Genomic DNA, 227,899 nt, shown 5'->3' on the forward strand with positions numbered 1-227,899 from the left:
CGTGGGTGCGGCCCGCTGCGTGCGTGCGTCCCTCGTGCAGGACGACGAGCCGGTCGCAGTAGCGCGCCGCGAGCGCGAGGTCGTGCAGGACCACGACCACGGTCAGACCGGTGGTGGCGAGCAGGGACAGCAGCTCGTGCTGGTGCTGTACGTCCAGGTGGTTGGTCGGCTCGTCGAGCAGCAGCACGGCCGGCTCCTGGGCCAGTGCCCGAGCCGCCTGGACGCGCTGGCGTTCACCGCCGGACAAGGTGCGCCAGCGTCGCTGTTCTGTCCCCGTCAGGCCGACGAGGTCCAGGGCGCGAGCGCACGCGGCCGCGTCCTGCGGGCCGGCGGGTGCCATGCGACCGCGATGGGGCAGTCGCCCGAGGGCGACGACGTCCGCGACAGCGAGGTCGGTGTCCGAGTCGCTGTTCTGCTCCATGACGGCGACCGTGCGGGCGCGCTCGCGCCGAGGCAGCTTGCCGAAGGGCCGGCCGTCGAGCCACACCACCCCGCGTTGCGGTGAGGTCGACCCCGCGAGCGTGTGCAGCAGCGTCGACTTGCCGGAGCCGTTGGGACCGACCAGCCCGGTGACGCACCCCGCGGGTGCGGTGAACTCGACATCGTCGAGGATCGGCGCCGTGCGGCCGCGCACGCGCACCGTCAGGCCGTGTCCGCTGATCTCGACCGCTCGGACGCCGCGGGCGGGGACCGCCGCGCCGGGGCTCACTGGCGCTCCCTCCGGTGCAGGATCAGGAGGAACGCCGGGACACCCAGCAGGGCGGTCACGACCCCGGCGGGCAGCTGTTTCGGGGCGAGCGCCGTCCGTGCGACCGTGTCCGCGAGCATGAGGAAGACCGCTCCGCCCACCGCGCTGGCCGGCAGCAGCCGGTGGTGCAGCGGCCCGACGAGCGCGCGGACGGCGTGGGGCACGATCAGCCCCACGAACCCGATCGCCCCGACGCTCGACACCACGACGGCGGTCACACCCGCCGTCGTGACGAGGGCCACGGCGCGCACCGCCGCGACCGGAACCCCGAGCGAGGCCGCCGTCCGGGTACCGAAGGCGAAGGCGTCGAGGTCGGACGCGATCAGGCGGAGGGCGAGCAGAGCGACGCCGACCACGGTCGTGCACAGCAGGACGGAGGGCCAGCGCGCGGCCGCGAGCGAGCCCGTGAGCCAGTAGGTCAGGCCCCGCGCCGCGTCCGCGTCACCCCAGCCGAGCAGCACCAGCGACGTGAGGGCCGCGAACAGCTGGCCGACGACCACGCCGGTGAGGACGAGGCGGTCGGCGCCTGCCGCGTTGCGGCCGAGCAGGAGCAGCACGAGACCGAACGCCGCGAGGCCACCGGCGAGAGCGCCGCCGGCGAGTGACACGGCGCCCGAGCCCAGGCCGGTGACCAGCACGAGCACCGCGCCGGTCGATGCACCGGAGGAGATGCCCAGCAGGTAGGGCTCGGCGAGGGCGTTGCGCGTCACGGCCTGGAGCACCACACCGCAGGTGGCCAGGCCGGCACCGGCCACGGCCGCGAGCAGCGCGCGTGGCGCGCGCAGCTCCCAGACCACGGAGTCGACGAGCGCGGGCAAAGGGGCGACGGGCAGGCCGAGGTGTGCACCGAGCGAGCGAGCAGTCTCGCTCCAGGTGATGTCGCCGCCGCCCGTCCCGACGGCGGCGAACACGACGGCCGCCAGGACGAACGCCGTGCCGACCGTCGCGGCTATCGGCCGCGCGAGCTCAGCGCTGCGCGAGGACGACATAGTCATCGAGGTGCTGCCAGATCGGCCCAGCCTCACGGAACTGCGCCGCCAGTAGCGCGGACACGTGGAAGGCGAGGCTCAGGTCCGGGTTGGGCGGGCGGTGCGCGAAACGTCGCGCCTGCTCGGGAGCCAGCGGTGCGAAGTGCGGGTGGGCGACGAGCTCGGCGAACCAGCTGTCCCAGCGCAGCGCACCCGCTGCCTGGTCGCGTGCCTGGGTCGCGGCGTCGTCCTTCTGGCTCAGCTCCTCGAACAGTGGCCGGCCGTCCGGCTGACGCAGGTGGTCGGCGTTCAGCAGCACGCCGCCGGGCTCCAGGATGTTCGCGGCGTCCCGATAGACCCGTGCGAGCACGTCAGCGGGCAGCCAGTGCAGCGCGGTCGAGGACAGGACGGCGTGCGGCCTGCGGCCGTCCAGCACTTCGGTCCATGCCGGGTCCCACAGGTCGGCCTCCTGGAACTGCAGCCGGTCGTCGTGGCCTGACAGCGCCTGTCGACCGAGCTCGACCAGCAGTGGGTCGAAGTCGACAGCGACGCAGGTCATCTCCGGGAACCGGTCCAGCACCCGGGCCGAGATCGAGCCGGGGCCGCAGGCCAGGTCGACCACGAGGGCGTCGGCGGGCACTGCCTCGGCCAGGACGTCCAGCATCACGGCGAACCGGTCTTCGCGGCGGTTGATGTATGCCGCCTGCTGCTGGTCCCAGGCAGTGAGGTGCGCGCGCGCCCAGCGCGTCAGGTTCTCGCTCACTTGTCCACCTCCGCGTACTCGACCAGTGCTCCGGACAGGGCCGCGAGCGCGTTGATGCTGCGGACGGACGGATCCATCTCGGTCGCCGGGATGGCGACGAGCTGGTCGCTGCGCACGGCCGACAGCTGGGCGGTGACGGTATCCGAGCGGAGCGTCGCGATCTTGTCGTCCGCGCTGTCGCCGGTCAGACCGCGGGAGAGGTCGGCGAGCACCAGCACGTCGGGGTCGCGCTGGGCGATCTCGTCCCAGCTGGTCTCCGACCACTGGGCGTCGAGGTCCTCGAACGCGTTGCCTGCGCCGGCGAGCTCGGTGAGCGTCTGCGGCAGGCCGGCGTTCCCAGCCACGATCGGCGCGCCGTTGATCGTCGAGTAGATCCAGGCGACGTCCAGGCCTTCGGCCTGTGCGGCGGCGGCGGCCACCTCGGTCAGCACGGCCTGCTGCTCGCCGACCAGCTCGGTGCCGCGGCTCTCGACGTCGAACACGGCTGCCAGGTCAGTGATCTCGGCGAAGATCTGGTCGAACCCGACCTCGTCGGCGACCAGGTCCGGGTCCTCGCAGTCGTTCGCGGAGAGGTAGGCCGGGACGCCGAGGTCGACGAGCTCGGCCCGGTCGCCGACGGCGTCCGCTGCGAAGGCCGAGGCGCGCATCGAGTACACGAAGTCCGGGCCGGCCTCGCGCAGCTGCTCAGCGGTCGGATACTGGTCGGCGAGCACGGGCACGGCGGCGTACGCGTCGGCGTACTCGGGGGCGACGGCGTCCGTCAGATAGCTCGTGCCGATCAGCCGGTCGCCGAGGCCGAGCGCGAGAAGCAGCTCGGTGGCGCCCTGCTCGAGCGTGACCGCCTGTCGCGGGGGACTGTCGATCGTGAGGTCGATCCCGCAGCTCTGGAGCGTGACGGCGGCTCCGGTGGACGTCGACGCGGGCGGCGCGGCGGTGGCCGCCGCGCAGCCCGACAGCGCGACGACGAGCATCGTGCTGGGAATGATAATCGTTCGCATATGACCATCGTAGGTGCTGGAATCGGCCACGAGTGACAGGGATCAGCTGAGGCGGGTTGCGGGTGAGGCTGCGGGGTGACGGGCCGACGGGGTAGGCCCACGGGGGAGGGGCGGCGCAAGATCAGCCCTAGATGGTTGTTTCCGAGGGGTCAGTCGGTCGTAGGCGGAGTCAGGAGCCTTGGCCAGACACGGACGATGACACCGCCGGTTGTGCGTCCGCCGTGGCGTTCGAGGTCGAGCTGGGACTTCTGGGTCGCCTCGACGGACTCGATGATCTGCCGCATCGTTGCGGCTCGTCCAAGCCGACCACGCCCAGCTTCAAGGGCCCTCGCCGGTGACTGTGGTAATGGGTCGGCACCCGCGGTTCACGGGGTGGGTGCGTAGATCACTACCCAGTGGTCGCGTTCGGGGTCATGCAGCATCTCGCTCTGGAAGGCCAGCCAACCCCGGGTCGGGTGGTGCAGGCGCTTCTCGCCGGACCGCCCCAGCGAGACCTCACCCTGCGACCAGTGGTCCCTGAAGGCCGTGCTGGTCGTCGAGAGCTCGCGGACGAGGGACCGGAGGTGCTCGTCGTCGGGGTAGCGGCCGAGCGCGGAGCGGAGCTCGGCGGTGGCCCACCTGGCGTACCGGTGCGCACCCTCGTCACCGAGGACGTGGCGTGCCGTGGCCGTGAAGCCGTGCTGCACGATGTTGTGCCGGTACCGGCCCGTGCCGGAGATCGGCCCGAGGAGCTCGGTGGCGGCCACATTGCGCGCGACCACCTCCAGCCGCCCGTCGTGGACGGTCACGGGGACCGCGTCGTCCAAGCCGTTCAGCAGCCGCAGGAGCCCTGGCCGGACAGTGCTGCCGGGCGCGGAAGGCTCGGGCGGCAGCTCGCCCGCGAGGCGGAACAGGTGGTCCTGTTCGGTGGTCGTGAGACCGGTGGCTCGGGCCAGCGCGGTGAGGACCTCCCGCGATGGACGCGGCGCGCGTCCCTGTTCGAGGCGGATGTAGTACTCGACCGATATGCCGGCGGCCTCGGCCAGCTCCTGCCGTCGCAGCCCCGGGACCCGTCGTCGTGACGAACGCATCGCAGCCGGCTGCTCGGGGGCTTCCACCATGGCTCGCCGGCTGCGGAGGTACGTCCCGAAGCCCGGCCTGATCCCCGTCGGCATGAGCCCCATTATGCCTGCGAGTCCGTCGGGTGGTCCTGGCAGTACCACGTTCGAGCGGGCCTTCCCCGGTTGCCGGGAGGCCCGCACAGTGGTCGTGGACAACCGCATCGGACAAGCCACATCGGACAGAGGGAGGGCCTCGTGCCCACGAACCGCACAGCACTCGTCACCGGAGCCAACCAGGGCATGGGCAAGCAGGTCGCGAAGGAGCTCGTCTCCGACGGGGTCGCCGTGTTCATGGGAGCCCGGGACCTCGCCCGTGGTGAGAAGGCGGCCGCCGAGATCGGCGAAGGCGCCACCGCTCTCCAGCTCGACGTGACCGACGTGGCCTCGATCGCCAGGGCCGCCGAGCGGATCCAGGAGGAGGTCGGCCGGCTTGACCTGCTTGTCAACAACGCCGCCATCTCCACCACTCGCACCGACGTCCGTGGCATGGAGGAGCTCCGTGCCTCGGGGCAGCCAAGTGTCGTCTCGCTCGACGAGGTACGGGCTGTGTGGGAGGTGAACGTCTTCGGCGTCGTGGCGGTGTACCAGGCGATGCTGCCGCTGCTGCGCCGGTCGTCGGACGCGCGCATCGTGAACGTCACGAGCGCGCAGGGCTCGCTGACGACAATGGCTGATCCGGCCTTTCCGTTCCACAAGACGTTCGAGCCGGTCTACTCGGCGTCGAAGACCGCGCTCAACGCCGTGACGCTGTCCATGATGATTGAGCTGGAGGGGACCGGCATCAAGGTCAACCTCGTCTCGCCGGGGTTCGCGAACACCGCTTTGGTCAACTTCGAGGGGACGGAGCCGGTCGAGGACGCGTGCCGCGAGATCGTGCGCGTCGCACGCCTGGGGCAGGACGGCCCGACCGGCACCTTCACCCTCTGGGACGGTGTAGAGCTCCCGTGGTGACCATGCCGGGCGACACCCTCATGTCGCGCGAGAACCCCGCGCTCGTCACTTCACCGCTCGTCGAAACACTCGGACACAGCCCCGGGATCCGATCTCAGATGATGAAATGTGTGGTTCAAGGCTTCTGCGATTGGATCGCAATACTGAGCAGCCCTCTCGTTCATGTCATGTTCGAGGACCGGTGAGGTCGCATCAGAACCCCAGGGCCATGCCCTCGCCGCGCGGGTCGGCACCACCTTCGAAAAGCCCCTGCCCCCGGTCGACGCGAATCGCCTGGGCATGTCCCATGGTGTCGTCCCAGTCGGTGACCATCTGTACAGGCTGTCCGCGCCGCTTCAGCTCGCGCGCCGTGACATCTGAGATGCGGCCCTCGAGCGAGAGGCCGCGCGACGGCCTGCCCCAGGAGCGGCCCATGAGCCACCGCGGAGCTTCGATCGCCTGCTGCACGTCGTAGCCGAAGTCGAGGATTCGGGTGGCGATGGCCGCCTGCGATTGTGGCTGGCCATCGCCACCCATCGAGCCGAAGGCAAGGTACGGCTCGCCATTTCTCATCATCAGCGCGGGCATCAGCGTGTGGGATGTGCGTTTTCCGGGCTCGAGATGATTGGGATGGTTCTCGTCGAGAGAGAAGAAGGCACCACGGTTCTGCAGGATGATGCCGGTGTCGTCGGCCACGATGGCGCTTCCGAAGTCCTTGTAGACGGACTGGATCAGCGAGACGACCATTCCGTCGGAATCGGCGGCGTTCAGGTAGCAGGTGCCGCCGCTGGCCGCCAGCCGTGCGTGAGGCAGCGGGTACGGAATGCCAGCGGGTACCGCGTCGCCGTCGAGCGCGCGCTCGGGGTCGATGAGGACACGCCGCTCGTCGGCGTACCCCTTGCTGATCAGCCGGTCGAGGGGTATGTCGACGAAGCTCGGGTCGGTAAGCCACTCGTCGCGGTCGGCGAAGGCGATCTTCGTGGCTTCCGCCATGTGGTGGTAGTAGTTGGCCGTTCCGTCGCCCCAGGCGGCCACGTCGTAGCCCTCGAGCAGATTGAAGAGCTGGAGCGCGGTGAAGCCCTGGGTACTGGGCGGTAGCTCGTACACGTCATAACCGCGGTAGGTGGTCGAGATCGGGTCGACCCACCGCGCGTGGTAGGCGGCAAGGTCGTCCGCTGCCAGCGGGGAGCCCTGAGCTCCCAGGGAGGCGAGGCGTTCGGCGATGCTGCCCTCGTAGAAACCGGAGCGTGCACCGCGGCGCGCGAGCTCGCGGAACGACCGGGCGAGGTCGCGTTGCAGGATCTTCTCGCCCTCGCGGGGTGTGCGCCAGCCCGGCAGGTAGATCGACGTGGCCTCGGGAGTCCTGGCGAGGATCTGTTCGTGGCGCGCCAGTGATTCTGCTAGCGAACGGCTGACCGCTATGCCGTCGCGGGCATAGCCCGTCGCGGCCTCGAACAGGGCATCCCATGGCAGCTTGCCGTATCTCTGGTGGGCGAGCCGCCAGCCGTCGACCGCACCCGGAACCGTCAGGGCGCCGAGCGCGCCACGTTCCGGGATCGCGTCGACGACGCCTCTCGACCGGTAGTAGTCGAGTGTCGCGCCCTGCGCCGCCGGCCCACAGGCATCGATCGCCCGGACCTGGCCCGTCGTCGGGTCGGCGATCAGCCAGAATCCGTCCCCACCCAGCCCCGCCATGTGGGGGTGGGTGACACAGAGCACGGCGTTGGCGGTGATCGCCGCGTCGACTGCGCTACCGCCCAGCCGCAGCGCGTGCAGGCCGGCGGAGCTGGCTAGGTAGTGCGGGGTCGAGACCACGCCGTTCGGCGCCCGACAGGGTGGGCGGCCGGTAGACGGCCCGTCGGAATGGCTCATGAGTGCCTCCTTGAGTGGGCTACGACGTGAGGGTGTCCAAGCACCTGCCGGCTCCTGCGGTGCGTCCGCCCGCCAGTTCACCGGCCGACAACTGTGCTGCTCCTATCAACTCTTCATCGCGCTCGAATGAAGATTGGACACGGGTAACCTACGTGAGGCATGACGGAAATGCGACGGGAAGGTCGTGCCGAAAAAGTCGATGAGAATGCACTTTATTCATAATGGTCAATGTCACGTACTCGTCAATGAGCCGGTCGCGGACGTCATCGTTACGATGGTCTGTCCCGGCCGGCGGTGATCCTGTCTGCGCCGTGCGACCTACAGCTGCCTCGGTGGGCGGCCGCCTCGACGGCCAGGTGGCACCTGCTGGAGCCCGTCAGGCCGTCGCCGGAACAGGCATGTGCGTCGACCGAGATCGCGCTGCGGTGAAACGGCACCAAAATGTGTCCGGTTATCGGCACGTATATCCGGCGACCTTTTTCTGCGGATGCGCCAGCGAATGGACCTCGAACCGGGCGCCCTGCACCAGGAACTGACGCTACGTGTTCACGGTGAACAGCGGTACATCCGTGTCGCATGCCTCTGGTACCGACACGAAAGGGGGTCCGGATGATCCTTCGCCTCCGCCCAGCTCTCGGGTGTGTAGTGCGCTACGTCGTTCGGCGGGGGAGAGGTCGCGCCTGAGGCGCAAGCGCCGACGGCGAGGACAATGAGTGCTGCGGCGACCGCCAGCCGGCCGGAGCGGCTCCGTGCCCCAGAGTGCCCCCAGATCAAGACTGCCTTCAGGGGCCGCCTGAAACCCAGGCGGCGGGCAACGTGCGGGACCAGCCACGTCAAGCCCCTCATCTCGCGGGCCGGTATCGCAGGGCGACCGCCCCCGACCGGAACTCATGACGATCCAGGAGCTCGAGCTGGATGCGCTCGCGCAGACCGCCGAGCAACGTCGGCCCATGTCCGGCAAGGACCGGCTGCACAAGGAACACGTACTCGTCGATCAGTCCCAGATCTGCCAACGCAAGAGGGAGCGTCACACCACCCACCCACAGGCCCCCGCCGGGCTCCTCCTTGAGCTGCCGAACCGCTTGCCCCAGGTCGCCTCGCACCAGCTCGGCATTCCAATCGACCCCGCTCAGCGTGCTCGACACGACGTACTTCTTCGCCCGATCGATCGTCTCGGCGAACGGGATCTCCCACTCACCCATCCAGTCAGGCCACGTGCCCGTGGCAGGCAGCCGCCACGCCGACTCCATCATCCCGTAGGTCACCCGGCCGAACAGCAGGGCATCGGCTCGTTCCATCTCAGCGGTCCAGTAGCGCATCGACTCGTCGTCCGGGGGAAGCCCTGCCTCGTGATGGCAGCAGCCGTCGAGTGTGACGTTGATCGAATACCGAAGTGGTCTCATCTCGTTGCTCTCCCTGATGCGTGCAGCGCGCTTTTACCGGACCGTCCTCAGACTGCCGACGGTGCCATTTCTCATCGGCGCCGATCATGGCGAAGGTGCACTGTCCAGCAGCAGTTGTTCAGTGGCAGTGCGGCGGTGCGGGCGAAGGAGCCGGGTGGCTGGGCCCGAGGTCGTCGCCGTGTCCGGCGTCGAGGCGGGTCCACTGGCTGATCGGTCGGCCCGTCCAGTCGGGCGTGGGTGTCCAGGCCGGGGCGCCGGAGTCGGTGCGCACGTTGGTGCAGTCCTGCGGCCAGCCGGCGGGTGAGTCCTCCCAGGATTCCTGGCGTCCCCAAACGGTCAGGTCCATCAGTGCGTAGCTGTAGTCCATGGCTTGCACGCCGCGCCGGCTCGTCCAGTAGGTCTCGAAGACGCGGTCGCCGTCGCGGACGTAGCACACCAGGTGGAACAGGCCGAGCTCACGATCGGGGAGCAGCTCCTCGAGGGACGGCTGGGCGGAGTACCAGGGCATGGTCCAGCCCATGAACTCGCGGTAGTGCCGGCTCGCGTCGTACGACTCGCGGGCGTCCGCCGGACCGAACGTCACGTTGCGGCCCTGGAGGAGAACCGCGAACGTGATGTCGCGCGAGTGCAGCGCCGAGAGATCGGACACCTGGTTCGTGTAATAGGTGCAGCCCTCGCACTGGTCGGCCGCCGGATGCCCCGGCCACCACATGAAGTAGTAGGCCAGCAGCTGGCGGCGTCCCTCGAACGCGTCGAGCAGTGTGGTCGACCCCTCGGGACCGAGCAGCTCCGAGCCGCCGTCCACCTCCACCATCGGCAGCTGACGACGGGCCGCCGCGATCGCGTCCGCCTCACGCGTGTGCGCTTTCTCCCGCTGGCGCAGGCGCTCGATCTCGCCCTCGTAGGCCGTCCGGTCGGCAGGCCGCGGTAGGCCGGCGCCGTTGAGGGCCGAGGCGCGCGGGGCCATCAGAGGTCCTCCGCGATCGCCTTGATGTCCAGGAGGCGTCGCTCCCAGACCGTGCCGATCGCTTCGAGGCGTCGTGCGGTGGCGCTGAGTTCCGAGCCCAGCACGCGATATCGCACTTCACGGCCGACCGGCTCCGGCTCGACCAGTCCAACCCGCTGGAGGATCCTGAGGTGCTTGGCGATCGCCTGGCGGCTGATCGGCAACGCGGCGGCCAGCGTCGACGCGGACGCCGGAGCCTCACCCAGTCTGGTGAGGATGCTCCAGCGGTTCTCGTCACCCAGCGCAGCGCACATCGGAACCAGAGCCCCCTTCATCGCAGCGCCTCCGTCGCCTCGACCAGCCGGTCCAGCTGTTCGTCCCAGCCGAGGCGGTGGCTCTCAAGGTTGCGGGCGGGATCGCTGGTGGTCTCGAACCCTGTCTCGACCACGGTGAGCTGTGTACCGCCGGCCACCGGCTCGAGGGTGAAGGTGAACACCGTCGAGTGTGCGGGGTCGACCTCGCTCGGGACGGACTCGGCACCCTCGTCATTGCACCACCGGTAGGCGATGGTCCGCGGCGGGTCGACCTCCTCGACACGGATCGGGATGGCTGGTTCGTCCGGCCATGCGACCGTGCCGTGGGCTCCGGTGCCGTGCCCGACGAGCACCGTTCGCCCGAACCAGCTGGAGATGTGCTCCGGCTCCGTAACGGCGATCCACACCTTCTCCACCGGAGCGGCGATCCGGATCGTACGGCGCACGGTGAACGTGTCCTGCTCGGCGATGGATAGCGGATTGTCGGTCATTGTTCGTCCCTTCCTCAACCAGACTAGCTACGTGCGGCGAGCGGCTCGGCGGTCCGGCGGGCCGCCTCTGTGGCGGGAGCCTCCGGGCGGAGTCGGCCGGTGGCGATGGCCGCAACCACTGCGGTCGCCGCGACCACGGCTCCCGCGAAGACGGCGGCGGCGAGGCCTGCGTGCCCGATCGCGGAGCCCCCGAGCAGGGCGCCGACTGCGTCCCCGGCGTTGCTGGCAGACGCCGGCAGCGATGCGGCGAGGGCCGCTCCTGGTCCGGCCAGGTTCATCACCCGGCTCTGCATGGCGGGCGCCATTCCCATGGCGAACAGTCCCACGCCGACGATCGCCAGCACAGTGATCACGACCTGCCCGCCGAAGAGGAACATCGCGAGCAGCGAGACCGTCAGCCCGATCGTCCCCCACTGCAACGCCCGCGCGGCGTGAGTGTCGGCGAAGCGGGATCCTGCCGCGGAGCCCACCGTCGTCGCCACCCCGAATGCGAACAGCACACCCACCACCAGCGGGCCGGTGACTCCTGTGACGTCGCCCAGGTACGGCACCAGGTATGTCAGGGCCGACTGGACACCAGCGAAGACCAGGCAGCACAGCGCCAGCACGGCGAGCACTCGCGGCGCGAACGCGTGGCGCAGCTGGGCGCGGGCCGTCCGGCTCGCGCTCGATGCCGGGACCGGAGGCAGGACCAGCATGGCGGCGAGCATGACCCCGACGCCGATGACCGCCAGGCCCACGAACGACGCACGCCACCCGAACTCCCGCCCCAGCAGTGACGAGAGCGGCAGCCCGAGAGCGCTCGCAGCAGCGAAACCGGTGATCACCACGCCCATCGCGCGGCCGGCACGATCCCGCGGCACGACACCCTCCAGCGCGGTAAGCGCCGCGGCGACGAACAGGCCCTCTGTTGCTCCGACTCCAGCCCGCGCGACGAGGAACAACGTGTAGTCAGCCACCAGTACCGGCATCAGGTTGAGCAGCGCGAACGCCGCCACGGCACCGACCAGCACCGCTCGACGGTCGAGGTGCGCCGTCACGAGCGCGAGCAGCGGCCCACCGAACGCCATACCCAACGCGAAGGCGGTCACCAGCACGCCGGCCGCTGGGATCGAGACGGCCAGGTCGGCCGAGATCAGGTCGAGCATCCCCATGACGAGCAGCTCTGCGCTGCCCATCGCGAATGCCCCCACGAACAGCACGGCCAGGACCGCACGGGTCCCGCCGCGAGGCCTGCCGATCGCTTCCATGATGTCCTCCCTCGGTTAGGTGCAACTTGATGGTTGCACAATCGCGGGACATGTGCAACCGCAGGGTTGCGGGTCTAGGGTGCGGGCAACCTTCCGGAGAGGTTTCGCGGTCATGGCGGTGCTGGGCGCGGGGCTCGGGCTGAAGAAGGGCAGGGCGCTGCTCGGCCCAACTCGTCCGAGGAGGACAGCACGCCGCCGACAGAAAGTGGGCATACGGCTTGTCCGGCGGGTAGCTGGGCCTGGCTGGGGGGCGGAGTTCGCCTATGCCGCGCGGTAGGTGCAGGTCTACACCTGAGCGCCCGAGGACGATCGTGATCCGTGAGTCGCTCCTGCAACGACGTCTCGGTCTGCGAACGGCCTCCACGATGACCGCTGCGGGAATCAGCCTGGTATCTCGACGCCGAACCATGCGGTCGGGTTAGCCTTCCGTCATGGCGCAATCAGGTAGTGGGCCGCCCTGGAGCGGTTGTCGTGGCGCGTCCTCGATCGAGCAAGTGAGCACGCTGTGATCGTCGAGTGGCTCTTGCTCCTGGTGGTCCTGGTGATGATCGGTGCCAACGCTCTCTTCGTCGCTGCCGAGTTCGCGCTGGTGACGGTCGACCGGCCCACGGTGGCGCGCCTTGCCGAGGAGGGAGACCGCCGGGCGGGTTCGCTCCATGCGGCGGTCCGCAAGCTTTCTACTCAGCTCTCGGGTGCTCAGCTGGGCATCACGGTGACCAGCCTGGTCGTCGGGTTCATCGCCGAACCCTCGATCGCGGCCCTGCTCCTCGGTCCGATCGAGGCAACGGGGCTCCCGACGGAGAGTGCGAGCCCGCTGGCCTTCACGATCGCCTTCCTCATCGCGACCGTGGTGCAGATGGTCTTCGGTGAGCTGGTCCCGAAGAACTGGGCGATCGCCGAGCCGCTGAAAGTGGGCCGCGCTGTCGCCGGCCTGCAGCGTGGCTTCACGTGGGTCACCTCGCCGCTTGTCTGGTTCCTCAACGGTTCGGCGAACCGCATCGTGCGTGCCTTGGGGATGGAGCCGCAGGAGGAGCTGGCGTCGGCGCGGTCCGCACAGGAGCTCGGTTCCCTGGTGGCTCGTTCGGCGCAGCGAGGCCTCATCGACGAGGTGACGGCGCGTCGGCTGGCGCACTCCGCGGAGCTCGGCGAACGGACTGCGTCCGACGCGATGACGCCGCGCCCACGGGTCAAGTTCATCGATGGTGACCGGCCGGTCGCCGAAGTCCTGACCCTGGCCGCGCGGACCGGTCACGCCCGGTTTCCCGTGCTGGGACGTGACGTGGACGACGTCATCGGGGTGGTCCACTTCAAGGACGCGCTGGCGGTCGAACGCGACGAACGGCACCGGCGCGAGGTGCGCGACGTCGTCCGGCCGATCCGCGCCGTGCCGTCCACGATGCCCCTCGACTCTGCGCTCGAGGTCCTGCGCGGGGGCCTGCAGCTCGCCCTCGTCGTCGACGAGTACGGCGGGACCGACGGCATCCTGACCCTGGAGGACCTCGTCGAGGAGCTCGTCGGGGAGATCGAGGACGAGCAGGACCGTCCGATGCGTGGTGCGCGGGCGCTCGGCGAGGACCGCTGGTCGCTGTCGGGCCTCCTGCGACCCGACGAGGTCGGCGAGCTCACGGGCGTCCAGCTCCCCGAGGCGCGCGAGTCGGACACGGTCAGCGGCCTGGTCACCGAGCAGCTCGAACGCTTTCCGCAGCCGGGTGACGAGATCACGCTCACCGCCAGGCACGCCGAGCGGCACGACAAGGACGACATCCCCCTGCCGGTGAAGGCGCTGCTCCGGGTCGAGCGCGTCGATGGGTGGCGGGTGGACCGCATGACCATGACGGTCGAGGAGCTCGACGAGGAGACGGACCGTGCTTGACGGCTGGGCGATCACCATCACCATCGCGCTCCTGGCGGGCAACGCGTTCTTCGTCGGTGCGGAGTTCGCCCTCATCGCTGCCCGCCGCACCCAGATCGAGCCGCGCGCCGCCGAGGGTTCACGCGCCGCGCGTCTGACGCTGCGGGCCATGGAGAACGTGTCGCTGATGATGGCCGGCGCCCAGCTCGGGATCACCATGTGCTCCCTGGGCCTCGGCGCGATCGGTGAGCCGGCCGTCGCGTACGCACTGGAGATCCCGCTCGGCGCTCTCGGCATCTCCGGCGCGCTCCTGCACACCATCGCGTTCACGATCGCGCTGGGCGTCGTGGTGTTCCTGCACATGGTCCTGGGCGAGATGGTCCCCAAGAACATCGCCATCGCCGGCCCGGAACGGTCCGCCCTCGTCCTCGGGCCAGCCCTGTACGTCGTCGTCACAGCCCTCAAACCACTCATCGTCTTCCTGAACTGGATCGCGAACATCGTCCTGCGGACCATCAACGTAGAGCGGCGTGACGAGGTCGCCTCTGCCTTCACCGCTGACGAGGTCGCGGCGTTCGTCGCCGAGTCCCGCGACCAGGGCGTGCTCGACGAGGACGAGCACGCACTGCTGACCGGTGCGCTGACGATCGGTACGGAGACGGTCGGGTCTGTCGCGGTGGCCCGAGACGACCTGGTCACCCTCCCGTGCGACGTCACTCCCGCCGGCGCCGAGGCCGCGTGCGTACGCAACGGGTACTCCCGCTTCCCACTGACCGCGTCCGACGGCGAGATCGTCGGCTACCTGCACGTCAAGGACATCCTTGGCCTCGCCGCGGACCGAATCCAGTCGCCGATCGGTAGCCACCTCGTCCGACCGCTGAGCTCGATCCCGGACGACACCACGCTCGAGGCCACGCTGGCCGCGATGCAGTCGCGTGGCACCCACGTCGCTCTCGTCACCGTCGACGGCGCCGTCACCGGCGTGGCCATGCTCGAGGACGTCGTCGAGCGCCTGGTCGGAGAAGTCAGCGACGCGGCGCAGATCGCCTCCCGCTGAGGCATGGACCGTCGACCTTGCGGTCACCCTCGATGCGCTGCTCCACCGACGGGCGTCGCTGGAACCGGGCTGCCGACCTGGCTCGTGCGCTCGCCATTGGGCCTGTCCTCCGGACCGAGGATGAGCCTCCCTGCGAACCGACCGCTTCGAGTTCCTGGAGGAGCGAATGGGCTGAGCGGGCGTCAGCTACCGGCGGCGGCGCAGCCGATGCAGGTGCGGGCCGTGGGCCGGGCCAGCAGGCGGTCACGTGCGACTGTTTGTCCGCAGCGTTCGCAGTAGCCGTAGTTGCCGGCGGCGATCCTCGCGAGTGCGGCGTCCACGTCGGCCAGATGGCTTCTGGCCGCAGCGAGCAGCGTGCTCGCCTGTGAGCGCTCGAAGGCGATCGTCGACCCTTCAGGGTCGTGCTCGTCGTCGGCCGCGGTGAGCTGCGACGCCTCCACCATCGAGGCAATGTTGCCGGAGAGAGAGGAGATCAGGTCCGTCGTGCGCTCGCGGTCGGCGATCAACAGCGCATGGATCTCAGTGATCGGAGGCATTCTCCCGCCGCCTTCCTCACGAGTATCGGGCCTGCTGACTCTCGCAGGCTACCGGCGACGGTCGTCCGCCAGTCCAGTCCCTGTGCAGCACGGGTTCCGGGTGACCGGTCGTCGATGGCTTCCACTGCCTTGCAGCCGTCTGCCGTGAGCGAATCTCCTGGTGCGGGGCATTTCGGCTCGGCACGCTGTGTCCATGATGATCGCCGACCCCGCTGAAAGCCTCCGTCAAGCCGAGAGGCGCCTACAGGCCGCCCAGCTCGCGTCCGACGTCGACGCCCTGGATGGCCTGATCGAGGACACGGCTCTGTTCACCGGGCCGGACGGGAACGTCCTGTCCAAGCGGGACGACCTGGATGCGCACGCCTCCGGCTATCAGGTGATGAGTCGCGTCGAGGAAGAGGACCTCAGGGTGCTGGTGACCGCCCGCACCGGGGTCACCTGGTTCCTCGGGACTCTCGAGGGCACCTTCGGCGGTGAGCGTCTGGCTGCCCGGATGCGCTACACCCGGACCTGGACGCGCGACGACCGGGCAGGGTGGAGGATCGTCGCAGCGCACGCCACGTTCGTCGCCGACGGCGACGCCCCTGCCGAGGAGTAGTCCAACGCCCGGCCGGGCCTCGCAGGGACGGCGACCGCTGTTCGGGGAGCAATCCGGCCGTTCGGTCCCACCCGCGTGGTGTGACGTCGCGTCAGTTCAGGGCGTTGGCCAGCTGCTCTGCGACCTCGGCCGGTGTTGGCATGGCCTGGATCTGTTGGGCCACGGCGCGGGCCGCATCGGCGTATGCGGCGTATGCGGCGTCCGTGCGCAGTGTTCCGACGGCCTTGGCGACGGCCTGCGGCACGTCGGGTCCCGGCTGCACGGCGATGCCGGCGCCCGACGCGTCGACCACTGCTGCCTGGAGGAACTGGTCGGCGCCCTGTGGCACGACGACGAGCGGCAGGCCGCGGGCCAGCGCGCCGAGAGTGGTGCCGGCGCCGCCGTGGGTGACCACCAGGTCGACGTCGTGCAGCAGCTCGGCCAGCGGGGCGAAGCCGGTGAAGGTGACGCCGTCGCCTGCGGCGCCGAAGTCCTCGGCCCGCGCGGTGAGGCCGAGGGTGACCACCAGGTCCACGCCCGCATCCCGCAGCTCGGTGAGGATCGGGATCAGGGCCGCGGGGTCCGAGAAGTGGGTGCCGAACGTGACGAGCACTCGGGGTCCCTGGCCGCGCTCGGGAACGGCGGGAGGGACCGCCGCCGGGCCGGGACCCTGGTGCGGTTCCGGCCGCAGCGGCAGCCGGGTCTGCGGGGCGTCCCAGCCGGGCGGCTGGAGCAGGTCCGGGCACGGGTCGAGGTACCACCGGGCAGGAATCGGGGTCAGCCCGCGCTTCGCGTAGCGGTCGGCGGCCATCCGGTTGACCCCGTCCGTGAACTCCGCGGGGATCGCCGGCCCGAACGCCAGTGTCGCCAGCGGGACCTCCAGCGCCGCCGCCACCAGGGGCCCGACGAAGTCCATCGCCTCGGCCACGATCAGGTCGGGCGCGAAGGTCCGAGCGGCGGCCAGGGCATCGTCCGCCGTCAGGTCGATCCGGGTGCCGGCGAAGAACTCGGCGACGGCCTCCGGCGTGGGGTCCGCGGCCGCGTCGACGCCGGTGCGGCGGGCCGACTCCGCGAAGAGGACGTCCGCGCCGGGGCCGGCAGGGAGCAGCTCGATGCCCTCGGGGGCCAGCACCGGGGCGAAGAGGTCGGCGGTCATGACCGCTACCTGGTCACCACGGTTCCGGAAGGCTCGTGCCAGCGGGAGCTGGGGCAGCAGGTGGCCGTGGGCGGGCGTACTTGAGAAGAGTATCCGCATATTGATTAGCGTACTACTCCATCGGATTTGCTCGGGGTGACTCGTCGGCAACGATGCCCAGGTCTCCGCACAGCGCGAAAGGCAGCTCGCGCCGGAGCCAGTCCTGGCACGCGGGCCAGCCCCAGCCGAGCCCACGCAGCCGCAACCAGGACTCGGGGCTCAGGTAGTACATCAGGACGTCGGTCGCCCGGGCGGTGGTCAGGCCAGGGCGCAACGCTCCGACGGTGGCCAGCCGGGCTGCGATGAGACGGAACCGGTCGCGCAGCAGCTGCTCCGTGCCGCCGAAGATCTCGCCTATCTCGGTGTCGGCCGCGGCGTTGTTGACGAGCACGGCCATGAGGCGTCCGTGCCGCCGGACGACCTCGCCGGTGCTCTGCACGGCCAGGCCGGCGATCTCGCGGCCGTCCGACGCCTTGGCGATGGCGGAGAGAGCGGTGCCGATGCTGTCGTCCTCCGCTGCGCGCTCGGTGAGCTCGCGCACCAGGGCGAGCTTGTTCCCGAAGGACGCGTAGACGGTGCCCTGTGCCACCCCGGCCCCCTGTGCGATCCGCGCGATGGTCACTCGCGGGTAGCCGTGCTCGGCGAAGAGCGCCTCCGCGGCGTCCAGAATGGCGGCCCTGGTCGATGCGGCGGCCTGCTCTCGCACGGCTGAACGGTAGGTACGTGGCACGCACCCACTGTAGGTGTGCGGCCACGGGCGGCGGCGTCCGCCTGGAGGTCGAGGGAGCCGTCCGGCGTCGCCCCGGTCGGGGCGACGCAGCCTTTCGGCCTCTAGGCGGGTCTGACGTCCTGTACCGCGCTCGCCCGGACGAGCGCTCGAGCGAGCTCGCTGCTTTCCGCCAGGACGTCGAGCGCGAGTGGCTGCAGGGCGAGCGTGCCCTCGTGCAGTACGAGGAGCCGGGCGGCGAGCGAGGCGGGTTTCGTGCGGCCTGCCGCGGAGGCGAGCTCGGTGAACAGGTCCAGCAGCCAGCGCTTCTGGTCCGATGCGATGCGGTGCGCGGGATGAGAGGCGTCCGGGAGCTCGGCCAGTGCGTTGATGAACGCGCACCCGCGGGCGTTGGTCGTGCTCCAGGTGCGCAGGGCGTCGAACGGGGCGGTGACCGCGTCGACGGGGTCGGTGCAGGCGTCGACGGTCGAACGGACGAGTGAGCGCCAGCGCTGGTCACGCTCGGCGAGATAGCTCGCCACCAGGTGGTCCTTGGATCCGAACTGGTTGTACAGGGTTCGCTTCGTCACGCCGGACCGCTCGGCGATCAGGTCTACGCCGACCGCCGTGATGCCGCGGTGGTAGAACAGCTCCTCGGCGGCTGTCAGGATGCGGCGGCCCGCCGGTGATACCGCTGGCGATGCCTGCATGCGTGCGCTCCTTTACCGATCGGTGTACTCTCGTCACAGCTTTACAGATCAGTATACCTAGGAAGGGTGCACCGATGAGCGTGCCGACGACCATGCGTGCAGTACGGATCACCGGCCACGGAGGCCCGGAGGTTCTTGAAGCGGCGAACGTGGCAGTGCCTGCCCCGCAGACGGGGGAGATCTTGGTGCGGGTCGGTGCCGTGGCCTTGAACAACACCGACCTGTGGACGCGGCAGGGTGCGTACGGCCGCCCGGAGGACGCGGACGCGCTGGCGGGCTGGCGGGGCCCGATCGACTTTCCGCGCATCCAGGGCGCCGACGTCGTGGGCGAGGTCGCGTCCGTCGGTCAGGGTGTTGACGAGGGTCTCGTGGGCCGTCGCGTCGTCGTCGACCCGGCGATCTACGACGGGGACGGGCCGGACGCCAATCCCGTTGGTCTGATGGGCAGCGAACGCGACGGTGGATATGCCGAGTACGTGACGGCGCGCGCCGAGCGTGTGCACGACGTGACGCAGTCGCCGCTCACGGACGAACAGCTGGCGAGCCTGCCCACCGCCTACGGCACGGCGCTGGGCATGATCGAGCGTGGCCGGCTGCGCGAGGGGGAGACCGCGCTGGTCTCGGGCGCGTCCGGCGGCGTCGGCCTGGCGCTGGTGCAGCTCGCCCGTGCGCGCGGTGCGACGGTGATCGCCATCAGCAGCGGATCAAAGATCGAAGCGGTGCGGGAGGCGGGTGCGCACGAGGTCGTCGACCGCGCGCGAGACGTCGTCGAGCAGATCGCTGCCGCCGCTCCGCAGGGGATCGACGTCGCGCTCGACGTCGTCGCGGGTGACCTGGTGAGCGCGGGGCTGCCGCTGCTGCGCGAAGGTGGCCGGTGGGTGATCGCCGGCGCGCTCGGTGGCTACGGCGTGGACCTCGACGTGCGGCGCCTCTACCTGCACAACGCGCAGGTGATCGGCTCCTCGATGCACACTCCCGCCCACTTCGAGATCCTCATGGACCTTGCGCGCCGGGCGGAGATCCAGCCGGTCGTCGCCGCCACGTTCCCGCTGCGGCAGGCCGCGCTCGCCCAGGAGGAGCTTGCCCGACGACAGCACGTGGGCAAGATCGTCTTGCACCCGTGAGGGATCGCACCCCGGAGCGGGCCCCTGCTATCGGCCGGATCGGGAGGACCTCGTCGGCGAGAGCATGCGCCCGACGGCCCGGAGAAGTGACCATGTTCGCCGTTCAGCCCAAGGACCGCACGGCTGTTGCCTCGCCATCGGGGGACTCGACGCACGGGTTCTGAGCTCGTCGTTCCCTGGGTGAACATGGATCGGTCCAGAAGTCGCCCACCTGGGGACACCAGCATGACCATCGCTACCTGCACAGTGTGTGGGCGGTGGCCCGGGCGGCGCAACGTCCACCGTCCGGGCCTGCCCTGTCGCTTACCGCAGTGTGTTCGACGGCACGTTCACGAGCGCGAGCGTCCTGTCCGCGAGCTCGTCAAGAGTCACCCGGTCGAAGTCCCGGACTGCGCTGCGCACCTGAACATGGGTGGTCCCCACCAGGTCCTCCGGGACCGCGGCTGCACCATGAAGCGCGCCGTACACGCTGCCGACGGTCGCCCCGTTGGAGTCGGTGTCGCGCCCACCGGCGATGGTCAGCGCCACCGCGTCGACGAACGTCTCGCCCCAGAGCAGCCCGACGGCGATCAGCGCCGCGTTGTTGATGGTGTGCACCCAGGGGTACTGCGACAGATGGTTGTCCACCCAGTCCAGCGCCTCGGTCGAGGATGCACCGCTCGCGTGGAGCCGCTCGACGCCGGCCAGCGCCTCGGCCAGCCGCGACCCGGTCGGAACCACACCGGACGCTGCCCGCAGCACCTCGCCCATGTCCGTGGCCGCAAGCGCTGCGGCGCACAGGGCCGCAGCCCAGAGCTCACCGTAGATGCCGTTGCCGGTGTGGGTCAGCCGAGCATCCACCAGAGCGGTCCGGGCTGCGGTGCCCGGGTCGCCGGGGTTGACGTAGCCGAACACGTCGCCGCGGATCAGCGCGCCGATCCACTCGCGGTACGGGTTGCCGGTCGTGGCGGTCTCCGGGGCCTTGAGGCCGTGCACCAGGTTGCGGTAGGCGGCCCGCTCCGCGGTGTACGTCTGGGTGAACGGCACGCGGTCCAGCCATTCGGCCGCCACCTGCTCGGTGGTGAAGTCGCGGCCGTAGCACTCGATGATGTGTAGCCCGACTATGGTCCAGTCGATGTCGTCGTCGCGCGGCACGTCGGTGAAGTTCCCGGTGGTCGAGACCGGCGCCGACGGGTGCAGTGCGGGCACGCCCTCGGGCAGCGGGTCCACCAGCGGCACGTAGCCCCGCAGCGGCCAGGCGCCGGCGGCCCGTAGGTAGATCTCCACCTGCTGCCTGGTCAGCCCCTCGATCGGCTTGCCCATCGTGTTGCCGACCGCCCGGCCGAGCCAGGCGCCTCGGATCCGGTGGGGCAGCTGAGCCGCGTCGACCGGGATCCGGCCGGCTGCTGCGGCGATCTGGTGCAGCGAGGCGTCGTCGTCGGGTTCGGTGTAGGTCCAGTCGGAGCGGCGCGACAGCTGGTCGAGGGCGGTTGCGATCTCGGCGAGGCGGCCGAGGTCGCCGGCCTGGGCGGCCTCGTGCGCGTCGGCCTCGAGGGTGTCGACGTCGTAGCCGGTCAGCCTGCGCTGCTCCGCCTCGTCGGGCACGATGTCGCGCGGGTCGGTCACGTCATGCATGGGTGGTCCAGTCTGTGGAAGTCATGATTGGTTCGGTCAGCCCTTCACGGCGCCGGAGAGGAAGCCCTGCGTGACCTGCTTCTGCAGCAGCACGAAGAGCATGACGACGGGCAGGATCGTGATCAGGGTGCCCGCGGCGAGCGGACCGATATCGATCGAGCGGCCACCCAGGAAGAGGTACAGCCCGGTCGTGAGCGGCTGGTAGCTGCCGCCCGGCAGGTACAGCAGGGGTACGAGGAAGTTGTTCCAGTTCTGCAGGAACGTGAACACCGCCAGGGCTCCGGCACCGGAGCTGACCAGCGGCACCATGATCCGCACGAAGATCTGCCACTCCGTCGCCCCGTCGATGCGCGCTGCCTGCTCGAGCTCGGTGGGCAGGTCCGTGAAGAACGCCCGCATGAAGAAGGTGCCGAACGCAAGGCCAGTGCTGGCGAGCACGAGGTTGACGCCGAGGAGCGTGTCGAGCAGTCCGATGGCACGCAGCTGGAAGTAGAGCGGGATCATGTAGGTGAAGAACGGCACGAGCAGGCCGAGCATCACCAGGTAGAACGCGACGGAGCGCCCGGGGAACGGCAGGCGCGCGAAGGCGTACCCCGCCATCGTGGAGAGCACGACGACCAACAGCGTGCTCGGCACGCTGAGCAGGATGCTGTCGACCAGATACCTGCCGAACCCGCCGACGGTCCATGCCGTCACGATGTTCTCGGTGGAGAACGAGGAGAAGAACCCGAACGGGTTGACCTGGACGTCCTGCGGCGTCTTGAACGCCGTCGACACGGTCAGGAAGACCGGAAACAGCGCCAGGAAAGACAGGACGACGAGCAGCGTGTGCTTGCCGGCCAGAGCCGACCGTCGACGCGGGGACATGGTGTGCGGCTGGACCTTCATGCGCCTGTTCCTTGCATCGAGAGCCGGCGCTGCAGCCGGTTGAGGCCAATGGTGAAGGGGACCGCGAGAACGGTGATGAACAGTGCCAGCGTGATGCCATAGCTGATCCGGCTGAGCTCGAAGGCGCTCGTGTAGGCGTAGGTGCCCAGCACGTCGGTGGCGCCTGCCGGGCCACCGCCGGTCATCACGAAGATGATGTCGAAGACGCTGAACCCACCGATCAGCGTGATGGTCGTGACCATGAGGAACACGGGCATGATCTGCGGCAGGATCACGTGCCAGAGCCGCTGGAGGGCGTTGGCACCGTCGAGGCGAGACGCCTCGACCTGCTCGACGTCGACGTTGCGCAGAGCCGACAGGAAGATCACGAAGACGAAGCCGGACGTGGCCCAGACGGCCGTGGCGAGCACCGCGAAGAGCGCCGTGTCCGGGTTGCCCAGCCACCCGGTCTGCAGCCCTCCGAGACCGATCACCTCGAGCACCCGGTTGAGCCAGCCGCGCACGGGGTCGTAGATCCAGCTCCACACGATGCCGATCGCGACCTGCGGCAGTACGTACGGCATGAAGAACGCGACCCGGTACAAGGCGCTCCCGCGCCGCACGGTCCACATCGGCAGCGCGAGCGCGAGACCGATGAGCAGCGGTGCCGCGGTGCCGAGGGCGATCCAGACCGCGTTGTTGCCCAGCGCGGCCCACATGCGCTCGTCGCTGAACATCTCGGTGAAGTTGTCCAGGCCGACGAACGGCGGCGCCGGATCGAGCCCGTCGAAGTCGACGAACGCGAAGTACACGGCGTTGACCATCGGGAAGAGGAAGAAGACAGCCATGACTGCGATCGCCGGGGCGACGAGCAGGATGCCGAGGCGCATCTGTGCGCGACGGGTCACTCGAGGCATGCCGGTGCTGATACGGGTCACTTCTTCGACGCCTCCTCGAGTGCCTGGGCGACCTCTTCCGGCGTCGACTGGTCGGAGTAGATCCCCTGCATGCCGTTGGACATCGCCTCGTTGAACGCGTCGTCCATGAGGACGTCGATGTTGATCCCGAAGTCGCCCGTGCCGGTGCCGACCTTCTCGACGTCGGAGAGGACCTGCCCGAACAGGGGCGAGACGTCGATGTCGTCAGTGTCGGCCGGGAACGGCGGGATCACGTTGAGGTTCTCGATCATCCACCGGCCGTGCTCCGGCGTGGAGAGGAAGTCCAGCAGCGCCAGCGACTCCTCAGGGTGCTGGGTGGTGGCCGAGATCATCGGACCTGAACCGAGACCGGACGAGTAGACGCCGGGACCGTCCTGTGCGGGGAACGGGAAGTAGCCGGCCTCGAACTCCGCGGTGGTCGCGATGGCGTCCGCCAGCCAGCTCCCCATGGGGATCATGGCGGCCTCGCCGGAGAAGAACAGCGCGTTGCCGGAGTCGTAGGAGACCGAGGTCGGGAACTGGGTCAGGTAGTCGGCCTGCTGCCAGTCCTGCCACAGCGAGATCGCCTCGACGACCTCGGGCGAGGTCCACGGCCGCTCGCCCTCGATCAGCTCGGTCACTCGCTCGGAACCGACGGCGCTGGACAGCGCGATGCTCAGATGGTGGCCTCCCTGCCAGCCCTCCTGATCACTGACCGCGAAGGGCTCGTGGCCTGCGTCCTTGACCTGGTCCGCGATCCGCTCCAGGTCGGCCAGGTTCTCCGGCTCCTCGAGGCCGAGCTCGTCGAACACCTCGCGGTTGTAGAAGACACCGAGCGTCTCCATCTCACCGGGGATGCCGTAGACGACACCGTCATCCGTCGTGACGCGCTCCTTGGCAAAGGGGTAGACCTCCCAGCCGCGCTCCTCGTACTCGTCGGTGAGGTCGTAGAGCAGCCCGGCATCGGCCAGGGCGCCGCCGAAGCCAGGTCCGGAGCCCCAGTTGAACACGTCGGGGGCATCGCCCGACCGGAGCTGCGTCTGCAGGATCGTACGCATGGTGTCGTACGGCAGGGTGTTGAGCTCGACGGTGACTCCGGGGTTCTGAGCCTCGAACTCGTCGAGCCGCCCGCGAAGCCGGTCCTCGGCCGAGGCGTCCTCCAGCTGCTCGACGAGGTAGCGGATGGTCACCTCGCCGTCGCTGGACGTGTCGGCGGCTCCCTCAGGAGGCACCCCGGTGCAGGCAGCCAGCCCGAGCACGGTCGCGAGTGCTGCGACGGCGGCTGTGGGCGTCGAACGGTTCATGAGCGCGATCTCCTCGCGTCGAGATATCTCGGTCGGTGGTGTGCCGAGGCGCCGGGTCGATCTTCGAGGGCCAGACGCCGTTGTGGGCCGTTGATATATTTGCAGCGCGAAATGATAAGTGTCAACCCGAGGCTCTCGGCCCGCCGATCAACAGCCCGGGGCAGTGCGCACGACGAATTCCCGACGCCCCGGAGGGTGCGGCGGTTCTGTTCGTCATGTCCCTTCGATGTGGACGCGGCAGACGCGCGTCAGCCCGGGAACTCCGCCTGGATCGCTACGGCGGCCGCGCCGCGGGCCCACTCGATGAAGTCCATCGGACGGACCACCAGCTCTGCCTGCTGCGCCTCACCCACGTCATATTCCGTGTATCCGGCCCGGAGCGCGTCCGGTGCGAGCTCCGCGAGTCCCACGCCCTCACCCGAGAGCACGATTCGCTCTACGCCCGTCATCGCGCTCACCGCTGCAGCAGACCTCCCGAGCGCCCGCGCCGCGTCGCTGACCACCCGGGTCGCCACGGCGTCGCCGTCGGCGGTCAGGCCGAGCGCCTCCTCGAACGACACCAGGCGGCCGTGGCCGATCGAGACGGCCGTCGCGATCGAGCCGGAGGTCAGCAGGGCGGTCATGCAGCCGCGATGGCCAGCGGCACACGGAGGACCGGCAGGGTCGACCAGGTAGTGGCTCATCGGGGCGATGCCCGTGGGCACGCGCTGGTGGTTGACGACGAGCCCGTAGCCGATGCCGGCCCCGACGGTCAGGAGGGCGAAGCTTCGGCAGCCGCGCCCCTCACCGAACCAGTGCTGCACCGTCGTGAGCCCGACGACGTCGTTCTCCAGCCGTACCGGCACGCCCAGTCGCTCTGCGAGCAGCTGGCGGAACGGCACGTCGTGCCAGTGCAGGAACGGCGAGTCAGCGACGACCTCGCCCTCGGCGACGAGGCCGCCGACCGTGACCCCAACGGCCTGGACCGGGACCGGTCCGCCGCGTGCCTGCATCCCGCGCACCACCGTGCACACCGTCTCGACGACGTCGGGGACGTCCAGCGACAGCAGCGGCACGATCTCGCGGTCGACGATCCGAGCCCGCAGGTCCGTCGCGACGGCGTACACCGAGTCGGTCGTGAGCTTCACGCCGATGAACCGATAGTTGTCCGGGACGACGTCGAGTGCGACTGCCGCCCGGCCGCGGCCGGGGGTCCGCAGGATCTCGGCCTCGACCAGCACGCCGGCCGCGAGCAGGGGACGCACCAGCCGGGTGACGGTCGCCGCCGAGATCCCCAGCCGCTCGCCCAGGTTCGCGCGCGGCTGGGCGCCGTTGACGAGAATGTCGATAGCCACCGCGCGCGCCAGTGACGGGAGTGCGGAGTCTTCTGCGATGTCCAGGCTGATCCCCTCCGGGAGGTCGAGCATGTGGCCCCTGTCCGTGCGCCGCGTGGCCGCCATTATCCCGGCGTCCGGGTCTCGCGGGGGAGAGCCGCGCGGACGAGGTCGGGATGGTCGGCGAAGACGCCCGCCAGCCCGGTGTCCAGTAGCGCGGAGAGCTCCTGGCGCCAGTGTCCGTGGGCCGCCTCCGGCCCGTCGCGGTGCCGGGGCGCCAGGAACCGGTTCTCGGGCCGCAGCGTGTAGGCCCAGGTCTCCAGGCCCACCGACCGCGCGTGGTCGACGAGCTGCCGTCCGCCGTCCCTGTCTCGCAGCAGAAGATCCTTCGCGACGCTGATGCCGTGCAGCAGCGGCTCGGAGCCAGCACGCTCCGGAGCCTCCAGCGTCGCGAGCGAGGCCGGGTCAGCGAGCTCGGCGGCATATGTCGTGGCGTCCTCGCCGTCCCGGGCGACGAGATCGAACGCCGCGCCGACGGCCCCCGTCAGGTAGACGCGGCGGCTGTCGAGACCGCGCGCCGCCACCGCCATCAGCACCGACCTCTCGAACGACTCCACGGTGAGCCAGTCCGAGGAGCCCATCACCTCGGCGACGTCGAGCTCCGCGTCCAGGAGCTCCGGCATCGGCAGGCCGGCCGCCGCGAACGTCGTGGGATGCTTCACCTCGACGACGACGTGGGCTGTCGGTGCTCCGTGCTCCGCGACGATCCGCAGCACGTCAGCGAGGCGCAGCACCGGCCAGCGCCCGTCCCAGCGGGCACTGTCCGGGCGCAGGTCCGGGTGCGGTTCCCTTGCCCGCAGGGTCGCCAGCTCCGACCAGGTCAGGTCCTCGGTGAACCAGCCCTCGACGGGCCGGCCGTCCACCTCCTTGGTGGTGCGGCGGTCGGCGAGGTCGGGCCGGTCGGCGACGTCGGTGGTCATCGACAGCTCGTTCTCGTGCCGGACGACCAGGACGCCGTCGCGCGAAGGCACGACGTCGGGTTCCACGGCGTCGGCGCCGAGCTGGAGCGCGAGCCTGAACGCCGCCTCGGTGTGCTCCGGCAGGTACCCCGAGGCCCCACGGTGCGCGATCACGAGGGGCGCAGGCGTGGACACGCGCTCACTCGCCCGGGTAGTGCAGGCCGATGCGCTCGCGCACGCGGTCCAGGGTCCGCATGACGGCGACGGACTCCTCGGCGGGCATGATCTCGCCGGCGACGTGCCCGTCCCGCACGAGCCTCTCCACCTCCGCTGCCTGGTACTGCATGCCCCGACCGGTGACGTCGGCGCGGAACTCCTCCACGACCGAGCCGGTCGCGTCCCGCAGCGTGACAGCGGCCGGCGCGAACCACGTGGCGGCGATCTCGATCCGCCCGTCGTCCCCGGTGACCGTGGCCTCGTTGCGCCCGCAGGCCTCCATCGAGGAGAAGGTCGTGGCGATGGCGCCTCCGGCATGGGTCGACACCGTCGCGACCGACGCGTCGACGCCGGTGGGTGTCAGGATCGCCCGGGCGTCGATCGTGTCCGGCTCCCCGACGACGTCGTGCAGGAACGACAGCGGGTAGACCCCGAGGTCGAGCAGTGCGCCCCCGCCGAGGGCAGGGGCGCGCAGCCGGTGGTCGTCGGCGAAGGGCAGCAGCTGGCCGTGCTCCGCGTGGACGGATCGGACGGTGCCGATGCGGTCCTGGGCCAGGAGCTCGCGCACGTGCACCATATGGGGCAGGAACCGCGTCCACATCGCCTCCATCACGACGAGGCCGCGCCGACGAGCCTCGGACGCGACGTCCTGCGCCTCGGCCGCGTTCAGGGTGAACGCCTTCTCCACCAGCACGTGCTTGCCGTGCGCGAGTGCCGCGTGCGCGTTCTCGGCGTGCATCGAGTGGGGCGTCGCGACGTACACGATGTCTACGTCGGGGTCGGCGACGAGCTGCTCGTACGAGCCGTGGGCCTGTGGTATGCCGAACGCCCCCGCGAAGCGCGCCGCATTCTCCGCGGAGCGGGACCCGACGGCGTGGACGCTGTGCCCGTGCGCGAGCAGGTCGCTCGTGAACAGCCGCGCGATACCGCCGGTCGCCAGGATGCCCCAGCGCAGCGGCCGCACCCCGCTGTCGCTGGCAGTCACAGGTCGCCCGTTCGGTAGTCGAGCACGACCTGCAGGGCCTCGTCCGGCGCCTCGTCGAGCATGCGGAACGCCGTCGGCGCGTCGTCAGCGGGGACCACGTGCGTGACGAGCGGTTCCAGCTGCAGGCTTCCCGCACGCTCCAGGTCCAGCACCGTCCGGGTCATCCGGATCTCGTCCCACCGGTGCTGCAGCGCGGGCGCCACCCCGGAGATCTGGGAGGCGATGACGGCGACCCGGTTGTGGTGGAACTCCTCACCCAGCCGCAGCGGGGTGGCTCCGCCCTGGTAGAAGCCGGAGGCCACCACGCGTGAGCTGTACGCGACCGACCGCACCGCCTCGTTGAGCGCCTGGTGGCTTCCGCTCATCTCGATCGCGACGTCGGCACCCCGGCCCGACGTCAGCTCACGTACGCGCTCCGCGACGTCGTCCACGACAGGGTCGAGGACGACGTCGGCGCCGAGCCGAGCGGCAAGCTCCCGGCGCTTGGACAGGAGGTCCACGACGACGACCCTCGCCCCGTTCAGCCGCGCGAGCTGAGCGGTGATCTGGCCCGGCACGCCGGCACCGAAGACGACGGCTGTCTCACCGACGTGGACGTCGGCGTCGAGCACCGCGTTGAGGGCGATGGCACCGATCTTCGCGAAGACGCCGGACCGGTCGGCGGAGCCGGCGGGCATCAGCCGGGTCCGGACCCGGTCGGCGTCCTGGACGGTGGTGGACCGATGGCCCCACGCGCCCCAGACGACGCTGCCGACCAGCTCCTGCTCGACGGCCGGACCGACCTCGACGACCCGGCCGACCTCCTCGTACCCGAAGCTGTCGATCGGGTACGAGTAGGTGGGCTCACCGGCGACGAACAGGCGCCGTTCGGTGTCCCAGCGGTTGCTCAGGTACGGGTTGGTGCCGCGGTACGCGGTGAGCTCGGTCCCGGCAGAGATGCCGGACCAGAGGGTCTCCAGGCGCACCTCCCCGGCGTTCAACGGCGCGTCGTCGACGTCGACGACCTCGGCCTTTCTCGGTGAGCTGAAGCGAACGAGACGTCCCACGGGATGGGTCCTTCCGGGTCGGTGCGGTGTACGGGTAGGAGCTGTGCCCGGCGGGCTCAGGCGCCGCCCGTGCCGGTGGTGGTGTCCTCGCGGACGAGACGGAACAGCAGTGCCTGTTCGGGGTAGAGCATGGGTGCCTGCAGGCCGACCGTCTCCAGGAGCTCGCCGGGGACGGAGGCGGGGCGCGTCCACCAGGACGGCGGCCCGCCCGCCGTCCTGGTGAGCGCGGACGACGAGAGCTCGACCGGCTCGATGCGGTAGAGCGCCTCCGGGTCAAGCCCGGGCAGCCGGACGCGCCCGGGCTGGGCGGCGAGCGTGGTCTGCGTCGCGACGAAGGCGAACAGCGCCCGGGACCGGTCATCGGCCACGACCCCGTGTGCCCAGTACGACTCGTCGGGGTAGTCCGCCCGCACGGTCGTGCCGGTGTGCAGGAGATCGCGCTCCCGCTTGTAGAGCTCGACCCAGGCCTCGAGCTCGTCGAGCTCCTTCTCGGTGGCGGTCCGGATGTCCCACTCGATCCCGAAGTGGCCGAACAGTGCGGTGGCCGCCCGGAACGCCAGGCTGTGGGTGCGTTGGGTCGTATGGGCGGTCGGCGCCCCGACGTGCGAGCCCACCAGCTCCGGCGGCAGGAGCAGGCCGGTCCAGCGCTGGATCTGCTGCCGCTCGAGGGGGTCGATGCAGTCGCTGGCCCACACCCGGTCTGTCCGTTGCAGCACCTCCAGGTCCACCCGTCCGCCGCCGGACGCGCACGACTCGATCTCCAGCCCCGGGTGGCGGCGGCGCAGCTCGTCCATGAGCGCGTAGACCGCAAGGGTCTGCTCGTGCACGGCGGCGCGTCCCGTGTCCCGGTGGCCGGGCTCGGCAAGGTCCCGGTTGTGGTCCCACTTGATGTAGTCGATCGCATACTCCCGCACGAGGCTGCTCATCGATTCCAGCACGTGCGCGAAGGCGCCCGGAGACGTCAGGTTCAGCACCTGCTGGTTCCTGCCGCGCACCGGCAGCCGCTCGGCGGGGCCGAGGATCCACTCGGGATGTTCGCGCGCCAGCTCAGAGTCCTCGTTGACCATCTCTGGCTCGAACCAGAGCCCGAACTGCATGCCGTGGGCGCGCACGGCGGACACCAGGGGGCCGAGACCGTCCGGCCAGACGGCGGGGTCGACCTGCCAGTCGCCCAGCCCGGCCCGGTCGTCGCGCCGGCCAAGGAACCAGCCGTCGTCGAGCACGAACCGCTCGACGCCGACGCGCGCGGCGACGCGGGCCAGGTCGACCAGCGAATCGGTGTCGTGCTCGAAGTACACGGCCTCCCACGTGTTGAGCACCACGGGGCGCGGCGTCGACGGGTGCTGCGGACGCGCACGCAGGTACTGGTGGAATGCCTGGGACACCTCGTCCAGACCGTTGCCGTAGGCGGCGTACAGCCACGGCGAGGAGTACGACTCGCCCGGCGCCAGCACGACCTCACCCGGAAGGAGAACCTCGCCGCCGCCCAGGACGCGGGACCCGGTCAGGCCAAGCTCCGCGAACGTCGTGTGGTTGCCGCTCCAGGCGGTGTGAACCGCCCATACCTCGCCGGTGCGGAACCCGAAGCCCTCGGACCCGGCCGCGAGCACGGTGGCAGCGTCCGAGCCTGTCCGCCCTCGGCGGCTGTCCCGCAGGTGTGTGCCAACGACGAACGGGTGTCGCTGCGGCGTGCGCTCGCGGAGGTGGCGCCCCGCGAAGTCGAGGATCTCCTGCGCCTCGGTCGGGACCGGGAGGCACACCCGGACGGCGTCGACGGTGTACGCACCGGCCGCCGCGGTGTTGGTCACGGTGGCGCGGACGCGCAGGACGCCGCCCGGGAGCAGCTGGACGGTCGACGTCAGCGTGAGGGCCGCATCATCGTCGGCGCCGTGCGCGACGAGCGTCTGGGTGCCGTCCTCGCCCTGGTCCAGGTCGTGCCCCGTCGCGACGAAGCGGCTCGAGAACCGGGTGCCGTCGCGATGCCCCTCAAGGCCCGGCGAACCCGCCCAGCCGGCCGACTGCTCCGGGAGCAGCGCGGGCGGCGCGGCGTCCTGCAGGGAGTCCGCCCCGCTCTGCGACTCCGCGAGCGAGCGCAGGAACGAGAGGTGGTCGGCGGCGCGGGTCAGCGGGGCACCCCAGTGCAGGATCCGCGGGACACCACCCGTCACGTCCAGGGCTGCGCTCAGGCGATCGGACCGCAGCACCACGATGCCGTCCGTGTCGGCAGGGATGGGGATGGTCGCACTCCGTTGGCTCACGGGCGGTTATCTTTCCACCGTGAAAGGAATAGCGCAAGGCCGCTGCACGCCTCGCCGCCGAGGTCACGTCTCGGTGTGGTCAGCAGCGTCGCCGGACGTCGCCGCGAGCAGCGCGGTCAGCCCAGGCGTGTGCGACCGTACGCAAGGCGTGGTGCCGGCTCGCAGGACGACCCGAGCCGGCCCGCCGGACGCGTGATGTCGGAGCAAAACGTGATGTCGAAGCAAAAGGAGTGTGCGGTGGTGGACGAGCGTGAGCAGGAGGTGCGGCGCCGGATCGGCGACCAGGAGCTGTACCTGGACGTCGGCCCAGGCCTGGAGGCCCTGGAGGAGTCACGGGTGCGGGGCAAGGAGCTGGCCCGGGAGTTCAACGCGCTCGAGCCGCGCGACCTCGCGAACCGGCAACGCGTGCTGACGGAGCTGTTCGGCGCGCTCGGAGACCAGGCATGGTTCGAGCCGCCGCTGTTCGTCGCCTACGGGGCGCACACCACGGTCGGCTCCGGGGTCTACGCCAACACCGGCCTGACTCTCGTCGACGACGGACCGATCACCATCGGCAACAACGTGATGTTCGCCCCGCACGTCACCATCACCGCCACGGGGCACCCGCTGCACCCGGCGGCCCGCCCCCACGGCGAGCAGTTCTCCGCGCCGGTCGTGATCGAGGACTACGTGTGGGTCGGCAGCAACGTGACCATCCTGCCCGGCGTCACGATCGGTCAGGGTTCGGTCATCGCCGCGGGCTCCGTGGTCACCGCCAACGTCCCGCCGATGGTCGTGGTGGGTGGGGTGCCCGCACGCGTCCTGCGCGAGATCACGGAAGCCGACCGCGAGTGGCACTACAAGGCCCCGCGGACCCTGACCACGAAACGGGCCGTCGCGCCCGCGCCGTCCGAGCCGAGCGGTTCCGCTTCGTGACCTGAGATCTCGACGTGCGAGTGGTCGGCCCGGTTACGACAGTGGAGAGGTCGTTCGCCGAGGACGCGGATGAATGCAGCACACCACGAGCGCGACTACTCGGGGGAGCAGGGCCACGACGTCATGCTGGTCCTGTTCACGGGCAGCACGCTGGCCGGTGCAGGGAGCCCGAACGCCGGACCGGACGCTCCGGCACACCTCATGGCCTGGATCTCGGTACGGGGGTCGCAATGAGAGCGATGGTGTATCGCGGACCGTACAAGGTCCGCGTCGAGGAGAAGGACGTACCTCGGATCGAGCATCCGAACGACGCGATAGTGCGGGTCACGACGGCGGCCATCTGCGGGTCGGACCTGCACCTGTATCACGGCCTCATGCCGGACACGCGGGTCGGGTCGACGTTCGGCCACGAGTTCGTGGGGGTCGTGCACGAGGTCGGCCCGTCGGTGCGCAACCTCGCCGTCGGCGACCGGGTGATGGTGCCCTTCAACATCTACTGCGGAACCTGCTTCTTCTGCGCGCGCGGTCTGTACTCCAACTGCCACAACGTGAACCCGAACGCCACGGCAGTGGGTGGCATCTACGGCTACTCGCACACCACCGGCGGCTACGACGGCGCGCAGGCCGAGTACGTCCGGGTGCCGTTCGCCGACGTCGGGCCCACGATCGTGCCCGACTGGATGGACGAGGAGGACGCCGTCCTGTGCACGGACGCGCTGGCCACCGGATACTTCGGCGCGCAGCTCGCCGACATCACGGAGAGCGACGTCGTGGTCGTGTTCGGTGCGGGCCCGGTCGGGCTGTTCGCCGCCCGGTCGGCGTGGCTGATGGGAGCCGGCCGCGTCATCGTCGTCGACCACCTGGACGACCGGCTGGAGATGGCCCGCACGTTCGCCTATGCCGAGACCGTCAACTTCACGCGGCACAAGGACATCGTCGTGGAGCTGAAGCGCGTCACCGGTTGGCTCGGCGCCGACCGGGTGATCGACGCCGTGGGCGCCGAGGCGGACGGAAACCTGCTGCAGCACGTGACGGGCGCGAAGCTCAAGCTGCAGGGCGGATCGCCGATCGCACTGAACTGGGCTATCGACTCCGTGCGCAAGGGCGGCACGGTCTCGGTGATGGGTGCGTACGGGCCCATCTTCAGCGCGGTCAAGTTCGGTGACGCCCTGAACAAGGGGCTCACCCTGCGCATGAACCAGGCGCCCGTGAAACGGCAGTGGCCGCGGCTGTTCGAGCACATGCGCAGCGGCTACCTCAAGCCGAACGACATAGTGACCCACCGGATCCCCCTGGAGCACATCGCCGAGGGGTACCACATGTTCTCCGCCAAGCTCGACGGCTGCATCAAGCCGCTCGTCGTGCCCGGCGCCGACTGAGAGAGGGGACGAGCGTGCCGTACACCGCCGACAAGCCGCCTCTGCCCGAGACGCCGGAGCAGCTCAGAGCCCGCATACCGGGCTGGGGCGCCGATCTCGACCCCGCGGACCGCCCGTCCTACCCCCGCGAGGTGCGTGGGCTGGAGACCGGCGCACACTGGGACCTGCCCGAGCAGCAGGAGGAGCACCGGCCGCGCGAGCGCTCGATAGAGCATGCACGCCTGACGCCGGTCTTCGGCACGTCGGTGCCGCTGAAGGGCCTGTCGGGCGTGGTCCGCAGGTTCGCGTACCAGCGGTTCAGCGAGGGCCGCGCCGCACACTGGCTGCTGCTGATCGCGGCCGACCGGGTGGACGCCGTCGAGAGCCACCTCGCCTCCTTCGCGACCACCCGCCCGGACAACCCGGTGACCGAGACCGGCGTGCTCGCGGAACCTTCCCACCATCCGCTCAGCTCCCGGGCCGGGCGGGTGGACGTGCGGCACCAGGTCCTCGACCCCGTCGTCGTCGTGGGGCCCTGGGTACTGGCCGGCGTGGTGATCTACCGAGGCGTCCGGGCCGTGGTCCGGCGGGCACGGACGTGAGGTCCGGCGTCCGCCCCGCGTGCGTGGCCGGCCTCGCGCGCGGCGCCGCGGTCGGCGCACTGCCGGGGGTTCCATAGGTGCTGGTCCACGACGCCCTGTCAGTGGTCGCGGCCGACCCGGCCGGCCTGCTTCCGGCGCGCCAGCAGATGGCGTTCACCCTGGGGTGGCACATCATCCTGGCGTCGTTCGGTGTGGCCTTCCCTGCGATGATCTTCGTGGCGCACTGGCGGGGTGTGGCGCGCGACGACGGGGTCGCGCTCGTCCTGGCGCAGCGATGGGCCAAGGTCTCTGCGGTCCTGTTCGCGATCGGCGCCGTGTCTGGCACGGTCCTGAGCTTCGAGATGGGCTTGTTGTGGCCCGGACTGATGGGGACCTTCGGCGACGTACTGGGCCTGCCGTTCGCCCTGGAGGGGCTGTCGTTCTTCGTCGAGGCCATCTTCCTGGGTATCTACCTCTACGGATGGGGGCGCATGCCGCCGCGTCGCCATCTGCTCATGGTCGTTCCGATGGCGGTGGCCGGTGTGGTCGGCACGTTCTGCGTGATCTCGGTCAACGCCTGGATGAACACCCCCGCCGGCTTCCGCATCGTCGACGGCGAGGTCACCGATGTCGACCCGTGGGCGGCGATGTTCAACCCGATCGCAGGGTGGCAGTTCGCCCATATGTGGCTCGCGGCCTACATGCTCGTCGGCTTCACCATCGCGGGGGTCTACGCCGTCGGCATGCTGCGCGGACGCCGCGACGCACACCACCGGCTCGGTTTTCTGCTGCCGTTCAGCTTCGCGAGCGTCGCAGCAGTCGTCCAACCCGTCGTCGGGCACCTCCTCGGCGGCGGCCTCGGCGACCGACAGCCGGCCAAGCTCGCCGCGTTCGAGCTCGCCACGACCACGGAGAGCCCCTCGCCGCTCCGTATCGGTGGCGTACTGGTCGACGGCGAGGTGCGCTGGGCCCTCGACATCCCGGTGCTCGGGTCGCTCATCGCGCAGAACTCCCTCACCGCACCGGTCCGCGGCCTGGACACCATCCCGCTGCGGGACCAGCCGCCGGTGAACATCACGCACTGGGCGTTTCAGACGATGATCGGGATAGGCACGCTGCTGGCCCTCGCCGTCGTCGTCTACTGGGCGCTTCGGTGGGTGCGCAAGCGTGACCTGCTCGACCACACGTGGTTCCTGAGGTTCTGCGCCGCAGCAGGGCCCCTCGCCGTCGTCGCCGTGGAGTCGGGCTGGATCGCCACAGAGGTGGGACGCCAGCCCTGGGTGGTCTACGGCATCATGCGCACCTCGGAGGCGGCGGGGGACTACCCCGCCCTGTGGTGGCTGCTGGCCATCACCGTGGTCGTCTACACCGGGTTGACCGTCGGTGCCGTGCTCGTGCTGCGGTCGATGTCGCGCCGCTGGCGGCAGGGACAAAAGGACCTGCCCAGCCCGTACGGCCCGCAGTCCAGACTGTCCGACGAGAGCTCCGGGCGGGCCGCGCCGTGACTGTCGAGCTCGCGGTGGCCATCGCCATGTTCGTGGGGCTGGTCGCCTACGCCGTGTTCGGCGGGGCGGACTTCGGCTCCGGTTTCTACGACATCACCGCGGGCAGCGCTGCCCGAGGCGCGGAGCTGCGCACGGAGATCGACCACAGCATCGGCCCGGTGTGGGAGGCCAACCACGTCTGGCTGATCTACGTGCTCGTCACCTGGTGGACAGGGTTCCCGACCGCCTTCGCCGCCGCGATGTCCACCTTGATCCTTCCGTTGCTGTTCGCGCTGCTCGGCATCGTGCTGCGCGGCGCCGGCTTCGCGTTCCGCAAGTACTCTCCGACGCTGTCGCAGGCTCGGTTCTACGGCGCTCTGTTCGCCGGCTCGTCGCTCATGGCGCCGTTCTTCCTCGGCACAGCCGCCGGCGCGATCGCCTCGGGACGGGTGCCGGCCGACGGCCAGGGTGACCGCTGGTCCTCCTGGCTGAACCCGACCTCGCTCCTGGCGGGCGTGATCACGGTCGCCTGCTGCACGTTCCTGGCCGGAACGTTCCTCACCGCCGACGCGACGCGTGCGGGCCACGAATCGCTCGCCGCCGAGCTGCGTCGACGCACTCTGCTGGTCGGAGCAGTCACCGGCGTCCTGGTGCTCGGCTCGCTCCTCCCCATCACCCGCGACGCGCCCACGCTGGCCCAAGGCCTGACCGGGAGAGCGGCTCCCCTGATCATCACCTCGATCCTCGGCGGGCTCGTGGCCCTCGCGCTCCTCTGGAAGCAGAAGCCCGCCGCCGCGCGGGTCAGCGCCGTCGTCGCTGTCGCCTCGGTCGTCGTCGGATGGGGCGCGGCACAGTACCCGTGGCTGCTCGTCGACGAGGTCACCATCGCCGACGCGGCGGGAGCCCCTGCCACCCTGCGGGCACTCCTGCTCGTCGCGGTGCTCGCAGGGATCATCGTGATACCGCCGCTGGTGTACCTGTTCCGGCTGACCCAGAGCGAACCGTGGACCCAGGGCTGAGGCGCGGGTCGTCGATGTCATGGCGCGGACCTACGCAGCCGGCCGCGGTTCTGTTTGGGACACTGGGCAACAGCAATTCTGCCGAGACGAGGAGTACCAGGTGCCCCAGGGAACTGTCCGATGGTTCGACGCCGACCGAGGGTTCGGCTTCATCGACCTCGGGAACGAGGCCGAGGACCTGTTCGTGCATGCGTCCGAGATCGTCGGCGACGACGGACCGAAGCTTCTCCGCGAGGGGCAGGCCGTCGAGTTCGAGGTGGGCGAGGGTGAGCGTGGCCCGCAGGCGCGCCGCGTCCGGGTCACGGGCGACCGGGCCGCCGACGCGCCCGTGGGCGTGCTCGGCACCGTCAGCTGGTACGAGCCGGCCAAGGGATACGGCTTCGTCACGCCCGACGGCGGTCGCGCCGAGGTCTTCGTGCACAGCTCGGCCATCGTCGGGGGCGGTGTGATCTCGGAGGGGCAGCGGGTGGCGTTCCTTGTCGTGGACGGGGAGAAGGGGCCGCAGGCGGACCACCTGCTCCCGCTCGCGGCGGAGGCCGCACGGCCGGCATCCGACGGCGCGGACGGCACGGTGTCCTGGTACGACGACACCAAGGGCTTCGGGTTCATCGCTCCCGCCTCGGGCGGCGAGGACGTCTTCGTCCACGGCAGTGCGCTCGGCCCGGGGTTGACCGAGCTCTCCGAGGGCGCACGCGTGACGTATGACGTCGTCGACGGCGACAAGGGGCCGAACGCCCGCAACGTGCAGCTCGTGCGCGGGTCCGGGACTGCGCGCCCGGCCACGGCCGGCGGTCGGTCGAGCCGTCCCGCGGCATCCAGCGGGCCTGTGCGCGGGGGTCAGGGCACCGTCGCGCGCTACGACGGGGAGCGCGGTTTCGGCTTCATCACCCCCGACGCCGGGGGCGCGGACCTGTTCGTGCACGTGTCGGTCGTGCGGGGCACCGAGGTCCTGGAGGAGGGAGATCGGGTTCGCTTCAAGGTGCGCCAGAGTGACCGGGGGCCGCAGGCCGACAGCGTCGAACTGGTATGAGCTAGTTCAGTGAGCAGTCGCGGCGGGGATCACGATCCCCGCCGGCCGCTCACGGCAGCAGCGTGAACCCCGACTCCTGGCGCGTCTTCCCGAGCGCCGCCAGCACGATCTGGAGAAAGCCCATCGCCTCGAGCTCCCTCGCGCGCGACAGCGGGCCGACGTCGACCGCTCGCAGCCCCGCCGCCTCGATGAGGCCGGCAACCGCGATCTTCGCCTCGGCGTAGTCCCCGGCGAACAGGACGGTCGTGGTCGTGGTGCCGTTCGTGCCGCTGGTGAGCGTGTCGCCGAGATTGACGTTGAACGCCTTCACGACTGCCGCGCCTGCGGGGAGCAGCTGCGCGAGCTCGGCGGCAGCGGAGGAGTCGGCCGGTACCTGCAGCTCGTCGTACGTGCTGAAATCGATGGCGTTGCTGATGTCGATGACGACCTTGTCGCCGAGCTGATCACGATAGTGCTCGAGGATGCTCGGGTACGCGCCGTACGGAACCGCGAGCACGACGAGGTCGCCGGTGAGCTCGTCGCCGATCGCCCCGTACGCGACATCCGAACGCTCTCCCGACGAGCTCGCGGTGCTGCGCCTGATGATCTGAATGCTCGCTCGGGCTCGTGCTGCGACCTCGGCGATCGCCGAGCCCATCTTGCCGCTCCCGATGATGCTGATCGATGTCATGCGAACGAGTTCCTCCGGAATCGATTGAGCGCCCTCTCGGCGACCTTCAGTGCGTCGTAGTCGAACACCGCGCTTCGGCGGAAGTCCCGACCGACGCGTATGTCGGCGTCGCGCTTCTCGAGGTCCGTGAACTCGTGCTGCGCATCGAACATGGCGCCGGCTCGACGTGATCCGTGCTGCAGGATCGCCGTGCGCTGCATCCGAACCGAGGTGTAGCGCCTGAACGCCTCCGGGATGTCGGAGACGTCGTCGGCCGCTCTCAGGAACGTGGCAAGGGCCATGCTGTCCTCGATTGCCTGGTTCACCCCTTGGCCCTGGTGCGGCAGCATGGTGTGCCCGGCGTCGCCGAGGAGCGTGATCGGTCCGCGCGACCAGTTGGTGAGTGGTTCGTGGTCGAACAGGCCCCACCAGAAGGTCTTCTCGATGGCCCTGATGAAGCGACGGAGCTTCGGGTCCCAATCATCACCCGCAAACTCGGCGGCGAGCTCGCCGACCTCCGCCGGGCCGGACCAGGGCCCGTCGAGGGGCCGGTCGCTGGGGACGCCGGCGACGAAGTTGAACAGCCTGCGCTGCTGCAGCGGATAGCACATGAAGTGCCGGCTGTTACCCATCCAGACCTGGCTGATCATGGGCCAGTCCCCGGGCAGGCGAGACGCGTCGACGACACCCCGATAGACGATGTATCCGGAGTAGACGGGCTCCGGATGTTGATCAATGGCTTTCCGCACCACTGAGTGGATGCCGTCCGCTCCCACCACGGCATCGAAGTCCTCGTGCGCGCCGTTCTCGAACTCGACGCGGACGCCGGGGTCCAGCGTCCGCACCGACGCCGACCGGTGGCCGAGACGGAGGCTCTCAGGATCGACCTCTCGAGCCAGCACCTCGATGAGGTCTGGTCGGTACATTCCGATGTTCTGATACTTCCGCGCCGAATCCTCCCAGGCCGCGTCGGTGACGATGTTGCCCATGGCATCCCGGTAGACACCGTGCCCGTCCGGGACAGCTCCGGCGCGCTTGACCGGTTCGAGCATGCCGAGCTGGTCGAGCACGCGCTGGGCGTTCGGTGCGACGGTGACGCCCGCTCCCACCTCGCCGAGCGTGCTGGCCTGCTCGAACACCGTGACCTGGACCCCGGCGATCCGCGTGAGCGCGATCGCTGCGGTGAGTCCGCCCATCCCTCCGCCGATGATCGCGATTCTGGTGGTGCTGTCTAGCATTGCTCCTCCTTGACTGAACTGCGCAGTACGGGCACTTCTCTACCGTTTCCCCGACAGCTCGTCGGCGGCTTCCCGCGGCGCGAACACCGTGGCCCCGCTCGCCTGCTCGGCCTCGTGGTCTGGACCGAGCGGGATCCCGGTGCGATCGCGCAGACACAGCGTCGCCGCCGCTCCCAGGAGGGTGGTGAGGAGGAGGTAGCACGAGACCGCGGCTGTGGTGCCCGTTGCCTCCAGCAGCATCTGCGAGATCATCGGGGCGAACGCCCCGCCGAGGACCGCTCCGATCGCGTAGGTCACCGACACCCCCGAGAAGCGCATGGAGGCCGGGAAGATCTCCGAGTACCACGCGGCCAGCGGGCCGTAGGTGAGGCCCAGTCCGGTCGAGATGAGGACCAGCGCGGCGTAGAGCCCGGGCAGCCCTCCGGTGTCGACCAGCCAGAAGATGGGGAAGACCACGACGGCCTGCAGACAGAAGCCGATGAGGAACGTGCTTCGCCGTCCGATCGCATCCGCCAGGACGCCCGCGAGGAGCGTCGAGAAGAACCACACCACCGCAGCGACGGCCGCCGCGACGAGTACTGCGGTGGTGTCCAGGTGCTGCTCGGCGATCGCGTAGTTGTTGAGGAAGCCGCCCGTGGTCATGTAGCCGAGGGTGCTGTTGCCCACGAACACGAGGGCGGCGAGGATCACGAGGGGCCAGTGGTGCTTGAACAGTGCCACGATCGGGGCGTGCGTCTGCTTGCCGCGCTCGGCCATCTCGGCGAACACCGGGCTCTCCTCGACCGAACGGCGGATGACGAAGCCGACGACGATGAGGACGACGCTCACGAGGAAGGGCACGCGCCACCCCCACTGGAGGTACTCCTCACCCGGGGAGATGACCCCGGTCATGAGAGCGGTCATGCCCGACGCGAGCAGGAAGCCGAGCGGGACGCCGAGCTGCGGCCAGGAACCGGCGCGCCCGCGCCGGTGCGCTGGGGCGTGCTCGACGGCCATCAGTACCGCCCCGCCCCATTCGCCGCCGGCGGAGAGGCCCTGGAGGATGCGCAGCAGGAGGAGGAGGATCGGCGCCGCGATGCCGATCTGGGCGAAGGCGGGCAGGACGCCGATGAGGGTCGTCGCAGCGCCCATGAGGACGAGCGTGATGACCAGCATCGCCCGCCGCCCGATGATGTCGCCGAAGTGCCCGGCCAGGAACGCGCCGAGCGGGCGGAAGAGGAAGGAAATGCCCACCGTGGCCAGGGAGAGCAGGAGTGCGATGTCCTCACCGGCCGGCTGGAAGAAGAGCTGGGCGAACACGAGCCCGGCGCTCGTCGCATAGATGAAGAAGTCGTACCACTCGATGGTGGTGCCGATGATCGTCGCGAAGGCGATTCGGCGTTGCGAGGTGGGAATGCCTGCGGCAGGCAAGGAGCTCATGGTGCGTCCCTAACGTCATTGTCGTCCCTCCGGCAGAGAGGGTGGGAAGGCGGTTCGCCCAGTGTTACGAGGTGCACCACTACATGTAAATCACGGTTATCTGAAGATATAGTTCGACTGCACTGAAGAAGCTGTCGAGCAGAGAGGTCGCCATGGCGGAGGTGAGCTTGCGGCAGCTCGAGCTGTTCGCGGCCCTGCCGAACTTCACCACCCTCAGTGCGGCTGCGGCCCATCTGCACATCTCGGAGTCCGCGCTGTCCCAGGCCGTCACGAGCCTCGAGCGTGCGGTGGGGGAGCAGCTGTGCGTGCGCCGTAAGGCGCGGGGTCTCACGCTGACCCCGACCGGCCAGCAGTTCGCCAGGCAGGCCCGCCAGATCGTCGCCGACACGCAGGAACTGGTTCTCGGCACAGGTCGGGGGCAGGAGCTGCGGGGACCCGTGAAGCTCGGCTGCTATTCGACCTTCGCCACCAATGTGGTCCCCGAGCTCCTCGAGGGCTTTCCGAAGCGGCATCCGGGGGTGCGCATCGAGATCATGGTGGGCACCAAGGAGGAGCTGCTCTCGGCGCTCGAGGCAGGTCGCCTCGACGTGGCTCTGGTGTACGACGTGTCTCTGCCCATCGGCTACCGCCGCCGCAAGGTCTACGGGACCGAGCTCGAGGTCCACCTGCATCCGGACCATCCCCTTGCGACGGCCAGCACGCTGGACCTCCCGGATCTCGCCGGCGAGCCCTACATCCAGTTCGACGCGACCCCGAGCACCGTCAACGTCACGGATGCGTTCGCCGCGCGCGGTCTCGAACCCACGATCGCAGCCCGGGTCACCGAGATCGGCCTCGTCGAAGCACTCGTGGGTCGGGGCCTCGGGTACGGCCTGCTCATGTCGCGACCCAACGCGCTCCCGATGAGCCTCGAGGGCCGGCCGGTGGTCATCCGGCCGCTCGACCCGCCCGTCACGGTCTCCCACGTGGTGGGAATCTGGCCCGATGACATGAACCTCACGCCCCGCGCCTCGGCCCTGCTCGACTTCGCGCTGGAGAAGCTCGGCGGCTACGGCCGGGCCGAGGTCCTGCCGGACCGGGCCGCGCCCGGCGGCACCGCGGCCACCGCGTCGACCTGACCGAGATCATCCCCTGGTGCGGGATTGGCTTCAGCGGTGGCTACGCCCAGAGCCCGCGGTCCTCGGGCGCGACGGACACGCGATCCCGGATGCGGGTCCCCGCCGGACGGTGGAGCATCGAGAGCACCCACCACCCCTGGACGAGGAGGGCCAGATGACGACACCAGCCAGCACACCGCCGAGGGACCCCGGCTCGTCGGAGGCGACCGAGCGCCAGCTGCAGCTCGCCGTCGCGCAGGGTACGGCCTACCGCAACGCCCTCGACCACATGGCCCAGGACGTCGCCGACGCCGGAGGTACCCAGCAGGCCGGCGACTACCTGATCGGCTACGCCATCGAGAAGGCCGAGGGCATGTACCACCTGGAGGGCGGGGAGCTGGTGTGGCACAACCCTGGTGCCGCCAACGCGCACGTGGAGGTCGTCGTCTGCGACGGCGCCGACGGGCGCTTCGTCCCCGGTCTGGACGTGAGCGCGACCCTCGTGACGCCCGGCGGGCGGGAGCTCGGGCCGTTCCCGCAGGAGCTGGTCTGGCACCCGATGCTGTACCACTACGCGCGCAACTGGGAGCTGCCGGAGGACGGCGAGTACACCCTGCGCGTGCACGTGGAGCCGCCGACCTTCATGCGGCACGACGAGATCAACGGACGGCGGTTCGCGAGACCGGTCGACGTCGAGTTCGCAGGGGTGCCGATCGAACGTGGTGCCGAGCCGGTCGACCCGCCGAGCTGACCGGGGAGGGCCGCAGCGACCAGCGACCGCCTTCAGTGGCGAGCTTCGATCTGCTCCACGGCCGCAGCGAACTCCCAGTGCCAGGGCTCATATGGTCCGGAGCCGCCGGACTGCGCCCACTGCGGGTTGTCCCACCCGTGCTCCGGGGCGTGTGCTTTGAGCCAGTCCCAGCGCTCACCGGCGTAGCTGTCGGCGCAGATGTCCACGGCGAGGCCCCAGCCATGATTGGACCGACCCGGCGTTGCCGTCAGTGTCGGCTTTGCCGCCTTCGCCGCGACCTGCTGCGCATAGCTGCGGTAACCGTCCGTGAGGCACATCGCTTCGCCGAACTGGTCGGTGTACTCCTGGTTGAGACGAGCCAGGGCGACGGCCGCGTCGGCACGGATCGGCGGGTAGCCGTCCCACAAGTCGCACAGCTCGCTCTCCGGCACCTGACCGTTGAGCTCCGAACCTGTCGCTTCACCATCACAGCCAGGCAGGGCCGGCGGGGCCTCGACCTTCACGGGGCCCGCCTCTTCGGCAGGCATCGACGCGTCACCGGGGACGGTGACACCCGCGGCAGAAGTGCCGCGCGGGTCACGGTCCTGGCTACGTGACGCACCGCTCTGCCGATCGGGGATCAGCGATGCGGCACTCGACGACTTCGGACCGGTGAGCGCCGCCGCGGCGTCGGCTCCGCCTGCGTGGCCGCCCTCTTGCCCGTGCCCGCCGACCGCGGCGACGGTGAACGACGTGGTGGTGGCCAGAGCGATTCCCAGGCCGAGCGTCACCGGCCACCAACCCATCGCGGGGGACGGCGCCCGAGATGGCGAGGCCGCGTGCCGGCCTTTGCTATGGCGTCCTCCGCTTCGCCGTGTCCGCGTCGCCGAGCCGGCGCTGAGGTTCCCCCCGTTGATCGCACCCCGAACCGGCGCGCTGGCCGGCGCAGCGATGCGCCCGGTGAAGGTGGTGACGTGCTCGGAGCCGGCTCGGGCGACGTCTGCCGGGACGGGGAGGCGTGCCGCATGGCGACCACGGCCGCTCACATTTCGGCTCTGGGTGAAGCTGGGCTCCATAAGTGCTAGGACCTTTCGGATCGGAGTAGTACCACTGGCGCGACCCTGTCTACGGGCGCGCTGAACCGGTCGACACTCAAACGGGGGTGTGCCGACGTGGTGGCCGGTCTACGTCCGGGAGATTCCCAGGGCATGCAGCGATGGTGCGGCCGCCGCGGCTACGCCGGATGCCGTCTGATGGTTCGTGTGCACGACAGGGAGCGCCAGCCAGATGGCGGTGGGTTCCGGCGCCGTTGCCAGGACCGGGAACGGCAACAGGAGCGAGCCGGACTGCGCAGTGACCGTGTCGCGTTCGGAACATTCCGAGGAACCGCCGACTGCGGGCTCGACGGCGTCGGCCCGAACCGTCGTCACGTGGTCGATGGCCGGTGCCTCCCCGCCACTGCGCGCGTGCGCACCAGCGTGGCCGTGTCCGCCATGAGCGTGCGTGGCGCCGCCCGGGTGCTCATCCAGATGCACGCTGCAGGCCAGGTGCGTGCCCGAGACCGCCAGCACAAGGAGCATGACGGCGGTCGCGGCCGTTGCTCCATGCCGGGAACCGGTCCGGAGCGAGCGGAAGCGACGTGTCAGGTGCATGGTGGGCCCTACTGTAACGGACGAGTAACGACATGGAACTCATCGTCCGACTCGTGCGTAGGGATTCGAGTCGCCACCGAGGACGGCGTGGCGGGTCCCGGCGGCGCGGACTCGGTCCGGCCGATCCGGCCTCGCATGGTCAGTGCCTGGGCGGGCTCAGGCGGCGCACTCCGTGCAGATCAGCTGGCCGGTCCTCTCGTAGGCCAGCTGGCTGCGGTGGTGCACGAGGAAGCAGCTGGAACACGTGAACTCGTCCGCCTGTCGCGGCAGCACGCGAACCGCGAGCTCCTCGCCGGACAGGTCGGCACCCGGGAGCTCGAAGCCCTCGGCCGCCTCGGTCTCGTCCTGGTCCACGACGCCCGAGGACTTGTCAGGTTGGCGCGCCTGCAGCTCCTGGATCGAGTCCTGCTCGACATCCTCGTCGGTCGTCCGTGGTGCGTCGTAGTCAGTTGCCATCTGGGGTCCTCCAGCGGTAGGCGCAACAACGCGTTGCTTTGCGAGATGCATACGATGCCGTGCCGAACCCTCACTCGCATGCGGCGCCGGGTTGCCATACCGTCACGCAGCGGCTGCCGAGTGCAACGAGCCGCCGCGAGTGCCGCCCGTCCCGTCCCAAGAAAGTGTCTGTCCGGGGAGCGCGCGGACGTCGGATCAGAGTGCGTCGTTGGCGCGTGGCGCGTCGGCCTCCGCACCAGCGTCCTCCGCAGGGTCCCGGGGGGCGTCCTGCTCCACAGCCTGCTCGGCGTTCCCCTCGGAGTTCGTCTGGGGCAGGGGAGGCACAGCCTCGGGCGTCGGATCGCTGGTCGGCGAGACGGCGTCCCCGGACAGCCAGCGCAGCCAGACGGTGCCCGGGTCGCCCTCCAGGACCAGCGCCCGGACGAGCAGTGTGAGCGGGATGGCGAGGATCGCGCCGAGCGGTCCGATGATGAACGTCCAGAACACCACGGACATGAAGCTCAGGGTGAGGCTCAGGCTCACGGCGTCGGACACGAACTTCGGCTGCACCAGGACCTGCAGCACGGCGTTCACCACGCAGTAGATCGCCACGACGACAAGGGCCAGCGGCCAGCCCCCGACGACGAACGCCATGATCGCCGGCGGGATCAGACCGAGGACGAAGCCGATGTTCGGCACGAAGTTCGTGACGAACGCGAGGATCGCCCACACGACCGGCGCGGGCACGCCGATCAGGGCGAGAGCGACGCCGTCGACGAGGGCGACGGCGGCACCGAACGACGCGTTCACCACGAAGTAGCGGCGCACTCCCGTACTGAACCGCGTCGCGCGGGCGATCTGCCCGGCGTGAGTGGTGCCGAACAGGCGCGAGGCCGTTGAGTACCGGGCGGCGTCGGCGGCCATGAAGATCGCGTAGGCGAGGACGAAGAAGAAGGCCGTCGCGATGCTCAGCACGATGCCGCTGATGCTGCCCGCGACGGCCAGCAGCCGGGACGGCTCGAGAGCTGAGGCCGTGGCGTCCGCGATCTGGGCGTCGAGCCCGAGGGTTGCGAGCTGTCCGGTGACCTCGTTGACCGACTGCTGCAGCTCCCCGATGTAGTCGCGTACCAGGCCCGCGAACTGGAACCCGGCGAACACGAGCATCGCGAGCAGCCCTGCGAGGATGAGGTAGGCGACCACGATGATCACGGTCGTCGCCGCCCATCGCGGCCAGCCACGGGCCTCGAGCGGGTGCCGGAGCGGGTGGCAGATGATCACGATCACCGCGGCGAGGAGCACCGGCCCCAGGACGTCGGCGGCGAGGTGTATGCCTGTGAGGACGACCACGGCCGCGCCGAGCGTCAGCAGCGTCCGTGTCGCGGGTGTCAGACCGCTCGGGACGGGTGGTGCGGACGCCGGTTCGGTGGTCACCAGCAGACCTTACTGGCCTGCCGTGCACCGGCGCCCGGGGGAACCACCCACCATCCGATCCGGTCCTCGCCGAGCCCCTGACCCGGCCGGTGCTGTGAGCGGTCGGTGCAGGGGATGGCGCACCGGTGTGCGCCGGCGACAATTGTGAGTGCGGGCACGGCCGCGGCTCAGCGCCTCGGGTCGAGGGTGGTGGCCCAGAGCGATCGACCTGCCTGGTCCCGCAGGTCGACGCGGAGCTGCCCGGTCCCGCCGTCGATGTTGACCTCGCCGAAGTGCTGGAAACCTTCCAGCGGTGAGGTGTTGGCGCGTGGCGGCGAGCTGACGAAGACCTGCTGCGGACCGAACGTCGGGTCGAGCGCGTTCGGACCGAACGCGCCGGCGTGCAGAGGGCCGGAGACGAACTCCCAGAAGGGGTCGAACCCTTCGAACGCGGCTCGCTCGGGTGCGTAGTGGATCGCGGCGGAGTAGTGCACGTCCGCGGTGAGCCAGACGGTGTTGCTGATCTGCCGGCGGCTGATCTCCTGGAGCACCCATGCCAGCTCCGCCTCGCGGCCGTTGGGAACGCCGGGCAGGCCGTTGGCCACGCCCTCGATCTTGTCGCCGTCGGGCACGTGGATACCGATCGGCATGTCCGAGGCGATGACCTTCCAGGTCGCTCGGGAGCCGGCGAGCGAGTCCACCAGCCAGCGTGCCTGGCGGGCTCCGAGGATCCGTTCCGGCGTGGTGCCGGTCGAGTTCGGGTCGCGGTAGGTGCGCATGTCGAGCACGAAGACGTCGAGCAGCGGGCCGTTGGACACCTTGCGGTACACGCGGCCGTCGACGGCGTCCTGCTTCCGCACCGGCTGCCACTCGTGGAACGCTCGGTAGGCCCGCGCGGCGAGCACGTCGGCGCGCTGCTCGGTGTAGCGGTCGTCGTTCAGGATCTCGCCCGGGTACCAGTTGTTCGTGACCTCGTGGTCGTCCCACTGCACGATCTGCGGGACCTGCGCGGCGAACCGGCGGACGTTCTCGTCGAGCAGGTTGTAGGCGAACTGGCCGCGGTACTCGGCGAGAGTCTCTGCGACCTTGGACTTCTCCGGGGTGACGATGTTGCGCCATATCCGGCCGTCGGGCAGGGCCACCGACTCCTGGAGGGGTCCGTCGGCGTACACGGTGTCACCGCTGTGCAGGAAGAAGTCCGGCGTGCGGGCAGCCATCGCATCGTAGATCGTCATGCCGCCGATGTCGGGGTTGATGCCCCAGCCCTGGCCGACGACGTCACCCGACCAGGTGAAGCGCACGTCGCGGCGGCCGCGCGGGACGGTCCGGAACTGTCCGACGAGGGCCTGGCTGTCGGCACGGCCGTCCAGGTCCTCGGCCACGACGCGATAGTGCACCTCCTGTCCTGCCGGCAGGCCGGTCAGGCGTACCTCGCCGGTGCCATCCGTCTCCGGTGTCAGCAGCGGGCCGCGGATCCGTGCCGCGCGACGGAAGTCGGGATCGCGGGAGACCTCCACGAACATCCGCGACGGCCGGTCGGCCCTGGTCCACACCACGGCTCCGTCCGTGCGTGGGTCGCCGAGCTGCACGCCATGGGTCAGCACGGGGCGGCCGGACCGTGCGAAGGCGGGCGCTCCGGGGAGCAGCAGTCCGGCGGCGGCGAGTCCGGTGGCGCCGAGCAGGGCGCGGCGGTTCAGTTCGGGACCAGAGTTCATGTGCCCCGTTCTAGTGTGGCCAGGAGACGCCGGGATGGCCACGTCCCGAAGCCTGGGTGAAACAGCGGTGGCGAACCCGACCGACGGGCGGCGTCCGGCCTGTGCGACAGCCGAGTTCGATGAGATCCACCACCAATCCAGGTGTCGCGGTCGGGATGACGATCGGACTGCTGGCAGGACTCTGGACCTGATGAGCGTGTCGCTCGGGCACGCCGGCGCACAGCTGGAACGTCCCCAGAACCTGGGCCGCCGTCGCCGGGGCCATCTCAGGCGGCCCGTGCGAGCAGGTGTGCGTTCTCCTGGTAGGCGGCCGTGAGCTTGACCCTGCTGAATTGCCAGCCCTTCGCGGTGCGGACCACTTCGTTGTCGTAGAAGCCGACGACGAGCCAGCGGTTGGGCCCGCCGTCGGCGACGCTGTCCGGCACCCAGTGCTCGGCGCGCACGTGCGCGTGGGCTCGGGCGCTGTCGCCGTCGAGGTCGATGACATGGCCGGTGATGGCATGGTGCGTCGCGACGAACGGATCGAAGGACCCGCGGAGGAGCTGGGCGTAGGCGTGGAGCGGGATCTCTGTCGGTGGAACGTCCGCGACCGACTGGAAGTCGGCGGTGAACGGGTCGGTGTGGACGAGGCGGGGCAGCTCGTCGAAGTTCTTCGTGTCTGCGATGTCGGCGTAGCGGCCAAAGAGCTCGATGATCTCGGCGCGGTCGGATTCCAGGGTCATGAGCTGTGCATCCTCTTTCGGCGATGGTGAACGAAGCCAGGCCAGAAATGTAGGCACTGACAACAGTGTTGTCAATGACTACTTTGCTCGCGTACCGTGTCGGACATGAGCGACCAGCCCGGGCAGCGGCGGTATCACCACGGGGACCTTCGGGCTGCCCTGCTCGATGCGGCGGAGCACGGTGTGCGCACGCACGGTGCTGCGCAGCTGTCGCTGCGAGACCTGGCCCGGGAGGTCGGAGTCAGCCATGCGGCCCCGCGCAGGCACTTCGCCGATCGGCAGGAGCTGCTCGACGCGTTGGCAGAGGCTGGTTTCACTCGGTTGGGTGAGAGCATCCGGCGCGCCATGGAGGAAGCGGGCGGAGGGTTCGCGGCGCGCACGCGCAGCGCGGTGTCCGCGTTCGCCCATTTCGCGACCGAGAACCCGGCGTTGCTGGAGCTGATGAACTCGACCAAGCACCAGGGCGCACCGAGCACCGCACGCGCTGCCGAGGCCGCGTTCGAGCCGATCGTGGAGCTGATCCGCGAGGGTCAGGCCGAGAACGTTCTTGAAGCCGGCGAGCCGGAAGATCTCGGGCTCATCCTGTACGCCACCGTCAACGGCATCACCATGCTCGTCAACACGAACAGGGTGCCCGCAGGGCGGCTCGACGAGCTCACCGACACCGCGGTGCGCCAGTTCCTCCGCGGGGCAGCCGGCGAGGCGGGTCGTCGAGCGAGGTGATCGTGGATACGGCTCGGTGGCCGTATCGCAGAGAACGGCATGTGGCGCTGCGACCTCGCTACACCAGGGCCTGCAGCTGTTCGACGACGAGGTCGGGACGCGAGATGAACGGGTGGTGCCCGGTCTGCACCTCGACGGAACGTGTCGCTCGGCCCGCGTGGACACGCTGCAGCTCGACCGACGTGCTGCGGTCCTGAGCGCACACGATGTAGGTCGAGTCGATTCCCTGCCAGCCCGCAGCGCTGGACGGCGTCATCAGTGCAGCGGCCGACTGGGCCGCAACCCGCGCCCATGCCTGGCGTTGGGTCGCTTCGTCCGCGTCCTGGAGGAACCGCTCGCCGAACGAGGCCGCGTCGTAGCCGGTCACGCCAAGCGTGCCGTCGCCGTTGTCACCGATCGACACAGGGTCGCTCTCGCCGCTCATGATCGCGGCCTGTGACTGTCCCACCTCGGGGAGGTAGGACGACACGTAGAGCAGGTGCGCGACGGCGGGATGCTGACCCGCCTCTGCGATGACGGTGCCGCCGTAGGAGTGTCCGACGACGATGGCACTCTCCACGTCGTCGAGCTCGGCACGTAGCGCCGCCGCGTCGGCGACCAGGCCACCGGCGACCTGCTCCGGCGTCGTCTCGCCGCATGACGGCAGCGCGACGGCTCGGCTACGCATGCCCGTGCGTTCCCGGAGCAGGTCCGCGGTCCGCTGCCACCACCATCGCCCGTCACGCACCAGTGCGCCGTGGACAAAGATCAGCTCCGTCATGTGTGCTCTTCCATGCGCCCAGACCATACCGACCCTGCGCCCGCCAGAAGGCTGAATCTGCTCACAGCAGCGGGCCGACAGTCAAGGATGGGCAACGGACCTGGTGGAGCGCTGATTTCCACCCTGAGTATCGGGAGAGCCGCTTCGCAGCTACGGTCGAAGTGAGTCAGGCCTCGGCTCATCAGCGTGGGTAGCGATGAGGGGGCTGCACGATGACCGCAGAACCGATGGAGATTGAGCGTGCTCTGATGCTCGGGGTCGATCAGGTGGTGGGGCGTTACCGGTACGGCGTTGCGACGCACCGATGGTGGTGGTCGGACGAGACCTTCCAGATCCACGGCTTCGAACCCGGCGAGGTGGTGCCGACCACGACCCTCGTCCTGGCGCACAAGCACCCGGACGACCGAGCCCGTGTGTCGCAGGTGCTGGCAAATGCGGTCGTGACGGGGGAGCCGTTCAGCAGCGTCCATCGCATCACGGACGCGCAAGGGCGCGAGCGGACGCTCACTGTCGTGGGGGAGGGCCGACGCGACTCCCGCACCAAGCAGGTTCGTGAGCTGACGGGCTACTTCGTCGACGTGACTCCCGCGGTCAAGGCTCGGGCGGGAGCGGTGGCCAACGCGTCCATCCGCGCGTCGGCGGCGACACGTGCCCAGATCGAGCAGGCCAAGGGCATCATCGCCTTCGTCCTGGGCATCGATCCCGAGGCGGCGTTCGAACGTCTACGCAGCACCTCCAACGTCACGAATGTCGCCGTACGCGAGGTCGCCCGACGGGTCGTCGACATGATCGCAACCCAGCAGCGGTCGGCGGCGGACGTGATCGCAGTTCTCGAACCACCCCTTCTGTGATGGTCTGACCCGCCCGGACCGTACGTCGTGTGGCTCGACGCGGCCTCCTGTGGTCGGCCCGAGACGCCGAGCGAGTGGCCAGGCGCATCGGGATCTTGCACGGCGCCGGGAACCTCGTCGTCCTCGTCCTGTTCACCGTGAGCTGGCTGGTGCGTGCTGGGACCGTTGGTAACGTCCCGGACGCCGCGGCCCTGACCCTCGCACTGGTCGCGCTCGTGCTCACGGCCGGCACGGGGTGGCTGGGCGGGGAGCTCGTGGACCGGCTCGGCGTCGGCGTCGACGACGATGCAGGCCTGAACGCTCAGCGGAAGCTCACGACCGGGATCTCGGTACGCCGTGCCCACGGGGCGGCCCTGTGACCGTGGCTCGACCATCCGGGCTGAGGCCACGAGATCGAGTCGTTTGTCAGCCCTGGGGCGAGACAGCCCGGCTCATCGGGTCGCGCCCCCCGTGAATCCGGTCGAGGGACACCACGTCGTCCACGACCTTCGATGAGCGTGGGGCCGGGACAGCCGTGGAGCGTGCTGGCCCCTGCCCCACGCCAACGTTTCTGGTTCTAGGTCTCTCGCCAGTACTGGGTGAACATCCCCGGTGCCGGGTCGTACGCCCAGACCGTTCCCGTGGCCGCCATGGCGCTCCGAACCAGTCGCCGGTCGGCGAGGCTCTGCCGGATCCTGCGCTCGATGTCGTCCGGGTCGAAGCGACCGAGGATGTCGGCCCGTGACGTGGCGACCGCGTCGGCGTACCGGGGGTCGGAGGCGAGGTCGTGCTGCTCGTCCGGGTCGGTCGCGAGATCGAACAGCTGGTGCCCGTGCCCATGTACGTAGACGTACTTGAGATCGCCTTCGCGGCGCATCCAGCACGGGGCGTAGACCCCCTCCGAGTGGTACTCGACGAACACGGGTGCCGGGGGGATCGGCGCGTTGCGCAGCTCGCCGAGGAGGCTACGCCCGTCCTGCCGCACCGGCTCGACCCCCACCAGCTCGCACAGGGTCGACGTCAGGTCCACGAGGGACACGGGAGTCGTGGAGGTGACACCCTGTGCCTCGATCGGGCCTCCGCCAATGATCAGCGGCACCCGGGACGACCACTCGTAGAAGGTTCGCTTCTGGACCATTCCTCGCTCGCCCAGCATGTCACCGTGGTCGCTCGTGAACACGATCACCGTGTCGTCGGCGTGGCCGGTCTCCTCCAGCGTGTCGAGCAGCTCGCCGACCTTGTCGTCGATGTAGGTGACCAGGGCGTAGTAGGCCCGGCGGGTCCGGGCCACCTCCTCCGGGTCGGTGAGGTCCACGCCGTCGACGCCGTGCAGGGCGTCCACCCAGTCGTCCATCGGCGACCGGGGGAGTTCCGGACTCGCGGGTACTCGCACGGGATCCGTGTCGGCATCGGCGTACAGGTCCCAGTACTTCTGCGGGGCGAGGAACGGCTCGTGGGGGTGGTGGTACGAAGCCACCAGCAGCCACGGGTCCTGTTCCGGCTCTGTGGCCGGCATCTGCAAGGAACCGCGCCGGGACGTGCGCCGGGAGCGGAGGTACTCCAGTGCTCGGTAATGGGCCTCCTCGTCGAACTGCAGCTGCTCCGTCCATTGCACGGGACCCGAGGTGACGTAGTCGATCGCGATCGGTGGCCCGTCCGGGTTTCCTGGGTGAGCGAACCTGCCGACGGCGTCGCGGTCGGGTGTCCAGGCCAGTGTGCTCGGGAACATGTCGGTGGTGAGCCGCTTGGCGAACCCGTGCACCTGGTCGGCGCCGACGAAGTGCATCTTGCCGGCCAGGGCGGAGTCGTAGCCTGCCGTGGCGAGGTAGTGCGGCAGCATCGGGATGTCCGAGCTGATCGGCGCGGCGTTGTCCCAGGCGGAGTTCGTGGACGCGTACCGCCCGGAGAGCATCGAGCTGCGCGATGGTGAGCACACCGGGACCGGGCAGTACGCGGCGTCGAACCGCACGCCTCGGCGGGCCAGCCGCTCCAGGTTGGGAGTCTGCACCACCGGGTGGCCGTACACGCCGGTGAGGTCTGCGATCATCTGGTCGGCCATGATGACCAGCACGTTGGGACGGTCAGGCACGTCGGGCATCCTCTCGCTCGGTGAGCTGGGTGATCTCGCGTAGTTGCATGGCGGCTGTCCGCAGACCGTCCGCGAACGGAGTGGCCGCCGCCAGCTCCCCGATCACCTCGACGATCACCGGTGCTGCCGGCCAGCGGCGTGCCGTTTCCCGGCACAGCCCGGTCACGTCGAACGGGCCGTCCAGCGGAAATGTGCGGTCTCGATATCCGAGAAGCTGGTTCGTCGGGCGGTGGTTGGCGTTCGAGACCTGTACTGCGAGGACGTCCACGCCGTCGAGGTGCTCCAGGTCGTCGAGGGACTGGCCGGCACGGAAGAAGTGGAACGAGTCGAGCAGCATCCCGATCACGCCGTCGTTGAGCGCCGTCAGCACGGGCGCGAGCTGGTCCGTACGGCGCAGCACATCGTGATGGCCGATCGGCTCGACGGCGAGCCGCAGGCCGGCGTCCCTTGCGATCGGTATGGCGCGGCGCAGCCCTGCGGTCACGGTGTCCGAGTCGCCGGCGGGCCGCATGAAGGGCATCACGAAGTAGCCGGCACCCGCTTCTGCGGCGCGGTAGATCTCCGCTCGCATGCTGGCTTCGAGCTCGTCGTCCCACTGCGCATGCCATCCGTGCAGTGCGGTCGTGGGGGAGACGCCAAGGAGCTGAACACCGTGCTCGCGCAGCGCGGCGGTGAGGCGACGGGTGTCCGACCCCAGGACCTCCGCGGTGAGCTCGACGCCCCCCAGGCCGTACTGCGCGGCGCCCCTGATGACCTCGAGCGCGGTCGCCTCGGGGACCGTCTGGTTGTTGATACCGAGCATGGTCGGGGGCAAGGGCCCGGCGGCCAGACCCGGCTCAGTCATCGAGCACATCAAGGAACGTCGTGGTGTCGACGTAGTCCTCGGGCTGAAGCTCGGCCCCTTCGAGGGCGCCGATGTCCTCGAACGTCGACTGCATCGTTCCTATCCACCGCAGAACCGTGCCGTCCTGGTAGAACTTCGCCCACTCGTCGTTCGTGTAGGCCTCGGTCCGGGCATAGAGCGACTCGCACTGCTCCTGGTCCATGTTCTCGGCGATCCGCGGGCAGAAGACGTCCAGAGCAGAATCCGGGTCGTTCACGATGTCGGTGTTTGCCTCCTGCCAGGCACGGACCATGCCCTGCACCAGCTCGGGCCGGTCCTCGTAGAACCCGTTGGAGGAGACCCAGCCGCCGGAGATCGGTGCGTCCAGGTCGGCGGCGCTGGCGATCAGGTTCGCGTCCGGCATGATCTCGGTGACCTGCTGGTCGAACGGTGCCCACAGGGATGCAACGTCCACGCCGCCGGTCACGAAGGTGTTCGCCACCGCTGGCATCTCCAGGTTCACCATCTCCACGTCGTCCCTCGAGATCTCAGCTCGATCCAGGGCGACCTGCAGGACCAGGTCGGACGCGGTGCCGGAGGTGGTGGCGACCGTGGACCCCTCGAGGTCGTCGATGCTCGTGATCCCCGAGTCGGGCGCGGCCCAGATCTGGTGGACATCCGTCTGCTGGTTGTTCAGGACGATGACGTGGCCCTGCCCCTTCGCAGGGAAGTTCGCCACGACGGCGCCCATCACGCCGACGTCGAGGCTGCCGCCCGTCAGCGCCTGGGACAGAGAGATGCCGGTCTGGAACGCCGTCGTCTCGATCCGGATCCCCTGGTCGGCGAAGTACCCCGCCTCGTCTGCGACGAAGAGCTGCGCGACATCGTGCGCACCGGGAATGTAGCCGACCTTCACGGTGGTCAGACCGTCCTCGGACACCGGCGCCGTCTCAGGGGAGCCGGCACAACCTGCCAGGGTGAGTGCGGCGGCCGCCGCAGCGGCCGCGAGCGCGGTGGTGCGTGTGGTGATCACGGGGTGTCCTTTCCGGCAGCCGGCCGCTCGACGTCGTGGAGCAGGTGCTCCACCTGGCGGCGCAGGGCGATGAATTCTTCGGTGAGCTTGAGGTCGTGGTCGCGTTCGGCACCCCAGGGGACGTCGATGATCGCTTGGATGCGGGCTGGGCGGGCGCCCATGACGACCACGCGATCGGCCAGGTACAGCGCCTCCTCCACCTGGTGGGTGACGAAGAGGACGGTGCGGCGTTCTCGCCGGCTGATGTCCAGCAGTGCTTCCTGCATGTGCTCGCGGGTCTGGGCGTCCAACGCGGCGAAAGGTTCGTCCATCAGGAGGATCGCTGGATCCACCGCATACGCCCTGGCGATCGCGACGCGCTGGCGCATACCACCCGAGAGAGTCTTGGGGAGCGCGTCGCGAAAGGCGGTCAGCCCCATCAGGTCCAGGTACTTGTCCACGGTCTCGGCCCGTCGTGCAGGGTCGCCGCGCCATGCGCGCAGGCGCGTGCCGAACCCGATGTTGCGCTCGACAGATAGCCAGGGGAACACGGCGTACTCCTGGAACACCACGCAGCGGGACGGTCCTGGTCCCGTGACCGTCTCCCCACCGACCTCGACGGTTCCGTCGTCCGGTGCGACGAAGCCGGCGACCGCGTTGAGCAGCGTGCTCTTCCCCGAACCGCTGGGGCCGACGATCGCCACGAACTCCCCCTCGGCGGCGGAGAGGCTGATCCGTTCCAGCACACTGACCCGTTTGGCACCGCGGCCGAAGCCGACGCTGATCTCCCGGACGTTGAGATCGGTAGCTGTGGTCATCGTTCTCCCCTGTCCTGCCAGCGCAGCACGCGACTGGCCGTTACACGAATAGCGAGGTCCATCGCGAGTGCCGCCGCACCGATGAGGATGATTCCGGCGTACATGGTGGGGACGTCGAGGTAGTTGCTGGCGTTCTGGATGGCGGCGCCCAGGCCGTCCTGGGCGGCTACCAGCTCTGCGGCGACGAGCGAGGACCAGCCGATACCGAGCGAGATGCGTGCCGCGGTGAAGATGTGGGGCGTGGACAACGGCAGCACCACCCGGGTGAACAGCTCCAGCCGCCCTGCTCCCAGCGTGCGACCGGCGCGGACGTACTTCTCCTCGATCCCGCCGATCCCTTCGTAGACCACGATGATCGTGGCGAAGAAGGCTGCGTAGACGAGAATCACCTCGCGCGCGACCTCCCCGATGCCGAAGTAGATGACGACCAGTGGAACGAGAGCGATCGGCGGCAGGGCGCGGAAGAAGTTCACGAGCGGGTTGAACGTCACCCGTGCCCGGGGAAACCAGCCCAGGGCGAAGCCGATGGGGATGGCGGCCGCCATACCGATCGTGACCCCGATGACGACGCGCCGGCTGCTGATGAGGAGGTCGTTGAGCAGGTTGCCGGACCAGAGCCCTTCCACGAGGACCCGCCCGACCTCTCCTGGTGTGGGAAGCAGGCCGGGCTGCATGAGGCCCAGCGACGAGGCGAGCTGCCAGGCGCTGACGATGATGACGAACCCGAGCATGCCAAGGGCCGTGTCGACGACCGTTCGGCGAACCCGACGGGCCCGTTCGGCGGACCGCTCGGACTGTCGGGTCGGCGGCGTGTCACCCCCGGGTGACGCAGACGGTGGGACAGCTAGTTGCTGATGCATGGACTTCGTTGGCCTCCGCATTAGTTGGATCATTGATGGAACCTTGGTCCCATCTATGGTCGTGATCCACCATCGCCTCAGCGCCGGAGTGCTGTCAAGCCCTTGCTAGACAGTCAGGGGCCAGTCCACTATGGTTCTACCTTTAGATCGTTCATTGAGTCGCGGAAGCCTGAGGTTGCCTGTGCCCACACCAATGACCCGTGCCGCGGTGGAGCGTGCCCACGCACAGCTCGTGGAGCTGATCACGCAGCACCGACGAGCCGGCAACCTTCGGCTCCCTCCGGAGACGGAGCTGAGCGCAGAGCTCGGCGTCTCCCGGAACACGCTGCGCGAGGCCCTGGCGCAGCTGGAGGCGCAGGGCGCTGTCACGCGCCGCCGTCGCCTGGGCACCGTCATCAACAAGGAGCCGGAGCGCGTCGGTGCGCCCGCGCTGCCGGCGTACCCGCTCGACATCATCTTGTCGATCCCGGCGTTCTTTGCCGGGATCGATCAGCCTGTGACGGTCACCTCGGTCGCGGTGGTGCAGGAGCAGCCCAGTCCCGACCTGGTCGCGCGGCTCGCCCTTGCCCCGGGCGACGAGGTCTACCGGGTCCGCCGTACCTACGTCCGAGAGGGGATACCGGTTGCCGTCAGCGAGCACGTCATCCCGCGCGTCCTACGCGGTCACGGCATCCATATCGAGGCGCTCACCGACGGCGTCTCGACGTTCCTGTCCGACGTCGAGAACATCAGCACCGACGAGGTCGAGCACATCACGTCTGCCGTGCCGGCCGACGAGGCGCTCGCGCGTGACCTCGGCGTCGCCGCGGGCAGCCCGGTGCTCGTCGTCGACGCGGCCCTGCGCAGTGCTGACGAGGGTTCAGTGCTGCACACGGTCGCGGTCGGGCGTCTCTACTTCGATCCGCGGCAGGTGCACCTACGAGCGACGGCGAATCCTCCTGGTGATCGGTGACCTGCGCGTCCTGAACTCAGCGGGATCCACGTGCTCCTCCTGACGGAATGGCCCCACGCGGCGATGGCGCCGTCGGGGCATCGAACCGTGCCGTGGCCGACAGCAGCTCGCTGACCTCTCCGCTCACCTCCAGGGGTGCGGCCCCACGGGTGAACACGACGGCCGGACCGGGCGCCGTCGCGCCCACGGCGGTCCCGCCGAGGTGCGCCGTGCCGTCCGCGACGGTCAGCCAGGTCCCCTCGCGCAGGCCGAGTACCGGCACGTCGTTGACCTCGAGGAACTCGTTCAGACGCTCTTCGCGCGTCTCACCGCTGTGGGTGCTGGCGGGGTCCGCGTCGACGAAGTGCGCGTTGAGCTGGAACGGCACCAGGCCGAGCGCCTCGAACGACGTCGGCCGGCTGATCGGCATGTCGTTCGTGGTGCGGATGGTGGGGCTCGCGATGGCCGTGCCGGCGCTCGAGCCCAGGTACGGCAGCCCGTCGCGGACGCGTGCCGCGAGCGGGGCGAGCAGATCCAGGCGGTGCAACGTGTCGAGCAGGCGGAACGTGTTCCCGCCACCGACGAACACGGCGTCGGCCTGTTCGACCGCCGCCTTGGGATGGGCGGCAGCGTGCAACCCGCTCACCCGGATGCCGCGGGGTGCGAGCGCGTCGGCGACCTTCGCGGTGTAGGCGTCGTGGTCGGCCAGGGCGTAGGGGACGAACGTCACGGTCGCGCCGCCGAGGAAGCCGGACGCGATCTCCAGGGCGTGCTCGAGGTAGCCGCTGTCGTGGTTGGTGGAGTTGGACAGGAGCAGTAGTCGCATCGTGCCTGCTTTCTGACGGTCGAGACCGTTCACGTCTGGTGCTCGGTGCGGCGAAAGAAGCCCTGTGGCCCACGATTGATAATCGTTCTCATCTCCCAGTCAACCAGTTCTGAGAACCGTTCTCAACCCTATGCGCCGGAGGGCTCGGTCCGGATCGGGCGAGGCGCCAACTCCGCGTCCGGGGTCTTTGCCCAGGTGGAGAGGGTGCAGCCGCCTGCTGCCGCAGAGTTCTTCACCCGTGCTGCGCGGCCGGCCGCACCCGGCCTGGCCTGGCGCGTACTTGTGCCGGTCGCGCGTTGCTGGTAAGCATTGCCTTGCGAATCTACTCCAGTAGACATTCTGTAGATTCGCTCGCGTGCACCGAGCAGCCATCAAAGGAGAACGCCCTCGTGAGTGACCGTCCGGTGATCCTCGTGTTCGGGGCTATCAACCACGACGAAGTGGCCCGCGTGCCGCGGCATCCGATGCCCGGTGAGACCGTGGTCACCGGTTCGATCGAGTTCTTCCAGGGCGGCAAGGGGGCCAACCAGGCCTACGCGGCCGCGAACGCCGGGGGATCACGTGTCTCGGTCCAGATGGTCGGCGCCGTCGGCGACGACGCGGCTGGACAGGCCGCTGTGGACTCCCTGGCGGCCGCAGGCGTCGACACGACGCTCGTGAAGCAGGTCATCGACCGGCCGACCGGGCGCGCCTACATCACGGTGAGCGACGACGGCCAGAACACGATCGTCGTGGGCCTCGGGGCGAACGCCTACGTGTCGCCGAGCAACCTCGTCCTCGCTCAGCGTCCCGACGTGGCCGTCGCTCAGACCGAGCTCGGTTCCGCAGCGGTCGAGGCGCTCTGCGCGTTCGCGGTCGAGGTCGGCGCCCGGCTGATCATCAACGACGGACCGGCGGTGCCGCTCAGTGTGGCCGCGCTCCGGGCCGCGGACCCGCTGGTGGTCAACCAGCACGAGGCGCTCGACCTGATGGGGCTCGACACGTGGGAGGGCGAGCAGGCGGCACTGGCCGCCGAGCTCCGCGCCCGTCACGACGTGAGGTCGGTGATCATCACCCTCGGCAGCGAGGGCTCCGTCGTCGCCGATGCCCACGGGGCGCGGGCGCACCCTCCTGTCGCCGCGCGTCGCGTGGTCGACACCACCGGGGCCGGCGACACGTTCGTCGGCGCCCTTTCCGTTGGCCTCGCCCTGGGCGAGGACATCGATTCCGCAGTCGCGCTCGCCTCGGCGGCCGCGGCCCGGTCGGTCGAGTGGAAGGGGGCCAGAGCACCACTGGCGCCCCCTGCCGGCGGCCGACGAGCTCGGCAGGCCGGCCTGCCCGCGCACTGACCCGAGATCCTGCACACCCTGAAAGAAGTGAGACAAACATGCGAAGGCAATACCGCTACATAGCCGTGGCAGTAGCTGCGGCGTCCGTCGCCGCCGGCCTCACCGCCTGCTCGGGAGCGACCGGTGCCGACGGCGGCCCCGTGTCGATCACCTTCCTGACCGCTGACCCGCAGAAGAACCTGCAGCCGGCCATCGACGGTTTCGAGAAGGCCAACCCGAACATCACGATCGAGTACGAGTACGTGCCGTTCGACCAGTACAACAACCTGATCGAGCAGCGGATCGGGAGCGGCGACGCCGGTGTCGACGTCTATGCCGTGGACTCCGGCGCCGTCGGGGCGCTCGCCAACAAGGGCTACCTCGAAGACCTCACGGACGACTTCGGCGACCAGGTGGCGTCGGAAGCGCTCCCCGCGACGGCGGAGGCCAACACCTTCGACGACAGGCTGTGGAGCGTACCGATGTGGACGTCGGCGCAGTTCCTCTACTACAACAAGGACCTGCTGGACGAGGCAGGCGTCCCGTACCCCTCGTCGGACGTCAGCGACGCCACCACCTACCAGGAGCTGCTGGAGAACGGCAAGAAGGCCCAGGCCTCCGGTGCCAAGTGGGGTCTCCTGTTCGACCAGATCAACCGGTACTACCAGCTGCAGCCGGTGATCGAGTCGGCCGGCGGTGGATCCGGTGTGACCGGTGACGACCTGCTGACCGCCGACCTCGCCAACGAGGGCTGGGTCGAGGCGATGACCTGGTACGCCCAGCTCTTCGAGGACGGCGTGGCACCGCGCGGTGTCGCGACCGAGCAGATGCCCGCGCTGTTCGCCAGCGGACAGGCCGCCTACATCGTGAGCGGCCCGTGGCAGGCGACGGCGAACGCCGCTGAGGGCAAGGTGAACTACGGCGTCGCCGCCAACCCGGTCTTCGAAGGCGGTGAGCCGGCCATGTCGACGGGCTCGTGGAACGTCGGGATCAACCCAGCGACCGACGAGATGGAAGCCTCAAAGGCGCTCGTCGAATACCTGGGTCTGACGAAGGACGGCAACACGGCGTCCGCCGAGGCAGGCGGGATCGCGCCCACCTTCACCGCGTCGTTCGACGGGTTCGTGAAGGGCCTGGACGAGCGCGACGCCCCCAACACCACGGGGATGGGCGCCCTGACCTCTGAGCAGCTGAACACCATCGCCGTCAACCGGCCGAACTCACCCGGGTTCACGCAGATGACCGACGTGACCGGTCGCGCCTTCGAGGACATCCGGAACGGGCAGGACGTCGAGGACACCCTGAGCGGTGCCCAGGACGAGCTGCAGGGCCTGTGGGACCGCCTCAGATGACCACCACCGAGACTCGGGCGGGCCGGGTGGTGGGCACTGAGCCCGCCACCCGGCGCCGCCGGCGCGGCTCCGGCCTCTGGAAGGTCGCCCTGGTCTTCCTGGCGCCCACCCTGGTGCTGCTGCTCGTGCTCCGCATCATCCCAACGGTCGGCGCACTCATCGAGAGCTTCCAGCGCAGCGCCAGCCGCATCGCACCGCCGCGGTTCGTCGGGTTCGACAACTATGTCGACCTGTTCGCCGACGGCGACTTCGTCCAGGTGCTCGCCACTACCGGGCTGTTCCTCGTCATCATCATCCCGTTCCAGATCGCGCTCGCCGTGCTGCTCGCTGTGCTGCTGAACGAGCGGTTCCCCGGCCTGGGGTTCGTCCGTGCCTTCATCTTCGTCCCGGTGGCGGCGCCTGCCGCTGTCGCCACCGTGATCTGGGGCGTCGCGTTCCAGCCGCAGGGGCCCATCAACGCGGTCATCGAGGGGATCGGCCTGCCCGGCCAGCCCTTCCTGACCTCGCCGGACCAGGCGCTGATGTCGATCATCATCCTGATGTCCTGGATCGGCGTCGGCTACTGGACGCTTTTCCTCGTCGCAGGCATGCAGGACATCCCGACAGAGCTGTACGAGGCGGCCTCGCTCGACGGCGCCGGCTGGTGGCGGGCGTTCTTCTCGATCACGCTGCCGAACCTGCGTCGCACCCTGTCGTTCGTCATCGTGGCGAACACGGTCTCGAGCCTCATCGCCTTCGTCCCGGTCGCGATCCTCACCAAGGGCGGCCCGGCCGACAGCACCCGGCTGATCATGTACGACACCTACAACAACACGTTCGTGCTCGGTGACGTGAACCTCGGCCAGGCCGAGGTGACCATCCTGCTGATCGTGCTGGTCGCCGTCACCGCACTGCAGTTCCGGCTCCTCGGACGGGAAAAGTAATGGCCGCACTACCCAACCGGATCGGCACCACCCGGCCGCGCCGCATCATCGTGGCGATCGTGGCCTGGTTCGTGGGCATCCTGTTCGCGCTCCCGCTGCTGTGGATGCTCTCGGGCAGCTTCCGTACGGCCGGCGACATGTTCGCGTCGGTGTACCCGCTCAGCCCAGCGATCCTCGTGCCGCAGACCTTCACGCTGGACAACTACACGACCCTGCTCGCCGGGCCGTTCGGCCTCAGTGTCTTCAACTCGGTCTTCGTCACCGCCGTCACCGTGGTGGTCGGGCTGCTCCTCAGCGCGATGGCCGCCTTCGCGCTGGCACAGATGAAGTTCCGGGGCGCGAACGTCGTGTTCGCGGTCATCGTGCTGAGCTTCCTCGTACCGTTCGACGCGATCGCCGTGCCGCTCGCGAACGTGTTCCGCGACTGGGGGCTGTCCAACACCTATGTCGGGCTCATCCTCCCGGGCATCGCCAACGGGTTCGCGATCTTCGTGCTGCGGCAGTTCTTCCTCGGCGTGCCGGGAGAGCTTGCCGAGGCCGCGCGGATGGACGGGCTGTCGTGGTGGGGGATCTTCTGGAAGATCTACCTCCCGCTGTCCCGGCCCGCCCTGATCGGCGCGGGCTTCACCCTGTTCCTCTTCCAGTGGGGCGCCTACCTGTGGCCGCTGCTGGTGGGAACCTCGCCCTCGGTGATGCTCGGCCCGATCGCCCTGGCCAACCTGGCGACGTCGCAGCAGGTCGACTTCGGCGCCATCTTCGCCGGAGCGGTCCTCCTCACGATCGTCCCGCTCGTACTCCTGCTGGTCTTCCAGCGCCAGTTCACCGCCTCCCTCGCCTCCACCGGTAGCAAGGGCTGACAGAAGGAACCATGAACCTCTTCCTCGACACCGACATCGGCTCCGACGTCGACGACGCCCTCGCTCTCGCCCTCGTCGTCGGCTCGCCCGAGCTCCAGCTCGACGGCGTCTCCACCGTCTACGGCAACACCCGGCTGCGTGCGCAGCTCGCCAGCCGCTACCTCCGGCTCGCCGGCGCGGGATCGCCGCCCGTCGCCGCGGGCGCCGAGGCGACGCTGAGCGGTCGCGAGGTGTGGTGGGCCGGTCACGAGGGCGGTCTCTTCGCCGACCTCGACACCGAGCAGGTGGGGGAGGACGGCGTCGACATGCTGGTGCGCGCCGTCGCGGACGCCCCCGGCACGGTGGACGTGCTGGCGATCGGCCCGCTCACCAACATCGCGAAGGCCCTGGACGCCGACCCGGCGTTCGCGTCGAACGTGCGCCGCCTCGTCGTGATGGGTGGTCACTTCGGGGACGGCCGGACCGCCGAGCACAACATCCGGTGCGACGTCACCGCCGCGCAGCGGGTCTTCTCGTCCGGTCTGGACATCGTCGTCGGTGGTCTCGACCTCACGACGAAGGTCTGGCTGGACTCCGCCGACGTCGCGCAGATCGCCCGGTCCGGTGCGTTCGGTGACGTCATCGCGCAGGAGACCAAGGTCTGGTGGGAGTTCAACCACGAGGACCGCAACACCCCGCACGACGCGATCCTCGCGCTCTGGATCGCGATGCCAGAGCTGTTCACGGCGCAGCGCGTCTCCGTGACGGTCGACGACGAGGGCAGGACGATCGAGCAGCCGGACGAGGCAGGCCTGGTCCAGGTGCTCGACGTGCCTGACCCGCAGACGGTCCGCCGCGAGATCGTGCGTCGGATCGTCGCGGCGTCCGCCCAGGGAGCCGAGGCCCGATGACCACCTCGATCGTGCCGGTCGAGTACGACCGGAGCGTCGTCAGCGTGGGCATGGTGCACCTCGGCGTGGGCAACTTCCACCGTTCGCACCAGGCGATGTACGTCGACCGGCTGCTACGGGACCCGGCGCAGTTCGACGCCGCACGGTCCTGGGGGATCTGCGGTGTGGGCGTGCTCCCGTCGGACGCCCGGATGCGCGACGCGCTCAGGAGCCAGGACCACGAGTTCACTCTCGTCGAACGCCATCCGGACGGTTCGGCACCCGCGACGCGGATCGGCTCGATCGTCGAGTACCTGCACGCACCCGACGAGCTCGACGCCGTGCTCGAACGGCTCGCGGACCCCGGTGTCCGGATCGTCTCGCTGACGATCACCGAGGGCGGGTACAACATCAACGACGTGACGGGGGAGTTCGACACCACGAACCCGGCGATCGTCGCCGACGCCCGGCCGGGAGCGGCCCCGGCGACCGTGTTCGGCATTCTCGTGGCAGGTCTTCGCCTGCGCAGCGAACGCGGCGTCGCGCCCTTCACGGTCATGTCGTGCGACAACGTCGAGGGCAACGGCGACACCGCCCGCCGGAGCGTCACGGCGTTCGCCCGCCTCGTCGACCCGGAGCTCGCCGCATGGATCGACGCGTCGGTCGCTTTCCCGAACAGCATGGTCGACCGGATCACGCCGGTCACCACCGACGCCGACCGCACCTGGGTCGGTGAGCGGTACGGCGTCGACGACGCCTGGCCGGTGCTGTGCGAGGACTACGTGCAGTGGGTGCTCGAGGACGAGTTCACGCTCGGCCGCCCGCCGTTCGAGCAGGTCGGCGTTCAGCTCGTCGAGGACGTCCGGCCGCACGAGCTGATGAAGCTGCGCATGCTCAACGCGAGCCACCAGGCGCTCGCCTACGCGGGCATCCTGTCGGGCTACGACTACGCGCACGACGGTGCGTCGGACGGAGTGATCGCCGACTTCCTGCGCGCCTACATGGCCCGTGAGGCGGTGCCCACGCTGGACCTGGTGCCCGGCGTGGACCTGGCGGAGTACCGGGAGCGGCTCGTCGAGCGGTTCGCGAACTCGTACGTCAGGGACACCCTGGTGCGGCTCGCGACCGACGCGTCCGACCGCATCCCGAAGTTCGTCGTCCCTGTCGCACGCGAGCTGCGTGCGACGGGCGCGGACGCACCGCTGTGCGCCGCCGTCGTGGCGGGCTGGGCGTGCTACGCGGAGCGCACGATCGCGCGGGGCGGCACGCTGCCGGACCGGCAGCAGGCCGCGGTGCGTGCCGCGGTGGCACACCTGGACACCGACCCGGTGGAGTTCCTCCGCAACCGTGAGTGGTTCGGCGACCTTGCCGACGACGTCCGGTTCGCCGCGGACTTCGTCACCTCGCTCACCGCCCTGCGCGGTTCGAACGACCCCCGTCCCGAGCTCGCGCGGCTGACGCGATGACGGGACCACTCGACACCGTGCGAGCCCACGGCCTCCCCGATCCGCTCGACGCCCTCGTCGACAGAGCCAGCGCCCTCGTACCGGCCGAAGGCCGAGCAGTGCTGGGCATCGCGGGCAGCCCCGGTGCCGGCAAGACGTCGCTCGCCGTCCGGCTCACCGAGCTGCTGAACGCCCGGTTCCAGGAAGGGCGCGACGGATCGCCCGGTCCGTTCGCCGCACACCTGCCGATGGACGGGTTCCACCTCGCGGAGTCCACGCTCGGCCGCCTCGGCCGGCTGGACCGGAAGGGCGCGATCGACACGTTCGACGGTTGGGGCTTCGTGGCGCTGCTGGAGCGCCTGCGTGCGGAGACCCAGCACACGGTCTACGCGCCCGGCTTCGACCGGCGCGTCGAGGAGCCGATCGCCGGCGAGATCGCCGTCGAACCCGGGACGCGCCTCGTCGTCGTCGAGGGCAACTACCTGCTCGCCACGGACGACCCGTGGGCTCGGGTCAAAGGCCTTCTCGACGAGTCGTGGTTCTGTTCCACCGCGGACGACGTGCGGGCGGACCGCCTGGTCGCCCGCCATCAGGAGGGTGGACGCTCGGAGGAGGACGCACGTGCGTGGGCCGAGGACGTGGACCGGCGCAACGCCGTGCTCATCGAGGCAACCAGGTCGCGCGCCGACCTGATCGTCTCAGGGGACGGCGCCGGCGTGCCCGGTGGGCGCTCTACAGTAGGGGGATGACCAGGGCCAATCGTGACGACGTCGCGCGTCTCGCCGGCGTCAGCACGGCAGTCGTCAGCTATGTGATCAACAACGGCCCTCGCCCCGTCGCTCAGGCGACCCGTGAACGCGTGCTGGCGGCGATGGACGAGCTGAGCTATCGGCCCAACGCGTCGGCCCGGGCGCTGAAGCTGGCTCGCACGAGTGTCATCGGCCTGCTGATGAGCGACATCACCAACCCGTTCTTCTCCGAGTTCGCGATGTTCCTCCAGGGGCAGGCGCATGCCCGTGGCTACGGCCTGATGATCGCCAACACCCGGCAGGAGAACGCTGAGGAGACCGCAGAGCTGCAGAGCATGCTCGCGCGCGGGGTCGACGGCATCGCTGTCTACGGCGCCCGTCGACCCGAGACCCTGTCGGCCATCGTGCGGTCGGGCGTCAGGGCTGTCTCGATGGACTGGCACCTGACGGCATCCGACGTACCGTCCATCGGCATCGACGACTACGGAGCGACGACACAGGCCGTCGAGCACCTGCTGGGGCACGGCCACTCCGAGGTCGCCTTCATCGCCGGTACCGACGACCTCACCCTCCGTGTCCGGGCGTGGTCCGACACGATGCGGACCCGCTGCACCCCCGAGCGCCTGGCGCAGCTGCGGGTGACGGGCGACTTCACGCGCGAGGGCGGTTACGACGCCGCTACGACGCTGCTGGAGCTGCCGGACCCGCCGCGCGCCATCTTCGTGTCCACGGACGTGCAGGCCTTCGGCGCGCTCGCCGCCGTGAGGGACCTCGGGCTGAGCGTTCCCGCCGACGTCGCGATCGTCTCCTTCGACGGTACCAACGCGTCGGCGTTCACCTCGCCGCCGCTGACGGCCATCCGGATCCCGCAGGACAGGATCGCCCAGCTCTGCATCGAGAAGCTGACCTCCGTGCCCTCCGCCGAGCCGATGCACAGCACGTTCCCGCACGAGCTGGTCATCCGCGAGAGCTGCGGATGCCACCCACGCTCCATGTAGCGAGGCGTTGACACGCGGGCTTCCGTCACAGTTCGTTCGCCTGCGCGACCCCTGGCGAGCTCCGCGCACCCCGACCACCATGGTGGGAAGGCAATCCTGGTGGAGCCGACGCCGGGACGGCAGCCTGCCGTCATGGGCGGGCGAGAGCGGGGAGGGCGAATGGCTTCCACGACTGTGGCCGACGGCATCGTCGACCGGCTGATCGACTGGGACGTGGCGCGAGTGTTCGGGTACGCGGGCGACGGGGTCGACCCGATCCTCGCCGCGCTCCGCCGCAAGGAGGACCGCATCGAGCTGGTCACCGCGCGCCACGAGGAGATGGCGGCCTTCATGGCGACCGGCAACGCGAAGTACGGCGGCGGGCCGGGGGTCTGTCTCGCAACCCAGGGACCCGGTGCCATCCACCTGCTCCAAGGACTGTACGACGCCAAGCTGGACCGTAGGCCCGTGGTCGCTCTCGTGGGGCAGGTGGTGAGCACCGCGCTCGGTTCCGGCTATCAGCAGGAGGTCGACCTGCACACCCTCTTCAAGGACGTGTGCGCGCAGTACCTGCAGGTCGCGGCATCCCCGCAGCAACTACCGCACGTTCTGGACAACGCCTTCCGCACTGCCCTGGCGACGTCGAGCCCGGTCTGCGTGATCGTCCCGCACGACGTCCAGCAGGCGCAGGCCCCGGAGCCGGGTCAGCAGGAACACGGGATCGTGGTGTCGTCGACGGCCTATGCACGGCCACGGACGATTCCCGATGTCGACGACCTGGAGTCCGCGGCGGACCTCCTCTGCGCCGGCCGGCGGGTTGCGATCCTGGTCGGCCAGGGAGCTGCGGGCGCAGAAGGGCCGCTCCGCGAGATCGCCGAGCGCCTCGGCGCGGGGATAACGACGTCGCTGCTCGGCAAGCCGCTGCTCGACGAGTCCCTCCCGTACCACTGCGGCGTCATGGGCCACCTGGGCACCACGGCGTCGGCCGATCTCATGGCGGGTTGCGACACCCTGCTCATCGTCGGCAGCAACGATCCGTGGACCGAGTACTACCCCGCACCAGGGCAGGCCAAGGCCGTGCAGGTGGACGTGGCGGCTCGCAACATCGGCACGAAGTTCCCCGTCGACGTCGCACTCGTCGGCGACGCGGTGAGCACGCTCAACGCCCTTGTTCCGCTGCTGCCCGCGCAGGCTGGCTGGCGGCCCGAGGTCGAGCGTTCGGTCACGGCGTGGCGTGAGGTGGCCGGGCAGCGCGTCGCGCAACGGCCGTCCCGGCTCAACCCGCAGCTCGTCGTCCATGAGCTGTCCGAGCACCTGCCCGCCGACGCGCAGGTGGCCGTGGACGTCGGGTCGGTGACCTACTGGTACGCGCGGTTCCTCCGGCTGCCTCCCGGCGTGCCGGCGCACCTGTCGAGCACGCTCGCCTCCATGGGCTCCGCGATGCCGTACGGCATCGCGGCGAAGCTGCTCCACCCTGACCGTCCCGTCGTCGCCCTCGCCGGAGACGGCGCGATGCAGATGAACGGGCTGTCCGAGCTGATCACGGTCGCCGACCGGTGGCGCGGGTGGGCGGACCCGCGCTTCGTCGTCCTGGTCCTGAACAACGGCGACCTGGCGGAGGTCAGCTGGGAGCAGCGGGAGATGGAGGGCGACCCGCGCTTCCCGACGTCGCAGGCCGTGCCGTCGTTCCCGTACGCCGCCTACGCGGACCTGCTCGGGCTGCGGGGCCTCCGGGTCGAGGATCCCGCACGGGTCGGCCCGGTGTGGGCCGAGGCACTGGCGGCCGACCGGCCGGTCGTCGTCGAGGCGGTGGTGGACCCCGACGTCCCGCTCCTGCCACCGCGTCAGCCGGAGCAGAAGGTACGCCAGACCCTGCGCGCGCTCGAGCGAGAGGCCGAAGGGGGTCAGGCACACGAGCTGCTGCGCGCACAGCGAGCGCACGAGGAGGCCAGATGACGCAGTTTTCGCTCCGGCCTCCTCGTGTGTCCCTCCTCGTGTGTCCCTCCTTGTGTGTCCTCTGCCTGCTGGTGGGCTCTTCAGGTTCGGCTATTCCTTGTGGAGCGCGTCCTTCACGACGCCCATGGCCTTCTCGACCGACTCGGCCCTGCCGGTGGTCCCGTGGAAGCGCACGTCGGGCTTGGTGGGCGGGGGCGCCGGCACGCCGGCCGGCGGCTCGGCCAGGTATTCGAACTCGCCCTTGCCGTCCGGGGTCGGTCCGCTGGCCCAGCTGCCCTCTGCGGCAGCTTGTCCATCGGAGAAGTTGATGTACTGGTAAGAGGCTTCGCGGTCTTCCTTGCTGGCCGGGAAGGTGCTCGGCACAGGCAGGTCCTCGACGCCTTCCTCGCGCAGCTCCCGTGCCGCGGCGATCCACTGGTTCTGGTGCATGGTGTCGCGTGCCAGGAGGAACGACAGCAGATCCCGGACGCCCGGGTCGTCCGTCATGTGATAGAGCCGGGCCACCTGGAGCCGGCCTTGCATCTCGGCGTTCGCATTGGAGGTGAAGTCGGCGAGCAGGTTCCCGCTCGCGGTCACGTAGCCGGCACTCCACGGGTTGCCGTTGGAGTCGACGGGCCGGGCCCCGGCGCCTGACACGATGGCGTGCTGCGGGTCTGTCCCGCCGATGATCGCCGCGATCGTCGGATCGTCCTGCATGGCGCCCTCGGTGACACCGAGCGGTGCGTTCTCGAGCAGCTGGGCGATCATCGTCGCGAGCATCTCGACGTGGCCCATCTCCTCGGCACCGATGCCGTAGAGGAGGTCGCGGTACTTGCCGGGCATGTGCGCGTTCCAGGACTGGAAGCCGTACTGCATGGCGACGGTGATCTCGCCGTACTGGCCGCCGAGCACCTCCTGCAGCTTGCGGGCGTAGACGGCGTCGGGCTTCTCTGGCTTGGCGGCGTGCTGCAGTTCCTGGCGGTGGAAGAACATGCTGGTACTCCCTCAGGTTGCCTGTCATGTGGTCCGCTCGTCACAGGCGTGGACCAGGCGGTCCACCACCGCACCGAATGGCGTCTCCACTGTCGTCACCGGCGAGACTCACTCGCACACGGGCATGAGGCAGGGTGCAGACACCGCGGCTGCCCAGAGGAGCACACGTCGAGAACACATCGAAGTGGAGCCGGCGTTCGCTGTTGACGGCTGCAGCAGATCTTCCGATCCCTGCCACGTCGTCGGCGCTGACCCACTGGACCCCCCGACGACGCGCCAGTTGAGGGCAAACAGACGCCGGTGCAAACTCGACGTCGGGTCCCGCGCACCGCAAGACCTCGTGTCTTGGCGGTCGCGGGACTCGCCACCGGAGTTGGCGAAGAAGTGATCACCGGCGCGGCTCGTCACGCCCGAGGACGACGTCCGCCGGCGAGCGCGCCGGCCCCGGCGGCTACCTGGTCGTCGTCTCGAGCTCCGTGACGATCCGGTCGGCCGCCGCCCAGAGCTCCCGTTCCCGCTCGGGGTCGTACGACTCGTCCGACGACGGCTCCACCCGGTCCCTGTTGACGTACGAGCCGGTCGGCGCGGCCACAACGCCGAGGGCCACGTCGGCAAGCTGTTGGCCGGCCACCGACGCGCTGTTCGTCAACGGTGTCAGGTTCAGCACGGGGAAGATCCGGCGCATGAGAAACCGGCTGACCGGACCGGCGTCGCGCGCCAGTCCGGTCGCCGGGACGAGGCTCGGGTTGAACGTCACGATCCCGACGCCGGCAGGCAGCCTGCGCGCGTACTCGTGGGCGAGGTAGATGGTGCCGAGCTTGCTCGTCGAGTAGGCGCACCTGCCTCCGGTCGCGCGGTCCGACGCCGGGTAGGCGCCCGTGCGCGCGAGCACCTCCGGGGCCTGCCACCGAGGTGCGGGGACCATGCCGAGCGTGTGGGCGAAGTCGCCGAAGTGGGTGTCGCTCGTGGTGATGACGATGCGGGCCGGGGCGACGAAACGGTCCATCAGGGTCCGGAGCAGCACATGGTTGGCGAGCAGGTTCACCGTGAACGTCGCCTCGTACCCGTCGGCGCCCTCCGTGCGTGCGTTCGTGTACTGGATGCCCGCGTTGCCGACGAAGCCACGCAGAGGCGGCAGGTCCCCGCGGTCGAGCCGTGCCGTGATCGTCCGGGCGGCCGCCCGGACCTCCGCGAGGGATCCGAGGTCGGCCGAGACGTGCGAGACCCGGGCGGCACCCGTCCCGGGCAGGGCGGACGCCAGCTCAGCGGCCCGGCGTTCCCCCGACGTGCCGCGGCCGATCAGGACGAGGTGGACGTCGGGGGCGTCGCGAAGGATGCGTTCCGCGGCGACCCGGCCGATTCCTCGGGTCGCACCGGTCATGACGATCGTGTGCATCGTGGCTCCATGGTGTGGTGGTTCGTGCTGACGGGTCCTACGGTCGTCGCCCGTCAGGAGGTCGACCAGCACCCTGGGGAGCCTGTGGATCCGCAGTACCCACGCTGTCCCGGCGTCGGGCTGTCACGATGGTGGGCATGACGACGACCGGGCTGACCTTCGGGGCGCTGGTGCACCGGTGGCGTGACCGGCTCTCACCGGTCGACGCCGGCCTGCCCCGCTCGGTCCGGCGTCGGGCACCGGGACTTCGCCGGGAGGAACTGGCCCAGCTCGCCGGCCTCTCGGTCGACTACGTGCTGCGGCTGGAACAGGGCCGGGCCACCCGGCCGTCGGTGCAGGTGGTCGCGTCGATCGCGCGGACGCTGCAGCTCTCCCGGGCCGAGCGTGACCAGCTGTACGCGGCAGCGGGCCACCTGCCGCCGCGCGACGGCACGGTGAGCCGGCACGTCCCGGCGAGCGTCCAGCGGCTGACGTCCCGGCTCGGGGACTACCCCATAGCTGTGTTCGCCGCCGACTGGACGCTGCTGTGGTGGAACACCGTGTGGACGGCCCTGCACGGCGACCCGACAGCACTCCCTGAGGGCGAACGAAACCTGGCCCGTACGGTGTTCGGCTCCGGGCGCGGGCGGGCGGCGTTGCGGCCGTCGGTCTCGCAGGCCGGCCAGGACGTGTTCGCCGCCGCCGTGGTGGCCGACCTGCGCGAGGCGGCTTCCCGCTACCCGCTTGACGAACAGCTCGGCGCGCTCGTCGCCGAGCTGCGGCGCGAGTCGGCCCTCTTCGACCGGCACTGGACGACGGGCGAGGCCGCCAGGCATCTCGCGGACCGGAAGACGATCCGGCATCCGGAGGTCGGCGACGTCACGCTCGACTGCGACGTCCTGCTGGTACCCGACGCCGACCTACGCGTCGTGACGTACACGGCCGCCGAAGGCAGCGCGGACGCCGGACGGCTCGACCTGCTCCGGGTGATCGGCGTCCAGAGCGTCGCGCCTGCGACCTGATCGGCGCGCGCAGGCCACGGGCGACGACCGGTGCCGGACCGTGCCTCGCTGTCCGCCCGGCGAGGTCACGCGAGCACCGAATCCATTGAATTCCTCGACAGCACTCCTTTGTGATGGGGAGCTGATGTCCGACACCGTAACCACGTGCGGAATTCGTTCAAGACCTTCTGTCGAATTGTGTCGAGGCTTGTGCAGAACTTCCGTCATTCTATTGACGTAATGAGAATCGGCTTCTCATCCTGGCGTCGTGGCAAAGACGACACTCCGTTCGCAGCGATCTCCGCGCGCACAGCACGAGGCTCAGGTGCTGGACCTGCTCCGTGTGCAGGGCAGCGCGAGCCGTGCGCAGATCGCCGCAGGCACAGGCCTCTCGCGGGCGACGATCTCGGCGATCACCGCCAACCTCCGACGATCCGGGCTCATCGTTCGTTCGGATGCGGTCGTGGAGACCTCTGGCGTCGGCAGGACCCCGGAGCGGCTGACGTTGAACCCCGGTTCCCGCGTCATCGTGGGTGTGGAGTTCAGCCACACCCGCGTGACGGTGGTGGTCTGCGACGTGACCCATCGGGTCCTCGGGTCGAGGGTGCGCGAGCACAACCATGACGAGCCGTGGGAGCGGCGGCTGGCAACGGCGATCGGCTTCATCGACGCGCTCGTCGTGACCCCGCTGACGCTGATCGCCATCGGGTCGGGCGTGCCCGGTGCGATCTCGGAACGTCCCAGGGTCGTGGAACGTGTCGAACGGTGCCTCGGGGACAGGTACCGGGTGCCGGTCCGTGTGGAGAACAACGCACGCCTTGCCGGGCTCGCCGAGTTCTCCTGGGGAGCGGGACGAGACATGCCGGACCTGGTCTACCTCCGGCTCTCCGAGGGCGTCGGGGGCCTGCTGATCGTGGACGACGAACCGCGGCTGGGGAACACCGGTTCCGCCGGCGAGTTCGGGCACGTCTGCGTCGATCCGAACGGGCCGGTCTGCCGGTGCGCGAACCGGGGCTGCCTCGAAGCGTATGTCGGGCTGGGTGCGGTGCTCGCCCGCGCCGGCGCAGCGTCCGTCGGCGACCTGACGGAAGCTCTGGACCGCGCAGAACCACGGGCGCTGGCCGTCACCACTGATGCGGGTGCCCGGATCGGACTGGTCCTGGCGAACACGTGCAGCATCCTCGACATCTCCTCCGTGGTCCTGGGCGGTGCACTGGCGCAGGTCGGTGACCGCCTCGTGCGCGCGGTGCGACAGATGGTCGTGCGCCACGCGCACGGCGGTGGCACCGAACGGCTGCAGATTCGCACGGCCGAGCTCGGCAACCTCGATGGTGCGCTCGGCGGCGTCGCGCTGGTCCTGCGGGACCGCTCGATCCCGGTCGGCCGTCGCTCGACGTCCAGGTCGGCACACGACGAGAACGTACTGACGGCGTGACCGCGTCCGCGCGGCCGCGGGCGACAACTTCTACCACCGGTTTTACCACTGGATCGCGTCGATGTACCCGGTCGGAGAGATGGACGACGACGTCTCTCTGAGCTCCTTCGACCAGGTGCACGACTGATCCCCGAACGAACAGGAAACGACCATGACCAGCAGCATGCACGGCGCCAGCGGAGTCGCCGCACCCTGGGGTGGGGCCTTCGAGATGAGACGACGCGGGTTCCTGGGAGCCGTCGGCGTCGGTAGCCTCACGGCGATGCTCGCCGCCTGCACCGGTGGCGGGCAGTCGGCCGAGGAAGCCGCGCAGGATGACGGCACCCTGCAGTGGTGGGACCAGTTCCGCCCGTTGACGGGGATGCTCGAGGCCAGTCTGTTCGAGCCGTACATGAAGGCGAACAGCGGTGTCACGATCGAGCGGCGCCAGATGGAGGGGGACGACCTGGCGCAGGCCATCCAGGTCGCTCGCCGCAGCAACCAGATGCCGGACGTGCACTCCCTCGCAGGTCTCCAGGCGACACCGGCGGCGCTGGTCAGCGAAGGCTGGTTCCAGTCGGTCGGCGCACACGCCGACTTCGAGGGCAGCGCACTGGGCGACCAGCTGTTCGACGGCATCCACCGCTTCGACGGCGAGGTGTACTCGGTGCCGTTGTTCTCGGGGCGCTTCCACGAGGCCACGCCGTGGGTCAACACGGAGCTGGTGGGCAGGGCCGACATCGACCCCGCCGAGAGCCCGGCCACGTGGGACGACCTGCGCGCCACGGCGAAGCGGATCACCGACAAGACCGGTGTCCATGGTCTCGTGATCCCGCTGAAGGAGGTCCCGTACCTGACGACCCTTGTGACCGCGCTCGCGCAGAGCGCCGGGGCGCCCGGGACGATCGACTGGCGGACGGGGGAGTACGTCTTCAGCTCGCAGCCGTTCGTCGACGCCCTCGAGTTCCTCGTGTCGTTGCAGGAGGACGGCGTCGTCCACCCGTCGTCGGCGTCCATGGGGGCCAGGGACGCCCGCGCACGCTGGGCGGCCGGCGAGGCGGGCATCTACCCGTGGGGCCCGTGGATCATCGGCGGCCTCATGGTCGACGAGCCGGAAGCGGTCGAGCGCGGGATCGACGCGTGGCGCCTGCCGGGCGCCGAGACCACGCGCAACCCGATCGGCCGCGGCCCAGGGGTCGGGGTGTTCTGGGTCAACAAGGAGTCGCAGCAGGCGGCAGACGCAGCGGAGCTGCTGCTGCAGATGAGCTCCAGGGAGTTCCAGGTCCAGCTGGCCTCGGCGATGGACCAGCCGCCGGCCCTCATCGACGTCGTCGCGGAGGCCGACGTGCACCCCGCCTACGCCCGCAACATCGAGCATCTGGCCAAGGACGTGCGCATCGCCCCGGTGCCAGAGGCGGGCAACCCGTCGACGTGGCGAGTGGCCGCCGAGATGAAGGACATCCACCCGAACCTGGGGGAGGTGGCGCAGGCAGTCCTGACCGGCAGCGGCGGCGGCATCAAGGCCGAGCTGACGAAGCTCAACGACGCCATGAGCGCCGAACGCGACCGGGCCATCAAGGTGGTGCAGGACGACGGCGCCGTCGTCGGCCTCGAGGACTGGGTCTTCGCCAACTGGGACCCGGCGACGGACTACGACCAGGCCGCCTACGCGGCGCGCTGACCCATGACGATCACGACCTCCGCGCCGCCGTCCGCACCCGGCACGAACGGGCTCGCGCGTTCCGCACACCCCAAGCGGAAGCGAGGCTTCCGCGAGATCTGGTGGATCTACGTCTTCCTGCTCCCGACCCTGCTCGGCTACGGCGCCTACACCATCTACCCGCTGCTGGCGTCGTGGTGGTACGCGCTGCTCGACTGGCCGGGCTTCGCGGTGTCGGGCCAGTTCGTCGGTCTCGAGAACTTCGAACGGCTCCTGACCGACGTCCAGTTCTGGAACGCGTTCGGCAAGTCGTTGCTGTTCCTGGTGATCGCCGTCCCGGTCCGCGTGGGCCTGGCGCTGCTGCTCGCGCTGTGGCTGAACAGCAAGCGCACGCCGTTCTCGGGCTTCTTCCGGACGCTGTTCTTCCTCCCCGTGGTGACGACCGGCGCGATCATCGGCGTCGTCTTCACGCTGCTGCTCGACGCGAACGGCCCGATCAGCCTCGGGCTGGTGTGGGCGGGGTTCACGGAGAGCCCGACGAACCTCGTCGCGAACGCGGGCACCTCCCTGTACGCGGGCATCGCGGTGTGGGTCTGGAAATGGCTCGGCATCACGATGATCTACTGGCTCGCCGCGCTGCAGACCATCCCGCAGGACGTGCACGAGGCCGCGATGCTCGACGGTGCGAACGGGCGCAAGGAGTTCTGGCACGTCACGCTGCCGCTGCTCGTGCCGTTCCTGGTCATCATCACCCTCATCGACACCGTCAGCGCGCTCAACGTCTTCGACCTGATGCAGACGCTGACCGCGGGTGGTCCCGCCTTCTCCTCCGAGGTGATCGAGATCTTCATCTACCGCACTGCCTTCGCCGCGACGGTTCCGGAGCTCGGCTACGCGTCTGCCGCCGCCGTGCTGTTCGGCCTGCTGACGGTGGTCCTCGCGGTCGCACAGGGCGTCGGCGTGCGGTGGGCACGCGCCCGGATGGGAGGCGGATCGTGACCGCGACGGACACACGAACGGTGACACAACGACGGAGCGGCACGCGTACGCCCGCCCGGCTCGGACGCCGCAGGCCGCTGCGACCGGGACGGATACTGACCTTCGTCGGTCTGCTCGTCCTGTCGCTGGTGTGGATCTACCCGTTCATCTGGCTGCTCTCCGCCTCCGTGAAGGACTCGTCCGAGATCTTCGGGAGCGGGCTCGACCTCATCCCCGACGAGTTCGTGTGGGAGAACTATCTGCGGGCCTGGACCGAGGCCGGGTTCGCGTCCTACTTCGTCAACACCGTGCTGATCACCGCGGGGACGGTCCTGGTGGTGGTCGTCCGCAGCGCTCTCGCGGGATACGTGCTCGGCAGGTACGACTTCCCAGGGAAGAAGCTGCTCATCGGGGTCTTCCTCGTGACGTTCTTCCTGCCGGAGGGATACACGATCATCCCGGTCACGCAGCTGACCGACCAGCTCGGTCTGCTCAACACCCACGCCGGTGTGATCCTCGGGCTCGGTGCCGGCGGGCAGATCGCGTCCACCCTGCTGTACGCGGGGTACTTCCGCGGGTTGCCGAAGGAGCTCGAAGAGAGCGCGAAGCTGGACGGTGCGGGCCCGTTCCGCACGTTCTTCCAGATCATGATGCCGATGGCCTGGCCGATCACGGCCACCGTCGTGATCCTGACCTTCCTGTTCGCGTGGAACACCTACCTGCTGCCGCTGGTGTTCACCCTGAGCGAGCCGGACCTGCGCACCCTGGCGATCGGGATGACCGTGTTCGTCGGTGAGTACGGCCAGGACTGGTCCGGAATGGCGGCAGCCGCCGTGATCTCCCTGATCCCGGTGGTCGTCGTGTTCGTCGTGCTCCAGCGCAAGTTCGTCGACAGCATCGCGGGAGCCGTGAAGCAGTGAGCGCGGTACTGAGCGCAGAGCTGAGTGCAGTACAAGCCGCAACCCACAGGAGGAAACCACCTACATGCCGACCAACGACAGCACCGCACGACGTGAGGCCCGCGTCACCATCGACACGATGCGGCCACTGGGGACGATCGACGACGGTGTCTACGGCCACTTCCTCGAGTCCGCGTTCTTCGGGAACATCGACGGCGGTGTCTTCGACGAGGGGTCGCCGCTGTCGGTCGGTGAGCCGGGCCTGCTGAACGGCGTCCGCAGCGACGTCCTCGAGCTGGTCCGCGACCTCGCGGCCGGCCCGATCCGGTGGCCGGGCGGGAACTTCACCTCCGGGTACCGATGGGAGGAAGGCATCGGTCCGCGCGACGAACGCCCGACCCGGCTCGACCTCGCCTGGGGCGACACCGAGACCAACCGGTTCGGCACGGACGAGTTCCTCGCGTGGACCGAGGCGGTCGGTGCCGAGCCGTACCTGGTGCACTCCTGCCGCGACGTCGACGAGGCGGTGCGGTGGGTGGAGTACACCAACGCCACCCAGGACACCACCCTCACCCGGGCCCGCCGGACGAACGGCCGGGAGCAGCCGTGGAAGGTCCGCTACTGGGGTGTCGGCAACGAGGTCTACGGCCCCTGGCAGATGGGGCACCGGACCGCCGAGGAGTACGGGGTCGCCGCCCGCGAGCACGCCCGGTTCATGCGGCTGGTCGACCCTGAGCTAAAACTCATCGGCGTCGGGATCCCGTGGGACCAGGAGCACTGGACACGCGCGGCGCTCGAGCACGCGGGGACGTACTTCGACTACCTCTCGCTGCACCTCTACGGCGCGACGACGCAGCTGTGGACCGGCGACGACTACGAGAACATCGTCGCGCAGTCGCTGTACTTCGAGCAGGGCATGAGCACGTACTCCCGCCTCGTCACCGGGCTCGCCGACCAGCTCGGTCTGGCGAAGCCCCCGCAGATCGCCCTCGACGAGTGGACGATGCGCCACCTCGAGCCGACGTCCTGGTCGGCGCCTCTCGCCGGCGCCGACGGCGGGGTCGCGGCGCGCGAGACGCCCGGGGTCGGCGGGTGGCCCGACGGGCTCCGGGTGAACCGTTACGCGCCGCGCACGGTGGGCGACGCGCTGTTCAGCGCAGGGGTCTTCCACGCGATCCACCGCACCACCGGGCACGACACGGCGGTGACGATGGCGAACCCCGTGAACCTCGTCAACGCGAACGGCATCGTCGTCGCCCGCCCCGGAGGCGCGTTCGGGTCCGCCCTGTATCCCGTGTGGCACCTGTACGGCCGGCACCTGGGACGCATCGCGCTGCGCGCGGAGGTGGACGGACCCTCCCGGACCGCGTCGGTCCCGCAGGGCGACAACCGCCTGCCGTCCGGAGGGCTGCAGACCGCGACCATGACGGTGCCGTACATCGATGTCTCGGCCACCCGCGCCCAGGACGGGACCGTCCGGGTCGCCGTCATCAACCGGCATCGCGACGAGGCGATCCGGTTCCGTCCCGTGCTCGACGGGCAGGCGGACCGCACGCCTCGGTCCGCGCTCGTCCGCAGCATCGGCGCGGATGCCGAGGTCACGTCGTCGAACAGCCTCGGGGCGCCGGACGTGGTGGGCGTCCGGGACCTCGGCCGCGTCGAGGCGACGGACGGTGGCTGGCTGATCCCGCCGCACTCGGTCAACGTGCTGACCCTTGACCCTGATGGGCACTGAGATGGGCACTGAGATGGGCACTGAGATGAGCGCTGACCTGGGCGCTGACGTGCCGCGTCCGAACATCCTGCTGATCAGCACCGATCAGCAGCGGTTCGACATGGTCGGGGCGTACGGGAACCCTGCCGTGTCGACACCGAACCTCGACCGGCTCGCCGAGCAGGGTGTGGTCTTCGAGAACTGCTACGTCCAGAACCCTGTCTGCGCGCCGTCGCGAGCCAGCCTGATGACGGGTCAGTACGTGTCCGCGCACGGCCTGCACGCCAACGGCGTCGACCTGGCACCGGACAAGGAGCTGTTCTCCCGGCATCTCGCGGACGCGGGATACGACTGCGGGCTGGTGGGGAAGCTCCACCTCGGTTCGGCCTTCGCCGGGCGCACCGAGCCGCGCCTGGACGACGGGTTCCGGGTGTTCCGCTGGGCGCACGACCCGTATCCGGGCTCGTCCGAGAACGCCTACCACCGGTGGCTGAGGGCCCGGCACCCCGACCTGTACGCGGCGGCGCTGGACGAGCGCGCGAAGTTCGATGCCATGCCGACCCAGGCGCACTACAGCCACTGGATCGGCGAGGAGACGATCGACTTCCTCCGCTCCGACCGGGAGAAGGACAAGCCGTTCTTCTTCGTGGCGAACTTCTTCGACCCGCACCACGGCTTCGGTGCCCCCGACGAGTACCTGCGCCGCTACGACGACGTGGACCTCCCGCCGGTCGTCACGCGCCCCGGCGAGCTCGACAGCAAACCTCCGGTGCAGACCGAGGCGTCGCACGCGTCGTACGGCGGGCACGCCCGCGGCTACACCTCGTACAGCGCCGAGGAGCTGCACGAGGTCCGCAGGGCGTACTACGCGATGGTCTCCCTGGTCGACGACGAGGTGGGCCGCATCCTCGACGCGCTCGAGGACGAAGGGCTCGCCGGGAACACCGTCGTCGTGTTCACCAGCGACCACGGCGAGATGCTCGGCGACCACCAGCTCATGCTCAAGGGCCCGTTCATGTACGACTGCGCGGTCCGCGTACCCCTCGTCGTCCGGTGGCCCGGCGTCGCGCGCCCGGGAGACCGACGCGGCGAGCTCGTGCAGTGGATCGACCTCGCACCGACGCTCCTGCAGGCGGCAGGCGTTGACGTACCGGCGTCGGTCCAGGGGGACAGCCTTGAGCGGCTGATCCGCGGTGGAGACGGCGACTGGCGCGACTGGGCGCTGTGCCAGTACCGCGACAGCGGGCACCCCGACGACCCCGCCGTGCACGTGACGATGCTGCGGCACGACCGGTGGAAGCTCGTGGTGCACCACGGAGCGCCGGCGTCGGGCCGCGCCCGGACGGGTGAGCTGTACGACCTGGAGGCAGACCCGGACGAGCTGACGAACCTGTGGGAGGACGGCGCCGCCTGGCCCACACGTGCGAACCTGCAGGAGAAGCTCATCGACGTCCTGGTGGCTGTCGAGGACCGGAGCAACCGCCGGCTCGCCCACTGGTGACCGCAACACCCGAGGACGACACGAGGACGACACGACGACGAGGGGAACCGACGTGACCGATCTGGACTACCCCCGCCCGATGCTGGTCCGCCCGCGGTGGCAGGACCTGACCGGGCCGTGGGGGTTCGCGACCGACGCAGAGGACCAGGGGGTGCGCTACCGATGGCATCAGGACGCCGCACCGTTCGACCGGACCATCACCGTGCCCTTTCCTCCGGAGAGCGAGCTGAGCGGCATCCACGACCCGGACTGCCCCTCCGTCGTGTGGTACCGCCGCGAGGTGTCGCTGGACCGCGTCCCCGGTCCGGGGGAACGGCTCCTCCTGCACTTCGGGGCGGTCGACTACGTGGCGCGGGTGTGGGTCAACGGCGTCCGGGTCGGTGACCACGAGGGAGGTCACACGCCGTTCACGCTCGACGTCACGGAAGCGCTCGTACCCGCCGGTGGGCAGGTGATCGTCGTGCGGGCCGAGGACGAGCGGGACGACCCGTCCCAGCCTCGGGGCAAGCAGGACTGGCGCACGGAGCCCCACGGGATCTGGTACCACCGCACGACCGGGATCTGGCAGCCGGTCTGGGCAGAGGTCGTACCCGACCTGCACGTGCGGGCTGTGCACTGGACGCCGGACGTCCCCGGCGCGGCGGTGGTGTGCGAGGTCGAGCTCTCCCGCGTGCCGACGTCGCCGGTGACGGTCCACGTGACGGTGACGCTCGACGACGAGGTGCTCGCGGTCCAGGCCTTCCGCACCGGACGCCGCCGCGACCGGTGGGCGATCTCGCTCCCGGCGGCCCGGCACCAGATGGAGCTGGCGCGGCTGCTGTGGAGCCCGGAACGTCCCACCCTGCTGGACGCCGTCGTGGAGGTGCGCGACGGCGACCAGGTCGTCGACGCGGCCCGGTCGTACGTGGGGTTGCGGAGCGTCGGCATCAAGGACGGCCGGTTCCTGCTCAACGGGCAGCCCCGCTACCTGCGCCTCGTGCTCGCCCAGAACTACTGGCCGGGATCCCATCTCGCTGCTCCGTCGGCAGAGGCGCTGCGCCGCGAGGTCGAGCTCGCCAAGGAGCTCGGGTTCGACGGGGTCCGGATCCACCAGAAGATCGAGGACCCCCGGTTCCTGGCCTGGTGCGACCGGCTCGGCCTGGTCGTGTGGGACGAGCTGCCCAGCGCGTACGAGTACTCGAACCGGATGGTGGAGCGACTGACCCGCGAGTGGCTGGAGCTGGTCGAACGAGACCGCAGCCACCCGAGCGTGATCACGTGGGTGGTGTTCAACGAGAGCTGGGGCGTCTGGCACGGGCTCGACGTCGAGGCCCAGCGGTCCCTGACACGAGCGCTCTACCATCTGACCAAGTCGCTCGACCCGGACCGGCCGGTGATCTCGAACGACGGGTGGGAGCACACCGAGAGCGACATCTGGGGCCTGCACGACTACGCCCCGACCGGGGAGCCGTTCCGGGAGCGCTACGCCGACCGGGACGGGATGGACCGGATCCTCGGCGACCGGCCACCGGCACGCCGCACGGCGCTGCTCGGTGACCCCGTGTACCGCGGACAGCCCGTCATGCTGACCGAGATCGGCGGCACCAGCCTCCGCCCGCGCGACGACGAGGCATGGCACGGGTACGCGACCGTCGCATCGGCCGGGGAGCTGAAGGAGCGCGTTCGAGACATCGTCGACGCGGTGCTCGACAGCCCGGAGGTGGCGGGGTTCTGCTGGACGCAGCTCACGGACACCGAGCAGGAGACCAACGGGCTGCTGACCGCCGGGCGCGAGCCGAAGATCCCGTTCGAGGAGGTCCGCGCGATCCTGCACCGGCCGGCCCGCTCGGTACCGGCCGAGGCGATCGACGCCGCTCGACGCGAGGCGAGGGAGTAGCACCGGCCGAGAGCTGCCGAGCTCGTCGTCCTGTTCCACGTACGTCTCGAAAGGCCGCTCTCGTGTCTCGTCCCATCTCGCGTCCGAACGTCGTCCTCGTCCTGGCGGACGACATGGGGTTCTCCGACATCGGCTGCTACGGCGGTGAGATCTCCACCCCGAACCTGGACCGGCTGGCGGCGCACGGTGTCCGCATGGCGCAGTTCTACAACACCGCCCGGTGCTCACCCTCCCGCGCCTCCCTGCTGACGGGGCTGCACCCGCACCAGACCGGGGTCGGGGTGCTCACCTACGCCGACCTGCCCGACGCGTACCCGGGGGTCCTGAACGACCGGTGCGTGACCCTGGCCGAAGTGCTCGGAGCCGCGGGGTACTCGACGTGGATGGCCGGCAAGTGGCACCTCACCGGTTCGCGTGCGGAGCCCGACGCCGCCTGGCCGACACGGCGTGGCTTTCACCGTTTCTTCGGCACGATCGACGGTGCGGCGAACTACTTCAACCCCACGTCGTTGCACCGCGACGAGACCCCGGTGCCGGAGAGCGAGCTTCCCGACGACTTCTACTACACCGAGGCGATCGCCGGCGCCGCCGTCGGCTTCATCACCGACCATGCGACCGGCCGGGCCGACGACCGGCCCTTCTTCCTGTACACGGCGTTCACCGCCCCGCACTGGCCGCTGCACGCACCCGACGACGACGTCGCCGCGGTCGCCGGCCGGTACGACGCCGGTTGGGACGTGCTCCGGGCACGGCGTCACCGGCGTCTCGTGGACGAGGGGATCCTCGACCCGGCCTGGACCCCGAACGACCGCGACCCGGAGGTCCCCGCGTGGGCGGACACGGAGCACCGCGCGTGGGAGGCGCGCCGGATGGAGGTCTACGCCGCCCAGGTCGAGGCCATGGACCGCGGGATCGGGCGCATCGTCGCGGCCCTGGACGACGCCGGCGAGCTGGACGACACCATCTTCCTGTTCCTCTCCGACAACGGTGGGTGCGCCGAGGGCCAGGGCGCCGGGTACATGGACGAGGTGGGGGACCGGATCGACTCCATGCGCGTGCGCACACGCCGCGGCGAGCGGATCTACCGTGGCAACGTGCCCGGGGTCCTGCCCGGCCCGGAAACCACCTACGGCAGCTACGGCAGGGCATGGGCGAACCTGTCCAACACCCCGTTCCGCGAGTACAAGCACTGGGTCCACGAGGGCGGCATCGCCACCCCACTGGTCGTGCACTGGCCGGCGGGGATCGCCGAGAGCGGGGTGATCCGTCAGCAGCCGTTCCAGCTCCCCGACATCCTCGCCACCGTGCTCGACGCCACCGGCGTCGACTACCCGGGCTCCGGCCCGGACCGTGGCCCGGACACCGGCCAGGACTCCGACCCGGACCGTGCCCCGCTGCCGCCGGAGGGACGCAGCATGCTCGACGCGTGGCGCACGGACCGCACCGACCCGGGGCACACGCTGTACTGGGAGCACGAAGGCAACGCGGCGCTGCGACGCGGACGGTGGAAGCTGGTCCGCAAGTACCCCGGTGACTGGGAGCTCTACGACATCGAAGCGGACCGCACCGAGACCAGGGACCGGGCAGCGGACCATCCGGAGACCGTGGCGGAGCTCGCTCGCGCCTACCAGACCTGGGCGGACCGGTGCGGCGTGCTGCCCCGTGACCAGGTCATCGCGGTGCGCGACGCCCATCCGTCGTGGATCGCCCGGCAGCGCTGACGCCCGACCTTCGCGGGAGCTGATCCGAGGCGGTGAAGCTGCGCCGACAGGTGCGGCATGTCGCTATTGTCGCTTCTGCGTCAGTAGTCCCGAAGACAACCCAGGAGAACGTGTGAGCCGCACTCCCCGTACGACCCGTGTGCTGAACACCGTGCTCGCCCCGGTCATCAAGGGATACCGGGACCCTGCCCGTTCCTGGGCACAGGCGGTGGTGCAGGTCGAGAAGGAGGCCGGCACCGCCGACCGGCAGTTCGCCGAGGGCCTCGGCATGGTCGTCGAGGCGGCGGCCGAGATTCCCCGGCTCTCGCCGCTGGGCTGGTTCCTCGTCATGAGCGACGTCAAGGGCAGGTATGCCAACCGGTTGCGGGTCAACCGCGTGCTGGCGGAGCACCCGCAGGTCGCGGACGAGCCGATCACCGCGCCCGTGATCGTGTGCGGGCTGCCGCGCACCGCGACGACCCTTGCCCACCGGGTCCTGTCCGTCTCGCCCGACCACAGGGCTCCGCTGCTGTGGGAGATGCAGAACACGGGCCTGGACGACCCGCAGGCGGCTCGAAAGCTGATCAAGCAGCTCGAGCAGGGGGCCGCCATGATGGAACGGTTCGCGCCCGACATCCCGCACATCCACCCGATCAGCATCGACAGGCCGGAGGAGTCGATGTTCCTCCTGCCGCACGGGAGCCACTGGCCGATCCTGCACGGTCTGATGCCGTCCTACAGCGCCTGGGCCGCCCAGCGCGACGTGACCGGCGACTACGAGTACCTCAAGCTGGGGCTGCAGGTGCTGCAGCACGGGCGGGTGCGCAAGCGGTGGTTCTTGAAGTACCCGGCGCACCTGCAGGACATGGACGCCATCAAGAAGGTGTTCCCGGACGCGACGTTCGTGTGGACCCACCGTGACCCGGTCGCGGTCATCGGGTCGTTCTGCAGCCTCGTGGAGACGTTCTGGGGGATGTACCAGCACGACACGGACCGAGAGGTGATCGGACGGTTCGCCCTGGACCACCTGGTCGCTCAGGTCGAGCGCGGCCTGGAGCTGCGCGAGCAGCTGCCGCCGTCCTCGATCGTGGACGTGCCGTACAACAGGCTCAGCTCGGACCCCTTCACGGAGGTCCCTCGGCTGTACGGCGCGATCGGAGCCACCTGGAGCGCCCGCGACGAGGAGCACCTCGCAGAGGTGATCGCGAGGCCGAAGGGCACACCCTCGCACCGGTACGACCTGTCCCACTACCTGGACCCCGCCGAGGTCGAGAAGACGTTCGCGCCGTACAACCGCCTGCTGGACCGCCTCGATCTGCGCGACGCGGAGCCGGCCGTCGAGCTGTAGGGCCCCAAGGTCTGGCCGTGGTGCGGCGTCAGGCCCGGTGGTCCACCGTCGTCCAGTGTGACGGTTCTGAGGCCGCGCCGGCCCCGAACCGGTTGACCGCCGTCACGACATAGCCGGTGAGCGCGGCATCGCCGGTGCCGACCGGAGGCCGCCAGGAGACGGCGAGCGACTCCCGCCCGCCAGTGGCGTCGGGCCGGTCGACGGCGTCGGGCGCCTCGCGCAGCGAGATGCTGTCCAGGGGCACCCTCGTGATCTCCACGTCCTCCTTGTTCGTGCCGTACGCGACGTACAGGTCGTCGCCCCAGAGCACGCTCTTGGGGTAGCTGTAGCCGGGGTTCTTGTACAGCCCCTCGTACCGCCGCGGCTGGAGGTCGTTCGCGTCGCGCAGGGTGTACCCGGTGTCGAAGGTCTCGCCGTCGGCGCTCAGCAGGATCGACAGCGGGTACCGGTCGCGGGTACCCGTCGGGTTGCCGACGAGGTAGGCGGTCCCGTCGGGCAGGTTGCCGGCGCTCTGCTTGGTGCGGGAGTCGGGCACGTTCGTGAGCACGGACGTGGTCCAGGTCTCGCCGTCGTCCTCGCTCACCGAGCCGAGCTTGCGGAGGGTGCTGCCGCCCTGGTCGCGGAACACCATGACGACGGCGCCGTCCTCCCGCACGTACCAGCTCGGTTCCAGCTCGCGCGACATCGCGTCGGTGTTCGGCTGGTTCTCGAGCTCACCCTGCGTCCAGCCGGTCACGCCGAGCGGGTCGTCGGTGTAATAGGGCTTGACGAAGAGGCCCGGCTGCACGTGGAAGGCGGTCAGCACCCGGCCGCTCGGCAGCGCCTTGACGTCCTGCTCGATGATGCCTTCGACGGGCCGGCCGTCGGCACCGGTGACCCGCCTCGGCTCCGACCAGGTCTCGCCGTCGCGGCTCGCGACGTACTCGGTGTAGCCGCCACGGGGGTCGAGGTCCGCCGGCCACACGTTCAGATAGGCGATGAGCGTCTTGCCGTCGGTCCACCAGCCGCCGCTCGACGTGTAGCCGTCGGAACGCGGCTCGGTGAGGGCGGCCGGCTCCGACCACGCGTCGCCGTCGTCGCTGACGCTGTACGTGACCACGGTGTCCGGTGCGTCCTCGTCGAGCGCCGAGCTCTGCCACTGCGCGTAGAGCCTGCCCTTGAACGGCATGAGCACGACGCCGTGGTTGAACTTCGGGTCGTCGGCGCCGGGCGCGAAGACCGTGGTGGTCTCCGCGCCCTCGTGCTGCGGAAGGCCCAGCGCGACCGTGTCGGTCGTGTCGATCAGGTCGTCGACCACGCGGAACGGCGGATCGTCGCTCTGTGCGGCGGCCGGTCCCGTCGTGAGGGTCGCGACCAGCGCCACGACAGCGGTGAGCGAACCCAGGACGGCGGTCCGGCGGGAGCGTGAGGTGTGTGAGAGCAACGCTGCTTCTCCTCTTCAGTGGTGGGTAGGTATCGCGCGCTTCAGGCGCGCGCGCACCTCTTCGTCCGGGTCGGGGATCGGCATCCGCTTGCCCCCGACCGGGCGGCCGGCGAGGTGGTGGACCGCCCGCATCCGCGCGGAGGAGCCGTCCACGGCCTCGACGACCTCGTCGATGTCCGCCTGCAAGGCGGCGATCCGCTGCTCGTCCCCTGCGAGCAGGGCCTCCCGCATCGCGACGAACGGCCGGGCGAACACCGAGGCGACGCCGGAGATGACCCCGTCGGCACCGGCGTGGCCGGCGCGCGCGAAGTCGCCGTCCGCCCCGGTGTAGATGACGAAGTCCTCCGGGAGCCGTGCCCGGAACGCCGAGATGAGGTCGAGCGACTCGCCGCTCACCTTGACGCCCACCACCCCGTCCAGCCCGGCGAGGCGCACGATCAGGTCCTCGTCGACGGGGATGCCGGTGCGCGCCTCGAACATGTACACGTAGACGTCGAGCCCCTCGGCCTCCGCGACCACGTCGCGGAAGAACTCGTACACCTCGTCCGGGGGTGCGGGAAGGTAGTACGGCGTCAGCACGGCGATCTCGCGGGCCCCGGCGCGCCGGGCTCCCTCGATCAGCTGCGACACCTCGAACCGGCTCGCCGCGCCGACGTGCACGATGACGCGCAGGTCGCCGAGAACCTCCGTCGCGAGCTCGGCCACCGTGTTCCGTTCCTCGATCGACAGGGCAGGGAACTCGCCCGTCGTGCCGAGCACGAGGGCGCCCTGCACCCCGGACGCCGCGACGTACGCGAGGATCGCTCGCGAGCCGTCGAGGTCGAGGCCGCCGTCGGCGCGGAACGAGAGGGGGACGGCGGTGATGATGTCGTGCGAACGCATGTGTACCTGTTCTTCTGGTTCGTCAGCGGCTGAGCGGTCGCGTCAGCCGGTGTATGCCTCGTCCATCGAGGCGAGGACGTCGTCGACCCCCGCCTGGCCGGAGAACAGCTGCTGGGTGCCGATGAACAGGGCGGACTGAGGCTTGGCGTCGGGCCAGCCCTGGTCGGGCATGGGCGCGGTCTCGCCTGCCGCGATGAGGTCGGACGCGGACTGCATGACCGGGTCGAGGTCGACGTCCGCGTCGCCAAGGGCCGGGATGCCCGGAGCCGCCCCGAACCAGACGCTCGTGGCCTCGGGGGTGGCGAGCCAGTCCACGAAGTCGAGCGCGTTGGCCTTGTTGGTCGCCGACTCGTTGACGGCGAAGCTCACGCCGATGCCGCGGGGGATCGGGTTGGCTCCCGAGTCGTCGCCGGGCAGCGGGAAGAACCCGAAGTCGGTGCCCTCGGGTGCCGTCGAGGCGATCTGCGGGTAGGAGGCCAGCACCTGGACGACGCCGACGGCCTCACCCGAGTTGACCAGGTTGTACGAGGCGGTCACGTCGGTGCCGAGCGGGTCGTCGTTGAAGCAGCCGGCCTCGCTCATCTCCTGGTACTTCTCGAACGCGTCGGACCAGCCGGAACCTGCGAACGTCGCCGAGCCGTCGGCGAGCTGCTGGTCGAAGTCCGGCGCCTCGCCGTACACGGTCGAGGCGACAAGGGCGTACGGGATGAGCTGGGTGACCCAGTCGGTCTGGATGCCGAGAGCGAAGGCGACCTTGCCGGCGTCCCGCACGTCCTGGCAGTAGGCGAGCAGATCGGTGTAGGTGGTGGGCACCTCGAGGCCCAGCTCGTCCAGCGTGGCGACGTCGTAGATGGCGCCGATCGCATCGAGCTTGGACGGGAGCCCGTAGGTCTTCCCGTCGATCTGGAGCGTCTCGGCCGTACCCGGGTCGACGGAGTCGACCCACTCGCGGTCGGAGAGGTCGGCGAGATAGCCGCCGCCCTGGAGCACGTCGATGGCGCCCGGGTTGCCGCCGCCGGCCCAGACGGTGAACACGTCGGGGGCCGTGCCGCTGGAGAGCTGGGTGCGGATGGTGGTCTGGAACTGCGAGGTGTCCGAGACGGTCAGGCTCACGTCGTGACCGGTCTTCTCCTTGTAGGCCTCGATGACCGCCTCCATCGGGGCCTGGTTGTTCGAGGTCGTCGCGATGGTGAGGGCATCAGTGGGTTCGGTTGACCCGGCGGTCGGTTCCGCGGACGCACAGCCCGTCAGGGCGAGCGATACGGCGACACCGGCGACTGTGGCGATGTTCCTTGAGTTCATGGTGCTGGGACTCCAAGAGGTGGGTGGGCTTCCCCGTCGGTGGGGGAGTCGTGGTGGGCAGATGGGGGAGGGGAGGGCGGGTCAGGTCGCCGGGAACCCGAGGTCATAGGTGCCGGGTTCCAGCCGGAGCCGGGTGCGGCCCAGGTCGTGGTCCGCCACGGTGACGCCCTCCGAGCTCGTCGCGTTCTTGCCCCCCTCCGTGAGGTCGGCCCCGCTCCCGCAGGGCAGGACGGCGGTCGTCGCCGCCCCGGGGGGAACGGTCACGGACCAGGTGATGCGGCCGCCGTCGCGCTGCCATCGGCTCTCGATGCGCCCGCGAGGCGTCTCGAGCGACCCGGCGGCGCTGTCGAGGAAGGGATCGAACCGGGGCGTGAGCTCGATGACCCGGTACCCGGCCGATCCCTCCGCCTGGCCGATACCGAGGATGCCCCCGGCGAACCACTGGCCGACCGAGCCGAGGGAGTAGTGGTTGAAGCTGTTCATCCGCGCCGACTGGAAGCCCTTCTCGGGTGTCCAGCCGTCCCAGCGCTCCCAGATCGTGGTCGCGCCGTTGCGGATCGAGAACAGCCAGGACGGGTACCGGTCGTTGTGCAGCAGGCGGAACGCGAGGTCCTCCCGTCCGAGGTCGGCGAGGACCGGGCACAGCAGCCCCACGGTGATGAAGCCCGTGGTGAGCGACACGTCTCGCCGCTCGACGGCGGTCACCAGCCGGTCCGCGACGATACGGCGCTGCGCGTCGTCCGAGCACAGCCCGAAGGCGAGCGTGACCAGGTAGGCGCCCTGGGTGTCCCCGGCGACCGTGCCGTCGGGGGCGACGAACTCCCTCCGGTACACGTCGCGGATCCGCTCGGCCAGGGCCTCGAGCTCCGCGGCCTCCGCGTCCCGGCCCAGGACCCGCAGCGAGCGGGCGGTGAGGTCGGTGCTGTGGGCGAAGTAGGCGGTGGCGAGCACGTCCCTGCGGGTCTCCTCGCCGATCTGCAGCCAGTCTCCGTAGTTGTTGCCGACCAGCTCGCGCCAGACCAGGCCGGGGTTGTGGCGCTCGATGTGCCGTACCCACGCGACCATCGAGTCGGCAGCCTCCTCGAGCACCGTGCGGTCGCCCGTCGCGCGGTAGACGTGCCACGGGATCGTGACTCCGCCGTCGCCCCACGCGGGCGCGCCCTCGCGCAGGTGGATCAGGTGCGGCGCGATGTCGGGGAACGCGCCGTCGTCGGACTGCGCGCTGCGGATGTCCCGGAGCCAGCGCTTCAGCAGCGGGCCGACGTCGGCGATGGCCAGCGCGGTGGGCGCGAAGACCTGCGCGTCGGCGAGCCAGCCGAGGCGCTCGTCGCGCTGCGGACAGTCGGTCGGGATGGACACGAAGTTGCCCCGCAGCGACCACGAGATGCTGTGGTAGAGACGGTTCAGGTCGGTGCTCGACGACGAGAACCCGCCGACGAGCTCGACATCGTTGTGCAGCACCACTGCCTCGATGTCTGCGGCGTCCAGCGTGCCCGAGACACCGCGGACCTCGGCGAAGCGGAACCCGTGCAGCGTGAAGCGCGGCTCGAACACCTGCTCCTGCTCGCCGTTGGTCCAGAACACGTCGACCGGTTCGGCGGTGCGCAGGTTGGCCGTGTAGAGCTCGCCGTCGTCGAGCACCTCCGCGTGGTCGAGCTGCACCCGGGTGCCCGTGGCCTGGCCGCGCAGCGTGAGCCGCACCCGGCCAACGAGGTTCTGGCCGAAGTCGACGATGTGCCGGCCCTCGCCCTTCGGCGTCACCGAGACGGCGGCCAGCCGTCGCGTCGCGCGGACGCCCGGATCGACCTCGGGGGTGAGGAGCGAGGTGTCGTCGTCGACCACGACGGCGTCCGACCAGCCGGACAGGTCGCAGCCGGGAAGGTGCCAGTCGGCCTGCGCCCGCCGTGAGTCCTCGTACTGGCCCATCAGCAGGTCCGCGTACAGGATGTCGCTCTCGGTGTCCCGCCAGGCGGTGTCGGTGCCGACGACCACGCGGCCGCCGTCCGCCGCGTCCGCGACGAGCTGCACCAGGAGCGCCGGCTCCTTGCCGTAGTGCTGGGCCTGGTGCCGTCGGTCCGTGCCGATGAAGCCGACGTACCAGCCGTCGCCGACCAGCGCCGCGATGCTGTTGCGTCCAGGGTGCAGCAGGTCGGTCACGTCCCACGACTGGTAGGTGATGCGGTCGCGGTACTCGGTCCAGCCCGGCGCGAGCTCGTCGTTCCCGACCCGGTGGCCGTTGACGTACAGCCGGTAGACGCCCTTCGCGGAGGCGTGCACCTTGGCGCGGGCGGGCACGTCGTCCAGGTCGACATGGCGCACGAACCGTCGCACCGGCGTCAGCTTGTTGACCGTGTAGCTGATGTCGATGTCCTGCGGAGGCAGCGCGGTCCGGCGGGCCAGCGGGCTGCGGCCGATCCAGGCGGCCCGCCACTCGTCGCGGTGCACGATCCCGGTCGCGAAGCGGGCGCTCGCCGTGGTCGTCACGCCGTGCTCGTCCTCCACCTCCAGCGTCCACCCGTAGTCGGCGGAGCTGATCAGCGGCGCTCCCGCATAACGGGCGCCGACCGTCCCCGCCGCCTCGACGCGGCCCGAGTCCCAGACCCGAGGGGTCTCGCCGGACGGCGTCAGGTGCGTGACGACGATGCGGTACGCCACCTGGCGTGCGCCGCGCCGCCCGGCACGCAGGCGCCACGAGAAGGCCGGACCCGCGACGATGCCCTGCGGCTCGTGCTGCCCGTCGGCCCGCAGCGCGTAGGCCTCGACTCCTGTTCCGTGGTCGCTCATCCCTTCAGCCCTCCCGCGAAGCCCTTGATGATCTGGTTCTGCATGAGGAAGTAGACGAGGAGCACCGGCGCGACGCTGATCACGAGGCCGGCGAACACCACCGGCCAGTTCGAGACGAACTGCCCGACGAACGCGTAGAGCGCGACCGTGACCGTCTGCTGGGGCGTGCCGCTGAGGTAGAGCAGCGGCACGAGGAAGTCGTTCCACACGGTGATGGCGTTGAGGATGATGACGGTGCCGGTGATCGGGCGGAGCAGCGGAAAGACGACGCTGAGGAACGTGCGGAAGGTGCCGGCGCCGTCGAGCGCGGCCGCCTCCTCGTAGTCGCGCTCGAGGGTGCGGACGAACCCGGTGTAGAGGAACACCGAGAACGGCACCTGGCTGCCGGTGTAGAAGAGGATGAGCGAGACCAGCGAGCCGAGGAGACCGAGGTCGCGCATCGTCTGGTAGAGCGGGATCAGCGCCACCTGGAACGGGATCATCATCCCCGCCAGCACCAGCCAGAACAGGGCGGTGGAGAGCCGGGAGAGCACTCGAGCGAGCGGGTACGCCGCCATCGAGGAGATGGCCACGATGAGCACCACGCTCGTCACGGTGACTATCGCGCTGTTGAGCAGCGCCGAGGCGAGGCCCGCCTGCTGCCACGCGGCGACGAAGTTGTCGAACGTCGGCTGCGTGACCGGGGTGAGGGGCGACGAGGCGTCGTTCGCGGGCCGCAGGGACATGTTGACGAGGATGTAGACGGGAAAGACGAACACGAGGGCCACGAGGAACATCACGATCTCGCGGGCGAACACGCGCTTCGAGTAGCGGAGCATCAGTAGGCCCCCCTTCGCGCCATGCGCTGCTGCGTCACCGAGAACACGCCGACGACGAGGGCCAGCACGAGCGCGAGCGCTATGCCGTAGCCGAACTCGCTGAACTGGAAGGCCGACTTGTAGAGCAGGGTGGAGAGCGTCTCGGTGGCCCCGCCAGGACCACCAGCGGTGAGCACGAACACCTCGGTGAACATCTTGAGCCCGCCGATGATCGTGAGCATGACGTTGATCGCGGTAGCCGGGGCGAGCAGCGGCCAGGTCACCGACGAGAACAGTCGCCACGGACCAGCGCCGTCGACGAGCGCCGCCTCGTTCACCTCCTGCGGGATCGACTGGAGGCCGGCGATGTAGATCACCATCGAGTAGCCGGCGTGCTGCCAGACGATCATCATCACCACCGACACGGCCGCCCAGCCGGGGTCACCGAGCCAGCTCGGCGCCGCCCCGCCGAGGCCGACGGCGGCGAGGACCCCGTCCGCCGCGCCACCGGGGGTCAGCATGAACTTCCACAGGTACGCGACGACCACCGGCGTGACGACCACCGGTGCGAAGAACAGCACGCGGAGGAAGTTGCGCGACTTCAGGCCGCTGTTGACCCCCAGCGCGAGGAGCAGGCCGATGCCGTTCTGCAGCACGGTCACCGAGACGGCGAAGACGAGCGTCATCTTCAGCGCGTCGAGCGAGCTCTGCGTGGTGAAGATCCGGACGAAGTTGTCCAGGCCGACGAAGTCGTAGGTCTGTGACAGGCCGTCCCAGTTGGTGAAGGCGAGCACCGCGCCGCGGACCGACGGTACGACCACCGCGAACCCGTAGAAGAGCAGGGCGGGGATCGCGAGCACGAGCAGCGCCCTTGACTGCCCGACCCCGGCGAGCCGACGGCGCGCGGGTGCGGGCGGCGCGTCGTCGCCGCGTACCTCGGACAGGGACGGCCGGTGAGAGGTTCCGGCTGCGACGCTCACGGCTCACCCTCCTTTGCGCCGTCGTCGATCAGCGCCTGCACGGCGGTGGCCATGCGCGCCCGTGCGCCGTCGAGGTGCTCACGCAGCTCCGCGCGGACCTGCTCGACGTCGCCCTCGTCGATGAGGTCGAGCAGCCGGCCGTGGTCGTTCGCCGACGGGTGCAGGTCGACGTCCTCCTCGACCGTGAGCTGCATGAGGCTGGCGAGGAGCGGCTCGTAGGCCTTCCACACGTCGACCAGACGACGGTTGCCGCTCATCCGGTAGAGCAGCGCGTGGAACCGCATGTCGGCGTCCGCGAAGTCGGCGGCCGCCGACCGGTCGGCGCACGCGGTCATCTCCCTGACGATCTCTCGACCCTGCGCGAGCAGGTCGGGCGTGACGTTCTCGATCGCCCGCAGGGTGGCGGTGAGCTCTATCGACTCCCGAAGCTCGTACAGGTCGTCGATGTCGCGCTGGCTCAGCCCGACGACGAAGTAGCCCCGTCGCCGGGACTCGACCAGACCCTGCGACTCCAGCTGTCGCAGGGCGTCGCGGACGGGGCCGCGGCTGACGTCGTACTGCTCAGCGAGCAGGTCTTCCACGAGATGCGTTCCGTGCCCGAGGGTGCGCCGCACGATCTGGTCGCGCAACGCTCCGGCGAGCTGATCGCCGAGCGCGGGTGCCCGTGAGGGCCTCACTGTGACCACTGTGTCACCCTTTCGTTTACCGTTAACGGTAGACAGTAGAGGGTGACCGCCGTATCGACAAGGGGCGGCTCGTGCTCGGGACGTCGAATGGCTCGCCGTTCCAGCGGACGTGGTCGTGCGGACGTCGTCGTGCGGACATGAGCTCAGGAGGCTGGTTCAGCGAACGAGGTGGGGCTCCAGGAAGCCGAGGACGACGGGGTTCACCTCTGCCGAGAACTCGTCGAAGAACCCGTGGCGTCCGCGTGGGAAGATCTCCAGCCGGGCACCAGGGATCCGTTCCGCCAGAAGGACGCCGTTGGCCGCGGGAGTCATCCGGTCGTCCCCGCCGTGCAGGACCAGCGTCGGTACGGCGATCGAGGGCAGGGCATCCCAGGCGTCATGCTGATCGCTCGCGCGCAGATGGGCACCGGCCTCCCGCCGGCCCATGCTCGGATCGCCCAGCAGGTCGCTCTCCCGCGGAGGGCGCGGCCGGTGCGGCGTGTAGAAGAGGTCGTGCAGGAGCCGCAGCCGCTCGCCCGACGACGCCCTGGCGAGTGCGCGGCGGACGTCCTGGCCTCGTTCGACCGCGTGGGTGCCGCCGGGGGAGGTGCATGCCAGTGCCATCGCCGTCACACGATCAGGGTGGTCCACGGCGAGCATCTGGGCGACGCGTCCGCCCATCGAGGTGCCGTAGACCAGCGCAGCGTCGACGCCCACGTGGTCGAGCACGGCGGCAGCATCCGCCGCGAAGCCGGCAGTCGTCCACGGGCCCACCTCGCCGCGGCTCCGTCCCGTGCCGCGATAGTCCATCGTGATCGTCCGGAAGCTACCCTCGAACGCCCCGCGGAGCCCGCGCCACCAGGAGTGGGAGTTCGCCTGGCCCTGGAGCAGCAGCAGCGCCGGGGCGTCCTGCGGGCCTCCTGTCTGCACCGCCAACGGGAACCCGTCGGCGGCGGCGAACAGTGTTTCCATGGGCCCCATCCTCCCTGGCAGCGGCCGGACGGGCGTCCCGGTGCTCTCCAGTAGTGTTCGATCGCTACGGGGCAGCCCGTTCGCTGGAGGATGTCGATGACCGTTGATCTGCTGACCGAGGCGCTGGGCGCCTTCGGGGCCGTGCGCACGGACGCGGCCCCGCCCACGGAGGCGAGGTCCGGTGCCGGGGTGTACTCGGTACGAACTCCGCACGGGGAGCGCGGGTACCTCAAGGCCACTCCCGTCGGGCTGGGCACGGGGGCGATGGCAAAGGCGGAGCGCGAGCTGCGGTTCTACCAGCAGGTCGCGCCCACGACGCCGGTCGCGACGCCCGTGCTGCTCGACATCCTGTGCACCTCCGGGGGCATCGCTCTCCTGCTGTCCGACGTCGGGACGGAGCGCCCGGCGTCCGCCTGGACCGACCAGGACTGGTCGCGGCTCGCCCGCGATCTCGCCGAGGTCCACAGCATGCCGCTGCCCGACGGGGACTGGTCGCGACCGGACCCGCTGGGGACGGCGCTGGCCACCCCGGACCACGACCAGATCCGTGCGTTCTGGGCGCCGGTCCTGCCCGCCCTCGAGGGGCTGCTGGCGAACCGGGACGAGATCTTCGCCCGGCTCGATGCTCAGCCGACGGCCTTCGTCCACGGGGACTGCCACACCGGCAACATCGTGCACGGCGAACGGGGGCCGGCGTTCTGCGACTGGCAGCCCGCCGGCCTCGGCAGAGCCTCCGCGGACCTCGCGTTCCTGAGTGTCCGGGCCACGCCCGCCGGGGTGCAGGTCCCGTCGGCGCTCGTCCGTGACTATCTCGCCCACCGGCCTACCGTCGCCGACCCCGCAGAGCTCGAGCGGGCGGCCCTGCTCGAGGAGCTCGCCGTCTACGTCTTCGAATGGCCGCCCTATGCCGCGTACAACGATGCGGCGGGCGTCGCGAGGGTGCAGCAGCGCGCCCGGGCCCTGGCCGACCACCTGGGCGGTGCGGCGACCGGAGCTGTAGCCAACGGCTGAGGATCTCGGTTGTCCTCGGCGACGTGCCCCGGGAAGATGGCCGACATGACAGCACCCCAGCCCTCGTCGTCCCGTCCGGCGGGCACCGTACGCGTGGTCCTCGCGGCCCTCGTCGTCCTCGGTCTCGTGCTGCTGGGCGCCGCCGTGTGGGCAGAGAGCCGCACGCCGTCGTACGGCTGGTTCGCGTACGCACCACTGTCGGACACGACCTACGCCCCGGGCGGACTCTGGCCGGCCGGCCCTTCGTCGGTCGGCCCCTCGTCGGCCGGCACGGTGGCGCTGCTCTCGGGCGCCGGCGCGCTCCTGCTCGGCGGTGCGGCCGGCTACGTCGTCGGACGGCGCGGCCGTCCCGTCCCGGACACGCCCGACGACGACGGCGGCAGGTAGCTGGCGCGTTATACGTTGGCGCCATGCCAGTCGTCCTCCACCGTGCGTCGCGCACGGACCTGCTCGTGCAGGGGCTGGGGGACCTGCTGGCCGTGCCACCGGAGGACCCGTTCGCGACGGAGGTCGTCGTGGTGCCGGCCCGCGGCGTCGAGCGCTGGCTCGCGCAGCGGCTCAGCCACCGGCTGGGCGCAGCTCCCGGGCGCGACGACGGGGTGTGTGCCGGCGTGGACCTGCGCTCGCCGGGGTCCTTGTTCGCCGAGGTCACCGGTACCCGTGACGACGACCCGTGGGCGCCGGAGGCGCTGACCTGGCCGCTGCTGACGGCGGTCGACGAGTGCCTTGACGAGCCGTGGGCCGCGCTGCTCGCCCAGCACCTCGGCCACGGCATGCCGGGGGAGGAGGGCGACCTGCGGCGTGGCCGGCGGCTCGCCGTCGCCCGACGGCTGGCCCGGCTCTTCGCCGGCTACGCGACCCAGCGGCCGGCGCTCGTCGCCGACTGGGCAGAGGGCCGCGACACCGACGGGTGCGGGCGCCCCGTGCCCGCAGACCTCGCGTGGCAGCCGCCGCTGTGGCGGGCGCTGGCGGAGCGGGTCGACGCCGAACCACCGCAGGTGCGGCGGACCGCCGTCGTCGAACGGCTGCGCGCCGAACCCGGCGCCTTCGACCTGCCCGCGCGCCTGTCCCTGTTCGGCCACACGCGCCTGGCCTCGACCGAGGTGGAGCTGGTGGGTGCGCTCGGCGCGCACCGCGACGTGCACCTGTGGTTGCCACACCCCTCGGCCACGCTCTGGTCGGCGCTCGCGGACCTCGGCGGCCCCGTCGACCGCGCCACGGACCGCTCCCACGAACGCGTCGGGCACCGGCTCCTGGCCACGCTCGGCCGCGACACGCGCGAGCTCCAGCGCACGCTGTCGGTGATCGACCTGCATGACGACTCGGCCAATGACGACCCGGCCGACGATGTCGGCACGGAGCCCTCCACCCTCCTGGGCATGCTCCAGCACGACCTGCGGGCCGACGCCGTCGGCGACGCGGGCGCGCGCCCGCTGGATCCCGCCGACCGCTCGGTCCAGGTGCACGCCTGCCACGGCCCGGTGCGGCAGGTCGAGGTGCTCCGCGACGTGCTGGTCGGCCTGCTGGCAGACGACCCGACCCTCGAGCCGCGCGACGTCCTCGTCATGTGCCCCGACATCGAGACGTACGCGCCCCTGGTCACGGCGACCTTCGGGCTCGCCGACGTCGTCGGGCCGCACGGTCATCCCGCGCACCGTCTGCGCGTGCGCCTCGCCGACCGGGCGCTGGACCGCACCAACCCGCTGCTCGCCGTCGTGGCCCGGCTCCTGGACCTCGCGGGCGGGCGGGCGGGGGTCGGCGACGTGGTGGACCTGGCGCACGCCGGGCCGGTGCGCCGCCGGTTCGGGCTGCGCGACGACGACCTGGAACAGCTCGCGCGGTGGGCGCGCGAGACCGGCGTGCGGTGGGGGTTCGACGCCGAGCACCGCGCGGACTACGGCCTCGCCGACTACGGTTCCGGCACCTGGCAGGCGGGCGTGGACCGGCTTCTTGCGGGGGTAGCGATGTCGGACGACACCGGTACCTGGCTGGAGCGCACCCTGCCGCTCGACGACGTCGGCAGCGGGCAGGTCGAGCTGGTCGGCCGGCTGACCGAGCTCGTGGAACGGCTGCGTGACGTCACCGACGCGCTCGTCGGCGCGCATCCGCTCGAGCACTGGCTGACCGTGCTCGAGGACGGCGTCGCGGCGCTCACCTCCGTGTCGGCCACCGACGCGTGGCAGCTCGCGCAGGTGCGGCGGGAGCTCGCCCGGGTGCGGGCCGGCGCGGCAGACCCGGCCGTGTCCCTGCGGCTGCCGGACGTGCGGGCCCTGCTCGCCGACCGGGTGGCCGGCCGCCCGACCCGCGCCAACTTCCGCACCGGCACGCTGACGGTCGCCACGCTCGTGCCGATGCGGTCCGTGCCCCACCGTGTCGTCGCGCTGCTGGGCCTCGACGACGGCGTGTTCCCACGCGTCGGGGTCACCGACGGCGACGACCTGCTGGCGCGCGACCCACGGACGGGCGAGCGCGACCCACGCAGCGAGGACCGGCAGCTGTTCCTCGACGCGATCCTCGCCGCGACCGAGACCCTCGTGGTGACCTACAGCGGCGCCGACGAGTACTCGGGCCAGGAGCGGCCCCCCGCTGTCCCGCTCGGCGAGCTGCTCGACGCGCTCGACGAGACGGCACACACGCCGGACGGGCACCCGGTGTCCCGGGCCGTGACGGTCCGTCACCCGCTGCAGCCCTTCGACCGGCGCACCGTCGAGCCCGGCGCCCTCGTGCCCGGTTCTGCCTTCACGTTCGACCACGCAGCCCTGGCCGGAGCCCGCGCAGCGGCCGGCCCGCGCACGCCGGCAGCGCCGTTCCTCGCCGAGCCGCTCCCGGAGCGCCCAGCCGCGGAGAGCGACGGCGTCGTAGCACTCGACGACCTGCTCGCCTTCTACCGTTCGCCGGTGCGCGGGTTCCTCACCCAGCGCCTCGACGTCGGCCGCGCCTGGGACGAGGAGCCGCTCGACGACGGGCTGCCCGTCGAGCTCGACGGCCTGGGCCGCTGGGCCGCGGGCGAGCGGGTGCTGCGAGACGTGCTGGACGGCACCGCCCTCCCCGACGCCGTGCAGAAGGAGTGGCGGCGCGGGCAGCTCCCGCCCGGTCGCCTGGGCTGGCGCCTTCTGCGGGGGATCGCCGACGAGGTAGGCCCGCTCGCCGAGGCCGCAGCGGGACTGCGCGCCAGCCCGGCGCGCGGCGTGGACGTCGCCGTCGAACTGGGCGACGGGCGCAGCCTGCGCGGCACCGTGCCAGGGGTGCACGGGGACCGCCCGATCGCGGTGTCGTACAGCCGGCTCGGCGGCAGGCACCGCCTGCAGTCCTGGCTCCGGCTGCTCGCGCTCGCGGCGTCGGACGACGACCGCCCCTGGGTCGCCTACACGCTCGGCCGGCCCGCGAACCCCCGGTCGCCGAAGACCTGGCAGGGCTCGCGGCTGGGGCCGCTCGACCACACGGCCCTCGACCTGCTGCGCGACCTGGTCGCGCTGCGCGACCGCGGGCTGACCGAGCCCCTGCCGCTGCCGGTCAAGGCGTCGGCCGCCTACGCCGACGCCCGCCGGACCGGCGCAGACCCCGCCGACGCGCGGTACCGGGCCGGGCAGAGATGGTCCGACGGCCGGTTCGACGGCGAGGGTGCCGACCCCGAGCACGTGCGCGTCCACGGACCGGCCGCCCCGCTGCCCGGGACCGGCGGGGAACCACGGCCGGGCGAGGAGCACCCGGGGGAGACGACCCGCTTCGGCGCGCTCGCGATGCGCGTGTGGGGCCCGCTGCTGGAGAACGAGAGGTTCAGCGACTGATGGACGTCTTCGACGGTGTCTTCGATCCTGCCGGCCCGCTGCCGCGGGGAACGGCGCTGCTGGAGGCGAGCGCAGGTACAGGGAAGACCTACGCGATCGGCGCGCTCGTCACCCGGTACGTCGCAGAGGGCGTCGTACCGCTCGACCAGATGCTCGTGGTGACCTTCGGCCGCGCCGCGACCCAGGAGCTGCGCGACCGGGGGCGCGGCGCCCTGCTGCGGGCGGAGCGCACGTTCGCCGCCGCCCTGGCCGGCCGCGACACCGGTCCGGTGGACGCGGTCCTCGCGGCGCTGCTCGACGTCGACGACGCCGAGCGGGCCGCCCGGCACCGGCGCCTGGCCGACGCGCTGGCCGCGTTCGACCACGCCACCATCGCGACGATCCACCAGTTCTGCCAGCTCGTGCTGCGCTCGCTGGGCGTGGCGGGGGACACCGAGCCGGGTGCCGAGCTGGTCGAGTCCCTCGCGGAGCTCACCGTCGAGGTGGTCGACGACCTGTACCTGCGCCGGTACGGCAACGACACCGAACCGCCGCCGTTCGACCGGGCGAGCGCGCTCAAGGTCGCCGTCCGTGCCGTCGAGGACCCGCGCGCCGCGCTCGCCGACGCCGACCCGGCCGACGCCGTCGGCTCGGCCCGCGTCTCGTTCGCGCACGATGTGCGCACGGAGATGGAGCGACGCAAGCGGCGCCTCGGGATCCTGTCCTACGACGACCTGCTCGGGCGGCTCGCCGACGCCCTCGACCCGGCGTCGGGCGACGGTGGCACCGCCGTCGGCGCGCGGATGCGCGAGCGCTGGAAGGTCGTCCTGGTCGACGAGTTCCAGGACACCGACCCCGTCCAGTGGCAGGTGCTGGAGCGGGCCTTCGGCGCGGGTCCGGTGGCGGGGCAGATGACGGGGCAGCCGGAGGCGGCCGGTCAGCCGGAGGCGCGGGCCCAGGCCATGGTGCTGGTCGGCGACCCGAAGCAGGCGATCTACGCGTTCCGCGGCGGAGACGTCGTGGCCTACCTCGACGCCGCGCGGGGCGCCAGCACGCGCGCGACGCTCGGCACCAACTGGCGCTCGGATGCGCCGCTGGTCGACACGCTCGGCGTGCTGCTGGGCAACGCGGCGCTCGGCCACGACGAGATCGTGGTGCACCCGGTGACGGCCGAGAGCGCCGGGAGCCGGCTGGCCGGCGCGCCGCACCCCGCACCGGTCCGGCTGCGGCAGGTGCTCCGCGACGGGCTGCCCAAGGTCAAGGGCAGCCTGATCCAGGTCGGCGCGGCGCGCCAGCACGTCGCGGCCGACCTCGCCGCCGACGTCGCGGAGCTGCTCGCCTCGGGTGCCACGTGGGACGGGCGCCCCCTGGTCGCCGGCGACGTCGCCGTGCTCGTCTCGACCCGGGCGCACGGCCGGCTCGTGCAGGACACGCTCGCCGAGCGCGGCGTCGCGGCCGTGATGTCCGGCGGTGACGTGTTCGAGACACCCGCCGCCGACGAGTGGCTGACCCTCCTGGAGGCGCTGGAGTCGCCCCACCGCTCCGGCCTGGTGCGCGCAGCCGCCCTGACGTGCTTCCTCGGCCGTACCGCCGCCGACCTCGACGCCGGCGGCGAGGACCTGACCGCACGGGACGCCGACACCCTGCACGGCTGGGCACTCCTGGTGCGCCACCGGGGCGTCGCCGCGCTCCTCGAGGCCGCGGAGGAGCGCGGCCTGAGCGGTCGGCTGCTCGCCCAGGCGGACGGCGAGCGTCTGCTGACCGACGTCCGCCACCTGGGGCAGCTGCTCCACGAGCTGAGCGCCACCGAGTCGCTGGGGCTGACCGCCCTGGTGGCCTGGTTCCGCGACGAGCGACGGCGGACCGGGACCGCCGAGCGGCCGCGCCGCCTCGACTCCGACGCCGCTGCCGTGCAGATCGTCACCGTGCACGGCAGCAAGGGGCTGCAGTACCCCGTGGTGTACCTGCCGTTCGGCTACGACAACTACCCGCGTCCGGTCGAGATCGCGCTCTATCACGACGAGGGGGGCGCACGGACGATCGACGTCTCCGGCTCCGGCACGCACTGGGACGCGCACTGCGCCAGGCACCGCGCCGAGGAGGACGGCGAGGAGCTGCGCAAGCTCTACGTGGCCCTGACCCGCGCGCAGTCGCAGGTCGTGGCGTGGTGGGCGCCGACGTCGAGCACCCCGACCAGCGGCCTGCACCGCCTCCTGTTCGGCCGCACCCCCGGCACGCGGGAGGTACCGGACACGCAGCCGGTCAAGAATGACGACTACGCCACCCGGGTGCTGGGGCTGCTCGAGGAGCTGGGCGGCCCGGCGGCCGAGCTCGCCGTGCCCACGGCGGCGTCCGCCCCCGCCCCGGCCGGCCGGCACGCGCCGTTCGAGGCGCGCACGTTCGGCCGCGGCGTCGACACCGCGTGGCGTCGGACGTCGTACAGCGGCCTCATCCAGGCCGCCGACGGCGCGGGGGTGAACGGCGCAGGGGTGAACGGCGCAGACGTGAGCAGCGAGCCAGAGGCCGCAGGCAAGGACGACGAGCCCGGCGCACCCGAGGCCGAGGTCGTGGCCGAGGTCGAGGAGCTCGTGGCGCCCGACGCCGCGGCGTCGCCGATGGCCGACCTGCCCATGGGCGCCGCCTTCGGGTCGCTAGTGCACGCGGTGCTGGAGGACACCGACCCGCACGCCCCCGACCTCCGCGCGGAGCTGCTGGAGCACGTCACCGAACAGCTGCGCTGGTGGCCGGTGCAGGCGGACCCCGTTGCACTCGCCGAAGGGCTCGTGCCGCTGCACCGCACGCCCCTCGGGCCGCTGGCCGACTGCCTGACGCTCGGCGAGATCGGGCTGCCGGACCGGCTGCGGGAGCTGACGTTCGAGCTGCCGCTGGCCGGCGGGGACCTCAGCGGACCCGGCAGGTCCGAGGCGAGGCTGGGCGACCTCGGCCCGCTGCTGCGCGCGCACCTGCCGGCCGACGACCCGCTCGCCGCCTACGCCGACCGCCTCGGGCAGCCCGCCCTGGGCGACCAGCCCCTGCGGGGCTACCTCACCGGCTCCGTCGACGCCGTCCTGCGGCTGCCGAGCGGGCGGTTCCTCGTCGTCGACTACAAGACGAACTTCCTCGGCCGCGCCGTCTCCGACTACTCGCGGCCCCGCATGGCCGAGGCCATGCTGCACTCGCACTACCCGCTGCAGGCTCTCCTGTACGGCGTGGTGCTGCACCGCTACCTGCGCTGGCGGCTCCCCGGCTACGACCCCGACACCCACCTGGGCGGGGCGCTCTACCTGTTCGTGCGCGGCATGGCGGGGCCGGACAGCCCAGACGCCGACGGCAGCCCCACCGGCGTGTTCTCGTGGCGGACGCCCGCTGCACTCCTGGTCGCGCTGTCCGACCTGCTCGACGGCGCCGCGGGTCAGGACGCAGCATGACCCCGGCGATCGAGCGGTGGACCAGCGACGACCCGCACGACGCCCGCCTGGCCAGGGGCGCAACCGGGCTCCTGCGCACCTTCAACGAGGCCGGGGTGCTCACGGCCGCCGACGTCCACGTCGCGCGCCGCACGGCCGACGTCGTCGGCGAGGACGACGAGACCGTGCGCCTCGCCGTCGCGCTCGCCGTGCGCGCGGTGCGGCAGGGGTCGGTCTGCGTGGACCTGGGCTCGTTCGGCGACGGCGGGGGTGGCGGGGCCGTCGATGCTGTGGGGACCGGCGGGGCCGGGACCGACGACGTCCCGCTGCCCTGGCCGGCGGCCGGGGGCTGGCTCGACCGCGTCGCGGCCAGCCCGCTCGCCGAGCGGTCGGTCGTGCGGGCCGACCTCGGCCTGCTCTACCTCGACCGGTACTGGCGCGAGGAGCAGCAGGTGCACGACGACCTCGTCGCGCGGCTCGGCGCGCCGGCGCCCGCGGTCGACGAGCCGCTGCTCGAGCGCAGCGCCGCCCGGCTGTTCCCCGGCGACGCCTACGCCGAGCAGCGCGCCGCGGCACTGTCCACCGCGCGCCGCTCGACCACGGTGCTCACCGGTGGCCCCGGACGCGGCAAGACGACCACGGTGGCCGGCCTGCTGGCCCTGCTGGCCGAGCAGGCCGAGCACAGCGGCGGGCGACGGCTGCGCATCGCGCTCGCGGCGCCGACCGGGAAGGCGGCCGCGCGCCTGCAGGAAGCGGTGGCCGATGCGCTCGGCGCCCGCCCGGAGCCCGGGCGGCCGGAGTTCACCGCCGACGACCGGCGCCGGCTCTCCGGGCTCCAGGCGGGCACGCTGCACCGGCTGCTGGGCTGGCGGCCCGGGTCGAGCACCCGGTTCCGGCACGACCGCGTGGGCCGCCTGCCGCACGACGTCGTCGTCGTCGACGAGACGTCCATGGTCTCGCTCACCCTCATGGCCCGGCTGCTGGAGGCCGTACGCCCCGACGCGAGGCTCGTGCTCGTCGGCGACCCGGACCAGCTCGCCTCCGTCGAGGCAGGCGCGGTCCTCGCCGACCTCGTCACCGGGCTCGGTGAGCGCGACGGCGACGTCGTCGCGGCCCTGGTCACCGACCACCGCTCGGAGAGCGCCGCGATCACCCGGCTGGCCGCCGCGATCCAGGGCGGCGACCCCGAAGCGGTGCTCGCGGTCCTGGCGGCCGGCGACGGCGTCGTGGAGCTCGTGCACCCCGACGACGAGGCCGGACTCACCGGTCTCCAGGACGAGCTGACGCGGCACGCCCTCGACGTGCGCGGCTTGGCGCTGGCGGGCGACGCGGCGGGGGCGCTCGCCATGGCCGAACGGCACCGGCTGCTCTGCGCCCACCGTGCGGGCCCGTGGGGTGTCGCGCACTGGAACAGGCAGGTCGAGCGCTGGCTCGGCGAGGCCTCCGGCGCCTACCTCGGCGCCGCGGCCGGCGCGGAGTGGTACCCCGGGCGGCCGGTGCTGATCACGGCCAACGACTACGGCCTCGGACTGTTCAACGGCGATACCGGCGTGGTGGTCGCCGAGGGCGAGAGGCTGCGCGCCCACGTGGGTGGCGCGTCGTTCGCGGTCTCGCGGCTCGGTGACGTCGAGACGCTGCACGCCATGACCGTGCACAAGAGCCAGGGCAGCCAGGCCGAGACGGTGACGGTCCTGCTGCCGGACGAGGCCGCACCGCTGCTGACCCGCGAGCTGTTCTACACGGCGGTCACGCGGGCGCGGCGCCGGGTGCGGGTCGTCGGCACCCCGGACGCGGTGCGGGCGGCGGTCGAGCGGCGGGCGCGGCGGGCGACGGGCCTGGCGGCGCGGTTGCGGGGTTAGCCGGGGCTGAGCCGGGCTGTTCTCGGGCTGGGTCGCGCCGGTTGGGTCGAGGCGGGGCTGGTGGGTGGGCTCAGGGCGTGGAGTGTTCCTGCATCACCCGGTCCGCCAAGGGGGACCGGTCCGGTAGTCGGGTCTCGAGCGCCTGCTGTGCTGGTCAGGCTGCGGGCCTGCCTGCCTCGCCGGAGGCGGCGGCCTGCTGGTCAGGCGGCTTCGGTGTCCGGCGGTGGCTCCGCGGTCGGGTCGATGTCCTGGGGGTCGTTGGTGGTTGGGGGTGGGGTGTCGATGGCTTGGGGTAGGTGGATGCGGTGGCCGCGGGCGTCGGTGAACGCCCACCCGGTCTCGATCAGCATCCCGGGCGTGTCGGTCGTGGGCTTCCCGGTCCAGTGCATGGTGATGCCACGCGTGTCGACGAGCTGGTGATGGAACCAGCACAGCAACGCACTGTTCGCGACCGACGTCTCCCCACCATCGGCCCAGTGGGTCACCGCGTGGTGGACCTCGCACCGCGACGGCGGTTGGTCACACCCCGGATACACGCAATGCTCGTCACGGGCGATCACCGCGCGACGCATCTGCCCCGTCACCGTCCGTCGCGCACGTCCGACATCCAGTGCGGCACCGTCGGGTCCGAACACGATCCTCGTGACGGCGCTGTCGCACGCCAACCGGCGCACCAACGCCCGCGGCGCCCGCCCGCGGGTCTCGGTGAACACCGGACCGCCAGTCGACAACAACCCGGACATCGTCGCCGCGCCCGTCGCGCCCCCGCCCGTGCTGGTTGCATCCCAGATGGTTGCGCCTCCACCGGCCGTACCGGGGTTGCTCGCGCCTGCCACGCCACCGCCTGGAGTGCCGGCCTGGGCGCCGCGGCCCGGTGCTGTCTGTCCGCAGGTGAGGCACAACCCGTCACGGGTGCGGATGACCTGGGTGACCAGCTCCGTCCACGACACCGTGACATTCAGATGAGGCGCGATCGCCGCCCCCGGAGAGGCCTGGTTCGTGTCCAGCACCATGCGGGCCACGTCAGCCAGGCCTTGCGCCCGACGCTGCGCAGGCGTCCTCGAGTCCTCCGCGGCAGGACCGCCCATAACCGCGTTCACCGCCGCCGAGACCAGCAGACCATGCTCATCGGTCAAGAACCCCGCGACGTGATACCCACCAAACGTCTTCGACAGGTCCAAGAACTCCCCCGCCGCGGCCTTGTCGTCCTCCACGTCATCGGTGTCCGGATCGGTCACCGACGCGAACCGGCGCGCCACCACCCGAAACTGGTCCGCGTTCAACCAGCCCGCCTCCCGCAGCACCAGACCCTCACCCGTGACGAGGGTGCCCTGCGTGACCGCGCCCTCCAGCACCTGCGTGACCAGCTCACGGGTCCGGGCCCCGTCCGGGTCGTCGGCCGGGTCGGGAAAGTCGACCGGCACGGTCTGGATGAACCGCTCCGGCGTGGTCGTCTCTCCGGTGCGGGTGTCGATCAGCCACGCCAACGCGTCCGTGCGGGTCTGGCTGGTCGGGGCGACCTCGGTCATCACTTTTGCGTGGTCCACACCCAGAGTCCCCGCGACCAGGCGCTCCCGCGTCACCGGTAGCGCGGTCGCCAGGCGGCGCGCCATCGTCACATCCCTCCCCGCCGTGTATGCGGACACGCCCTCCTGCAGCCGCAACCAGGACCTGAACGTGCGCGCCATCCCACCCGACCGCCAGGAACCCTCGGCCTCGATCCGCGGCAACAACGTGTACCGCACACCATCCAAACGACCCGCCACCCGACGGACCCGGGCATGCGCCTCCACCAACCGGGCAACAGACGGCGCGTCCCACCCATCCAGCACCCCGGGACCGGCCAGGTTCGCCAGGTCACCCACCGCGTCCTCGATCCGAGCCAACACCTCCTCGATCGACCCCGCACGAGGCAGACCACCGGGCGTGCCGTTCGCCGACTGACCCATCCGTACCCACCCCCTGCCCCGTTCGCCGTTGTCCGCTGACCCATTATCTCGAACAACCGTACGATTGGCACGCGCTCATTGAAACCTGTGGATAACCCTTCGCGGCATTCTCAAGACGCCTGTGAGGTCTGAGATATTGCGGACCGGCGACGATCCGGCCGCCGTATGCCAGGCGGAGACCCGCGTTCCTGGCGGATCCGACCGCTGGACCGCACCTCGCCCGGTGGGCGCGGCGTGCACGTCAAAGGGTTGCCCGGACGACCCGTTGGTGCACGGTGGTGACGACGAGGAAGAGGATCAGCCCGACCATGGTGAGTCCGGCACCGACGAGCGGAAGAACGTCGTAACCGCCTCTTTGGCGGAGGATCTCGCCCCCGATGGCGGAGCCCAGGCTTACACCTGCCATGAACGACGCCGCCGCGAGGGCGGAGATGAACGGTGAGGTCACCCGGGCGATCTCGACGGCGAACGACTGCAACGGCGGAACCATCCCGTACCCGGCGGCGCCGAGCAGGGGAAGCAGCACGATGACGGCCACGAGGTTGGTGTCGAGGACGGAGAACGCCACGAGGACGCCGACGAGCGCGATCATCGCGGTCACCGTGGTGGCGCGGATGGAGCGGTCGGCGAAGCTGCCCGCGAAGTGGGTGCCGATGACAAGTCCGACGCCGAACACCAGGAGGAGCCAGACCACGTTGTCGGACGAGACGCCCGTGCGTTCTTGGAGGATTGGCTCGATGTAGGTGAACATGGTGAACAGGCCCGAATAAGCCAGAGCCATCGCGGCGTACGTCATCCAGAGCCGCCCGGTCCGCAGCGCCGTACCGACGCTCCCGGACTGCGCGGCGCCGGCCTCGGTCCGCCTGGGCAGCACCGCGACGAGGCCGATCAGCGAGACGATCGCGAGACCGGTGACGAACCAGAAGACGCTCCGCCATCCCCAGGCGTTGCCGGCGAGGTTGCCGATCACCACGCCGAGCACATTCGCGATCGTCAGGCCCGAAAAGACCAGTGCGATCGCGCGACCGCGTCGGGCCGCGGAGACGAGGTCGCTGGCGATGGTGACCGCGACCCCCATGAACGTGCCCAGGACGACGCCCGCGACGGCGCGGCTGATGACAGCGGCGAGGAGCGTGGGGGAGAGCGCGGTGATGACGTTCGCGACCAGGAAGACCGACACGAGTAGCACGGCGAGTCGCTTGTGCGGCACCCGGAGCGTCGCCGCTGCGACGAGCGGACCGCCGATGGTCGCGCCAACTGCGAACCCTGTCGTGATCAGCCCCGCATCGGCGACCGGAACGGCGAAGCCGTCAGAGACCGACAGCAGTTGGCCGTTCGGGGCGAACTCGGCGGTGCCGAGCGCGAACGAGGTCAATGCCAGGGCATAGATAGGGAGCGGCGTTCTCGATGTCATGCCGGCCATCGTCAGCCGGGGTGCGACCGGCTTCCAGATACCCCTTTTTCCTACTCATCACAGGGAATGGTTAGCCAAGAACGACGTACGTAGCCTTCTTGTATGACGAGTCCCGGCCCCCTCGGTGAGTTCCTTCGCGCCAAGCGTGCCGAGCTCTTGCCCGAGTACACCCCGCTCGCCGGCTACGGTGCCCGTCGACGGGTGCGCGGACTGCGGCGCGAGGAAGTTGCGCAGCTCGCCGGCGTGAGCATCGGCTACTACACCCGCCTCGAACAAGGTCACAGCCGGCACGCCTCGGACGAGGTGCTCCTCGCGGTGGCGCGGGCTCTTCAGCTCACCGTCACCGAGACTGAGCACCTGCTGGACCTGTCGAGAGCGAGGTCCTCGACGGGAGGCCGTGGGGTGCCACCCGCCGAGGTCGCCGCCCCGGCAGCTCTCGCGATGCTCGACTTCATCACCGATCGCCCTGCCCTGCTCCTCGGGCGTCGCAACGACGTGCTCGCCTGGAACCGGCTCGGGCACGCTCTCGTTGCGCCGCACCTGCCGTTGTCCGCGCCTAGCATCGCGAGCGAGCGACCGTCGATGGCGCGTCTGCTCTTCCTAGACCCCCGCTCCCGTGCGCTGTATCCCGACTGGACAAAGGAAGCCGGCGAGCTCGTCGCCTATCACCGGATGATCAGCGGCAAGCACCCGGACGACACCGCCCTCGCGGCACTCGTCGGAGAGCTCGTGATGAAGGACCCGGCGTTCGCGGCACTTTGGTCGGAGGGCCGCGTCGGTGAGTGCATCTCCGGGACCAAGCAGTTTCGGCATCCGGTTGCGGGAGAGTTCAGCGCCACCTTCGATCTCTGGGCGCAGGCCAGCTATCCCGAGCACCGGATCGAGATCTACGACCCCCAGGACCCGGACCGTGTGCTCTCGGCGCTCCGCAGCGTGCCTGACTCCGGGCTTCCCACGCACGGTCAAGGGATCGAACGCGTAGGTCGTAGCCTCAAGGACTGATGAGTCGGAAACCACGGGCATCGACAAGCCGATGGTTGAGGACCCGGCGACCGGGGCGAAGCCGTTCAATGCGTACCGGTACAACTCCAAGCGTTTCGAAAGCGCGTCGGGCACCTATGACGTGAGGTTCCGGAACTACGACCCGGGCCTCAACCGGTTCGCGTCGCGGGGTGTACCCGCTGTTCGCCGGGCCGTCCGGGTGCAACCTGGAGCCGTGGCACTGGCAGAGTCGGTCAAGGCGCCGAACAGCTACTGACGCGCTCGGGTCAGCTGAGGCGTCCTTCGATCGTTACGGCGGTGAGGGCTCTGCCGCCCCGGCTCCGGATCAGGCGGTCGTAGACGTCGTCGACCTGGTCCCGGTCGAGGCTGTACCCGGAGATCCCCGCCGCGAGCAGGGTGTCCGGGATGGCGTCCGCCGCGAGGAGGGCCTGCCACTCGGTCAGACCGATCTCGAGGTATTCGAGCCGGTCGAGTCCTCCGATCACCAACGGGTCGGCGATCTTGCCGGGCTGTGCCGTCAGCGTGCGCAGCCGGGGCAGGCCCAGCAGCGGGGTCAGGTCGGCCTGCTCGTTGTCCCAGTAGCCGATCTGCAGCACCTCGAGGTCGCTGGTGGCCGCCGCCTCGATCGTCATGTTCTCGGCGCTGTTGATCATCACGACGGCTGGCGGCTCGTGGCCCGGGTTCTTCCGGGGTGGCGAGATGGGGCCGTCGAGCACCAGGCCGGTGAACGACTCGGCCAGGAGCCACGCACCGATGTCGGACTCGTGGTCGAGCACCACGAGCTGTCCGACGTGTCCGGCCGGGCCGGGCGCCAGGTCGATCGCGACCCAGTCGCCGCTGCCGCCACCGTGGTCGCCGATGATCAGCCACCGCGGCGAGTCCACCAGGCCCTGTACTGCCGCGTCGGGCCGGGTGACCACGGCGCTGCGGGCCATGACGTCGAAGGGCATGCCCTTGCGCAGGTCCGCGTGCGAGGCCCACTCGATGCCGTCGAGCTCGAACAGCTCGATCCCACCGAGCGCTCGGACACCCCGCTCCCAGCGGTGCTCGTCATCCTCGTCGGGCGGGCCGCTGTCACTCATCGCAGTAGGAGTCGCACGCAGTACCGCACGCAGCTCTGGGGGCAACGGTTCGCCGAGGCGCTCCTCCAGTGCGGCGAGGTCACGCTCGCTCGCGCCCACGGTGTCCGGCATCCGTTCCCGCAGGACGCGTTCGAGCTGCGCCGGGTCGGTCGACGCCGCCGGCCGGAGCTCGGGGTAGTCCTGCGGTGTACGCCGGACCGGCTCGGGGCGGGCGTCGTCGGTCAGCACCACGTGCCCGGCGGTGTTGACTCCGAAGTTGCGGTGGATGGCAGCGCTCGACGACTCAGCAGCGAGCGTCACGAGGACGTGCTCGCCGGGCCCGATTCGGACGGAGAACGAGACGTCGGATCGGCCGGCCTCGGTCACGGCATCGTTCAGGGGTCGCGCTGCCTCCATGACCTTCAGGTAGTACTCCGACGGGTCGCCGACCGGGCCGGGAAGACCGCCCATCGCTCCCGGGCCAACGGTCGCGGACCACTCGGACAGCTCGGGGTGCGCCTCGCGCACGACGCGTAGGAGAGGCTCCCAGGGCCCGAACTCGGACAGGGTGTCAGGTTCGGCCGTCTCGGCCGGGCGTGCGGGCATCGGATCGTCTCCAGTGGTCGTAAGGGCAGCTCGTGCGGGCCGGAGCGAGCTACCGGGCCGGACCTGCGCGGACACGGTCAAAACGTACCGCCGCCGGGGACCTGATTTGCCCGACGAGATAGGGAGTGGCCGCCACGAACCCAGGCAGGGGCAGGCCGGAGTGGTAGTCGGCCCGCAGCGTGACCGGAGCCCTCCCCACGCGTCTCGAGCGTCGCCTCGACGACGACCGCGCGGACGACGACCGCGCGGTGCGGAGGGGCGTCCTCGCCGGGTCGTGCGATGTGCATGGTCGTCACGGCGGGGCCTTCCTCCCCGTTCGCCCAGCCGTAGTCCTGGGCATGCCGCACCTTGATGTCCAGTCCTGTCGGTGACGTGGTCACCGGCACGTCAGGGTCGGTGTCGACGATGTCGCCGTGGACAGGGTCGTACAGGAACGCAACGCCGCAGCCCCAGGCGCGGGTGTGCGAGATGGCCTCGGTCATGGCCGCGATTCTGCCCGACGCCGCAACGGGTGCGAGGCCGTTCGACCCAGCGCGTCGCGGTCCCTGAGCCGGACACCGTAGGTTGGCCGCGTGCCTCTCGTCTCTCCGCCTCGGATCCGTCGTCTGCTCGCCGCGCTCGGGGTCTCCCTGCTGGTCACGACGTGGTCCGTGCCCGCCCACGCGAGTACGGACGTCGTCGACGGACCGGCGGCCGCGTACGTCGGTGACTACGTCCAGCGTCACGGACTGCCCGGGGCCGCCTACGCGGTGGTCAAGGACGGAGAGGTGGTGACGGCCGGCGGCGCGGGCGGTGCCTCGGCCGACACCCCGATGCCGGTGGCCTCGGTGTCCAAGTCCATCACCGCGTTCGCCGTCCTCCAGCTCGTGGACAGTGGCCTGGTGGAGCTGGACGGGCCCGTCACGGACTACCTGCCGTCGTTCTCCGTGGGCGGAACCGATCCGGATGACATCACCGTGCGGATGCTGCTCGACCACACCTCCGGCCTGCCGAACCCGATGATCGTGCCCGCCACCGGTGACTTCGCCGCCGATGTCGGGCACATCGCGGAGCTGACCGTCGCATCGGCCCCGGGCCAGGCGTACGGCTACAGCAACCTGAACTACTGGACCCTTGCGTACCTGGTCGAGGTCGTGTCGGGGGAGTCGTTCGACGTCTATCTGCAGGACGAGGTCTTCGCCCCGCTCGGCATGCACGACACACGCTCGTTCGTCACCGCCGCCGGCTCGGAGGTCTTCGACGAGGGCCATGTGACGGCCTACGGGACGAGCCTGCGGATCCCTGAGCTGGCCGGCAGCGTCGTCGGCTCCGGGGGAGTGGTGAGCACCGCGCGCGACATGACCAGCTGGCTGGGGATGCAGCAGCGGGGCGGGACCACCGCGCAGGGGGAGCGGCTGCTCTCGTCCGCGCTCGTGAAGGAGTCCCACACCGTGCAGCCGAACGCCGGGACGTACGGGCTCGGCTGGCAGCACACGTCCACCGCCGAGCCGCCGCGGGTGGGGCACGACGGTTCCCTGACCCGGTGGAGCGCGCGCGTCGACCTCGTGCCGTCGAGCGGGTACGGCGTGGTGGTCCTGCTCGACAGCTACACGCCGACGTTCCAGCACCCGTTCGAGATCAGTACCGGCCTCATCGAGCTCGCCGAGGGACGGACACCCGATCCGGGCGCCCCGACCGCGACGATCATCGACCTGACCCTGGCGGGGCTCACCATCATCGTGATCGTGCTCGGGGCGCGCGGCGTCCTGCGGGCCAGGCAGTGGTCCGCCTCCCGGACGGGTCTCCCGGTGTGGCGGTTCGTGCTGCGCCAGCTCCCGCAGGCCGTCATGCCGGTCCTGGCAGCGATTCTCTTCCTCGGGCTGACGGCGGGTCCGGACAACCCGGCCACCCCCGTGGACGCCTTCGGGCTGTGGCCTGCCGCGACGACGCTCGTCCTCGTCGCCGGGGTGGTGGGCGTCCTGCTCATCACGGTGCGCACCGTGCGATGGCGGCGTACGGGGCCCTCGGTTCGCTCCGTGGCCCCGCACCGTCGCGGGTGAAATCCGGGGGTAGGGTGCTGGGCACCCTCGGCTCACCGGGGGACCACGTCACGCCCAGGAGTCACCGTTGACCGCACCCACCCCTCACTCCGACGTCGAGAACACACCCCCCGAGCGCTTCGTCAGGGGTGATCCGTACGCCCTGGACGCCGCGGCGGTGAAGGAGCCGCCCGTCGGCTGGCGTGCCTCCTCCAAGTTCTTCGGCCCAGGCCTGATCGTCTCCGCGTCCGTCGTCGGTGCGGGCGAGCTCATCACCGCGACCTCGCTCGGCGCGCAGGCGGGTTTCGTCCTGCTCTGGCTGGTGTTCGTCTCGACCATCGTCAAGGTGGCCGTCCAGATGGAGATGGCGCGCTACTCCATCGTCACCGGCGAGGGCGGCATGGAGGGCTACAACCGCGTCCCGCCACGGATCGGGCGGGTCAGCTGGGTCTTCCTGATGTGGGCGCTGATGGCGATCAGCAAGCTGATCCAGACCGGAGGTCTGATCGGCGGCATGGCCGCCGGCCTCTCGATCCTCCTGCCGCTGGGTCTCGGACCGCTCTCGCCGGCCGCCGTGGCGATCTGGGCCGTCGTCGTGACCCTGGTCGCGATCGCGAGCCTGATCGCGAACCGGTACGGGCTGATCGAGAACGTCGCCACCTTCCTGACCATGGCGTTCGTGGTCGTCACGGTCCTCGTGGTCATCGCGTTGCCGTTCAGCGACTTCGCCTACTCCGGCGCCGACCTCGGGTCCGGGCTCAGTCTCCAGCTCCCGATCGGTGCGATCGGGATCGCCCTGACGATGTTCGGCCTGACCGGCGTCGCATCGGAGGAGATCACCGCCTACACCTACTGGTGCCTCGAGAAGGGGTACGCGCGGTGGTCCGGGCCGAACGACGGCTCGGAGGCCTACCGGCGTCGTGCTCGCGGCTGGATCGCCGTCATGCAGAAGGACGCGCTGGTCTCCTGGGTGATCTACACCGTCTCGACCGCGGCGTTCTACGTCCTCGGGGCGGCGGTCCTGCACCCGCAGGGCCTCTTCCCCGAGGGCAACGAGATGATCCTGACGCTGTCCGAGACCTTCGCGGGCGTCTTCGGCGAGACCGGCCGGATCGTGTTCCTGATCGGCGCACTGGCGGCCCTCGGGTCGACGATCTGGGCGGCGATCCCGTCGTGGTCGCGGTCCTGGGCCAACGCGCTGTCGATCGTCGGGGTCTTCGACTGGTCCGACAGCCGTGCGCGCAACCGGTGGATGCGGGTCTTCATCGCCGCCCTGCCGACCGTGTGGCTGCTGACCTTCCTCTGGATCAACTCCCCGCTGGTGATGATCATGATCGGCGGCATCGCGGGCGGGATCTTCCTGGCGGCGGTCGCGGTCTCGGCGCTCTACCTGCGCAGCCGCATCGAGCCGGAGCTGCGCGGAGGGCGTTTCATCTACCTCGCGCTCATCGTCAGCGCCGTCGCCATCATGGCGCTCGGGATCTACTCGGTCGTCACCACGGTGGCCGGCTGACACCTCCGGCAGGCGGGCCGCCCGGAGTGACCCTCGCCACGTTTCGGGTCACCGTCGTGGCTTGACGCGGGTTCGCGAGCGATTAAGTTAGGTCAGGCAAACCTAAGTTGCGCTCCGTCGTCCCGTCCGGGCGGCGTTCCTTTTCGTCTCCACGAGGAGCCTTCCGCATGCCCTCACGCCTGCCCGCAGTGCCGCAGCCTGTGACCAGCGAGCCGTCGCCCGGCGCGCGCCACGACACGACGGCGCTGTTGCGCGGAGCCACCGCCAGCACCTATGCGGACACGGTTCGTGCCGTCGCCGACGACGTCGCCGCGCGGCTCGTCTCCGTGACCCAGCCCTTCTCCGGCGCGAGCCGGACGGAGCTGCAGGGCCTGGTGGACGCCGTGGACCTCGACGGCCCGCCGTCGGGCACGCGGGAGGCGCTGCGCGAGGCGGCGGACCTGTACGCGCAGCACGCGATCTGGTTCCACGAACCCACCTACACGGCGCACCTGAACTGCCCGGTCGCGCTGCCGGCCGTCGGGGCGGAGACCATGCTGGCCGCCATCAACACGTCGGTGGACACGTACGACCAGTCCACCGTCGCCACGCTGATGGAGCGCCGCCTCGTGGAGTGGACGGCGGGCCGCATCGGGTTCGCGGTCACGGGGGACGCCGGGACCGACGTCGGCGCGGACACCCGGTCCGGCGCCGACGGCGTGTTCACGTCGGGCGGCACCCAGTCCAACTTCCAGGCGCTGTTCCTGGCGCGCGAGAAGGCCCGGCGCGCCGGCGTCGCCCTGGAGTCGATGCGCATCCTCGCCACGGCGGCCGGCCACTTCAGCATCGCCAAGTCGGCGCTGCTGCTCGGCCTGCCCGACGACGCGGTGGTCGCCGTCGGCGCCGACGCGGACGGCCGCATGTGTCCCGACGCGCTGGGGAACGCGCTGGTGGACACCGAGCGCACCGGCGACACGGTGATCGCCGTCGTCGCGACCGCAGGCACCACCGACCGCGGCTGCATCGACCCGCTCGGCCCGATCGCCGACCTGTGCGACGCCGTCGGCACCTGGCTGCACGTCGACGCCGCCTACGGCTGCGGGCTGCTGGTGAGCACCACGCGCAGGCACCTGCTGGACGGTATCGAGCGGGCCCGCAGCGTGACGGTGGACTTCCACAAGTCGTTCTTCCAGCCCGTGTCGTCCAGCGCGCTGATCGTGCGCGAGCGGCGCGACCTCGCACCGGTGGCCTGGCACGCCGACTACCTGAACCCGCGCGAAGAAGCCGGCGAGCCGACCCCCGACATCAACCAGGTCGACAAGTCCCTGCAGACCACGCGCCGGTTCGACGCGCTCAAGCTGTGGGTCACGCTGCGCGCGCTCGGCGCCGACGGCGTCGGCGCCATGGTGGACGCGGTGTGCGACCTGGCCGCCGCCGTGCACCACGACCTCGCCTCCGACCCCGACCTCCGGGTGGTGGGCACCACCGACCTGTCCACCGTCCTGTTCCGCTACCAGCCCGCAGGGCTCGACGCCGAGCGGGCGGACGCCCTGGTGCCGCAGGTGCGGCGCGTGCTGTTCGACTCCGGCCGCGCCCTGGTGGCCAAGACCGTCATCGACGGCCGGCCCTGCCTCAAGCTGACGCTGCTCAACCCCGACGCCACGCTCGCCGACGTCCGCGGCGTGCTCGAGCTGGTCCGCTCCGCCGCGCACGGACTGCTCGCGGGGGAGGCCCTCGCCGACACCGACGGGCCGCCGTGCCGCGACGTGCACCCCCGGCTCGCCCGTACGGAAGGAGACGCCCGATGAAGACCTACGACCTGCTCGGCATCGGGATCGGCCCGTTCGGCCTCGGCCTCGCGGCGCTCGCCGAACCCCTCGACGACGTCGACGCGGTGTTCCTCGACCAGCGGCCCGGGTTCTCCTGGCACGCCGGGATGCTGATCGAGGGCACCACCCTCCAGGTCCCGTTCCTGGCGGACCTCGTGACCATGGCCGACCCGACGTCGCGCTACTCGTTCCTGGCCTGGCTCAAGGCGACCGGGCGGCTCTACCAGTTCTACATCCGCGAGTCCTTCTACCCGCTGCGCGCCGAGTACGACCAGTACTGCCGCTGGGTGGCCGACCAGCTCCCGGAGCTCCGCTGGGGGCGGCGGGTCACGAGCGTCGTGCGGGTCGCCGATCCCGGGGCACCCGGCGGCCACCTGTTCGAGGTGACGGCCGAGACGCCCGGCGGCGTCGAGAAATACTGTGCCAAGCACCTCGTGCTCGGCACCGGTACCCAGCCGCGGCTACCGGAGCGGCTCCAGGGCCTCGACGGCGCCGGCCCCGTGGTGCACACCAGCGACTACCTGCCGCGCCGAGCGGAGCTCGCGGCGTCCGGCTCGGTGACCGTGGTCGGCAGCGGGCAGTCCGCCGCGGAGGTCTACCGCGACCTGCTGGACGGCTGCGGCGCCGGGGCGGGGGAGCACCGGCTGGACTGGGTGACCCGCTCGCCGCGGTTCTTCCCGATGGAGTACACGAAGCTGACGCTCGAGATGACGTCGCCCGAGTACACGGACCACTACGTGTCCCTGCCCATCGAGCAGCGCGACGTCCTGGGGCGCGAGCAGCGCAACCTCTACAAGGGCATCAGCGGCGACCTCGTCGACGACATCTACGACACCCTCTACCGCAAGTCAGCCCTGGGCACCGAGGTGCCGACCACGCTCCTGTCCGACACCGAGGTGGTCGCCGCCCGGTTCGACGCCGACGGCGCGGGCGGGGCGGGCGAGTACGTCCTGACCCTGCGGCACGCCCAGCTCGGCACGACGGCCGAGCACCGCACCCGCGCGATCGTCGCCGCGACGGGCTACGCCGCCTCCGTGCCAGAGTTCCTGGCGCCCGGCCTGGTCAACCTCGACCACCGCGGCCGGTACGCCGTCACCCGCGGCTACACCGTCGACGACGACCGTCGGATCCACGTGGTGGGCGGCGAGGAGCACACCCACGGCGTCACCGCACCGGACCTCGGGTTCGGCCCCTGGCGCAGCTCGGTGATCCTCGCCGACGTCACCGGGCGCGAGCCGTACCCGACCGAGCGCCGGATCGCGTTCCAGGAGTTCGGCCTGCCCGCCGCGCGGCCCGCCGAGGCCGAGACGACGGAGGCCGAGACGACGGAGGCCGAGACGACGGAGGCCGAGACGATGGAGGTCGCCCGGTGACCGCTCCCACCACGGTGCACACGTTCACCACCACCACCCGCCTCGGCGAGATCACGTTCGAACCGGTGGTCCCGGTGCGCGACGCCGAGCTGGTCCAGGGCTGGCTGGCCCACCCCGCCGCGTCCTACTGGCAGATGACAGGGCTGCGCGTCGACGAGGTACGCGAGTACCTGGCCGGCATCCAGGCCGGCCCGCACGAGGCTGCCTGGCTCGGCCGCCTCGACGGCGAGCCGGTGTTCCTGACCGAGACCTACGACCCGGCCAGGGTCCTGCTCACCGACGTCCACGACGCACTGCCCGGTGACCTCGGGATGCACCTGCTCGTGGCGCCGCCCGCCACACCACGGCACGGCCTGACCGACGCCGTCATGACCGCCGTCATGCGGTTCTGCCTGTCCGGCGGCGGGCCCGCCGGGGCCGACGCTGGCCTGGGGGCCACCCGGGTCGTCGTCGAGCCCGACGTCGGCAACCGGAAGATCGCGGCCAAGAACGCCGCCGCCGGGTTCCGCGTGCTGCGCGAGATCGACCTCGGCCGTGGCGCGCACGCCAAGCGCGCCGCCCTGAGCGTCGCCACCCGCGCCGACTTCGCGGCCTCCGCACTCGGCGACGGCTCACTGGCCGGCACCGAGCTACCGGGCTCTGCGATGCTCGCCACGCACCTGACCGCTGAGCACATGGAGCACGCCCACCGGCACCTCGTGGCCAAGGCGCTCGCCGAGCTCGCGCACGAGCGACTGTTCCAGCCCGAGCCGGACGCCGCGCCCGACGCACCGCCGGACGGCCACCGCCTCGCCGTGGACGGCGTCACCTACCGGTTCACCGCACGCCGGTACGCGCTGGAGCACTGGGTGGTCGACCCGGCGTCCGTCCGGCGCACGGCCAGCGCAGGGATGCGCGGCGACGTCGAGCTCCCCGTGGACGCGCTCGAGCTCATCGCGGAGCTGCAGTCCCTGCTCCAGGTCCCGGACACCCTGCTCGCCACCTACCTGGAAGAGCTGTCCGCCACCCTGGCGGGCGCGGCAGCGAAGCGCGAGCGCGAGCTCGACGGGCACACCCCGTCGGTGCGCGGGCTCCTCCAGGCGCTGCGGACGGCGTCAGGCAGCCGTGCGGTGGCCGAGACGTTCCAGCAGGTCGAGGCCGCCATGTCCGAGGGGCACCCCGGCTTCGTCGCGAACAACGGCCGCATCGGCTTCTCCCTGAGCGACTACCGCGCCTACGCGCCCGAGCGCGGCGCGCGCATGCGCCTGCTGTGGCTCGCCGCCCGCCGCGAGCACACCCACCTCGCGCTCGCCGCCGACCAGACCGAGACCGGCCACTACGGCGGCCCCGGCACGCCCGGCGAGCTGTCCGACGCCGAGCGTGCGGCCTTCGCCGACCGCCTCGCCGCCCGCGGCCACGACAGCGCCGACTACCTCTACCTGCCCGTGCACCCCTGGCAGTGGGAGCACCGCGTCGCCATCACCTTCGCCGCGGACGTCGCCCGCGGCGACCTCGTGCCGCTGGGCCCCGGGTCGGACGAGTACCAGCCCCAGCAGTCGATCCGTACCCTGTTCAACCGCACCCGTCCCGAGCGGCACTACGTCAAGGTGGCGCTCGCGATCCAGAACATGGGGTTCCTGCGCGGCCTGTCGCCCGCCTACATGCGGGCCACCCCAGCGATCAACGACTGGGTGGCCGACCTGGTCGCCGGCGACGAGACCCTGCGCGGCGCCGGGTTCGGCGTGCTGCGCGAGGTGGCCTCCGTCGGCTACACGGGCGACGTCTACCACCGGGCTCCGTTGAACAAGGCACAGCCGAACCCGCACCGCAAGATGCTCGCCGCCCTGTGGCGGGAGTCGCCCGTGCCGCGCCTGGCCGCGGGGGAGCGGCTGGTCACCATGGCGAGCCTGCTGCACCGCGACGCCGCGGGGGCCTCGTTCGCCACCGCCCTGGTCCGGGAGTCCGGCGTCCCTGCGGAGCAGTGGCTGCGCGCCTACCTCGACGCCTACCTGTACCCGCTCGTGCACTGCCTCCTGCGCTACGAGCTGGCGTTCATGCCGCACGGCGAGAACCTCATGCTCGTGCTCCGCGACGGCGTGGTCCGGCGCGCGATCATGAAGGACATCGGCGAGGAGGTCGTCCTGCTCGGCGACCGGCCGCTGCCCGACCGGGTCGAGCGGATCCGGGAGGCCGTCGACGACGACGAGAAGGCGCTCGCGATCTTTACCGACGTGTTCGACGGCGTGCTGCGGCACCTGTCCGGGATCCTCGCCGAGGACGGCGTGCTGGGCGAGGACCGGTTCTGGGCGCTCGTCGCAGAGACCATCGACCGGCACGCCGCAGAGCACCCCGACCTGTCCTCCGGCGTCGACCTGCGGGCCGCACGCTTCGCGCACTCGTGCCTCAACCGCCTGCAGCTGCGCAACACCCTGCAGATGGTGGACCTGACCAACCAGTCGGAGTCCCTGATCTACGCGGGCACCCTCGCCAACCCGGCGGCCGGACGGGCAGACCGGCGCACAGAGAGATGATGGAGAACGTGGCAGCAGAGACTCACGACTTCGACCTGTTCCGTGACGACCTCGGCATCCCGCACGTGCGGGCCGCCTCCGAGACCGCGCTGGCCTACGGCCAGGGCTGGGTCACCGCACAGGACCGGGGGCTCCAGATCGAGGCGGACCGGATGCGGGCGGAGGAGCGGTTCGCCGACCTCGCCGGCGAGGCGGGCGCGGCCTGGGACCGGTTCGCCGCCCGCGAGCGGCTCGCCGTGACCGCCCGGGAGATCCACGACGTGCTGGCGCCGCCGGAGCGGACCTGGCTCGCCGCGTACGCCGACGGCGTCTCCGACGGGCTGCGCGCCGGCGGGCGGGACGTGCCAGAGCTGGCGGGCGTGCCGCACCGGCCGTGGGAGCCGTGGACGCCCATCGGGGTGTTCCTCGCGGCGCACGTGCTGTTCAACGGGTTCCCCGGCGTCCTGTGGCGGGCGCACGTGGCCCGGCACCTGCGCGTGCCGGGCGTCCCGCTGGACCGTGTCCTCGCCCTGTTCGCGGCCGACGCCGGGGCGAGCTCCGGCTCGAACGCGTGGGCCGTGCACGGGTCGTTCACCGAGTCCGGGAGCCCGCTCGTCGCAGGGGACCCGCACCGCACCCTCGAGCTCCCCGGGCCGTACCAGCAGATCCGGCTGGTCTGCACCGACCCGGCAGACCCCTACGACGTGCTGGGGTTCGCCTTCCCCGGCGTGCCCGGCATCCCGCACTTCGGGCACGCGGTGTCCCCGGACCGGGGCACCGGCAGGGCGTCGTCCGTCGCGTGGGGCATCACCAACGCGCTGGCGCACCACGTCGAGGTCGTCTCCGACGGCGCGGAGAGCGCCGGGCCGGACGGCTGGCGGCTGCACTGGCCGGCGCGCGAGTTGGCCGACGTCGGGGTCGCCTCCTGGCGCAGCCTGCTGCACGCCCGCACCGCGCGGGACGTCACCGGCGCGTTCCGCGGCTGGGTCGACCCGGTCAACCGGGTGCTCGCGGCGGACAGCGGCGGAGACGTGCTGAGCATGACCGCAGGCAAGGTCCCTGCGGCCGCCGACCGCGCGCTGCCCGCCCTCAAGCCGGCGGACGGCTACGTGGACCTGCCGGCGCCGGCGCAGGTGACCCAGGTCGCCGTCGACGCCAACGAGCGGCCGAGGACCCAGGCGCCCGCCGAGCTGGACGGCCGGCCCGGCTTCGGGCCCCGCGACGTGCGCCCCGGCCGTGAGGAGCACGACCTGGGCTGGTCCTACCCGCCGTACCGCGCGGAACGGATCCGGCAGCTGCTCGCCGCCGCGACCGTCCCGGAGTCGCCGGAGACCCAGGCCCGGATCCACGGCGACACCCGCGACCTGGGCGCGGCCGGCCTGGTCGGACACCTCACGGACGACACCTCCCCGGCCGCCGGCCGCCTGCGCGCCTGGGTCGCCGCGGGCGCCCACGTCGATGCCGGCTCCACCGACGCCGCCCTGTACATGCGGTGGCGTCACGCCATGGCGCACCGCCTCGCCCGCCACCCGGTGTTCGCCGCCCTGCACGAGCCGCACGGGCAGGATCAGGTGCTCGACGCGGCGCTCGACGTCCCGACGGCGGTCGGGGCGGGGCTCGCCCGCATCCTTGCGGCCGGCTGGCTGGGCATCGACGGCCGCGCCGAGGCGAGCGGTGCGCTGGACGAGGTCACCCGGGCCGCCGTCGGGCAGCCGCCCGGCCGGAACGAGCCCACCTGGGGGGATCTGCACGTCCCCGCCCCGCTGCACCCGGTGCCGGCCGCGCGGCTCGACCCGGCTCTCGGGGTGGTGCCCGCCCTCGTGTCGGGGAACAACGAGTCGGTCCGCTGCACCGGCGGATCACCCGGCGTCGCCCCTACCGCCTACCGCGGCTCCGTCGCCCGCTACGTCTGGGACCTCGCGGACCGCACCAACAGCCGCTGGGGCGTGCCTTTCGGCGCAGACGGCCGCCCGGGCAGCCCGCACTTCGGTGACCAGCACGCCGCCTGGGCCGACGCCGCCACCACCCGCGTCGTGACCGACTGGGACCGCCTGCACCCCGCCGACACGACGCTCCGGCTGCTGAACGGGGCGCGCGGCCAGGAGGTGTGGCGTCGCGACTTCGGCCCCGACGGGCTCATCACCGTGCACATGCTCGACCCGGACACCGACGCCGACGTGCTGCACGGCTGGTTCACCCGGCCCCGCGCCGCGTTCTGGGGCATGGGCCGGTCCACGCGCGACGAGGTGCGGGACACGTACGCGTTCGTCGAGTCCCTGCCCACCCACCACGCCTACCTCGTGCGGTGGGACGGCGAGCCCGTCGTGCTCGTCCAGGCATACCTCCCCGAGCACGACCCGGTCGCCGCCGCCTACGACGTGCAGCCCGGCGACCTCGGGATGCACTTCTTCCTCGGCAGCCGCGGGCCGACGGCGCGGCACGGCTCGCCCGACGACCCGTGGACCGTGCTCGGGCCCGCCATGCGCGAGTTCCTCTTCGCCGGGCCAGGCACCCGACGCGTGGTCGGGGAGCCCGACGCGAACAACCAGAAGGCCCTCGACCGCATGATCGCCATGGGCTTCGCCCCCGGCGAGCGGGTGTCGTTCACGTCGCCGCAGGGACCCAAGGACGCCCGGATGGCCTATCTGACGCGCGAGCGCGCGCTCGCGGGAGCGGTGGTCGGATAGCGTCGCGACATGTCCACCGAACCGACGGCTGAATCGACCGCCGCATCGACCGCCGCATCGACCGCCGAACCGACGACCGAACCGACGACCGAACCGACTGCCGCGCCGCCGGCCGAAGCGAGCACTGCGCCGAGCGCCGGGCCGAGCACGGGGCCGAGCACCGAGCCCGCAGGCGAGCGGGCTCGTCGCACGCTGCTCGTCCGCCCGCCGTCGGCCCGCCTGGCCGACGGCGAGCTGACCCACCTGGACCGCGTCCCCGTCGACGTGGACCTGGCGGCCGAGCAGTGGCAGAGATACGTGGAGGTGTTCCGCGGCTTCGGCTGGGACGTGCGCGCGGTGCCAGCGGCCGAGGGGCACCCCGACGGGGTGTTCGTCGAGGACGCGGTGGTCGTCTTCGACGACCTCGCCGTCCTGACCCGGCCGGGCGCGCCCACCCGGCGCGGCGAGGTCGGTTCGGTGCGGCCGGTCGTCGAGGCGGCCGTGCGCGAGATCGCCGAGATCACGGAGCCGGGCACGCTCGAGGGCGGCGACATCCTCAAGGTCGGTCGCACGGTGTACGTGGGGCGCACGGTGCGGACGAACGCCGACGGCGCGGACCAGCTCCGCGCGCTGCTCGAGCCGCGCGGGTGGCGCGTGGTCGAGGTGCCGGTGACCCGGGCGCTGCACCTGAAGTCCGCGGTCACCGCCCTGCCCGACGGCACGGTCATCGGGTACGAGCCGGTCGTCGACGACGTCAGCCGGTTCGACGGCTTCCTGGCGGTTCCCGAGGCGGAGGGCAGCGCCGTCGTCGTGCTGGACGAGACCACGGTGCTGCTGTCCGCGGCCGCTCCGGGCACCGCCGAGCTGCTGCGCGGGCGCGGTCTCACGGTGCTGACGACGCCCGTGACCGAGTTCGAGAAGCTCGAGGGCTGCGTGACCTGTCTGTCGGTGCGGGTGCGCTGAGGGGCAGCGCGCCGGGTGCGGGAGGATGTGATGCGGGTCACACCAGAAGAAGGTGCTTACCCAAACTAACAACTTGCGGCCGGCGCGATAATGGACCCGATGCCTCCAACAGCCGACAGTTCGAATCGATCTGATCCTTCGTCCGAGCGCAGCACCTTCGCCTCGATCCGTCGTCTCTACCCCTACGTCCGCACGGCCCTGCCCCGCCTGATCGGCGGGCTGGTCGCGTCGCTCGGGGCCAGCCTCATGGCGCTGGCCATCCCACGGGTCCTGCAGTGGGTCACCGACGGCCCGCTCACAGCGGGCGCCCGTGAGCACGACTGGTCCGGCCTGATCTGGTCCGTCGTCCTGGTCGCCCTGCTCGGCGTGGGGGAGGCAGGCCTCATCCTCCTGCGCCGCACGCTCGTGATGTTCCCGGGCACGCGGGTCGAGGCCGCGATGCGCATGGCGCTGTTCCAGCACCTGCAGGACCTGCCGGTCGCGTTCCACGACCGCTGGCCCGGCGGGCAGCTGCTGAGCCGCATCATGGGCGACCTCGGCCTGCTGCGGCGCTGGCTCGTGTTCGGCATCCTGCAGCTCGTCGTCAGCTTCGTCACCATCGTCGTGGGCGTCGGCCTGCTCGTGGCGACGGGCGGCTGGCTCGGCATCATCTTCCTGTGCGGGTCGATCCCCGTCACCATCCTGGCCTTCCGGTTCTCCCGCAAGTACCGCAAGATCTCGCGGCTGTCGCAGGACCAGTCGGGCGACCTCGCCACCACCGTCGAGGAGTCCGTGCACGGCATCCGCGTGCTCAAGGCGTTCGGGCGCGGCCCCGACGCGCTGGACCAGTTCACCGACCAGGCCGAGGGGCTGCGCGACACCGAGATCCGCAAGGCCACCACCGACGCGGGGCTGACCACCGCCCTGCGCGTCATCCCGGAGGCCACCCAGGCGGTGGCGCTCGTCGTCGGCACCTACCTCGTCGCGTCCGGCGACATGACGATCGGCGCCCTCGTCGCGTTCTTCGCCACGACGGCCGTCATCAACGGTCCCGTCGTCGACCTGGGCATGACGCTGTCGATGACGCTCAACGCACGCACCGCCGTCGACCGGTTCTTCGAGGTCATGGACACCACCAACCCGCTCACCGACCCGGCAGCGCCCGCCGACGTCCCGGCCGTCACGCCGGGAACCACCGGGACGGAGGGCGGGCACGTCGCGTTCCGCGACGTCACCTTCCGGTACGACGACGCAGCACGCCCCGTGCTCGACCACGTCGACCTGGAGCTGCCACCCGGCACCACGACCGCCCTGGTCGGCCTGACGGGCTCCGGCAAGTCGACGCTCGCCATGCTCCCGCCCCGCCTCTTCGACGTGACCGACGGCGTGGTCGAGGTCGACGGCGTCGACGTCCGCGACATGACGCGCGCCCAGGTGCGCGAGCGTGTGGCCGTCGCGTTCGAGGACCCCACGCTGTTCTCCGCGTCCGTGCGGGACAACGTGCTGCTCGGCGTCTCCGACACCCTGCCGCCGGCCGAGCGCGAGGCGCTCATGACCCAGGCCCTCGACGTGGCCCAGGCGCAGTTCGTCCTCGACCTGCCCGACGGCGTGAGCACGCGCATCGGCGAGGAGGGCATGTCCCTGTCCGGCGGGCAGCGCCAGCGCCTCGCCCTGGCCAGGGCCATCGCTGCCCGGCCCCGCGTGCTCGTGCTCGACGACCCGCTGTCCGCGCTCGACGTCACCACGGAGGAAGCCGTCACGGCCCGCCTGCGGGACGTGCTCACCGCCACGACCACCCTCGTCATCGCGCACCGGCCCTCCACCGTCGCCCTCGCCGACCGGGTCGCGGTGCTCCAGGGCGGCCGGATCACCGCCGTCGGGACGCACCACGACCTCCTCGCGAGCGACCCGCACTACCGGTACATCATCTCCAGCCTCGAAGGGGACTACGCGGCACACGAGCGGGACCACGAGCGGGACCACGAGCGCGGCCCCGACGAGCCGTGCCAGGACAAGCAGAGCCAGGAGGCGCTGTCATGACCGCGACCACGCAGCCCACCACCGGTCCGGCCGACCGCCGTCGGCCCACCGACGCCGCAGCGGACGACGAGACGAGCCTCGGCAAGGAGGCCTCCCGCAGCGTCCGACGCCGGTCCATGCACCTGCTCGGCGACCTGCTCCGCCCCCACAAGAAGGCCCTGGCCTGGGCCGCCGTGCTCGTCGTCGCCTCCACCCTCGGTCAGGTGGCCGGCCCGTGGCTCGTCGCCGTCGCCATCGACCAGGCAGTACCCGCCCTGCAGGACGGGTCGGTCACGCCGCTGGTCCTCAGCGGCGCCGGCTACCTCGCCGCCGCCGTGCTCGGCGGCGTCGCGGCGGGCGCCTACGTGCGGGCCGCCGCGCGCATCGCCCAGGCCGTGCTCCTCGACCTGCGCCGCCGCGTGTTCCGCCAGACCCAGCGCCTGTCGCTCGAGTTCCACGAGTCGTACACCTCCGGCCGCATCATCTCCCGCCAGACGTCCGACCTTGAGGCGCTGCGCGAGCTGCTCGACGGCGGCCTGACCGGCGTCGTCTCGTCGCTCCTGCTCATGGTGTTCACCTTCGTCAGCCTCCTGCTCATCGACTGGCGCTCCGGCCTCCTGCTCGCCCTCGCGTTCATCCCCGCCTGGCTGCTCACCCGCTGGTTCCAGCGCATGTCGCAGCGGTTCTACCGGGAACAGCGGACGGCGTCGGCGCGGCTCATCGTCAAGTTCGTCGAGACCATGACCGGGATGCGCGCCGTGCAGGCGTTCCGCCGCGAGCCCACCACCGAGGCCGACTACCGCAAGCTCGGCGAGGACTACCGTGACGCCAACCTGCAGATCTTCGGCGTCAACGGACGGTTCCAGCCCGGCCTCATCCTGATCGGCAACCTCACCGTCGTCGCGGCGCTCGCGGTCGGCGGCTGGCGGGTGCTGGAGGGCACGCTGGCCGTCGGAGCCCTCGCTGCCGTGCTGCTCTACTGCAAGCGGTTCTTCCAGCCGGTGCAGCAGCTCGGCATGTTCTACAACTCGTTCCAGTCGGCGACCGCAGCGCTGGAGAAGGTGTCCGGCCTGCTCGCAGAGGAGCCCACCGTCACGGAGCCCGCCGACCCGACCCCGCTGCCGCCGGCGGACGGGCAGGCCAGGGGGGAGCTGCGGCTGGACCACGTGCGGTTCCAGTACGGCGACGGCCCGGTGGTGCTGCCCGATCTGGACCTCACCATCCCCGGCGGGCAGACCGTCGCGGTGGTGGGGACAACGGGGGCAGGCAAGTCGACGGTCGCCAAGCTGGTCACCCGGTTCTACGACGCGTCGGCCGGAGCAGTGCGGCTGGACGGCGTCGACGTGCGCGACCTGGCGTCGGCCGACCTGCGCAAGGCCGTCGTCATGGTCACGCAGGAAGCGTATCTGTTCAGCGGGTCCGTGCGGGAGAACATCGCGCTGGGCCGGCCCGGCGCCACCCAGGAGGAGATCGAGGCGGCGGCCCGTGCGGTGGGCGCGCACGAGTTCGTGCTCGACATGCCCGACGGGTACGACACGGACGTGAACAAGCGCGGCGGGCGGGTGTCGGCGGGGCAGCGGCAGCTGCTGTCGTTCGCCCGGGCGTTCCTCGCCGACCCGGTGGTCCTCGTGCTCGACGAGGCGACGTCGTCGCTCGACATGCCCGGTGAGCGGCTCGTGCAACGCGGCCTGCAGACGCTGCTCGCCGACCGGACCGCGATCATCATCGCGCACCGCCTGTCCACGGTGGCGATCGCCGACCGGGTGCTGGTGATGGAGCACGGGCGGATCGTCGAGGACGGCACGCCCGCCGAGCTGATCGAAGGCGACGGGCAGTACGCCCGCCTGCACGAGGCCTGGCAGGACTCACTGGTCTGACGGGCCGGCCGGTACCCCGGCGGGCGACCTGGCCGGCGTGCCGGCCAGGCCGCCGGTGATCGCGGAGAGCGCGCGGTCGAGCTCGGCGTCGGTCACGCCGCCGAAGCCGAGCACGACCCCGGTCCGGCGCGCGGTGCGGCAGTAGTCCGCCAGGAGCGGGAGGTCGAAGCCGGCGGCGCGGGCGGCCGCCCGCGCCGCCGTGGCCGACGCCGGGTCGGTGAGCCAGGTCGAGTACATCCCGGCCAGCGGCCCGGCCAGCTCGGCGTGCGGCGCCATGGCGGCGGCGACGCGCGGCGCGCGGTCCGCGTACACGCGCCGGGCGGTGCGCACCACCTTGTCGGCCCAGCCGTCCCGCAGCAGGGTCAGCAGGGCGCGCTGGGCGGGCCAGGGCGGGGTGTCGTGCGTGATCGTGCGGCGTCGGACGAGGAGCTCGTGGAACTCCGGCGGTGCGACGAGCCAGCCCAGCCGCAGGCTCGGGCTGACCGACTTCGACGCGGTCCCGAGGTAGGCGACGCGCGACTGGTCGAGGGCCGCGAGGGCGGGCACGGGGGCGACGTCGTACCGGAACTCCGAGTCGTAGTCGTCCTCGACCACCACTGCACCGGCGGAGCGGGCCGCCGCCAGCAGCGCGAGCCGGTCCGCCGCGGGCATGACGCGGCCCAACGGGTGCTGGTGGGCCGGCGTGACGTAGGCGGCGGCGCAGCCGGCCAGGCCGGTGACCGGAGCGAGCGCCGGATGGTCGACGACGGCGCGGCCGGCCGCCCGGACCGTCTCGACGGCGGCGCGGTAGCCGGGGTCCTCGACGAGGACGCCCCCGGGCCCGAGCGCGCCGAGGAGCTGGCGCAGGCCGTCCGTCGAGCCGGCGGTCACGAGGACCTCGTCGGGCTCCACGGTCAGGCCACGGGTGCGGGCGAGCCGCTCGGCGAGGGCGTCGCGCAGCTCGGCGAGACCGCGCGGGTCGGGGTAGCCCCGCGGCGGCCGCGTCGCGGAGACCTCGCGCCAGGCCCGCCGCCAGCCTGCGACATGACGCGGATCGATCCAGGGCGTGCCCGCGTCGAGGCGGATGTGCTGGGGCCCGCGGGCCGCCGGGCGGGGCGGGGGAGCCGGCGCGGGAAGTGCCTCGCCGGACGCGACGAACGTGCCCGAACCGCGCCTGGTCTCCACCCAGGCCTCGGCGAGGAGCTGGTCGTAGGCCTGCTCGACGACGGCGCGCGCCACCCCGAGGTCCGCCGCCAGGGCCCGGCTGGAGGGCAGTCGGTCGCCGGTCGTGAGCGTTCCGTCGGTCACGAGCCTGCGGACGGTGGCCGCGAGCTGCGCGGGGAGCGGCTCGGCGCGCGTGCGGTCGAGGTGGACGGGAAGCATGGTGTTCTCCGGTCGCCGGTGGGCAAGTGGCTTGTTTGATTCGCCACGAACTGGCCCGTGCCTACGGGCCACTCGACCGTCAGGCTATCCGCATGACGACGCAGCACCTCTCACCCACCGCACGCACGACCCCGACTCGTGGCCGCAACCGGCAGGTCGACGACCGGTCCCGGCTCATGGCGCTGCTCTCCGACGCGCTGGTGGCGCACCTTGGCGTCGTCGCGGGAACGCACCCGGTGGTGCTGCCCGTCGCCTTTGCCGTGGACGCCGACGGACCCGATGCCGGCGGCAGCCTCTACCTGCACGGCTCGGTCGCCGCCGGCTGGCTCGGGCCGACCCTCGAGCAGGACGTGTGCGTGACCGTGACGGAGCTGGACGGCCTGGTCCTGGCGCGGACGGGCTTCCACCACTCGATGAACTACCGCTCGGCGGTCGTGATCGGGCGGCCGCGCCAGGTCACGGACCAGGAGGAACGGGTTCGGGCGCTCGACAGACTCGTCGACCACATGATGCCGGGCCGGGCCGGGACGCTCCCTGCGGCGACCCGCAAGGAGCTCGCGGCGACGGCCGTGCTGGCGCTGCCGCTGGCCGAGGCCTCGATGAAGCAGCGTTCCGGCGGCGCGTCGCTCGAGCCGGGAGACCTCGAGCTCACCGGATGGGCAGGGCAGGTTCCGCTGCGGCGGGTAGCGGACGCGCCCGTCACCGAGGACTACGTGTCCGAACCGGTGCCGGAGTCGGTGCTGCGGCGGGTGGCGGAGCTCGGGCCCGCGTGACGCCGGTCTACGGACCGGTGGCGACGACGCCGGTGCGGAAGGCGAACAGGGCAAGCTGTACGCGGTTGGTCGAGGCGGTCTTGGCGATCAGGTTCCCGATGTGGGTCTTGATCGTGGGCATCGACAGCCACAGGTGGTCGCAGATCTCCTGGTTGGTCAGGCCCTTGGCGATCAGGGTCAGGACGTCCCTCTCGCGGTTGCTGAGGGAATCCACGGTTCGCTGGTCGGTGGACAGCGAGACCTGGTGCCACTTCAGCGACGACCGATCTCCGCGATACGCGTCGAACAGCTTCCGCGTGGGCCCGGGGGAGATCACGGCGTCCCCGCGGTGAACGGTCTCGATCGCGCTGACGAGCCCTGCCGGCGGTGTGTTCTTGAGCAGGAATCCGGCGGCACCGACCTCGATCGCACCGAGGACGTGCCGGTCGGTGTCGAAGGTGGTCAGGACGATGACTCGTGCGGGAGTCGCCTCGGCGACGAGCTGCCGGGTGGCGGTGATCCCGTCGATCCCCGGCATCTGGATGTCCATCAGGACGATGTCCACCGGCTCTTCCTCCTGTCGCCGGAACGCCTCGCCACCCTCGCCGGCGTGCCAGAGCACGCGCATGCCCGGCTGGGCGTTCAAGATCATCGACAGCCCGGCAGCGAACAGGGGCTCGTCGTCGGTGATCCCGACGGTGATCATGAGCGCCTCCACGGGAGGACGGCCGCGACTCGCCAGGCGTCCGGGGCGTGGGAAGGTCCAGCGCTGAACGTGCCGCCGAGGGCGTGCACGCGTTCCTCCATCCCGACCAGGCCGTGCCCTCCGAGAGAGCGCGCGTTGTGCGTCGGCTTGCGGGGGAACTCGTTGGAGATGGACAGCTCGACGTGGCGGCGCCGGACCACGACGGTGACGGCGATCGGCGCTCCTGGCGCATGCCTGGTCGCGTTGGTGATGCTCTCCTGGGCGATTCGGTAGGCGGTCTGACCGATCAGGGCAGGGGGCTCGCGCGGATCGCCGTCGATGGTGAAGCGCAGGCCGACACCCGAGAGCCGGTACGCCTCGGTGAGCTGGGGCAGGTCGTCCAACGTGAGCGTGGGGCGGCGGTCCGAGGCGTCGGCGTCGGCGCGCAGCACGTCGAGCAGGCCCCTGATCTCGTCCACCGCATCGCGGCTCAGGCGCCCGATCGTGGCCATGGCCTGGTCGGCGACGTCCGGGTCGCTGCGGATGACGCTGCGAGCGCCCTCGGCCTGGACCGTGATGGTGTTGAGCGAATGGCCGAGGATGTCGTGCAGGTCGCGTGCGATTCCGGCCCGCTCCTCCGCGGCCGCCAGGCGGCGCTCGGCGTGCCGCTGCGTCTCGAGGAACGCGGCGCGCTCGCGGATCAGGTCGATACCGGCTTGCCGGCGGCGACGGAGCGCCCCGCCGAGTGCGGCCACGGTGAGCAGCGCCCAGCTGAGGGCCAGGAGCTGCGGACGCGAAGCCGGATCCACGGGGACGACCTGGTCCGACGGGTAGAGGAGGACCCCCGCCGTCCCGGCGTACAGCAGGCCCACGAAGGACCATCGCCAGAGGCCGGCGAGCTGGGTCTGTGTCGTATGGGCGGCGACCATGCAGATCGCCGCGGCGAAGACGCCCACCTCTGCGACGACGACGATGTGCAGCACGAGCATCGCTGCCAGCGCCGTCATGGCTGCGAGCGGCGCGGATCGCCGCGCGACGAGCGCGGCGCAGCTGCCCACCACCACGATCCAGTAGCCGGCCTGCGTCCCTGCGGCCGCGCTGGGCTGACCGACGAGACCTATGCCGGCGGCGACCAGTGCCAGCGCGATGTCGAGCACGATGGGGCGCTGGACGATGCCGGTGAGGAAACCGTCGATCAGCCGGTCCCAGGCGTGAGTTCCCATGTCCGAACGAGACTATCGACGGCCGCCCGCGCGGTCGTCATACCTGGGTACGAGTTTCGGTTCGTGCTCCGGCACGATCCGGAAGGGTCGAGGTTCCGGGAACGATCGGCGACATGATCGCACCATGGGAGGGCCGTTGATGAGCGCCGTCATCACCACTGCTGACCTCACGAAGTCCTACCGGGGACACGCGGCCGTCGACTCTCTGCACCTGCACGTGCCGGAGGGTGTCGTCTACGGGTTTCTCGGGCCGAACGGCTCGGGCAAGTCCACCACGATGAAGATGCTGCTGGGCCTGACGCGGCCCAGCCGGGGCGAGGTCGTGCTGTTCGGCAGCCGCCTGACGGCGGCGACCCGAGGGTCGCTCGCCTCCCGGATCGGGTCCATGGTCGAGGCACCCCCCGGTTACGGGCACCTGACGGGGAAGGAGAACCTGCGCATCGTCCAGGAGATGCTCGGCCTCCCGCGGTCCAGCGTCGAGGAGGCCCTGGCCACCGTGCGCCTGACCGAACACCAGGACAAGCTGGTGCGCAGGTACTCCCTGGGTATGAAGCAGCGCCTCGGCATCGCCATCGCCCTGGTGCGCGAGCCGGAGCTCCTCGTTCTCGACGAGCCGACGAACGGTCTCGATCCTGCCGGTATCGAGGAGATCCGGATCCTGCTGGTCGAGCTCGCGCGGAAGGGCATCACCGTCATGGTGTCCAGCCACCTGCTCGACGAGGTCGACAAGATGGCCGATGTCCTCGGCATCCTGTCGAGCGGCCGGATGATCTTCCAGGGCACGCGTGCAGAGCTGTTCAAGCACAGCATCCCGGACCTGGTCATCGAGACCCCGGACGCTGAGGCTGCGCTCGAGCTGGAGCCCGCTGCGGTCGCTGTGCCCGAGGGGATCCGGCTGAGCGGGATCGACAAGGACCAGACGGCGGGGCTGGTGCACCGGATGGCGATGGCAGGGCTCCCGATCCACGAGGTGCGCAGGGTCCAGCAGAGCCTCGAGGACGTGTTCATCGACCTCACCGGCCGCGGGGGCCAGCTGTGAGGCGGTCCGTCGCACTGGAGCTTCGGAAGATGCGTCGCCTGCACACGCTGCCCGTCGTCCTCGTCCTTGTCCTGGCAGTGGCTGCGCTGAGCAGCATCTCTCTGTTCTCGGAAGCGGCGAGAAGTACCTTCGACGATCCTGCAGCGAACCCGTGGGCTGCGCTCCTGCTGACCTACACGCTGATGTCCGCGATGGGTTCGTCCATCCTGGTCGCCGTGCTGGCCAGCAGACAGACCGACATCGAGCACTCCAGCAGCGGCTGGATCCTTGCGGCGACCGCCGGATACCTGCCCGGCATGGTGTGTCGCGCGAAGCTCGTCGTACTCGGCCTGGTGATCACGCTCGCGGCGACAGCACAGAGCGCGCTGGTCGTCGCCGCCGGATACCTGGCAGGGATCCGGGTACCGCTCGATCTCGGGCCATGGATCGGGTACACCGCCCTTCTCATCCTTGTCGATATCGCGCTCTGCGCCCTGCACATCTGGCTCGCTACGGTCGTGGAGAACCAGCTGATCAGTGTCGGCGTCGGCATGCTCGGTGCGTTCGTCGCAGTCTTCACCCTGTTCCTGCCCCCGGTGGTCGCCACGTTCATCCCGTGGGGCTATTACGCCGTGATCTCGTTCGCCACGCAGTCTGGAGACCAGGCGTCCTACACGCAGCCGCAGTATGTGTGGGTCGGGGGCTTTCTTGTTCTGGTCGGTGTTGCTTTTGCCGTCGTGACCCGGCGCCTCGATCGCCTGGAAGGACAACCATGATCTGGGCTGAGCTCACCAAGTTGAAGCGGTCCTCCACCTGGCTGATCGCGGTGGTCCTGCCACTCGTCGCCGTCACCACGGGGACACTCAACCTGGCCAACAACCGTGACACCTTCGACGCCGGATGGGCGTCTTTCACCTCCCAGGTCGTCCTGTTCTACGGCCTGTTGTTCTACTCTCTCGGAATCGGGCTCCTCGCCGCGACCGTCTGGCGTGCCGAGCACCGCGGTGGCAACTGGAACAGCCTCGTCACGACCACCACGAGACCGCTGGCTCTCGTGCTCGCGAAGATCCTCGCGATCGCTGCACCGGTGGCACTGATGCAGGTCGTGCTCGTGGTCGGGACGTTCATCTCGGGGACCACGGTGCTGCGCCTTCCGGGCGAGGTTCCGTGGAGCCTCGCACTCGTCGGCCTGATCGCCGTCGTCGCTGCCCTGCCCCTCATCGCGATCCAGTCGCTGTTGTCCATGCTCTTCAAGTCGTTCGCCGCCCCGGTCGCAGTCTGCTTTCTCGGCTGTGTACTCGGTATTGCAAGCGTGACGTCGACGGCCCTCCGGCCGGCGTCGTACGTCGTGCCCCAGGCGCTGAACACGCGGGCCCTCAACCTCGGATCCACGGCAATCGCGGAGTCGGGCGGGCTGACGATCGCGGACACGCTGCCGATACTCGCGAGCGCCGTCATCGGGGCTGCGGGCGTCGTCGTGCTCGCGCTCGCGGCGATCAGGTACGTCAAGCTTCGGTGACGCAACAACGATGACGCCGTCGCCGTCGGGATTGGGCGCTGTCGGGGTCGGCCGGATGCCCACATCCTGCAGACGCGGGTGCTCTCTCGCGCCACGAACCAGGGAACGCCCGCGTCTGCGCCGGGTGGGCAGCGACCACCACGCGGTCGCAGTCGTGCGGGAGACGGCTAGCTAAGACGGCTAGCTCGTGTCTGTGTCCAGGGGCAGGCGATCGCGCTGGTCAACGAGTCCTGGCCCGGACCAGGACCGACCTCGCCGCCGTCAGACGTACAGGTCACTCCCGTGACCTGTACGTCTGACACGTGCCGGGTCTGGTGCTACGCCGCGGGGTAGTACTCGTCGAACGCCTGTGACTCGAGCTGCCAGCCGAAGGACCGGCTGATCTTGCCGTCGGCGATCTCGTAGACATAGAGCCTCGGCACGACCAGCTCGGGCTTGTCGGTCCGTGCATGCTTCTCGTGGACGAGCAGGGCGACGACCGCGTCGCCGGCGACCAGGACCGTCGGGGGCGCCGCGAACGTGATGTTGCCACCGCTCAGCTCCTGAAGGCGCCGCATGACCTGCAGCGACTCCTCGGGGCTGCTGGTCTCGCCGGAGAGCTCCGAGCGACCCGCGGTGTAGGACGGCTTGTTCTCGGCGTAGAAGCTCGCCATGCGGGCCAAGCCTTCGGGGCCGCCGTCCCCGTAGGCGGCGTAGTAATCGGTCAGGAGCTGATGGTTCTCGGATGCCGTTGCCATGTTCACTCTTCCTCGTGCTGGGCAACTCATGCTAGCCGGTTGGCTATTAGGGTTAGCCGCGTACCGATCGTACGAGCCGAGGTGGTGAGCGTCAACGTGGTGGGCAACGGCGTGGTGAGCGTCAACGGGTGGCTCGCGTCGCCGCAGTCAGACGACGGTGCAGCCCCCGTCCACGGGGCGACGGCACCGCTGTGCCAGCTGCTGTGCCATCTGCTGTGCCAGCAGAGAGGCCCCGAAGGGGGGCGGCCCGGACGTTGGTCCGTCCCGCCAGTCCGCCAGTACCGTCAGTCCGCCAGTACCGTCAGTCCGCCTCCCCCTGTCCCGTGCGTCCCGTCAGTCCGTCCTTCTGGTCGTGTGGTTGTCAGAACGGTGGTTCGTCGGGGAAGAGAGGCGCCCGTGCTGTGGCCGGCGAGCCCTGGGTAGCCGCTCTGTCGGTCTCGGCCTCAGTCGCGGCACTGGCACTGACCCCGGGCCCGGTGGCAGGCGCGTTGTGACTGACGGTGGGCGCGTGTTGCCCGAGGCGCGCGCGGGTGTCGTCGGTCAGGCTGGTGATGTCGTTGCTGACGCGTCCGGTCGGGCCGGGTCGGGGCGCCGTGGTTCCGACGGCCGGCGCGGGAGGTCGGGCGGGCTGCGTGGTCTCGGGCCCGTCCGTCGGATCGGTGGTCGTGGGCGGGCGGGTGTAGAGGTGTCCGGTGGGTGCTGTCCACGTCGTGATGCCGGTCGCGGGGTCACGAACGGGGGTCCAGCCGTGGTGAGTCTTGGCCAGGTGATGTGCCCGGCAGAGGGGCTGGAGGTTCTGAGCGCGTGTCTGTCCGGGTGTGCCGGGTGGTTGGGCGGCCGGGTCGAGACCGTGGTCGAACGGGACGATGTGATCCAGGTCGGCCCAGCGGCCATGCCGGTCGCACTGCGGGAAGGCGCATGCCTCGTCCCGGGCTATCACAGCCTGACGGAGGACCTTGCCGGGTTGGTACGTGGTGGTCGAGTAGTCGGTCAGGATCCCGCTGACCGGGTCGGTGACAAGCCGCTGCCAGGTGGCGTCGGTGGCGATCTGCGCGGCGAGGTCGGCCGGGATCGGCCCATAGGCGTCCAGCTGTCCGGGGGTGTCGTCGAGGCCCAGGAGCATGCTGGCGGGGACCGTGACGCGGATCTGAGGCTTGACCGGGATCACCCGCACGCTGGCCCCGTCGCAGGTGCACCCACCACAGGTGCATCCCGACGCGGGCACGGTCGTGCGAGGCAGCGCGGAGCCCTCCGGCGCGGAACCCTCCGGCGGGCCGCAGGGGGCCTGGGGCGGGACGACGAGGCGACCGGTCGTGATCGCAACCAGAGCATCGGCCCGGGCCTGTGCCAGGGTTCGGGTTGACCCGGGGGCACGGCGTAGGGCGTGGGCCGCCTGCTCGATCGCGTCCCAGACCGCGGCGGCGTCTGTCGCCGGCAGGTTCGCGCTGAGCCACGCCATCGCGTTGTCGGCCGGGTCCAGGAACACCGCACGGCGTTTCATCGCCTGCTTGATCACCTCCGTCTTGCCGTGCAGGCGGTTGGCGAACTGGTTCATCTTGTCCCGCAGCCACCGACGGGTGTGGTCGGGCGCCTGCGGGAGGTACCGCGTGATCGCTTCATGGCGCTCCTCGGTGCTCAACGGGTTCCCGCTGCGCAGCAGGATGTCGGCCTTCGCGGTATCGATCACCGCGTCGTGCAGGGCGGTCAGGACCTGGGGATGCTCGGCCAGGCCGGTACCCCGGGCCAGGTGCTTGTTCGCCTCGGTCTGCGGTATGCGTAGCCGGGCGCTGATCTCTGCAGCGGCAGCGTTGTGCTCCTCGGTCCAGGACCTGCGCCGGGCGATCTCGCCCAGGGCTCGAGACTGCATCGCGGTCGCCCACGAGACCACCTCCTGCCAGCGCGCCGCCACGTCCAGCAGCACGTCGTCCCCGAGGTGAGCAACCTCGACCTTCGCCAACGTCTCGACCAGGCCTGCACCGACGGCAAGACCATCTAGCCCCTCCGTCGGAAGTCCCGCCGTCCGCGTGCTCGCGATCGGCATGCCAGCCGTGGCGGTGCCGCCAGTCGTGCTGGTTCCGTCCGTGGTCACAGCCGCGCCAACTGGTTCGTGACCGCGCCACGACACCGTCGCCGTCGGGAGCGCGCCCTCCCCGTCGATGGAGACCGAACCCCAGCTGCAGGTGGGCGGGGGTGGCATCTCCGGCGCACTGCGGGTCGCCGAAGCAGAGGTCAGGGTGGCTGACGAGCCCAGGGCACGGCCCAGCGATCGTTCCAGCACGGTCGTCAGGGCCTGGCCCGCGTCGGTGCTCTCGAGCATGGCTACACCCCTCTCGCCGACAACGATATGGCTCTCGACGATGGAATCCATCGTCTACCCATCGAATATATGTTCGGTCGAGCACCGTCGCACCCCCAGTTCCTCGGCTGTGGAAAACCCACGAGCCGCCAGGACCATGAACTCACCGACTCTGTCCGCGCCCACCGACGTCCCCGCAGAGCGCTGCTAACATCCGGATCGTGACTCCTCTGCGTTCCGTCCTGCCGCCCCCGGTCATCTGACCGGAGCGGCACCACGACCGGCCCGTGCGGGCCGGTCCAGGGGCGTGCTCCACGACGATTCCCCGTCCCTCGGACAGGCCGGCGCGATGCGGTCCGGCCAGGAGCACACATGTCATCCACTCGAACAGGGCTACTTTCCGTATGCCTCGCCGGGATTCTCTGGGGCACCGGCGGCCTCGCGCTCGAGATCCTTCGTGACCACTCGTCGATGACCGTCCTCACGGTCAGCGCCTACCGCATGCTCATTGCTGCGATCGCGCTGGTCGCGGCATCTCTCGTCCTGCGAAGAGGCCCCCAGCTCGTCGCGCTGGCGCGGGCGCACCCGGGGCGGGCGGCCGTCGTCGGCCTCGGGACAGGCGCCTATCAGGCCCTCTACTTCGGGTCCGTGGCCACCGCCGGCGTCACCGTAGCGACGGTCGTCAGCCTTGGCCTCGCACCGGTCCTCCTCGCGGTCGTCGACCTGCGCCGTGCCCGACGCCGGACGGCGGCTCGTGGCACCGTCCGTCTGGGCCTGGTCGTCGGCGCAGCGTTGTCCGGCCTGGTGCTGGTCAGCGCGGCATCAGGGGCCAGCGCCGTCGGCACGCGGCCCGTGCTCGGCCTGCTGCTCGCCGTCGCGTCCGGGTCCGTCTACGCGGCGACGACGGCGCTCGGCGGCACGCTGCTGGCGACGGACGGCGTCGACCCGTTCGCCCTGACCACCGTGGCGACGACGGCGGGCGCCGCAGGGCTCGTCCCCGTGGCCCTGGTCGGTGGGGGACCGTTCCTCCCCAGCGACCCGGTCACGCTCGGCACCCTCGCCTATCTCGGGATCTTCACGATGGCGCTGGCCTACGGGCTTTTCTACGCGGGCCTTCGCACCACGCGCAGCGGCGCGGCAGTGGTCGCGACGCTGCTGGAGCCGGTGACGGCGGCGGTAGCGGCAGCCGTCGTGCTGGGGGAGCGGCTCGGGCCGCCGGGGATCGTCGGCTCCGTGCTGATCCTGGCCGCCGTCGCGGGACTGGACGAGTAGCGCACCTCAGGCGTAGGACCAGCGTCCGTCCTGGTGCGGCTTCTGCTGTGCCGGGGCGGACGCGCCGCGCTCGACGGCCGCCACCTGGCCGGTGTTGTACTGGTCGGCGATGTACTGGCTGAACTGGCCGGAGTCGGCGGTGTGCGAGCTGTCCACGTAGTCGTAACCGGTGTGCCCGGAGTATCCGCCGGGTGCGGCGGCGTGGGCGCCCGCTGGTGCCGCGTAGGCGGTGGCCGGCGCAGCGGTGTACGCCCCCGCTCCGTAGGCGTGCGGCTGGCCGTAGTCCAGCTCCGACCCCGCCGCGTACTGAGCCTCGTAGCCGGGCTGGTGCGCCGCATGCTCGTACCCGGCCTGCCCGTGCCCGGCCTGCGCGTGCCCTGCCTGCCCGGCACCCTCGTGCCTCGCGTCCACGTAGCCAGGGGCCGGTGTGGGCCGGTAGGCCGGATAGGCACCTGTGTTGACCTGCTGTGCGGACGGTTCCCACCGGTCGGTCTGGGGGTTCGGCGCGTCGAACGCCGGGGCGGTGGTCTGGGCGGCGGTCTGCTCCGCGTACTTCAGCGCCGCGGCCTGCTGTGCCGCCGCCTGCTGTGCCGCGAACAGCGCGGAAGCGCCGGCGTCGGGCTGCACGCCGTTCAGCTCGCCGTGGATGCGCCCGGCGAGGTTCGCGGCGATGGCGAAGCGCAGCGGCGCGAGGGAGTCCACGGACATGGTGCCCGTGACCGCAGGGGGCGGAAGGAACGCGAAGACCTCGTCGTCACCGAGCCGCAGGCCCTGGCCGAGGGCGGCGTTCAGGGTCTCCTCGAGCAGGAACTCGGCGCGGCCCTCCTCGCCCTCGAGCTCCGCGAACATGGCGTCCATGGAGCTCCAGCGGCGCTCCATGGTGCCCTCGACGGTGTCGAGGAACCACCACCCCTCAGGGGACTCGAGGAACATGTCGCCGAAGCAGGACGCGAAGCGCGGGGTCTTCTCACCGGCCCCGATCCACGACCAGGACGACAGCGCGAACTCGTAGGCGTCAGGTGCGAATTCTCGGATCAGGTGCACCCTGCGCATGTTGCCATGCTCACACTCCGAGCAAAAGAGGCGTACTGGACACGTAACGATTCGGCTCGGGTGAAAAGCCGAAGTGTTTTCCTGCCGGAAACACGTGGCGGCCCGTCGAAGAGCGCCGCTACGGTCTCGCCATGGAGCACAGCGGACAGTACGACGACGGCGGGAGCGGGCAGACCGCGAGGGAACCGGCAGCGGTCCGGAGCGCGACGGACCAGCGCACGGTCGACCTGCGGGTCCAGGAGTACTACGCCGGACAGACCGGCTGGGACGAGCACGCCCGGCTCACCACCCGCACGGCGCAGGGCCCGGTCGAGCACATCAGGACCCAGGAGCTGGTCCGGCGGCGGCTCGCCCCGGGCGCCCGGGTGCTCGACGTCGGTGGCGCCACCGGGGTGCACGCCGCGCCGCTGGCGGCCGACGGCTACGACGTCCTGCTGGTCGACCCGGTCGCCGGCCAGGTCGCCCGTGCCGCGGAGCACGGCACCTTCGAGGCGCGCGTCGGCGACGCCCGCGACCTGGGCGGGGCCGGCCTGGACCTGGGCGACGACGAGTTCGACGCCGTGCTCCTCCTCGGGCCGCTCTACCACCTCGCCACCCGCGAGGACCGGGTGCGCGCGCTCCGCGAGGCCGTCCGGGTGACCCGTCCGGGCGGCACCGTGGCAGCCGCAGGCATCACCCGGCTCGCGGCGCTGGTCGGCGGCGGCTACGAGCTGTTCCCGCCTGCGGCCTGGCAGGCGGTGCTGGAGCACGGCGTGGCCCCGGACGACATCGCGTTCCCCGCAGCCCACTTCCACGACGCCGCGGAGCTCGCCGCCGAGGCTGCCGACGCAGGGCTGACCGACGTCGTCGTGCACGGCGTCGAAGGACCCGCAGGCGGGGCGCTGGAGCGGGTGGCCCTCGACGCCCCGGAGGCGCCCGCCCTGATCGATGCGGCGCTCACACTCGCCCGCACCCTGTCGACCACCCCTGGCGTGCCGGACATGAGCCAGCACATCCTGGCGATCGGTACTGTCGCGCCATGAGCTCACAGCCGGACGCGGCACCCGTGCCGAGGACCGATCCACCGCTGGCCGCCGACGAGGTGGCGATGCTGCGGTCGTTCATCACCTTCTACCGCGCCACGATCCGGCGGCAGTGCGACGGCCTGACGGTGGAACAGCTGCGCACGCCGCACCCGCCGTCGACCATGACGCTGGCCGGGATGCTCAAGCACCTCGCCTACGTCGAGGACGTGTGGTTCAACGTGCGGCTGGCGGGCAACGAGCCGGCCCCGCCCTGGGACACCGTGGACTGGGCGGCGGACGCCGACTGGGACTGGCACAGCGCCCTCGACGAGAGCCCCGAGCAGCTCACCGGCCTGTTCGACGACGCGGTCGCGACCTCCGAGCGGATCCTCGACAAGGTGCTCACCGAGACGCCGCCGCCCGGGGCGGGCGTCCTGGACCGGAACGCCGTGCGGGAAGGGCGCAGAGGGCAGATCTCCCTGCGCTGGATCCTCGTGCACATGGTGGAGGAGTACAGCAGGCACGCAGGTCACGCCGACCTGCTGCGCGAGGCCCTGGACGGCGCTACCGACCTCTGACCACGACCGAGCTCGTCAGAGCAGGAACCACGCGTAGTCGGCGGCCTCGAGCACGATCCAGAACCGGAAGAACCGGCCCACCAGGCCGGTGCCGAGGAACAGCCACATCCGCACCCGCAGCACGCCCGCGACCACCGACATCAGCATGAACGGCGGGAGCCCCGCGAACGCGGAGGCGAGCAGCACGAGCCCCGTGTACACAGGGCGGCCGTCCGTGCGGTCGCGCCAGCGTGTCATCGCGGCGGCGACCTTGGGGGACTCCAGCTTGCTGCGCAGCCACGGCAGCCGGGTGGTCCCCGCACCTGCCCAGTACCAGAGCAGCTTCCCGGTGACCTGACCGGCCGCTGCCACGGCGGCAAGGACCACGCTGGGGTAGGTGTCGTCGACCGCGGCGACCGCGAGGTAGGCCTCGAGCGCGAGGAAGGCCGCGACGGCGGCGCCCGCGGAGTAGAAGAAGGTGGAGAGCAGGAGCATCGGGCCGGGTCTGTTCTCAGCCGGCCAGGCTCGGGTGGGTGGTCCAGGTCACAGTGGGACGTTAGCCCCCGCGGCGACGAGCTGCCGAATCAGCGCCTCGGCGGGCGGCGCCGGCGGGCCGACCGTCAGCGCCATGACCCGGCGCACCGCACCAGGCAGAGGGGCTGTCGCGATCCCGGGGTGGCGGTGGGCGCGGAGCGTGAGCCCCGGCAGCAGGCTCACGCCGGCGCCGGCGGCGACCAGGGCCTGGACCGCCACGTAGTCGTCGGTCTCGAAGGCGATGCGCGGGGCGAACCCCACTGCGGCGCAGCGGGCGACCATGTCGGCCCGGCACCGCTCGCAGCCCGCGATCCACTCCGCGTCGTCGAGCGCCTTCAGGTCGGGCACGTACCCGGGGACCGGAGCCGCTTCGAGGTCGACCGCCGTGACGAGGTGGACGGGGTCGTCGAGGATCGTCGTCGCCTCGTAGCGCGACAGGTCCTCCATCGAGCGGGCGTGGCGCACGTCGATGTGCTCGAAGACGAGCGCGACGTCGACCGCACCCGACTGCAGGGCGGCGAGGGCGTCCGGCGGCTCGTGCTCGACCAGGCCGACGGAGAGGCCCGGATGCTCCTGCTGGAGCCGGGCGACGGCGTCGGGCACGACCGTGGCAAGGGCAGAGGGGAACGCGGCGAGGCGAGCGCGGCCGGCGCGCAGGCCGGCGAGCGCGTCGAGCTCGCGGCGGGCGCCCTCGACGCGGCCGAGGATCTCCTCCGCGCGGTTCGCCAGCAGGCGGCCGGCCTCCGTGAGGCGGACGCCGCGGCCGTGGCGCTGGAGCAGGGGGAGGCCTGCGTCGGCCTCCAGGCGGGACAGGTGGTGGCTCACCGAGGGCTGGGCGTAGTGCAGCTCTTTCGCCGCGGCCGTGACGGAGCCGGTACGGGCCACCGCCGCCAGGACGCGCAACCGGGTGAGGTCGAGCTCTGCGGTCATGTCTCCAGGCTAACCCAGAAAGATAGGCGCTATCGATCGAAAGTCTTCGTAACAGGTATTGGACCTATGGGTCATGTGCGGGTCACGCTGGTCTCATGACGCTCGCGACCCTCCCGGCCTTCCTCTCGTCAGCGGCCCACCCGACCATCGCCGACGTGCTCGCCGCCCAGGCTCGCCTCGACGGCACGGTGGTCCGCACCCCGGTGGGCGAGTACGCGGAGCTCGACCGCGCCACCGACGCCGCGATCGTCGTCAAGCACGAGAACCAGCAGCGCACCGGCGCCTTCAAGGCCCGCGGCGCGAGCAACCTCCTGCTGTCCATGTCCGACGCCGAGCGCGCACGCGGCGTCGTCGCCTACTCCACGGGCAACCACGCCCAGGGCGTCGCCTACGCGGCCCGCCTGACCGGCACCGCGTGCACCATCGTCATGCCCGACGACCCCAACCCCGTGAAGCTGCGAGCCGTGCTGGACCAGGGCGCCGACGTGCTCCTGCACGGCGCCACCTTCGACGACGCCCGGGGCCAGGCCGCCGCCCTCGCCCAGGACTCAGGGGCCCGCCTCGTCGGCGCGGCGAACGAGCCCGCCATCATCGCGGGCGTCGGCACCCTCTACCTCGAGCTGTTCCAGCAGGCCCCAGGGCTCGACGTGCTCGTCGTGCCCGTCGGTGGCGGGTCCGGCGCGGCCGCCGCGAGCCTCGTCGCCGCCGCCGTCGCCCCGCACACCGAGGTGATCGGCGTCCAGTCCACCGCCTCACCCGCCGCGCACGACTCCTGGCACGCCGGCACACTCGTCGAGCGCGCGAACACCACCCGCGCGGAGGGCCTCGCCGTCGGCTGCGGGTTCGAGGTCACCCAGGCGCTGATGCGCGAGCACCTCGCCGACTTCGTGCTCGTCAGCGACGACCAGATCACCGCGGCACAGCACCTGTACCTCACCGGGGCGCACACCGTCGCAGAGGGAGCCGGCGCCGCGGCGCTCGCGGCCGTCGTGGCCGACCCCGAGCGGTTCGCCGGACGCCGCGTCGGCATCGTCTGCACGGGCGGGAACGCCAGCGCTGACGAGCTGCGGCGGGCTCTCGCCTGAGCCGGAGGTGCAGCGCAGGGTGCGGGTCGAGGAACGAGGCACGCGCCTGGAGCGGAACCGCAGGCTCGGGCGATAACCGTAGAGCCTGCGCACTCGTGCGGGCGCCGGACTAGGCTCGGCGGCATGGCCCGTTACTTCGACGTCCACCCCGTCGACCCCCAGCCGCGCAGCATCGCGCAGGTCGTCGCCATGCTCCGCGACGACGCCCTGGTCGCCTACCCGACCGACTCGTCCTACGCGCTGGGCTGCCGCATGGAGTACCACGACGGCGCGGACCGCATCCGCAGCATCCGCAAGCTCGACGACAAGCACCACTTCACCCTGGTGTGCTCGGACTTCGCACAGCTCGGGCAGCTCGTGAAGCTGGACAACTCGGCGTTCCGCGCGATCAAGGCGGCCACCCCGGGCGCCTACACGTTCATCCTGCCGGCCACCGCGGAGGTGCCCCGCAGGCTCGCGCACCCCAAGAAGAAGACGGTGGGCGTGCGCATCCCGGACTCCGCGGTCACGCAGGCGCTCCTGCGCGAGCTCGGGGAGCCGCTGCTGTCCTCCACGCTGATCCTCCCGGACCAGACCGAGCCGCTGACCGACGGCTGGACCATCAAGGAAGAGCTGGACCACCTGCTCGACGCCGTCCTCGACGGCGGGGACGCCGGTACCGAGCCGACCACCGTCGTCGACTGGTCCGACGGCTACCCCCAGGTGGTCCGCGAGGGCGCTGGGGACCCCGCGCGCTTCGAGTAGCCGCACGTCGCGCGACCACGCGCTTCGAGTGACACCGGCTTCGCATAGCCTGTGCCCATGACGGACCCCACCGGGCTCGAGCAGGCCCGTACCAAGATGACCGAAGCCGGCGTGGCGCCCGCCGCCATCGAGACGTTCACGCGGTTCTACCACCTGCTCCAGGCGGGTGAGACCGGCCTGATCCGCGAGGACGACATCGAGCCGCTGGTCGACATCCCGAACCGCGCCGAGCTCGCGATCAGCGACGACGACGCCACCGCGGCCCTCGCCAGGACCGCGATGCTCAAGCTCAACGGCGGGCTCGGCACGTCCATGGGCATGGACAAGGCGAAGTCGCTGCTGCCGGTCCGGGTCGCGCCGACCTCGGGCCAGGACGCAGGCTCGGGCGAGGCAGAGATGCTCACGTTCCTCGACATCATCGTCGGGCAGGTCCGTGCCGCCCGGCAGGCCACCGGAGCGCGTCTCCCGCTGCTGTTCATGAACTCGTTCCGCACCCGTGAGGACTCGCTGGCCGCGCTGGAGCGCTACCCGGACATCGCCGTCGACGGGCTGCCCGTCGACTTCCTGCAGAACCGGGAGCCCAAGCTCCTGAGCCACGACCTCACGCCGGTCACCTGGGAGCAGGACCCCGACCTCGAGTGGTGCCCGCCCGGCCACGGTGACCTGTACCCGGCGCTGCACGCGTCCGGCGTCGTCGTCGCCCTGCTCGAGGCAGGGTTCCGGTACATGTGCGTGTCCAACTCCGACAACCTCGGCGCCACGCCGGACGCCACGATCGCCGGCTGGTTCGCGGCCTCCGGCGCCCCGTACGCCGCCGAGCTCTGCCGCAAGACGCCTGCCGACGTCAAGGGTGGCCAGCTCGTGGTCCGCAAGGCCGACGGCCGCATCGTCCAGCGAGAGACCGCGCAGACCCACCCGGACGACGTCACCGCGTCCCTCGACGCCACCCGCCATCCCTTCTTCCACACGAACAACCTCTGGTTCGACCTCGAGGCGCTGGCCGCAGAGCTGGAGCGGACGTCGGGCGTGCTGGAGCTGCCGCTGATCCGCAACGACAAGACGGTCGACCCGGCCGACTCGTCGTCGCCCGCGGTGGTCCAGATCGAGTCCGCGATGGGTGCGGCGGTCGCCGTCTTCGAGGGCGCGACGGCGATCGAGGTGGAGCGGTCGCGGTTCCTGCCGGTCAAGACGACCAACGACCTGCTGGTGCTGCGCTCTGACGTCTACGACCTGACGTCCGACTACCGGCTCGAGGCGCAGGCTCACGCGCCCCTCGTGGACCTGGACAAGGCGCACTACAAGCTCATCGACGGCTTCACCGAGCGGTTCGCCGCGGGTGCGCCGTCGCTGCGCGACGCCGACTCCCTGACCGTCCGGGGCGACTGGACGTTCGGGTCGGGCGTGCGGGTCGAGGGCAAGGCGTCCCTCGCGGGCGACGGCGGCACGGTGCCGGACGGAGCGACGGTGGGCGCGGACGGCTTCTGAGCCCGGTGCGGCGCCGGCGTGCGCCGCGGCGGCGTGATCGGTAGAACGTCAGAAGGTCGGCTCCTCGAGGTGCCGATCTTCTGACGTTCTACCGATCACTCGTCCCGGCCCCAGTCCCGGCCCCGGGACCCGGCGCTGTGCCGTTCCGCCAGGCCTCCTCGATCGCGACGATCCGCTCGCGCAGCACGCCCGGGTCGGCGTCGGGCGGCACAGGACCCGACGCCGCGGCGTCGGCCAGCCAGTCCGCCCACGCCTGCCAGCGCGGCAGGTAGAGGTCGCGGACGAGGCCCTGCCAGTGCCGGCCGGAGTAGTCGTGCAGGCCGTTGTGCTGCTCGCCCCAGACGCTGACCAGGCTTCGCGCCTCGCGCTCCATGGCGGCCCGCTCGGCGTCGGTGGCACCCCAGGCGCGGGCGGCGTCCGTCCAGGTGGCGACCCGGGTCTCCGGACGGGCTCCGGCCAGGTCGTCGAGCGCCAGCAGGTCGGCGCGCAGCCGGTCCATGTGGGCGCGGACGTTGTCGGGGTCGCCGTCCCGTGCCGCCGCCAGGATCCCCCGCACGTGCACCCGGGTGCCCTGCGCGAGGACATGGCCGGTGAGCTCGGCGACGTCGGCGGCCAGGACGTCACGTGCGGGTCCAGGCACGGAGTCCGGCAGGGTGTCGAGCACGGCGCCGAGGTCTCGGGCCGCCTCGGCGAGGCGGGGGAGGCTTGCGGCGATGGCGGGGTCGTTCTCGGCGTCCACGTCGGACGACGGCGTGGGCCGCGCCCCGACGATCGCCTCGCCCGCGCTGCGCTGGGCGGGGAACGGGAGGCCGGCCGCCCAGGGGCGGGCGATGACAGGCGTCGGGACGGAGCGGGTGCGGCCGTCGGCGTAGAGGGTCGCAGTAATAGTGTGCCAAGCGCGCAGCGCCACCCGAGCTGGGTCCGAACCGTTCTCACCGGCGGGCCCAGAGGCCACCGGCTCCGGCCCCCCGACCTCCGGGAGGGTGAGCCCGTACCGGTCCAGCACGAAGCGGTCCAGCCAGGCGTCGAGGTCCGCGGGGGAGCGGGGCGCGTCGTCCCAGGCGAGGTCGGTCGCGAGCTCGTAGAAGACCTCGTTGTTCTCGATGGCCTCCGGGGCCAGCCCGACGCCGCGGAGGTGGGGGACGCCGTCGGGCAGAGTGTGCGCGTCCCGGACGAGGCCGCGCAGGTCGCCGAAGAGCGCCGGCCGACCGCCGAAGTTGTGCAGCGCGCACCAGACCCATGGCCGTCCGGCGAGCGGGGCGCCGTCGGCGAGGAGCGCGGTGTGCAGCGGCACGTGCTCGCCCCAGAGGTCCAGGACGAGCGTCGCGTCGGCGGGCACGTCGCGCAGGTACGCGGCGACGCGGTCCGGCGTCCAGAACGCGCCCTTGTAGTGGAACGGCCAGCCCTGGAGCACCCACACCGCGTCGGGATCGGCGGCGGCGAGCGCCCGGTAGGTTCCGCGCCCGGCGGCCCGCAGGTACTCGACGTCGCCCGACGGCGGCACCGACTCGATGTACGGGTCGACGGCGAAGTACCCGCTGCCCGGCCCGAGCAGCTCTCGCTGCACCTGCGCGAACGTCGCGAACAGCTCCTGGAAACGCCGTGACTCCGGGTGCAGGAGCGGGATGCGCCAGCCCTGCCACTCGATCTCGCCTGCGGGGTGCTCACTGCCCGGACGCCTGGCGCCGCTGTCCGGATCAGCGTCCGGGTCGGCCTTCGGGTCGGCGTCCGGGTCGCCCTCGGGGCGGGCGGCCGGGTCGTCCACCAGGGCGGGCGGGACGTGCCCGCCGAACGCGGGAAGCACCGGTGTCATGCCCAGCTCGCGCATCCGGCCGAGGATGCGCCGGGCGAGGTCCACCCGGCGCTCGGCCCAGCGCACCGGCAGCGGGCCACCGAACGAGTGCATACCGCCCATGAACGTCCACGGGAAGTGCGCGGCGCCGCCCAGCCACTCGGCGGCCTCGGCGTCGGGCAGCCCGGACCGGCGGAACGTCTCGCCCAGCACCGCCTCGTGCCCCACCAGCATGAGCGGGTGCGTGATGCCGTGCAGCGCCATCCAGTCGATCTCGCGCTCCCAGCGGTCCCAGTCCCAGAACGGCGTGGAGTAGCCGAAGGTCACGACGTTCAGGTAGTACCGCACCTCGTGCGGCGACGAGACGGCGGTCCGCGGCGCGTCCGGCAGCGGGCACAAGCCCACCTGGGGACGCTGCCAGGTCAGGCGCGTGCCCAGGTGCGTCCTGACATACCGGGACAGGGCGACCGACGCGGCCACCGCGTCCGTCCCGCGGACCGTGAGCCGCCCGGCCTCGGCCCGGTAGTCGGCGGTGCCGTGCGGGGCGGTGCCGTGCGGGGCGGTGCGGTGCGAAGCGGCGGCCCGAGCGGCGCCCGACGAGGCGGCACCTGGCCGCTCCGGTTGCAGCCGCTCGACGGTGACCAGCCGCGGGTCCAGGCCGGCCCGTTCGGCGACACCACGGACGGCCTCGGCCCAGGGGACGGGCACCGGATCGGAGGCCGCGCCGGTCGCGGGGCCGGGTGCCCGACCCTCGCTCGGCGGGCTCACGGCGACCCCCGGCCCGCTGGACCGAGCGCCGTGGCGGTCCAGGGCCCGAAGTCGACGACGCCGGCGCCCGCCCGGGACTCCTCGGCGGCGAACGCCATGAGGTGGCTGTCCAGCGCGGTGGCGAACGACAGCTCACCCGAACCGACGGTGCCGTCCACCACCGCGCGGCAGAACGCGTCCATGAGCCCGTCGTCGCCGCCCGCGTGACGGGAGCTGCCGGCCGGCCCGGCGCCGGGCCGGCCGCCGGCGTCGGGTCCGGCATCCCCGACGGGTCGCGCCACGAGCGTGTGGGTCGCGTGCCCGAGGGGCCCGTCCGTGCCGGACGCGACCAGCTCGACGTCGGGCAGGGCGTCCGGCAGCCGGCCCGACGGCGAGAACAGGTCGACCCGGATCTCGCCCGACTCCATGTGGCCGTGCAGCTGCCCTCGGGTGCCCGTGATCGCCAGGTGCCGCGTGTTCTCGGCCGTGAACGCGCTGGCCGTGAGGGTCGCGGTCAGGCCGGAACCGAAGCGCAGGAGCGTCTGCTGGTGGTCGGCCACGTCGTTGTCGCTGCGGTAGACACAGCGGCCGTACGGCCCGCGGCGCAGGGCGGCGAGGCGGCCGGCGGGGGACAGGTCGTCGCCGAGCATCGTGACGGGGTGCCCGGTGACGTCCCGCAGGGCGTCGACGTAGTAGCGGGGCGCGTAGAACGGGCAGTCCGCTGCGGCAGGGCAGCCGTCGGTACAGCGGTCGGGGGCGCCGTCGGGCGCGTTCTCGTGGCGGAAGTGCAGCAGCGAACCCTCGCTGGAGACCGTCCGGGGCGCGGCGCCCGCCAGCCAGCGGATCAGGTCGAGGTCGTGGCACGTCTTGGCGAGCACCATCGGGCTGGACGCCGCGGCGCTGCGCCAGTTCCCCCGCACGAACGAGTGCGCGAAGTGCCAGAACCCGATGTTCTCGCGCACCTCGATCGTGGCTAGGTCGCCGAGGGTCCCTGAGGCGGCGACGGCGCGCACGGCGCGCCAGAACGGCGTGAACCGCAGCACGTGCCCGACGGCGATCCGGGCGTCCGTCCGGCGCACCACGCCCGCGAGCTCGGTGAGGCCGTCCAGCGTGGGGGCGGCCGGCTTCTCCAGCAGCATCGGCAGCCCCGCGTCGGCGACGGCCGCCGCAGCGGCGACGTGGTGCGCGTCGGGGAGCGCGACGACCACGGCGTCGGGCCGCAGCCGTCCCAGGTCGGCGACGAGGGCGCGCCAGTCGGGGTAGCGCGCCGCCGTCGTGCCGGCCAGGGCGTCCAGCCGCGCGCGGTCGGGCTCGGCGACAGCCACGATCCTGGCGCGGCCCGGATGCGCCCGGACCCAGCCGCCGTACGCCTCGGCTCCGCGGCCGCCCGCGCCGAGCACCGCCAGGCGGACCGGCGTCGCCGTCATGCCGCCGTCCCCATCGCTCCGCTGACGTCGCCGTCCACCGCAGCGCTCATCGTTCCGCTCCCTGCACCAGGCCCGACACGATGTACCGCTGTGCGAGGAAGAAGACGATCACCACGGGCACGGTCACCGCTATGGAACCGGCCAGGAGCACCGTGACCGGCACCTGGAAGTCGCCGAGCTGCGCGATGCCGAGCGGCGCCGTCCAGAGGTCGCGGTGCTGCACGAGGAACAGCAGGGCGTAGAAGTACTCGTTCCAGGCGATCATGAACACGTAGATCGCGGTGGCGACCACACCGGGGATCGCGATCGGCAGCACCACGCGGACCAGGAGCTGGCCGAGCGTGCAGCCGTCCATGATCGCCGCCTCCTCCACGCTCTGCGGCAGCGCGAGGAAGAAGTTCCGCATCATGTACAGGGCGACGGGCACCGTGGCAGCCACGTAGACGATGAGCAGGCCGACGAGGGTGCTCGTCAGCCCGAGGCGGGACAGGATGACGAACTTCGGCACGGCGAGCACGATCCCGGGGAACAGGTAGACCGCGAGGATGATGCCGTTCGTGAGGCCCCGGCCGCGGTACCGCAGGCGGGCGGCGGCGTACGCGCCGAGCACGCACACCAGGATGCTCAGCACCACGGTCCCCAGGGCGACCCCGAGCGAGTTGAGCACGAACCGGCCGAGCCCGAACCCGCCGTCGGACTCGTCCCGCATGGCCGTGGCGAACGCTGACAGGTCAAGCCGCGACGGCAGCCCCAGGGGATCTCGGGTCACCTCCGCGTAGGGCCGCACGGACAGCACGACGCCGTACGCCACCGGACCCAGCGACCACACGAGCGCGATCGTGACCAGCGCCGCGCGACCGACGCGCGCGGCACGCGTGGGGCGGACACCGCTCATGACTCCTCCGTCCGTCGGGACAGCAGCACGTACCCCGCGAGGAGCACGACCAGGATGAGGCTCATGAGCAGGCCGAACGCGGCGGCGCTGCCGATGTCGGCCTTGGTCACGAGCTCCGTGTACACCTGGATGGCCATGACCTGCGTGCTCCCGGCGCCCTCCGTGAGCAGGTAGACGTCGTCGAAGGTCTGGAACGACCAGATGAAGCGCAGCAGGAGCAGCAGGAGGGCCACGGCCCGCAGCTGCGGCAGCAGGATGAACCGCAGCGCCTGGCGCCGGTTCGCGCCGTCGAGCGCAGCGGCCTCCTCGATCTCGCCCGGCACCGACTGGAGCCGGGCGGTCAGGAACAGGAACGCGAGCGGCGCCGACCTCCAGATGTCGAACAGCACCACGACGAGCAGCGCTACCGGCACGGGGACGCCCCAGACGTCGGCCGACGTCGTGCTGAGGAAGCCGACCGGCGTGTCCCAGCCCAGGTAGGCGCGGCCGAACGCGTTGACGACGCCGTACTGCGGGTTGAGCGCCGTCTTCCAGATGGTGGCCGCGGCCACCACGGGGAGCACGTACGGCACCAGCAGCAGGGCGCGCACGAGGCCGCGCCCCCGGAACGGCCGTCGCAACGCGAGTGCCAGCACGAGGCCCACTGCCAGCGACCCGACCGCCGTCAGGCCCGCGTACAGCACCGTGGTCCAGAGGGCGCCCCAGAACGCCTGCGAGGCCGCGGCCCGCCGGAAGTTGTCCAGGGTCCACTCGATCGGCTCCGTCCCGAGGAACGGGATGTCGATCAGGCGGATCTCGGAGAACCCGAACACCACCACCAGCGCGAACGGCAGCAGCACCACCAGGCCCACCACCGCGAGCGACGGCGAGACGAGCAGCCACCCCGAGCGGTTCGCGCGCTGCGCCGCCGTCGTCCGGGACCGCGCGGGCGCCGCCGGCCGGGCCGCTGCCGGGCGGTCCACCACCGGCCTGGCGGTCACTGGTCCTGCTGGAGTGCCGTCACCTCAGCGGCCATCTGCCGGGTCACCTCTGCCGGGTCGGTGCCCCGGTACAGCGGGTCCAGCTGCTGAGCGAGCGTGCCCTGGGTGGCCACCAGTCCGGCGAGCGTGGCGTCGGGGGTGCCCTGGCCCCAGCGGGAGACGGCGGCCATACCGTCGCCCATGGCGGTGACCAGGTCGTCGCCGTACACCTCGGCCACCGAGGACTCGACCTTGGGCCCGAAGCCGAGGCCGCCCCACGCGTCGAGGTACTCCGTGGGGCTCTCCGGGGTCCCGGTGCGCAGGGGAAGGCGGCCCTCCGTGGCGACGGCGAGCGTGTCGGCGTAGCCCTCGCTCATGACGTACTCGATGTACTGGCGTGCCTCGTCGCTGTCCGCGTGCGCGGGGACCGCGTAGGCGAGCGTGGCGCCGAACTGGGCAGGTCCCTGGTCCGGCGCCGAGCCGTCCCCCTCCAGCACCGTGATGAAGCCCGAGTTCTCCGCGAGGAACGCCGGCTCGTCGGCGCACTGCTTGCACGACGGCGGCACCGCCTCGTCGAGGTTCGCCAGCTCGTCGAGGATGTGCGTGGAGAAGAGCAGCATCGCCGCGTCCCCTGCCATGTAGGCGGCGCGCGCCGACTCGACGTCGTAGTCACCGGCCACCGACGAGTCCCGCAGCTCCTTGAAGTGCCCGGCCGCCTCCGTGCACCCGGGCGCGTCGATGGTGACCTCGCCGTCGGACACCAGCTCACAGCCCGCCGACTGGAAGATGGACTCGATGCCCTCCGTGCCGGACGCGGTGCCGGACTGGGTACCGAGCGCGATGCCCGTGACGTCCAGCTCCTCCTTGACGGTGGTCGCCGCCTCGGCGAGCTCGGCGACCGTGCTGGGTACCTCGACGCCCGCCTCCTCGAGCAGGTCGGTGCGGTAGGCGATGAGGTGCACCCAGCCGTCGCTGGGGACCGCCGCGACAGTGCCCGCCCCGTCGCCCTGCACGGTGACAGCACCCAGTGCGTTCTCGTTGAACGTGGCCGGGTCGAGGGTTCCCATGGCGTCCTGGACGACGTCGGTGTCGAGCAGCCCCTGGGCCTGCCAGGACGTGATCTGCGAGGCGCCGGCCAGGATGACGTCCGGCACCTCCCCGGACGCTGCGCCCGTGACCAGCGCCTGGTCCTGGTCGGCCGCCGCGAGCGGGACGACGTCGACCTTGATCCCGGACTGCTCGGTGAAGCTCGCCGCGACGGCCTCCTGCGCGGCCACCCGCTCCGGCGTGGACTGCGGCGTCCAGAAGGTGATCGACTCGGCCTGCTCCTCCTGGTCGGCGGAGCCGCCGCACGCGGCGAGGAGGGTGGCTACGGCGGTCAGTGCGACGACGACGGCGGACGAGCGGATGCGACGATGCATGGTCCCTCCTCGGTGCTGGTGGCCGTGGGGTGCCCTGGGGATGCCCCTTGGGATGCTCCTTAGGTGTCCCAGAGACTTCACCCGCGCGGGGAGCCAGTCAAGGCCGACGCGCCGACGGGCCTCCCGTCGACCCCACCCCCGGCCCGGGTGCGCGACCCCAACGCACAGCACGCGACACGCCGATGATGGGATGCAGGACGTTGGGCTCGCGGAAACGGCCTCCGGCCCGAGTGCGACCACAGACCGGGGATTCCTCGCTCTGTCCCCAGGAACGTCGGGACGGTCCACCGACGGGCCGGCCGGCGATGTCAACTGTCCTCATGCCCCGTCCCCTTCCTGCCCTGCCGAGAAGGCTGCTGCACGTCGCGGCCGGACAGCAGGGCCTCCTGACCATCGCCCAGTGCGACGCGTCCGGCGTCGACCGTGGGCGCAGGGCACGGCTCGTCGCGGCGGGGACGTTGCGCCGCGTCGCCCGGGGGATCGTGGACACCCGTGCGGCCTGCATCGCCGACCGGATCGCCGCGCGGGAGTACGACCACGTCCGGCTCCGGAAGGTGTGGCTCGCCCAGCTCCTGGCCGGCCCCGGTTCGGTGGCGGTGGGACAGGCCGCCCTCGTGGCGGCCGGAGTGCATGGCATCCCGTGGCGGTTCGTCCCCGAGGTGGCGTACCTGGACGGCCGGTACGGGCGGAGCAGCGAGCACGTCGTGATCCGGCAGGTGGATCTGGGCGACCGCCACTTCGAACGGAACGGGCTCCGGTACACGGAACCGGAGCGGGCCCTTGGACAGGCCGTCCCGAGGATGAACCGTCGGACGGCGATCGCCGTGATCGACAGCGCCCGCTTCCGGGGTGTCGTCGACGCCGCCGGGCTGGCCCGGGCCAGGGAGTTCGCCAGGGGGCGACGCGGTTCGGTGCGGGCAGCGCCCTGGTGGGACGAATCGGTGGAGAACGCCGAGTCGGTGCTCGAGTCGCTGGCACGCACGGACTGCGTCGATGCGGGTGTCCCTCCCGACGAGCTCCAGGTGAAGGTCTTCGGTCCGGACGGGGCGTTGCTCGGTCGGGGTGACATGGGCTTCCGTCTGGCGGACGGGCGGCTCCTCGTCGTCGAGATCGACGGTGCAGGGGTGCACTCCGAGCTCGCCGCGCTCTTCCGTGACCGGTCGCGCCAGAACGACCTCGTCGCGCTGGGCGGCGTGATGATCCTCCGGTTCACCTGGAACGAGGTCCGGGAACCCGGCCGGGTCGGCGAGGCGGTCCGGTCGGTCGTTCTCCGCCCCGCCGAGCCGCCCGTCGACCCCAACGCACGGCACGCGACACGCCGATGATGGGATGCATCGCGTAGGGGTCGCTATGGACGGTCCGGCACGTCCACCACCCGGGCGTCGCCGACGGCGGGGGAGCGGGCCCCCGCCGACGCAGCGGCGACGTCGGCGGACAGGGCGTCCAGCTGGTCCGGTGGCACGAGCAGGCGCAGGTGCGCGACGGCGTCGTAGGCGGGTGGTTCCATCACGGAGCCGTGGGACGACGCCCAGTCGCGCAGCATGTTGTCGATGCGGCCGGCGTCCCCGTGCGGGACCGCCACCTCGACCTCGTACAGCAGCTCCCTGCGCAGCATCGCACCGGTGTCGGCCGCGACGTCGAGCGCGGCGGCCACCGCGCCGGAGTACGCCCGGACGAGTCCACCGGCTCCGAGCTTCACGCCGCCGAAGTAGCGGGTGACCACGGCGACCAGGTCCGTGACGCCCCGCTGCCTGAGCACCTCCAGCATCGGCACGCCCGCGGTGCCGCTGGGCTCGCCGTCGTCGGAGGAGCGGGCCTGGTCCGCACGGGTGCCGAGCACCATCGCCACGCAGTGGTGGCGCGCGTCCCACAGCTCCTTGCGGAGGCGGGCGATCACGGCGTCGGCCTCCGCGACGTCGGCCGCGGGGGCGAGGTGGGCCAGGAAGCGGGACTTCTTGATGACCACCTCGTGGTCGACGGGCCGGGCGATCGTACGGGGGAGGTCCACCGCACGAGAGTACGCGGCGTTTCCCCTTCCATTAATAGTGTGCCAAGCGTAGATTCACGTCATGAGCAGCAACCACATACCCTCACCACAGGCCAGGAGCCGGGAGCTCGACCGCTACCCACGGCCACCCGTGAGCCTCGAGGAGGCCGAGTGGGTCTGGCGCGAGCTGTCCACCGAGGCGATGCGGCCGGGTGCCAAGCCGGAGACGGTCCGGCTGGCGGTGGTCACGGGACTCGTGCGGGCGACCGGCACGCGGTACGGGGACCTGCTGCGGGTACGGGTCGAGGACATCGATCTCGGGCCGGCTCGCGCCCGGGCGGCGGAGGGCAGCGTGCTCGTACGGCACGGGAAGCACCGCACGCCGCGGCGCCACCTGCTGTCGGCGGACCTGGTGGTCCTCCTGAAGCACTGGATGGTGGTGCGCGAGGAGCTCGCCGCCGACCTGGAGGGCACGGTGCCGCGGGCGCTGCTGCTGACGGTGCACCACACGCACGACAACGGCACCACCGTCGCCTCCGGTCTGCCGATCACCCGGCAGGGGCTGGTGCTGTCGTGGCGCCGGTTCGTGCACCGGACGAACGCGCGCTACGGCGCGCTGCGACCGCCGCTGCCGACCCGGTTCGAGCAGGTCCGGCGGGCGTGGACGGACGCGTCCCGGCAGGACTGACCGCCCCGTCGCCAGGGGTACTTGTGTGCTCAAGGCCCCTGGCAGCGCAGATAACCCGCACCCAGCGAACGGGTCAGGTGGTGGCGATGCCCAGCAGCGGCGCCTGCGGCGTCGACGACGGCAGCTCCGTGAACCCGTACCGGTCGTAGAAGAGCCGGGCGGCCGTGTTCTCGGCCGCGTAGCCAAGGTGCACGCCCGGTACACCGCGCTCAGCGAGCGCGCCGCGCAGCGTGTCGATGAGGCGCGAGCCCAGGCCGCGGCGTTGCAGCACCGGCAGCAGGTCGATGTGCAGGTGGGCGGGGTGCGTCGTCAGCTCGCCGTGGCGCAGGCCGCGAACCATGCGCTCCGGGTCCGCGCCGTCGTGCACGAGCTGTGCCTCGGTGTAGGCGGGGTTCCGGCCGGTCGCCGGACCGGGGCCGGAGTGACGGGCGACGAAGCCCGGCGTCCACTCACGGGCCCACCAGTCGACGAAGGCCGGGGTGTCGGCCACGCCGATGATGTACCCGGTGGCGCGGCCCTCGTGCTCGACGACCCAGGCGAGGTCGGGGGAGTGGTCCAGGTACGGCAGCGCGTAGACGTCGGGCATGAGCAGGTCGGAGGAGTAGATGCCACGTGCATCGCCTCCGGCCGCGGCGGTGCGGACGCAGATCTCGGCGACGTCGGCGCGGTCGGCGACGCGGTACGGGCGGATGAATGGCTCGGTCACCCCGGCACACTAGCCTGCCCTCCCGGCCGGACGTCTCAGAATGTGACCGTGCTGTGACATGGCCGTCGTTGGGTCATGCGCTGACCCCGCGGGAGCCGCGTGCTGGTGCTGGTCAGCGGCAGATCAGGCGCTCTAGCGTTACCGCGCATTTGCCGCGCGAACACGCCAGTAACGGGATCGTCACAGGATCGCAATGTGCAATCTCCGCGCAAGTTCGTTACGGTCGATTTGTCATGCAGAACCTCGAAGAGGAACTCAAGCACATCCATCCGACCGAAACCACGGTGGCTTTGAGGGAGCCCGCCGTCGCAGACGGAGCAGCGATGTGGCGCCTTGCGCGCGACTCCAAGACGCTGGACCTGAATTCGTCCTACGCGTATCTCCTCTGGGCTCGAGACTTCGCCCGGACCTCGGTGATCGTGAGCGTCGACGGCGAACCCGGAGGGTTCGTCACCGGCTACATCCGGCCCGACGAGCCGACCACCCTGATGGTCTGGCAGGTGGCCGTCGACCACGCGTACCGTGGACAGCGGCTCGCCTCCCGGATGCTCACGCATCTCGCCGAGCGGCACCCTGAGTGCACCCACGTCGAGACGACCATCACCTCGGACAACACGGCATCCATCGCCCTGTTCATGTCCTTCGCGTCGGCCCAGGGTGCGCCCGTCGACGTGCGGACGGTCTTCCCCACGGAAGCGTTCCCGGACGGCCACGACGCGGAGCTGGTGTTCCGCATCGGCCCGCTCTCCTGACCGCGCTCAGGTCAAAACCCACATAACTGCAGAAAACCGATCTACCACAGCCGAGTCCGGTCAACGAGACCGGACCGTGGAAGGAGCCATGCGCCCGAATACCGCTATGCCCACTGGCATGTCCTCGACCAGCATCTTCGACGAGATCGAGTCCCAGGTCCGCAGCTACTGCCGGAACTGGCCCGCGACGTTCACGACCGCTGCGGGCAGCTCGCTGCACGCTGAGGACGGCCGAAGTTATCTCGACTTCTTCGCCGGGGCAGGTGCGCTCAACTACGGGCACAACCACCCGGTGCTGCTCGAGGCGCTGATCGAGTACCTGCGGAGCGGCGGGATCGTGCACTCGCTCGACATGCACACCGCTACCAAGCGCGAGTTCCTGACGACGTTCCGGGACCGGATCCTCGCGCCGCGCGGCCTCGACTACAAGGTCATGTTCCCCGGGCCGACCGGGACGAACACCGTCGAGAGCGCGCTCAAGCTCGCCCGCAAGGTGACCGGCCGACAGCACATCCTGTCGTTCACCAACGCGTTCCACGGGATGACGCTGGGCGCCCTGTCCGTCACCGGCAACTCGATGAAGCGCAACGGCGCCGGCCTGCCGCTCACGAACAGCTCGAAGATCCCGTACGACGACTACTTCTCCGGCGCCACCGAGGACTTCCTGTGGCTCGAGCGCGTGCTCAGCGACAGCGGTTCCGGCGTCGACAAGCCCGCCGCGATCATCGTGGAGTCGGTCCAGGGCGAGGGCGGCCTCAGCGCCGCGCGACCCGAGTGGCTGCGCGCCCTGTCCGAGCTCTGCCGCGCGCACGAGATCCTGCTGATCCTCGACGACGTGCAGGCCGGTTGCGGCCGCACGGGCGACTTCTTCAGCTTCGAGGAGGCCGGGATCACCCCGGACATCGTGTGCCTCTCGAAGTCGATCTCCGGCTTCGGGCTCCCGATGGCGCTCACCCTGATCCGCCCAGAGCTGGACCAGTGGGAGCCGGGCGAGCACAACGGCACGTTCCGCGGGCACAACCCGGCGTTCGTCACCGCGACCGCAGCCCTGAACCACTTCTGGTCCGACGACACGTTCGTCGGGGAGGTCAGGGAGCGCGGCGCGGAGCTGCACGACGGTCTGAGCCGGATCGCGAACGGATACGAAGGAGCCGTCGTCAAGGGGCGCGGCTTCCTCACCGGGATCAAGTTCCCCGACACGTCCGCCGCGTCCAAGATCGCCGCGGCGTCGTACCAGCGCGGCCTGCTGGTCGAGACGTCCGGGCCCGAGGACGAGGTCCTCAAGACCATGCCCGCCCTGACGATCTCGTCGGACGAGCTGCGTTCCGGCGTGGACATCATCGCGGCGGCGGCCACAGAGGTGCTCGGCGCGCCCGTCGCGGATCTCGCCGCAGCGAAGTAGGACTGCCGCAGGGCTCTGCGCCGCAGCTCGACTGCGGCGCAGGGCCCTGCGCTGCGGGGTCCCGCAACGAGGGCCCCGGACCGCAGGGGCGACAACAGCCCCCGAGGAAAGGAACACCAAATGATCGTCACCCGACTGGCCGATCTCGAAGGCACCGACCGCGACGTCAGGTCGGAGAACTGGCGCAGCCGCCGGCTCGTGCTCGCCAAGGAGGGCGTCGGCTTCTCCTTCCACGAGACCACCATGTACGCGGGCACCGAGACGGAGATGTGGTACGCGAACCACTTCGAGGCCGTCTACTGCGTCGGCGGAACCGGACAGCTCGAGAACCGGGAGACGGGCGAGATCCACGAGATCTCCGACGGCACGATGTACCTCCTGGACGGCAACGAGAAGCACACGATGCGCCCCACCACTGACCTGCGCCTGATCTGCACCTTCAACCCGCCGGTGACCGGGCGGGAGGTGCATGACGCCGATGGCGTGTACCCGCTGATCAAGGAAGAGGAGGCCGCCGTATGACGACGGATGCACTCAGCACGACCCAGACCCAGACCCAGCAGAACACGGCCCAGCCCGCCGACCTGTACCCGACGCGGGTGGAGGGCCCTGCCTCCGAGATACCCCGCCAGGACAAGGTCGTCTGGGGCAGTGCGGCCGACGGCCCGCTGGAGCAGGAGCTCCTGGACGGCTTCGACCGGAACGGGTACCTCGTGTTCGAGGACCTGGTCACGCCGGCGGAGGTCGAGGAGTTCCGGGCGGAGCTCCAGCGGATGTCGACCGACCCGGAGATCCGCGCTGACGAGCGCACGATCATCGAGGGGACGTCGCAGCAGGTGCGGACGATCTTCGAGGTGCACAGGTCGAGCGACGTCTTCGCCCGCATCGCGAACGACCCCCGTGTGGTGGGCAGGGCCCGCCAGATCCTCGGCTCGGACGTGTACATCCACCAGAGCCGCGTGAACCTGAAGCCAGGCTTCGGTGGCGGGGACTTCGCGTGGCACTCGGACTTCGAGACCTGGCACGCCGAGGACGGTCTCCCGCGGATGCGGACGGTCAGCATCTCGATCTCGCTGACCGACAACTACTCGTTCAACGGTCCGCTGATGATCATGCCGGGGACGCACAAGACGTACGTGTCCTGCACCGGCAAGACGCCGAACGACAACTACAAGTCGTCACTCGTGATGCAGAACGCCGGTACCCCGGACGAGGACATCCTGACGCGGATGGCCGACGAGAACGGCATCGACGTGCTCGCCGGCAAGGCCGGCAGCGCGATCATGTTCGACTGCAACTGCATGCACGGCTCGAACGGCAACATCTCGCCGTACCCGCGGTCGAACATCTTCCTCGTGTTCAACAGCGTGGAGAACACGGCGGTCGAGCCGTTCGCGGCGGACTCGGCACGCCCGACGTTCCTCGGGACCCGGGACTTCACCCCGGTCGGCTGACGCCGGGCGTCACACCCTTCGCGTCACATGCCAGGAGGCGCACCCGGCAACGGGTCAGGCGCCCCGGTCACCCGAGTGACCGGGGCGCCTGACCCGTTCCTCGTCAGGTCTCGGGGATCGCCCCCGACGACGACTCCAGGTGCGCGCGGACGAACCAGTGGAACTGCTCCAGCTTGTGCAGGTGGCCGATGAGCAGGTCGTTCGTCACGTCGTCGACGCCCGCGGTGTCGTCGGCGGCCTTGCGGTGGACCGTGATGACGGAGTCGTAGACCTCGTCGAGGGCCCCGAGGTGCTCGATCGCCGGGGCGCGGCCCAGCTTGTAGTCCTCCCAGCTGCGCGCGGCGACGAGCGCACCAGGGGTACCGATCGGCACGGAGCCGAGCGTCGCGATGCGCTCGGCGATCTCGTCGACCATCGCGCGGACGTCGTCGACCTGCGGGTCGAGCATCTCGTGGACGCCGATGAAGTGCGGCCCCACCACGTTCCAGTGCACGTGCTTGAGCGTGAGGTGCAGGTCGTTCAGCGCGTGCAGCCGTTGCTGGAGGATCTCCGCGACCTTGGCTCCCTCCTCGGGGGTGAGGGACGGGACCGTGTAGCGAGGCAGCTTCCGGGGCATGAGGGGTCCTCTCGTGCGGCGACTGGTCGGGACGGCTGGTCAGCTCCGTCCATCGTCACGCGTGGCGCCGCCGGTCGCCAGCGCGAGGAACGCGATTCCCACGATCGCCAGCGCGGCGATCAGGACGGCGCCGGGCACCGTGGCGCCGGACACGAGCATCGCGAGCGCCCCGAGGAGGCCGGTGCAGGCCAGGACGGCGAGGTCACGTCGCCAGCCGACGAGCAGTGCGGAGATCTCGACGCGTCCGTGGAGCGGGACGTGTGCTGCCCACCAGGTGATGCGGGTGAGGAGGTAGGCGAGGAGGGCGACGGCGAGGGCCCAGGGGTCGAGTGGTTCGGTGGTGAAGCCCCAGAAGAGTACGGCGGCGACGACGACGGTGCCGCCTGCTGTGGTGGGGGTGGGGCGGGCGAGGAGGAGGCCGGTGCTGAGGGCGGCGATGGTCCAGGTGACGCCGTCGGGGATGTCGGGGGTGCGACCGGCGGCGGTGAAGAGCAGGAGGGGGGTGAGGACGAGGAGGGCGAGGCGGAGTACCCAGCCGCGCAGGGTGGGGCCGGTCTCGGTGGTGATCTCGGGTAGTGGCCGGTTGGCGGGGTGGGTGAGGCGGAGCCGGAGGTGGTGGAGCTGTTCGGTGAGGGGGTTCATGGGACGCGTCCGGGTACGTGGCGTTGTGCTGCGCGGGCGAGGGCTTCGAATCGGATGGTGGCGTGGTCGCGTTCGGATCCGGCCCAGCTGATGACGGGTATGGCTTCGCGGTCGAGGGTGGCGATGCGGTCCTCGCGTTCGAGGCGGGCGATGTGCCAGGCGATCGCGAGGTGGTTCTCGATGACGGGGTGGACGTCGGGGAGGGTGTCGATGACGACGATGGGGTGCCCGGCGGCGCGCCAGGTGCGTACGAGGTGGAGCGGTTCGTCGTCGAGCAGGGTGGTGAAGAGGTAGACGATGGCGTCGGCGGGGAGCTGGGGTGGGCGTACGCGGTGTACCGAGGCGCGGTCCTTGGGGTGTGCCAGGGCGAGGCCGTGGACGAGGCGGCGTAGGTGGCGGCGGCCGGCGGCGGGTGGGAGGGGGCGGCGTCGGCGGGCGAGGTCTTCGAGGCCGACGCGGTCGCCTGCTTCGACGAGGGCGTGGGCGACGGAGGCTGCGGCGTGTCGGGCGAGGTCGAGCGAGGTTGGTTCGTCGACGCGGAGGGTGCCGTAGCCGCGCCAGGTGCGTACGTCGGGTCCTACCTCGTCGCGGGAGTCGACGACGAGTACGGCTGTGGCCTCTGCGGTGGCGTAGGTGCGGCGTACGTAGAGGGTGTCGAGGTCGGGTGAGCGGCGGGCGGTCGTGCGCCAGTCGATCCTGCGTAGCCGGTCGCCGGGGGTGAAGGGGTGGATGTCGCGTAGCTCGGCGCCGTCGCCGAGGCGGCGTGCGGAGTGTGGTCCGGTCAGTCCGCGCAGGCGGTGGGGCAGGGGGAGGCGGCCCAGTGGTGCGGAGGCGGGTAGGACGAGCCGGGGGGTGCCGCCGACCTGGGTGGGCTCTTCTTCCCAGGTGTGGTGCTTGGAGCCGCGGAGGTCGACGGTGAACGTCTCCTGTGGTCCGGTGCGTACGGACGAGAGGCGCAGGGGGACGCGTCGTTCGTGCGGGTGGGCTGCGAGGGCGAGGTGGGTGTCGCGGTGGCCGGTGGCGGTGATGCGGAGGTGGACGACGTCGGCGGTGGTGGGGGTGCCGGGGAGGTGGAGGGTGGCGGTGAGCTCGCCGGGTGTGGCGGTGCCGGGTGGTTCGTGGAGCGTTGCGGGTGGGGGTGTGGTGGGTCGGGCGGCGTGGGCCCAGGTGGCGGCGAGGAGGCCGGGTATGCCGATGAGGGCGATGTCGGCGCGGCCGGCGATGACGCTGATGGTCAGGAGGAGGACGCCGGTGACGGCGGCGGCGGTGTGGGCTGAGGTGGGTCGCCAGCCGTGGTGCCCGTCGGTGGGGGTGCCCTGGGAGGTGCGTCCGCGGGCGACGATGATGCCGCCGACGGTCATCGGGTGGGGACCGTGGCGGGGGTGGGGACGGTGTGCAGGAGGTCGGCGACGATCGTCTCCGGACGGGTGGCGGAGGCCCAGGCGGTGGGGTTGAGGGTGATGCGGTGGGCCAGGACGGCGACGGCGACGCGCTTGACGTCCTCAGGCAGCACGTAGTCGCGTCCGTCGAGGACGGCGATCGCGCGGGCGAGGAGGACGAGGTTCTGTGAGCCGCGGGGTGAGGCGCCGACCTCGAGGGCCTGGTGGCCGCGGGTGGCTGCGGCGAGGTCGACGCAGTAGCGCACGACGTCGGGGTCGACGAGGACTGCCTCGGTCCCCGCCTGCATGGCGCGGACCGTCGCGGGGTCGACGACCCTGTTGACGGGGGCGGCTTCTTGTCCGCGGGCGAGGCGGCGGGTGAGGACCTCGGTCTCCTGGGTGCGGTCGGGGTAGCCGACGGCGAGGCGGACCATGAAGCGGTCGAGCTGTGCCTCGGGCAGCGGATACGTGCCCTCGTACTCCACGGGGTTGGAGGTGGCCAGCACGTGGAAGGGGTTGGGCAGGGGCCTGCTGGTGCCTTCGATGGAGACCTGTCGTTCGGCCATCGCCTCGAGGAGCGCGGACTGCGTCTTGGGGGCGGTGCGGTTGATCTCGTCGGCGAGGAAGAGGCCGGTGAAGACGGGGCCGGGGCGGAACTCGAAGGTGCGGGTGGCCGGGTCGAAGACGGAGGACCCGGTGATGTCGGCCGGCAGCAGGTCGGGGGTGCACTGGAGGCGCGCGAAGTCGAGCCCCAGGGCGGTGGCGAGGGAGCGCGCGGCGAGGGTCTTGCCGAGGCCGGGTACGTCCTCGAACAGGACGTGCCCGCCGGCGAGGATGGTGGCGAGGGCCACCTGGAGGGCGTCGCGCATGCCGACGACGGCGGTGCCGACCTCGGCGAGGACTCGTTCGCCCAGCGCTGCGACGTCGGCGACGGGCAGGGGTGCTGGTGTGTTCCGGTCAGGCACGGTGCTCCTCGGTGGTGGGTGCGGCCCCGAGGCGTTCGATCGCATCGAGCCAGGTCTTGACGGTGCGGGCCGTAGGGGGTTGACGGGACTTGAGCTGTCGCAGGACGCGAGCGCCGAGCAGTCGTTCTGCGTCGGGTTCTGCTGCGGGGTCTGCGGGGTCGATGCCGTGTGCGCGGAGCCGGTCGGCGGCGAGGGCTCGGATGCGGCGGACGACCCGGTCGGTGACGTGGCCGTCGCGGCCGAACACGGACCAGCCGAGGTCGGAGACGTCGTGTCGTCCGCCTGCGCGTGCTTCGACGGGGTTGCGGGGCCATTCGGGGTCGCTGGTGGTCGATCCGGTGGTCGATCCGGTGGCGGACCACAGGATGCTTGTCGCGGTGGCCAGGGTGGCGGCGGCTGCGGCGTGCCAGGGGTCGACGACCTGCCAGATGACGAGTCCGGTGGCGGCCAGTGCGGCGAGGACGGTGACGGTGCTGATGCGGCGCCAGTTCCAGGTCCTCAACTGTGTCCCTGCCGTGGCGTGTCGCGTGGGGTGTCGTGCTCGGTGTCCGGGCCGGCGGCGGGGTCGTCGGGCTGCCTGTCGTCGATGTCGAGGCTGCGGGCGATGTCCGCGAGCGCCGCTCGGGCCTGGTCGACGCTGGTGCGGTCGATGGGTCGGTCGGTGAAGCGGGCTCGTTGGTAGAGGGTGCGGAGGTGGGCGACGGCGGTGGGTGGTGCGGGGGTGGTGGCGAGGACGGCGCCGGCGAACTCGGTGGGGGTCTGGGCGGGGTTGCGGTGGGCTCCGGCGCGGGCTGCGGCGTCTTCGAGGGCTACCCAGGCGGCGACGACGGCGTCGCGGGGCGGGCGTGTCCGTCGAGGTGGGCGAGGGCGCGGGAGACGGCGTCCTGGAGCTCGGGGAGGTCGACGTCGTCGGCGAGGGTGCCGGTGGTGGCGGTGCCGCTGGTGAGCTTGTCGGGTGTGGTGGTGGTGCGTTGGCGGAGGATGGCGAGGAGCTTGCGGACGGCGAGGGTGAGGATGGTGGCGATGAGGAGTCCGAGGAGGATCGCTGCGACGAGGCCGAGCCAGCGGATGTCGGCGGGTGGGGTGTCGAGGGGTGTGGCGGGGGTGCTGGGGCTGTTGGTGGGTGCGGGCTGGAGCTGTTCGGGCATGGGGGGTTCCAGGGTGGCGGGCTGGGGTGGGTTGAAGCTCCAGGGTGTTGCGGTGGCTGCGCCGAGCACGACGACGGTGACCAGCAGGAGGGTGCTGGTCACGCGGGTGGCGGCCCTCATGCGGGCTGGGTCGTGGTGTCGGGTGTGGTGTCGTGGGGGGTGGTGAGGTGGTGGGCGTGGATGCCTGCGACGGCGGCGGTGACGAAGGAGGCGGGGTCGTCGTCGAGGGTGCGGCCCATGGTGCGCAGCCCGGCGGGGGAGGTGCGCAGGGTGTCGAGGAGGGTGGTGTCGGCGGGGATGTCGACGAGGGTGTGCCTGGGGGTGCCTGTGGGTGCGGTGAGGGTCTGTGCCTGTGCGCGGAGGCGCTGGGTGAGGGGGTTGCCCCAGGTGGGGAGGTTCTCGACGTCGGTGGTGGGGGTGGGGACGGGGATGTCGGCGGGGGCGAGGGCGACCCTGGTGTAGGCGGTCAGGGAGTGGTGGGAGATGCCGAGGTGGCGGTCGCGGGGGTCGGCTCCGGAGACGCGCAGGGATGCGACGGGGCGTCCGTCGAGGGTGGCGGCGGCGTTGACGGCCTCTCCGGCGGCTACGCCGGAGTAGCCCCAGCGGGTTCCGGTGCCGAGGTTGCCGGGTCCTTGGGCGATGACGGCGATGTCGCAGCGGGCGACGTGTCGGGCTGCGAGGAGGCCGGTGTGCACGGTGACGGCTTCGAGGTCGCCGCCGAATGCTTGTCCGACGGTGATGCAGGTGGTGAGCCAGTCGGCGTCGCGCAGGGCGGCGATGGTGCGGGAGAACGCGGCGGGCAGGGCGCCGCCGTCGGTCATGATGTAGGCGATCTTCAGGGTGGTGGCCGAGGTGCCTGCGGCGTGGCGTATCCCGGCGATGATGGCGGGGAGCGCGGAGTGCAGGTCTGCGACGACGACGGGCATGCCGTCGAGGGTGTCGGCGTCGGCGAGGGTCGCGTGGTGGGGCGACTCCTGCTCGTCGACGCCGAGGACCATGGTCTGCAGTGGCGTGTAGCGGGCCTTGACGAGGTGGCCGGGACCGGGGGCCGGGTCGGGTGGCAGGTGGGTGGCGGTTGCGGCGGGTCCGACGACGAGCGCGTACCCGCCGGTGCCGAGCCCGCGGGCGAGGGCGGACACGTTCAGGAGCAGTGCGTCGCCGGGCCGGGGGTCGCCCACCAGGTCGGTGTAGGCGAGGGCGCGCACGGTCACGGGGCCTGCGGTGCCGTCGCCGCCCACGTCGTCCCCTGGTGCGGCGCCGTGCCCTGGTAGGGGGCGGTCGAGGGTCACCTCGAGCTCGCGTGCCCCTTGCCACGACCTGCCTGTGGAAATCACGGTCCCGATCCGCCACGTCATCACAGGGTGGAGGCTACCGAACGCTACCGTTGTCCTGATGCCCATCGATCCGTCTCCGACTCCGTCGCCCTCAGCGCAGTCCTCGTCGTCGCCCGGCCTGAATCCGGCCGAGCGGCTGCTGAACCTTGTCATCGCGCTCGTGAACACGAACGCGGCGATGACCAAGCAGCAGGTCCGCACCGCTGTGGCGGGGTATGCGGACGCGCCAAGTGACGAGGCGTTCGAGCGGATGTTCGAGCGGGACAAGGACATGTTGCGTGCCCTGGGTATCCCGGTGGTGACGGTCGGGACGGGTGGGCACACCGACGAGCTCGGGTACCGGATCGACCAGGACGCCTACGCGCTGCCGTCGATCGACCTGACCCCGGCCGAGCTCGGCGTGCTGTCGCTGGCCGCGCAGTTCTGGCAGGACAAGACCTTGCAGACCGACATCAACCGAGCCATGGTCAAGCTCCGTGCTGCCGGTGCGGGCGATCCGTCGGCGGATGCGCTGGCGGGGCTCGCGCCGTCCGTGCGGGCCGTCGGGGACGCCTACGGGCCCCTGATGGAGGCGATCGAGGCGCGCCGGGCGGTCACCTTCAGCTACCGGGCGGCGTACAACGGGGCCGTGCTGATCCGGCACGTCGAGCCGTGGCGCATCGCGGCCCGTGACGGCGGCTGGTACCTGATGTGCTTCGACCGGGACCGGCAGGCCCCTCGCGTGTTCCGCATGTCGCGCATCGAGTCACGCGTGCGGGTGACGGGCCCGGCCGGCGCCTACGAGATCCCCGACTTCGAGACCGACGTCATGCTGGGCAAGGCGCACGGCGAGATCAGGCAGGCAGTGGTCGCCGTGCGGCCCGAACGTGCCGGTGCCCTGCGTGCCCGGGCCAAGCCGGTGGCCGACGGCGACCGCGAGACCTACAGCGAGCGCCTGCCCGACCCTGCGGGAGCCTCGGCGGGTGACCGGGAGGGCTGGGACATCCTTGAGGTGCCGTACCGGTCGATGAGTGGCATGGCGTCCGAGGCGGCAGGGTACGGGGCGGCGCTGGTCGTGCTGGAGCCGGAGGCCCTCCGGGAGGAGACGCTGCGTCGGCTGGTCGCCGCGGCGGCGCTGGGTGGTGCGCCGGTGGCGAAGAACGTGGAGGGGGAGGTGCCCCGTGGCTGAGCGCGCTGACGACCGGCTCTTGCGGCTGCTGGGCATCGTCGCCTACCTGGACGGTGCCGGGCCCGTGTCGGTGGCTGACCTCGCCAGGAGGTTCGGGACGACGCCCGCCCAGATCCAGAAGGACGTCGATGCGCTCTGGGTGTCCGGCACCCCCGGGTACTGGCCGGACGACCTGATCGACTTCGATGCCGCGTCCATCGACCGCGGGGTCGTGCACCTGACCGAAGCGCGTGGCATGACCCGGCCGCTGCGGCTCGGTACCCGGGAGGCGGTCGCGCTCGTCGCGGCCCTGCGCGCCATGAAGGCCACCGGTGCCGTCCAGGCGGACCCGGCCAGGTCGGCCGTCGTCCAGTCCGCGCTGCGCAAGCTCACCGACGCGACCGGAGAGGCCGCGAACGCGGTGGACGTGCGGCTCGCTCCGGGTGGCGACCGGCAGGTCGTCGCGGCGATCACGTCGGCGCTGACGGCCGGCCACCGGCTCCGGATCCGGTACGTGACGTCGTCGGACGTCGTCAGCGAACGGGAGGTCGACCCGGTGCGGCTGCACACGCAGGACGAGTTCGCCTACCTCGCCGCGTGGTGCTACCGGGCGGCCGCGCCGCGCACGTTCCGTGTGGACCGCATCCTGGAGGCCACCGAGACGGACGTGCCCGTCCAGAGCCACCCGGGGTCGGGGGAGCCGGCGGCCGAGATAGATTTCGCCGCCCTGTTCGCCGGGGGGTCGGCCCCGCTGGCGACCATCCGGTTCGCGCCGCGGGCGCGGTGGTTCGCCGAGGAGGTCCCGGTCGAGTCGGTGCGCAACCTGCCCGACGGCGACTTCGAGGTCACGTTGCGCGTCACCAACCCCGGCTGGCTGCGCAGCACCCTGATCCAGCTCGCGCCGTACGTGCGGTCGGTGTCCCCGAAGAGCCTGGCCGACGACGTAGCCGGCGCCGCCAGTGACGCGCTGGCCCTCTACGACGCGGGCCCGAAGCCGGTCCGATGACCCCGGACGCAGCCACATCGGCAAATCGGCACTAGGCTTGGCGACCATGTGGTTCTGGGTGTGGACCCTGCTGATCGTGGGCAGCCTCGTCGGAGCGTTCTTTCTGGCCCGCTATCTCTGGCGGTCGGCAATGGGCCTGATGGATGAGCTGGGCCGGGCGTCGCGCCGCATCGGCGAGGCGAGCGACCGGCTCCAGGAGCTGTCCGACCGTGCACGCGAGGCGGCGACCTCGCAGCACGCCGGACCGAGCCTGTTCGACGACGTGACCATCCACTACCAGCGCGTCAACGCGCAACGGTCCGCCCGCGGCATGCGCAAGGACGCGCGCCGGGCGAGGCACGTGGTGACGTGGCAGAAGTGGAAGCACTTCAACGACTGACGGCCACGGACCTGATCGTACGGAAACCGGCCTCGCAGGCCCGGTTCCGCGCGGTTGTCGCGTGCGTTCTGGACCGCCGCCACCTTCCGTCCACCGGGGGGCTACCTTTGTGCCCGGTCGTTCCGCGTAGGATCGGTCATATCCGCATCACCACCGCGTACTAGCACCGCACCGTAAGGAGTCACCATGGGCGCAATGCAGCCGTGGCACTGGATCGTCCTGCTCGTCGTCGTCCTGCTGCTCTTCGGGTCCACCCGCCTGCCGGGGCTGGCCAAGAGCATCGGGCAGTCGATGAAGATCTTCAAGAAGGAGATCAAGGACCTGCGCGAAGACGGTTCCGACAACGCCGACGGCACCGCCGGCCGGGACGGACGCGACAACCGGCCCGCCGACAACGCGCCGGGCGGTTCGACCACGTCCACCACCGGCTCGACGACGGGCGCTGGTACGAGCACGGGGACGGACTCGGTACCTGGCCTGATCAACAACAGGGACCGCGACATCCCCAAGGCCTGAACCGGTGGCACGAACGAGGCGGCCGACCGACGGCCGCATGCCTCTGCTCGAGCACCTTCTCGAGCTACGTAAGCGGTTCGTCCTCATCGCGGCAGGGCTCCTGCTGGGGGCCATCCTCGGCTGGATCCTGTACGAGCCCCTGCTCGTCGCGCTCCAGCAACCCCTGGAGTCCGCGGCGGAGGCCACGGGCAACGACGTGACCCTGAACTTCACCGGACCGGCATCGGCGCTGGACCTGAAGGTCAAGGCGTCGCTGTTCCTGGCCGTGTTCGTGTCCTGCCCGTGGTGGCTTTACCAGGTGTGGGCGTTCATTACACCAGGGCTCAACAAGCGGGAGAAGCACTACGCGTACGGGTTCGTCGGCGCCTCGGTGCCGTTGTTCGTCGGCGGCGCCTACATGGCATGGGTCGTCATCCCGCACGCCGTCGGCATCCTGACGGGGTTCCTGCCCGACGACGCCACCAACTTCACCGACGCCCAGATGTACCTGAGCCTGGTGATGCGGCTCCTGCTCGCCTTCGGTCTCGCGTTCGTGTCCCCGGTGCTGCTGGTGGGCCTCAACTTCGCGGGCCTGATGTCCGCCAAGGCGCTGCTCGCCGGCTGGCGGTGGGCCATCCTGGTCGCGTTCACGTTCGCCGCGATCATGACACCGACACCGGACGCGCTCACGATGATCCTCGTCGCGCTGCCGATCTGCGTCCTGTACTTCGGGGCCGTCGGCGTCTCGATACTGCACGACAAGCGCGTCGAGAAGCGGCTCGCCGAGGTCGAGGTCTGACCGACAGCCCGGGCGCGGCCCTGTCGCGCCCGGGCTGTCGGACCCGGACTGTCGGACTCGGACCGTAGGCTGTGCCCATGAGCGACCTGAGCCCCGCCGAGCGGTACACGGCCTTCCGGTCACAGAGCCGTTCAGCGGCCGAGCACCCCGAACTGACCCGCTTCCGTGAGGTCGTCGGGTTCCAGCTCGACGACTTCCAGGTGCAGGCCTGCGAGGCCCTGGAGCAGGGACGCGCCGTGCTCGTCGCGGCACCCACAGGAGCCGGCAAGACCGTCGTGGGTGAGTTCGCCGTCCACCTGGCCCTCGCCTCCGGCCGCAAGGCGTTCTACACCACGCCCATCAAGGCCCTGTCCAACCAGAAGTACGCCGACCTCGTGCGCAGGCACGGACCCGACAACGTCGGCCTCCTCACCGGCGACACCACGATCAACGGCGAAGCACCGGTGGTGGTCATGACCACCGAGGTGCTGCGCAACATGCTCTACGCAGGCTCCACGACCCTCGACGGCCTCGCCTACGTCGTCATGGACGAGGTGCACTACCTCGCCGACCGGTTCCGCGGCCCCGTCTGGGAAGAGGTCATCATCCACCTCTCCGACGACGTGCAGCTCGTCTCGCTGAGCGCGACCGTGTCCAACGCGGAGGAGTTCGGCGACTGGCTCGAGATGGTGCGCGGCGACACCGCCGTCGTCGTCTCCGAGCGCCGGCCCGTACCCCTGTGGCAGCACGTCCTCATGTCCTCCCCCGAGCCGCGCGGCACACCGCGCCTCCTGGACCTGTACGCCGGGCACGTCGACCCGACCGACCCCGGCACCAGCCCGCCCATCAACCCCGACCTGTCCGCCGCCTTCCGGTCCGGGCGTGGCGGCAACCGCCCCGGCGACTACCGCGGCGGGTCCGGCGGACGGCGCGGCCGAGGGCGCGGCGACCGCGGGTACCGCGGCGCCGGCGGGCGGCGCACCGGCGACAACGAGGGCGGCATCGGCCCCAGCCGGCGCACCCCACCACGGTTCATCGTCGTCGACGCCCTCAACGCGGACGCCCTGCTGCCCGCCATCTACTTCGTCTTCTCCCGCGCCGGCTGCGAGGCCTCCGTCGACCAGTGCCTCAAGGCAGGGCTGCGGCTGACCACCCCGCAGGAGGAAGCGACCATCCGGTCCGTCGTGGAGGAGCGCACCGCCGCGATCCCGCCGGAAGACCTCGACGTGCTCGGCTACTGGTCCTGGTCGCAGGCCCTGGCCCGCGGCGTCGCCGCCCACCACGCCGGCATGCTCCCCGTGTTCAAGGAGACCGTCGAGGACCTCTTCTCCCGCGGTCTGGTCAAGGTCGTGTTCGCCACCGAGACCCTCGCGCTCGGCATCAACATGCCCGCCCGGTCCGTCGTCCTGGACAAGCTCGTCAAGTGGGACGGCACCAGCCACGTGCCCGTCACCCCTGGCGAGTTCACCCAGCTCACCGGCCGGGCCGGCCGCCGCGGCATCGACATCGAGGGCCACGCCGTCGTCGTCGACCACCCCGCCCTCGACCCGGTCGCCCTCGCCGGCCTCGCGTCCAAGCGCCTGTACCCGCTCAAGTCCAGCTTCCGCCCCACGTACAACATGGCCGTCAACCTCGTCGCCCAGGTCGGCCGCGACCGCGCCCGCGAGGTCCTGGAGACCTCGTTCGCGCAGTTCCAGGCCGACCGCGGCGTCGTAGGCCTCGCCAAGCAGGCCCAGGCGCACGCCGAGGCCCTCGACGGGTACGCCAAGGCCATGTCGTGCACCGAAGGCGACTTCGGCGCTTACATGGACCTGCGCCACGCCATCAAGGACCGCGAGAAGGAGCTGTCCCGTGCGGCGTCCGGCGCCCAGCGGGCCGAGATCGTCGCCTCCCTGGAACAGCTACGCCGCGGCGACGTCGTCGAGGTACCCACCGGACGACGGCGCGGGTACGTCCTCGTGCTCGACCCCGGCGAGCCCGGCGGGTTCGACGGGCCCCGCCCCACCGTCCTGACCCAGGAACGCCAGGTCAAGAAGCTGACCCTCGCCGACGCCCCCGCAGGCCTGGAGACCGTCACCACCGTCAAGATCCCCAAGGCGTTCAACCCCCGCAAGCCCGACGCCCGCCGCGACCTCGTCTCCTCCATGCGCAACGCGCTCGGCGCGCTGGCCGACGACGTCCCCGCAGCCCACTCGACCACCAGCCCGGCAGGCCGCCGCGCCGGGGCCGCCGCACGCGGCGGCAAGGCCCTGCCCGGGCGCCGGTCGGACGCCTCGACCGACGCAGAGCTCGCCCGCCTGCGCAAGGCCCTCAAGGCCCACCCGTGCCACGCCTGCCCCGAGCGCGACGACCACGCCCGCTGGGCCGAACGCTGGAACAAGCTCAAGCGGGAGCACGACCAGCTCGTGCGCCGCGTCGAGGGCCGCACCGGCTCCATCGCCCGCACCTTCGACCGCACGCTCGACGTGCTGCTCACCCTCGGCTACCTGCAGCGCACCGGTCCGGACGGCGCCGACGGGACCGTACCGGGGCGGGCGGGCGCAGGGCGGGGGAGCGTCGCCAAGGGACCGGGCAGGATCCGGGTGACCGACGACGGCCGGTGGCTGCGCCGCCTGTACGCCGAGAACGACCTCCTGCTCGCCGAATGCCTGCGCCGCGGCGTCTGGGACGGGCTCGACCCGGCCGGCCTGGCCGCCGTCGTCTCCACCGTCGTCTACCAGTCCCGCCGCGACGACGCCCCCGACCCCTACATCCCCGGCGGGCCCACCGGGCGCCTCGCCGGCGTGCTGGACGACACCCAGCGCGTGTGGTCAGAGGTCGACGACCTCGAGGAGGCGCACGGCATCGAAGCCACCGGACCGCTCGACCTCGGCCTGGTCGGCGCGATGTACCGCTGGGCGTCCGGCAAGGGCCTGGACAGCGTGCTGCGCGGCTCCGACCTCGCCGCCGGAGACTTCGTGCGCTGGTGCAAGCAGGTCATCGACGTCCTGGACCAGCTCGGTGGCGCGGCGCCGTCGGACAAGCTGCGCACGACCGCCCGCAAGGCCCAGGACGCGGTGCTGCGAGGAGTGGTGGCGTACTCCAGCCTGTGACCGATACCCGCTGATATCGGCACCCGGCCGGGGGATCGCATACAGTTCCCATCGTGAGCCAGCCCGCCCGATCCAGCACCGCTCGATCGATCCTGTACCGCAACGGGGTCATCCACTCCTCGGCCGACCCCTTCGCCGAGGCGATCCTCGTCGACGACGGCGTCGTCGCGTGGCTGGGCGCCAACGACACCGCGGCAGGGCTCGCCGCGCGCGCCGACCGGGTCATCGACCTGGACGGCGCGCTGGTGACCCCCGGATTCGTCGACGCGCACGCCCACGTCCTGGAGACCGGCCTCGCGAGCGACGCCGTGGACCTCACGTCCACCGGGGGAGTGCACTCCCTCGCCGACGCGCTGGGCGCCCTGCACCAGGGCGCCCAGCGGCTCGCCGCCGCCGACCCGTCCGGCGACCAGGTGCTGCTCGCATTCGGCTGGGACGAGCAGGCCTGGCCCGAGCAGCGCACCTTCACCCGGCAGGAGCTCGACGACGCGTGCGGCGGCAGGCCCGTGTACGCGGCCCGCGTCGACGTGCACTCGGCCGTCGTCTCCACGTCGATGGCCGCCCGCGCAGGGATCGAACGCGACCCCGCCTGGACCGGCATGGGCATGTCCGGCTCTGGCTGGTCCGACGCCCCCGCCGACACCGGGCTGGTCACCGCCGCCCTGCACCACACCGTGCGCGACGTCGCCCACGCGCTCTCGCCCGAACGCCGCACCCGCCTCTACCGCGAGACCCTCGCAGCCTGGGCCGCCCGCGGCGTCGTGTCCGTGCACGAGATGAGCGGCGAGCACCTCGACAGCCGCGCGGGCCTGGCCGAGCTCCACGCCATGACCGTCGACTCCATGACCGCTCAGGCCCTGTCCGACGACGGCGTGCCCGCCCTGCCGCACCTGGCCGCCTACCGCGGCGAGCTCTGCCGGACCACCGACGACGCCCGCGCGCTGCTCGCCGAGCTGCCGTTCCTGACGGGCATCGGCGGGGACCTCAACGTCGACGGCTCGATCGGCTCACGCACCGCCGCCCTGCGCAGCCCGTACGCCGACCTGCCCGTCGACCCGTCGGCCGGCACCTTCACCGGAGCGCTGACCAACCCCGACGGCACGCCCTGGACCGGCAACCTGTACCTGTCGGCCGAGCAGATCGCCCACCACCTGGCCGCGGTCCAGGGCGCACGCGGACAGGCCGGCGGTACGCAGGCCGCATTCCACGTCATCGGGGACCGTGCCATGGACACCATGGTGCTCGGGCTCCAGATGGCCGCCCAGCTGACCAGCGAGAGCGCCGTGCGCGCCGGGCACCACCGCATCGAGCACGGCCTGTTCGTCGACGCGGCCACCCTCGCCGCGCTGCTGGTCCAGGGCGTCGGCCTGTCGGTCCAGCCGGCGTTCGACTCGGCCTTCGGCGGCAGCAAGGGCGTGTACGCCTCCCGCCTCGGGGCCATGCGCGCCGGTTCCCTCATGCCGTTCGCCGACCTCGCCCAGGCCGGCGTACCCCTCGCGTTCGGCTCCGACACCCCCGTCACGCCGGTGGACCCCTGGCAAGGGGTCCGCGCGGCCACCAGCCACGAGGACCCCGACCAGCGGATCTCCGCCGGCGCAGCGTTCCGCGCCCACACCCGCGGCGGCTGGCGCCTCGCCGGGCTGGACCACACCGGGGCCGGGCAGCTCCGGGTCGGTGCGCCGGCCCACCTCGCCGTCTGGCGGGCCGAGCAGCTCGGTGTGCAGGCCGCCCCCGGCCGCCTCAGCTCCTGGAGCGAGGAAGCCCGCGCGGGTACCCCGCTGCTCCCGGACCTCTCTCCAGACGCCGTCGAGCCCGAGTGCCTGCACACCCTCCGCGACGGCGTCGTCCTCCACGACACCTTCTGACCCCTTGTCGTGAGCGTGACGGTTGCGCCCGAGACGGGCTGATCGTCGCACCGATCGTGCTCACGACCGGGAGATCGCCGCGGGTAGGCTGCGAGCGTGCGTCTGCCTGAGCCGTCTCGGCTGCTGTCCTTGTTCCTCGCGGTGACCGGTGGCCTCGTCCTCTGGACCGCGTTCCCGGACGCCGGGGTGTGGCCCGCAGCATTCGTCGCCGTGGCCGTCCTGTACTGGTCGCTCGGCAGGGACAGCGCCTGGTGGAACTTCCTGATGGGCCTCCTGTTCGGGCTCGCGTTCTTCCTGCCCCACCTGTGGTGGGCGCACGAGTCCACCGAGACCGCGCCCTGGATCGCCGTGTCGACCGTCGAGGCCCTGTTCCTCGCCGCGTTCGGCGCGCTGTGGACCTGGGTGCGTCGGGCGAGGTTCCTGCGCCGGCGCGGCTGGCGGCTCGCCGCCGCGTTCTCCGTCCTCTTCGTCGCCGTGGAGCAGTGGCGCTCCGAGATCCCCTTCGGCGGGTTTCCATGGGGCCGCCTCGCGTGGTCGATGGCAGGCACCCCGACCGGGCGCGCCGCCTGGTTGGGCGGCACCGTCGCGGTGAGCCTGCTCGTCGCGTTCGCCGGCGTGCTGCTCGCCCTGGCGGTCGCGAGCCTGGTCCGTGCGGCCCGGCGCGGCACCGCGGCACGCGACGTGGGCCGCGCAGTGGGCCGCGCCGTCGGGGCCCTCGCGCTGGGTGCCGCGGTCGCCGTCGGGCCGCTCGTGCTGCCGCTGCCGACGTCCGCGAGCGCCGGTCCTGTCGAGACGCCTGAGGGTGACGAGGTGTATGACGCCGGGAGTGATCTGGCGCAGGACGGTGAGCTGTGGGTGGGTGCGGTGCAGGGCAATGTGGGGGAGCCGGGTCTTGGGGCGTTCGCGAACCGGGCGGAGGTGCTGAACAACCACCTGGAGGGTACGTACACGCTGGCCGAGGACTACGCGGGCGAGCTGGACGTGGTGCTGTGGCCGGAGAACGGTAGTGACCTGGATCCGCAGACGACGCCGGATGTGGCGCGGGGTCTTGATGCGGCGGCCGCGGCGGTCCAGGCGCCGATCCTGGTGGGGGCGCAGGAGTTCCCGGAGTCGGGTGGCCGGTACAACGTGTCGCTGTTGTGGCAGGCGGGCAGCGGGGTGGTCGGGCGGTATGCGAAGCAGCATCCGGCGCCGTTCGGTGAGTACATCCCGATGCGGTCGGTCCTTCGGCTGTTCTCCGACCAGGTGGACCGGGTGAGGACGGACATGATCGCGGGGGTCAATCCGCCGGTGGTGGATGTGCCGAGCAGGCTGGGGCAGGGCGACTACCGGATGGGCACGGTCATCTGTTTCGAGGTGGCGTACGACGAGATCATCCGGGATGCGGTTCTCGAGGGGGCGCAGGTGCTGGTGGTCCCGACGAACAACGCGTCGTTCGGGTTCACGGCGGAGTCGACGCAGCAGCTGGCGATGTCGCGGATGCAGGCGATCACGACGGGGCGGGCGACGGTGCAGATCTCGACGGTGGGTGTGTCGGGGGTGATCACGCCGGACGGCACCGTGGTGCGGCGGACCGGGTTGTTCACGGACGACGTGTTCGTGGCGAACCTGCCGTTGCGGTCGTCGATCACGCCGGCGGTGGCTGCGGGGTACTGGCCGGGCTGGGTGGTCGGTGGTCTCGCGGTGGCGCTGGTGCTGGCGGGCGTCGTGGGCGGTCTGGGTGCGCGTCGGCGGGCTCGCGGCAGTGCGGGCTAGCGCGGGTTGAGCGGGTCGGACGGGGTCGGGTCCGTGCCCGTCGGCAGAGCAGAAGACCGTCGGGTCCTGGCCATGAGGCCAGGACCCGACGGTCTTCTTGCTGTCAGTCGCGGTCGGCGGTCGCGTGGACGGCCGGCTGGGGGACTGTCAGGCGGAGCGGCGGAGCTTGCCGGCGCGGAGGAGTTCGAGGCGCTCGTCGAGCAGGTCCTCGAGCTCCTTGACCGTGCGGCGCTCCAGCAGCATGTCCCAGTGGGTGCGCTGTGGCTTCGTCGCCTTGGGTTCCGGCTTCTCGGCGTCGCGCAGGAGTGCCTCCTCGCCGCAGCGGCATTCCCAGATCGGGGGGACGTCCGCGTCGGTGGCGAAGGGCAGGATGATGGTGTGGCCGTTGGGGCAGTCGTAGTAGGCCTGGAACCGAGGGGCGAAGTCCACGCCCTCGTCGGACTCCATGCTCTTACTACCGATGCTCATACCGCGCAGGGACCGGTCGGGCACGATGTCCTCCAGAGGGTTGTCGGGATAGGTGGCGGAAAAAGGTCCGTAGTGCCAACGCGGGGACCCTCTGTGATGTTCCAGCCGTTCCGGCCGTCATCTTTCCAGCCGTCTAATCAGGCTACGCGTCGGATGTGCGCGCGCAAGCGCACTCCGGGCAAAATGGGCGCGTATGTGCGCGATCTCACGTGCGTCGCGGCTGGTGGGAACGGACCAGGTAGGAACAATGCCAGGTGGGAACAATCGAGACTAGCAGCAGGTTGTGGCGGACGTGCATGCATCTGCATGGACTGCTCGGTACAGAGCATCATCAGCACCACTATCAGGGGAGCGCGGCATCATGCAGTTCGGGATCTTCAGTGTCAGCGACGTGACGACGGACCCGACGACGGGGCACACCCCGGACGACACGGAACGTGTCCGGGCGATGCTCACCATCGCGAAGCATGCGGACGAGGCGGGCCTCGACGTCTTCGCCACCGGCGAGCACCACAACCCGCCGTTCGTGGCCTCCAGCCCGACGACGATGCTCGGCTACCTGGCCGGCGTCACCAAGAACATCACCCTGTCGACGGCGACGACGCTGATCACGACCAACGACCCGGTCCGCATCGCCGAGGAGTACGCGATGCTCCAGGTCATCTCGGACGGCCGCATGGACCTCATGATGGGCCGCGGCAACACCGGCCCGGTCTACCCCTGGTTCGGGCAGGACATCCGCCAGGGCATCCCGCTCGCCATCGAGAACTACGCCCTCGTGCGCCGGCTCTGGACCGAGGACGTCGTGGACTGGGAGGGCAAGTTCCGCACCCCGCTCCAGGGCTTCACCTCGACCCCCCGCCCGCTGGACGGTGTGCCGCCGTTCGTGTGGCACGGCTCGATCCGTAGCCCAGAGATCGCCGAGCAGGCCGCCTACTACGGTGACGGGTTCCTGCACAACAACATCTTCTGGCCCATGACCCACACCAAGCAGATGGTGCAGTTCTACCGCCAGCGGTTCGAGCACTACGGCCACGGCCGCGCCGACCAGGCGATCGTGGGCCTCGGCGGTCAGGCGTTCATGCGCAAGAACAGCCAGGACGCCTGGGACGAGTTCCGTCCCTACTTCGACAACGCGCCCGTCTACGGCCACGGCCCCAGCATGGAGGACTTCACGCGCGACACGCCGCTCACGGTCGGCTCGCCGCAGCAGGTCATCGACCGCTACGGGTCCTTCATCGACGACGTCGGCTACTACCAGCGTCAGCTGTTCCTCATGGACCACGCGGGTCTTCCGCTCAAGACGGTCCTCGAGCAGATCGACCTGCTCGCCTCCGACGTCGTGCCGGAGCTGCGCAAGATCGCCGACGCCAAGCGCCCCGAGGGCGTGCCGGCGGCTCCGCCCACCCATGCCGAACGCGTCGCCGCCGCGCAGGCAGAGGGCAAGGCAGGCGCCACGCACGTCGGCGACGGCGGGGACGAGTACACCGGAAAGCGGGCAGAGGAGCTGCTGTCATGACCGAGACGACCACGACCGGGACCGCGACAGCCCAGAGCGCGACAGCCGAGACCGCAGAGGAGCGCGACCAGCGCACCATCGCTGTCGTGCACGCCGGGCTGGGCCAGCCGTCGTCCACACGGCTGCTCGCCGACCGCCTGTCCGGCGCCACGGCGCGCGAGCTCGAGGCCCTGGGGCACGACGTGACCGTCGAGGTCATCGAGCTGCGCGACCACGGCCACGCCATCGTCGACGCCATGCTCACCGGGTTCCCGACGGGGGACCTGGCCCGGGCCATCGAGACGGTCACGCAGGCCGACGCCGTCATCGCCGTCACCCCGCTGTTCACGACCACCTACTCGGGGCTGTTCAAGTCGTTCGTCGACATCCTCGACAAGGAAGCACTCACGGGCATGCCCGTCCTGCTCGGCGCGACCGGCGGCACGCCGCGGCACTCCCTCGCGCTCGAGTACTCGATGCGGCCTCTGTTCACCTACCTGCGGGCCGACGTCGTCACGACCTCGGTCTTCGCCGCCACGGACGACTGGGCACAGGCGGCGGACACCAGCGGTCGCGGCAGCGACGGCAGTTCCCTGCCGCAGCGCATCGAGCGCGCGGGCCGCTCCCTCGCCGGCCTCGTGTTCGCACGGGGCGAGCACAACAAGCCGGCCGACCCGTTCTCGAGCACCCCGAGCTTCCTGGACATGCTCGGCGGCGAATGAGCCTCGACGAGACGCGCGGTCGGGCAGGGCCCGAGCCGAGAGAACGACGCTCGACGAACAGATGACGCCACCCGGCCGCTCATCGCGGCCGGGGCTTGCACGCCCAGGTCAGGCCAGGGAACATATGGGACAGCGGTCACCGCTGGTCGTGGCCGGGTCGATGGTGAGGGAGCGGTCATGGCGGACGGTACGGAGAGCCAGGTCTCGGACGGTTCGAGCGCAGACAGCCCCCAGGAAACACACACGCAGGGAACGCACGCGCACCGCTTGAACACCGATCCCGGCCGCGTCGCCCGCATCGTGGCGGCGCTGCGGAAGGCGCATGCCGAACAGGCAGCGAGCGCCGCGGCGGTTGCTGTTCCCGCCGTGTCCGCGGCGGAGTCCATGGCGGAGTCCATGGCGGAGTCCATGGCGGAGTCCATGGCGGAGTCCATGGCGGAGTCCACCGTGGCGTCTTCGGTGGTGTCTTCTGTGATCTCTCCGACGGCGTCCCCGGTGGCGTCCAACACGGACACCGCGGAGATCCTTGACCCGCCCGCGCCGCGCCGCGAGACCAGTGGGGTCCGGCCTGCGAAGCCGCCGGTGCCCACCCTGCGCTGGAACCCCGGGTCCCGCTACCGTGCGTCGCGCCTCGCGGACCGGCCCGCGCCGCAGGGTCCGTCTGCCGATCGCGCGCCTGTTCCCGCGCCGTCGGCGCCAGCTCCGCCCGTTCTCCCGCCCGTTCCGGGCCCGCCCGGACAAGCCGTGGCCGGACACGCGGTGCCCGTTCAGACACCACCTGTTCAGACACCACCCGTTCAGACACCACCTGTTCCGGCACCCCCGGCTTCGACGCAGGCCCCGGCATCATCGCTCCCGACGCCGGTACCCGCACCTCCCGCAGCGTCTCCAGCAGCGGTCGCGGTCCCGCCGCCACCCGCACTCGCCGGACGCCTCTACCGGGGCCCCGCTCGGCGGACCGGCGTGTTCGAGCGCGAGATCTGGTATCCGGTAGCCGGGTCCTCGCGCGTGCCGCGCGATGTCGGAGAGGCGCTCGTCGCTGCTGTGGAGCGCTATCGCAAGGGTTCGATCTCCACGTCGGGTCTCGTCCGTGCGATCGGCAGGGCGCACGCCGCCTGACGGGACCCGCTTCGCCCGGCACTCCCAAGCGGTACTCCCACGCACGCTCCCACCGAGCCCGGTGACGGCCGGCCCCTCGGGCCAGGTCACCGGACTTTTCCCGCGTGTTCGGCCGGGTTTTCACATCGTGGCAAATCGTCTGCGGGACGGGGCTCAGTTCGTCCTCGTAACCCCTTGTCCTGACTCTGTGCAACGGAGGAACATTCGTTGCACGAACGAGCGCGTTGCATGGGGTTCGTTAAACGATGCACTACGCGCTGCGGCCCGTCGCTCTCTCCAGGAGAGGCGCCGATCGAGGCGCCGGGCGACCGGGACGAGGGGAGGCAGGTCGGTCAATGCGACGGCGGGTGAGGTTGTTGCTCGGTGTGCTCGGCCTGGTCGGGCTCCTCAGCGGCTGCACGTCTGACGCGGACGCCGCCAACTTCCCCGCGCCAGAGGAGTACGGCACGGTCGAGCAGCTGGTCGCCGACGCCGACGTCGTCGCAGTGGTGCAGGCGGGCGACGCGGACGTCGACGTCGTCGACCGGGTGCCGTTCACCCGCACCGAGCTCCAGCTGCGCAAGGTGCTGCTCGGCGCGGTGGCGAAGAACGCGAGCCTTGCCGTCACCCAGGTCGGGTCGGCGGAGTCACCGCCGGGGGCGGGACTGTCGGCCGTGCTGCAGGAGGGGCAGGAGTACGTGGTCGTCCTGCATCGCACCGCTGCGGGGGAGTTCGAGGTGGTCGGACCCGGCGTGTGGCGGGCGGACACCCTCGGGGCCAGCCTGACCCTGCACGCGGCGACCCTGACCTGCGTCCCCGCTGCGATCCCGCGCGTGACCACGCCCTGGGAGCTCGAGGTCCAGCTCGGCAAGGCCGCGGAGGCCCTCGGCACGAGCGAGATCGGCCGACCCGACCCACAGCAGGAGGCAAAGGCGGCACCTGCGCCAGACTGGACGCATGACGCGCAGCCTCGTGGTCACCGCTGACGATGCCGGCACCGACCCCGATGCCGACCGAGAGATCGCCGCACTGCTCGCCGGCTCACCGCTGACGGCGGTCGGCGTGATCACGGCGCATCCGGTGCACTGGCGCGAACAGGAGCCGCAGCCCTGGTTCGCAGAGCGCTCAGCCGCGCAGGACGGGCGCATGCAGGACGGGCCGACGCAGGACCAGCCGTCCCCGGACGAGCCGGCACCCGACGAGCCGGCGAACCCTGGCGCCACACGCGCCGTCGAGCTCTTCGCCCGCTCGGCCCCGGACGTCGCGCCCGGCGTCCACGTGGTGCTGCCGCCGCACGCGCCGGAGGGCGGCTTCGACGACGTCGTCGACCGGGTCGCCGCTCAGGTCGACGCCCTGGACAGGGCCACCGCCGTCGTCGGCTCTCCCGCGCCGGACCGCCTGGACTCCCACGCGGGCACGCTCTACGGGCTGGAAGGCCGCTCCTACCTCGCGGAGGCGATCGCGGTGTGCGCGCGGCGGGGCCTGGCGTTCCGGCTGCCGCGCGGCCTGGAGCTGTACGGCGATGACGACCCGGTGCTGGCCACCGCCGCCGTCCGGTCCCGGCACGCGAGCGCCGTGGCTGCGGCGGACGCCGCGGGGGTACGCCTGCCGCGGGTCATCGCGACGCACCGGGGCGGCGACGCAGAGATCAGGGACTACGGGACGTTGCGTGACCACTACCTGCGTCTGCTGGAGCGGCTGCCAGAGGGTACGAGCGAGGTCTTTCTGCATCCGGCCCCGGACACGGCGCGGCTGCGGGCGTTGTCGGCGGGCTGGTGGCGGAAGCGGACGTGGGAGCTGCGCCTGCTGGGTGACCCGGTTTTCATCCGTGAGATCGAGCGGCAGGGCATCGACCTCGTCGCCCGGTGGTGAGTAGGCTCACCGGCGTGGACGCCGACCGAGCGGCACCGGGCACGTCGTCGGACGCGCCGCGGGAAGGAACGTCGCCGCTGCGCTACGGCGTCGGCATGTTCGGCACGTCGTTGCCGATCAACCTGGTCAAGGGCTCGATGCTCTACGTGTACGTGGAGCTGCTCGGCCTGGACGCCGTCGTCTACGCGACGGTGTACGCGGTGTACGGGGTGCTCGACGCCCTGGACAACCCGGTGTTCGGGTACCTGTCGGACCGGACGAGGTCGCGCTGGGGGCGGCGTCGGCCGTACCTGGTGACCGGTGCGCTGGTGCTGGCCGCCACCACGATCGCGCTGTTCTCCGTGCCAGGGCCGGTGGCCGACTCCGCGGTGGGGCTGGCCGTGTGGTTCGCGGTCTTCGCGATCACCACCGAGATGGCCGACTCGCTGATCAACGCCAGCTACGGCGCCCTGCTGCCCGAGCTCTTCTCCCACGAGCGGCGTCGTGCGACGGCGAACGCGGTGCGGCAGGGTGCGCAGCTGATCGCGCTGGTCATCGCGCTGGCGCTGACGCCGGTCCTCGCGCGGAACGTGCTCGGTACGGAGGGTTCGACCGTCGGCTACGGGCGGCTCGCGGTGATCTTCGGGGTCGTGTCGGCGGTGGTGATCCTCTGGATGGCGTTCGGCGTGCGGGAGGATCCGGCGCTCGACGCGGAGCCGAGACCGGTGTTCTTCCGGTCGGTGGGACAGATCCTCTCGACCTCGCACTTCTGGACGGTCGGGCTCGTCAACGCCTGCTACGGGGCCGCGATGGCGCTGGTCCTCGGCGGCCTGCAGCTGTACGTCCACCACACTCTCGGCGGCTCCGCGCTGGACGCGAGCATCCTCCAGCTGGTCGTGATCGTGGTGTCGATCGGGATGCTGAGCGTGTGGGCCGCCGTGGTGCGGCGCAAGGGTGCCGCCTGGACGTGGCGGCTCGCGCTGCCGGTCGCGGCCGTCGGGTTCGTGCCGATGTACTTCGCGACGGACCTGACCACGGCGATACTCGGCGGCCTGTCGGTAGCTGTCGGGTATTCCGGGCTGCTCGCGACGAACGACCTGGTCATCGCCCGGGTGCTCGACGCCGACGCCGCGCGCCACGGCACACACCGCAGCGGCCTCTTCCTGGCGGCGTTCGGCGTGCTGGGCCGGCTCAACGGCCTGGTCACCGCGGGGGCGCTGGCATCGTTGGCGCTGTGGTTCGGCTACCGCTCGGGTACCGACCCCGGTCCCGACCCCGGGCAGGCGTTCCGGGTCTACCTCTCCCTGTACCCGTTCGCGCTCCTCGTGCTCGGCACGGCCGTCTCCCGGTTCATCCGCCTGCCACCCGCGCCACAGGAGGCAGTGGCGCCGTACGGCCCGGCGGTACGACCAGGTGAACCCGGCTTGGAACCAGGCTCGGAACCAGGCTCGGAACCAGGCTCGGAACGAGGCGTGGAACGAGGCGTGGAACCAGGCGCCGGGCCGGACTCCGGGGCCGGCACCGCACCGGTCACGCGCTGATCGCGAGCAAAGTCCGGTCGACGGCCTCCAGCCGGTAAGGACCGTGCTCGGGCGGGGCCGAGAACGTCACGCGGTCGCCCCGCACCCGACGTCGTCGGCCGGTGCCGCCCGCCTGATCGGTGCTGTCCACCAGGACCGTGCCGTCCGCGTCCACGGCAACCAGGTCGTCGCCAAGGCGCACCAGGACGGGCTCGCCGGGCCCGGGGAAGCGGCTGATCGCGGTCCGTCCGTTGCGGACGCCGTCGAGGATCGCCTCGGGCGTGCGTTCCTCGGCGGCGACCCAGGTGGTGGGCGTGCCGGGCGGGTAGCCCTGGTCGGGGGTGTGAAAGTCGCTGCCGCCCAGCAGGACGGGCCGAGGCGGTCGCCCGCGAGCGCCGGCGGCGACTGCGGATGCTCGCAGGTAGGCCCAGGGGCCGGTGGCGGTCAGGTCGAGGAACCACGAGATGTGCCACAGCTCGAGAAAGCCGGTCTGCACGGGGTACAGCCACCCGCAGTCGTCCTGGACGGGATGGTTGACGGAGAGCAGGCCGCCCCGCTCCTCGACGTCGGACAGCCATTGTGCGGCCGGGCGCCGGAAGTCGATCCAGCCGATGTCACCGAACGCGTTCGCGTGCCCCGCATGGGTGGTGACCTCCTGGCCGGGCAGGAGACACACGTCGTACGCCGCACCCACGGCGGGCAGATGCGGGTGGTGCGAGACGGTGTTGTGGTCCGTGACCGCGAGGAAGTCCAGACCCCGGCCCGCTGCGGCGGCCGTGAGCTGCGCGATGCTCAAGGTCCCGTCGGAGTGCGTGGTGTGCGCATGGAGATCGCCGGCGTACCAGGTCAGCCCGTCGGGCGCGGGCAGGTTCCGCCCGAGCCGGGTCCGACCGCGCCCGCTCGCCCCCGAGGAGCTCGTCGCGCCCGCTCCGGGCCCCGCGCCCGACGGCGGGGGTGGTGCCGCCGGCTCGTCCTCGACCCCGCCGGCGTCGCTCCCCGTGGCGATCGTGACCGTGACGTCGACCGGCTCGGACGGCATGCCGTGCAGCCCGAGCACGACCGCCCATCGGCCGGCGATCAGCTCACCCGGCTCATAACCGGGTGTGGCTGAGCTGCGTGTGAACGAGCTCTGTGTGATCGAGCTCTGTGTGGTCGAGCCCCGCGCGGTCGAGTCCCGTATGTCCGAGCCCTGCGTGATCGCGAAGCGGGACCGCGCACCGCCCGACCACCCCCGCCAGCGTTCGGGGTCCCGGCAACCCAGGTCGATCACCGCGGAGTCGCGGTCGTAGGCGAGAGTCACTTCCAGGGCCGTTGCGCCGCCCACCGGGAGCTCGAACGGCACCTCGAGATACCGGTTCTCGATCTGGTCGTCGATCGACAGGTGCAGGCGGCGTTCCTCGCGGGTCACGCCCAGAGGCTATCGCCGGGATCCGGTCGTGCCCATGGTCTCGGCTGGAATCGGCCGCCTCCGCGACCGGGACCCGCGGCGCGAAGTCAGCGCGAAGTCAGCGCGAAGTCAACGGCGTGCCAGAGATGACTCGTCCGGGCGCCGTCGGGCATCGGATCACGCGGCCCGAGGCCACACGTTACGCAGCTCGATCCGGTGGCCGTGCCGGTTCGTGAACGTCCACCTGCCGGGCTGGTCAGGAGTCGTGCCGCGCTCCCAGGCCATCGTGATCCCGGTGGTGTCCACCAGGGTGTGGTGATGCCAGCACAGCAACGCCGAGTTCGCGACGGACGTCTCACCGCCGTCGGCCCAGTGCCGCAGCGCGTGGTGCACCTCGCACCTGCTGGGCGGCTGATCACACCCGGGGTAGACGCAGTGCTGATCTCGGGCGATCACGGCCTTGCGCAGCTGACCGGTCACGGTGCGCTGCGCACGCCCGACGTCGATGGCCGTGCCGTCGGGGCCGAACACGACCCGGGTGATCTCGGCATCGCACGTCAGGCGACGCAGCAGGTCGCGCGGGACAACGCTGCCTGTCGTAGCGGCGCCCGTCAACGTAGCGGGCTGCGCCGTCAACGAGGTCAGGTCGCCGGGGCGCAGGCCAGGGGCCTTCCCTCCCACCGTGGCGCTGCTCGTGGCGGCAGCACCCGCTCCACTCCGACGCGGACGCCCGGCCAGCTCGGTCAGCTCGGTCAGCGAGACCGTGACGTGCACGTGCGGCCGCACGGCCGCACCGGAACCGACCCGGCCGTTGTCCAGCACGTCGTGGGCGAGGTCGGCCAGCGCCTGAGCACGGCGCTGCGTCAGCGTGCGGTCGTCGCCTGGCGTCGGCGCACCCATCATGGCGCCCAGCGCCGTGGACAGGAGGTGACCGTGCTCCTCGGTCAAGAACCCGTTCACGTGCCAGCCGCCGAAGGTCGGGGACACCTCCAGGTGCTCGCGCTCGGTCGCCTCCTTGTACCCACGGTCGTCCGCGTCCGGGTCCACGACCTGGCCGAACCGCTTCAGCACCCTGCGGAAGCGCGACGGGTCGCACGCGCCGGCGAGCCCGGTCAGGTACTCCTCGCCCGTGATGGCCGGGGGAGTGGGGCTGTCCAACGGGACACTCCCCGGTGACCCATCATTGGGAGGCTCGTCAGCGACATCGCCCTCGTCCTTCTCCGCGGGCTCTTCCGTCACGACCGCGAGGGGCGCCTCCGGCCGCTCTTCAGGTTCGATCGGGGCTACGAGGGCGGCCCTGCGTGCGTCGCTGGTGGGCGCCACGTCTACCAGGGCACGTAGATGATCGGCGCCGATCCCGCCGGAGAGGGCCGCCGCACGGGTAGAGGGCAGGTGGTCCCGCAGTACGCGACCCGTGCGGACCTCCCGCTTGGCCGTCGTCGTGCTGACGTTCTCGGAGCGGGCAAGCCACGCCGAGAAGGTTCGCGCACCGGACGTCTGCCACGGATGCTCCGCCTCGATCACCGGCAGCCAGGTCAGCCGGACCGTGTCCAGCCGCGTGCCCAGGGCCCGCAGGCGAGGGGTGACCTCCGCCAGGCGGGAGGCCACCACGCCTCCGGCGCCCGCGAACTCGCCGACGCCGGCCACCGCATCCGGACCACCGACAGCAATCAGCTCATCGGCCAGGGACTCCAGCTCCGCCAACACCTCTTCGAGTGCCCGCGGCCGGGGCGCTCGCCTGGACCCGGACGCAGAGGGGACCGCACGTGTCATCTTGATCCGCCTCCCGTCACCGTGGCCTCTCCACCGCCCCGATTCTATCGAACGTGCGTACGATTCTCTTGCCCGATCTGGAATCTGTGGACAACCGTTGAGCGGTCCGGGAGCGCGGTCCGGGAGTAGATCTGCCCCATGGCAGGCTCGCACGACCGATCAGCCTTCTGCGCGCTCGACCTACCGCTGCTGCCCGAGCTGCTCGAGGTAGTGCGGGTTGTACATGACGCCGAGCACGTTGCCGAAGGGATCCACGACAGCGGCCGTGACGAACCCTTCCTCGCGTGGGGTGATGGGCTGGTACTCGGTGGCGCCCAGCTCCAGGAGGCGCGCGACCGTGCCCTCCAGGTCGTCGACATGCCAGTACATGACCGCGCCGCCCGGCTCCGTTGACGCACCGGGCGGCGCGTACGCCCTGCTGATGATGCCGAGCTCGGCCTGGGTGTCACCGATCCGGAACTCGGCGTAGGCGAGCGCGCCGTCCGGTCCGTTGCGCTTGAAGTACGGTTCGACGCCGAGCAGACCGGTGTACCAGGCGGCGGCCGCGCCGACGTCGTCGGCCCAGTAGCTGATGGTGGCAAATCCTCGAAGGCTCATGCGCCCATCGAAACACCGGACACCGACACCCGCTCCTGCCTACTGGCGCGCGCTCCTCAGCCCTTGTTCGGCTCCGCCTCCGGTTCCGCCGTCGCCGCTGCCCGGGCCTCCAGTGCCTCCCACAGCCCAGCCGCCGTGCCCTCGGCCCTCGCCTGGGCGGCCATGGCACCCACTCGCTCCTTCTCCGCCTCCGCCACCTGTCTGCGGGCTGCTTCCAGCGCATCGTGCGAGGCCGAGAGCTCGCCCTCGAGTCGTGCGACAGAGGACTCGGCGGTGGAGCGGGCGGCTTCGGCGGCAGCCCGGTCGCGCTGCGCCGTGGCGCCGTCGTTCCGCGCGCTCTCCAGTGCCCCCCGCAGGTCGGCCAGGGACTCCCGCAGCCCGACGGCGGCGCCCTCAGCCTGCGCGCGAGCCGCTTCGGCGTCGGACCGTGCGCGCTCGGCGGCTGCGGTGACGGCCCGCTCCTTGGCGAGCTCGTCCCGCACGGCGTCGAGGGCCTGTCGCAGCGCGGCCACGTCACCCTCCAGCCTTGCTGACGTCGCGACGGCGTCCGCACGTTCCTTCTCCGCCACACTGCGCTCGTCCTCCGCGGAACGAACATGCTCACGCGCCGACTCCAGCACCGCACGGAACTGCGCGAGCTCCGCGTCCGCCTCGTCCACCCGGGCGGCCAGCGCGTCCGCCTCGCCGACGACGGCGCTCAGCGCCTCGTCCTGTGCCGCCGCGGCCGACTCGTGCTCGGACCGGGCGACCTCGACGGCCGCGCCCCACAGGGCATCGAGCCCGCGGTCCATCAGGGCCGTGACCGCCGGGGGCAGGTCGGGGAGCGCCTGCCGGGCCTCGTTCTCCGCCGCCTTCGTGTCACGCCACTCGCGAAGGTACTTCGTCGCTGCGGCGTTCGAGCAGCCGGCCCGCTCGCGCACGTTCGTCACTGTGACCGCCATGCCGTCGGCCGCCAGGTCCTCGGCTGCCTGGAAGACCCGTTCCTTGTCCCGCACGTTGTTCCCCGCTCAGCTCGTCCGCATCATTCTGTCTGCCACTCGTAGGAGTACGCGTAGTAGCACGATACTACTCCTACTCCACGCCCTACACACTATGCACCCGCTTTCCTGAAGCGGGTGTGCAGTAATGGAGTGATCGGCTAGATAGTGCCGCTCCTGGGCGATTGAGGTAGCCCGCATCGGGCTGCCAAGAGCACATGGTGAGCATAAGAAGCGCGGGTGCGACGGCAGCGAACAACCTGATGCTGCTGGACTTCACACCCGCCGTGGTCGGAGTCGGTTCGCAGCCGTTCAGCATGATGCTGGAGACGGCGGACGGTCCGCGGCAGCACGTCCCGGACTGCTTCGTCCGCGAGGGTGGCGGTTTCAGGCATGGTGATCGACGTGCGCCCCGATCGGTGCACGGGCAAGGCCCAGGGCCTGCCAAGGACAACCGGTCCCTGTCCTCTCGCTCGAACCCTGGACGCCCAGGGTGCGCTCCGGTCGGGGACCTGGCTCGCCCCGGCACGCGCCTCCCCCGAGCAGGGGAGGCGATTCACCTGATCAGGGGAGGTATTGCCCGCTGGTGCGACGGCACGCTGGATCCATGCGAACCTCGAAGAGAACCCCTGGAACGCCCGGCTCCGCGCTCACCCGCGCCGGAGGGGCCCTGATGATCCTGATCGCGGTGGTGCACGTCGTCTTCACCAGCAGCCCCAACTGGGCCGGCTGGCTCGCGGGAGAACTGCGGGACGGCACCGCGAGCGCCGAGTCCGTGGCTTTCTTCTGGGCGCAGCCGGGCGGGTTCTCGGTCGTCGTGCTGCTGCTGGGCCTCCTCGCCGTACGGACCGCTAACCGAGGTGAGCGGCTGCCGACCTATGTCGGCTGGACGGTGCTTGCCTGGGTCGGTCTGTGCGTCTTTCTGGTGGGCCCCGCGAGCGGGTTCAGCTTCGCGCTGGTCCCGGCCGTGCTGCTGGTTGCCGCCGACGTGCGGGCTCGTACGGCAGCCTCCCGTGCCCCTGCTGCCGTTCAGCCACGGCAGTAGGAGGCCTGCTAGAACCGTCTTAGCCGGTTCGCAGGCCGCAGCCGGTTCCACGATGGCCAGGAGGTCTCATGTCCCGTCCGACCAGCGACGTGCACGCGTTCGAAGCCCACGCGCCCGACGCCGACCTCGACGAGCTGCGCGCCCGGCTGGCCGCGGCGCGGCTGCCGGAGGCTGAGACCGTCCAGCACACGGCACCCGACCCTCACCGGTGGGACCAGGGCGTTCCGCTCGGCGACCTCGCGGACGTCGTGAACTACTGGCGCACCGGGTACGACTGGCGGTCGTTCGAGGACCGTCTCAACCGGATCGGCCAGTTCCGCACGACCATCGATGATCTGGGAATCCACTTCCTGCACCGCCGATCCGCGCGCGCGGATGCCACCCCGCTGCTCCTGACGCACGGCTGGCCCGGCAGCATCGCCGAGTTCACCCACGTCGTCGAGGAGCTGGCCGATCCGGCCGATACCGCGGCACCGGCGTTCCATGTCGTGGTCCCGTCGCTCCCCGGCTTCGGTTACAGCGACAGGCCGACCACCACAGGGTGGGGGACGGAAAGGATCGCGGCCGCCTGGGTGGAGCTCATGAGCAGGCTCGGCTACGGCAGGTTCCTGGCCCACGGCGGTGACTGGGGAGGCAATATCACCACGGTGCTCGCCGGCAGGTTCCCCGAGCACGTCCTCGGCATCCACACGACGTTCGCGGACGCGCCGCCCGGGCTGACGACGGACGGACTGACGGAGGTCGAGCGCAGGTGGACCGAGGAGACCCGCGACTTCTACGCGGGCCCGCGCGGGGCCTACGCGAAGCAGCAGGCGACCCGACCGCAGACCATCGGTTACTCGCTCGTCGACTCTCCGGTCGGGCTCCTTGCCTGGATCCTCGACAAGTTCGCCGAGTGGTCGGACACCGAGGACATCCCGTTCGAGACGATCTCCAGGGACAGCGTCCTTGACGACGTCACGCTGTACTGGCTGACGCGCACGGGCGCCTCGGCGGCTCGCATCTACTACGAGAGCCACGCCGCGATGGACCCCCGGCTTCGGGTCGACGTCCCCGCAGCGATCACCATGTATCCCCGCGATATCGAGAAGTGTCCTCGGCCCTGGGCGCAGGAGCGGTACCGGCAGATCGTCCGATGGGGGTCGCCCGAGACCGGGGGCCACTTTCCGGCGCTGGAAGTTCCCGAGTACTTCGTCAAGGACCTGCAGGAGGGCCTCGCGGCAGTGCTGGCCGCACACCGGTGAACGCGGCGGCGAGCCGCCGAACCGGCTCACCTCAGGTGCCTGCCGAAGAACCGGTCCCCGTCCTCCCTCTCGAACCACGGGGTACCGAGGTGTCCGCCCAGGTTGGCGTGCAGCGTCTTCTCCTCGGTACCGAAGGCGTCGAACAGGTCCAGCGCACGCTGCCGGGGGTTTCCGTCGTCGTCCCACTGGAGCAGGAGCAGCAGCGGGATGCTGACCTGCCGGGCCTCCTCGCGTTGGGCGCCGGTACGAAACCCCCGGCGAAGAGGACGGCCGCAGCGATGCGCGGCTCGAGCACCGCCAGCCGGATACCGAGGGCGGTCCACCCCGAGTACCCGACGGGCCCACCGATCTCGGGCAGCGCGAGGAGGGCGTCCAGGGTCGTCTGCCAGTCCGGGACCGCCTGCGCGACGAGCGGCCCGGTGAAGGACTCGAAGAGCTCGTCGACCGGCTCGCCGGCCTGCATCCCACGGCGGATCCGGGCGTCCAGAGCGTGCCGGGGATCTCGCCGAGGATGAACTCGCGTTCGAGGACGCCGTCGTCGAGGTGCTGTTCAGAAGTGAAGCGCATGGTCGTGCCTTTCGGGAGTGCGTGGACGGCGCTCCCGGACGCCTATCGCCCGACCATGACCCCGCAGGGAAGCACCCATGTCGATACGTTCACGGGTACCACCTCCTCGTTCTCCTGCACGGCCTCCCGAAGACCAGCAGCGGGCTCCTTCCAGGATCGCCGCAGCGTGCAAAATCCCTGTACACGCCCGCCAGGACCAGTGACAGTTGCCGGCATGCAGCAGGAGGAAGTCTGGGACGCCGATGTCGCCCAGCACTACGACACGCCAGGATCGGACATGTTCGCGCCGGAGGTCCTGGGCCCAGCGGTGGAGCGTCTCGCGCACCTGGCGGGGGAGGGGCCGGCGCTCGAGCTCGCCATCGGGACCGGGCGGGTGGCCGTCCCGCTCGCCGCGCGAGGAGTTCCGGTCGTCGGCATCGAGCTGTCGCCGCCGATGGTGGAACAGCTACGGACCAAGGCCGACGACGCGACGATCCCCGTGGTCATCGGTGACATGGCGACCGCCGTGGCCCCTGGGCGGTACACCATCGTCTACATCGTCTACAACGCGATCTCGCTGCTGCTCACCCAGGCCGAGCAGGTCGCGTGCTTCCGCAACGCCGCGCGTCACCTCGAGCCCGGCGGCCGGTTCGTCGTCGAACTCTGGGTGCCGGACCTGCGCAGACTGCCCCCGGGCAGGTCGGCCACCGTCTTCCAGTCCGAGCCCGGCTACATCGGGTTGGACACCTTCGACGTCCTGCGCCAGCACGTCGTGTCGCACCACTTCCGGTTCGGCGACGGCAAGCAGGCACAGCTGTTCCGCAGCCCGCACCGCTACGTCTGGCCCACCGAGCTCGACCTGATGGCCCAGCTCGCCGGGTTCGAGCTGGAGTCCAGGCACGCTGACTGGGCCGGAGCCGAGTTCACCGCCGAGTCGACCTCGCACGTCTCCGTCTACCGGGTCCCGCCAGCCCTGTAGGCGGGCGTGCCGCCCCCTGCGCGCGCGCCACGAAGTCGTGGACCGGTCCGGGCACGGTCGGCGGCACGACGTAGGCGGTCGTGATGCCGCGCAGGACCGGGTCCCAGCCGTCCGGCTCCAGCCGGTCGAACCGGGTGCGGCTCGACCGGGACGCGGTGCGGACCTGCGTTCCGTGCAGCCGCAGCCGGGCGGCGACCCGTCGACCGGTCTTGCCGGTGGCGCCGAGGACGAGGGTGGTGTCGTTGCTCATGGCTACGATCCAACGGCAACCGATCGGACGAATTCATGGGTCAGGAGCCGGAATACCTGTTCGATCGTCTAACCTCGGTGGGATGGACGCCTTCAGTGACCTGATCCGTGGGGTGCGAGCCCAGGGCTCGCTGTTCGGCAGCTCGACGCTGTCCGCGCCCTGGGCGCTGCACTTCGTGGACGGTGCGCCCTTGACGCTGTGCACGGTCATCGGCGGGGAGGGCTGGATCGTGCCGGAGCACGGCCCTGCCGAGGCGCTGCGCTCCGGCGAGACGATCGTCGTGCGTGGCCCCGGAACGTTCACCTTCGTCGACGCGATCGGCACGCGGGCCGAGGCCATCGCGTGCGGGGTGGACTGCGCGACGCCCGAGCAGGGCGGGACCAGGCACCGGCTCGGCTGGCACGACCCCGGCGAGCACCCTTGCGAGCACTCTGGGGTCGCCACGACCCTGATCGTCGGTGCCTACCCGGTACGTGGTGAGATCAGCCGCCGGCTGCTGGACGCGCTGCCCGTGGTGCTGCGTGTCGGCGCAGGGGGAAGCGCGGACGCCGCGCTCGAGCACCTCGCCGCAGAGGTCGCCGTCGACGCGCCGGGCCAGCAGGTCGTCCTGGACCGGCTGCTGGACTGGATGCTCGTGTGCACCCTGCGCGACTGGTTCGACCGGCCCGGCGGCGAGCCACCGGCCTGGTGGGCCGCCCAGCGGGACCCGGTGGTCGGCGACGCGCTGCGCCTCCTGCACGCCGAGCCGCAAGCGCCGTGGACGGTCGGTGCGCTCGCCGTCCGGACCGGCGTCTCCCGTTCCACGCTGGCCAAGCGGTTCGCCGACCTGGTCGGCGAACCGCCGCTGACGTACCTGACCCGCTGGCGCATGACGCTCGCGGCCGACCTGCTGACGGAGCGCGAGGCGGCGACGGTCGCCGAGATCGCCCGCGACGTCGGCTATTCGGACGCGTTCGCCTTCAGCGCGGCCTTCAAGCGGACACGGGGTGTCAGCCCGAGCACCTTCCGGCGCGCCGGCACCGCTGGTGGGGACGCGCCTGCCGCGCGCCGGCTCACCGCGGTACCGGCTGCTGCCGCACGTCCTTGACGAACACGAGACCGTCGATCTGCGCCAGGTGGGCCGGGTCGAGGCCGGAGTAGCCGTGCCAGGGGGACACCCGCGCGGCGGGCGGTGTCTCGCCCAGGACACCGGCGAGGCGGTGCGGATCGACGAGCACCTGGTCCTCCGGCAGCCGGTACAGCAGCCCCTCGACCGTGTCCGACGGCGGGGTGTCCACCCCCTGGTGCCGGATGGTGCCGACGGCCGTGGCCACGAAGGCGTAGTCCGCGCCGAGCTCTGCGCTCACGAGCGCGCCGGCGCCCCACCACTCGAGCCTCGGGTGGTCCCACATGCTCATGGTGCTCTTGCCGCGCTGCAGGTGGGTGTTGTGGGCGTACGCGAGCATGGAGCCGCGCTCGGCGAGGGAGACCAGGTTCGCGGCGATCATCGCGTCACGGACCCCGAGCAGCCAGGTCATGCGGCCCGGCGACGCGTCTGCCAGCCAGAAGTGGTAGCGCAGCAGGCCGGTCGCGGTGCGCCCGAACAGGCGGGCCCGGTCCCAGTCGTCCTGCGTGGACTCGGCGATGAGCTGGGGCGCCTGGGTGCCGAGCAGCGCCACCAGGTCGTCCGCGAGCAGCCGTAGCTCCCTGGCCTCGGCCGACCGGCCGACGGACCGGGCCGGGTCCATCATCGCGGCAGGGTCGGTCCAGCGGTCGTCGGGGCCGGTCAGGCTCTCGAGCACCTCGGCGGTGCAGGGCAGCAGTCCCGGGTCCACCCGGTCCGACAGGTAGCCGTGGAGCGCGGTGAGCGCCTGCCTAGGGCTCTCGGCGCCCGAGATCTCCAGCGGGCCGTCCGCACCCGCGAAGCGGACCTGGTCAGCCGCTGTCCGGTCCTCGTTGTAGGCGCGCATCCAGCGCACCAGGTCGCGGTTGGCCTCGAGCTCGCCCCACTCGTGGCTGAAGCCGAGGTCCAGGACGGAGTCGAGGTCGCCCTTGCCGGTGGTGACGTAGTCGTCGACGAGCAGGCCCCTCAGGCAGTCGCTCTCGAGGGCGATCGTGCGGTAGCCCTCCTGCTCGACGAGCTGGCGGAAGAGCTCGTTGCGCAGGTCGAGCAGTGCGCCCTCGCGGTGGGTGGGCTCGCCCAGCGCGAGGAGCCGCGGTCTGGAGGGGAGCAGCCCCATGACCGCGGTGGAGTCGACGGGGCGAGTGGTCTCCTTGATGTCTGTCGTCATTCCTTCAAAGGTATCGTTGAAGGAACGGTTGAGACTTCTTCGCGGAATAGGTGGGTGGATGCGCCGGAACCTTCAAAGCGGGGGGCGGTTCAGGCCGATCGATCTGGCACGCGAGCACGGTCTGTCCACCCAGGCGATCCGCAACTACGAGGACGCCGGCATCCTCCCGGCCAGCGAACGAACACCGCAGGGCTATCGCGTCTACACCGCGCTGCACGCGCGGGCCCTGCGCGCCTTCCTCGCGCTCGCGCCCGGCCACGGCCACCGGACGGCGACGGCGATCCTGCGGGCGGTGAACGACGGCGTCGACAGCGAGGCCTTTCGTCTCATCGACGAGAGCCACGCCCAGCTTCTCGACGACCGGCGCACGTTGCAGGCCGTCGAGAACGCTCTGCGCGACCTGGACGCCGCACCGCCGGCACCCGGCGCCGGCCCCGGACCTGTCGCGACGCGTGGGCGGGGCGCCGTCGACACGTTCATCGGCCCGCTCGCGGCGCAGCTGCGGGTCCGGCCCGCGACCTTGCGCACGTGGGAACGTGCGGGTCTCGTGCGTCCGCGCCGCGATCCGCAGACCGGCTACCGCGTGTACGGCGCGGCCGACGTGCGTGAGGCCAAGCTGACCCACCAGCTCAGGCGCGGCGGCTATCTCCTGGACCAGATCGAGCCACTGATCGCCCAGGTGCGGGACGCCGGCGGCCTGGAGCCGGTGGAGGCAGCCGTGCACGACTGGCGCGGCAGGCTGTCCGACCGGGCGCGCGCGCTGCTGGGGGGCGCCGCTGCGCTGGAGGCCTACCTGCAGCAGCTCCCCCGCCCGGGGGAGCCGGATCACCCGTGAACGGGAGCATCGCCGACCCGTGATCGAGCAGGCTCGACCACATGAGCCTGCGCCCGTTCCCGACCGCACCTGACCCGTCGCCTGCCGCGTCGTCTGCCGCGCCGCACGCCCCGAGCCGGGCCACGGCGCTGCGGTGGGTGGTCACCTTCGTCTGCCTGCTGGCGGGCGGGGCGCTCGTCGCCATCGAGCTCGCCGGGCTCGCTGATCCCGTCGAGATGCCCACCACACCCCGCTGGTTCGCCGCCGGGATGGCGGGCGCCACCGCCCTGCTCACGCTGCCCACCGGGCGGCCCGCCCCGCACTGGCGCACGATCCTGGCCGCCGGGACCGGGGCGGGGATGCTGAGCGGCAGCCTGCTGGCCGTGCCGCACTCGATCCTGATGCTCGTGGTCGGCATCCTGAACCGGCTCACCGGCGCCGAGGGACCGTTCCAGGTCGGGATCCCGTGGGCGACGGCCGGAACCCACCTGGTCGTCACCGGGGCGGGGTTCCTCCTGGTCGCCTGGTCGGTGGTGCAGCACCGCCTGCGTCACGGCAGGTGCCCGTGGTGCGGGCGGGTGGCGGCCGAGGCGCCCGCCGTCGCCGAGGGGACCCGGCGGACGCTGCGTCGGCTGGCGTTCGTCGCCGTGCTGGCCGCGCTGCCCTACCTCGTGCTCAAGCTCGCCTGGGGACTGGGCTCGACGATCGGCGCCAACGGCGACTCGTTCGACGGCGTGACGCTTGCGTCGCCCGGCTACGGCGACACCGTGGTGATGGGCGCGGCGTCCGTGTTCGCGTCCGTGGTGATGGGGGCTGGTGTCATCCCGGCCACCACCCGTCAGAGGGTGCTGCACGCCGTCAGCGGGACTCTCGGTGTGATCGGCTCGCTCATGCTGCTGCCGGTCAGCGTGGCGGGCGTCGTGCTGATGGTCGTCGCGCCGCCGGCCGCGGACGGCGAGCTCATGGCGTGGATCTTCTACCTGGTCTACGGCTGCTTCATCGTCTGGGGGCTGACCCTGGCCCCGCTGACCGCCCTGTACCTGCGGGCGACCCGACGGGACTGCCGGCGCCACCGGCCCGCAGCGCCGTCGCCCGGACCGGCTCAGGCCTGAGGGCCCGCCCGCAGTCGTGCCGTCTGCTTGATGAGGTGGGTGCGCTCCGCCAGGCTGGTCGCCCGCTCCGCTGCCGTCGCGTAGTGCTGGACGGCCTGGTCGACGTCGTCGGCCCGCTCGTACAGGTGGGCTGCCACGGCGTCCCATCGTGCCAGGCCCGGGTCGACGTCGGCCAGGGCCGCGAGCCCGGCGCGCGGGCCGTCGACCTGCCCCACCGCGACCGCACGGTTGAGCGCGACGACGGGGTTGTCCGTGAGCCGGGCCAGCTCGTCGTACCACTCCAGGATCTGCGGCCAGTCCGTCTCGGCGGCCGTCGGAGCGTCGTCGTGCAACGCCGCGATCGCCGCCTGCGCCTGGTACTGCCCCAGCCGGTCGTGCGCCAGGGCGGCCTGCAGCACGGCGACGCCCTCTGTGATCATCGAGGTGTCCCACACCGACCGGTCCTGCTGGTCCAGCGGTACGAGCTCGCCCGAAGCGGTGTACCGGGCGTCGCGCCGGGCGTGGTGCAGCAGCATCAGGGCGAGGAGGCCTGCGATCTCGGGGTCCGCCGAGCCGGCGGGCTCTGTGCCCCCGGCCTCTGTGCTCCCGGCCTCTGCGCCCGTCGGCGAGGTGCCGGCGTGCGGCGTGGCCGACGCGGCGAGCTGTCGGGTCAGCCGGATCGCCTCGTCGGCGAGCGAGATCTCGCCGGTGAAGCCCTCGTTGAAGATCAGGTACAGCACGTGCAGCACCGCCCGGACGTCGCCCGGGGTGTCGAACCGTTCGCCGGTGATCGTGCGCTTGGCCCGGGAGATGCGTTGCGCCATGGTGGCCTCCGGCACCATGAAGGCGCGCCCGATCTGCGCGGTCGTGAGCCCGCCGACGGCACGGAGCGTCAGTGCGATGGCCGAAGCGGGGCTCAGTGCTGGGTGGCAGCAGCGGCTCAGCAGGAGCAGCGTGTCGTCCGTCTGCTCGGCCGGTCCTGGCAGCGGCTCCTCGTGGACCCGCTCCTCGCGCCGCCGTCGGGCCGCCTCGGCACGCTGCGCGTCGATCAGCTTGCGGCCGGCGACCCGCAGGAGCCACGCCTTCGGCTCGTCCGGTGGACTGTCGGGCCAGTGGCGCACCGCCTCGATCAGGGCCTCCTGGACGGCGTCCTCGGCCATCGCGAAGTCCGCGCCGCGATGGACGAGGACGCCAAGGACCCGCGGCGCCAGCGTCCGTATCAGCTCGTTCACCTGGTCCTCGTGCACGCTGCCGCCTCTGCTCGGCCGTTCTTCCTACTCGGCCGTGGCCGGCAGCTCGGCGAAGAAGGGCCGCACCTCGAGCCACTCGTAGATCGGGCGCCCGCCCTGGCCGGGCGCAGCGGAGAGCTCTGCGGCGGCCTCGTAGGCCCGCTCCTGGGACTCGACGTCGATGATCATGTAGCCGGCGATCAGGTCCTTGGTCTCCGCGAACGGCCCGTCCGTCACCGGCGGCCGGCCCTCGCCGTCATACCGGACGAAGGTGCCCTCCGGTGAGAGTGCGCCCTCGCTGACGAACTCACCGCTCTTCGTCAGCTTGTCGGCGAACCGGCTCATGTAGTCGATGTGCGCCGTGATCTCCTCGGGCGTCCACTGGTCCATCATCGTCTCGGTACCGGGAACGGGCTTGGGGCCGTTGTGCCGGTAGTGCTTCAGCAGCAGGTACTTCACCATGGTTGTCTCCCTGGTCATGGGCCCGTCACCGGGCCATCGGTCGGGGACGCGGTGCGCGCCCTCGACCCTAGGACGGAGCCGTCCGGAGGTTCTCGACATCAGCATGACCGGATTCCCGGAAACGTGTGCGGCGAGTCCCTGGGCGGTCGGGTCAGCCCGTGGCCGAGGCGCGTGCCGCCCCGATCGAGGTGACGTTCGCACCCGGTCCCGGTCCGGGCACGACGGCGGTCGCCTGGAACGCCGCGCTCATCGTGTCGCCCAGCGCATCGAGGTCGTCCTCGAACAGGCCCGCGTACGTCGACAGCGTCAGCACCGGCGACTCGTGCCCGAGCATCCGCTGTACCGCCTTGACCGTGGCGCCCCCGGAGATGGCGAGCGACGCGGCGGTGTGGCGCAGGTCGTGCAGGGTGAGCGTGTCGAAGTCCTCCGCGCCCGGCCCGAGAGTCGTCCCCGACAGCGCCGACAGCAGCCGGGTACGGCTCACCTTCTCGCCGCGCGTCAGCACGGGCGCCGCGGCGCGCCCGTCCCGCCGGGCGCGGTCGGCGTCGGCCACCAGGTCCCAGGTCGCCGGGTCGCAGACGCCCGTCGGCGCGAGCCCGCCGTCGGCCTGCAGACGCCGGACCGTCGCGACCACGTCGTCGTCGTACAGGCCGGTGGCCCGCAGGCCCATGGCCTCGCGCAGCGTGCGGACCGCACGGCCGGCCGCCAGGACGGCGGGCCGGAACGCCGACCGGTCGAAGCTCTCCCTGCGCAGGGGACCGCCGCTGGTCCCGGTGAACAGGAGGTCGGCGGGTGTGCGGCCGGCGGCCTGCACCGCGACCGCCTCGACGAGGGCACCGGGCAGCGGCACCTCACGCCGGGCGTGGGTCTTGGTGTCGCCGAGCAGGAGGGTGCCGTCGTCGAGCCGGGTGTACGCCTTGGTGACGCGCACCCGGCGGCGCAACGGGTCGACGTCGGCGACTGTCAGCGCGCTGACCTCGCCCCAGCGCAGTCCGGTCAGCGCGGTCAGCAGGACGAGCGTGCGGGCCTGCCTCGACCTGGTGGCGTCGGCGACGCGGCGCAGCTGCTCGTGGGAGAGGTAGCGGTGCGGCTTGGTCTTCGGCGCGCGGGGCAGGGCAGGCACCTTGCCCGACGGCGTCCGCGCCGGGTTGGTGCGCAGGCGCCGGGCGTCGACGGCGGCGTCGAGCAGGGCGACCAGGAGGCGTACCGCGTCCCTGCGCCGGGCCGGCGAGGCCGTCTCTCCGGTCGTGGGTGAGGTCATGGTGGCCGCCCAGCGCGCGACGTCCTCGTGGGTGACCTGCCGCAGCGGGCGCCCGCCGAACACCGGGGCGACCAGCGAACGGAACCGCTCGTGCTCCGCCTCGATGGTGCGCGGCGCACGGTCCACGCGGGACTCCTGCCAGATCGCGAACCACTCGGCGACCGTGACCCGGCTCGTTGCGGGGTCGACCCACTCGGCGTGCTTGCCGGCCTCCTCCTGGCGCCGGGCCTCCGCGAGCGCCTCCCGCTTTGCGGTGAAGCGGCGGGTGCTGCGCAGGCGCCCGTCGACGCGGAACCGGCCGACGTAGCCGGTGCGGCCCTCGGAGTCGGTACGTTGCTCGGTGTACGCCACGAGGTGAGGGTATCGGGACTGACGGCGCAGGTCAGGGAGCGTGGCGCCGGTGTCGCCGCGGCTGGTGGAGGCCAGGGGGCGGCAGAGCAGGGCTCAGACCAGGCGGGCGTTCCCGGCCAGTGCGTTCCAGCCGATGCGGCCGCCGAACGCGAGCAGCACGACCCCGGTCACCCGGTCGGTCACGCGGGCGATCGCGCGCCCGGACAGCCAGCGCTTGGCGAGCCCTGCCGCGTTGATCAGGAGGGCCAGCCACGCGAAGCCGATGAGGTCGTGCTCCACGGCGAGCAGCACGCCCATGAGCAGGTGGGGGACGTCGTCGGGCAGGAACTGGGGGATCGTGGCGAGGTAGAAGACGCCGACCTTCGGGTTCAGGAGGTTGGTGGTGGCGCCGACCGTGAACGAGCGCCAGGGGGACCGTGCCACGACGTGCGCGGAGCTGAGCCGCACCTCGTCGGGCAGGGCGTCGTAGCGGCCCGGGCGGAAGCTGGACCACAGCATCTGCCCGCCGAGCCACAGGAGGTAGGCGGCCCCGGCGAGGGTCAGCACGCGGTAGGCGGTCTCCGAGGCGGCGAGGACCGCCGTCGCGCCGACCGCGGCGGCCACGCCCCAGGCCAGGACGCCCGCGTTGACGCCGAGCGCTGTCGCGTAGGCGTGCCGGTTGCCGTGGACGACGGCGGTGCGCAGCACGAGCGCACTGTCCAGGCCGGGCATGACCGTCAGGGGGATCGCGACGAGCGCGAACAGGAGCATGGCCTCTGGCACCGTCATGCGCGCGAGGCTACCGAACGGCCCCTGCCGGGGGAGCGGGTCGCGCTGTGTCACCCGGTAGTTTGGGACCATGCGCGTACTCGTCTCCGGTGGTGCCGGCTACATCGGCTCACACACCGTCCTTGCCCTGGTTGCCGCTGGTCACGACGTCGTGGTGGTCGACGACTTCTCCAACTCGAAGCCCTCCGTGCAGGGCCGCCTCGAGGCGCTCGCGGGCCGGGCGATCCCGGTCCATGCGTTCAACCTGACCGACGCCGACAAGACGGAGGCGCTCTTCGCGCACGAGCGGATCGACGCGGTGATCCACTTCGCCGGGTTCAAGGCGGTGGGGGAGTCGGTGACCAAGCCGCTGGAGTACTACCGCAACAACCTCGACTCCACGTTCGCCCTGGCCACGTCGATGCAGAAGTACGGGGTGACGAAGCTGGTGTTCTCGTCGTCGGCGACGGTGTACGGCGAGAAGGCTCCCGTTCCGTACCGGGAGGACTACGAGCACCTGTCCTCGTCCTCGCCGTACGGGCAGACCAAGGTGATGATCGAGCGGGTGCTGTCGGACATCGCGCAGATCTCCGAGGGGTGGAAGGTGGCGCTGCTGCGGTACTTCAACCCGGTGGGCGCGCACGAGAGCGGCGAGATCGGTGAGGACCCGCAGGGCATCCCGAACAACCTGATGCCCTTCATCGCGCAGGTCGCCGTGGGGCGCCGGGACAGGCTGACCGTGTTCGGCGACGACTACCCGACGGCTGACGGCACGGCGGAGCGGGACTACCTGCACGTCACCGATCTCGCGGCCGGTCACGTGGCGGCGCTCGAGCACCTGGACGACATGGCCGAGCCGGCGCGGGCGTTCAACCTTGGCACCGGGACCGGCACCTCGGTGCTGGAGCTGCTGAAGGCGTTCGAGCGTGCGGTCGGCCGTGAGCTGCCGTACGAGATCGGGCCGCGCCGGGCCGGGGACCTGCCGGCGTTCTGGGCGGACCCGACGCGCGCCAACACCGAGCTGGGCTGGCGCGCGACCAAGACGATCGACGACATGTGCGCCGACACGTGGCGCTGGCAGTCGAAGAACCCGGAGGGCTTCCCGGACTCCTGAGGCGGAGCTGGCCCGTCGGCAACCGGCGTCAGACCACGGGGTTGCCGATGGGCGGGGTCTCCAGCCGGTCGAACTCGAGCTGGGGCACGCCGTCGTCCGGGTCGGGCTCGCGGTCGCGGCGGTGAGCGGGGCGCAGGACGGGCTGCGTGCCGGCTCCGCGCGGCCGGGGGTCCGGCCGGAGGGCGGGGTCAGTGGCCGCAGGAGGTGCCGTCGGCACGCTCTGGTCGTGCAACCGGCGCGCGGGAGGCGCCTGCTGGTCACGTCCGGCCGGGCGTACGGTGCGGTCGACGGGCTCGGCGTGCGCCTCCTCGAAGGCGCGCACGATCGACCAGGGCAGCCGGATGTAGCCCTCGACGTCGAACCCGTTGGCGATGGCCCAGGCGCGCATCTGTGCCGGCGTGGCGACGCTGCGGCCGTCGGTCGGCTTCTTGGTCCCCGTCTCGTCGTCCAGCTTGGGGAACTCGACGGGTGTCGCCTCGACGATCGGTTCGATCACGGCGTCCCGTGGGCAGCCGAGGGTGTCCGCGACGCGCCACAGCTCCTGGCGGGCCTCCAGGTGGTACCGGTCCGCCTCGATCGCCTGGTGCACCAGGGCGTCGAAGAACCGCCTGCGGATGTCGGACGCCGCCTGGGGCGTGAGCCGGTAGAGCGGCTCGGCGTCGGCAAGGCCGGCCGCCGTCTGGGGTGTCAGCCGCCCGTCGTGCAGCGTCTCCGCGATGAGCGCCAGGTACCCGTGGGTGTGCACGTCGGCGACGACGGCGATCGCGTCGGCGAGCGGCTGTCCGGCGAGCGTCGTGAGGATGCCGGGACCGCGGCGGCCCGGCCAGGGGCGGGGGGCGTCGGCCACCCGGCTGGGCGTCTGGGGCCACGGGTAGACCCACGCCCGGAGGGTGACCTGCAGCAGCTCGGCCAGGTCGGGTACCCCGCCGACGCTCTGGACGAACCTCGACAGCAGACCGGCCACGGCACGGGCTTCGTTCACGGGGCTGGAGTTCGGCGGGATGCCGCCGCCCTCGAACGGGACCCCTGCGGCGGTGCAGCAGTCCGACAGCCGCCGGTGCACCAGGTTGGGCAGGTAGTGATAGCTCGCGTCGATGGTCGTCAGCTGCGCGAACGCGGGCAGCTGCCACCCGAGGTGGGCCAGCTCCGCGCGCAGCACCTCGATGCCGAGCCGTCCGTTGTGGGTCACGATCGCCATCTGGGACAGCCGCTGGCGGAGGGTCGCCGCGACGTCGGCGAGCGCGATCCAGGCGCCGTCCGGGTGGAGTACCGCTGACCACTCGTCGACGATGCCGCCCCGCTCGTCGACCCGCACGACGGCGATCTCCCGCAGGCGCGCACGCGCCACCTGGATGCCGGTGATGCGCGTCGACACCGCTGCGTACGCGGGCTTGCCTACGCGTTCGTCCCTCGCCATGCGCGTCCTTTCTCGACAGCCGTGCCGCCGGTGGCGCTACGACGCGCCACAGGGTGCCATCAGCGCGGGGGTCCTGAAAGTGGAGATAGTACGAATATGTCGGATTCTGTGAAAATCACTACCGGAACTAGCGGACCGCCCCCCGATTATTAACACTTGTCGTGGGTGTTTGGCCACCGTCTGGGGTGGGTCAAAAGGGGAGGTCATGGTGCTGTCGAAGCTTTCGGTCATGGACTGGCGCGCCATCGCGGCGCTCGGATTCGCTCTGCCGTACGTGGCGCTGGTGGTCCTGGGGGACCGGTTCGGATGGCTCGAGCTATCCACTTCCAATGCTCTGACCAGCCCGATCACCATTGTGACACTGGGTTGCCTGCTGGCAGGAGCAGCCCTTGCACTAGCGCCGGTGCTACAGGATGGAACCTACCCGGTCCTGAACCTACTTGTCGGCGGAGCGATGCTGCTGGGCTTCGGCTGGGCCGTTCTGGTGCTGGTGCAGGCGCAGTATGGTTGCGACCCGCTGAACGTGCTGCCCGGCTGCGGGTGATCTTTTGAAAATGGGATGTCATGCCCGCCGTACCAGGTTTTCTCGCGCCGGTTCGGCGCCCTTCGGGACACAATGCGAGCGTGTTCCAGCGCCCCGCCAACCACCGCGTCTCGAGCCGTGAGCTCGTAACCCTCGGCACCGCCAGCCAGGTACCCACGCGAACCCGCAACCACAACGGCTACGCGCTGTTCTGGGACGACGAGGTCATCCTGTTCGACCCCGGCGAGGGGACCCAGCGCCAGATGCTGCACGCAGGGATCTCCGCGACGGCCCTGACCCGCATCGCGATCACGCACCTGCACGGCGACCACAGCCTCGGCCTGGCCGGCGTGGTCCAGCGGATCAGCCTCGACGGGGTGCCCCAGACCGTACCGGTGACGTTCCCGGAGTCGGGCCGCCGGTGGGTCGAGGCCCTGTGCGACTCCACCGCGTACCACCACCAGGAGCGCCTCGCGCTGCAAGGCCTGTCGCACGACGGCGTCGTGCAGCGCGTCCCCGGCGAGGTGCACGGCCCCGCGACGCTGCGGGCCGCCCGGCTGGACCACTCCCTCGAGGCCTACGGGTACCGGCTCGACGAACCGGACGGCCGGCGCATGGACCCCGACCTGCTCGCCACCGCAGGCATCACCGGGCCCGACGTCGGGCGGCTGGTCCGGGAGGGCAGCCTCCAGACCCCGCACGGCACCGTCCGGGTGGAGGACGTCAGCGACCCCCGGCCGGGCCAGTCCTTCGCGTTCGTCATGGACACCCGCCTGTGCGACGCGGTGTGGAACCTCGCGGACGGGGTCGACCTGCTCGTCATCGAGTCGACGTTCCTTGACCGTGACCGGGACCTCGCGCGCGACCACGGGCACCTGACCGCCCTGCAGGCCGCGACCGTCGCCGCACAGAGCGGCGTGCGCAGCCTCGTGCTGACCCACTTCTCACAGCGGTACACCGACCCGGCAGAGTTCGAGAAGGAGGCGCGCACCGTGTTCGACGGCGACCTCACCGTGGCGGCCGACCTGGACCGGGTGCCGGTGCCACGCAGGCGGTGAGGCCTGGTGTGCCGTTGCGGCCGTTGCGGCCGTTGAGCGCACCAGACAACGGCGTCCACGTCGCCCCGGACCCGGAGGACCTCCTGACCCTCCCGTGTCCAGGGGCAGTTCTCCCCGTTGACCGGGCCCCGGCCCCGACGCACGATGCCGCCCATGAGCAACCCAGCGAACCTCCGGACCTGGGACGGCGCCGTCAACCTCCGAGACCTCGGCGGGCTCCCGCTCGACGACGGCGGAAGCACCACACCGGGCCAGGTCTGGCGCTCCGGAGCTCCGGAACCCATCACGCCCACCGGCTGGGCCGAGGCGCTCGCGGCAGGACTGACGACCGTCGTCGACCTGCGTAACGCGGCGGAGATCGGGCAGGCGCACGATCTCGTGCCCGGCGCAGAACGGCCGGCCGGGGTCGTCACGCGGAGCACGCCGACGGAGGACCCCGGGGACCCGCACTTCCTGGAGACCTGTGGGCCGTGGCTGGACCACCCGCGGTCCTATGCGCCCAACACCGCGATGTACCCGCACCTGTTCGGTGCCGTCTTCCGGGCGATCGCCGATGCACCGGGTCCGGTGCTGGTGCACTGTTCAGCGGGCCGCGACCGCACGGGGATGATCAGCGCGATGCTGCTGGCCCTGGTCGGGGTGGAGCACGAGGCGATCGCCGAGGACTACGAGCAGGCGTTCCGCGGCACCACCCACCGGGGCGGCATCGCGTACGACGTCGAGCAGGGCGCCTGGGTGCAGCACCCGGGGGAGACCTGGACCGCCGAGCAGCTGGACGCGCGCGTCCGCGAGCGCCGTGCGGCTCTCCTGGAGTGGCTCGCGGACCTCGACCCGGCCGCCTACCTCCGGTACGCCGGGCTGGACGGGCGTCGCCTCACGAGCCTGCGGGACCGCCTGCGGGCGCCGGTAGCTCCAGTGTCATGAACACGCTGTGCGGGTCGGGCACGTAGTCCCCGAACGGTCCGCACTCGGTGAACCCGTTGCGGGCGTACAGGCGGCGTGCGGGGGCGAAGAAGTCCTGTGACCCGGTCTCCAGGCTCACGCGCGCGTAGCGGCGCCGTGCTGCCTCTGCGAGCAGGGTCTGGAGCAGGGTCGACGCCACGCCCCGTCCCCTGGCTCGCGTGGCGGTGCGCATGGACTTGATCTCGCCCTGCCGGAACTCGTCCTGCCGGGTTCCGGTGCCTGCCATGGTGCCGTCCGGCGGGGGCGGGCCGAGCTCGCTGAGCGCACCGCACCCGAGCAGGGTGTCGGCGTCGCGCGCGGTCCAGAACGTGATGGTCGGGGCGAGCAGCGCCGAGTGGTCCAGGGCGTGCACGCTCTCGGCCGGTGAGGTGGCGTACATGTCGGTGAGGTGCTCGTCCAGGAGCCGGCGGACGTCGTCGTGGGCGGGGGAGTCGATGGCGATGTGCACGGCAGTATTTTCCGGTGCTCGGCGGCCGCTGCGTCCGCATCGCGGGCCCGTGTGGCGCACGTCACGCCGCGGCGGTAGGAATCTCTTCGTGCGCGGGCTTCCGCGCCCGTGACCGAGGAGACCACGATGTCGTTGCCCAGCCCGAGCTACACGATCACCCTGCGCGTGGAGGTGGCCGCGTCGCAGCGCGCCACGAGCACGGTGGTAGCCGCGGTAGCCGACGCCGGGGGTGCGGTGATGGGGGTGGACATCGCGCACTCGACGTCGCACGGCCTGGTCGTCGACGTCACGTGCGACACGATCGACGCTGAGCACGGTGAGCGGGTCGTGGCGGCGGTGAACGCGATCGAGGGTGCTGAGGTGCTCAAGTCGAGCGACTCGACGTTCCTGATGCACCTGGGCGGCAAGATCGAGGTCACGAACAAGGTGCCGCTCAAGACCCGCAGGGACCTGTCTCGCGCGTACACGCCGGGGGTGGCGCGGGTGTGCCTGGCGATCGCGGACAACCCGGAGGACGCCCGGCGGCTGACGATCAAGCGGAACACGGTCGCCGTGGTGACCGACGGCACCGCCGTGCTGGGCCTGGGGGACATCGGTCCGGCGGCGGCGCTGCCCGTCATGGAGGGCAAGGCTGCGCTGTTCAAGGAGTTCGGCGGGGTCGACGCGTGGCCGGTGTGCCTGGACACGACGGACACGGACGAGATCGTGCGGATCGTCAAGGCGATCGCGCCGGTCTACGGGGGTGTGAACCTGGAGGACATCGCGGCGCCGCGATGTTTCGAGATCGAGGCGCGGCTGCGTGCGGAGCTCGACATCCCGGTGTTCCACGACGACCAGCACGGTACGGCGATCGTGGTGCTGGCTGCCCTGGTCAACGCGCTCAAGGTGGTCGAGAAGGAGCTGGCGGACGTGCGGATCGTGGTGTCCGGCGTCGGGGCGGCGGGCAACGCGATCATCCGGCTGCTCAAGGCGCAGGGTGCGCGGCACATCGTGGCGTTCGGGCGCGACGGCGCCCTGCACCCCGGGGTGGTGATCGACGACCCGCACCGGCGCTGGATCGTGGACAACACGAACGTCGACGGGTTCGCGGGCACGTTGCAGGAGGGGCTCAAGGGTGCCGACGTGTTCATCGGGGTCTCGGCGGCCGGGATCCTGTCGGGTGCGGACGTGGCGCAGATGGCCGACCGTGCGGTGGTGTTCGCCCTGGCCAACCCGACGCCAGAGGTGGACCCGCTGGAGGCGGCCGAGACGGCCGCGGTCGTCGCCACGGGGCGCAGCGACTACCCGAACCAGATCAACAACGTCCTTGCCTTTCCTGGCCTGTTCCGTGGCTTGCTGGACACGGGCGCCAAGGACATCACCACGGAGCTGCTGCGGGTGTCGGCGGTCGCGATCGCCGAGGTCGTGGGGCCGGAGGAGCTGAACAGCGCGTACATCATCCCTGGGGTGTTCGACCACCGGGTTGCCGAGGCCGTCGCGGATGCGGTACGCAGGCAGGTGTGAGGTCTCTCGCGATCGATGCCTGCCCGGACGTGATCGACGTCCAGACCGTCCGGCTGCCGCCCGGGGCGCTGCACGGGCCGGTCACCCGCACGATGATGCGCCGTGCGGTCTCCCGGCTCGGCAGGGGCACCGGCTCGGTGCCGGCCCCTGACCGCTAGCGGTTCAGGGGATCAGCCGATCCCGCTGATGGTGGAGTTCACCAGGCTGCTGACCACCGCGGCGGTGCCGAGGACCAGGACGAGCAGGGCGCCGGTGGAGGCCACGAGGGGGATCCACCAGCGGACGGGCTCCTGCTGGGTGTAGCTGTGGGGACGGAAGGCGTTCTTGTTGTTCACACTGTTGCTCACACTGATAGAGACGCTCGGGGGCAGCGAAACGATGCCCGGGTACTGATAACGGTTCGGGAACGTTCCTGGGGTCCCGGACGACGCACGTGTCCTGGGAGGGTTGAGGTCAGCATGAAGAACATCGGGTTCCTGTCGTTCGGCCACTGGACGCCGCATCCGCAGTCGGGTACGCGCTCGGCGTCCGACGCCCTGCTGCAGTCGATCGACCTGGCCGTGGCGGCCGAGGAGCTGGGCGCCGACGGCGCCTACTTCCGCGTGCACCACTTCGCGCGCCAGCTCGCCTCCCCGTTCCCGCTCCTCGCGGCGATCGGTGCCCGCACCAGCCGCATCGAGATCGGCACGGGCGTCATCGACATGCGCTACGAGAACCCCCTCTACATGGCGGAGGACGCCGGGGCGGCGGACCTCATCTCGGGCGGGCGGCTGCAGCTCGGCATCAGCCGTGGGTCACCCGAGCAGGTGATCGAGGGGTACCGCCACTTCGGGCACGAGCCGTCCGGCCCGGGCGGCGGGTCGGACGCCGACATGGCCCGCGAGCACACGGCTCGCTTCCTGGAGGTCCTCGAGGGTGAGGGGTTCGCGGAGCCGAACCCGCGACCGATGTTTCCCAACCCGCCGGGCCTGCTGCGGATCGAGCCGCACTCCGAGGGGTTGCGCCGGCGGATCTGGTGGGGCGCCGGCTCCCGCGCCACCGCGGAGTGGACCGCGGCGCAGGGGATGAACCTGATGTCGTCCACGCTGCTGACCGAGGACACCGGGGTGCCGTTCCACCGGCTGCAGGCGGAGCAGATCCAGCGGTTCCGCGACGCCTGGGCCGAGGCGGGGCACGGGCACGAGCCGCGGGTCTCCGTCAGCCGCAGCATCTTCCCGATCACCGACCAGCGCGACCGGCAGTACTTCGGCATGGAGGTCTACAGCGAGGACCAGGTGGGCCGCCTCGACACCGGCCCGGCCCGGTTCGGCAAGACGTACGCGGGCGAGCCCGACGAGCTCGTCGAGGACCTGCGCGCCGACGAGGCCGTGCAGGCCGCCGACACGCTCCTGCTGACCGTGCCCAACCAGCTCGGCGTCGACTACAACGCGCACGTCATCGAGAACGTCCTGCGGCACGTGGCACCGGCCCTCGGCTGGAGGTGATCCCGGTGTGATCCCGGTGTGAGCGCGAGCGGCGGCCACCGATGGAACACTTGCGGGCAGGGAGGACACCCACAGTCATGGACAGTGCCGAGATCCTGGCGCTGCTGGCGCGAGGGCGTTCGACAGGCCAGGAAGCAAGGCCCCTTGCGGCCCGGCTGTGCGACGCGTGCGCGGAGATCCTTGGTGCCGAGGCGGGCATGCTGACCCTCACCTCGGCCGCCGAGCGCCTCACGGTGCGCACCGCTGAGTTCGCCGGGTCCGCCGTCGCCCAGGTCGAGGACCTCCAGGTCGTGCTCGGGGAAGGCCCTGCGGAGCTCGCGTTCGCCGAGGGCCGCACCGTCGTCGTCCACCTGGACGGCCACGACGCGGACGCCGCCGCGTTTCCCATGTTCGCGACCATGGCGGCCGCCATCGACGGACCGCTGAGCGTGTACGCAGTGCCGATGCGGCCCAGCGGCCGCGTCGTCGGCATCCTGACGCTCTACCTCAGCGGCGGACAGCTGGCGCGACCCATCGAGGAGGCGGAGTTCCTCGCCGACGCCGCGGGCGCCGCCCTCCTCGGCGACCCCGACACCGCCGACATCGGCTCCCAGCCGGCGTGGCCGCAGCAGGCGCTCGTGCACCAGGCCACAGGGGTCGTCGTCGCGCAGCTCGGGATCGCGCCCACCGACGCGCTGGCCGTCCTGCGCGCACACGCCTTCGCGCGCGCCTCGACCCTGGAGTCCGTCGTCGACGACGTCCTCGCGAGCCGGCTGGTCTTCTCCTCCGACGGCGCCGAGAACGACAACGACGGCATCGTCTCCGAACAGCACCCACGAACCGAGGAGCCATGACACCGCGCACCCCCGCCGACACCCTCGCGCTGACCACGTCCGCGCTGCTGCGCGACCACGACGTGACAGACCTGCTCTACCGCATCGTGCGCGACTGCGCCCGGTTCACCGGCTCCGCCGCGGCCGGGCTCCTGGTCAGCGCCCCGGACGGTGCCCTGGAGCTCCTGAGCGCGACCTCGCACGCCGCCGTCGAGCTCGAGCTCTACCAGGCCCAGGAGCACGAGGGTCCGTGCGTCGAGCTGCTCGGCTCCGGAGAGGCCGTGGAGGCAGTCGGCGCCGACACCATCCTGGACCGGTGGCCGACGGTCGGCCCTGCGATCGTCCGAGCGGGCTTCAACGCCGTGCACGCCTACCCCGTGAGCTGGCGCGACGGCGTCCTGGGCGGCATCAACCTGTTCCGCCACGACGAGCGCGCCGACGACACCGACGTGGCGGCCACCGCCCGGTCCTTCGCGGACATGGCAGCGCTCGTGCTGCTCCAGCCCGAACGCCTGGAGCAGCACGACGTCGCCGACCGCCTCGAGCGCGCCCTCGCGGGCCGGGTGGTCGTCGAACAGGCCAAGGGCGTGCTGGCCCACCAGCTCGCCGTCGACATGGAGGCCGCGTACGCAGCCCTCGTGGACCGGGCAGCCCAGGACGGCAAACCCCTGTCCGCCACAGCCCGCACCGTGGTCGAGCAGGCCTACCGGCGCTAGGCCAGCGCGGCCACCCGCCGCCTGGCCAGCTCCCGCACCTGCCGGAACGCGTCGCACCGAGCCATCAGGTACACGCCCGACCACGGGCCACGCGGACCACCGTCCGCCACCGCGAACGCCGGCCGCTGCGCCGTCCACCGCGACCAGTGCCGCACGAACTGCTCCGGCCGCACCACCCGGCCACGATCCAGCTGCCCGTCGAGCGCCTCGGCCAGGGACACGTCCACCGCCACCAGCACCGGGTCCCACCCCCGTGACCGCGCCAGCAGCCCGAGGGCCTCCCGCCGACGCCCACGGGTCGCCGTGTCGTGCACCAGCAGCGGGACGTCCGACCCAGGCCCACGCAAGATGCGCCACAGCGTCACGACGGCGTGCACCGTGTGCACCGCCCACCGGTAGGCGCCGTACGGCACCCAGGACGGCACCCGCCCTGCGATCCGACGCCGGTACCGGTCCGGATCGAGCACCACCCCACCAGGGACGTCGTCAGCGATCCGGGCCAGGAGCGTGCTCTTGCCCGCACCAGGGACCCCGCCCACCACGATCATCAACGGGCCGGGAGCCCCATCGGGCGAGTCGGGCACACGGTCGGGCTCCGCATCAGGCACGCCATCGGGCACAGCAACGTCGCGGACGGTGCGCGGCCTGCGCCGCAGAACGGGTGTTGTCACATGGTCCTCCATTCGTAGGGGGCCGGGTGAGCAGCATCGCGCGAGCCGATCCAGAGTTCCCGGGAACACCCTGAGAGGGTGCTGAACCGGCACACGGACCGAAACGAGCCACGACGACGGGCACAGGGCACCAGCCCCCGGCTCACAACGTCGGACAGATACTCATTCCACCCTTTTGAACGGAAGAAACAGTCACATTTGTTCCCACACCAGCACACCGGTCTCCGCAGGTCGGAGCACCGATCACCCTCCACGCACGCTCCGAACGCCAGCACCACGCAGCCCGCGTCGACCGCGACCACCACCAGATCCCATCCCCGCGCTCGCGCGAACAGGCCCTGGGTCTCCCGACGGCGCTCGCGGGTGGCGGTGTCGTGCACCACCAGCCGCAGGTTCACCCGGGGCCACCCCTCCACGTCAGAGCGTCCGGCGCTAACCTCGACGAAGGACCGAGGGGAAGGCAAGCCCTGATGCGACGGTGGATCACCGGCGTCCTGGCGACAGCGATCGTAGTGGCCGGGGCACCCCTTCAAGCACAGGCTGCGCCTGGCGACCCTGCACCGGCCTGGCCGCTCCAGCGGTCCGACGGCGCCTGGTCGGTCGCGGTGGCACAGTCCGGGCGTGTGTTCACGCTCGCGCATCCCGCTCCGGACGTTCCCGGCAGCATCAGCCTGAACACTTCCTACAACGGCACCTGGCCCACCCCGACACAGCTTCCCGAGGTCGGCGGCGTGGTCCGCGCCGGCTTCGGGCCGTACGGGATCGTGGTCTCCTGGAGCGAATGGAACGACGGCTCACACCTTGTGTCACGTGAGTTCATCAACGGGCAGTGGACCGAGCCCGAGCGCATCGGCGAGTTCCTCAACACGACAAGCCTCGACACCAACACCGACGGCGACGCCGTGATCGTGTGGCGGTCACCGGACGGGTTCATGGCCGGCGTCCACCCCCGGGGCGGCTCGTGGTCGACGCTCCCCGTGACCGTCGCACCCCAGAACGCCCCGCTCTCTGCCGCGATCAACGAATCCGGCAAGGTCGCCCTCGTCTGGAGCGAAGGGACGAACGGTACCTCGCGCACGGTCAGACGTTCCGTGCTCCGGCCCGGCGCGACCACCTGGACCAGCCCGCAGACCCTCGGCACCATCTCGTCCCACGACGGCTCACCACGGATCGTGACCGACGGGCACGGACGCGAGACCATCGTGGCGGGCGGAAAGCTCTGGCGTCAGCGGACCACCAACTCCACCCCGGCGTACGCCTTCACCGTCGGGCAGTACGCCGAGATCGCAGCCGGCACCGACGACACCCGCGTCATCTGGCCGTACGAGAACGGCCGCTATCTCTCCGTCCGCACGAGACAGTTCAGGGAGCGGGACGCCACCGAGTCCTGGGGCCCGACCACGACGGCCTGGGCGAAGAGCTTCCCGGCCACGGTGCCCGCCGAGTGCCGCCAGCAAGTGAACACCGGCCTCGGTATCACACCCGGTGGACGCTCCTACGTGGCGCTCGGTGTTGTCGCGGACGCAGGCAGCACCCTCTGCGCGAACAACAAGGCGCGGCTGGTGACGCTCGACCGGAAGAGCACACCCCTCAACGACGTCGCCGTCGGGGGCTACTTCAACGGCTCCGGCTTTGGCGTCGCCGTCAATGCCCGCGGCCCCGTGGCCGTCGACTATCAGGGCGACGGAGCCGACAACGGCTGGGGCGACACCAACAGCCTGAAGTTCTTCACCCGCTGAACCACCGTCCGACGTGGGAACATCACAGACGTGACCAGCAATGCCGCGGACAGCGCGGCCGGCAGAGCAGCCAAGGCAGCAGAGCAGGAGCGCCTGCGCGACCTGGCGCGGCTGCGGCGCGTCCGCGACCTGATCGACCGGGAGTACACGCAGCCGCTGGACGTCGAGATGCTCGCTCGCGGCGCGAACATGTCGGCGGGGCACCTCAGCCGCCAGTTCCGGCTCGCGTACGGCGAGTCGCCGTACGCCTATCTGATGACGCGGCGTATCGAGCGTGCGATGGCGTTGCTACGCGGGGGCGACCTGAGCGTGACCGAGGTGTGCTTCGCGGTCGGCTGCTCGTCGCTGGGCACGTTCAGCACCCGCTTCACCGAGCTCGTCGGCGTGCCACCGAGCGTCTACCGGAGCGATCCGATGCTGGCAGCCGGGTCGATCGACACCACGGGGATTCCCGCGTGCATCGCGAAGCAGGTGACCAGGCCCGTGCGCATCACGCCCAGCAGGACGGCGGCGAATGCGGCGACGCGGTGACGGCCCGCCGATCGAACGGAGACGCGGTCGGGGGCTCGAGCAGGAAGTTGGTCAGGAATCGAGAAGCGCACAACCCGGGCGGGATCTAGCGTGGCTGCCATGGGCACAGACACCGGCATCACCATCCACCAGACATTCCTTCCGCACACCGACCCGGAGGCCTCGCTGGCCTTCTACCGCGACGCCCTCGGCTTCGAGGTCCTCCTCGACGTGGGCCAGGGCACCATGCGCTGGATCACCGTGGGTCCAGCCGGTCAGCCCGGCACCTCGATCGTCCTGACCCCGCCGGCCGCCGACCCGGGGATCACTGAGGAGGAGCGCCGGACCATCACCGAGATGATCGCCAAGGGCACCTTCGCCGCCGTCATCCTGGGTACCAAGGACCTGGACGGTACGTTCGAGCGGGTGCAGGCCAGCGGCGCGGAGGTCATGCAGGAGCCGGTCGACCAACCGTACGGTTTCCGCGACTGCGCCTTCCGCGACCCTGCGGGAAACACTGTCCGCATCAAGCAGCTCTGAGTCCCAGGCCATGTGCATCCCAGGATTGACGGCGTCCGTGTACGCGACCGGGACGCTTCGCCCCGACCACGTGCCGGCCGGTCCCGGTGAGCCGGCCGTCCCGGCGGCTGCCCCTCAGCCGTTCGCCGTGCCCGCCGCGGCTGCCGCCCCGCCGGCGTCGGCCCGCTGACCGCGCGTGCACGCTGCCGCCCTCCTCGAACGAGAGCAGAAGATGGAACTTCGATCCGCCCCTAGTGTGACGGTCATGGAACAGCACCCGGCCGACAGCCACGACCTGATCCGCGTCCAGGGTGCGCGGGAGAACAACCTCAAGGACATCAGCCTCGAGATTCCCAAGCGCCGGCTCACGGTGTTCACGGGGGTCTCGGGCTCGGGCAAGAGCTCGCTGGTGTTCGCGACGGTCGCCGCGGAGTCGCAGCGGATGATCAACGAGACGTACAGCGCGTTCGTGCAGGGCTTCATGCCGTCGCTGGACCGGCCGGAGGTGGACCGGCTGGACGGGCTGACCACGGCGATCGTCGTCGACCAGGAGCGGCTGGGTGCCAACCCGCGCTCGACGCTCGGCACCGTGACCGACACCAACGCGCTGCTGCGGATCCTGTTCAGCCGTCTCGCGCAGCCGCAGATCGGGCCGCCCATCGCGTTCTCGTTCAACGTGCCGGCGCGCAAGGCGAGCGGGGTGATGACGTCGGCGACGGGCGAGAAGACCATCGTCCGCGAGCAGGTGTACCACGGCGGCATGTGCCCGGCGTGCGAGGGGCGCGGTCAGGTCTCGGACCTCGACCTCGGCCAGTTCTTCGACGACTCGCTGTCGCTCAACGGTGGCGCGATCAAGATCCCTGGGTACACCCCCGGGGGCTGGATGGTGGGCAGCTACAGCGAGTCGGGGTTCCTGGACCCGGACAAGCCGATCCGCGAGTACACCGACACGGAGCGGCAGGACTTCCTGTACAAGGAGCCCACCAAGATCAAGGCCAAGGGCATCAACATCACGTACGAGGGCCTGGTCCCCAAGGTGCGCAAGTCGATGCTCAGCAAGGACGTCGACTCGCTCCAGCCGCACATCCGGGCGTTCGTCGAGCAGGCGGTCACGTTCGTGACCTGCCCGGAGTGCGCCGGCACGCGGCTGGCGGAGGCGGCCCGGTCGGCCAGGATCGACGGGGTCAGCATCGCCGACGCGTGCGCGATGCAGATCAGCGATCTGGCGGCGTGGGTCCGCAAGCTGGCCGCGTCGGACGCCGCGGCGTCGGCCGGCCCGCTGCTGACCAACCTGCTGCACCAGCTGGAGAAGTTCGTGGAGATCGGCCTGGGCTACCTGTCGCTGGACCGGCCGTCGGGCACGTTGTCCGGGGGAGAGGCGCAGCGCACCAAGCTGATCCGGCACCTTGGCTCGGCTCTGACGGACGTCACGTACGTCTTCGACGAGCCGACGATCGGTCTGCACCCGCACGACATCCAGCGGATGAACAACCTGCTGGTCGAGCTGCGGGACAAGGGCAACACGGTGCTGGTGGTGGAGCACAAGCCGGAGGCGATCGCGATCGCCGACCACGTGGTCGACCTGGGTCCGGGGGCCGGGTCCGCTGGCGGCACCGTGCAGTTCGAGGGCACCGTCGACCAGCTGCGCACCAGCGACACCCTGACCGGGCGCCACCTCGGGTATCGCGCACGGCTCAAGGACGCGGTGCGGTCCGCGTCGGGGACGCTGGCGATCCGCGGGGCGAGCACGCACAACCTGCGCGACGTCGACGTCGACGTGCCGCTCGGGGTGCTGACCGTCGTCACGGGCGTGGCCGGCTCGGGCAAGAGCTCGCTCATCCACGGCTCGCTCCCGCACGGCGCCGGCGTCGTCACCGTCGACCAGGGCGCGATCAAGGGGTCGCGGCGGTCCAACCCGGCCACGTACACGGGCCTGCTCGACCCGATCCGCAAGGCGTTCGCCAAGGCCAACGGGGTCAAGCCGGCGCTGTTCAGCGCCAACTCGGAGGGCGCGTGCCCGACGTGCAAGGGCGCCGGCGTCATCTACACGGAGCTCGGGTTCATGGACACCGTCTCGACCACGTGCGAGGACTGCGGCGGCAAGCGGTTCGACGCCTCGGCGCTCGTGTACACGCTGGGGGAGACGGGTGCTGGTGCGGGCGACGGCAAGGACATCAGCGAGGTGCTCGCGATGCCGGTGGCGGAGGCCGCGGCGTTCTTCGCCAAGGACGGGCCGGCACCGGTCCCCGCCGCGTACCGGATCCTGCAGCGCCTGGCCGACGTCGGGCTCGGCTATCTCGGGATCGGGCAGCCGCTGACCACCCTGTCGGGTGGGGAGCGGCAGCGCCTCAAGCTGGCGGTGGAGATGGCGCGCGAGGGGGGCGTGTACGTGCTGGACGAGCCGACGACCGGTCTGCACCTGGCCGACGTGGCGAACCTGCTCGGCCTGCTGGACCGCCTCGTCGAGTCGGGCAAGTCGGTCATCGTGATCGAGCACCACCAGGCGGTCATGGCGCACGCGGACTGGATCATCGACCTCGGTCCTGGGGCGGGCCACGACGGCGGCACGGTCGTCTTCGAGGGCACGCCCGCCGATCTGGTGGCCCGCACCCGGTCGGGGCAACCCACGCTGACGGGGGAGCACCTGGCGCAGTACGTGGGGGAGTAGCCGCGGTACCGGGCCGGGCGGTCAGCGCCCGGCCCGCACCAGGCCCGACTCGTACGCGCAGACCACGAGCTGTGTACGGTCGCGCAGATCCAGCTTGTTCAGGATGCGTGAGACGTGCGTCTTGACGGTCTGCTCGGCGAGGTGCAGCTCGCCGGCGATCTCGGCGTTCGACCGCCCTGCCGCGACCAGCTTCATGACGTCGAGCTCACGGTCGGTCAGCGCGGACAGCGTGGCGTCCGGCGAGACGGGCAAGGTCGGGCGTGCCGCGTAGTCCGCGATGAGGGCCCGGGTGATCTTCGGCGACAGGAGGGCCTCGCCCGCGGCCACCACGCGGACCGCCTGGGTCAGCTCCTCGGGCGGCGAGTCCTTCAGCAGGAACCCGCTCGCGCCGACACGCAGCGCGGTGAACACGTACTCGTCGGCGTCGAACGTGGTCAGCATGATCACCTTCGGCGGGGTGCCGGGCATCCCGATGATCGTGCGGGCCGCGTCCAACCCGTTCACCTTCGGCATGCGGATGTCCATCAGCACGACGTCGGGCCGGGTACGGCGCACGACCTCGGAAATTCCCGCGCCGTCGTCGGCCGTGCCGACTACCGTGATTCCTTCGTGCGCATCCAGGAGCGCTGCGAAGCCAGCACGGATCATCGACTGGTCGTCGACGATGAGCACCCGGATCGCGTTCTCGGCGACATCGAGGGCTGGCTGCATGGGAACAAACTATCGGACCAACCCCAGGTATCACGCCGGTTAGCCCTCAGGGGTGACGCGGCGCACGTGCCCGACCGCCTAACCTGCAGAGAATGGACCACCCACATGTCGCTCCGCCGGTGCCGCGTGACGCTGCCGCACCCGGCCACGGTGAGCGCCGCTGGCGAAGGCTGCCCCGTGTGCTGCGCTCCCTGACCCGGCTCGACGTCCCCACGGTCTCGATCGCCCGGCGCGAGGTCGTCTGGATGTGGAGCGTCGTCTCCATCGCAGCGGTAGCGCTCGTCGCCGTCGGGTGGCCGCTGACCGCTGCCGGGTACGGCACCCACCCGGCAGCGGCGATGGGATGGACCCTCGTGCACTGCGCCGCGCCGATCCTCGCCGTGCGCTGGCCCTGGGCCGGACTGCCCGCATCGATCGTCGGCGCCCTCGCGCTCATGGTGGTCACCGCCGACGCCGCCCCCGACTGGCCCTGGCCGTGGCCGGTCACCGTGCTGCTCTCGCACTGCCTCACCGTGTTCGTCCTCGCCCTGCGGCACGCGTGGTACTGGGCGGCGTCCCTCTGGTCGGCAGGCGCGATGCTGACCGTCCTCGTCCCCGCCGCGCTCCTCGACGGCCCGCGCGAGACCGCCTTCGCCAACGGCGTCGTCCTCGTCTCCCTCAGCGGCGTCGTCGCCCTGGTGGGCGTCATCGTCCGGCTGTGGATCCTCAGCGTGGTCCGCATGGAGCAGGCGGAACGACTCACCGCCGCCGAGGCGGGCCGCCGCCGCGAGCTCGAGGAGCGCAACCGCATCGCCAGAGAGCTGCACGACGTCGTCGCGCACAGCATGTCCGTCATCACCGTCCAGGCCTCCACCGCGCGCTACCGCCAACCCGGCCTCGACGAGGCGATCCAGCAGGAGTTCGAGGAGATCGCCGCCTCGTCCCGCCGCGCACTGAGCGAGATGCGCGGACTGCTCGGCATCCTGCGTGGCCACGACACCGCACCCACCGCACCCCTGCCCGGCCTGTCCGACGTCGCGGGGCTCATCGAGTCCACCCGCGCCTCCGGCGTCGAGATCGCCTACGCGGGCACCGACGCCGAGGTACCGGACGCCGTCGGCCTCACCGCGTTCCGCGTCGTCCAGGAGGCCCTGAGCAACGCCCTGCGGCACGCCCCAGGGTCCGCTATCACCGTCACCATCACCGACGACGGGAACGACCTACGGGTCCGCGTCACCAACTCGCCCCCCGAGCGCAACGACGAGCCCACACCGGGCGCCCAGCTCGGCCTGGCCGGCACCCGCGAACGCGCCGCAGCCCTCGGCGGGAGCGTCACCGCTGGACGGACGAGGGACGGCGGCTTCGAGCTCACCGCGACCCTGCCCGTCGCCGACAGCGACCACCCACTACTCACGTAGGGGGTGAGGTTGGCTCCAGCGGGGGACGCGCGAAGTACCACCTGGTTCCTAGGTTGACGCCTATGACGACCACGATCGCCGCACCGCCGCTCCCGGCCCCGCCGGCACGCCAGCCCCGGTCAGCCCGCAACAAGCAGACGAACGACTACTTCGACCTCGTCGAACGCGCCAACGCCGCAGGCCTGATGGGCCGCCGCGTCGGCTGGTACGTCCGTCGCACCGTCGTGCTCACCGCGAGCCTGGCGCTCGCGTTCGTCCTGCTGCTCACCCTCGGCAACACCTGGTGGCAGCTCGCGGTGGCAGCGTTGTTCGGTGTCGTCCTGACCCAGTTCGCCTTCCTCGCCCACGACGGCGGGCACCAGCAGGTCTTCGCGGCCAGCCGGCACAACGAGTGGTTCGCCCGCATCATCGGCAACCTGGTGGTCGGCCTCAGCATCGGCTGGTGGAACCGCAAGCACAACAGGCACCACGGCAACCCCAACGTGATCGGCAAGGACGGCGACATCGCCACCGGAGCGCTCGTGTTCGTACCGGGCGACGAGGTCGGGCGTACCGGGTTCCTGGGCTGGGTCACCCGGCGCCAGGGCTGGCTGTTCTTCCCGATGCTGGCGCTGTTCGGCCCGGTGCTGCACTACAACTCCGTCCAGACCCTCGCCACGATGCCGCAGGTCAAGCAGCGCGGGGCGGAGAGCGCACTCCTGGCCGTCCGGCTCATCGGGTTCCCTGCCCTCGTCTTCCTCACGCTCGGCCCCGCCCTCGGCGCCGCGTTCATGGTCGTGCAGCTCGCCGTCTTCGGGGTGTACATGGGCGCCACCTTCGCGCCGAACCACAAGGGGATGCCGCTGCTCCCCAAGGACACCTCCATCGACTTCCTGCGCCGACAGGTCCTCACCTCGCGCAACATCCGTGGCGGACGGTTCGTCGAGTGGGCCATGGGTGGCCTGAACTACCAGGTCGAGCACCACGTCTTCCCGCGGATGCCCAGCGTGAACCTGCGCCACGTCCGCCCGCTCGTGCGGGACTTCTGCGCCGAGCGCGACATCCCGTACACCGAGACCGGCCTGTTCGAGTCCTACGGCATCATCGTCGACTACCTCAACCGCGTCGGGCTCGGCCACGCCAACCCGATGGACTGCCCCGTGGCCGCGCAGTACCGGTAGCCGGTTCGTGGCCGGTTCGTGGCCGGTCAGGCGGTGGGCCGCAGGGCGTCCGCGACGGACACAGGAGTCCGTCCGGTCAGCCGGAGCACCTCGTCGGAGACGCTGCTCCACCGGTCCTGGCGGACGGACGCGAACATCGTCGAGTACGCGTACGTCCACCACGGGTCCTCACCGGCCCTGGCCAGCTCCTCGACCTGCACGTGGGCCGGTATGTCGCGGTAGCTGACCGGGATCCCCGCGACCCCGGTCAGCACCTCCGCGACAGCGTCGAACGTCAAGGCGGCCGGCCCCGTCAGGTCGTGGTGCCCACCGCTCGGCGGCAGCAGCGCCAGGGCCGCCAGGCACCGCCCCACGTCAGCCCGGGACACGAGAGCGACCCGCCCGCTGCCACCCGGCACCCGCAGCACGCCGGACACCACGGCCGGACGCAGGAACGCCGCGACGAACTCGGTGAACAACGACGCCCGGGCGAACGAGAAACCGCACCCGCTGCGCCTGAGCAGACCCTCCGTCCACCCGTTGGTGAAGGCGTAGCAGAACGGCGAACCAGGGTCGGCATCCACACCGCTCAGGTACACGACGTGCCCCACCCCGCCCTCGACGGCCGCCCGCACGACGTTGGCATGGTGCACCATCATGCGCGCCGCCTCACCGTCGCTCGAGACGAACACCAGCACGTCGACGCCCCGCAACGCCGACACCAGCGACGCCGCGTCGTCGTAGTCGGCACGCACCGGCACCACGACACCAGAGCCCCACGCCACAGGACCCACCGCCGCCCGCACCGCGTCCGGACGACGGGCGAGCGCCACGACCTCGCGCACGCCCCCCGCCACACGCCCCACTGTGGGAGACGCCATGGCAGACGTCGTCAGGCCGCCGCCCGCGAGAACGCTGACGACCTGACTGCCGAGCGTGCCGGTCGAACCGGTGACCGCGATCCTCACGGCCGTCAGGCTACCGGCCGGGTGCCACGGGGGAGCGGCCTCCAGCCCCGGGACGCCGACGGTCCCGCTGCCCGCGGGTCTGTGACGGCTTCGGTGATCGTCGCGGCACCCGGCCGTGGCGCGCGGCCCTATGCAGGCCCCGCGATCCCGTCGAGCAGTGCGAGCTCCTCGTCGGTCAGGCGAAGCGCGCCGGCGGCGACGTTCTCCTCCAGGTGCGCCGGGCTACCTGTCCCGGGGATCGCGAGGACGTGCGAGCCGCGGTGCAGGGTCCAGGCCAGCCGGACCTGGGCGGGGGTGGCACCGTGCGCTGCGGCGACGGCGGCGACCTCCGCCTGACCGGTCTCGTCGGCGCCGCCCCGCGGTGAGGCACCCGGAACGGCCGCCCCGACCGCGAAGAACGGCACGAACGCGATCCCGTGCTCACCGCACAGGGCGAGCACGGCGTCGTCGTCCCTGCTGGTCAGGCCGTACTGGTTCTGCACGCACACCACCGGTGCGATGGCCATCGCCTCGGTCAGCTGCTCCGACAGGACGTTGGAGACGCCGAGGTTGCGGATCAGGCCCGCCTCGCGCAGCTCCGCGAGCGCCCCGAAGTGCTCGGCCACCGACTCGGGTGCACGCCCCTCGCCGGCCATCCGGGTGCCCCAGCGCAGGTTCACGACGTCGAGGTGGTCCCGGCCCAGTTGACGGATGTTCTCCTCGACCTGGCCACGGAGCTGCTCGGGCCGTGCCATCTCCTCGAAGTCGCCGTTCCGGACCCGGGACGGCCCGACCTTCGTGGTGATCGTCAGGTCGTCCCCGTACGGCTGCAGAGCGGTGCTGATCAGCTCGTTCGCCGAGCGCACGGGCGTGAAGTAGAACGCGGCGGTGTCGATGTGGTCCACGCCGAGCTCGACCGCGCGCCGCAGCACGGCGATCGAGCCGTCGCGACCCCGGGGCGTCGTGTCCCAGGGCATGCCCACGAGCCGCATCGCACCGAGACCGATGCGGTTGACCGTCCGGTCACCGAGCTGCCAGGTGCCGGCCGCCGCCGCGTCCGGAGAGGTTGTTGTCGTGGTGCTGGTCATCGTGGTGCTGGTCGTCGTCAGGTTCGTCGTCATGCAGCCACCATCACGCCGGCCCCGGCCGATCCCACGACGATGGCAGGTTGTTGCCGAGCCTGGCACGACGACGCCACGGCAGGCAGACTCGGAGCCATGCAGACGGGTGAGGTCGTCACGATCGTGCGCGACGAGCAGGAGCTGGTCGCGCGGACGATGCACCTGTTCGCCTCCGCCTCCGACGTCGCGTGCGCCGCCAACGACCTCTTCACGTGGGCGGGCGCACGGATGACGGACGAGCACAGCGCCATGTACCGCCGACGGCGACCGGACGACGTCCGCATCCGCAAGGTCTACCGATCCGGAACCCTGCTCGACCCGGTGGCCGCGCAGGCCCTCGCCAGGGCCCGCGACCAGCACGGCGCACAGATCCGCATCACCAGCGGAGAGATCAACGAGACGATAGTGCTCGACCAGCGGCTCGTCATCCTGGCCGGAGACCTGAGCGCGGGACGGCGCAGCTTCAGCATCATCACCCAGCCCGAAGCAGTACAGGGAGTCATCTCACTGTTCGAGGCCGCCTGGCGCTCAGCCACCGACCTGTCCGTCTACGACACCCAGATCGCCGAGATCCGCCACCTCGCACCCCAGGTCCTCGACCTGCTCGGCCAAGGCATCAAGGACGAGGCCGCCGCCCGCACCCTCGGCCTCGGCGTACGCACGTACCGCCGCCGCGTCGCCGAGCTGATGGACGCCCTCGGCGCCGAGTCACGCTTCCAGGCCGGAGTACGAGCCCGCGAGCTCGGCCTCGTCTGAACGCCGCGGAACCTCCGACGACGGACCGTGTCAGTGACGGGTGCAAGACTCCTGCCGTGAGCGAACGAGCACCCGTCCCGACCGAGACCATCCACCGGATCGCCGCCATCCTCGAACGCCTCCCGGAATGCAACGAGCACGACGCCTGGACCGGCGTCGCCTGGAAGACCCGCGACGCGACAGTGGGCCACGTGTTCGGGGGAGAGGACGGCCTGGTCCGGATCACCTTCCGCGCCGAACCCGACGAGGTCCAGGCCTTCCAGCACCTCGGCCCCCAGTACTTCAAAGCGAGCTGGGGCACCAACGTCGTCGGCATCGTGCTCGACCAGCACACCGACTGGGACGAGCTGACCGAGCTGCTCACCGACTCCTACTGCATCCAGGCACCCCAGCACCTCGCAGCACAGGTACACCGCCCGGCAGCACCACACCACGCTGAGTAGCCTCGACACATGACACACCACGCGACCGCCGAAGCCTGGGTCAACAGCTACGAACGGCTCTGGCGCACCGCCGGGACCGACGGCCTCGCACAGCTCTTCACCCCCGACGCCACCTACCGCACCTCACCCTGGGCACCACCCATCGAAGGGCTGCCGGCGCTCGCGGCGTTCTGGGACGCGGAGCGGGACGGGCCGGACGAGCCCTTCACGATGGACGCAGAGGTCGTCGCCGTGGACGGTTCGACAGCGGTCGTCCGGGTCGGTGTCGAGTACGGCGCCTCCGGTGATCGCTGGCGTGACCTGTGGGTCATCGACCTCGCTGACGACGGTCGCTGCACCGCCTTCGAGGAGTGGCCGTTCGCACCGCGGTCCGACGAGGGGCCCGGCCCGGCGTAACCGGTCGGCGTGACCCGGTGTGAGGGCTCGACTCAGTAGCCTCGCTCGCGCACCGCCGCGGACGTCGGACGGACGCCGGCCCGGATCTGTTCGAGCGCCTCCTCGAGGGCTGCCACGACGTCGGACGGCAGCGTGAGCCCGGAGATGTGGGGCGTGACGGTGACGTCGGCCCGACGCCACAGGGGAGAGGAGGGGCCGAGGGGCTCCTGCTCGGTGACGTCGAGGGTCGCGTGCCGTACCAGGCCGGTGTCGAGCGCGTTCAGCAGCGTGTCCGTGCGGAGGGCCGACCCGCGCCCGATGTTGACCAGGTGCACGCCGTCGAACGTCCGCAGGAGCTGTGGGGTGATCAGGCCGTCGGTCTGCGGGGTGTGGGGGAGGGCGAGCACGACGACGTCGGTGTGCGCCCCGTCGAGTGCCGGTGTGTCGGGTGCCGGCGTGTCGCGGGCAGGAACGAGGGGGAGTACCGCGTCGAAGGCGTCGTCGGGGCGTCCGCTCCTGCTCAGGCCGGTGACCCGGTGGCCGATGCCGGTCAGCGCCCGGGCGATCGCGCGACCCATGGCGCCCGTGCCGATGACGACGGCCCCGTGGCGGTCCGGTGGTGTGGGCGGGTCGCTCGGGTCCCACGTGCCCGACGCGGAGTCGGCGAGGTAGCGGGCTGTCTGCCATCGCTCTGCGAGGACCCAGGCGAGCACGTACTCGGCGATGCGCTGCGGCATCGTCCCGGTCGTACGGGTCAGCAGCGTGTCGCCCGGCAGGACAGGCGCCAGGCGCTCTATACCTGCATAGGGTGAGTGCACCCAGGCGGAGCCGGGCGCCTGGTCGGGACGGGTCGTGATGGCGAGGGTCGCGTCACGGTCGGTGATCTCCAGGCCGTGCGAGCGCGCCCAGCTGACGAGCGCGTCACGCCAGCCCGGTTCGACGTCGTCGCCGAGGCGGACCGTGGGGTGGCTGCGGAGCCTGCGTGCGAGGCGGTGCATCGTGGGTTCGGAAGTCATCAGTGCGATTCTGCCCGGCGCGGTGACCCGTTGGTGCCGGTTCCTGGCGTCCGGCGGCTGGAACGCCCGTTGTGGACAGAACCGATAATGCACATTATGTCATTACGGCGCTGGAGAGGCCCTGAGTTGCGGGTGTGGCGCGCCCGCAACCCTGTGCCCCATCTCCTGCAGCCAGCCCTGCACCTCTGCGTTCCGGGCCGCACCCCCGCGGCTGACCGTGCGTGCCCGGACATTCGCATACCCACCAGCCTGCCAGCCCGCCTGCCAGGTTGGCGGGTTCGGGCCGCCGAGTTCGGTCGCTTGCTGGTCCTGGCCCGTTAGTTCGGTCGGTTGGTATGAGATCGGTCCATTAAGCGACCGATCTCATACCGTCTGACCGAACTCATAGACCAGAACGCCCACCTGACCGAACTCACGGCCGTGCAGCCGCCCAGACGCGCCCGGAGTGCAGTGCCCCCCACTGCAGCACCCACGCCGCGTGCCCGCCTGCCGCGACAACCTCACCCCCACCGCCCCGCTCGTGACGCACCAACAATTCTAAAGCACTGTGTATAGCGCAACACAACGGTTAACCAACATGAAGTAAGGCCAACACGGTAGCAGGTCGGAAATCCTGCGGCCCGTCCCCGGCCCTGCGGCATACGATCCGGAGACATGAACCTCGTAGGAGTCCTCGCTGCTTCCACGAGCACCGCCGTGCTCGTGGAGGGCGAGAGCGACCGGGCAGCGGTGGAGACGCTCGCCGCCCGCCTGGGCCTCCCCCTTGCCGACCTCGGGGTGCAGGTCCTCGCGATGGGCGGGATCACGAACATCGGGCACCACCTCGTCGCGCTCGGCGACGAGAACGTCCGTCTGGGTGGCCTGTACGACGCCGCGGAGGAACGCTTCGTCGTCAAGGGCCTCGACCGGGTGGGGCTGCGTCCGTTCGCCTCCACCACTCCCCTGACCGACCTCGGTTTCTTCTGCTGCGACCGGGACCTCGAGGACGAGCTCATCCGGGCGATCGGCGTCGACGGGTTCCTCGCCCTGATCGATGCCGAGGGAGAGCTGCGCAGCTTCGAACGTCTCCAGGGCCAGCCGGCGCAGCGGGAGCGCACCACCACCCAGCAGCTGCACCGCTTCATCGGCTCGAAGGGCGGCCGCAAGGAGCGCTACGGGCGCCGTCTGGCACAGGTCCTGCCGCTGGACCGGGTGCCGGCTCCGCTCGATGCGCTCCTGCGCTGGGCGGTCTGAGGCGTACGGGCAGTCCCGGGCCGCCTTGAACGCCTGCCGTGGCCGAGCCGCAACCTGCGCGGCTCTACGGGTGCTCGGTAACGCGGCCGGCGGTCAGGCCTGCCGCGGGTCGAGCACGACCATCCCGGCGCGTGCCCCGGTGTCCATGGTCGGCAGGAGCTCCGCCGCCTCCGCGAGCCCGACGACCCGGTCCAGCAGGTCCTGGGGCCGCAGAGTCCCGGAGGCGACCAGGTCGAGCATCTCGGGATAGTCGGCGGCGGCCATGCCGTGGCTGCCCAGCACGTCCAGCTCCCAGGCGATCACCCGGCCCATGGGCACGCGTGGGCCGCCGTCCACCGGCGCGAACAGGCCCACCTGGACGTGACGCCCACGGCGGCGCAGGCTCCCGATCGCGTCGGCGCACGTCTGCTCGCTCCCGACGGCGTCCACCGCGACGTGCGCGCCGCCGTCGGTCACCTGCTGCACGACGACAGGGACGTCGAGGCCGTCAGCGAGCACCGTCCGCTCGGCCCCTGCCCGCCGGGCCACCTCCAGCGCCACCGCGGAGCGGTCGACCGCGACGACGCGTGCCCCGCGAGCCGCGGCGACCATGATCGCGCTGAGCCCGACGCCGCCCGCGCCGATCACCGCCACCCACTCCCCTGCCCGGACCTGTGCGCGTCCGGCCACCGCCCGGTAGGCGGTCGCGAAGCGGCAGCCGAGGCTCGCCGCCGTCTCGAAGGAGACGCCGTCCGGGATGGCGACCAGGTTGGCGTCCGCCGCGTGCAGCACCACGAGCTCTGCGTACGAGCCCCAGTGCGTGAAGCCCGGCTGGGTCTGCTCGGGGCAGACCTGCGCCTGACCGCTGCGGCACCACTGGCAGGTACCGCACCCGCTCACGAACGGCACGGTCACCCGGTCCCCCACCTGCCATCTGGTCACACCGGTGCCGACCTCGGCGATCGTGCCGGCGAGCTCGTGGCCGGGGACGTGCGGCAGGGTCGTGATGTCGGCGTCGTGCCCCGCCCAGGCGTGCCAGTCGCTCAGGCACAGGCCGGTGGCGTGCACCCGCACCACCACTCCCCCGTCGGGGGCGCTCGGATCGGGCACCTCGCGGACGACGGCGGGACCCTGGAACTCGTCGAAGAGGATGGCACGCACCACCGGATTGAATCACGTCCCCGGTGACATCTTCAGTCGCGGCTCAGGCGCAGGGGCACCGGGTCGCCGACCCGCGAGCGCAGTGGGGTCCTGCGCGCGGCCCTGTGTGTGGTGCGGGTGTGGCGACCTGTCGAGAGGTGCGGGTCGCGTCGCAGGTCAGCGGCGCATTCCGGCATATCGGGAGTGTCAGTGGTCCCGCCTAGGGTGACGGACATGGTCGCTCCTCCGCGCCTTGAGCGCATCACCGTCGCCGAAGCCACCCGTCGTTATCTGGCGGCGGTGGAGGTCGAGACGATCCGTGGTGTCCTGTCCCCCGCCACGGCCCGCAGCTACACGCGTGACGTCACCGAGTTCGGCCGGCTGACGGGGCGGGACCGGGTCCTCGACGACGTGACGGGGCCCGACGTCGACAGCGTCCTGGTGCGCTACCAGTCCGCGCCCGACGCCCGGTACACGGACCCGGACCGCAAGCCCGGCCCTGGCCGCAGCACGGCCACCGTCAACCGGTTCCGGCAGTCCGTCACCCGGTTCTTCGCGTACGCCGCCCGCGAGTGCTGGGTACAGGCCGACCCGATGCAGTGGGCCGCCCCGCCGGCCAAGGTGCG

205 protein-coding genes and 1 pseudogene (2 of these 206 cut by a window edge) are annotated in these 227,899 nt (G+C 71.2%); 108 read left to right on the plus strand and 98 right to left on the minus strand.

The genetic code is table 11. The features are described from left to right. From ACFS27_RS16485 to ACFS27_RS16505, 5 genes are all read right to left on the minus strand, one after another. Nucleotides 1-709: the 5' portion of an ABC transporter ATP-binding protein gene (locus ACFS27_RS16485; RefSeq protein ID WP_377184961.1), read on the minus strand. Its footprint begins 107 nt before the window's first position; only the first 709 of its 816 coding nucleotides appear in the window; it begins with the start codon at nt 707-709; its stop codon lies off the left edge, out of view. Continuing rightward, entirely contained in the window at nt 706-1,743 is a 1,038-nt protein-coding gene (locus ACFS27_RS16490; protein ID WP_377184963.1) for a FecCD family ABC transporter permease, read from the minus strand. Before ACFS27_RS16490 ends, ACFS27_RS16485 begins: the two co-directional genes overlap by 4 nt. Beyond that, nucleotides 1,715-2,479, minus strand: coding sequence for a class I SAM-dependent methyltransferase (locus tag ACFS27_RS16495; RefSeq protein ID WP_377184965.1), 765 nt, complete (start codon nt 2,477-2,479; stop codon nt 1,715-1,717). Before ACFS27_RS16495 ends, ACFS27_RS16490 begins: the two co-directional genes overlap by 29 nt. Then, nucleotides 2,476-3,477 (minus strand): ABC transporter substrate-binding protein, encoded by a 1,002-nt coding sequence (locus ACFS27_RS16500; RefSeq protein WP_377184967.1) that lies wholly within the window; start codon nt 3,475-3,477, stop codon nt 2,476-2,478. The genes ACFS27_RS16495 and ACFS27_RS16500 overlap by 4 nt, the downstream gene beginning before the upstream one ends. A 365-nt stretch (nt 3,478-3,842) precedes the next feature. Beyond that, nucleotides 3,843-4,631 carry a helix-turn-helix domain-containing protein gene (locus ACFS27_RS16505; protein WP_377184969.1) on the minus strand — a complete coding sequence of 263 codons (789 nt, stop codon included), beginning with the start codon at nt 4,629-4,631 and terminating at the stop codon, nt 3,843-3,845. Nucleotides 4,632-4,772: 141 nt separating this feature from the next. Between ACFS27_RS16505 and ACFS27_RS16510 the strand changes: the two genes are divergently transcribed. Beyond that, complete coding sequence (locus ACFS27_RS16510) at nt 4,773-5,528, plus strand: SDR family NAD(P)-dependent oxidoreductase (protein WP_377184971.1); 756 nt, start codon at nt 4,773-4,775, stop codon at nt 5,526-5,528. Between the two features lie 192 nt (nt 5,529-5,720). On the opposite strand, the gene ggt is transcribed toward ACFS27_RS16510, so the two are convergent. The 6 genes from ggt to ACFS27_RS16540 form a co-directional block, all read right to left on the minus strand. Further along, entirely contained in the window at nt 5,721-7,379 is a 1,659-nt protein-coding gene (ggt, locus tag ACFS27_RS16515) for a gamma-glutamyltransferase (RefSeq protein ID WP_377184973.1), read from the minus strand. A gap of 842 nt (nt 7,380-8,221) precedes the next feature. Further along, entirely contained in the window at nt 8,222-8,782 is a 561-nt protein-coding gene (locus ACFS27_RS16520; RefSeq protein WP_377184975.1) for a dihydrofolate reductase family protein, read from the minus strand. Between the two features lie 118 nt (nt 8,783-8,900). Then, nucleotides 8,901-9,749, minus strand: a complete 849-nt coding sequence (locus tag ACFS27_RS16525; protein WP_377184977.1) for a DUF899 family protein — start codon at nt 9,747-9,749, stop codon at nt 8,901-8,903. Next, a complete protein-coding gene (locus tag ACFS27_RS16530) occupies nt 9,749-10,063 on the minus strand; it encodes an ArsR/SmtB family transcription factor (RefSeq protein WP_377184979.1) in 315 nt (104 codons plus the stop codon). Before ACFS27_RS16530 ends, ACFS27_RS16525 begins: the two co-directional genes overlap by 1 nt. Then, nucleotides 10,060-10,533, minus strand: a complete 474-nt coding sequence (locus tag ACFS27_RS16535) for an SRPBCC domain-containing protein (protein ID WP_377184981.1) — start codon at nt 10,531-10,533, stop codon at nt 10,060-10,062. The genes ACFS27_RS16530 and ACFS27_RS16535 overlap by 4 nt, the downstream gene beginning before the upstream one ends. A 23-nt stretch (nt 10,534-10,556) precedes the next feature. After that, nucleotides 10,557-11,783, minus strand: a complete 1,227-nt coding sequence (locus ACFS27_RS16540; RefSeq protein WP_377184984.1) for an MFS transporter — start codon at nt 11,781-11,783, stop codon at nt 10,557-10,559. Between the two features lie 505 nt (nt 11,784-12,288). Here ACFS27_RS16540 and ACFS27_RS16545 point away from each other — a divergent pair. Both ACFS27_RS16545 and ACFS27_RS16550 read left to right on the plus strand, forming a co-directional pair. After that, nucleotides 12,289-13,656: a hemolysin family protein gene (locus ACFS27_RS16545; protein ID WP_377184986.1), complete on the plus strand. Its 1,368-nt coding sequence runs from the start codon at nt 12,289-12,291 to the stop codon at nt 13,654-13,656. Next, nucleotides 13,649-14,692 (plus strand): hemolysin family protein, encoded by a 1,044-nt coding sequence (locus tag ACFS27_RS16550; protein ID WP_377184988.1) that lies wholly within the window; start codon nt 13,649-13,651, stop codon nt 14,690-14,692. Before ACFS27_RS16545 ends, ACFS27_RS16550 begins: the two co-directional genes overlap by 8 nt. 182 nt (nt 14,693-14,874) lie before the next feature. Here the strand turns inward: ACFS27_RS16550 and ACFS27_RS16555 are convergent, their stop codons facing one another. Beyond that, the gene (locus tag ACFS27_RS16555) at nt 14,875-15,228 is read right to left on the minus strand and encodes a TraR/DksA family transcriptional regulator (protein ID WP_377184990.1); all 354 of its coding nucleotides are present in this window, start codon (nt 15,226-15,228) and stop codon (nt 14,875-14,877) included. Between the two features lie 193 nt (nt 15,229-15,421). Between ACFS27_RS16555 and ACFS27_RS16560 the strand changes: the two genes are divergently transcribed. Beyond that, a complete protein-coding gene (locus ACFS27_RS16560; protein WP_377184992.1) occupies nt 15,422-15,826 on the plus strand; it encodes a nuclear transport factor 2 family protein in 405 nt (134 codons plus the stop codon). A 91-nt stretch (nt 15,827-15,917) separates the two neighbouring features. Here the strand turns inward: ACFS27_RS16560 and ACFS27_RS16565 are convergent, their stop codons facing one another. The 3 genes from ACFS27_RS16565 to ACFS27_RS16575 form a co-directional block, all read right to left on the minus strand. Continuing rightward, nucleotides 15,918-17,060 (minus strand): glycosyltransferase, encoded by a 1,143-nt coding sequence (locus tag ACFS27_RS16565; protein WP_377184994.1) that lies wholly within the window; start codon nt 17,058-17,060, stop codon nt 15,918-15,920. A gap of 13 nt (nt 17,061-17,073) precedes the next feature. Further along, nucleotides 17,074-17,706: a TetR/AcrR family transcriptional regulator gene (locus ACFS27_RS16570; RefSeq protein WP_377184996.1), complete on the minus strand. Its 633-nt coding sequence runs from the start codon at nt 17,704-17,706 to the stop codon at nt 17,074-17,076. Between the two features lie 125 nt (nt 17,707-17,831). Further along, complete coding sequence (locus tag ACFS27_RS16575; protein ID WP_377184998.1) at nt 17,832-18,416, minus strand: TetR/AcrR family transcriptional regulator; 585 nt, start codon at nt 18,414-18,416, stop codon at nt 17,832-17,834. A 74-nt stretch (nt 18,417-18,490) separates the two neighbouring features. On the opposite strand from ACFS27_RS16575, the gene ACFS27_RS16580 reads away from it, so the two are divergent. Then, nucleotides 18,491-19,540, plus strand: a complete 1,050-nt coding sequence (locus ACFS27_RS16580) for a zinc-binding dehydrogenase (RefSeq protein WP_377185000.1) — start codon at nt 18,491-18,493, stop codon at nt 19,538-19,540. A 303-nt stretch (nt 19,541-19,843) separates the two neighbouring features. On the opposite strand, the gene ACFS27_RS16585 is transcribed toward ACFS27_RS16580, so the two are convergent. From ACFS27_RS16585 to ACFS27_RS16625, 9 genes are all read right to left on the minus strand, one after another. Next, entirely contained in the window at nt 19,844-21,154 is a 1,311-nt protein-coding gene (locus tag ACFS27_RS16585; RefSeq protein WP_377185002.1) for an ADP-ribosylglycohydrolase family protein, read from the minus strand. Between the two features lie 36 nt (nt 21,155-21,190). Further along, a complete protein-coding gene (locus ACFS27_RS16590) occupies nt 21,191-22,042 on the minus strand; it encodes a carbohydrate ABC transporter permease (RefSeq protein WP_377185004.1) in 852 nt (283 codons plus the stop codon). Continuing rightward, entirely contained in the window at nt 22,039-22,938 is a 900-nt protein-coding gene (locus ACFS27_RS16595) for a carbohydrate ABC transporter permease (protein WP_377185006.1), read from the minus strand. Before ACFS27_RS16595 ends, ACFS27_RS16590 begins: the two co-directional genes overlap by 4 nt. Nucleotides 22,939-22,955: 17 nt before the next feature. Further along, the gene (locus ACFS27_RS16600; RefSeq protein ID WP_377185008.1) at nt 22,956-24,242 is read right to left on the minus strand and encodes an ABC transporter substrate-binding protein; all 1,287 of its coding nucleotides are present in this window, start codon (nt 24,240-24,242) and stop codon (nt 22,956-22,958) included. 248 nt (nt 24,243-24,490) lie between these two features. Then, the gene (locus tag ACFS27_RS16605) at nt 24,491-25,648 is read right to left on the minus strand and encodes an ROK family protein (RefSeq protein ID WP_377185010.1); all 1,158 of its coding nucleotides are present in this window, start codon (nt 25,646-25,648) and stop codon (nt 24,491-24,493) included. A gap of 32 nt (nt 25,649-25,680) precedes the next feature. Beyond that, nucleotides 25,681-26,709 carry a glycerophosphodiester phosphodiesterase family protein gene (locus tag ACFS27_RS16610; protein WP_377185012.1) on the minus strand — a complete coding sequence of 343 codons (1,029 nt, stop codon included), beginning with the start codon at nt 26,707-26,709 and terminating at the stop codon, nt 25,681-25,683. Between the two features lie 4 nt (nt 26,710-26,713). Continuing rightward, nucleotides 26,714-27,715, minus strand: a complete 1,002-nt coding sequence (locus tag ACFS27_RS16615; protein WP_377185014.1) for a Gfo/Idh/MocA family protein — start codon at nt 27,713-27,715, stop codon at nt 26,714-26,716. After that, the gene (locus ACFS27_RS16620) at nt 27,712-28,761 is read right to left on the minus strand and encodes a zinc-dependent alcohol dehydrogenase (protein WP_377185016.1); all 1,050 of its coding nucleotides are present in this window, start codon (nt 28,759-28,761) and stop codon (nt 27,712-27,714) included. Before ACFS27_RS16620 ends, ACFS27_RS16615 begins: the two co-directional genes overlap by 4 nt. A gap of 56 nt (nt 28,762-28,817) precedes the next feature. Then, a complete protein-coding gene (locus tag ACFS27_RS16625; RefSeq protein WP_377185018.1) occupies nt 28,818-31,019 on the minus strand; it encodes an alpha-galactosidase in 2,202 nt (733 codons plus the stop codon). Between the two features lie 237 nt (nt 31,020-31,256). Here ACFS27_RS16625 and ACFS27_RS16630 point away from each other — a divergent pair, with 237 nt between their 5' ends. From ACFS27_RS16630 to ACFS27_RS16660, 7 genes are all read left to right on the plus strand, one after another. Continuing rightward, nucleotides 31,257-31,934, plus strand: a complete 678-nt coding sequence (locus ACFS27_RS16630; RefSeq protein ID WP_377185020.1) for a sugar O-acetyltransferase — start codon at nt 31,257-31,259, stop codon at nt 31,932-31,934. A gap of 69 nt (nt 31,935-32,003) precedes the next feature. Continuing rightward, the gene (locus ACFS27_RS16635; RefSeq protein ID WP_377185022.1) at nt 32,004-32,168 is read left to right on the plus strand and encodes a hypothetical protein; all 165 of its coding nucleotides are present in this window, start codon (nt 32,004-32,006) and stop codon (nt 32,166-32,168) included. Continuing rightward, nucleotides 32,165-33,313: a zinc-dependent alcohol dehydrogenase gene (locus ACFS27_RS16640; protein ID WP_377185024.1), complete on the plus strand. Its 1,149-nt coding sequence runs from the start codon at nt 32,165-32,167 to the stop codon at nt 33,311-33,313. The genes ACFS27_RS16635 and ACFS27_RS16640 overlap by 4 nt, the downstream gene beginning before the upstream one ends. A gap of 14 nt (nt 33,314-33,327) precedes the next feature. Then, nucleotides 33,328-33,894 (plus strand): hypothetical protein, encoded by a 567-nt coding sequence (locus tag ACFS27_RS16645; protein WP_377185026.1) that lies wholly within the window; start codon nt 33,328-33,330, stop codon nt 33,892-33,894. A gap of 77 nt (nt 33,895-33,971) precedes the next feature. Continuing rightward, entirely contained in the window at nt 33,972-35,378 is a 1,407-nt protein-coding gene (locus ACFS27_RS16650) for a cytochrome ubiquinol oxidase subunit I (RefSeq protein ID WP_377185028.1), read from the plus strand. Beyond that, complete coding sequence (locus tag ACFS27_RS16655; protein ID WP_377185030.1) at nt 35,375-36,376, plus strand: cytochrome d ubiquinol oxidase subunit II; 1,002 nt, start codon at nt 35,375-35,377, stop codon at nt 36,374-36,376. The genes ACFS27_RS16650 and ACFS27_RS16655 overlap by 4 nt, the downstream gene beginning before the upstream one ends. Nucleotides 36,377-36,476: 100 nt before the next feature. Beyond that, the gene (locus ACFS27_RS16660; RefSeq protein ID WP_377185032.1) at nt 36,477-37,406 is read left to right on the plus strand and encodes a cold-shock protein; all 930 of its coding nucleotides are present in this window, start codon (nt 36,477-36,479) and stop codon (nt 37,404-37,406) included. 49 nt (nt 37,407-37,455) lie between these two features. Here the strand turns inward: ACFS27_RS16660 and ACFS27_RS16665 are convergent, their stop codons facing one another. Genes ACFS27_RS16665 through ACFS27_RS16675 form a run of 3 tightly spaced genes read right to left on the minus strand, consistent with a single transcriptional unit; the run spans nt 37,456 to nt 40,712 of the window. Continuing rightward, nucleotides 37,456-38,076 (minus strand): NADPH-dependent F420 reductase, encoded by a 621-nt coding sequence (locus tag ACFS27_RS16665; protein WP_377185034.1) that lies wholly within the window; start codon nt 38,074-38,076, stop codon nt 37,456-37,458. After that, nucleotides 38,073-39,293 carry an FAD-dependent monooxygenase gene (locus tag ACFS27_RS16670; RefSeq protein ID WP_377185036.1) on the minus strand — a complete coding sequence of 407 codons (1,221 nt, stop codon included), beginning with the start codon at nt 39,291-39,293 and terminating at the stop codon, nt 38,073-38,075. The genes ACFS27_RS16665 and ACFS27_RS16670 overlap by 4 nt, the downstream gene beginning before the upstream one ends. Before the next feature lie 39 nt (nt 39,294-39,332). After that, nucleotides 39,333-40,712, minus strand: coding sequence for an MFS transporter (locus ACFS27_RS16675; RefSeq protein WP_377185038.1), 1,380 nt, complete (start codon nt 40,710-40,712; stop codon nt 39,333-39,335). A gap of 152 nt (nt 40,713-40,864) precedes the next feature. Here ACFS27_RS16675 and ACFS27_RS16680 point away from each other — a divergent pair, with 152 nt between their 5' ends. Then, nucleotides 40,865-41,830: a LysR substrate-binding domain-containing protein gene (locus tag ACFS27_RS16680; protein WP_377185040.1), complete on the plus strand. Its 966-nt coding sequence runs from the start codon at nt 40,865-40,867 to the stop codon at nt 41,828-41,830. 154 nt (nt 41,831-41,984) lie between these two features. Further along, on the plus strand, nt 41,985-42,560 hold the full coding sequence (locus ACFS27_RS16685; RefSeq protein WP_377185042.1) for an iron transporter: 576 nt from the start codon (nt 41,985-41,987) through the stop codon (nt 42,558-42,560). 32 nt (nt 42,561-42,592) lie between these two features. Here ACFS27_RS16685 and ACFS27_RS16690 read toward each other — a convergent pair whose 3' ends face one another. The 6 genes from ACFS27_RS16690 to ACFS27_RS16715 all read right to left on the minus strand — a co-directional run bounded on the left by ACFS27_RS16690 (nt 42,593) and on the right by ACFS27_RS16715 (nt 48,473). Next, nucleotides 42,593-43,330: a M15 family metallopeptidase gene (locus tag ACFS27_RS16690; protein ID WP_377185044.1), complete on the minus strand. Its 738-nt coding sequence runs from the start codon at nt 43,328-43,330 to the stop codon at nt 42,593-42,595. A gap of 393 nt (nt 43,331-43,723) precedes the next feature. Then, nucleotides 43,724-44,191 carry a hypothetical protein gene (locus tag ACFS27_RS16695; protein ID WP_377185046.1) on the minus strand — a complete coding sequence of 156 codons (468 nt, stop codon included), beginning with the start codon at nt 44,189-44,191 and terminating at the stop codon, nt 43,724-43,726. 156 nt (nt 44,192-44,347) lie between these two features. Next, nucleotides 44,348-44,647, minus strand: coding sequence for a DUF4193 domain-containing protein (locus ACFS27_RS16700; protein WP_377185048.1), 300 nt, complete (start codon nt 44,645-44,647; stop codon nt 44,348-44,350). Between the two features lie 195 nt (nt 44,648-44,842). Continuing rightward, nucleotides 44,843-46,057 carry an AI-2E family transporter gene (locus ACFS27_RS16705; protein WP_377185050.1) on the minus strand — a complete coding sequence of 405 codons (1,215 nt, stop codon included), beginning with the start codon at nt 46,055-46,057 and terminating at the stop codon, nt 44,843-44,845. Nucleotides 46,058-46,224: 167 nt separating this feature from the next. Beyond that, complete coding sequence (locus tag ACFS27_RS16710) at nt 46,225-47,751, minus strand: alkaline phosphatase D family protein (protein ID WP_377185052.1); 1,527 nt, start codon at nt 47,749-47,751, stop codon at nt 46,225-46,227. 266 nt (nt 47,752-48,017) lie between these two features. After that, entirely contained in the window at nt 48,018-48,473 is a 456-nt protein-coding gene (locus ACFS27_RS16715) for a nuclear transport factor 2 family protein (protein ID WP_377185054.1), read from the minus strand. 105 nt (nt 48,474-48,578) lie between these two features. On the opposite strand from ACFS27_RS16715, the gene ACFS27_RS16720 reads away from it, so the two are divergent. Beyond that, nucleotides 48,579-49,196, plus strand: a complete 618-nt coding sequence (locus ACFS27_RS16720) for a TetR/AcrR family transcriptional regulator (protein ID WP_377185056.1) — start codon at nt 48,579-48,581, stop codon at nt 49,194-49,196. Between the two features lie 58 nt (nt 49,197-49,254). Here ACFS27_RS16720 and ACFS27_RS16725 read toward each other — a convergent pair whose 3' ends face one another. Then, nucleotides 49,255-49,956 carry an alpha/beta hydrolase gene (locus tag ACFS27_RS16725; RefSeq protein ID WP_377185058.1) on the minus strand — a complete coding sequence of 234 codons (702 nt, stop codon included), beginning with the start codon at nt 49,954-49,956 and terminating at the stop codon, nt 49,255-49,257. A 212-nt stretch (nt 49,957-50,168) separates the two neighbouring features. Between ACFS27_RS16725 and ACFS27_RS16730 the strand changes: the two genes are divergently transcribed. Beyond that, the gene (locus tag ACFS27_RS16730) at nt 50,169-50,807 is read left to right on the plus strand and encodes a PAS and ANTAR domain-containing protein (RefSeq protein WP_377185060.1); all 639 of its coding nucleotides are present in this window, start codon (nt 50,169-50,171) and stop codon (nt 50,805-50,807) included. 29 nt (nt 50,808-50,836) lie between these two features. Then, nucleotides 50,837-51,166: a DUF2231 domain-containing protein gene (locus ACFS27_RS16735; protein ID WP_377185062.1), complete on the plus strand. Its 330-nt coding sequence runs from the start codon at nt 50,837-50,839 to the stop codon at nt 51,164-51,166. A 197-nt stretch (nt 51,167-51,363) separates the two neighbouring features. Here the strand turns inward: ACFS27_RS16735 and betC are convergent, their stop codons facing one another. Genes betC through ACFS27_RS16760 form a run of 5 tightly spaced genes read right to left on the minus strand, consistent with a single transcriptional unit; the run spans nt 51,364 to nt 56,259 of the window. Beyond that, nucleotides 51,364-52,875: a choline-sulfatase gene (gene betC, locus ACFS27_RS16740; RefSeq protein ID WP_377185064.1), complete on the minus strand. Its 1,512-nt coding sequence runs from the start codon at nt 52,873-52,875 to the stop codon at nt 51,364-51,366. After that, nucleotides 52,868-53,719, minus strand: coding sequence for a sugar phosphate isomerase/epimerase family protein (locus ACFS27_RS16745; RefSeq protein ID WP_377185066.1), 852 nt, complete (start codon nt 53,717-53,719; stop codon nt 52,868-52,870). Before ACFS27_RS16745 ends, betC begins: the two co-directional genes overlap by 8 nt. Next, entirely contained in the window at nt 53,712-54,731 is a 1,020-nt protein-coding gene (locus ACFS27_RS16750) for an ABC transporter substrate-binding protein (RefSeq protein WP_377185068.1), read from the minus strand. Before ACFS27_RS16750 ends, ACFS27_RS16745 begins: the two co-directional genes overlap by 8 nt. Further along, nucleotides 54,728-55,528 (minus strand): ABC transporter ATP-binding protein, encoded by an 801-nt coding sequence (locus ACFS27_RS16755; RefSeq protein WP_377185070.1) that lies wholly within the window; start codon nt 55,526-55,528, stop codon nt 54,728-54,730. Before ACFS27_RS16755 ends, ACFS27_RS16750 begins: the two co-directional genes overlap by 4 nt. Beyond that, nucleotides 55,525-56,259: an ABC transporter permease gene (locus ACFS27_RS16760; RefSeq protein WP_377185072.1), complete on the minus strand. Its 735-nt coding sequence runs from the start codon at nt 56,257-56,259 to the stop codon at nt 55,525-55,527. Before ACFS27_RS16760 ends, ACFS27_RS16755 begins: the two co-directional genes overlap by 4 nt. Before the next feature lie 310 nt (nt 56,260-56,569). Between ACFS27_RS16760 and ACFS27_RS16765 the strand changes: the two genes are divergently transcribed. After that, nucleotides 56,570-57,340, plus strand: coding sequence for a GntR family transcriptional regulator (locus ACFS27_RS16765; RefSeq protein ID WP_377185074.1), 771 nt, complete (start codon nt 56,570-56,572; stop codon nt 57,338-57,340). A 16-nt stretch (nt 57,341-57,356) separates the two neighbouring features. On the opposite strand, the gene pepE is transcribed toward ACFS27_RS16765, so the two are convergent. Then, nucleotides 57,357-58,145, minus strand: a complete 789-nt coding sequence (pepE, locus tag ACFS27_RS16770) for a dipeptidase PepE (protein WP_377185076.1) — start codon at nt 58,143-58,145, stop codon at nt 57,357-57,359. A gap of 389 nt (nt 58,146-58,534) precedes the next feature. Here pepE and ACFS27_RS16775 point away from each other — a divergent pair, with 389 nt between their 5' ends. The 9 genes from ACFS27_RS16775 (at nt 58,535) to ACFS27_RS16815 (ending at nt 68,580) form a co-directional block, all read left to right on the plus strand. After that, nucleotides 58,535-59,473: a PfkB family carbohydrate kinase gene (locus tag ACFS27_RS16775; RefSeq protein ID WP_377185079.1), complete on the plus strand. Its 939-nt coding sequence runs from the start codon at nt 58,535-58,537 to the stop codon at nt 59,471-59,473. Between the two features lie 65 nt (nt 59,474-59,538). Continuing rightward, nucleotides 59,539-60,804 carry a sugar ABC transporter substrate-binding protein gene (locus ACFS27_RS16780; protein ID WP_377185081.1) on the plus strand — a complete coding sequence of 422 codons (1,266 nt, stop codon included), beginning with the start codon at nt 59,539-59,541 and terminating at the stop codon, nt 60,802-60,804. Next, complete coding sequence (locus ACFS27_RS16785; RefSeq protein ID WP_377185083.1) at nt 60,801-61,727, plus strand: carbohydrate ABC transporter permease; 927 nt, start codon at nt 60,801-60,803, stop codon at nt 61,725-61,727. The genes ACFS27_RS16780 and ACFS27_RS16785 overlap by 4 nt, the downstream gene beginning before the upstream one ends. Next, nucleotides 61,727-62,584: a carbohydrate ABC transporter permease gene (locus tag ACFS27_RS16790; protein ID WP_377185085.1), complete on the plus strand. Its 858-nt coding sequence runs from the start codon at nt 61,727-61,729 to the stop codon at nt 62,582-62,584. Before ACFS27_RS16785 ends, ACFS27_RS16790 begins: the two co-directional genes overlap by 1 nt. 11 nt (nt 62,585-62,595) lie before the next feature. Further along, on the plus strand, nt 62,596-63,474 hold the full coding sequence (locus tag ACFS27_RS16795; protein ID WP_377185088.1) for a nucleoside hydrolase: 879 nt from the start codon (nt 62,596-62,598) through the stop codon (nt 63,472-63,474). Continuing rightward, nucleotides 63,471-64,919: a mannitol dehydrogenase family protein gene (locus tag ACFS27_RS16800; RefSeq protein ID WP_377185090.1), complete on the plus strand. Its 1,449-nt coding sequence runs from the start codon at nt 63,471-63,473 to the stop codon at nt 64,917-64,919. Before ACFS27_RS16795 ends, ACFS27_RS16800 begins: the two co-directional genes overlap by 4 nt. Further along, nucleotides 64,916-65,647 (plus strand): nucleoside/nucleotide kinase family protein, encoded by a 732-nt coding sequence (locus ACFS27_RS16805; protein WP_377185092.1) that lies wholly within the window; start codon nt 64,916-64,918, stop codon nt 65,645-65,647. The genes ACFS27_RS16800 and ACFS27_RS16805 overlap by 4 nt, the downstream gene beginning before the upstream one ends. Then, nucleotides 65,644-66,645 carry a LacI family DNA-binding transcriptional regulator gene (locus tag ACFS27_RS16810; protein ID WP_377185095.1) on the plus strand — a complete coding sequence of 334 codons (1,002 nt, stop codon included), beginning with the start codon at nt 65,644-65,646 and terminating at the stop codon, nt 66,643-66,645. The genes ACFS27_RS16805 and ACFS27_RS16810 overlap by 4 nt, the downstream gene beginning before the upstream one ends. Nucleotides 66,646-66,804: 159 nt before the next feature. Beyond that, nucleotides 66,805-68,580 (plus strand): thiamine pyrophosphate-requiring protein, encoded by a 1,776-nt coding sequence (locus ACFS27_RS16815; RefSeq protein ID WP_377185097.1) that lies wholly within the window; start codon nt 66,805-66,807, stop codon nt 68,578-68,580. 90 nt (nt 68,581-68,670) lie between these two features. Here the strand turns inward: ACFS27_RS16815 and ACFS27_RS16820 are convergent, their stop codons facing one another. Beyond that, nucleotides 68,671-69,552: a manganese catalase family protein gene (locus ACFS27_RS16820; RefSeq protein ID WP_377185099.1), complete on the minus strand. Its 882-nt coding sequence runs from the start codon at nt 69,550-69,552 to the stop codon at nt 68,671-68,673. A 451-nt stretch (nt 69,553-70,003) separates the two neighbouring features. Continuing rightward, nucleotides 70,004-70,948, minus strand: coding sequence for an SDR family NAD(P)-dependent oxidoreductase (locus ACFS27_RS16825; RefSeq protein ID WP_377185101.1), 945 nt, complete (start codon nt 70,946-70,948; stop codon nt 70,004-70,006). A 137-nt stretch (nt 70,949-71,085) separates the two neighbouring features. Here ACFS27_RS16825 and ACFS27_RS16830 point away from each other — a divergent pair, with 137 nt between their 5' ends. The 10 genes from ACFS27_RS16830 (at nt 71,086) to ACFS27_RS16875 (ending at nt 85,018) form a co-directional block, all read left to right on the plus strand. After that, the gene (locus ACFS27_RS16830; protein WP_377185103.1) at nt 71,086-71,949 is read left to right on the plus strand and encodes a helix-turn-helix transcriptional regulator; all 864 of its coding nucleotides are present in this window, start codon (nt 71,086-71,088) and stop codon (nt 71,947-71,949) included. Between the two features lie 247 nt (nt 71,950-72,196). Continuing rightward, entirely contained in the window at nt 72,197-73,363 is a 1,167-nt protein-coding gene (locus ACFS27_RS16835) for an ROK family transcriptional regulator (protein WP_377185105.1), read from the plus strand. Between the two features lie 151 nt (nt 73,364-73,514). Continuing rightward, a complete protein-coding gene (locus tag ACFS27_RS16840) occupies nt 73,515-75,023 on the plus strand; it encodes an ABC transporter substrate-binding protein (protein ID WP_377185107.1) in 1,509 nt (502 codons plus the stop codon). 3 nt (nt 75,024-75,026) lie between these two features. Next, complete coding sequence (locus ACFS27_RS16845) at nt 75,027-76,001, plus strand: carbohydrate ABC transporter permease (RefSeq protein WP_377185109.1); 975 nt, start codon at nt 75,027-75,029, stop codon at nt 75,999-76,001. A 20-nt stretch (nt 76,002-76,021) separates the two neighbouring features. Next, nucleotides 76,022-76,900 carry a carbohydrate ABC transporter permease gene (locus ACFS27_RS16850; RefSeq protein WP_377185111.1) on the plus strand — a complete coding sequence of 293 codons (879 nt, stop codon included), beginning with the start codon at nt 76,022-76,024 and terminating at the stop codon, nt 76,898-76,900. Nucleotides 76,901-76,964: 64 nt separating this feature from the next. Then, nucleotides 76,965-78,614, plus strand: coding sequence for an alpha-L-arabinofuranosidase C-terminal domain-containing protein (locus tag ACFS27_RS16855; RefSeq protein ID WP_377185113.1), 1,650 nt, complete (start codon nt 76,965-76,967; stop codon nt 78,612-78,614). Between the two features lie 25 nt (nt 78,615-78,639). After that, on the plus strand, nt 78,640-80,094 hold the full coding sequence (locus tag ACFS27_RS16860; protein ID WP_377185115.1) for a sulfatase family protein: 1,455 nt from the start codon (nt 78,640-78,642) through the stop codon (nt 80,092-80,094). Nucleotides 80,095-80,146: 52 nt separating this feature from the next. Continuing rightward, the gene (locus ACFS27_RS16865) at nt 80,147-81,970 is read left to right on the plus strand and encodes a glycoside hydrolase family 2 protein (protein WP_377185117.1); all 1,824 of its coding nucleotides are present in this window, start codon (nt 80,147-80,149) and stop codon (nt 81,968-81,970) included. A gap of 62 nt (nt 81,971-82,032) precedes the next feature. Continuing rightward, nucleotides 82,033-83,691, plus strand: coding sequence for an arylsulfatase (locus tag ACFS27_RS16870; protein WP_377185119.1), 1,659 nt, complete (start codon nt 82,033-82,035; stop codon nt 83,689-83,691). Between the two features lie 112 nt (nt 83,692-83,803). Continuing rightward, nucleotides 83,804-85,018: a sulfotransferase family protein gene (locus ACFS27_RS16875; protein WP_377185121.1), complete on the plus strand. Its 1,215-nt coding sequence runs from the start codon at nt 83,804-83,806 to the stop codon at nt 85,016-85,018. A 28-nt stretch (nt 85,019-85,046) separates the two neighbouring features. Here the strand turns inward: ACFS27_RS16875 and ACFS27_RS16880 are convergent, their stop codons facing one another. The 8 genes from ACFS27_RS16880 to ACFS27_RS16915 all read right to left on the minus strand — a co-directional run bounded on the left by ACFS27_RS16880 (nt 85,047) and on the right by ACFS27_RS16915 (nt 94,823). Continuing rightward, a complete protein-coding gene (locus ACFS27_RS16880; RefSeq protein WP_377185123.1) occupies nt 85,047-86,441 on the minus strand; it encodes a sialidase family protein in 1,395 nt (464 codons plus the stop codon). Nucleotides 86,442-86,456: 15 nt separating this feature from the next. Continuing rightward, the gene (locus tag ACFS27_RS16885) at nt 86,457-87,323 is read right to left on the minus strand and encodes a dihydrodipicolinate synthase family protein (RefSeq protein ID WP_377185125.1); all 867 of its coding nucleotides are present in this window, start codon (nt 87,321-87,323) and stop codon (nt 86,457-86,459) included. A gap of 42 nt (nt 87,324-87,365) precedes the next feature. Beyond that, nucleotides 87,366-88,625, minus strand: coding sequence for an ABC transporter substrate-binding protein (locus ACFS27_RS16890; RefSeq protein WP_377185127.1), 1,260 nt, complete (start codon nt 88,623-88,625; stop codon nt 87,366-87,368). Between the two features lie 81 nt (nt 88,626-88,706). Further along, nucleotides 88,707-91,409, minus strand: coding sequence for a family 78 glycoside hydrolase catalytic domain (locus ACFS27_RS16895; RefSeq protein ID WP_377185129.1), 2,703 nt, complete (start codon nt 91,407-91,409; stop codon nt 88,707-88,709). Then, nucleotides 91,406-92,227 (minus strand): carbohydrate ABC transporter permease, encoded by an 822-nt coding sequence (locus ACFS27_RS16900; protein WP_377185131.1) that lies wholly within the window; start codon nt 92,225-92,227, stop codon nt 91,406-91,408. Before ACFS27_RS16900 ends, ACFS27_RS16895 begins: the two co-directional genes overlap by 4 nt. Next, complete coding sequence (locus tag ACFS27_RS16905; RefSeq protein ID WP_377185133.1) at nt 92,227-93,186, minus strand: carbohydrate ABC transporter permease; 960 nt, start codon at nt 93,184-93,186, stop codon at nt 92,227-92,229. The genes ACFS27_RS16900 and ACFS27_RS16905 overlap by 1 nt, the downstream gene beginning before the upstream one ends. Then, a complete protein-coding gene (locus ACFS27_RS16910) occupies nt 93,183-93,863 on the minus strand; it encodes a GntR family transcriptional regulator (protein WP_377185135.1) in 681 nt (226 codons plus the stop codon). The genes ACFS27_RS16905 and ACFS27_RS16910 overlap by 4 nt, the downstream gene beginning before the upstream one ends. Nucleotides 93,864-94,028: 165 nt before the next feature. Then, nucleotides 94,029-94,823, minus strand: coding sequence for an alpha/beta fold hydrolase (locus ACFS27_RS16915; RefSeq protein ID WP_377185137.1), 795 nt, complete (start codon nt 94,821-94,823; stop codon nt 94,029-94,031). A 96-nt stretch (nt 94,824-94,919) separates the two neighbouring features. On the opposite strand from ACFS27_RS16915, the gene ACFS27_RS16920 reads away from it, so the two are divergent. Genes ACFS27_RS16920 through recD form a run of 5 tightly spaced genes read left to right on the plus strand, consistent with a single transcriptional unit; the run spans nt 94,920 to nt 104,867 of the window. Continuing rightward, nucleotides 94,920-95,834: a phosphotransferase family protein gene (locus ACFS27_RS16920; protein WP_377185139.1), complete on the plus strand. Its 915-nt coding sequence runs from the start codon at nt 94,920-94,922 to the stop codon at nt 95,832-95,834. Between the two features lie 45 nt (nt 95,835-95,879). Further along, the gene (locus ACFS27_RS16925) at nt 95,880-96,221 is read left to right on the plus strand and encodes a hypothetical protein (protein WP_377185141.1); all 342 of its coding nucleotides are present in this window, start codon (nt 95,880-95,882) and stop codon (nt 96,219-96,221) included. Between the two features lie 23 nt (nt 96,222-96,244). Beyond that, nucleotides 96,245-99,622, plus strand: a complete 3,378-nt coding sequence (gene recC / locus ACFS27_RS16930) for an exodeoxyribonuclease V subunit gamma (RefSeq protein ID WP_377185143.1) — start codon at nt 96,245-96,247, stop codon at nt 99,620-99,622. Further along, nucleotides 99,622-103,029, plus strand: a complete 3,408-nt coding sequence (locus ACFS27_RS16935; RefSeq protein ID WP_377185145.1) for a UvrD-helicase domain-containing protein — start codon at nt 99,622-99,624, stop codon at nt 103,027-103,029. Before recC ends, ACFS27_RS16935 begins: the two co-directional genes overlap by 1 nt. Next, on the plus strand, nt 103,026-104,867 hold the full coding sequence (recD, locus tag ACFS27_RS16940) for an exodeoxyribonuclease V subunit alpha (RefSeq protein ID WP_377185147.1): 1,842 nt from the start codon (nt 103,026-103,028) through the stop codon (nt 104,865-104,867). Before ACFS27_RS16935 ends, recD begins: the two co-directional genes overlap by 4 nt. Before the next feature lie 200 nt (nt 104,868-105,067). Here recD and ACFS27_RS16945 read toward each other — a convergent pair whose 3' ends face one another. After that, nucleotides 105,068-106,816 (minus strand): HNH endonuclease signature motif containing protein, encoded by a 1,749-nt coding sequence (locus ACFS27_RS16945; RefSeq protein WP_377185149.1) that lies wholly within the window; start codon nt 106,814-106,816, stop codon nt 105,068-105,070. A 241-nt stretch (nt 106,817-107,057) separates the two neighbouring features. Beyond that, nucleotides 107,058-108,230, minus strand: a complete 1,173-nt coding sequence (locus ACFS27_RS16950; protein ID WP_377185151.1) for an MFS transporter — start codon at nt 108,228-108,230, stop codon at nt 107,058-107,060. Between the two features lie 102 nt (nt 108,231-108,332). Here ACFS27_RS16950 and ACFS27_RS16955 point away from each other — a divergent pair, with 102 nt between their 5' ends. Then, a complete protein-coding gene (locus ACFS27_RS16955; RefSeq protein ID WP_377185153.1) occupies nt 108,333-109,232 on the plus strand; it encodes a helix-turn-helix domain-containing protein in 900 nt (299 codons plus the stop codon). 266 nt (nt 109,233-109,498) lie between these two features. Here the strand turns inward: ACFS27_RS16955 and ACFS27_RS16960 are convergent, their stop codons facing one another. Continuing rightward, complete coding sequence (locus tag ACFS27_RS16960) at nt 109,499-110,899, minus strand: SMI1/KNR4 family protein (protein ID WP_377185155.1); 1,401 nt, start codon at nt 110,897-110,899, stop codon at nt 109,499-109,501. A gap of 77 nt (nt 110,900-110,976) precedes the next feature. After that, nucleotides 110,977-111,381 carry a hypothetical protein gene (locus ACFS27_RS16965; protein WP_377185157.1) on the minus strand — a complete coding sequence of 135 codons (405 nt, stop codon included), beginning with the start codon at nt 111,379-111,381 and terminating at the stop codon, nt 110,977-110,979. 90 nt (nt 111,382-111,471) lie between these two features. Here ACFS27_RS16965 and ACFS27_RS16970 point away from each other — a divergent pair, with 90 nt between their 5' ends. The 9 genes from ACFS27_RS16970 to ACFS27_RS17010 all read left to right on the plus strand — a co-directional run bounded on the left by ACFS27_RS16970 (nt 111,472) and on the right by ACFS27_RS17010 (nt 127,604). Beyond that, on the plus strand, nt 111,472-112,938 hold the full coding sequence (locus ACFS27_RS16970) for a serine hydrolase domain-containing protein (protein ID WP_377185159.1): 1,467 nt from the start codon (nt 111,472-111,474) through the stop codon (nt 112,936-112,938). Between the two features lie 67 nt (nt 112,939-113,005). Then, nucleotides 113,006-114,430: an Nramp family divalent metal transporter gene (locus ACFS27_RS16975; RefSeq protein ID WP_377185161.1), complete on the plus strand. Its 1,425-nt coding sequence runs from the start codon at nt 113,006-113,008 to the stop codon at nt 114,428-114,430. Nucleotides 114,431-114,597: 167 nt separating this feature from the next. After that, entirely contained in the window at nt 114,598-116,217 is a 1,620-nt protein-coding gene (locus tag ACFS27_RS16980) for a pyridoxal phosphate-dependent decarboxylase family protein (RefSeq protein WP_377185163.1), read from the plus strand. Next, complete coding sequence (locus ACFS27_RS16985) at nt 116,214-117,611, plus strand: lysine N(6)-hydroxylase/L-ornithine N(5)-oxygenase family protein (protein ID WP_377185165.1); 1,398 nt, start codon at nt 116,214-116,216, stop codon at nt 117,609-117,611. Before ACFS27_RS16980 ends, ACFS27_RS16985 begins: the two co-directional genes overlap by 4 nt. Beyond that, nucleotides 117,608-120,121 (plus strand): GNAT family N-acetyltransferase, encoded by a 2,514-nt coding sequence (locus ACFS27_RS16990; protein WP_377185167.1) that lies wholly within the window; start codon nt 117,608-117,610, stop codon nt 120,119-120,121. The genes ACFS27_RS16985 and ACFS27_RS16990 overlap by 4 nt, the downstream gene beginning before the upstream one ends. An 8-nt stretch (nt 120,122-120,129) precedes the next feature. Next, a complete protein-coding gene (locus ACFS27_RS16995) occupies nt 120,130-122,787 on the plus strand; it encodes a GNAT family N-acetyltransferase (protein WP_377185169.1) in 2,658 nt (885 codons plus the stop codon). A gap of 9 nt (nt 122,788-122,796) precedes the next feature. Continuing rightward, nucleotides 122,797-123,729: a dimethylargininase gene (gene ddaH / locus ACFS27_RS17000; RefSeq protein WP_377185171.1), complete on the plus strand. Its 933-nt coding sequence runs from the start codon at nt 122,797-122,799 to the stop codon at nt 123,727-123,729. 99 nt (nt 123,730-123,828) lie between these two features. Next, entirely contained in the window at nt 123,829-125,748 is a 1,920-nt protein-coding gene (locus ACFS27_RS17005) for an ABC transporter ATP-binding protein (protein WP_377185173.1), read from the plus strand. Then, nucleotides 125,745-127,604: an ABC transporter ATP-binding protein gene (locus tag ACFS27_RS17010; RefSeq protein WP_377185175.1), complete on the plus strand. Its 1,860-nt coding sequence runs from the start codon at nt 125,745-125,747 to the stop codon at nt 127,602-127,604. The genes ACFS27_RS17005 and ACFS27_RS17010 overlap by 4 nt, the downstream gene beginning before the upstream one ends. Here ACFS27_RS17010 and pdxR read toward each other — a convergent pair. Next, nucleotides 127,593-128,966: a MocR-like pyridoxine biosynthesis transcription factor PdxR gene (gene pdxR / locus ACFS27_RS17015; RefSeq protein ID WP_377185177.1), complete on the minus strand. Its 1,374-nt coding sequence runs from the start codon at nt 128,964-128,966 to the stop codon at nt 127,593-127,595. The genes ACFS27_RS17010 and pdxR overlap by 12 nt on opposite strands. 92 nt (nt 128,967-129,058) lie before the next feature. Between pdxR and ACFS27_RS17020 the strand changes: the two genes are divergently transcribed. After that, nucleotides 129,059-129,739 carry a pyridoxamine 5'-phosphate oxidase family protein gene (locus tag ACFS27_RS17020; protein ID WP_377185179.1) on the plus strand — a complete coding sequence of 227 codons (681 nt, stop codon included), beginning with the start codon at nt 129,059-129,061 and terminating at the stop codon, nt 129,737-129,739. Nucleotides 129,740-129,746: 7 nt separating this feature from the next. On the opposite strand, the gene ACFS27_RS17025 is transcribed toward ACFS27_RS17020, so the two are convergent. Together ACFS27_RS17025 and ACFS27_RS17030 are read right to left on the minus strand one after the other, a co-directional pair. Then, nucleotides 129,747-130,424: a response regulator gene (locus ACFS27_RS17025; protein WP_377185181.1), complete on the minus strand. Its 678-nt coding sequence runs from the start codon at nt 130,422-130,424 to the stop codon at nt 129,747-129,749. After that, entirely contained in the window at nt 130,421-131,626 is a 1,206-nt protein-coding gene (locus tag ACFS27_RS17030; protein ID WP_377185183.1) for a sensor histidine kinase, read from the minus strand. The genes ACFS27_RS17025 and ACFS27_RS17030 overlap by 4 nt, the downstream gene beginning before the upstream one ends. A 124-nt stretch (nt 131,627-131,750) precedes the next feature. Between ACFS27_RS17030 and ACFS27_RS17035 the strand changes: the two genes are divergently transcribed. The 3 genes from ACFS27_RS17035 to ACFS27_RS17045 are packed head-to-tail and all read left to right on the plus strand — an operon-like array spanning nt 131,751 to nt 134,163. Then, nucleotides 131,751-132,665: an ABC transporter ATP-binding protein gene (locus ACFS27_RS17035; RefSeq protein ID WP_377185185.1), complete on the plus strand. Its 915-nt coding sequence runs from the start codon at nt 131,751-131,753 to the stop codon at nt 132,663-132,665. Nucleotides 132,666-132,694: 29 nt separating this feature from the next. After that, nucleotides 132,695-133,420, plus strand: a complete 726-nt coding sequence (locus tag ACFS27_RS17040; RefSeq protein WP_377185187.1) for an ABC transporter permease — start codon at nt 132,695-132,697, stop codon at nt 133,418-133,420. Next, the gene (locus ACFS27_RS17045) at nt 133,417-134,163 is read left to right on the plus strand and encodes an ABC transporter permease (RefSeq protein WP_377185189.1); all 747 of its coding nucleotides are present in this window, start codon (nt 133,417-133,419) and stop codon (nt 134,161-134,163) included. The genes ACFS27_RS17040 and ACFS27_RS17045 overlap by 4 nt, the downstream gene beginning before the upstream one ends. A gap of 317 nt (nt 134,164-134,480) precedes the next feature. Here the strand turns inward: ACFS27_RS17045 and ACFS27_RS17050 are convergent, their stop codons facing one another. Further along, complete coding sequence (locus ACFS27_RS17050) at nt 134,481-134,900, minus strand: nuclear transport factor 2 family protein (RefSeq protein WP_377185191.1); 420 nt, start codon at nt 134,898-134,900, stop codon at nt 134,481-134,483. Nucleotides 134,901-135,261: 361 nt separating this feature from the next. Continuing rightward, nucleotides 135,262-137,217: an HNH endonuclease signature motif containing protein gene (locus ACFS27_RS17055; protein ID WP_377185193.1), complete on the minus strand. Its 1,956-nt coding sequence runs from the start codon at nt 137,215-137,217 to the stop codon at nt 135,262-135,264. A 351-nt stretch (nt 137,218-137,568) separates the two neighbouring features. On the opposite strand from ACFS27_RS17055, the gene ACFS27_RS17060 reads away from it, so the two are divergent. Next, entirely contained in the window at nt 137,569-138,468 is a 900-nt protein-coding gene (locus tag ACFS27_RS17060) for a DMT family transporter (RefSeq protein WP_377185195.1), read from the plus strand. A 6-nt stretch (nt 138,469-138,474) separates the two neighbouring features. Here ACFS27_RS17060 and ACFS27_RS17065 read toward each other — a convergent pair whose 3' ends face one another. Next, entirely contained in the window at nt 138,475-139,521 is a 1,047-nt protein-coding gene (locus ACFS27_RS17065) for a hypothetical protein (RefSeq protein ID WP_377185197.1), read from the minus strand. Nucleotides 139,522-139,652: 131 nt separating this feature from the next. Between ACFS27_RS17065 and ACFS27_RS17070 the strand changes: the two genes are divergently transcribed. Together ACFS27_RS17070 and ACFS27_RS17075 are read left to right on the plus strand one after the other, a co-directional pair. Continuing rightward, the gene (locus ACFS27_RS17070) at nt 139,653-140,543 is read left to right on the plus strand and encodes a class I SAM-dependent methyltransferase (protein WP_377185199.1); all 891 of its coding nucleotides are present in this window, start codon (nt 139,653-139,655) and stop codon (nt 140,541-140,543) included. Next, complete coding sequence (locus ACFS27_RS17075; RefSeq protein ID WP_377185201.1) at nt 140,540-141,103, plus strand: DinB family protein; 564 nt, start codon at nt 140,540-140,542, stop codon at nt 141,101-141,103. The genes ACFS27_RS17070 and ACFS27_RS17075 overlap by 4 nt, the downstream gene beginning before the upstream one ends. A 15-nt stretch (nt 141,104-141,118) precedes the next feature. Here ACFS27_RS17075 and ACFS27_RS17080 read toward each other — a convergent pair whose 3' ends face one another. After that, entirely contained in the window at nt 141,119-141,577 is a 459-nt protein-coding gene (locus tag ACFS27_RS17080; RefSeq protein WP_377185203.1) for a hypothetical protein, read from the minus strand. Between the two features lie 48 nt (nt 141,578-141,625). After that, nucleotides 141,626-142,546 (minus strand): LysR family transcriptional regulator, encoded by a 921-nt coding sequence (locus tag ACFS27_RS17085; protein ID WP_377185205.1) that lies wholly within the window; start codon nt 142,544-142,546, stop codon nt 141,626-141,628. A gap of 95 nt (nt 142,547-142,641) precedes the next feature. Here ACFS27_RS17085 and ACFS27_RS17090 point away from each other — a divergent pair, with 95 nt between their 5' ends. The 3 genes from ACFS27_RS17090 to ACFS27_RS17100 all read left to right on the plus strand — a co-directional run bounded on the left by ACFS27_RS17090 (nt 142,642) and on the right by ACFS27_RS17100 (nt 145,860). Continuing rightward, nucleotides 142,642-143,631, plus strand: coding sequence for a threonine ammonia-lyase (locus tag ACFS27_RS17090; RefSeq protein WP_377185207.1), 990 nt, complete (start codon nt 142,642-142,644; stop codon nt 143,629-143,631). A gap of 123 nt (nt 143,632-143,754) precedes the next feature. After that, the gene (locus ACFS27_RS17095) at nt 143,755-144,375 is read left to right on the plus strand and encodes an L-threonylcarbamoyladenylate synthase (protein WP_377185209.1); all 621 of its coding nucleotides are present in this window, start codon (nt 143,755-143,757) and stop codon (nt 144,373-144,375) included. Nucleotides 144,376-144,432: 57 nt separating this feature from the next. Continuing rightward, complete coding sequence (locus tag ACFS27_RS17100; RefSeq protein ID WP_377185211.1) at nt 144,433-145,860, plus strand: UTP--glucose-1-phosphate uridylyltransferase; 1,428 nt, start codon at nt 144,433-144,435, stop codon at nt 145,858-145,860. 88 nt (nt 145,861-145,948) lie between these two features. Here ACFS27_RS17100 and ACFS27_RS17105 read toward each other — a convergent pair whose 3' ends face one another. From ACFS27_RS17105 to ACFS27_RS17125, 5 genes are read right to left on the minus strand one after another with little or no spacing between them, the layout of a single operon-like run. After that, on the minus strand, nt 145,949-148,420 hold the full coding sequence (locus tag ACFS27_RS17105; protein ID WP_377185213.1) for an alpha-N-acetylglucosaminidase TIM-barrel domain-containing protein: 2,472 nt from the start codon (nt 148,418-148,420) through the stop codon (nt 145,949-145,951). Further along, a complete protein-coding gene (locus ACFS27_RS17110) occupies nt 148,417-149,826 on the minus strand; it encodes a Gfo/Idh/MocA family protein (RefSeq protein WP_377185215.1) in 1,410 nt (469 codons plus the stop codon). The genes ACFS27_RS17105 and ACFS27_RS17110 overlap by 4 nt, the downstream gene beginning before the upstream one ends. Nucleotides 149,827-149,872: 46 nt before the next feature. Continuing rightward, entirely contained in the window at nt 149,873-150,721 is an 849-nt protein-coding gene (locus tag ACFS27_RS17115) for a carbohydrate ABC transporter permease (RefSeq protein ID WP_377185217.1), read from the minus strand. Then, a complete protein-coding gene (locus ACFS27_RS17120; RefSeq protein WP_377185219.1) occupies nt 150,718-151,701 on the minus strand; it encodes a carbohydrate ABC transporter permease in 984 nt (327 codons plus the stop codon). The genes ACFS27_RS17115 and ACFS27_RS17120 overlap by 4 nt, the downstream gene beginning before the upstream one ends. Next, nucleotides 151,698-153,101: an ABC transporter substrate-binding protein gene (locus ACFS27_RS17125; RefSeq protein WP_377185221.1), complete on the minus strand. Its 1,404-nt coding sequence runs from the start codon at nt 153,099-153,101 to the stop codon at nt 151,698-151,700. Before ACFS27_RS17125 ends, ACFS27_RS17120 begins: the two co-directional genes overlap by 4 nt. Before the next feature lie 320 nt (nt 153,102-153,421). Between ACFS27_RS17125 and ACFS27_RS17130 the strand changes: the two genes are divergently transcribed. After that, nucleotides 153,422-154,426 (plus strand): type IV toxin-antitoxin system AbiEi family antitoxin domain-containing protein, encoded by a 1,005-nt coding sequence (locus tag ACFS27_RS17130; RefSeq protein ID WP_377185223.1) that lies wholly within the window; start codon nt 153,422-153,424, stop codon nt 154,424-154,426. Nucleotides 154,427-154,449: 23 nt separating this feature from the next. Here ACFS27_RS17130 and ACFS27_RS17135 read toward each other — a convergent pair whose 3' ends face one another. After that, nucleotides 154,450-155,109 (minus strand): IMPACT family protein, encoded by a 660-nt coding sequence (locus tag ACFS27_RS17135; RefSeq protein ID WP_377185225.1) that lies wholly within the window; start codon nt 155,107-155,109, stop codon nt 154,450-154,452. 61 nt (nt 155,110-155,170) lie between these two features. Between ACFS27_RS17135 and ACFS27_RS17140 the strand changes: the two genes are divergently transcribed. Then, on the plus strand, nt 155,171-155,776 hold the full coding sequence (locus ACFS27_RS17140) for a tyrosine-type recombinase/integrase (RefSeq protein WP_377185227.1): 606 nt from the start codon (nt 155,171-155,173) through the stop codon (nt 155,774-155,776). Nucleotides 155,777-155,849: 73 nt separating this feature from the next. Here ACFS27_RS17140 and ACFS27_RS17145 read toward each other — a convergent pair whose 3' ends face one another. Next, nucleotides 155,850-156,482 carry a GNAT family N-acetyltransferase gene (locus ACFS27_RS17145; protein WP_377185229.1) on the minus strand — a complete coding sequence of 211 codons (633 nt, stop codon included), beginning with the start codon at nt 156,480-156,482 and terminating at the stop codon, nt 155,850-155,852. Between the two features lie 233 nt (nt 156,483-156,715). Here ACFS27_RS17145 and ectA point away from each other — a divergent pair, with 233 nt between their 5' ends. The 4 genes from ectA to thpD all read left to right on the plus strand — a co-directional run bounded on the left by ectA (nt 156,716) and on the right by thpD (nt 160,090). Next, a complete protein-coding gene (ectA, locus tag ACFS27_RS17150; RefSeq protein WP_377185231.1) occupies nt 156,716-157,234 on the plus strand; it encodes a diaminobutyrate acetyltransferase in 519 nt (172 codons plus the stop codon). 118 nt (nt 157,235-157,352) lie between these two features. Continuing rightward, a complete protein-coding gene (gene ectB, locus ACFS27_RS17155; protein ID WP_377185233.1) occupies nt 157,353-158,636 on the plus strand; it encodes a diaminobutyrate--2-oxoglutarate transaminase in 1,284 nt (427 codons plus the stop codon). A gap of 120 nt (nt 158,637-158,756) precedes the next feature. Further along, on the plus strand, nt 158,757-159,158 hold the full coding sequence (locus ACFS27_RS17160) for an ectoine synthase (RefSeq protein WP_377185235.1): 402 nt from the start codon (nt 158,757-158,759) through the stop codon (nt 159,156-159,158). Then, nucleotides 159,155-160,090, plus strand: a complete 936-nt coding sequence (gene thpD / locus ACFS27_RS17165) for an ectoine hydroxylase (RefSeq protein ID WP_377185237.1) — start codon at nt 159,155-159,157, stop codon at nt 160,088-160,090. The genes ACFS27_RS17160 and thpD overlap by 4 nt, the downstream gene beginning before the upstream one ends. A gap of 103 nt (nt 160,091-160,193) precedes the next feature. Here the strand turns inward: thpD and ACFS27_RS17170 are convergent, their stop codons facing one another. From ACFS27_RS17170 to ACFS27_RS17205, 8 genes and pseudogenes are all read right to left on the minus strand, one after another. Continuing rightward, nucleotides 160,194-160,706 (minus strand): Dps family protein, encoded by a 513-nt coding sequence (locus tag ACFS27_RS17170; protein WP_377185239.1) that lies wholly within the window; start codon nt 160,704-160,706, stop codon nt 160,194-160,196. 39 nt (nt 160,707-160,745) lie between these two features. Next, nucleotides 160,746-161,348, minus strand: a complete 603-nt coding sequence (locus ACFS27_RS17175; RefSeq protein ID WP_377185241.1) for a hypothetical protein — start codon at nt 161,346-161,348, stop codon at nt 160,746-160,748. Then, nucleotides 161,345-162,709 (minus strand): DUF58 domain-containing protein, encoded by a 1,365-nt coding sequence (locus ACFS27_RS17180; RefSeq protein ID WP_377185243.1) that lies wholly within the window; start codon nt 162,707-162,709, stop codon nt 161,345-161,347. The genes ACFS27_RS17175 and ACFS27_RS17180 overlap by 4 nt, the downstream gene beginning before the upstream one ends. Next, nucleotides 162,706-163,692 (minus strand): AAA family ATPase, encoded by a 987-nt coding sequence (locus tag ACFS27_RS17185; protein WP_377185245.1) that lies wholly within the window; start codon nt 163,690-163,692, stop codon nt 162,706-162,708. The genes ACFS27_RS17180 and ACFS27_RS17185 overlap by 4 nt, the downstream gene beginning before the upstream one ends. Then, on the minus strand, nt 163,685-164,194 hold the full coding sequence (locus ACFS27_RS17190; RefSeq protein ID WP_377185247.1) for a hypothetical protein: 510 nt from the start codon (nt 164,192-164,194) through the stop codon (nt 163,685-163,687). Before ACFS27_RS17190 ends, ACFS27_RS17185 begins: the two co-directional genes overlap by 8 nt. Then, nucleotides 164,191-164,451 (minus strand): annotated as a pseudogene (locus ACFS27_RS17195) (DUF4129 domain-containing protein); the annotation flags it as partial. The pseudogene ACFS27_RS17195 and the gene ACFS27_RS17190, both read right to left, overlap by 4 nt. Nucleotides 164,452-164,501: 50 nt before the next feature. Next, nucleotides 164,502-164,960, minus strand: coding sequence for a hypothetical protein (locus ACFS27_RS17200; protein WP_377185249.1), 459 nt, complete (start codon nt 164,958-164,960; stop codon nt 164,502-164,504). Continuing rightward, the gene (locus tag ACFS27_RS17205; RefSeq protein WP_377185251.1) at nt 164,957-166,198 is read right to left on the minus strand and encodes a DUF3866 family protein; all 1,242 of its coding nucleotides are present in this window, start codon (nt 166,196-166,198) and stop codon (nt 164,957-164,959) included. The genes ACFS27_RS17200 and ACFS27_RS17205 overlap by 4 nt, the downstream gene beginning before the upstream one ends. A 34-nt stretch (nt 166,199-166,232) precedes the next feature. On the opposite strand from ACFS27_RS17205, the gene ACFS27_RS17210 reads away from it, so the two are divergent. The 8 genes from ACFS27_RS17210 (at nt 166,233) to lnt (ending at nt 176,691) form a co-directional block, all read left to right on the plus strand. After that, a complete protein-coding gene (locus tag ACFS27_RS17210) occupies nt 166,233-167,342 on the plus strand; it encodes a helix-turn-helix transcriptional regulator (RefSeq protein ID WP_377185253.1) in 1,110 nt (369 codons plus the stop codon). Next, entirely contained in the window at nt 167,335-168,327 is a 993-nt protein-coding gene (locus ACFS27_RS17215) for a helix-turn-helix transcriptional regulator (RefSeq protein WP_377185255.1), read from the plus strand. Before ACFS27_RS17210 ends, ACFS27_RS17215 begins: the two co-directional genes overlap by 8 nt. Nucleotides 168,328-168,373: 46 nt before the next feature. Beyond that, a complete protein-coding gene (locus ACFS27_RS17220; RefSeq protein ID WP_377185257.1) occupies nt 168,374-168,706 on the plus strand; it encodes a hypothetical protein in 333 nt (110 codons plus the stop codon). 186 nt (nt 168,707-168,892) lie between these two features. Beyond that, nucleotides 168,893-169,222 (plus strand): Sec-independent protein translocase subunit TatA, encoded by a 330-nt coding sequence (gene tatA, locus ACFS27_RS17225; protein ID WP_377185259.1) that lies wholly within the window; start codon nt 168,893-168,895, stop codon nt 169,220-169,222. A gap of 37 nt (nt 169,223-169,259) precedes the next feature. Next, nucleotides 169,260-170,000, plus strand: coding sequence for a twin-arginine translocase subunit TatC (tatC, locus tag ACFS27_RS17230; protein WP_377185261.1), 741 nt, complete (start codon nt 169,260-169,262; stop codon nt 169,998-170,000). A gap of 77 nt (nt 170,001-170,077) precedes the next feature. Beyond that, nucleotides 170,078-173,071 carry a DEAD/DEAH box helicase gene (locus ACFS27_RS17235; RefSeq protein ID WP_377185263.1) on the plus strand — a complete coding sequence of 998 codons (2,994 nt, stop codon included), beginning with the start codon at nt 170,078-170,080 and terminating at the stop codon, nt 173,069-173,071. Between the two features lie 53 nt (nt 173,072-173,124). Then, on the plus strand, nt 173,125-174,936 hold the full coding sequence (locus ACFS27_RS17240; protein ID WP_377185265.1) for an amidohydrolase: 1,812 nt from the start codon (nt 173,125-173,127) through the stop codon (nt 174,934-174,936). A 96-nt stretch (nt 174,937-175,032) separates the two neighbouring features. Then, nucleotides 175,033-176,691, plus strand: coding sequence for an apolipoprotein N-acyltransferase (lnt, locus tag ACFS27_RS17245; RefSeq protein WP_377185267.1), 1,659 nt, complete (start codon nt 175,033-175,035; stop codon nt 176,689-176,691). A 147-nt stretch (nt 176,692-176,838) separates the two neighbouring features. Here lnt and ACFS27_RS17250 read toward each other — a convergent pair whose 3' ends face one another. Beyond that, the gene (locus tag ACFS27_RS17250) at nt 176,839-177,183 is read right to left on the minus strand and encodes an RNA polymerase-binding protein RbpA (protein WP_026365682.1); all 345 of its coding nucleotides are present in this window, start codon (nt 177,181-177,183) and stop codon (nt 176,839-176,841) included. 337 nt (nt 177,184-177,520) lie between these two features. Here ACFS27_RS17250 and ACFS27_RS17255 point away from each other — a divergent pair, with 337 nt between their 5' ends. From ACFS27_RS17255 to ACFS27_RS17280, 6 genes are all read left to right on the plus strand, one after another. Further along, nucleotides 177,521-178,678, plus strand: a complete 1,158-nt coding sequence (locus ACFS27_RS17255; protein WP_377185269.1) for an LLM class flavin-dependent oxidoreductase — start codon at nt 177,521-177,523, stop codon at nt 178,676-178,678. Beyond that, nucleotides 178,675-179,379, plus strand: a complete 705-nt coding sequence (locus ACFS27_RS17260) for an FMN reductase (RefSeq protein WP_377185271.1) — start codon at nt 178,675-178,677, stop codon at nt 179,377-179,379. Before ACFS27_RS17255 ends, ACFS27_RS17260 begins: the two co-directional genes overlap by 4 nt. Before the next feature lie 177 nt (nt 179,380-179,556). Then, the gene (locus ACFS27_RS17265; protein WP_377185273.1) at nt 179,557-180,498 is read left to right on the plus strand and encodes a hypothetical protein; all 942 of its coding nucleotides are present in this window, start codon (nt 179,557-179,559) and stop codon (nt 180,496-180,498) included. 347 nt (nt 180,499-180,845) lie between these two features. Beyond that, entirely contained in the window at nt 180,846-181,463 is a 618-nt protein-coding gene (locus ACFS27_RS17270; protein WP_377185275.1) for a hypothetical protein, read from the plus strand. After that, complete coding sequence (locus ACFS27_RS17275) at nt 181,435-182,349, plus strand: ChbG/HpnK family deacetylase (RefSeq protein WP_377185277.1); 915 nt, start codon at nt 181,435-181,437, stop codon at nt 182,347-182,349. Before ACFS27_RS17270 ends, ACFS27_RS17275 begins: the two co-directional genes overlap by 29 nt. A 14-nt stretch (nt 182,350-182,363) precedes the next feature. Beyond that, the gene (locus ACFS27_RS17280; protein ID WP_377185279.1) at nt 182,364-183,869 is read left to right on the plus strand and encodes an MFS transporter; all 1,506 of its coding nucleotides are present in this window, start codon (nt 182,364-182,366) and stop codon (nt 183,867-183,869) included. On the opposite strand, the gene ACFS27_RS17285 is transcribed toward ACFS27_RS17280, so the two are convergent. From ACFS27_RS17285 to ACFS27_RS17300, 4 genes are all read right to left on the minus strand, one after another. Continuing rightward, the gene (locus ACFS27_RS17285; protein WP_377185281.1) at nt 183,859-185,256 is read right to left on the minus strand and encodes a CehA/McbA family metallohydrolase; all 1,398 of its coding nucleotides are present in this window, start codon (nt 185,254-185,256) and stop codon (nt 183,859-183,861) included. The two genes, ACFS27_RS17280 and ACFS27_RS17285, sit on opposite strands and share 11 nt — an antisense overlap. Before the next feature lie 156 nt (nt 185,257-185,412). Further along, on the minus strand, nt 185,413-187,008 hold the full coding sequence (locus ACFS27_RS17290; RefSeq protein ID WP_377185283.1) for an HNH endonuclease signature motif containing protein: 1,596 nt from the start codon (nt 187,006-187,008) through the stop codon (nt 185,413-185,415). 180 nt (nt 187,009-187,188) lie between these two features. Beyond that, complete coding sequence (locus ACFS27_RS17295) at nt 187,189-187,605, minus strand: VOC family protein (RefSeq protein ID WP_377185285.1); 417 nt, start codon at nt 187,603-187,605, stop codon at nt 187,189-187,191. Between the two features lie 56 nt (nt 187,606-187,661). Continuing rightward, on the minus strand, nt 187,662-188,600 hold the full coding sequence (locus tag ACFS27_RS17300) for a DNA-binding protein (protein WP_377185287.1): 939 nt from the start codon (nt 188,598-188,600) through the stop codon (nt 187,662-187,664). A gap of 589 nt (nt 188,601-189,189) precedes the next feature. Between ACFS27_RS17300 and ACFS27_RS17305 the strand changes: the two genes are divergently transcribed. Continuing rightward, nucleotides 189,190-189,627, plus strand: a complete 438-nt coding sequence (locus ACFS27_RS17305; RefSeq protein WP_377185289.1) for a DUF6463 family protein — start codon at nt 189,190-189,192, stop codon at nt 189,625-189,627. Nucleotides 189,628-189,695: 68 nt separating this feature from the next. Continuing rightward, on the plus strand, nt 189,696-190,871 hold the full coding sequence (locus tag ACFS27_RS17310) for an epoxide hydrolase family protein (RefSeq protein ID WP_377185291.1): 1,176 nt from the start codon (nt 189,696-189,698) through the stop codon (nt 190,869-190,871). A gap of 26 nt (nt 190,872-190,897) precedes the next feature. On the opposite strand, the gene ACFS27_RS17315 is transcribed toward ACFS27_RS17310, so the two are convergent. Next, on the minus strand, nt 190,898-191,194 hold the full coding sequence (locus ACFS27_RS17315; RefSeq protein ID WP_377185293.1) for a hypothetical protein: 297 nt from the start codon (nt 191,192-191,194) through the stop codon (nt 190,898-190,900). Nucleotides 191,195-191,652: 458 nt separating this feature from the next. Between ACFS27_RS17315 and ACFS27_RS17320 the strand changes: the two genes are divergently transcribed. Next, nucleotides 191,653-192,396 (plus strand): class I SAM-dependent DNA methyltransferase, encoded by a 744-nt coding sequence (locus ACFS27_RS17320; RefSeq protein ID WP_377185295.1) that lies wholly within the window; start codon nt 191,653-191,655, stop codon nt 192,394-192,396. On the opposite strand, the gene ACFS27_RS17325 is transcribed toward ACFS27_RS17320, so the two are convergent. After that, a complete protein-coding gene (locus ACFS27_RS17325) occupies nt 192,341-192,646 on the minus strand; it encodes a hypothetical protein (RefSeq protein ID WP_377185297.1) in 306 nt (101 codons plus the stop codon). The two genes, ACFS27_RS17320 and ACFS27_RS17325, sit on opposite strands and share 56 nt — an antisense overlap. A gap of 82 nt (nt 192,647-192,728) precedes the next feature. Between ACFS27_RS17325 and ACFS27_RS17330 the strand changes: the two genes are divergently transcribed. Beyond that, on the plus strand, nt 192,729-193,733 hold the full coding sequence (locus ACFS27_RS17330; protein ID WP_377185299.1) for an AraC family transcriptional regulator: 1,005 nt from the start codon (nt 192,729-192,731) through the stop codon (nt 193,731-193,733). Here ACFS27_RS17330 and ACFS27_RS17335 read toward each other — a convergent pair. Continuing rightward, nucleotides 193,699-194,916, minus strand: a complete 1,218-nt coding sequence (locus ACFS27_RS17335; protein ID WP_377185301.1) for an erythromycin esterase family protein — start codon at nt 194,914-194,916, stop codon at nt 193,699-193,701. The two genes, ACFS27_RS17330 and ACFS27_RS17335, sit on opposite strands and share 35 nt — an antisense overlap. Before the next feature lie 58 nt (nt 194,917-194,974). On the opposite strand from ACFS27_RS17335, the gene ACFS27_RS17340 reads away from it, so the two are divergent. Then, entirely contained in the window at nt 194,975-195,751 is a 777-nt protein-coding gene (locus ACFS27_RS17340; RefSeq protein ID WP_377185303.1) for a MerR family DNA-binding transcriptional regulator, read from the plus strand. Between the two features lie 41 nt (nt 195,752-195,792). Continuing rightward, the gene (locus ACFS27_RS17345) at nt 195,793-196,842 is read left to right on the plus strand and encodes a hypothetical protein (RefSeq protein ID WP_377185305.1); all 1,050 of its coding nucleotides are present in this window, start codon (nt 195,793-195,795) and stop codon (nt 196,840-196,842) included. Here ACFS27_RS17345 and ACFS27_RS17350 read toward each other — a convergent pair. From ACFS27_RS17350 to ACFS27_RS17365, 4 genes are all read right to left on the minus strand, one after another. Continuing rightward, on the minus strand, nt 196,833-198,053 hold the full coding sequence (locus tag ACFS27_RS17350) for an RNA polymerase sigma factor (protein WP_377185307.1): 1,221 nt from the start codon (nt 198,051-198,053) through the stop codon (nt 196,833-196,835). The two genes, ACFS27_RS17345 and ACFS27_RS17350, sit on opposite strands and share 10 nt — an antisense overlap. Before the next feature lie 42 nt (nt 198,054-198,095). Next, nucleotides 198,096-198,512 (minus strand): YciI family protein, encoded by a 417-nt coding sequence (locus ACFS27_RS17355; protein WP_377191069.1) that lies wholly within the window; start codon nt 198,510-198,512, stop codon nt 198,096-198,098. A gap of 151 nt (nt 198,513-198,663) precedes the next feature. Further along, nucleotides 198,664-200,124, minus strand: coding sequence for a tyrosine-type recombinase/integrase (locus tag ACFS27_RS17360; protein WP_377185309.1), 1,461 nt, complete (start codon nt 200,122-200,124; stop codon nt 198,664-198,666). Nucleotides 200,125-200,217: 93 nt separating this feature from the next. After that, a complete protein-coding gene (locus ACFS27_RS17365) occupies nt 200,218-200,892 on the minus strand; it encodes a LysE family translocator (RefSeq protein WP_377185311.1) in 675 nt (224 codons plus the stop codon). 70 nt (nt 200,893-200,962) lie between these two features. On the opposite strand from ACFS27_RS17365, the gene galE reads away from it, so the two are divergent. Continuing rightward, the gene (galE, locus tag ACFS27_RS17370) at nt 200,963-201,985 is read left to right on the plus strand and encodes a UDP-glucose 4-epimerase GalE (RefSeq protein WP_377185313.1); all 1,023 of its coding nucleotides are present in this window, start codon (nt 200,963-200,965) and stop codon (nt 201,983-201,985) included. A 28-nt stretch (nt 201,986-202,013) separates the two neighbouring features. Here galE and ACFS27_RS17375 read toward each other — a convergent pair whose 3' ends face one another. Further along, nucleotides 202,014-203,402, minus strand: coding sequence for a hypothetical protein (locus ACFS27_RS17375; protein ID WP_377185315.1), 1,389 nt, complete (start codon nt 203,400-203,402; stop codon nt 202,014-202,016). A gap of 205 nt (nt 203,403-203,607) precedes the next feature. On the opposite strand from ACFS27_RS17375, the gene ACFS27_RS17380 reads away from it, so the two are divergent. The 3 genes from ACFS27_RS17380 to ACFS27_RS17390 all read left to right on the plus strand — a co-directional run bounded on the left by ACFS27_RS17380 (nt 203,608) and on the right by ACFS27_RS17390 (nt 205,907). Continuing rightward, on the plus strand, nt 203,608-203,946 hold the full coding sequence (locus ACFS27_RS17380) for a hypothetical protein (protein WP_377185317.1): 339 nt from the start codon (nt 203,608-203,610) through the stop codon (nt 203,944-203,946). Between the two features lie 80 nt (nt 203,947-204,026). Continuing rightward, a complete protein-coding gene (locus ACFS27_RS17385) occupies nt 204,027-204,983 on the plus strand; it encodes a ribonuclease Z (protein WP_377185319.1) in 957 nt (318 codons plus the stop codon). A 153-nt stretch (nt 204,984-205,136) separates the two neighbouring features. Then, the gene (locus ACFS27_RS17390) at nt 205,137-205,907 is read left to right on the plus strand and encodes a tyrosine-protein phosphatase (protein ID WP_377185321.1); all 771 of its coding nucleotides are present in this window, start codon (nt 205,137-205,139) and stop codon (nt 205,905-205,907) included. On the opposite strand, the gene ACFS27_RS17395 is transcribed toward ACFS27_RS17390, so the two are convergent. Further along, complete coding sequence (locus tag ACFS27_RS17395) at nt 205,858-206,394, minus strand: GNAT family N-acetyltransferase (protein ID WP_377185323.1); 537 nt, start codon at nt 206,392-206,394, stop codon at nt 205,858-205,860. The genes ACFS27_RS17390 and ACFS27_RS17395 overlap by 50 nt on opposite strands. Nucleotides 206,395-206,520: 126 nt before the next feature. Here ACFS27_RS17395 and ACFS27_RS17400 point away from each other — a divergent pair, with 126 nt between their 5' ends. Then, complete coding sequence (locus tag ACFS27_RS17400; RefSeq protein ID WP_377185325.1) at nt 206,521-207,897, plus strand: NAD-dependent malic enzyme; 1,377 nt, start codon at nt 206,521-206,523, stop codon at nt 207,895-207,897. Next, nucleotides 207,894-208,055 carry a hypothetical protein gene (locus ACFS27_RS17405; protein ID WP_377185327.1) on the plus strand — a complete coding sequence of 54 codons (162 nt, stop codon included), beginning with the start codon at nt 207,894-207,896 and terminating at the stop codon, nt 208,053-208,055. Before ACFS27_RS17400 ends, ACFS27_RS17405 begins: the two co-directional genes overlap by 4 nt. 12 nt (nt 208,056-208,067) lie before the next feature. On the opposite strand, the gene ACFS27_RS17410 is transcribed toward ACFS27_RS17405, so the two are convergent. Beyond that, entirely contained in the window at nt 208,068-208,244 is a 177-nt protein-coding gene (locus ACFS27_RS17410) for a hypothetical protein (protein ID WP_377185329.1), read from the minus strand. Nucleotides 208,245-208,355: 111 nt separating this feature from the next. On the opposite strand from ACFS27_RS17410, the gene ACFS27_RS17415 reads away from it, so the two are divergent. The 3 genes from ACFS27_RS17415 (at nt 208,356) to ACFS27_RS17425 (ending at nt 210,909) form a co-directional block, all read left to right on the plus strand. Next, nucleotides 208,356-209,381, plus strand: coding sequence for an LLM class flavin-dependent oxidoreductase (locus tag ACFS27_RS17415; RefSeq protein ID WP_377185331.1), 1,026 nt, complete (start codon nt 208,356-208,358; stop codon nt 209,379-209,381). Between the two features lie 77 nt (nt 209,382-209,458). Beyond that, nucleotides 209,459-210,214 carry a GAF and ANTAR domain-containing protein gene (locus tag ACFS27_RS17420; protein WP_377185333.1) on the plus strand — a complete coding sequence of 252 codons (756 nt, stop codon included), beginning with the start codon at nt 209,459-209,461 and terminating at the stop codon, nt 210,212-210,214. Then, a complete protein-coding gene (locus ACFS27_RS17425; RefSeq protein ID WP_377185335.1) occupies nt 210,211-210,909 on the plus strand; it encodes a GAF and ANTAR domain-containing protein in 699 nt (232 codons plus the stop codon). The genes ACFS27_RS17420 and ACFS27_RS17425 overlap by 4 nt, the downstream gene beginning before the upstream one ends. Here the strand turns inward: ACFS27_RS17425 and ACFS27_RS17430 are convergent. Continuing rightward, a complete protein-coding gene (locus ACFS27_RS17430) occupies nt 210,906-211,580 on the minus strand; it encodes an AAA family ATPase (protein WP_377185337.1) in 675 nt (224 codons plus the stop codon). The two genes, ACFS27_RS17425 and ACFS27_RS17430, sit on opposite strands and share 4 nt — an antisense overlap. Before the next feature lie 470 nt (nt 211,581-212,050). Between ACFS27_RS17430 and ACFS27_RS17435 the strand changes: the two genes are divergently transcribed. The 4 genes from ACFS27_RS17435 (at nt 212,051) to ACFS27_RS17450 (ending at nt 217,016) form a co-directional block, all read left to right on the plus strand. Further along, nucleotides 212,051-213,319 (plus strand): hypothetical protein, encoded by a 1,269-nt coding sequence (locus ACFS27_RS17435; RefSeq protein WP_377185339.1) that lies wholly within the window; start codon nt 212,051-212,053, stop codon nt 213,317-213,319. 30 nt (nt 213,320-213,349) lie between these two features. Beyond that, nucleotides 213,350-213,850 carry a helix-turn-helix transcriptional regulator gene (locus ACFS27_RS17440; RefSeq protein WP_377185341.1) on the plus strand — a complete coding sequence of 167 codons (501 nt, stop codon included), beginning with the start codon at nt 213,350-213,352 and terminating at the stop codon, nt 213,848-213,850. A gap of 99 nt (nt 213,851-213,949) precedes the next feature. After that, the gene (locus ACFS27_RS17445; protein WP_377185343.1) at nt 213,950-214,369 is read left to right on the plus strand and encodes a VOC family protein; all 420 of its coding nucleotides are present in this window, start codon (nt 213,950-213,952) and stop codon (nt 214,367-214,369) included. Between the two features lie 244 nt (nt 214,370-214,613). Then, nucleotides 214,614-217,016, plus strand: coding sequence for an ATP-binding cassette domain-containing protein (locus ACFS27_RS17450; protein WP_377185345.1), 2,403 nt, complete (start codon nt 214,614-214,616; stop codon nt 217,014-217,016). Nucleotides 217,017-217,037: 21 nt separating this feature from the next. Here the strand turns inward: ACFS27_RS17450 and ACFS27_RS17455 are convergent, their stop codons facing one another. Further along, the gene (locus ACFS27_RS17455; RefSeq protein ID WP_377185347.1) at nt 217,038-217,727 is read right to left on the minus strand and encodes a response regulator; all 690 of its coding nucleotides are present in this window, start codon (nt 217,725-217,727) and stop codon (nt 217,038-217,040) included. 92 nt (nt 217,728-217,819) lie between these two features. Between ACFS27_RS17455 and ACFS27_RS17460 the strand changes: the two genes are divergently transcribed. Together ACFS27_RS17460 and ACFS27_RS17465 are read left to right on the plus strand one after the other, a co-directional pair. Beyond that, nucleotides 217,820-219,124 (plus strand): sensor histidine kinase, encoded by a 1,305-nt coding sequence (locus ACFS27_RS17460; protein WP_377185349.1) that lies wholly within the window; start codon nt 217,820-217,822, stop codon nt 219,122-219,124. A 62-nt stretch (nt 219,125-219,186) separates the two neighbouring features. Next, the gene (locus ACFS27_RS17465) at nt 219,187-220,284 is read left to right on the plus strand and encodes a fatty acid desaturase family protein (protein WP_377185352.1); all 1,098 of its coding nucleotides are present in this window, start codon (nt 219,187-219,189) and stop codon (nt 220,282-220,284) included. A gap of 26 nt (nt 220,285-220,310) precedes the next feature. Here the strand turns inward: ACFS27_RS17465 and ACFS27_RS17470 are convergent, their stop codons facing one another. Further along, the gene (locus ACFS27_RS17470; protein WP_377185354.1) at nt 220,311-221,231 is read right to left on the minus strand and encodes an NmrA family NAD(P)-binding protein; all 921 of its coding nucleotides are present in this window, start codon (nt 221,229-221,231) and stop codon (nt 220,311-220,313) included. Nucleotides 221,232-221,359: 128 nt separating this feature from the next. Further along, nucleotides 221,360-222,331, minus strand: a complete 972-nt coding sequence (locus ACFS27_RS17475) for an oxidoreductase (protein ID WP_377185356.1) — start codon at nt 222,329-222,331, stop codon at nt 221,360-221,362. Between the two features lie 96 nt (nt 222,332-222,427). On the opposite strand from ACFS27_RS17475, the gene ACFS27_RS17480 reads away from it, so the two are divergent. From ACFS27_RS17480 to ACFS27_RS17490, 3 genes are read left to right on the plus strand one after another with little or no spacing between them, the layout of a single operon-like run. Then, nucleotides 222,428-223,087 carry a DNA-binding response regulator gene (locus tag ACFS27_RS17480; RefSeq protein WP_377185358.1) on the plus strand — a complete coding sequence of 220 codons (660 nt, stop codon included), beginning with the start codon at nt 222,428-222,430 and terminating at the stop codon, nt 223,085-223,087. Nucleotides 223,088-223,143: 56 nt separating this feature from the next. Continuing rightward, entirely contained in the window at nt 223,144-223,530 is a 387-nt protein-coding gene (locus ACFS27_RS17485; RefSeq protein WP_377185360.1) for an MmcQ/YjbR family DNA-binding protein, read from the plus strand. Nucleotides 223,531-223,539: 9 nt separating this feature from the next. Next, nucleotides 223,540-223,926, plus strand: a complete 387-nt coding sequence (locus ACFS27_RS17490) for a nuclear transport factor 2 family protein (RefSeq protein ID WP_377185362.1) — start codon at nt 223,540-223,542, stop codon at nt 223,924-223,926. 32 nt (nt 223,927-223,958) lie between these two features. Here the strand turns inward: ACFS27_RS17490 and ACFS27_RS17495 are convergent, their stop codons facing one another. Beyond that, nucleotides 223,959-224,921 carry an NAD(P)-dependent oxidoreductase gene (locus ACFS27_RS17495; protein ID WP_377185364.1) on the minus strand — a complete coding sequence of 321 codons (963 nt, stop codon included), beginning with the start codon at nt 224,919-224,921 and terminating at the stop codon, nt 223,959-223,961. Nucleotides 224,922-225,575: 654 nt separating this feature from the next. Here ACFS27_RS17495 and ACFS27_RS17500 point away from each other — a divergent pair. Continuing rightward, nucleotides 225,576-226,154 carry a TOPRIM nucleotidyl transferase/hydrolase domain-containing protein gene (locus tag ACFS27_RS17500; protein ID WP_377185366.1) on the plus strand — a complete coding sequence of 193 codons (579 nt, stop codon included), beginning with the start codon at nt 225,576-225,578 and terminating at the stop codon, nt 226,152-226,154. Between the two features lie 93 nt (nt 226,155-226,247). On the opposite strand, the gene ACFS27_RS17505 is transcribed toward ACFS27_RS17500, so the two are convergent. Further along, complete coding sequence (locus tag ACFS27_RS17505; protein WP_377185368.1) at nt 226,248-227,294, minus strand: alcohol dehydrogenase catalytic domain-containing protein; 1,047 nt, start codon at nt 227,292-227,294, stop codon at nt 226,248-226,250. A 213-nt stretch (nt 227,295-227,507) separates the two neighbouring features. On the opposite strand from ACFS27_RS17505, the gene ACFS27_RS17510 reads away from it, so the two are divergent. After that, nucleotides 227,508-227,899, plus strand: partial view of a tyrosine-type recombinase/integrase gene (locus ACFS27_RS17510; RefSeq protein WP_377185370.1) — the beginning only. It continues 640 nt past the right edge of the window; only the first 392 of its 1,032 coding nucleotides appear in the window; it begins with the start codon at nt 227,508-227,510; the stop codon falls past the right edge of the window.

Source organism: Promicromonospora vindobonensis (assembly GCF_042685865.1).
Lineage (GTDB): Bacteria > Actinomycetota > Actinomycetes > Actinomycetales > Cellulomonadaceae > Promicromonospora > Promicromonospora vindobonensis.

What these genes read in the sequence shown, in the direction of transcription:
- ACFS27_RS16490 (WP_377184963.1), bottom strand. Translation starts at nt 1,743, where the DNA reads ATGACTATGTCGTCCTCGCGCAGCGCTGAGCTCGCGCGGCCGATAGCC.
- ACFS27_RS16500 (WP_377184967.1), bottom strand. Translation starts at nt 3,477, where the DNA reads ATGCGAACGATTATCATTCCCAGCACGATGCTCGTCGTCGCGCTGTCG.
- ACFS27_RS16505 (WP_377184969.1), bottom strand. Translation starts at nt 4,631, where the DNA reads ATGCCGACGGGGATCAGGCCGGGCTTCGGGACGTACCTCCGCAGCCGG.
- ggt (WP_377184973.1), bottom strand. Translation starts at nt 7,379, where the DNA reads ATGAGCCATTCCGACGGGCCGTCTACCGGCCGCCCACCCTGTCGGGCG.
- ACFS27_RS16520 (WP_377184975.1), bottom strand. Translation starts at nt 8,782, where the DNA reads ATGAGACCACTTCGGTATTCGATCAACGTCACACTCGACGGCTGCTGC.
- ACFS27_RS16525 (WP_377184977.1), bottom strand. Translation starts at nt 9,749, where the DNA reads ATGGCCCCGCGCGCCTCGGCCCTCAACGGCGCCGGCCTACCGCGGCCT.
- ACFS27_RS16530 (WP_377184979.1), bottom strand. Translation starts at nt 10,063, where the DNA reads ATGAAGGGGGCTCTGGTTCCGATGTGCGCTGCGCTGGGTGACGAGAAC.
- ACFS27_RS16535 (WP_377184981.1), bottom strand. Translation starts at nt 10,533, where the DNA reads ATGACCGACAATCCGCTATCCATCGCCGAGCAGGACACGTTCACCGTG.
- ACFS27_RS16540 (WP_377184984.1), bottom strand. Translation starts at nt 11,783, where the DNA reads ATGGAAGCGATCGGCAGGCCTCGCGGCGGGACCCGTGCGGTCCTGGCC.
- ACFS27_RS16555 (WP_377184990.1), bottom strand. Translation starts at nt 15,228, where the DNA reads ATGCCTCCGATCACTGAGATCCATGCGCTGTTGATCGCCGACCGCGAG.
- ACFS27_RS16560 (WP_377184992.1), top strand. Translation starts at nt 15,422, where the DNA reads ATGATGATCGCCGACCCCGCTGAAAGCCTCCGTCAAGCCGAGAGGCGC.
- ACFS27_RS16565 (WP_377184994.1), bottom strand. Translation starts at nt 17,060, where the DNA reads ATGCGGATACTCTTCTCAAGTACGCCCGCCCACGGCCACCTGCTGCCC.
- ACFS27_RS16575 (WP_377184998.1), bottom strand. Translation starts at nt 18,416, where the DNA reads ATGCAGGCATCGCCAGCGGTATCACCGGCGGGCCGCCGCATCCTGACA.
- ACFS27_RS16580 (WP_377185000.1), top strand. Translation starts at nt 18,491, where the DNA reads ATGAGCGTGCCGACGACCATGCGTGCAGTACGGATCACCGGCCACGGA.
- ACFS27_RS16585 (WP_377185002.1), bottom strand. Translation starts at nt 21,154, where the DNA reads ATGCATGACGTGACCGACCCGCGCGACATCGTGCCCGACGAGGCGGAG.
- ACFS27_RS16590 (WP_377185004.1), bottom strand. Translation starts at nt 22,042, where the DNA reads ATGAAGGTCCAGCCGCACACCATGTCCCCGCGTCGACGGTCGGCTCTG.
- ACFS27_RS16595 (WP_377185006.1), bottom strand. Translation starts at nt 22,938, where the DNA reads ATGCCTCGAGTGACCCGTCGCGCACAGATGCGCCTCGGCATCCTGCTC.
- ACFS27_RS16600 (WP_377185008.1), bottom strand. Translation starts at nt 24,242, where the DNA reads ATGAACCGTTCGACGCCCACAGCCGCCGTCGCAGCACTCGCGACCGTG.
- ACFS27_RS16605 (WP_377185010.1), bottom strand. Translation starts at nt 25,648, where the DNA reads ATGCTCGACCTCCCGGAGGGGATCAGCCTGGACATCGCAGAAGACTCC.
- ACFS27_RS16635 (WP_377185022.1), top strand. Translation starts at nt 32,004, where the DNA reads ATGAATGCAGCACACCACGAGCGCGACTACTCGGGGGAGCAGGGCCAC.
- ACFS27_RS16640 (WP_377185024.1), top strand. Translation starts at nt 32,165, where the DNA reads ATGAGAGCGATGGTGTATCGCGGACCGTACAAGGTCCGCGTCGAGGAG.
- ACFS27_RS16665 (WP_377185034.1), bottom strand. Translation starts at nt 38,076, where the DNA reads ATGACATCGATCAGCATCATCGGGAGCGGCAAGATGGGCTCGGCGATC.
- ACFS27_RS16670 (WP_377185036.1), bottom strand. Translation starts at nt 39,293, where the DNA reads ATGCTAGACAGCACCACCAGAATCGCGATCATCGGCGGAGGGATGGGC.
- ACFS27_RS16675 (WP_377185038.1), bottom strand. Translation starts at nt 40,712, where the DNA reads ATGAGCTCCTTGCCTGCCGCAGGCATTCCCACCTCGCAACGCCGAATC.
- ACFS27_RS16680 (WP_377185040.1), top strand. Translation starts at nt 40,865, where the DNA reads ATGGCGGAGGTGAGCTTGCGGCAGCTCGAGCTGTTCGCGGCCCTGCCG.
- ACFS27_RS16685 (WP_377185042.1), top strand. Translation starts at nt 41,985, where the DNA reads ATGACGACACCAGCCAGCACACCGCCGAGGGACCCCGGCTCGTCGGAG.
- ACFS27_RS16695 (WP_377185046.1), bottom strand. Translation starts at nt 44,191, where the DNA reads ATGCACCTGACACGTCGCTTCCGCTCGCTCCGGACCGGTTCCCGGCAT.
- ACFS27_RS16700 (WP_377185048.1), bottom strand. Translation starts at nt 44,647, where the DNA reads ATGGCAACTGACTACGACGCACCACGGACGACCGACGAGGATGTCGAG.
- ACFS27_RS16710 (WP_377185052.1), bottom strand. Translation starts at nt 47,751, where the DNA reads ATGAACTCTGGTCCCGAACTGAACCGCCGCGCCCTGCTCGGCGCCACC.
- ACFS27_RS16715 (WP_377185054.1), bottom strand. Translation starts at nt 48,473, where the DNA reads ATGACCCTGGAATCCGACCGCGCCGAGATCATCGAGCTCTTTGGCCGC.
- ACFS27_RS16720 (WP_377185056.1), top strand. Translation starts at nt 48,579, where the DNA reads ATGAGCGACCAGCCCGGGCAGCGGCGGTATCACCACGGGGACCTTCGG.
- ACFS27_RS16725 (WP_377185058.1), bottom strand. Translation starts at nt 49,956, where the DNA reads ATGACGGAGCTGATCTTTGTCCACGGCGCACTGGTGCGTGACGGGCGA.
- ACFS27_RS16730 (WP_377185060.1), top strand. Translation starts at nt 50,169, where the DNA reads ATGACCGCAGAACCGATGGAGATTGAGCGTGCTCTGATGCTCGGGGTC.
- ACFS27_RS16745 (WP_377185066.1), bottom strand. Translation starts at nt 53,719, where the DNA reads ATGACTGAGCCGGGTCTGGCCGCCGGGCCCTTGCCCCCGACCATGCTC.
- ACFS27_RS16755 (WP_377185070.1), bottom strand. Translation starts at nt 55,528, where the DNA reads ATGACCACAGCTACCGATCTCAACGTCCGGGAGATCAGCGTCGGCTTC.
- ACFS27_RS16760 (WP_377185072.1), bottom strand. Translation starts at nt 56,259, where the DNA reads ATGCTCGGGTTCGTCATCATCGTCAGCGCCTGGCAGCTCGCCTCGTCG.
- pepE (WP_377185076.1), bottom strand. Translation starts at nt 58,145, where the DNA reads ATGCGACTACTGCTCCTGTCCAACTCCACCAACCACGACAGCGGCTAC.
- ACFS27_RS16785 (WP_377185083.1), top strand. Translation starts at nt 60,801, where the DNA reads ATGACCACCACCGAGACTCGGGCGGGCCGGGTGGTGGGCACTGAGCCC.
- ACFS27_RS16790 (WP_377185085.1), top strand. Translation starts at nt 61,727, where the DNA reads ATGGCCGCACTACCCAACCGGATCGGCACCACCCGGCCGCGCCGCATC.
- ACFS27_RS16795 (WP_377185088.1), top strand. Translation starts at nt 62,596, where the DNA reads ATGAACCTCTTCCTCGACACCGACATCGGCTCCGACGTCGACGACGCC.
- ACFS27_RS16800 (WP_377185090.1), top strand. Translation starts at nt 63,471, where the DNA reads ATGACCACCTCGATCGTGCCGGTCGAGTACGACCGGAGCGTCGTCAGC.
- ACFS27_RS16805 (WP_377185092.1), top strand. Translation starts at nt 64,916, where the DNA reads ATGACGGGACCACTCGACACCGTGCGAGCCCACGGCCTCCCCGATCCG.
- ACFS27_RS16810 (WP_377185095.1), top strand. Translation starts at nt 65,644, where the DNA reads ATGACCAGGGCCAATCGTGACGACGTCGCGCGTCTCGCCGGCGTCAGC.
- ACFS27_RS16815 (WP_377185097.1), top strand. Translation starts at nt 66,805, where the DNA reads ATGGCTTCCACGACTGTGGCCGACGGCATCGTCGACCGGCTGATCGAC.
- ACFS27_RS16820 (WP_377185099.1), bottom strand. Translation starts at nt 69,552, where the DNA reads ATGTTCTTCCACCGCCAGGAACTGCAGCACGCCGCCAAGCCAGAGAAG.
- ACFS27_RS16825 (WP_377185101.1), bottom strand. Translation starts at nt 70,948, where the DNA reads ATGCACACGATCGTCATGACCGGTGCGACCCGAGGAATCGGCCGGGTC.
- ACFS27_RS16830 (WP_377185103.1), top strand. Translation starts at nt 71,086, where the DNA reads ATGACGACGACCGGGCTGACCTTCGGGGCGCTGGTGCACCGGTGGCGT.
- ACFS27_RS16840 (WP_377185107.1), top strand. Translation starts at nt 73,515, where the DNA reads ATGACCAGCAGCATGCACGGCGCCAGCGGAGTCGCCGCACCCTGGGGT.
- ACFS27_RS16845 (WP_377185109.1), top strand. Translation starts at nt 75,027, where the DNA reads ATGACGATCACGACCTCCGCGCCGCCGTCCGCACCCGGCACGAACGGG.
- ACFS27_RS16855 (WP_377185113.1), top strand. Translation starts at nt 76,965, where the DNA reads ATGCCGACCAACGACAGCACCGCACGACGTGAGGCCCGCGTCACCATC.
- ACFS27_RS16860 (WP_377185115.1), top strand. Translation starts at nt 78,640, where the DNA reads ATGAGCGCTGACCTGGGCGCTGACGTGCCGCGTCCGAACATCCTGCTG.
- ACFS27_RS16885 (WP_377185125.1), bottom strand. Translation starts at nt 87,323, where the DNA reads ATGCGTTCGCACGACATCATCACCGCCGTCCCCCTCTCGTTCCGCGCC.
- ACFS27_RS16890 (WP_377185127.1), bottom strand. Translation starts at nt 88,625, where the DNA reads ATGAACTCAAGGAACATCGCCACAGTCGCCGGTGTCGCCGTATCGCTC.
- ACFS27_RS16895 (WP_377185129.1), bottom strand. Translation starts at nt 91,409, where the DNA reads ATGAGCGACCACGGAACAGGAGTCGAGGCCTACGCGCTGCGGGCCGAC.
- ACFS27_RS16900 (WP_377185131.1), bottom strand. Translation starts at nt 92,227, where the DNA reads ATGCTCCGCTACTCGAAGCGCGTGTTCGCCCGCGAGATCGTGATGTTC.
- ACFS27_RS16915 (WP_377185137.1), bottom strand. Translation starts at nt 94,823, where the DNA reads ATGGAAACACTGTTCGCCGCCGCCGACGGGTTCCCGTTGGCGGTGCAG.
- ACFS27_RS16920 (WP_377185139.1), top strand. Translation starts at nt 94,920, where the DNA reads ATGACCGTTGATCTGCTGACCGAGGCGCTGGGCGCCTTCGGGGCCGTG.
- ACFS27_RS16925 (WP_377185141.1), top strand. Translation starts at nt 95,880, where the DNA reads ATGACAGCACCCCAGCCCTCGTCGTCCCGTCCGGCGGGCACCGTACGC.
- recC (WP_377185143.1), top strand. Translation starts at nt 96,245, where the DNA reads ATGCCAGTCGTCCTCCACCGTGCGTCGCGCACGGACCTGCTCGTGCAG.
- ACFS27_RS16935 (WP_377185145.1), top strand. Translation starts at nt 99,622, where the DNA reads ATGGACGTCTTCGACGGTGTCTTCGATCCTGCCGGCCCGCTGCCGCGG.
- recD (WP_377185147.1), top strand. Translation starts at nt 103,026, where the DNA reads ATGACCCCGGCGATCGAGCGGTGGACCAGCGACGACCCGCACGACGCC.
- ACFS27_RS16945 (WP_377185149.1), bottom strand. Translation starts at nt 106,816, where the DNA reads ATGGGTCAGTCGGCGAACGGCACGCCCGGTGGTCTGCCTCGTGCGGGG.
- ACFS27_RS16950 (WP_377185151.1), bottom strand. Translation starts at nt 108,230, where the DNA reads ATGACATCGAGAACGCCGCTCCCTATCTATGCCCTGGCATTGACCTCG.
- ACFS27_RS16955 (WP_377185153.1), top strand. Translation starts at nt 108,333, where the DNA reads ATGACGAGTCCCGGCCCCCTCGGTGAGTTCCTTCGCGCCAAGCGTGCC.
- ACFS27_RS16960 (WP_377185155.1), bottom strand. Translation starts at nt 110,899, where the DNA reads ATGCCCGCACGCCCGGCCGAGACGGCCGAACCTGACACCCTGTCCGAG.
- ACFS27_RS16965 (WP_377185157.1), bottom strand. Translation starts at nt 111,381, where the DNA reads ATGACCGAGGCCATCTCGCACACCCGCGCCTGGGGCTGCGGCGTTGCG.
- ACFS27_RS16980 (WP_377185163.1), top strand. Translation starts at nt 114,598, where the DNA reads ATGCCCTCACGCCTGCCCGCAGTGCCGCAGCCTGTGACCAGCGAGCCG.
- ACFS27_RS16985 (WP_377185165.1), top strand. Translation starts at nt 116,214, where the DNA reads ATGAAGACCTACGACCTGCTCGGCATCGGGATCGGCCCGTTCGGCCTC.
- ddaH (WP_377185171.1), top strand. Translation starts at nt 122,797, where the DNA reads ATGTCCACCGAACCGACGGCTGAATCGACCGCCGCATCGACCGCCGCA.
- ACFS27_RS17005 (WP_377185173.1), top strand. Translation starts at nt 123,829, where the DNA reads ATGCCTCCAACAGCCGACAGTTCGAATCGATCTGATCCTTCGTCCGAG.
- ACFS27_RS17010 (WP_377185175.1), top strand. Translation starts at nt 125,745, where the DNA reads ATGACCGCGACCACGCAGCCCACCACCGGTCCGGCCGACCGCCGTCGG.
- pdxR (WP_377185177.1), bottom strand. Translation starts at nt 128,966, where the DNA reads ATGCTTCCCGTCCACCTCGACCGCACGCGCGCCGAGCCGCTCCCCGCG.
- ACFS27_RS17020 (WP_377185179.1), top strand. Translation starts at nt 129,059, where the DNA reads ATGACGACGCAGCACCTCTCACCCACCGCACGCACGACCCCGACTCGT.
- ACFS27_RS17025 (WP_377185181.1), bottom strand. Translation starts at nt 130,424, where the DNA reads ATGATCACCGTCGGGATCACCGACGACGAGCCCCTGTTCGCTGCCGGG.
- ACFS27_RS17030 (WP_377185183.1), bottom strand. Translation starts at nt 131,626, where the DNA reads ATGGGAACTCACGCCTGGGACCGGCTGATCGACGGTTTCCTCACCGGC.
- ACFS27_RS17035 (WP_377185185.1), top strand. Translation starts at nt 131,751, where the DNA reads ATGGGAGGGCCGTTGATGAGCGCCGTCATCACCACTGCTGACCTCACG.
- ACFS27_RS17040 (WP_377185187.1), top strand. Translation starts at nt 132,695, where the DNA reads ATGCGTCGCCTGCACACGCTGCCCGTCGTCCTCGTCCTTGTCCTGGCA.
- ACFS27_RS17045 (WP_377185189.1), top strand. Translation starts at nt 133,417, where the DNA reads ATGATCTGGGCTGAGCTCACCAAGTTGAAGCGGTCCTCCACCTGGCTG.
- ACFS27_RS17050 (WP_377185191.1), bottom strand. Translation starts at nt 134,900, where the DNA reads ATGGCAACGGCATCCGAGAACCATCAGCTCCTGACCGATTACTACGCC.
- ACFS27_RS17055 (WP_377185193.1), bottom strand. Translation starts at nt 137,217, where the DNA reads ATGCTCGAGAGCACCGACGCGGGCCAGGCCCTGACGACCGTGCTGGAA.
- ACFS27_RS17060 (WP_377185195.1), top strand. Translation starts at nt 137,569, where the DNA reads ATGTCATCCACTCGAACAGGGCTACTTTCCGTATGCCTCGCCGGGATT.
- ACFS27_RS17065 (WP_377185197.1), bottom strand. Translation starts at nt 139,521, where the DNA reads ATGCGCAGGGTGCACCTGATCCGAGAATTCGCACCTGACGCCTACGAG.
- ACFS27_RS17070 (WP_377185199.1), top strand. Translation starts at nt 139,653, where the DNA reads ATGGAGCACAGCGGACAGTACGACGACGGCGGGAGCGGGCAGACCGCG.
- ACFS27_RS17075 (WP_377185201.1), top strand. Translation starts at nt 140,540, where the DNA reads ATGAGCTCACAGCCGGACGCGGCACCCGTGCCGAGGACCGATCCACCG.
- ACFS27_RS17080 (WP_377185203.1), bottom strand. Translation starts at nt 141,577, where the DNA reads ATGCTCCTGCTCTCCACCTTCTTCTACTCCGCGGGCGCCGCCGTCGCG.
- ACFS27_RS17085 (WP_377185205.1), bottom strand. Translation starts at nt 142,546, where the DNA reads ATGACCGCAGAGCTCGACCTCACCCGGTTGCGCGTCCTGGCGGCGGTG.
- ACFS27_RS17090 (WP_377185207.1), top strand. Translation starts at nt 142,642, where the DNA reads ATGACGCTCGCGACCCTCCCGGCCTTCCTCTCGTCAGCGGCCCACCCG.
- ACFS27_RS17095 (WP_377185209.1), top strand. Translation starts at nt 143,755, where the DNA reads ATGGCCCGTTACTTCGACGTCCACCCCGTCGACCCCCAGCCGCGCAGC.
- ACFS27_RS17100 (WP_377185211.1), top strand. Translation starts at nt 144,433, where the DNA reads ATGACGGACCCCACCGGGCTCGAGCAGGCCCGTACCAAGATGACCGAA.
- ACFS27_RS17110 (WP_377185215.1), bottom strand. Translation starts at nt 149,826, where the DNA reads ATGACGGCGACGCCGGTCCGCCTGGCGGTGCTCGGCGCGGGCGGCCGC.
- ACFS27_RS17115 (WP_377185217.1), bottom strand. Translation starts at nt 150,721, where the DNA reads ATGAGCGGTGTCCGCCCCACGCGTGCCGCGCGCGTCGGTCGCGCGGCG.
- ACFS27_RS17125 (WP_377185221.1), bottom strand. Translation starts at nt 153,101, where the DNA reads ATGCATCGTCGCATCCGCTCGTCCGCCGTCGTCGTCGCACTGACCGCC.
- ACFS27_RS17130 (WP_377185223.1), top strand. Translation starts at nt 153,422, where the DNA reads ATGCCCCGTCCCCTTCCTGCCCTGCCGAGAAGGCTGCTGCACGTCGCG.
- ACFS27_RS17140 (WP_377185227.1), top strand. Translation starts at nt 155,171, where the DNA reads ATGAGCAGCAACCACATACCCTCACCACAGGCCAGGAGCCGGGAGCTC.
- ectA (WP_377185231.1), top strand. Translation starts at nt 156,716, where the DNA reads ATGCAGAACCTCGAAGAGGAACTCAAGCACATCCATCCGACCGAAACC.
- ectB (WP_377185233.1), top strand. Translation starts at nt 157,353, where the DNA reads ATGTCCTCGACCAGCATCTTCGACGAGATCGAGTCCCAGGTCCGCAGC.
- ACFS27_RS17160 (WP_377185235.1), top strand. Translation starts at nt 158,757, where the DNA reads ATGATCGTCACCCGACTGGCCGATCTCGAAGGCACCGACCGCGACGTC.
- thpD (WP_377185237.1), top strand. Translation starts at nt 159,155, where the DNA reads ATGACGACGGATGCACTCAGCACGACCCAGACCCAGACCCAGCAGAAC.
- ACFS27_RS17170 (WP_377185239.1), bottom strand. Translation starts at nt 160,706, where the DNA reads ATGCCCCGGAAGCTGCCTCGCTACACGGTCCCGTCCCTCACCCCCGAG.
- ACFS27_RS17175 (WP_377185241.1), bottom strand. Translation starts at nt 161,348, where the DNA reads ATGAACCCCCTCACCGAACAGCTCCACCACCTCCGGCTCCGCCTCACC.
- ACFS27_RS17180 (WP_377185243.1), bottom strand. Translation starts at nt 162,709, where the DNA reads ATGACCGTCGGCGGCATCATCGTCGCCCGCGGACGCACCTCCCAGGGC.
- ACFS27_RS17200 (WP_377185249.1), bottom strand. Translation starts at nt 164,960, where the DNA reads ATGAGGGCCGCCACCCGCGTGACCAGCACCCTCCTGCTGGTCACCGTC.
- ACFS27_RS17210 (WP_377185253.1), top strand. Translation starts at nt 166,233, where the DNA reads ATGCCCATCGATCCGTCTCCGACTCCGTCGCCCTCAGCGCAGTCCTCG.
- ACFS27_RS17220 (WP_377185257.1), top strand. Translation starts at nt 168,374, where the DNA reads ATGTGGTTCTGGGTGTGGACCCTGCTGATCGTGGGCAGCCTCGTCGGA.
- tatA (WP_377185259.1), top strand. Translation starts at nt 168,893, where the DNA reads ATGGGCGCAATGCAGCCGTGGCACTGGATCGTCCTGCTCGTCGTCGTC.
- tatC (WP_377185261.1), top strand. Translation starts at nt 169,260, where the DNA reads ATGCCTCTGCTCGAGCACCTTCTCGAGCTACGTAAGCGGTTCGTCCTC.
- ACFS27_RS17235 (WP_377185263.1), top strand. Translation starts at nt 170,078, where the DNA reads ATGAGCGACCTGAGCCCCGCCGAGCGGTACACGGCCTTCCGGTCACAG.
- ACFS27_RS17255 (WP_377185269.1), top strand. Translation starts at nt 177,521, where the DNA reads ATGCAGTTCGGGATCTTCAGTGTCAGCGACGTGACGACGGACCCGACG.
- ACFS27_RS17260 (WP_377185271.1), top strand. Translation starts at nt 178,675, where the DNA reads ATGACCGAGACGACCACGACCGGGACCGCGACAGCCCAGAGCGCGACA.
- ACFS27_RS17265 (WP_377185273.1), top strand. Translation starts at nt 179,557, where the DNA reads ATGGCGGACGGTACGGAGAGCCAGGTCTCGGACGGTTCGAGCGCAGAC.
- ACFS27_RS17275 (WP_377185277.1), top strand. Translation starts at nt 181,435, where the DNA reads ATGACGCGCAGCCTCGTGGTCACCGCTGACGATGCCGGCACCGACCCC.
- ACFS27_RS17290 (WP_377185283.1), bottom strand. Translation starts at nt 187,008, where the DNA reads ATGACACGTGCGGTCCCCTCTGCGTCCGGGTCCAGGCGAGCGCCCCGG.
- ACFS27_RS17295 (WP_377185285.1), bottom strand. Translation starts at nt 187,605, where the DNA reads ATGAGCCTTCGAGGATTTGCCACCATCAGCTACTGGGCCGACGACGTC.
- ACFS27_RS17305 (WP_377185289.1), top strand. Translation starts at nt 189,190, where the DNA reads ATGCGAACCTCGAAGAGAACCCCTGGAACGCCCGGCTCCGCGCTCACC.
- ACFS27_RS17310 (WP_377185291.1), top strand. Translation starts at nt 189,696, where the DNA reads ATGTCCCGTCCGACCAGCGACGTGCACGCGTTCGAAGCCCACGCGCCC.
- ACFS27_RS17320 (WP_377185295.1), top strand. Translation starts at nt 191,653, where the DNA reads ATGCAGCAGGAGGAAGTCTGGGACGCCGATGTCGCCCAGCACTACGAC.
- ACFS27_RS17325 (WP_377185297.1), bottom strand. Translation starts at nt 192,646, where the DNA reads ATGAGCAACGACACCACCCTCGTCCTCGGCGCCACCGGCAAGACCGGT.
- ACFS27_RS17330 (WP_377185299.1), top strand. Translation starts at nt 192,729, where the DNA reads ATGGACGCCTTCAGTGACCTGATCCGTGGGGTGCGAGCCCAGGGCTCG.
- ACFS27_RS17335 (WP_377185301.1), bottom strand. Translation starts at nt 194,916, where the DNA reads ATGACGACAGACATCAAGGAGACCACTCGCCCCGTCGACTCCACCGCG.
- ACFS27_RS17340 (WP_377185303.1), top strand. Translation starts at nt 194,975, where the DNA reads ATGCGCCGGAACCTTCAAAGCGGGGGGCGGTTCAGGCCGATCGATCTG.
- ACFS27_RS17345 (WP_377185305.1), top strand. Translation starts at nt 195,793, where the DNA reads ATGAGCCTGCGCCCGTTCCCGACCGCACCTGACCCGTCGCCTGCCGCG.
- ACFS27_RS17355 (WP_377191069.1), bottom strand. Translation starts at nt 198,512, where the DNA reads ATGGTGAAGTACCTGCTGCTGAAGCACTACCGGCACAACGGCCCCAAG.
- ACFS27_RS17365 (WP_377185311.1), bottom strand. Translation starts at nt 200,892, where the DNA reads ATGACGGTGCCAGAGGCCATGCTCCTGTTCGCGCTCGTCGCGATCCCC.
- galE (WP_377185313.1), top strand. Translation starts at nt 200,963, where the DNA reads ATGCGCGTACTCGTCTCCGGTGGTGCCGGCTACATCGGCTCACACACC.
- ACFS27_RS17375 (WP_377185315.1), bottom strand. Translation starts at nt 203,402, where the DNA reads ATGGCGAGGGACGAACGCGTAGGCAAGCCCGCGTACGCAGCGGTGTCG.
- ACFS27_RS17380 (WP_377185317.1), top strand. Translation starts at nt 203,608, where the DNA reads ATGGTGCTGTCGAAGCTTTCGGTCATGGACTGGCGCGCCATCGCGGCG.
- ACFS27_RS17390 (WP_377185321.1), top strand. Translation starts at nt 205,137, where the DNA reads ATGAGCAACCCAGCGAACCTCCGGACCTGGGACGGCGCCGTCAACCTC.
- ACFS27_RS17400 (WP_377185325.1), top strand. Translation starts at nt 206,521, where the DNA reads ATGTCGTTGCCCAGCCCGAGCTACACGATCACCCTGCGCGTGGAGGTG.
- ACFS27_RS17415 (WP_377185331.1), top strand. Translation starts at nt 208,356, where the DNA reads ATGAAGAACATCGGGTTCCTGTCGTTCGGCCACTGGACGCCGCATCCG.
- ACFS27_RS17420 (WP_377185333.1), top strand. Translation starts at nt 209,459, where the DNA reads ATGGACAGTGCCGAGATCCTGGCGCTGCTGGCGCGAGGGCGTTCGACA.
- ACFS27_RS17425 (WP_377185335.1), top strand. Translation starts at nt 210,211, where the DNA reads ATGACACCGCGCACCCCCGCCGACACCCTCGCGCTGACCACGTCCGCG.
- ACFS27_RS17435 (WP_377185339.1), top strand. Translation starts at nt 212,051, where the DNA reads ATGCGACGGTGGATCACCGGCGTCCTGGCGACAGCGATCGTAGTGGCC.
- ACFS27_RS17445 (WP_377185343.1), top strand. Translation starts at nt 213,950, where the DNA reads ATGGGCACAGACACCGGCATCACCATCCACCAGACATTCCTTCCGCAC.
- ACFS27_RS17450 (WP_377185345.1), top strand. Translation starts at nt 214,614, where the DNA reads ATGGAACAGCACCCGGCCGACAGCCACGACCTGATCCGCGTCCAGGGT.
- ACFS27_RS17455 (WP_377185347.1), bottom strand. Translation starts at nt 217,727, where the DNA reads ATGCAGCCAGCCCTCGATGTCGCCGAGAACGCGATCCGGGTGCTCATC.
- ACFS27_RS17460 (WP_377185349.1), top strand. Translation starts at nt 217,820, where the DNA reads ATGGACCACCCACATGTCGCTCCGCCGGTGCCGCGTGACGCTGCCGCA.
- ACFS27_RS17465 (WP_377185352.1), top strand. Translation starts at nt 219,187, where the DNA reads ATGACGACCACGATCGCCGCACCGCCGCTCCCGGCCCCGCCGGCACGC.
- ACFS27_RS17475 (WP_377185356.1), bottom strand. Translation starts at nt 222,331, where the DNA reads ATGACGACGAACCTGACGACGACCAGCACCACGATGACCAGCACCACG.
- ACFS27_RS17480 (WP_377185358.1), top strand. Translation starts at nt 222,428, where the DNA reads ATGCAGACGGGTGAGGTCGTCACGATCGTGCGCGACGAGCAGGAGCTG.
- ACFS27_RS17490 (WP_377185362.1), top strand. Translation starts at nt 223,540, where the DNA reads ATGACACACCACGCGACCGCCGAAGCCTGGGTCAACAGCTACGAACGG.
- ACFS27_RS17495 (WP_377185364.1), bottom strand. Translation starts at nt 224,921, where the DNA reads ATGACTTCCGAACCCACGATGCACCGCCTCGCACGCAGGCTCCGCAGC.
- ACFS27_RS17500 (WP_377185366.1), top strand. Translation starts at nt 225,576, where the DNA reads ATGAACCTCGTAGGAGTCCTCGCTGCTTCCACGAGCACCGCCGTGCTC.